This window comes from Marinobacter subterrani, assembly GCF_001045555.1.
GTDB lineage: Bacteria > Pseudomonadota > Gammaproteobacteria > Pseudomonadales > Oleiphilaceae > Marinobacter > Marinobacter subterrani.
The window spans coordinates 2,002,289-2,232,974 of sequence record NZ_LFBU01000001.1; the positions used below are offsets into that span (position 1 = coordinate 2,002,289).

At 59.5% G+C, this 230,686-nt stretch carries 216 protein-coding genes and 1 pseudogene (2 of these 217 cut by a window edge); 107 read left to right on the forward strand and 110 right to left on the reverse strand.

The features are described 5' to 3' along the window. The 11 genes from msub_RS09440 to msub_RS09490 all read right to left on the reverse strand — a co-directional run. On the reverse strand, positions 1-872 hold the 5' portion of the coding sequence (locus tag msub_RS09440; RefSeq protein WP_048495777.1) for an adenylosuccinate synthase. Its footprint begins 424 nt before the window's first position; only the first 872 of its 1,296 coding nucleotides appear in the window; it begins with the start codon at positions 870-872; its stop codon lies off the left edge, out of view. Positions 873-953: 81 nt separating this feature from the next. After that, a complete protein-coding gene (locus msub_RS09445; protein ID WP_048495778.1) occupies positions 954-2,135 on the reverse strand; it encodes an ATP phosphoribosyltransferase regulatory subunit in 1,182 nt (393 codons plus the stop codon). Positions 2,136-2,314: 179 nt separating this feature from the next. Next, the gene (gene hflC / locus msub_RS09450; protein ID WP_048495779.1) at positions 2,315-3,190 is read right to left on the reverse strand and encodes a protease modulator HflC; all 876 of its coding nucleotides are present in this window, start codon (positions 3,188-3,190) and stop codon (positions 2,315-2,317) included. Positions 3,191-3,192: 2 nt separating this feature from the next. After that, a complete protein-coding gene (gene hflK / locus msub_RS09455; RefSeq protein ID WP_048495780.1) occupies positions 3,193-4,398 on the reverse strand; it encodes an FtsH protease activity modulator HflK in 1,206 nt (401 codons plus the stop codon). Between the two features lie 83 nt (positions 4,399-4,481). After that, positions 4,482-5,780, reverse strand: a complete 1,299-nt coding sequence (gene hflX / locus msub_RS09460) for a ribosome rescue GTPase HflX (RefSeq protein ID WP_048495781.1) — start codon at positions 5,778-5,780, stop codon at positions 4,482-4,484. Between the two features lie 119 nt (positions 5,781-5,899). Continuing rightward, the gene (gene hfq / locus msub_RS09465) at positions 5,900-6,151 is read right to left on the reverse strand and encodes an RNA chaperone Hfq (protein WP_008170056.1); all 252 of its coding nucleotides are present in this window, start codon (positions 6,149-6,151) and stop codon (positions 5,900-5,902) included. Positions 6,152-6,184: 33 nt separating this feature from the next. After that, positions 6,185-7,192, reverse strand: coding sequence for a tRNA (adenosine(37)-N6)-dimethylallyltransferase MiaA (miaA, locus tag msub_RS09470; RefSeq protein ID WP_227506792.1), 1,008 nt, complete (start codon positions 7,190-7,192; stop codon positions 6,185-6,187). Positions 7,193-7,220: 28 nt separating this feature from the next. Next, complete coding sequence (gene mutL / locus msub_RS09475; protein WP_048495783.1) at positions 7,221-9,125, reverse strand: DNA mismatch repair endonuclease MutL; 1,905 nt, start codon at positions 9,123-9,125, stop codon at positions 7,221-7,223. A 20-nt stretch (positions 9,126-9,145) separates the two neighbouring features. Next, entirely contained in the window at positions 9,146-10,504 is a 1,359-nt protein-coding gene (locus msub_RS09480; RefSeq protein ID WP_048495784.1) for an N-acetylmuramoyl-L-alanine amidase, read from the reverse strand. A gap of 22 nt (positions 10,505-10,526) precedes the next feature. Further along, positions 10,527-11,039: a tRNA (adenosine(37)-N6)-threonylcarbamoyltransferase complex ATPase subunit type 1 TsaE gene (gene tsaE, locus msub_RS09485; protein ID WP_048495785.1), complete on the reverse strand. Its 513-nt coding sequence runs from the start codon at positions 11,037-11,039 to the stop codon at positions 10,527-10,529. Then, positions 11,036-12,589: an NAD(P)H-hydrate dehydratase gene (locus msub_RS09490; protein ID WP_048495786.1), complete on the reverse strand. Its 1,554-nt coding sequence runs from the start codon at positions 12,587-12,589 to the stop codon at positions 11,036-11,038. The genes tsaE and msub_RS09490 overlap by 4 nt, the downstream gene beginning before the upstream one ends. Before the next feature lie 147 nt (positions 12,590-12,736). Here msub_RS09490 and queG point away from each other — a divergent pair, with 147 nt between their 5' ends. Further along, the gene (gene queG, locus msub_RS09495; protein WP_048495787.1) at positions 12,737-13,816 is read left to right on the forward strand and encodes a tRNA epoxyqueuosine(34) reductase QueG; all 1,080 of its coding nucleotides are present in this window, start codon (positions 12,737-12,739) and stop codon (positions 13,814-13,816) included. On the opposite strand, the gene orn is transcribed toward queG, so the two are convergent. Next, on the reverse strand, positions 13,811-14,353 hold the full coding sequence (gene orn / locus msub_RS09500; protein ID WP_048495788.1) for an oligoribonuclease: 543 nt from the start codon (positions 14,351-14,353) through the stop codon (positions 13,811-13,813). The two genes, queG and orn, sit on opposite strands and share 6 nt — an antisense overlap. Positions 14,354-14,631: 278 nt before the next feature. On the opposite strand from orn, the gene rsgA reads away from it, so the two are divergent. Next, positions 14,632-15,687, forward strand: a complete 1,056-nt coding sequence (gene rsgA / locus msub_RS09505; RefSeq protein ID WP_048495789.1) for a small ribosomal subunit biogenesis GTPase RsgA — start codon at positions 14,632-14,634, stop codon at positions 15,685-15,687. Positions 15,688-15,705: 18 nt separating this feature from the next. Here rsgA and motB read toward each other — a convergent pair whose 3' ends face one another. After that, the gene (gene motB / locus msub_RS09510; RefSeq protein ID WP_048495790.1) at positions 15,706-16,665 is read right to left on the reverse strand and encodes a flagellar motor protein MotB; all 960 of its coding nucleotides are present in this window, start codon (positions 16,663-16,665) and stop codon (positions 15,706-15,708) included. Positions 16,666-16,696: 31 nt separating this feature from the next. Next, positions 16,697-17,548, reverse strand: a complete 852-nt coding sequence (gene motA, locus msub_RS09515) for a flagellar motor stator protein MotA (protein WP_048495791.1) — start codon at positions 17,546-17,548, stop codon at positions 16,697-16,699. Between the two features lie 174 nt (positions 17,549-17,722). Here motA and asd point away from each other — a divergent pair, with 174 nt between their 5' ends. Further along, positions 17,723-18,577 carry an archaetidylserine decarboxylase gene (gene asd / locus msub_RS09520; protein WP_048495792.1) on the forward strand — a complete coding sequence of 285 codons (855 nt, stop codon included), beginning with the start codon at positions 17,723-17,725 and terminating at the stop codon, positions 18,575-18,577. A gap of 33 nt (positions 18,578-18,610) precedes the next feature. Here asd and epmA read toward each other — a convergent pair whose 3' ends face one another. After that, positions 18,611-19,579 (reverse strand): EF-P lysine aminoacylase EpmA, encoded by a 969-nt coding sequence (epmA, locus tag msub_RS09525; RefSeq protein ID WP_048495793.1) that lies wholly within the window; start codon positions 19,577-19,579, stop codon positions 18,611-18,613. Positions 19,580-19,585: 6 nt separating this feature from the next. Next, positions 19,586-20,161, reverse strand: coding sequence for an elongation factor P (efp, locus tag msub_RS09530; protein WP_048495794.1), 576 nt, complete (start codon positions 20,159-20,161; stop codon positions 19,586-19,588). 45 nt (positions 20,162-20,206) lie between these two features. Between efp and epmB the strand changes: the two genes are divergently transcribed. From epmB to msub_RS09545, 3 genes are all read left to right on the forward strand, one after another. Continuing rightward, positions 20,207-21,247 carry an EF-P beta-lysylation protein EpmB gene (gene epmB / locus msub_RS09535; RefSeq protein ID WP_048495795.1) on the forward strand — a complete coding sequence of 347 codons (1,041 nt, stop codon included), beginning with the start codon at positions 20,207-20,209 and terminating at the stop codon, positions 21,245-21,247. Positions 21,248-21,466: 219 nt separating this feature from the next. Continuing rightward, entirely contained in the window at positions 21,467-23,272 is a 1,806-nt protein-coding gene (locus tag msub_RS09540; RefSeq protein ID WP_048495796.1) for a hypothetical protein, read from the forward strand. Positions 23,273-23,381: 109 nt separating this feature from the next. Then, positions 23,382-25,466: an EAL domain-containing response regulator gene (locus tag msub_RS09545; RefSeq protein ID WP_048495797.1), complete on the forward strand. Its 2,085-nt coding sequence runs from the start codon at positions 23,382-23,384 to the stop codon at positions 25,464-25,466. Positions 25,467-25,476: 10 nt separating this feature from the next. Here msub_RS09545 and serB read toward each other — a convergent pair whose 3' ends face one another. Both serB and parC read right to left on the reverse strand, forming a co-directional pair. Next, positions 25,477-26,709: a phosphoserine phosphatase SerB gene (gene serB, locus msub_RS09550; protein WP_048495798.1), complete on the reverse strand. Its 1,233-nt coding sequence runs from the start codon at positions 26,707-26,709 to the stop codon at positions 25,477-25,479. Next, positions 26,702-29,011, reverse strand: coding sequence for a DNA topoisomerase IV subunit A (gene parC, locus msub_RS09555; protein ID WP_048495799.1), 2,310 nt, complete (start codon positions 29,009-29,011; stop codon positions 26,702-26,704). The genes serB and parC overlap by 8 nt, the downstream gene beginning before the upstream one ends. A gap of 275 nt (positions 29,012-29,286) precedes the next feature. Between parC and msub_RS09560 the strand changes: the two genes are divergently transcribed. Both msub_RS09560 and msub_RS09565 read left to right on the forward strand, forming a co-directional pair. Next, entirely contained in the window at positions 29,287-29,529 is a 243-nt protein-coding gene (locus tag msub_RS09560; protein ID WP_048495800.1) for a hypothetical protein, read from the forward strand. A gap of 126 nt (positions 29,530-29,655) precedes the next feature. Beyond that, positions 29,656-31,293 (forward strand): methyl-accepting chemotaxis protein, encoded by a 1,638-nt coding sequence (locus msub_RS09565; RefSeq protein ID WP_048495801.1) that lies wholly within the window; start codon positions 29,656-29,658, stop codon positions 31,291-31,293. Between the two features lie 33 nt (positions 31,294-31,326). Here msub_RS09565 and msub_RS09570 read toward each other — a convergent pair whose 3' ends face one another. Then, entirely contained in the window at positions 31,327-31,908 is a 582-nt protein-coding gene (locus msub_RS09570; protein ID WP_048495802.1) for a YceI family protein, read from the reverse strand. A 72-nt stretch (positions 31,909-31,980) separates the two neighbouring features. Continuing rightward, entirely contained in the window at positions 31,981-32,526 is a 546-nt protein-coding gene (locus tag msub_RS09575; protein WP_048497049.1) for a cytochrome b, read from the reverse strand. Between the two features lie 513 nt (positions 32,527-33,039). Here msub_RS09575 and msub_RS09580 point away from each other — a divergent pair. Then, positions 33,040-34,326 carry an EAL domain-containing protein gene (locus msub_RS09580; RefSeq protein ID WP_048495803.1) on the forward strand — a complete coding sequence of 429 codons (1,287 nt, stop codon included), beginning with the start codon at positions 33,040-33,042 and terminating at the stop codon, positions 34,324-34,326. Here msub_RS09580 and msub_RS09585 read toward each other — a convergent pair. The 8 genes from msub_RS09585 to msub_RS09620 form a co-directional block, all read right to left on the reverse strand. Beyond that, on the reverse strand, positions 34,321-36,099 hold the full coding sequence (locus msub_RS09585; RefSeq protein WP_048495804.1) for an SLC13 family permease: 1,779 nt from the start codon (positions 36,097-36,099) through the stop codon (positions 34,321-34,323). The genes msub_RS09580 and msub_RS09585 overlap by 6 nt on opposite strands. Before the next feature lie 95 nt (positions 36,100-36,194). After that, positions 36,195-38,090, reverse strand: a complete 1,896-nt coding sequence (gene parE, locus msub_RS09590) for a DNA topoisomerase IV subunit B (protein ID WP_048495805.1) — start codon at positions 38,088-38,090, stop codon at positions 36,195-36,197. A 67-nt stretch (positions 38,091-38,157) separates the two neighbouring features. Then, entirely contained in the window at positions 38,158-38,634 is a 477-nt protein-coding gene (locus msub_RS09595; RefSeq protein WP_048495806.1) for a protease complex subunit PrcB family protein, read from the reverse strand. Next, positions 38,631-41,402 carry a S8 family serine peptidase gene (locus msub_RS09600; RefSeq protein ID WP_227506687.1) on the reverse strand — a complete coding sequence of 924 codons (2,772 nt, stop codon included), beginning with the start codon at positions 41,400-41,402 and terminating at the stop codon, positions 38,631-38,633. The genes msub_RS09595 and msub_RS09600 overlap by 4 nt, the downstream gene beginning before the upstream one ends. Before the next feature lie 106 nt (positions 41,403-41,508). Further along, positions 41,509-43,560, reverse strand: coding sequence for a TRAP transporter large permease subunit (locus tag msub_RS09605; protein ID WP_048495808.1), 2,052 nt, complete (start codon positions 43,558-43,560; stop codon positions 41,509-41,511). 15 nt (positions 43,561-43,575) lie between these two features. Then, positions 43,576-44,586, reverse strand: coding sequence for a putative solute-binding protein (locus msub_RS09610; protein ID WP_048495809.1), 1,011 nt, complete (start codon positions 44,584-44,586; stop codon positions 43,576-43,578). Positions 44,587-44,645: 59 nt separating this feature from the next. Beyond that, positions 44,646-45,710, reverse strand: a complete 1,065-nt coding sequence (locus msub_RS09615) for a hypothetical protein (RefSeq protein ID WP_048495810.1) — start codon at positions 45,708-45,710, stop codon at positions 44,646-44,648. A gap of 199 nt (positions 45,711-45,909) precedes the next feature. After that, entirely contained in the window at positions 45,910-46,539 is a 630-nt protein-coding gene (locus tag msub_RS09620) for a TetR/AcrR family transcriptional regulator (protein ID WP_048495811.1), read from the reverse strand. 149 nt (positions 46,540-46,688) lie between these two features. Between msub_RS09620 and msub_RS09625 the strand changes: the two genes are divergently transcribed. The 7 genes from msub_RS09625 (at position 46,689) to msub_RS09655 (ending at position 57,866) form a co-directional block, all read left to right on the forward strand. Continuing rightward, on the forward strand, positions 46,689-48,485 hold the full coding sequence (locus msub_RS09625) for an acyclic terpene utilization AtuA family protein (protein WP_048495812.1): 1,797 nt from the start codon (positions 46,689-46,691) through the stop codon (positions 48,483-48,485). A gap of 149 nt (positions 48,486-48,634) precedes the next feature. Continuing rightward, positions 48,635-49,501 (forward strand): SDR family oxidoreductase, encoded by an 867-nt coding sequence (locus msub_RS09630; RefSeq protein ID WP_048495813.1) that lies wholly within the window; start codon positions 48,635-48,637, stop codon positions 49,499-49,501. 10 nt (positions 49,502-49,511) lie between these two features. Further along, complete coding sequence (locus msub_RS09635) at positions 49,512-51,128, forward strand: acyl-CoA carboxylase subunit beta (RefSeq protein ID WP_048495814.1); 1,617 nt, start codon at positions 49,512-49,514, stop codon at positions 51,126-51,128. 540 nt (positions 51,129-51,668) lie between these two features. Then, positions 51,669-52,829, forward strand: coding sequence for a citronellyl-CoA dehydrogenase (gene atuD / locus msub_RS09640; protein ID WP_048495815.1), 1,161 nt, complete (start codon positions 51,669-51,671; stop codon positions 52,827-52,829). Between the two features lie 235 nt (positions 52,830-53,064). After that, a complete protein-coding gene (locus tag msub_RS09645) occupies positions 53,065-53,886 on the forward strand; it encodes an enoyl-CoA hydratase/isomerase family protein (RefSeq protein ID WP_048495816.1) in 822 nt (273 codons plus the stop codon). A 155-nt stretch (positions 53,887-54,041) separates the two neighbouring features. Next, the gene (locus msub_RS09650; protein WP_048495817.1) at positions 54,042-56,018 is read left to right on the forward strand and encodes an acetyl/propionyl/methylcrotonyl-CoA carboxylase subunit alpha; all 1,977 of its coding nucleotides are present in this window, start codon (positions 54,042-54,044) and stop codon (positions 56,016-56,018) included. A gap of 18 nt (positions 56,019-56,036) precedes the next feature. Beyond that, complete coding sequence (locus msub_RS09655) at positions 56,037-57,866, forward strand: long-chain-acyl-CoA synthetase (RefSeq protein ID WP_048495818.1); 1,830 nt, start codon at positions 56,037-56,039, stop codon at positions 57,864-57,866. A 363-nt stretch (positions 57,867-58,229) separates the two neighbouring features. On the opposite strand, the gene msub_RS09660 is transcribed toward msub_RS09655, so the two are convergent. Together msub_RS09660 and msub_RS09665 are read right to left on the reverse strand one after the other, a co-directional pair. Further along, positions 58,230-59,210, reverse strand: a complete 981-nt coding sequence (locus msub_RS09660) for an NADPH:quinone oxidoreductase family protein (RefSeq protein WP_048495819.1) — start codon at positions 59,208-59,210, stop codon at positions 58,230-58,232. A gap of 146 nt (positions 59,211-59,356) precedes the next feature. Next, on the reverse strand, positions 59,357-59,923 hold the full coding sequence (locus msub_RS09665; protein ID WP_048495820.1) for a BLUF domain-containing protein: 567 nt from the start codon (positions 59,921-59,923) through the stop codon (positions 59,357-59,359). A 194-nt stretch (positions 59,924-60,117) separates the two neighbouring features. Between msub_RS09665 and msub_RS09670 the strand changes: the two genes are divergently transcribed. From msub_RS09670 to msub_RS09690, 5 genes are all read left to right on the forward strand, one after another. Next, on the forward strand, positions 60,118-60,735 hold the full coding sequence (locus tag msub_RS09670) for a trimeric intracellular cation channel family protein (protein WP_048495821.1): 618 nt from the start codon (positions 60,118-60,120) through the stop codon (positions 60,733-60,735). 153 nt (positions 60,736-60,888) lie between these two features. Further along, entirely contained in the window at positions 60,889-62,187 is a 1,299-nt protein-coding gene (locus msub_RS09675) for an NCS2 family permease (protein WP_048495822.1), read from the forward strand. A gap of 30 nt (positions 62,188-62,217) precedes the next feature. Then, entirely contained in the window at positions 62,218-62,760 is a 543-nt protein-coding gene (locus msub_RS09680; RefSeq protein ID WP_048495823.1) for an adenine phosphoribosyltransferase, read from the forward strand. Positions 62,761-62,784: 24 nt separating this feature from the next. Further along, positions 62,785-63,447, forward strand: coding sequence for a fumarylacetoacetate hydrolase family protein (locus tag msub_RS09685; protein ID WP_048495824.1), 663 nt, complete (start codon positions 62,785-62,787; stop codon positions 63,445-63,447). Between the two features lie 48 nt (positions 63,448-63,495). Next, positions 63,496-64,809 (forward strand): ABC1 kinase family protein, encoded by a 1,314-nt coding sequence (locus msub_RS09690; protein WP_048495825.1) that lies wholly within the window; start codon positions 63,496-63,498, stop codon positions 64,807-64,809. Between the two features lie 48 nt (positions 64,810-64,857). Here the strand turns inward: msub_RS09690 and mscL are convergent, their stop codons facing one another. From mscL to msub_RS09705, 3 genes are all read right to left on the reverse strand, one after another. Next, positions 64,858-65,262, reverse strand: coding sequence for a large-conductance mechanosensitive channel protein MscL (gene mscL / locus msub_RS09695; protein WP_048495826.1), 405 nt, complete (start codon positions 65,260-65,262; stop codon positions 64,858-64,860). Between the two features lie 126 nt (positions 65,263-65,388). Continuing rightward, complete coding sequence (locus tag msub_RS09700; protein ID WP_048495827.1) at positions 65,389-66,066, reverse strand: SIR2 family NAD-dependent protein deacylase; 678 nt, start codon at positions 66,064-66,066, stop codon at positions 65,389-65,391. Further along, positions 66,066-67,469 (reverse strand): FAD-binding oxidoreductase, encoded by a 1,404-nt coding sequence (locus msub_RS09705; protein WP_048495828.1) that lies wholly within the window; start codon positions 67,467-67,469, stop codon positions 66,066-66,068. The genes msub_RS09700 and msub_RS09705 overlap by 1 nt, the downstream gene beginning before the upstream one ends. 189 nt (positions 67,470-67,658) lie before the next feature. Here msub_RS09705 and serA point away from each other — a divergent pair, with 189 nt between their 5' ends. Then, the gene (gene serA, locus msub_RS09710; protein ID WP_048495829.1) at positions 67,659-68,888 is read left to right on the forward strand and encodes a phosphoglycerate dehydrogenase; all 1,230 of its coding nucleotides are present in this window, start codon (positions 67,659-67,661) and stop codon (positions 68,886-68,888) included. A gap of 57 nt (positions 68,889-68,945) precedes the next feature. Here the strand turns inward: serA and msub_RS09715 are convergent, their stop codons facing one another. After that, the gene (locus tag msub_RS09715) at positions 68,946-69,602 is read right to left on the reverse strand and encodes an OmpA family protein (RefSeq protein ID WP_048495830.1); all 657 of its coding nucleotides are present in this window, start codon (positions 69,600-69,602) and stop codon (positions 68,946-68,948) included. 22 nt (positions 69,603-69,624) lie between these two features. After that, positions 69,625-70,644: an alpha/beta hydrolase gene (locus msub_RS09720; protein WP_048495831.1), complete on the reverse strand. Its 1,020-nt coding sequence runs from the start codon at positions 70,642-70,644 to the stop codon at positions 69,625-69,627. Between the two features lie 94 nt (positions 70,645-70,738). On the opposite strand from msub_RS09720, the gene msub_RS09725 reads away from it, so the two are divergent. Next, positions 70,739-71,632, forward strand: a complete 894-nt coding sequence (locus tag msub_RS09725) for an alpha/beta hydrolase (RefSeq protein ID WP_048495832.1) — start codon at positions 70,739-70,741, stop codon at positions 71,630-71,632. Here msub_RS09725 and msub_RS09730 read toward each other — a convergent pair. Together msub_RS09730 and msub_RS09735 are read right to left on the reverse strand one after the other, a co-directional pair. Beyond that, entirely contained in the window at positions 71,610-71,888 is a 279-nt protein-coding gene (locus msub_RS09730; protein ID WP_048495833.1) for a GIY-YIG nuclease family protein, read from the reverse strand. The two genes, msub_RS09725 and msub_RS09730, sit on opposite strands and share 23 nt — an antisense overlap. Then, the gene (locus msub_RS09735; RefSeq protein WP_048495834.1) at positions 71,878-72,786 is read right to left on the reverse strand and encodes a DMT family transporter; all 909 of its coding nucleotides are present in this window, start codon (positions 72,784-72,786) and stop codon (positions 71,878-71,880) included. Before msub_RS09735 ends, msub_RS09730 begins: the two co-directional genes overlap by 11 nt. Positions 72,787-72,950: 164 nt before the next feature. On the opposite strand from msub_RS09735, the gene dctP reads away from it, so the two are divergent. Further along, positions 72,951-73,310, forward strand: coding sequence for a TRAP transporter substrate-binding protein DctP (gene dctP, locus msub_RS09740; RefSeq protein ID WP_227506691.1), 360 nt, complete (start codon positions 72,951-72,953; stop codon positions 73,308-73,310). A 133-nt stretch (positions 73,311-73,443) separates the two neighbouring features. Here the strand turns inward: dctP and msub_RS09745 are convergent, their stop codons facing one another. Next, a complete protein-coding gene (locus tag msub_RS09745) occupies positions 73,444-74,280 on the reverse strand; it encodes a 23S rRNA (adenine(2030)-N(6))-methyltransferase RlmJ (RefSeq protein WP_048495835.1) in 837 nt (278 codons plus the stop codon). A 221-nt stretch (positions 74,281-74,501) separates the two neighbouring features. Here msub_RS09745 and msub_RS09750 point away from each other — a divergent pair, with 221 nt between their 5' ends. Beyond that, complete coding sequence (locus msub_RS09750; protein ID WP_048495836.1) at positions 74,502-75,815, forward strand: MFS transporter; 1,314 nt, start codon at positions 74,502-74,504, stop codon at positions 75,813-75,815. A 10-nt stretch (positions 75,816-75,825) separates the two neighbouring features. Here the strand turns inward: msub_RS09750 and msub_RS09755 are convergent, their stop codons facing one another. The 5 genes from msub_RS09755 to msub_RS09775 all read right to left on the reverse strand — a co-directional run bounded on the left by msub_RS09755 (position 75,826) and on the right by msub_RS09775 (position 80,969). Beyond that, positions 75,826-76,191: a DUF4870 family protein gene (locus msub_RS09755; RefSeq protein WP_048495837.1), complete on the reverse strand. Its 366-nt coding sequence runs from the start codon at positions 76,189-76,191 to the stop codon at positions 75,826-75,828. Between the two features lie 68 nt (positions 76,192-76,259). Further along, entirely contained in the window at positions 76,260-77,900 is a 1,641-nt protein-coding gene (locus msub_RS09760) for a methyl-accepting chemotaxis protein (protein WP_048495838.1), read from the reverse strand. Positions 77,901-78,118: 218 nt separating this feature from the next. Next, entirely contained in the window at positions 78,119-80,146 is a 2,028-nt protein-coding gene (locus tag msub_RS09765) for a PhoX family protein (protein WP_048495839.1), read from the reverse strand. Between the two features lie 183 nt (positions 80,147-80,329). After that, on the reverse strand, positions 80,330-80,626 hold the full coding sequence (locus msub_RS09770; protein ID WP_048495840.1) for a hypothetical protein: 297 nt from the start codon (positions 80,624-80,626) through the stop codon (positions 80,330-80,332). Between the two features lie 91 nt (positions 80,627-80,717). After that, positions 80,718-80,969 carry a hypothetical protein gene (locus msub_RS09775; protein WP_053077946.1) on the reverse strand — a complete coding sequence of 84 codons (252 nt, stop codon included), beginning with the start codon at positions 80,967-80,969 and terminating at the stop codon, positions 80,718-80,720. A 182-nt stretch (positions 80,970-81,151) separates the two neighbouring features. Here msub_RS09775 and msub_RS09780 point away from each other — a divergent pair, with 182 nt between their 5' ends. Then, positions 81,152-82,420 carry an alkane 1-monooxygenase gene (locus msub_RS09780; protein WP_048495841.1) on the forward strand — a complete coding sequence of 423 codons (1,269 nt, stop codon included), beginning with the start codon at positions 81,152-81,154 and terminating at the stop codon, positions 82,418-82,420. 230 nt (positions 82,421-82,650) lie between these two features. Here the strand turns inward: msub_RS09780 and msub_RS09785 are convergent, their stop codons facing one another. Then, entirely contained in the window at positions 82,651-83,430 is a 780-nt protein-coding gene (locus tag msub_RS09785) for a crotonase/enoyl-CoA hydratase family protein (RefSeq protein ID WP_048495842.1), read from the reverse strand. A 401-nt stretch (positions 83,431-83,831) separates the two neighbouring features. Next, positions 83,832-85,634 (reverse strand): acyl-CoA dehydrogenase, encoded by a 1,803-nt coding sequence (locus msub_RS09790; RefSeq protein ID WP_048495843.1) that lies wholly within the window; start codon positions 85,632-85,634, stop codon positions 83,832-83,834. Positions 85,635-85,893: 259 nt separating this feature from the next. Here msub_RS09790 and msub_RS09795 point away from each other — a divergent pair, with 259 nt between their 5' ends. The 10 genes from msub_RS09795 to msub_RS09840 all read left to right on the forward strand — a co-directional run bounded on the left by msub_RS09795 (position 85,894) and on the right by msub_RS09840 (position 95,559). Beyond that, a complete protein-coding gene (locus tag msub_RS09795; protein WP_048495844.1) occupies positions 85,894-86,889 on the forward strand; it encodes a GlxA family transcriptional regulator in 996 nt (331 codons plus the stop codon). A 109-nt stretch (positions 86,890-86,998) separates the two neighbouring features. Beyond that, the gene (locus msub_RS21795) at positions 86,999-87,163 is read left to right on the forward strand and encodes a hypothetical protein (protein ID WP_197083811.1); all 165 of its coding nucleotides are present in this window, start codon (positions 86,999-87,001) and stop codon (positions 87,161-87,163) included. Between the two features lie 386 nt (positions 87,164-87,549). Beyond that, positions 87,550-90,351, forward strand: a complete 2,802-nt coding sequence (locus tag msub_RS09805) for a monovalent cation/H+ antiporter subunit A (RefSeq protein WP_048495846.1) — start codon at positions 87,550-87,552, stop codon at positions 90,349-90,351. Next, complete coding sequence (locus msub_RS09810) at positions 90,351-90,719, forward strand: Na+/H+ antiporter subunit C (RefSeq protein WP_048495847.1); 369 nt, start codon at positions 90,351-90,353, stop codon at positions 90,717-90,719. The genes msub_RS09805 and msub_RS09810 overlap by 1 nt, the downstream gene beginning before the upstream one ends. After that, positions 90,716-92,233 carry a monovalent cation/H+ antiporter subunit D gene (locus tag msub_RS09815; protein ID WP_048495848.1) on the forward strand — a complete coding sequence of 506 codons (1,518 nt, stop codon included), beginning with the start codon at positions 90,716-90,718 and terminating at the stop codon, positions 92,231-92,233. Before msub_RS09810 ends, msub_RS09815 begins: the two co-directional genes overlap by 4 nt. Then, positions 92,233-92,721: a Na+/H+ antiporter subunit E gene (locus msub_RS09820; RefSeq protein ID WP_048495849.1), complete on the forward strand. Its 489-nt coding sequence runs from the start codon at positions 92,233-92,235 to the stop codon at positions 92,719-92,721. Before msub_RS09815 ends, msub_RS09820 begins: the two co-directional genes overlap by 1 nt. Beyond that, positions 92,718-92,987, forward strand: a complete 270-nt coding sequence (locus tag msub_RS09825; RefSeq protein ID WP_048495850.1) for a K+/H+ antiporter subunit F — start codon at positions 92,718-92,720, stop codon at positions 92,985-92,987. The genes msub_RS09820 and msub_RS09825 overlap by 4 nt, the downstream gene beginning before the upstream one ends. 39 nt (positions 92,988-93,026) lie before the next feature. Next, complete coding sequence (locus tag msub_RS09830; protein ID WP_048495851.1) at positions 93,027-93,359, forward strand: Na+/H+ antiporter subunit G; 333 nt, start codon at positions 93,027-93,029, stop codon at positions 93,357-93,359. A gap of 107 nt (positions 93,360-93,466) precedes the next feature. Further along, positions 93,467-93,748, forward strand: coding sequence for a pyrimidine/purine nucleoside phosphorylase (gene ppnP / locus msub_RS09835; protein ID WP_048495852.1), 282 nt, complete (start codon positions 93,467-93,469; stop codon positions 93,746-93,748). 167 nt (positions 93,749-93,915) lie between these two features. Then, complete coding sequence (locus tag msub_RS09840; protein ID WP_048495853.1) at positions 93,916-95,559, forward strand: fatty acid--CoA ligase; 1,644 nt, start codon at positions 93,916-93,918, stop codon at positions 95,557-95,559. An 84-nt stretch (positions 95,560-95,643) separates the two neighbouring features. Here msub_RS09840 and msub_RS09845 read toward each other — a convergent pair whose 3' ends face one another. The 4 genes from msub_RS09845 to msub_RS09860 form a co-directional block, all read right to left on the reverse strand. Next, a complete protein-coding gene (locus msub_RS09845; RefSeq protein WP_048495854.1) occupies positions 95,644-96,897 on the reverse strand; it encodes a D-amino acid dehydrogenase in 1,254 nt (417 codons plus the stop codon). An 86-nt stretch (positions 96,898-96,983) separates the two neighbouring features. Continuing rightward, on the reverse strand, positions 96,984-97,340 hold the full coding sequence (locus msub_RS09850) for a translation initiation factor Sui1 (protein WP_048495855.1): 357 nt from the start codon (positions 97,338-97,340) through the stop codon (positions 96,984-96,986). A 36-nt stretch (positions 97,341-97,376) separates the two neighbouring features. Continuing rightward, positions 97,377-97,910: a DUF4136 domain-containing protein gene (locus msub_RS09855; RefSeq protein ID WP_048495856.1), complete on the reverse strand. Its 534-nt coding sequence runs from the start codon at positions 97,908-97,910 to the stop codon at positions 97,377-97,379. 78 nt (positions 97,911-97,988) lie between these two features. Continuing rightward, complete coding sequence (locus msub_RS09860; protein WP_048495857.1) at positions 97,989-98,594, reverse strand: IMPACT family protein; 606 nt, start codon at positions 98,592-98,594, stop codon at positions 97,989-97,991. 12 nt (positions 98,595-98,606) lie between these two features. On the opposite strand from msub_RS09860, the gene msub_RS09865 reads away from it, so the two are divergent. Next, positions 98,607-98,825, forward strand: a complete 219-nt coding sequence (locus msub_RS09865) for a hypothetical protein (RefSeq protein WP_048495858.1) — start codon at positions 98,607-98,609, stop codon at positions 98,823-98,825. On the opposite strand, the gene msub_RS09870 is transcribed toward msub_RS09865, so the two are convergent. Continuing rightward, positions 98,784-100,103 carry a sensor histidine kinase gene (locus tag msub_RS09870; protein ID WP_048495859.1) on the reverse strand — a complete coding sequence of 440 codons (1,320 nt, stop codon included), beginning with the start codon at positions 100,101-100,103 and terminating at the stop codon, positions 98,784-98,786. The two genes, msub_RS09865 and msub_RS09870, sit on opposite strands and share 42 nt — an antisense overlap. Further along, positions 100,100-100,786: a response regulator transcription factor gene (locus tag msub_RS09875; RefSeq protein WP_048495860.1), complete on the reverse strand. Its 687-nt coding sequence runs from the start codon at positions 100,784-100,786 to the stop codon at positions 100,100-100,102. Before msub_RS09875 ends, msub_RS09870 begins: the two co-directional genes overlap by 4 nt. Before the next feature lie 173 nt (positions 100,787-100,959). Between msub_RS09875 and msub_RS09880 the strand changes: the two genes are divergently transcribed. Together msub_RS09880 and msub_RS09885 are read left to right on the forward strand one after the other, a co-directional pair. Continuing rightward, positions 100,960-102,126, forward strand: coding sequence for a GNAT family N-acetyltransferase (locus tag msub_RS09880; RefSeq protein WP_048495861.1), 1,167 nt, complete (start codon positions 100,960-100,962; stop codon positions 102,124-102,126). Between the two features lie 47 nt (positions 102,127-102,173). Next, positions 102,174-102,839 (forward strand): hypothetical protein, encoded by a 666-nt coding sequence (locus msub_RS09885; protein ID WP_048495862.1) that lies wholly within the window; start codon positions 102,174-102,176, stop codon positions 102,837-102,839. Between the two features lie 11 nt (positions 102,840-102,850). Here the strand turns inward: msub_RS09885 and msub_RS09890 are convergent, their stop codons facing one another. Next, a complete protein-coding gene (locus msub_RS09890) occupies positions 102,851-103,066 on the reverse strand; it encodes a dodecin (RefSeq protein ID WP_048495863.1) in 216 nt (71 codons plus the stop codon). A 194-nt stretch (positions 103,067-103,260) separates the two neighbouring features. Between msub_RS09890 and msub_RS09895 the strand changes: the two genes are divergently transcribed. Further along, positions 103,261-104,058: a DUF3750 domain-containing protein gene (locus msub_RS09895; RefSeq protein WP_048495864.1), complete on the forward strand. Its 798-nt coding sequence runs from the start codon at positions 103,261-103,263 to the stop codon at positions 104,056-104,058. An 18-nt stretch (positions 104,059-104,076) separates the two neighbouring features. Here the strand turns inward: msub_RS09895 and msub_RS09900 are convergent, their stop codons facing one another. Both msub_RS09900 and msub_RS09905 read right to left on the reverse strand, forming a co-directional pair. Beyond that, positions 104,077-104,388: an AzlD family protein gene (locus tag msub_RS09900; RefSeq protein WP_048495865.1), complete on the reverse strand. Its 312-nt coding sequence runs from the start codon at positions 104,386-104,388 to the stop codon at positions 104,077-104,079. Further along, on the reverse strand, positions 104,378-105,118 hold the full coding sequence (locus tag msub_RS09905) for an AzlC family ABC transporter permease (RefSeq protein ID WP_048495866.1): 741 nt from the start codon (positions 105,116-105,118) through the stop codon (positions 104,378-104,380). The genes msub_RS09900 and msub_RS09905 overlap by 11 nt, the downstream gene beginning before the upstream one ends. Positions 105,119-105,430: 312 nt before the next feature. On the opposite strand from msub_RS09905, the gene msub_RS09910 reads away from it, so the two are divergent. After that, complete coding sequence (locus msub_RS09910; protein WP_048497051.1) at positions 105,431-106,552, forward strand: Glu/Leu/Phe/Val family dehydrogenase; 1,122 nt, start codon at positions 105,431-105,433, stop codon at positions 106,550-106,552. 91 nt (positions 106,553-106,643) lie between these two features. Beyond that, the gene (locus msub_RS09915; protein ID WP_048495867.1) at positions 106,644-108,077 is read left to right on the forward strand and encodes a sodium-dependent transporter; all 1,434 of its coding nucleotides are present in this window, start codon (positions 106,644-106,646) and stop codon (positions 108,075-108,077) included. A gap of 103 nt (positions 108,078-108,180) precedes the next feature. Here msub_RS09915 and msub_RS09920 read toward each other — a convergent pair whose 3' ends face one another. The 4 genes from msub_RS09920 to msub_RS09935 form a co-directional block, all read right to left on the reverse strand. Further along, positions 108,181-109,083 carry an NAD-dependent protein deacetylase gene (locus tag msub_RS09920; RefSeq protein ID WP_048495868.1) on the reverse strand — a complete coding sequence of 301 codons (903 nt, stop codon included), beginning with the start codon at positions 109,081-109,083 and terminating at the stop codon, positions 108,181-108,183. 15 nt (positions 109,084-109,098) lie between these two features. After that, positions 109,099-109,830 (reverse strand): polyamine aminopropyltransferase, encoded by a 732-nt coding sequence (locus tag msub_RS09925; protein WP_048495869.1) that lies wholly within the window; start codon positions 109,828-109,830, stop codon positions 109,099-109,101. Between the two features lie 215 nt (positions 109,831-110,045). Then, a complete protein-coding gene (locus msub_RS09930; RefSeq protein ID WP_048495870.1) occupies positions 110,046-110,603 on the reverse strand; it encodes a DUF1415 domain-containing protein in 558 nt (185 codons plus the stop codon). Positions 110,604-110,782: 179 nt separating this feature from the next. Continuing rightward, positions 110,783-112,369, reverse strand: coding sequence for an ABC-F family ATPase (locus tag msub_RS09935; RefSeq protein ID WP_048495871.1), 1,587 nt, complete (start codon positions 112,367-112,369; stop codon positions 110,783-110,785). Positions 112,370-112,552: 183 nt separating this feature from the next. Here msub_RS09935 and msub_RS09940 point away from each other — a divergent pair, with 183 nt between their 5' ends. Then, positions 112,553-112,831 (forward strand): peptidylprolyl isomerase, encoded by a 279-nt coding sequence (locus tag msub_RS09940; protein ID WP_048495872.1) that lies wholly within the window; start codon positions 112,553-112,555, stop codon positions 112,829-112,831. Then, on the forward strand, positions 112,831-113,781 hold the full coding sequence (locus msub_RS09945; RefSeq protein WP_048495873.1) for a hypothetical protein: 951 nt from the start codon (positions 112,831-112,833) through the stop codon (positions 113,779-113,781). Before msub_RS09940 ends, msub_RS09945 begins: the two co-directional genes overlap by 1 nt. On the opposite strand, the gene msub_RS09950 is transcribed toward msub_RS09945, so the two are convergent. Together msub_RS09950 and msub_RS09955 are read right to left on the reverse strand one after the other, a co-directional pair. Further along, the gene (locus tag msub_RS09950; protein WP_048495874.1) at positions 113,754-114,956 is read right to left on the reverse strand and encodes a M24 family metallopeptidase; all 1,203 of its coding nucleotides are present in this window, start codon (positions 114,954-114,956) and stop codon (positions 113,754-113,756) included. The two genes, msub_RS09945 and msub_RS09950, sit on opposite strands and share 28 nt — an antisense overlap. Positions 114,957-115,040: 84 nt before the next feature. After that, entirely contained in the window at positions 115,041-115,874 is an 834-nt protein-coding gene (locus msub_RS09955) for a DUF2059 domain-containing protein (RefSeq protein WP_048495875.1), read from the reverse strand. Between the two features lie 99 nt (positions 115,875-115,973). Here msub_RS09955 and msub_RS09960 point away from each other — a divergent pair, with 99 nt between their 5' ends. Further along, positions 115,974-116,681, forward strand: coding sequence for a transglycosylase SLT domain-containing protein (locus tag msub_RS09960; RefSeq protein WP_048495876.1), 708 nt, complete (start codon positions 115,974-115,976; stop codon positions 116,679-116,681). A gap of 6 nt (positions 116,682-116,687) precedes the next feature. Here the strand turns inward: msub_RS09960 and msub_RS09965 are convergent, their stop codons facing one another. Next, positions 116,688-117,587 carry a LysR family transcriptional regulator gene (locus msub_RS09965; protein WP_048495877.1) on the reverse strand — a complete coding sequence of 300 codons (900 nt, stop codon included), beginning with the start codon at positions 117,585-117,587 and terminating at the stop codon, positions 116,688-116,690. A gap of 135 nt (positions 117,588-117,722) precedes the next feature. Between msub_RS09965 and msub_RS09970 the strand changes: the two genes are divergently transcribed. Next, positions 117,723-117,917 carry a hypothetical protein gene (locus msub_RS09970; RefSeq protein ID WP_048495878.1) on the forward strand — a complete coding sequence of 65 codons (195 nt, stop codon included), beginning with the start codon at positions 117,723-117,725 and terminating at the stop codon, positions 117,915-117,917. 127 nt (positions 117,918-118,044) lie between these two features. Here the strand turns inward: msub_RS09970 and msub_RS09975 are convergent, their stop codons facing one another. Both msub_RS09975 and msub_RS09980 read right to left on the reverse strand, forming a co-directional pair. Then, the gene (locus msub_RS09975) at positions 118,045-119,727 is read right to left on the reverse strand and encodes an AMP-binding protein (protein ID WP_048495879.1); all 1,683 of its coding nucleotides are present in this window, start codon (positions 119,725-119,727) and stop codon (positions 118,045-118,047) included. A 340-nt stretch (positions 119,728-120,067) separates the two neighbouring features. After that, a complete protein-coding gene (locus tag msub_RS09980; protein ID WP_048497052.1) occupies positions 120,068-120,496 on the reverse strand; it encodes an Lrp/AsnC family transcriptional regulator in 429 nt (142 codons plus the stop codon). A gap of 117 nt (positions 120,497-120,613) precedes the next feature. Between msub_RS09980 and msub_RS09985 the strand changes: the two genes are divergently transcribed. The 3 genes from msub_RS09985 (at position 120,614) to msub_RS09995 (ending at position 123,416) form a co-directional block, all read left to right on the forward strand. Further along, positions 120,614-121,732, forward strand: coding sequence for an arginine N-succinyltransferase (locus tag msub_RS09985; RefSeq protein ID WP_048495880.1), 1,119 nt, complete (start codon positions 120,614-120,616; stop codon positions 121,730-121,732). Then, entirely contained in the window at positions 121,722-122,528 is an 807-nt protein-coding gene (locus msub_RS09990; RefSeq protein ID WP_048495881.1) for a DUF1338 domain-containing protein, read from the forward strand. Before msub_RS09985 ends, msub_RS09990 begins: the two co-directional genes overlap by 11 nt. A 222-nt stretch (positions 122,529-122,750) precedes the next feature. Next, positions 122,751-123,416, forward strand: coding sequence for an AbiTii domain-containing protein (locus tag msub_RS09995; RefSeq protein ID WP_048495882.1), 666 nt, complete (start codon positions 122,751-122,753; stop codon positions 123,414-123,416). Between the two features lie 17 nt (positions 123,417-123,433). Here the strand turns inward: msub_RS09995 and msub_RS10000 are convergent, their stop codons facing one another. Further along, positions 123,434-124,201, reverse strand: coding sequence for a TSUP family transporter (locus tag msub_RS10000; protein ID WP_048495883.1), 768 nt, complete (start codon positions 124,199-124,201; stop codon positions 123,434-123,436). A gap of 86 nt (positions 124,202-124,287) precedes the next feature. On the opposite strand from msub_RS10000, the gene msub_RS10005 reads away from it, so the two are divergent. The 8 genes from msub_RS10005 to msub_RS10040 all read left to right on the forward strand — a co-directional run bounded on the left by msub_RS10005 (position 124,288) and on the right by msub_RS10040 (position 132,889). Continuing rightward, positions 124,288-126,165, forward strand: a complete 1,878-nt coding sequence (locus tag msub_RS10005) for a methyl-accepting chemotaxis protein (protein WP_048495884.1) — start codon at positions 124,288-124,290, stop codon at positions 126,163-126,165. A 325-nt stretch (positions 126,166-126,490) separates the two neighbouring features. Next, positions 126,491-128,218 carry a L,D-transpeptidase family protein gene (locus msub_RS10010; protein WP_048495885.1) on the forward strand — a complete coding sequence of 576 codons (1,728 nt, stop codon included), beginning with the start codon at positions 126,491-126,493 and terminating at the stop codon, positions 128,216-128,218. Positions 128,219-128,273: 55 nt separating this feature from the next. After that, a complete protein-coding gene (locus msub_RS10015; protein ID WP_048495886.1) occupies positions 128,274-128,930 on the forward strand; it encodes a c-type cytochrome in 657 nt (218 codons plus the stop codon). Between the two features lie 14 nt (positions 128,931-128,944). Next, positions 128,945-129,925: a c-type cytochrome gene (locus tag msub_RS10020; protein ID WP_048495887.1), complete on the forward strand. Its 981-nt coding sequence runs from the start codon at positions 128,945-128,947 to the stop codon at positions 129,923-129,925. 45 nt (positions 129,926-129,970) lie between these two features. Next, positions 129,971-130,426 carry a hypothetical protein gene (locus msub_RS10025; protein ID WP_048495888.1) on the forward strand — a complete coding sequence of 152 codons (456 nt, stop codon included), beginning with the start codon at positions 129,971-129,973 and terminating at the stop codon, positions 130,424-130,426. Between the two features lie 4 nt (positions 130,427-130,430). Further along, entirely contained in the window at positions 130,431-130,709 is a 279-nt protein-coding gene (locus msub_RS21800) for an alpha/beta fold hydrolase (protein WP_048495889.1), read from the forward strand. A 238-nt stretch (positions 130,710-130,947) separates the two neighbouring features. After that, a complete protein-coding gene (locus msub_RS10035) occupies positions 130,948-132,036 on the forward strand; it encodes an oxidoreductase (protein ID WP_227506694.1) in 1,089 nt (362 codons plus the stop codon). A 67-nt stretch (positions 132,037-132,103) separates the two neighbouring features. Further along, a complete protein-coding gene (locus msub_RS10040) occupies positions 132,104-132,889 on the forward strand; it encodes a ZIP family metal transporter (protein WP_048495891.1) in 786 nt (261 codons plus the stop codon). On the opposite strand, the gene msub_RS10045 is transcribed toward msub_RS10040, so the two are convergent. Then, positions 132,886-133,797 (reverse strand): LysR family transcriptional regulator, encoded by a 912-nt coding sequence (locus msub_RS10045; RefSeq protein ID WP_048495892.1) that lies wholly within the window; start codon positions 133,795-133,797, stop codon positions 132,886-132,888. The genes msub_RS10040 and msub_RS10045 overlap by 4 nt on opposite strands. Positions 133,798-133,985: 188 nt before the next feature. Between msub_RS10045 and msub_RS10050 the strand changes: the two genes are divergently transcribed. The 3 genes from msub_RS10050 (at position 133,986) to msub_RS10060 (ending at position 137,907) form a co-directional block, all read left to right on the forward strand. Next, a complete protein-coding gene (locus msub_RS10050) occupies positions 133,986-135,497 on the forward strand; it encodes a CoA-acylating methylmalonate-semialdehyde dehydrogenase (protein WP_048495893.1) in 1,512 nt (503 codons plus the stop codon). 28 nt (positions 135,498-135,525) lie between these two features. Beyond that, positions 135,526-137,196 carry a GMC family oxidoreductase gene (locus msub_RS10055; RefSeq protein WP_048495894.1) on the forward strand — a complete coding sequence of 557 codons (1,671 nt, stop codon included), beginning with the start codon at positions 135,526-135,528 and terminating at the stop codon, positions 137,194-137,196. A gap of 90 nt (positions 137,197-137,286) precedes the next feature. Then, positions 137,287-137,907 (forward strand): LysE family translocator, encoded by a 621-nt coding sequence (locus msub_RS10060; RefSeq protein ID WP_048495895.1) that lies wholly within the window; start codon positions 137,287-137,289, stop codon positions 137,905-137,907. Positions 137,908-137,920: 13 nt separating this feature from the next. Here the strand turns inward: msub_RS10060 and msub_RS10065 are convergent, their stop codons facing one another. The 4 genes from msub_RS10065 to msub_RS10080 all read right to left on the reverse strand — a co-directional run bounded on the left by msub_RS10065 (position 137,921) and on the right by msub_RS10080 (position 141,725). Next, on the reverse strand, positions 137,921-138,592 hold the full coding sequence (locus tag msub_RS10065) for an NAD(P)H-binding protein (protein ID WP_048495896.1): 672 nt from the start codon (positions 138,590-138,592) through the stop codon (positions 137,921-137,923). Positions 138,593-138,778: 186 nt separating this feature from the next. Then, a complete protein-coding gene (locus msub_RS10070; RefSeq protein WP_048495897.1) occupies positions 138,779-140,305 on the reverse strand; it encodes a tripartite tricarboxylate transporter permease in 1,527 nt (508 codons plus the stop codon). Continuing rightward, entirely contained in the window at positions 140,305-140,751 is a 447-nt protein-coding gene (locus tag msub_RS10075; protein ID WP_048495898.1) for a tripartite tricarboxylate transporter TctB family protein, read from the reverse strand. The genes msub_RS10070 and msub_RS10075 overlap by 1 nt, the downstream gene beginning before the upstream one ends. Further along, positions 140,748-141,725: a Bug family tripartite tricarboxylate transporter substrate binding protein gene (locus tag msub_RS10080; protein ID WP_048495899.1), complete on the reverse strand. Its 978-nt coding sequence runs from the start codon at positions 141,723-141,725 to the stop codon at positions 140,748-140,750. The genes msub_RS10075 and msub_RS10080 overlap by 4 nt, the downstream gene beginning before the upstream one ends. Positions 141,726-141,954: 229 nt before the next feature. Here msub_RS10080 and msub_RS10085 point away from each other — a divergent pair, with 229 nt between their 5' ends. From msub_RS10085 to msub_RS10100, 4 genes are all read left to right on the forward strand, one after another. Next, positions 141,955-143,574 carry an ATP-binding protein gene (locus msub_RS10085; protein ID WP_227506695.1) on the forward strand — a complete coding sequence of 540 codons (1,620 nt, stop codon included), beginning with the start codon at positions 141,955-141,957 and terminating at the stop codon, positions 143,572-143,574. Next, positions 143,571-144,260 (forward strand): response regulator, encoded by a 690-nt coding sequence (locus msub_RS10090; RefSeq protein WP_048495901.1) that lies wholly within the window; start codon positions 143,571-143,573, stop codon positions 144,258-144,260. Before msub_RS10085 ends, msub_RS10090 begins: the two co-directional genes overlap by 4 nt. 23 nt (positions 144,261-144,283) lie before the next feature. Then, the gene (locus msub_RS10095) at positions 144,284-145,075 is read left to right on the forward strand and encodes a M48 family metallopeptidase (RefSeq protein ID WP_048495902.1); all 792 of its coding nucleotides are present in this window, start codon (positions 144,284-144,286) and stop codon (positions 145,073-145,075) included. A gap of 70 nt (positions 145,076-145,145) precedes the next feature. Continuing rightward, positions 145,146-145,658: a DUF2244 domain-containing protein gene (locus tag msub_RS10100; protein WP_048495903.1), complete on the forward strand. Its 513-nt coding sequence runs from the start codon at positions 145,146-145,148 to the stop codon at positions 145,656-145,658. Positions 145,659-145,672: 14 nt separating this feature from the next. Here msub_RS10100 and msub_RS10105 read toward each other — a convergent pair whose 3' ends face one another. The 3 genes from msub_RS10105 to msub_RS10115 form a co-directional block, all read right to left on the reverse strand. Next, positions 145,673-145,897 (reverse strand): hypothetical protein, encoded by a 225-nt coding sequence (locus msub_RS10105; protein WP_048495904.1) that lies wholly within the window; start codon positions 145,895-145,897, stop codon positions 145,673-145,675. A 151-nt stretch (positions 145,898-146,048) separates the two neighbouring features. Further along, the gene (locus tag msub_RS10110; protein WP_048495905.1) at positions 146,049-146,831 is read right to left on the reverse strand and encodes a substrate-binding periplasmic protein; all 783 of its coding nucleotides are present in this window, start codon (positions 146,829-146,831) and stop codon (positions 146,049-146,051) included. Positions 146,832-147,001: 170 nt separating this feature from the next. Then, positions 147,002-147,919, reverse strand: coding sequence for a diacylglycerol/lipid kinase family protein (locus msub_RS10115; RefSeq protein WP_048495906.1), 918 nt, complete (start codon positions 147,917-147,919; stop codon positions 147,002-147,004). An 84-nt stretch (positions 147,920-148,003) separates the two neighbouring features. On the opposite strand from msub_RS10115, the gene msub_RS10120 reads away from it, so the two are divergent. Next, a complete protein-coding gene (locus msub_RS10120) occupies positions 148,004-148,894 on the forward strand; it encodes a haloalkane dehalogenase (protein ID WP_048495907.1) in 891 nt (296 codons plus the stop codon). A 9-nt stretch (positions 148,895-148,903) separates the two neighbouring features. On the opposite strand, the gene rarD is transcribed toward msub_RS10120, so the two are convergent. From rarD to msub_RS10145, 5 genes are all read right to left on the reverse strand, one after another. Further along, positions 148,904-149,794: an EamA family transporter RarD gene (gene rarD / locus msub_RS10125; RefSeq protein ID WP_048495908.1), complete on the reverse strand. Its 891-nt coding sequence runs from the start codon at positions 149,792-149,794 to the stop codon at positions 148,904-148,906. A gap of 26 nt (positions 149,795-149,820) precedes the next feature. Next, positions 149,821-150,708 (reverse strand): DMT family transporter, encoded by an 888-nt coding sequence (locus tag msub_RS10130; RefSeq protein WP_048495909.1) that lies wholly within the window; start codon positions 150,706-150,708, stop codon positions 149,821-149,823. Between the two features lie 103 nt (positions 150,709-150,811). Continuing rightward, on the reverse strand, positions 150,812-153,007 hold the full coding sequence (locus msub_RS10135; RefSeq protein WP_048495910.1) for a hypothetical protein: 2,196 nt from the start codon (positions 153,005-153,007) through the stop codon (positions 150,812-150,814). Continuing rightward, positions 153,004-153,738: a TVP38/TMEM64 family protein gene (locus msub_RS10140; protein WP_048495911.1), complete on the reverse strand. Its 735-nt coding sequence runs from the start codon at positions 153,736-153,738 to the stop codon at positions 153,004-153,006. The genes msub_RS10135 and msub_RS10140 overlap by 4 nt, the downstream gene beginning before the upstream one ends. Before the next feature lie 61 nt (positions 153,739-153,799). Further along, the gene (locus msub_RS10145; protein WP_048495912.1) at positions 153,800-154,039 is read right to left on the reverse strand and encodes a TIGR02647 family protein; all 240 of its coding nucleotides are present in this window, start codon (positions 154,037-154,039) and stop codon (positions 153,800-153,802) included. A 54-nt stretch (positions 154,040-154,093) separates the two neighbouring features. On the opposite strand from msub_RS10145, the gene msub_RS10150 reads away from it, so the two are divergent. Together msub_RS10150 and msub_RS10155 are read left to right on the forward strand one after the other, a co-directional pair. Beyond that, complete coding sequence (locus msub_RS10150) at positions 154,094-154,789, forward strand: pseudouridine synthase (RefSeq protein ID WP_048495913.1); 696 nt, start codon at positions 154,094-154,096, stop codon at positions 154,787-154,789. A gap of 83 nt (positions 154,790-154,872) precedes the next feature. After that, positions 154,873-155,064, forward strand: a complete 192-nt coding sequence (locus msub_RS10155; RefSeq protein ID WP_048495914.1) for a DsbA family protein — start codon at positions 154,873-154,875, stop codon at positions 155,062-155,064. A 56-nt stretch (positions 155,065-155,120) separates the two neighbouring features. On the opposite strand, the gene msub_RS10160 is transcribed toward msub_RS10155, so the two are convergent. Together msub_RS10160 and msub_RS10165 are read right to left on the reverse strand one after the other, a co-directional pair. After that, a complete protein-coding gene (locus msub_RS10160; protein WP_048495915.1) occupies positions 155,121-156,833 on the reverse strand; it encodes a bifunctional diguanylate cyclase/phosphodiesterase in 1,713 nt (570 codons plus the stop codon). A 335-nt stretch (positions 156,834-157,168) separates the two neighbouring features. Then, positions 157,169-157,651, reverse strand: coding sequence for a shikimate kinase (locus msub_RS10165; RefSeq protein WP_048497053.1), 483 nt, complete (start codon positions 157,649-157,651; stop codon positions 157,169-157,171). A gap of 206 nt (positions 157,652-157,857) precedes the next feature. On the opposite strand from msub_RS10165, the gene msub_RS10170 reads away from it, so the two are divergent. Continuing rightward, positions 157,858-158,559: a lytic transglycosylase domain-containing protein gene (locus msub_RS10170; RefSeq protein WP_048495916.1), complete on the forward strand. Its 702-nt coding sequence runs from the start codon at positions 157,858-157,860 to the stop codon at positions 158,557-158,559. Between the two features lie 62 nt (positions 158,560-158,621). Here msub_RS10170 and putA read toward each other — a convergent pair whose 3' ends face one another. Then, positions 158,622-162,251 carry a bifunctional proline dehydrogenase/L-glutamate gamma-semialdehyde dehydrogenase PutA gene (gene putA, locus msub_RS10175; RefSeq protein WP_048495917.1) on the reverse strand — a complete coding sequence of 1,210 codons (3,630 nt, stop codon included), beginning with the start codon at positions 162,249-162,251 and terminating at the stop codon, positions 158,622-158,624. A gap of 169 nt (positions 162,252-162,420) precedes the next feature. Then, positions 162,421-165,924 (reverse strand): NAD-glutamate dehydrogenase, encoded by a 3,504-nt coding sequence (locus tag msub_RS10180; RefSeq protein ID WP_053077948.1) that lies wholly within the window; start codon positions 165,922-165,924, stop codon positions 162,421-162,423. A 159-nt stretch (positions 165,925-166,083) separates the two neighbouring features. On the opposite strand from msub_RS10180, the gene msub_RS10185 reads away from it, so the two are divergent. Beyond that, positions 166,084-166,536, forward strand: a complete 453-nt coding sequence (locus msub_RS10185; RefSeq protein ID WP_048495918.1) for an Lrp/AsnC ligand binding domain-containing protein — start codon at positions 166,084-166,086, stop codon at positions 166,534-166,536. 24 nt (positions 166,537-166,560) lie between these two features. On the opposite strand, the gene msub_RS21805 is transcribed toward msub_RS10185, so the two are convergent. After that, positions 166,561-166,896: a helix-turn-helix domain-containing protein gene (locus tag msub_RS21805; protein WP_454786186.1), complete on the reverse strand. Its 336-nt coding sequence runs from the start codon at positions 166,894-166,896 to the stop codon at positions 166,561-166,563. Further along, positions 166,826-168,532, reverse strand: a complete 1,707-nt coding sequence (locus msub_RS22470) for a sigma-54-dependent Fis family transcriptional regulator (RefSeq protein ID WP_197083813.1) — start codon at positions 168,530-168,532, stop codon at positions 166,826-166,828. Before msub_RS22470 ends, msub_RS21805 begins: the two co-directional genes overlap by 71 nt. A gap of 339 nt (positions 168,533-168,871) precedes the next feature. Here msub_RS22470 and msub_RS10195 point away from each other — a divergent pair, with 339 nt between their 5' ends. After that, on the forward strand, positions 168,872-170,674 hold the full coding sequence (locus msub_RS10195; RefSeq protein ID WP_082146452.1) for a flavin-containing monooxygenase: 1,803 nt from the start codon (positions 168,872-168,874) through the stop codon (positions 170,672-170,674). Positions 170,675-170,719: 45 nt separating this feature from the next. On the opposite strand, the gene msub_RS10200 is transcribed toward msub_RS10195, so the two are convergent. Then, positions 170,720-171,316 (reverse strand): phenylacetic acid degradation protein PaaY, encoded by a 597-nt coding sequence (locus msub_RS10200; RefSeq protein ID WP_048495920.1) that lies wholly within the window; start codon positions 171,314-171,316, stop codon positions 170,720-170,722. Positions 171,317-171,703: 387 nt separating this feature from the next. Here msub_RS10200 and paaG point away from each other — a divergent pair, with 387 nt between their 5' ends. From paaG to paaZ, 11 genes are all read left to right on the forward strand, one after another. Continuing rightward, positions 171,704-172,495, forward strand: coding sequence for a 2-(1,2-epoxy-1,2-dihydrophenyl)acetyl-CoA isomerase PaaG (gene paaG, locus msub_RS10205; RefSeq protein ID WP_048495921.1), 792 nt, complete (start codon positions 171,704-171,706; stop codon positions 172,493-172,495). 3 nt (positions 172,496-172,498) lie between these two features. After that, positions 172,499-174,019, forward strand: a complete 1,521-nt coding sequence (gene paaH, locus msub_RS10210) for a 3-hydroxyacyl-CoA dehydrogenase PaaH (RefSeq protein WP_048495922.1) — start codon at positions 172,499-172,501, stop codon at positions 174,017-174,019. Then, on the forward strand, positions 174,016-174,462 hold the full coding sequence (paaI, locus tag msub_RS10215) for a hydroxyphenylacetyl-CoA thioesterase PaaI (RefSeq protein WP_048495923.1): 447 nt from the start codon (positions 174,016-174,018) through the stop codon (positions 174,460-174,462). Before paaH ends, paaI begins: the two co-directional genes overlap by 4 nt. Beyond that, complete coding sequence (pcaF, locus tag msub_RS10220; protein ID WP_048495924.1) at positions 174,459-175,706, forward strand: 3-oxoadipyl-CoA thiolase; 1,248 nt, start codon at positions 174,459-174,461, stop codon at positions 175,704-175,706. Before paaI ends, pcaF begins: the two co-directional genes overlap by 4 nt. 60 nt (positions 175,707-175,766) lie before the next feature. Beyond that, a complete protein-coding gene (paaK, locus tag msub_RS10225) occupies positions 175,767-177,077 on the forward strand; it encodes a phenylacetate--CoA ligase PaaK (protein WP_048495925.1) in 1,311 nt (436 codons plus the stop codon). Between the two features lie 315 nt (positions 177,078-177,392). Further along, positions 177,393-178,385 (forward strand): 1,2-phenylacetyl-CoA epoxidase subunit PaaA, encoded by a 993-nt coding sequence (gene paaA, locus msub_RS10230; protein WP_048495926.1) that lies wholly within the window; start codon positions 177,393-177,395, stop codon positions 178,383-178,385. Positions 178,386-178,402: 17 nt separating this feature from the next. Continuing rightward, the gene (paaB, locus tag msub_RS10235) at positions 178,403-178,684 is read left to right on the forward strand and encodes a 1,2-phenylacetyl-CoA epoxidase subunit PaaB (RefSeq protein WP_048495927.1); all 282 of its coding nucleotides are present in this window, start codon (positions 178,403-178,405) and stop codon (positions 178,682-178,684) included. Positions 178,685-178,696: 12 nt separating this feature from the next. Further along, positions 178,697-179,461, forward strand: a complete 765-nt coding sequence (gene paaC, locus msub_RS10240; protein ID WP_048495928.1) for a 1,2-phenylacetyl-CoA epoxidase subunit PaaC — start codon at positions 178,697-178,699, stop codon at positions 179,459-179,461. Further along, positions 179,445-180,014, forward strand: a complete 570-nt coding sequence (paaD, locus tag msub_RS10245; protein WP_048495929.1) for a 1,2-phenylacetyl-CoA epoxidase subunit PaaD — start codon at positions 179,445-179,447, stop codon at positions 180,012-180,014. The genes paaC and paaD overlap by 17 nt, the downstream gene beginning before the upstream one ends. A gap of 13 nt (positions 180,015-180,027) precedes the next feature. Then, positions 180,028-181,107, forward strand: coding sequence for a 1,2-phenylacetyl-CoA epoxidase subunit PaaE (paaE, locus tag msub_RS10250; protein WP_048495930.1), 1,080 nt, complete (start codon positions 180,028-180,030; stop codon positions 181,105-181,107). Positions 181,108-181,198: 91 nt separating this feature from the next. Next, positions 181,199-183,244: a phenylacetic acid degradation bifunctional protein PaaZ gene (paaZ, locus tag msub_RS10255; RefSeq protein WP_048495931.1), complete on the forward strand. Its 2,046-nt coding sequence runs from the start codon at positions 181,199-181,201 to the stop codon at positions 183,242-183,244. A 124-nt stretch (positions 183,245-183,368) separates the two neighbouring features. Here the strand turns inward: paaZ and msub_RS10260 are convergent, their stop codons facing one another. The 7 genes and pseudogenes from msub_RS10260 to msub_RS10285 form a co-directional block, all read right to left on the reverse strand. After that, positions 183,369-184,634 carry an MFS transporter gene (locus tag msub_RS10260; protein WP_048497055.1) on the reverse strand — a complete coding sequence of 422 codons (1,266 nt, stop codon included), beginning with the start codon at positions 184,632-184,634 and terminating at the stop codon, positions 183,369-183,371. Positions 184,635-184,700: 66 nt separating this feature from the next. Next, entirely contained in the window at positions 184,701-185,405 is a 705-nt protein-coding gene (locus msub_RS22110; RefSeq protein WP_048497056.1) for an ABC transporter ATP-binding protein, read from the reverse strand. Between the two features lie 210 nt (positions 185,406-185,615). Next, positions 185,616-186,065 (reverse strand): annotated as a pseudogene (locus msub_RS22115) (hemerythrin domain-containing protein); the annotation flags it as partial. A 17-nt stretch (positions 186,066-186,082) separates the two neighbouring features. Further along, positions 186,083-186,841, reverse strand: coding sequence for an ABC transporter ATP-binding protein (locus msub_RS10270; protein ID WP_048495932.1), 759 nt, complete (start codon positions 186,839-186,841; stop codon positions 186,083-186,085). Further along, positions 186,838-187,845, reverse strand: coding sequence for a branched-chain amino acid ABC transporter permease (locus tag msub_RS10275; protein ID WP_048495933.1), 1,008 nt, complete (start codon positions 187,843-187,845; stop codon positions 186,838-186,840). The genes msub_RS10270 and msub_RS10275 overlap by 4 nt, the downstream gene beginning before the upstream one ends. After that, positions 187,845-188,720, reverse strand: coding sequence for a branched-chain amino acid ABC transporter permease (locus msub_RS10280; protein WP_048495934.1), 876 nt, complete (start codon positions 188,718-188,720; stop codon positions 187,845-187,847). The genes msub_RS10275 and msub_RS10280 overlap by 1 nt, the downstream gene beginning before the upstream one ends. A 79-nt stretch (positions 188,721-188,799) precedes the next feature. Continuing rightward, complete coding sequence (locus tag msub_RS10285) at positions 188,800-189,957, reverse strand: ABC transporter substrate-binding protein (RefSeq protein ID WP_048495935.1); 1,158 nt, start codon at positions 189,955-189,957, stop codon at positions 188,800-188,802. Between the two features lie 274 nt (positions 189,958-190,231). Here msub_RS10285 and paaX point away from each other — a divergent pair, with 274 nt between their 5' ends. After that, positions 190,232-191,203, forward strand: coding sequence for a phenylacetic acid degradation operon negative regulatory protein PaaX (gene paaX, locus msub_RS10290; protein WP_048495936.1), 972 nt, complete (start codon positions 190,232-190,234; stop codon positions 191,201-191,203). A 14-nt stretch (positions 191,204-191,217) separates the two neighbouring features. On the opposite strand, the gene msub_RS10295 is transcribed toward paaX, so the two are convergent. The 4 genes from msub_RS10295 to msub_RS10310 all read right to left on the reverse strand — a co-directional run bounded on the left by msub_RS10295 (position 191,218) and on the right by msub_RS10310 (position 194,524). Continuing rightward, positions 191,218-192,402 carry a YbfB/YjiJ family MFS transporter gene (locus msub_RS10295; protein WP_048495937.1) on the reverse strand — a complete coding sequence of 395 codons (1,185 nt, stop codon included), beginning with the start codon at positions 192,400-192,402 and terminating at the stop codon, positions 191,218-191,220. A gap of 41 nt (positions 192,403-192,443) precedes the next feature. Then, entirely contained in the window at positions 192,444-193,010 is a 567-nt protein-coding gene (efpL, locus tag msub_RS10300; RefSeq protein WP_048495938.1) for an elongation factor P-like protein EfpL, read from the reverse strand. Between the two features lie 93 nt (positions 193,011-193,103). Continuing rightward, a complete protein-coding gene (locus msub_RS10305) occupies positions 193,104-193,853 on the reverse strand; it encodes a DUF2182 domain-containing protein (protein WP_048495939.1) in 750 nt (249 codons plus the stop codon). A gap of 32 nt (positions 193,854-193,885) precedes the next feature. Continuing rightward, positions 193,886-194,524, reverse strand: coding sequence for a DUF1326 domain-containing protein (locus msub_RS10310; RefSeq protein ID WP_048495940.1), 639 nt, complete (start codon positions 194,522-194,524; stop codon positions 193,886-193,888). A 158-nt stretch (positions 194,525-194,682) separates the two neighbouring features. Between msub_RS10310 and msub_RS10315 the strand changes: the two genes are divergently transcribed. The 11 genes from msub_RS10315 (at position 194,683) to msub_RS10365 (ending at position 205,248) form a co-directional block, all read left to right on the forward strand. Next, entirely contained in the window at positions 194,683-195,606 is a 924-nt protein-coding gene (locus msub_RS10315) for a LysR family transcriptional regulator (protein ID WP_048495941.1), read from the forward strand. A 96-nt stretch (positions 195,607-195,702) separates the two neighbouring features. Continuing rightward, on the forward strand, positions 195,703-196,506 hold the full coding sequence (locus tag msub_RS10320) for a putative hydro-lyase (protein ID WP_048495942.1): 804 nt from the start codon (positions 195,703-195,705) through the stop codon (positions 196,504-196,506). Between the two features lie 38 nt (positions 196,507-196,544). Further along, positions 196,545-197,615, forward strand: a complete 1,071-nt coding sequence (locus msub_RS10325; RefSeq protein WP_048495943.1) for a TRAP transporter substrate-binding protein — start codon at positions 196,545-196,547, stop codon at positions 197,613-197,615. A 60-nt stretch (positions 197,616-197,675) separates the two neighbouring features. Further along, positions 197,676-198,272, forward strand: coding sequence for a TRAP transporter small permease subunit (locus msub_RS10330; protein ID WP_048495944.1), 597 nt, complete (start codon positions 197,676-197,678; stop codon positions 198,270-198,272). Beyond that, positions 198,269-199,552 (forward strand): TRAP transporter large permease, encoded by a 1,284-nt coding sequence (locus msub_RS10335; RefSeq protein WP_048495945.1) that lies wholly within the window; start codon positions 198,269-198,271, stop codon positions 199,550-199,552. The genes msub_RS10330 and msub_RS10335 overlap by 4 nt, the downstream gene beginning before the upstream one ends. Positions 199,553-199,585: 33 nt before the next feature. Then, positions 199,586-200,263: a DUF2848 domain-containing protein gene (locus msub_RS10340; protein WP_048495946.1), complete on the forward strand. Its 678-nt coding sequence runs from the start codon at positions 199,586-199,588 to the stop codon at positions 200,261-200,263. After that, complete coding sequence (locus msub_RS10345; protein WP_048495947.1) at positions 200,260-201,618, forward strand: amidase; 1,359 nt, start codon at positions 200,260-200,262, stop codon at positions 201,616-201,618. Before msub_RS10340 ends, msub_RS10345 begins: the two co-directional genes overlap by 4 nt. Further along, complete coding sequence (locus msub_RS10350; RefSeq protein ID WP_082146454.1) at positions 201,615-202,781, forward strand: NADH:flavin oxidoreductase/NADH oxidase; 1,167 nt, start codon at positions 201,615-201,617, stop codon at positions 202,779-202,781. Before msub_RS10345 ends, msub_RS10350 begins: the two co-directional genes overlap by 4 nt. A 39-nt stretch (positions 202,782-202,820) precedes the next feature. After that, positions 202,821-203,576, forward strand: a complete 756-nt coding sequence (locus tag msub_RS10355) for a 5-oxoprolinase subunit PxpA (RefSeq protein WP_048495948.1) — start codon at positions 202,821-202,823, stop codon at positions 203,574-203,576. After that, complete coding sequence (gene pxpB / locus msub_RS10360; protein ID WP_048495949.1) at positions 203,573-204,307, forward strand: 5-oxoprolinase subunit PxpB; 735 nt, start codon at positions 203,573-203,575, stop codon at positions 204,305-204,307. The genes msub_RS10355 and pxpB overlap by 4 nt, the downstream gene beginning before the upstream one ends. After that, positions 204,304-205,248: a 5-oxoprolinase subunit C family protein gene (locus msub_RS10365; protein WP_048495950.1), complete on the forward strand. Its 945-nt coding sequence runs from the start codon at positions 204,304-204,306 to the stop codon at positions 205,246-205,248. Before pxpB ends, msub_RS10365 begins: the two co-directional genes overlap by 4 nt. Here the strand turns inward: msub_RS10365 and msub_RS10370 are convergent. Then, positions 205,233-206,276 (reverse strand): threonine aldolase family protein, encoded by a 1,044-nt coding sequence (locus tag msub_RS10370; RefSeq protein ID WP_048495951.1) that lies wholly within the window; start codon positions 206,274-206,276, stop codon positions 205,233-205,235. The genes msub_RS10365 and msub_RS10370 overlap by 16 nt on opposite strands. 120 nt (positions 206,277-206,396) lie before the next feature. Further along, positions 206,397-207,308 (reverse strand): transcriptional regulator FeaR, encoded by a 912-nt coding sequence (gene feaR / locus msub_RS10375; protein WP_048495952.1) that lies wholly within the window; start codon positions 207,306-207,308, stop codon positions 206,397-206,399. A gap of 243 nt (positions 207,309-207,551) precedes the next feature. On the opposite strand from feaR, the gene msub_RS10380 reads away from it, so the two are divergent. Genes msub_RS10380 through msub_RS10410 form a run of 7 tightly spaced genes read left to right on the forward strand, consistent with a single transcriptional unit; the run spans position 207,552 to position 213,736 of the window. Then, complete coding sequence (locus tag msub_RS10380) at positions 207,552-208,892, forward strand: alginate export family protein (protein ID WP_156182744.1); 1,341 nt, start codon at positions 207,552-207,554, stop codon at positions 208,890-208,892. A 15-nt stretch (positions 208,893-208,907) separates the two neighbouring features. Next, positions 208,908-210,317 (forward strand): aldehyde dehydrogenase family protein, encoded by a 1,410-nt coding sequence (locus tag msub_RS10385; RefSeq protein ID WP_048495953.1) that lies wholly within the window; start codon positions 208,908-208,910, stop codon positions 210,315-210,317. A 34-nt stretch (positions 210,318-210,351) separates the two neighbouring features. After that, complete coding sequence (locus msub_RS10390) at positions 210,352-211,491, forward strand: amine dehydrogenase large subunit (protein ID WP_048495954.1); 1,140 nt, start codon at positions 210,352-210,354, stop codon at positions 211,489-211,491. An 11-nt stretch (positions 211,492-211,502) separates the two neighbouring features. Further along, a complete protein-coding gene (locus msub_RS10395; RefSeq protein ID WP_048495955.1) occupies positions 211,503-212,042 on the forward strand; it encodes a MauE/DoxX family redox-associated membrane protein in 540 nt (179 codons plus the stop codon). A gap of 1 nt (position 212,043) precedes the next feature. Beyond that, positions 212,044-212,655, forward strand: a complete 612-nt coding sequence (gene mauD, locus msub_RS10400; RefSeq protein WP_048495956.1) for a methylamine dehydrogenase accessory protein MauD — start codon at positions 212,044-212,046, stop codon at positions 212,653-212,655. 17 nt (positions 212,656-212,672) lie between these two features. Beyond that, entirely contained in the window at positions 212,673-213,194 is a 522-nt protein-coding gene (locus msub_RS10405; protein ID WP_048495957.1) for a methylamine dehydrogenase light chain, read from the forward strand. Positions 213,195-213,205: 11 nt separating this feature from the next. Continuing rightward, complete coding sequence (locus msub_RS10410) at positions 213,206-213,736, forward strand: hypothetical protein (RefSeq protein WP_048495958.1); 531 nt, start codon at positions 213,206-213,208, stop codon at positions 213,734-213,736. Positions 213,737-213,809: 73 nt separating this feature from the next. Here msub_RS10410 and msub_RS10415 read toward each other — a convergent pair whose 3' ends face one another. Further along, a complete protein-coding gene (locus msub_RS10415) occupies positions 213,810-214,508 on the reverse strand; it encodes a crotonase/enoyl-CoA hydratase family protein (protein WP_048495959.1) in 699 nt (232 codons plus the stop codon). Positions 214,509-214,893: 385 nt separating this feature from the next. Then, the gene (locus msub_RS10420; protein ID WP_053077949.1) at positions 214,894-215,967 is read right to left on the reverse strand and encodes a histone deacetylase family protein; all 1,074 of its coding nucleotides are present in this window, start codon (positions 215,965-215,967) and stop codon (positions 214,894-214,896) included. A gap of 146 nt (positions 215,968-216,113) precedes the next feature. Here msub_RS10420 and tnpA point away from each other — a divergent pair, with 146 nt between their 5' ends. From tnpA to tnpC, 3 genes are all read left to right on the forward strand, one after another. Further along, positions 216,114-216,479 carry an IS66-like element accessory protein TnpA gene (gene tnpA, locus msub_RS10425; protein WP_048494324.1) on the forward strand — a complete coding sequence of 122 codons (366 nt, stop codon included), beginning with the start codon at positions 216,114-216,116 and terminating at the stop codon, positions 216,477-216,479. Continuing rightward, the gene (tnpB, locus tag msub_RS10430; protein ID WP_048494323.1) at positions 216,476-216,811 is read left to right on the forward strand and encodes an IS66 family insertion sequence element accessory protein TnpB; all 336 of its coding nucleotides are present in this window, start codon (positions 216,476-216,478) and stop codon (positions 216,809-216,811) included. Before tnpA ends, tnpB begins: the two co-directional genes overlap by 4 nt. Before the next feature lie 75 nt (positions 216,812-216,886). Continuing rightward, positions 216,887-218,452, forward strand: coding sequence for an IS66 family transposase (tnpC, locus tag msub_RS10435; protein ID WP_048494322.1), 1,566 nt, complete (start codon positions 216,887-216,889; stop codon positions 218,450-218,452). Positions 218,453-218,664: 212 nt separating this feature from the next. Here the strand turns inward: tnpC and msub_RS10440 are convergent, their stop codons facing one another. The 6 genes from msub_RS10440 to msub_RS10465 form a co-directional block, all read right to left on the reverse strand. Beyond that, entirely contained in the window at positions 218,665-219,132 is a 468-nt protein-coding gene (locus tag msub_RS10440) for a hypothetical protein (RefSeq protein ID WP_048495960.1), read from the reverse strand. A gap of 59 nt (positions 219,133-219,191) precedes the next feature. Next, positions 219,192-220,349: a Shedu immune nuclease family protein gene (locus tag msub_RS10445; protein ID WP_048495961.1), complete on the reverse strand. Its 1,158-nt coding sequence runs from the start codon at positions 220,347-220,349 to the stop codon at positions 219,192-219,194. 542 nt (positions 220,350-220,891) lie between these two features. Beyond that, entirely contained in the window at positions 220,892-221,335 is a 444-nt protein-coding gene (trxC, locus tag msub_RS10450; RefSeq protein ID WP_048495962.1) for a thioredoxin TrxC, read from the reverse strand. Between the two features lie 62 nt (positions 221,336-221,397). Beyond that, positions 221,398-221,781, reverse strand: a complete 384-nt coding sequence (locus msub_RS10455) for a DUF2750 domain-containing protein (RefSeq protein ID WP_048495963.1) — start codon at positions 221,779-221,781, stop codon at positions 221,398-221,400. An 82-nt stretch (positions 221,782-221,863) separates the two neighbouring features. Continuing rightward, positions 221,864-222,430: an SDR family NAD(P)-dependent oxidoreductase gene (locus msub_RS10460; protein WP_048495964.1), complete on the reverse strand. Its 567-nt coding sequence runs from the start codon at positions 222,428-222,430 to the stop codon at positions 221,864-221,866. Between the two features lie 19 nt (positions 222,431-222,449). Then, a complete protein-coding gene (locus tag msub_RS10465; protein ID WP_048495965.1) occupies positions 222,450-223,499 on the reverse strand; it encodes a mechanosensitive ion channel family protein in 1,050 nt (349 codons plus the stop codon). 195 nt (positions 223,500-223,694) lie between these two features. Here msub_RS10465 and msub_RS10470 point away from each other — a divergent pair, with 195 nt between their 5' ends. Continuing rightward, positions 223,695-224,888, forward strand: a complete 1,194-nt coding sequence (locus tag msub_RS10470) for a multidrug effflux MFS transporter (protein WP_048495966.1) — start codon at positions 223,695-223,697, stop codon at positions 224,886-224,888. Between the two features lie 24 nt (positions 224,889-224,912). On the opposite strand, the gene msub_RS10475 is transcribed toward msub_RS10470, so the two are convergent. Together msub_RS10475 and msub_RS10480 are read right to left on the reverse strand one after the other, a co-directional pair. Then, the gene (locus tag msub_RS10475; protein ID WP_082146456.1) at positions 224,913-225,683 is read right to left on the reverse strand and encodes a substrate-binding periplasmic protein; all 771 of its coding nucleotides are present in this window, start codon (positions 225,681-225,683) and stop codon (positions 224,913-224,915) included. 208 nt (positions 225,684-225,891) lie between these two features. Next, on the reverse strand, positions 225,892-226,758 hold the full coding sequence (locus msub_RS10480; RefSeq protein ID WP_048495968.1) for a DMT family transporter: 867 nt from the start codon (positions 226,756-226,758) through the stop codon (positions 225,892-225,894). 224 nt (positions 226,759-226,982) lie between these two features. Here msub_RS10480 and msub_RS10485 point away from each other — a divergent pair, with 224 nt between their 5' ends. Beyond that, complete coding sequence (locus tag msub_RS10485; protein WP_227506697.1) at positions 226,983-227,804, forward strand: helix-turn-helix domain-containing protein; 822 nt, start codon at positions 226,983-226,985, stop codon at positions 227,802-227,804. 72 nt (positions 227,805-227,876) lie between these two features. Then, entirely contained in the window at positions 227,877-228,407 is a 531-nt protein-coding gene (locus msub_RS22350) for a pilus assembly FimT family protein (protein WP_048495970.1), read from the forward strand. 34 nt (positions 228,408-228,441) lie between these two features. Here the strand turns inward: msub_RS22350 and msub_RS10495 are convergent, their stop codons facing one another. Beyond that, a complete protein-coding gene (locus msub_RS10495; RefSeq protein ID WP_048495971.1) occupies positions 228,442-228,855 on the reverse strand; it encodes a hypothetical protein in 414 nt (137 codons plus the stop codon). 125 nt (positions 228,856-228,980) lie between these two features. Here msub_RS10495 and msub_RS10500 point away from each other — a divergent pair, with 125 nt between their 5' ends. After that, a complete protein-coding gene (locus msub_RS10500) occupies positions 228,981-229,550 on the forward strand; it encodes an NnrU family protein (RefSeq protein WP_048495972.1) in 570 nt (189 codons plus the stop codon). A 20-nt stretch (positions 229,551-229,570) separates the two neighbouring features. Here the strand turns inward: msub_RS10500 and msub_RS10505 are convergent, their stop codons facing one another. Further along, positions 229,571-230,536: a zinc-binding metallopeptidase family protein gene (locus tag msub_RS10505; RefSeq protein ID WP_048495973.1), complete on the reverse strand. Its 966-nt coding sequence runs from the start codon at positions 230,534-230,536 to the stop codon at positions 229,571-229,573. Positions 230,537-230,651: 115 nt separating this feature from the next. Further along, positions 230,652-230,686: the 3' end of a monovalent cation:proton antiporter-2 (CPA2) family protein gene (locus msub_RS10510; protein ID WP_048495974.1), read on the reverse strand. 1,858 nt of this gene lie beyond the right edge of the window; 35 of the gene's 1,893 nt are visible here — the last part of the coding sequence; its start codon lies beyond the right edge, outside the window; its stop codon occupies positions 230,652-230,654.

A 230,686-nucleotide genomic window follows, 5' to 3' on the forward strand; every position in this document is an offset into this window, starting at 1 on the left:
AGATGCTGGCCCATGTCGTCAAACAGTTCAGTCGGGAACGGGCCCGAACCAACACGGGTGGTGTAGGCCTTGGTGATACCCAGCACGTAATCCAGGAACAGGGGGCCGAAACCAGAACCGGTGGCGGTGCCGCCCGCTGTGGTGTTGGAGGAGGTTACATACGGATAGGTGCCAAGGTCGATATCCAGAAGCGAGCCCTGGGCACCTTCAAACAGAATGTTTTCACCCCGCTTGCGGAAGTCATGGAGCATGTCGGTAACATCGGCGGCCATCGGCAGAATTTCTTCCCCCATCTGCCGGAGCTCGTCCAGGGCGGCATCAATGTCCTCGGCCTCTTCCTTGAAGTACTCGGTCAGGATGAAGTTGTGGTACGACATGATCTCGCGCAGTTTTACTTCGAATCCGGCCAGGTTGCACAGGTCACCCAGGCGCAGACCACGGCGGGAAACCTTGTCCTCATAGGCCGGGCCAATGCCACGGCCGGTGGTACCGATCTTGTCGACACCACGGGCCCTTTCCCGGGCCTGGTCAATGCGAACATGGGTGCGCAGAATCAGGGGGCAGGCAAGGCTGATGCGCAAGCGGTCACGAACCGCAACGCCATTGGCTTCAAGCTCACGCACCTCCTTGAGCAGCGCCTCCGGAGACAGCACGACGCCGTTTCCGATGAGGCAGTAAACATGCTGGCGGAGGATACCGGAAGGGATCAGATGAAGCGCTGTTCGCTTGCCATCAATCACCAGGGTGTGCCCGGCGTTGTGCCCGCCCTGAAAGCGAACCACAGCCGTGACCTTGTCAGTCAGCAGGTCAACAATCTTACCCTTGCCTTCATCACCCCACTGGGTGCCCAGCACAACAACGTTTTTACCCATGATTCTCTCTCAATGCGGCCGCCCCGAGGGACAGGCGTTTCGCAGGTTAACAAAAAATGAATTCACCGAAGCCCGGAGGCATCAGCCCAGCTTCTCCACGACCCACTGGCCGCTCTGCTTTACCAGCTTCCGGTCACAACCTCTGGCGGCAGGATCCACATCACGGTCTTCCGGCAGGGCCCGGATAACGGTTTCTGTCATTCTCAGACCGGAAATCACGCCCTCCAGAGCGGGATCATCGTCCACCGGCGCCCAGACCGCGCCGGCTTTGCGCTGCGGTCGCTGCCCCAGGGACACCAGTGCGCGGATGTCGAGGCTGAACCCGGTGGCGGGCCGCGCGCGGCCAAAATCACGGCCTATGGCATCGTAACGGCCACCCTTGGCGACCGAGTCGCCATGGCCCGGCACATAAGCCGCAAACACCAGCCCGGTGTGGTAGTTGTAACCGCGCAACTCACAGAAATCGAATCCGAAACTGATTTCCGGGTAATCCCGGCCGAGCATCTCTGACACGCGGCTCAACTGATCCAGAGCCGCATCCAGGCTCTCAGAAGCACCCTGCAGGATCCGCCGGGACTCAGTGAGCGCTTCCGGGCCACCGCTGACCCGTGCGAGCTGCCGCAAGCGGGCCCCGGCAGATCCCGCAGGGCAGCCGCCAAGCAGCTCATCGAGCTCGGGCACCGATTTTCGGGCCATGGCATCAAAAATCGCTGCCTGCGTGTCACGGTCGAAACGCGCCTCACCGATCAGGCTCTCGTAAATCGCCACGTGGGCCAGATCCAGGTGAATACGGGGCAGGCCGGCAGCACGAAGGGTTTCCAGCATCAGGCTGATGACTTCCATATCCGCCACCTCGGATGCACTGCCAAAGAGCTCACAGCCGGCCTGGATTGGCGTTCGACCGGTCAGCATATGCCGGGGACGGGTATGCAGGACATGGCCGGCATAACAGAGACGGGTAATGCCCTCCTGGCCAAGCGTATGGGCGTCTATCCGCGCCGCCTGGGGGGTCATGTCCGCTCGAACGCCCATCATGCGACCGGTCAGCTGGTCGGTCAGCTTGAAGGTCTGAAGTTCCAGATCGTGGCCGGTTCCGGTGAACAGGGACTCCAGGTATTCGATAAGCGGCGGGATGACCAGCTGGTAGCCCCAGCGCTGGCAGGTATCCATTACATCCCGGCGCAGGGACTCGATCTGTCCGGCCAGCGGAGGCAGAATATCCTCTACTCCGTCCGGCAGTAACCAGCGATCAGATACTGTCATGAGATTCCGTTGTCCGTTATATCCGCACCGGCGCTGTTGGCTGGGGGGATCACACAGGATTTAAGGCGATAGTCGGGCAGAAAACCCGACACAAAACGGCCAGAATTTTACACGGTTGGCAGGCACAAAAAAACCGGAATACCGATGTATTCCGGTTTATTTCGACGCTCAGGTGCAAATCACTTGGCGCCCTGGGGGTCCATCATATACTTCATGAAATCGCCTTCCGCATCGATAACCATGATGTCGTCCTTATTGGAGAAGGCATTCTGGTAGGCGGAAAGGCTTCGGTAGAAGCTGAAGAATTCACTATCCTGAGTGTAGGCATCGGCATAGATCTGCGCCGCCTCACCATCACCTTCACCACGAAGCTGCTCGGATTTGGAAAACGCTTCCGCCAGAATCACCGTGCGCTGGCGATCGGCATCAGCCCGAATCCCTTCAGCGGCCTCGCGACCACGGGAGCGGTATTCCTGAGCCAGCTTTTCCCGCTCGGTCGACATCCGGCGATACACATTACCGCGGACCTGCTCCGGCAACTCGATGGCCTTGATCCGGATATCCAGCACCCGGATACCGAACTCATTGAGCGCTGTTTCGTTCACCTGGTCCTTGAGTTGTGCCATCAGCTCATCCCGTTGACCAGACACCACCTCGTGCATGGTACGCACACCGAATTCGTTTCGAAGACCGGTGTCCACCCGCGACGCGAGCAGACTCTGGGCCCGAAACTCGTCACCACCGGTAGCCCGGTAGAACGTGTCCACATCGGTGATTTGCCAGGCGATGTAGGAATCCACATCCAGCGGCTTTTTCTCAACGGTCAGGTATTGTCGTGCCGGTACGTCCAGGGTCAGAACCCGCACGTCGAACTCCCGCACCTCGTCAATAACCGGCACCTTGAAATGAAGCCCTGCCCCAATGTTGGTTTCAATCAACTCCCCAAAGCGCAGCAATACGCCCCGGTGGGTTTCGGGAATGATGTAAACGCTGGAGGACACCAACAACAGAATAATGAGGGTACCAGCAAGACCGATAACGCTTTTGGGTCCCATGATTATCTCTCCGTTCTTGTGTTGGTCGACTGGCGATTGCGCAGCTCGCGAAGGACCTCGTCGGTCAGGGACTGGATATCAACCTGGCCGGTCAGGCTGCCAGCGTCTCCGGCAGTTTCATTCCGGCCCGCGGCCGCATTGGCGCTACCCTGGCGGGTCAGGCGGTCCAGTGGCAGATACATCATGTTATCGCCGGACTTGGTGTCAACCAGGACTTTGCTGGAACTTGCCAGCACATTCTCCATGGCCTGCAGATACATCCGCTCGCGAGTCACCTCAGGTGCCTTCTCGTATACCTCCAGCAGGTCCATATACCGGGCAGTCTCACCTTGGGCACGCTCAACCACCTGCGCTTTATAGGCCGCAGCTTCCTCGATCAGGCGCTGAGCCTGGCCGCGGGCTTCCGGCACCACCTTGTTGCGGTAGGTTTCCGCCTCTTCCTTGAGCCGCTGCTCGTCTTCACGGGCACGCTGAACCTCCCGGAAAGCGTCCTGAACCGGCTCCGGCGGCTGGGTACTTTCCACGTTCACCCGAACAACCTCGAGCCCGGTGCCGTATTGCTTCAGGAAGTTCTGGAGCCTCTGCTCGACGTTCACCGCCAGCTCAACCCGACCTTCGGTCAGGACGGCGTCCAGAGTGGCACTGCCAACTTCGTGGCGAAGTGCGCTGTCAGTGGCAAAGGCCAGGGCCTGGTTGGAATCACGGACATTGAGTACGTAGTTGCGGGCGTCACTGACCCGATACTGCACCTGCAGATCCACGGCAACCAGGTTCTCGTCCTGAGTCAGCATCTGACCCGAGGACTCGGCAGTACGGACGTTGGTTACCAGCACCTTGGTGACGTCATCAATCAGCGGCACCTTGAAGCGAAGGCCAGGGCCTTCGGTCCGGTCATACTCGCCGAAGCGCAATACAACAGCCCGCTCCTGCTCGTCCACGGTATAGAAGGACTGGAAAACCACATAGCCAACAAAAACGATGGCGACCAGGGCCAGAACGGCCCCAAAGCCACCACTGCTTCCGCCGGTGCTGCCACCATTGCCACCGGACTTGCCGCCTTTGCCGCCCAACATCCTGTTGAGCTTTTCCAGCCCCTTTTTCAATGCCTCATCGAGATCTGGCGGCCCCTGATCATTGCCGCGCCGACCACCACCGGTACCCCAGGGGTCATTGTCGTTACGGTTTCCACCCGGTTCGTTCCAGGCCATAGTACTCTCCGTTACTGACTTATAGATAGAATGGCTGCAAATACTAGGGATTTATCGCTGCCCCGGCAATAGCCGTTCGGGTTTCAGGCATGCCCGACGTCGAGCCTGACCGATTCCTCTTTCACACCAGCCCGGCTCAACAGTTGCAGCCAGTCCCGGTTCTGAAGGCGAATTTCCAGCACAGTATCCCCGGTATCGCGGTGTTCCTCGCTCAACACAGAACCGGCTTCGTGCAGCAGTGCGCGCAGCTTGCCGTCAGCGGGCCCCAGCAAAACAAAGTGGTGCACAACGTCTTCCGCAAGGCGCTCGACAATGGCATCGAAAAGGCCGTCCAGCCCCTCCCCGGTCACCGCGGACACCCAGGCCCGCACCGGAACGCCATCTTCATTGCGCTCTACTCGCGGCGCAAAGTTCTCAAGCAGGTCGATTTTGTTGTACACCTGCAACATCGGAATCTCGTCGGCGCCGATCTCGGCCAGCACATCTTCCACCTGCTCGATATTCTCGTCACGCCGGCTGTCGTGACTGTCAATAATGTGCAGCAGGATCGTCGCCTGCGTGGTTTCTTCCAGGGTCGCCCGGAAGGCTTCCACCAGTTTGTGGGGAAGATGCCGGATGAAGCCCACTGTGTCGGCCATTACGACCGGCCCGATGTCCGGAAGTTCAAGACGCCGCAAGGTCGGGTCCAGCGTCGCAAACAGCTGGTCCGCAGCATATACGGAGGAAGTGGTAATCCGGTTGAACAGGGTTGATTTGCCCGCGTTGGTGTAACCGACCAGCGACACGGTGGGAATATCCGCGCGCTGACGGGCCCGGCGGCCCTGGCTACGCTGCCGGCGCACCTTCTCAAGACGCTTGTGGATGGACTTGATCCGCTCCCGAAGCAGGCGACGGTCCGTTTCGAGCTGGGTTTCGCCCGGGCCCCGGAGGCCGATACCACCCTTCTGCCGCTCCAGGTGGGTCCAGCCCCTGACCAGTCGGGTCGACATATGCTCGAGCTGAGCCAGCTCGACCTGCAACTTACCTTCGTGAGTGCGGGCGCGCTGGGCGAAGATGTCAAGAATCACCCCGGTGCGATCAAGCACCCGGCACTTCAGCTCCTGCTCGACATTCCGCTCCTGGCGCGGGCTCAGGGCGTGATTGAACAACACAACATCAGCTTCGCTGGCAGCCACGGCGTCACGGATTTCTTCCAGTTTGCCCTCACCGACAAAGAATCTCGGGCTGGGTTGCTTACGGGACCCCGTAACAATGCCCACCGGGTCAACGCCGGCGGAAGTAACCAGCTCGCGAAACTCGCCGGGGTCTTCGGTCCCGTCGTGGGCCGTAAAATCGATGTGGACAAGGATCGCTCGCTCACCGACGTCAGGACGTTCAAACAATTGGCATCAACTCCGGAACAGTAAAACTGTTAGTGTCATAAAAACAAACACCCGCGGCCATCAGACCCCTGCACGGGATCCTCTGGAACGCGGGTGGCAATACCGGGAAAGCGAATGACTCAGTCTTCAGACTCGCCCTCTCCTCCCGGAGCCTGCTGTGGAATGCGAACATTGCGGGCAGGAACCACAGTGGAAATAGCGTGCTTGTAAACCATCTGGCTGACAGTGTTTTTCAGCAAAATCACGAACTGGTCAAAAGACTCTATCTGGCCCTGAAGCTTGATACCATTGACCAGAAAGATGGAAACCGGAATGCGTTCCTTGCGCAATGCATTAAGGTAAGGGTCTTGTAACGAATGCCCTTTTGACATGTGTGTTCTCCTGTTTTTAGTAAGTGCAGATCGTCATTTGTCAGAGTTAAATGTGGTGCGAAGTCTGATTATTTTCAAGGCTGCCTCAGCGATAAGTTTGTCATCGCTGTCCAGCCAGTCCACATCGGACCACTTACGCAACCAGGTCAACTGCCGCTTCGCCAACTGGCGAGTGGCCGCAATTCCCTTGCTTACAAATGTGTCGTAGTCATCTTCCCCGGACAAGTAACTCCAGGCCTGACGATAACCGACACACCGCATGGAAGGGAGATCAGGGTGCAAGTCTTCCCTGAGCATCAATGCCCGCACCTCGTCGAGAAAGCCGGACTCCAGCATTTTGAGGAAGCGCAGGCGGATTCTTTGGTGAAGCACTCGCCGCTCCGGCGGCATCATGGCAAGCTGAACAACAGTATACGGAAGCGAAGGTGTTTCGTCTGCCTGCCAGCGGGTGAAATAGGTGTAATCCTCAATATCGCTTCCCTTGGCAGACTCGGGCGCGCCCTCGCGCGCCTCAACAACCTCGGCCTGCCAGAACGCGGAAATCGGTCTGCCTGTCAGCCGGTGGACTTCCAGCGCCCGCAACAGTCGCTGGCGATTGTTCGGATGGATACGCTCGGCAGCGACCGGATCACTGTTCTGCAGCTCAAGGTGCAGTGCGTCCCAGCCCCGCTCCGCGGCTTCCTGTTCCAGCGCCCTGCGCACATCGGGGTTCGCAGCAGGCAAACCCGACATACCGTGCAGAAGCGCCTTGAAGTACATCATGGTGCCACCGACCAGCAAAGGTATCCGGCCCGCCGCCGTAATTTCTGCCATCGCGGCGAGGGCGTCGTGGCGAAAATCCGCTGCCGAGTAGGTTTCCGCCGTATCACAAATATCAATCAGCCGGTGCGGGGCACGGGCCAGCTCTTCAGGGGACGGTTTGGCGGTACCTATATCCATACCCCGGTAGATCATCGCCGAATCGACACTGATGATCTCACAGGGCAGGCGCTCGCACAGGGACACGGCCAGGTCGGTTTTTCCGGAGGCCGTCGGCCCCATCAGAAAAATGGCAGGAGGCAGAGACACTCTAGCGCCCCCGCAGAAACAGCTTGTCCAGCTCGGACAGGGTGACCAGCGTCCAGGTCGGCCGGCCATGGTTGCACTGGCCGCTCCGCTCGGTGGCTTCCATATCTCTGAGCAGCGAATTCATTTCCGGGATGGTGAGCTGACGGTTCGCTCTGACCGAGCCATGGCAGGCCATAGTCCCTAACAGTTCGTGCGTGACTGCCTCCACCCGGTCGCTCTGGCCGTGTTCGATCAGGTCCGCCAGCACATCACGCACCAGCTGTTCGGTATCAGCGCCCCGCAGCAGCGCCGGCACCTGCCGCACGGCGAGGGTTTCAGGGCCAATCCGCTCTATCTGCAAGCCAAGTTTCTGCAATTCCTCGCCATGACTCTCGGTAAGCGCGGCCTCTTTCTGACTGACCGCGAGCGACAGCGGTACCAGCAGGGGCTGGCTTTTCAGGTCCTGCTCCGCAAGTGCCCGTTTCATCCGCTCGTAGGTAATGCGCTCGTGCGCCGCGTGCATGTCCACCACAATCATCCCGGCCCGGCTCTGGGCCAGAATATAGATGCCGTGGAGCTGGGCGATGGCATAGCCCAGCGGTGGCTCTTCATCGCTGTCGGCCGGTGGTGTCGGCATCGCCGTGGCAAACCCGGCCCCGGAGGCCGCCGATTCGGAGGCGCCGGTTCCGCCACCCGAATTGAGGGATTGGTAGAACGCCATCTGGTCACTGGCGCGCCACTCCTGCTGGGGCTGGGACGGGCCACCGAACCCGGACGGTGTGCCGGTGCCTCCGTAGTTCGGCACCGCTGCCTGGCCATTCCACGATGCACCGGAGGGCGCACCTGGTGCCAGGGTGCCTTCCGCCTGAGCCGACGCTTCGCGGCCAAAGGACTGGGCAACCGCGCCCCGGAAATGATCATCCGGCCGCACGTCGGCCAGGGCCTTGTGCAGGGTTCTGAAGATAAAATCATGGACCAGCCGGCCGTCCCGGAACCGGACCTCGTGCTTGGTGGGGTGCACGTTCACGTCCACGGTGGCCGGGTCTACTTCCAGATACAGCACAAACGCCGGATGGCGGTTGTTGTAGAGAACGTCCCGGTAGGCCTGGCGCACGGCGTGCGCCACCAGCCGGTCACGGATGACCCGGCCGTTGACAAAGAAATACTGCAGGTCCGCCTGGCTGCGGGAGAATGTCGGCAATGCCACCCAACCCCAGAGACGAAGCCCGGTTGCCTCGGCATCAATAACCACCGCATTGTCGATGAACTGCTGACCGCACAAGGCGCCGATGCGCCGTTCGCGGTCAAGCACGGAACCCGCGGGCCTCAGGCTCTGAACCACCCGCTGGTTGTGGCGCAGGGTAAAGCCGGCGTCAAACCGGCTCAGGGCCTGCCGGCGCACACACTCTTCAACATGGTTGAATTCGGTTTTCTCGGTACGCAGGAATTTTCGGCGCGCCGGAGTATTGAAGAACAGATCCCGCACTTCCACGGTGGTTCCGACCGGATGAGCGGCGGGAGAAATCCTGGCATCCATCTCCCGGCCCTCAACCTCTACCCGGGAGGCGGCCTCCTGCTCTGCCGTCCTGGACGTCAATGCCAGACGTGAGACAGAACTGATACTGGCCAGTGCCTCGCCACGGAAACCCAGCGAGGCAACCGCTTCCAGGTCATCGAGGCTGGCAATCTTGCTGGTGGCATGCCGGCTAAGGGCCAGGGGCAGGTCACTTTCCTCGATGCCCCCGCCGTCGTCCCGAACCCGGATCAGCTTGACGCCACCCTGCTCCACCTCGACATCAACCCGGGTGGCTCCAGCGTCGAGGGCATTCTCAACCAGTTCCTTGACGACGGATGCGGGTCGCTCCACCACCTCACCCGCGGCAATCTGGTTCGCCAGCCGGGGTGACAGTAATCGAATGGGGGGCATGTTACGGGAAAACCTCTTGATCAGGACGCGGGAATACGAATGGTTTGCCCTACCATAACACGGTCATCCCGCAGGTCGTTAAACTGCATCAGCTCACTGACGGTAGTCTGGTTTTCTCTGGCCAGCCCCGAGAGCGTGTCACCCCGCTGGATGCGGTACTTACTGGCGCTGACTTCTCCCTGGCTGTTTTTCTTCTGCCAGGCCAGGAGTGTGCCCGGCGGCGGCGTTCTCTGAAAGTAGCCGTCGATGCCCTTCATTATTGCGCCGGCCAGCCTCTCACGGTACCAGTGGGTCGACAGGTTTTTCTCTTCCTGAGGATTGGATATGAACCCGGCCTCCACAAGAATGGAGGGAATGTCCGGCGATTTCAGTACCACAAACGCGGCCTGTTCCACGCCCGGTTTATGCAGGTCCGCAACGCGCCCCAGTTTATCAAGAACCGCGCTGCCGACCCCCAGGCTGGCATTGATGCTGGCTGTCATGGAGAGGTCCAGCAACACACCGGCAAGCGTCTCGTCGCGGCCATCCAGGGACAGCCCGCCAGCGCCGCCAATCAGGTCGGAACGGTTCTCGCTGTTGGCCAGCCAGCGGGCGGTTTCACTGGTTGCCCCGCGCTGGGACAAGGCAAACACCGACGCGCCGTTCGGCTCGGGCGTGCGGAAAGCATCTGCGTGTACCGAGACGAACAGGTCAGCATTGTACTCTCGGGCCAGCAGCGTCCGTTTGCGGAGGCCAATATAATAGTCTCCACTTCGGGTCAGTTTGGCGGTGTATCCCGGCTGATCATTGATCAATCCGGCCAGGGTTTTCGCCATTTTCAGCACCACATCCTTCTCTCGCGTTCCTCTGGGCCCGATGGCTCCCGGGTCTTCACCGCCGTGGCCGGCGTCAATGACCACAACGATATCCCGCTTGCCGGCTGAATCCTGGGTAACGGTCGGTTTGGCGGGCCTGGCCTGTTGGCGGCCGGCCTCATCAAACAGGTCAATTACCAGCCGATGACCATACTGCTGATTGGGTGCAAGCTGGAAGCTCCGGGGTTTGATATCGGTTTTCAGATCCAGAACCACTCGCAGGTCGTCCCCGTTGCGAGGCGCGCTGCGGATACGCTTGATCGGACTGCCGGACAGATCCAGCGCTGAGAAATCTGCTTGCAGGCGGGTGTTCTTCAAGTCGATCACCAGACGCGACGGCCCGGACAGGGAGAAGATGTTGTGCTCCACCTCCCCGGCCGTATCGAAGACCAGCCTGGTGTGATCTGGCGCTGGCCATATCCGGGCGCTCTCGACCTGCGTTCCAGCGAAAGCGGGCAATGCCAGAACCGCCAGCAACAGCGCCAGCGGCCGGGCCAGTCTTGTATTGAATTCAGCCATTCTCATACAGCATACCTGCGTGTTTCCATCAGGTTCCCGGGCCGGTGATAGCCCGGCCCAATGTATCCAGCCCGGTGATTACCAGGCCCCCGCGCTCGGAACGGGCTCTGATCACCACGGAGCGCCCCTCACCCTGTCGCTCCAGATGAATTTCCAGATCCGGATCAGGCAGTATCCCCTTACCCCGCTCGGGCCACTCGATCAGGCACAGACTGTCTCCGGCGAAGTAATCCCGGATCCCCATGTATTCCAGCTCTTCTGCATCACCGAGCCGGTAAAGATCAAAATGATAAGCCGGCAACTCCAGATCCTCATAGGGCTCAACCAGCGTGTATGTGGGACTCTTTACCGCACCAATGTGGCCCAGCCCACGCATCACTCCCCGGCTGACGGTGGTTTTGCCCATGCCGAGTTCGCCTTCCAGGTAGATCACCATGCCCTGGGCAATTTCAGCAACACGCCGAGCCAGTGCCCGGCCAAACTGTTCGGTTTCGGCCTCGTTTTCCAGGTACAGGCGGCACTCACTTCCACTTGCGCTCATGGCTTCTCCCGTGCCCCACCGCTTTCGGACTCGCGAAAAACAGCGGGCAGCGCATCAATCACATCGTTCGGTATCAGCCCGATGAACCCCATGGCTTCCGAGGCCCTGTCGGCGGCGGCCAGATGAACCGAAGCACCGAGGACCGCCGCTTTGTCCGGCTCCCCGAGCTGGGCATAAACGGCGCCAATAATACCGGAAAGCACATCTCCCATCCCGCCGGTGGCCATTCCCGGATTGCTGCCGCTGACGATATCGACCACCGGGCCTTCCGAGGCAATCACGGTTCCCGCCCCCTTCAGCAATATGGTGCCACCATAAAGGGCCTGCAATCTGCGGACAGCGGCTACCCGATCCGCCTCCACCTCCGGCACCGGGCAGTTAAGCAGCCGAGCCGCTTCGCCCGGATGAGGCGTCAGGATCTGATTCTCTGCAGGCACCGCAACCCGATGAGACAACAGATTCAGCGCGTCGGCGTCCAGAACCCGGGGTTTGCCAGTGGCGAGGACCTGGTCCAGCATCTGCTGCCCCCAGGCGCTCTGGCCGATCCCCGGGCCACAGACAATGACTGATGCCGCATCCAGCAATGGCGGCAACTCCGAGCCATGAATCAGGCCATGCACCATGACCGAGGGGCATCTCGACAGCGCGGCTGTGACATGTTCGGGGCGGGTTGCCAGCGAAACCAGCCCGGCGCCGGAACGCGCCGCGGCCTCTGCCGCCAGCAAGCCAGCGCCTCCGAAACCCCGGTCTCCTGCCACTACCAGAACATGCCCGAACCGCCCCTTATGGGCGTTGGCCGGCCTTTCCGGCAACCAGGATTTCACCGACGCCCAGTCACGACGCCAGGCAATCGGTTGCTGCCCACTGCCGGCCACGCCGTCTGTCGCATCCAGGGATTCAAAAACCACCTCGCCGGACGCGGCCGCCCCCTGGCCAGTAAACAGCCCCGCCTTGAGGCCAATAAAGGTTACGGTCATTGCCGCCCTGACCACATCGCCCTCGGCGGCGCCCGTGGTCGCGTTCAGCCCGGAGGGCAAGTCTACCGCCAGCACCGGTGCCGAGGACCGGTTGCACCGGCCGATCAGTGCCGCAAAGGGTTCACGGGGCGCGCCCGATACGCCCGTGCCCAGCATGGCATCCACGATCAGGCCGGCATTACCGAAAAGCTCGTCAAGCTCGGGCTCCGGCAGACCCGCCAGCTCAGTCACCTCGACGCCATCTGCAAGCGCGCTCTGCCACGCCTTGCGGGCATCACCGCTGAGTTTTTCCGTGGGTGCAACGGCAAGACACTGGACGACCAGTCCATGCCGGCGGGCATTGGCGGCCACCAGATAGCCGTCGCCCCCGTTATTGCCGGCACCACAGAGAACCAGAACCGGCGCATAATCCCGCCAGTGTCGTACCAGCCTGCGAAATGCCGCCTGGGCCGCAGACTGCATCAGCTCGAAGCCATCAACACCCTGCTGATCAATCACATAGCGATCAATCTGCCTGACCGCATCGGCGGAAAACAGCGGGTCTGGTAAACTGTGCCCAGCGTACGGCGGCATGAACCTTTGCTCCCGTTACAGAAACCGGTTTAAGAAAATTGGCCAGATACCTGTAAAGCATAGCAAAACAGAAGAAAAGGTCATAACTTAATCAAATTAAATATCCGTACCCCTGATGACGGACGACTTTCACCACCGGCAGTGCCTATGAACGCAACATCAACCTGCGACAAAGCAACCACGGAACTGGCTGACCTGCCTGCGCTCATCCGCCAGTGGGCCAGCGACTACGGCTTCGCCGATGTGGGAATTACAATGCCAGACACCGGCGAACACGCCCGGCATTTGCAGGACTGGCTGGCGGCAGGTTACCAGGGCGAGATGGAGTACATGGACCACCATGGCGACAAACGCTACACCCCCGCGTCCCTGGTGCCGGGCACAGCGCGGGTCATTTCCGTGAGAATGGACTACCTGCCCTCACCGGACAGCCCGAAAGAAGCGCTCACTGACCGGGAGGGTGCCTATGTTACCCGGTATGCCCTGGGGCGGGATTACCACAAGCTGATCCGCAAACGTCTCGCCCAACTGGCCGCCAAAATCGATGAAGCAGTCAGTGGCTACAGCCACCGGGCTTTTGTAGACAGCGCACCGGTACTTGAGCGCGCCCTGGCACAGCGGGCCGGCCTTGGCTGGATCGGCAAGAACAATATGCTGATCCACCCGAAAGCAGGCTCTTTCTTTTTTCTCGGGGAAATATTCACCAGCGCCCCCTTGCCGGTTGACGAGCCCTTTGCAACCGACCATTGCGGCAGTTGCTCGGCCTGCCTGGAGATGTGCCCGACCGACGCCTTTGTCGGCCCCCACAAGCTCGACGCCAGGCGCTGCATCAGCTACCTGACCATTGAACTCAAGGGCAGCATCCCGGAAGAATTACGGCCGCTGATGGGCAACCGGGTGTTCGGCTGTGATGACTGCCAACTGGTGTGTCCCTGGCAGAAGTTCAGCAAGCCGGCGGAGGAAAAGGACTTCCAGCCCAGGCACGGGCTGGATAACAGCTCTTTGGCCGAGCTGTTTCTCTGGACCGAGGAGCAATTTCTCAAGCGCACCGAGGGCTCTGCCATTCGCCGGACCGGCTACGAAGGCTGGCTTCGCAACCTGGCTGTTGGCCTCGGGAACGCGCCCTCGACCATTCCGGTGATTGAAGCCCTGAAAAAGCGCACGGACCACCCTTCAGAGATGGTCCGCGAGCATGTTCAGTGGGCCCTGACGCGGCACGGCCTATAGTTTGAAGAACTCTTCCCGGTAGTGGCGCAGCTCGCTGATGGAGTCCCGGATGTCGTCCAGTGCCAGATGACTGCCTTTCTTTTTAACGCCGGCCAGGACATCCGGGCGCCAGCGGCGGGCGAGCTCTTTTACCGTGGATACATCCAGATTACGGTAGTGGAAGAAGGCTTCCAGTTCGGGCATGTACTTGACCAGGAACCGGCGGTCCTGACCGATGCTGTTGCCACATAGCGGCGACTGCCCCTTCTCCACATGCTTTTTCAGGAATTCGATGGTTTGCTGCTCGGCTTCGGACTCGGAGATATTGCTTTCCTGAACGCGCTTGGTGAGGCCACTTTGGCCATGGGTTCTGGTGCACCATTCATCCATGGAATCCAAAAGGGATTGTGGCTGATGGACGGCGATAACCGGTCCCTCGGCAACTATATTGAGCTCAGAATCGGTGATGATCGTTGCCATTTCGATGATCCGTTCTTTTTCCGGATCCAGGCCTGTCATTTCCAGATCGATCCAAACGAGGCGATTGCCTTCTGTCATTTGTTGTCCCAGCCTTCTAGATTTGGGGTGTGCGGGAGCGGGAACGTGGTTCCGGGAAACGCTACGAGCACATCCCTGTGCGCTTGGCTTCGGCCATCCCTGGCCTCAGACATTCCCGGAACCACGTTCCCGCCCCCGCTTGCGAAATCAGAGTTACTTCAAAAACCTTTTCCGGTGAAAACACAAGGGTTTCACCGGCCTGAATTCTCTGTGTATTGTGGACGATTAACGTATGATGTAACACCTCATGCACACCAAATCTGGCATCAGCTATAGTCATGGCAAAACGGCGACTGAACAAACAGCAGCAATTCCGCATCAAGAAAGTCCAGGAAGAGCGGGCGACCCGGGCGGCGCGCAAGGAAAAGAAGGTTCAGGAGCAGGCGGATGCCGGAGAGCTTGGGCCGGAGCAGGAAGGCCTGGTCATTGCGCACTACGGGCAGCAGCTGGATGTGGAGGCGCTGGAAGGTGAACTGGCCGGGCAGGTTGTGCGGTGTTTTGTCCGCGCCAATATCGACAGTCTGGTCACCGGCGACACGGTCGTCTGGCGCCCGGGGAAAAACGAAACCGGTGTGATTGTCGCCCGGAGTGAGCGTCGCAACCTGCTGCAGCGGCCGGATAATTTCGGCGCTCTGAAGCCCGTGGCGGCCAATATCGACCATATTATCCTGGTGATTGCGCCCGAGCCGGAACCCCACGACAACCTGATTGACCGATATCTGGTGGCCTCGGAAATCACCGACATTCCAGCGGTGATCCTGCTGAACAAGACGGATCTGATTACCGACCCGAACCGGGAGAGCATTGATGCGCTTCTTGGACGCTACCAGGCTTTGGGTTACGAGGTGGTGCGAACGTCGGCGGCGGAATCCGGCGACAAGCCCTCGCCGGAGGTTGAGGCACTGGTGAAGGACCAGACCAGTGTGTTCGTGGGGCAATCGGGAGTGGGCAAGTCATCGATTATCCAGACCCTGATGCCCGATGAGGCCATTCGCGTCGGGGCGGTATCAGAAAGCACCGGCAAGGGCATTCACACCACAACCACCGCAAAACTGTTTCACCTGCCCCTGGGCGGCGAGCTGATTGACTCACCGGGCATCCGGGAGTTCGGGCTCTGGCACATGACACCGCAGGAGATTGAATACGGGTTCCGGGAAATCCGGGAGGTGATCGGCACCTGCAAGTTCCGCAACTGCCGCCACATGGGGGATCCGGGCTGCGCGATCGACAAAGCCGCTGACGCGGGAAAGATCAGCCCGCAGCGGTTAAAAAGCTTCCACCGGATACTTCAGGATATGTCCGAGCAGCAGTCACGCGGGCTGAAACTGGACTGACCCAGCACCGGAACAGGCTTACCAGTTCAGCTCACCCGGGGCCGGCTGTGGCTTTTCCTGCCGCCACTCACCGTTTTCCAGACGCTTGCGGGCAGCCTTCTGCTCTTCTTCCGTCGGTTTGGTCAGGTCGATCAGAGGCTCATCGGACCGGCCGGCACTGCTCTGGATGCTGTCTGCCGTTTTCTTGTTCAGGACAATAATCGAGATTCGACGGTTGACCGGCGCTGTCGGGTCTTCCTTGTTGAACAGCACCGAGTCACTCAGGCCCACCACACGGGCGATCTGCCCCGGGCGCACACCGCCGGCCACCAGGGCCCTCCGGGCGGTATTGGCACGGTCGGCGGAAAGCTCCCAGTTGGTATAACCCGGACGACCACTGAACGGCGTTGCGTCGGTATGCCCGGTGATACTGAGCTTGTTATCCACCGAACCCAGCGTTTTGGCCAGTTCGAACAGAATATCCTGAGAGTAGTATTTAAGCTCGGCACGGCCACTATCGAACATGGGCCGGCCTGACCGGTCGACGATCTGGATGCGCAGGCCTTCGTCGGTAATATCAATCAGCAACTGGTCCTTGAACTCCTGCAGGGTTTCGTTCTGCTCGATACGCTCCTTCAGTTCCTGGAACAACTCCTCCATGCGGCGCTTTTCCAGGGTTTCCGAGAGTTCGTCCACGACCTGGTCTTCAATCTGGATCTGGCTGGACTCAATATCGGGGCTCGCCTCCTGGACAACAGACGCGCTGCCCTCAAGATCCACCGGATTCGGTGACCCGCCTTCGGTAAACCCTACCGGATCCCGAAAATAACCTTCCACCGCCCGCTTCTGTTCGGGAGAGGCGGTGGCCGTCAGCCAGAGCACCAGGAAGAAGGCCATCATGGCAGTGGCAAAATCAGCAAACGCAACTTTCCAGGAGCCGCCGTGATGCCCCCCGACAACCTTCTTCTTGCGCTTGATGATAATCGGCTGTTCTTCCAAGACTCGACTCCGGGGTCAGTGACTGGCGGGATTACTTGGAGCGAACGTGATCGTTCAGCTCCTGGAAACCGGGCCGCTTATCAGTCGGCAGCGCCTTGCGCCCGAATTCGATGGCCATCTGCGGCGCCTGGCCGGATACCGTCGCAACAATCGATGACTTGACGCATTCGTAGGCTTTCAGTTCGTACTTCGCGGCATGCTCCATGGCGATAGACGTGGGCCCGACAAAACCATAGCCCATGAAGATACCTAGAAAGGTGCCCACCAGCGCTGCCGCAACGCTCAGGCCAATTTTTTCCGGCCCCTCACTCATGAAATTCATGGTGATGACAATACCCAGTACCGCGGCCACAATCCCCAGGCCGGGCAGCGCATCGGCAATCTTGTTGACCGCGTGCGCAGGCTCTTCGATTTCATGCTGGCGGCTGTCAATCTCGTTTTCCATCATGCCTTCCAGCTCGTGGGTTGCCATGTTACCGGAGCTGATAATCCGCAGATAATCGGTAATGAATGCCAGCAACTCCTTGGATTTCATGATCGCGGGGTAGCGGGTGAAAATCTGGCTGGACTCGGGATTGTCGATGTCTTCCTCGATGGCCATCACCCCCTGTTTACGGGATTTGTCAAAAATCTCGTAAAGCAGGCTGAGAAGGTCCATGTAGTAAGACTTGTTGTAGGGCGAGCCGGTCAGTAGCTGAAGCCCCCGACTGAAGGTTTCCTTCAGGGTGTGCAGGGGGTTGGCAATGATAAATGACCCCAAAGCCGCGCCGAAAATGATCAGCACTTCCGTTGGCTGCCATAGCACCATCAGATTGCCGCCATGGAGAATATAGCCAGTAAAGACACTGGCAATAACTATAATCGCACCGATGATCAGTAACATGGTCGCTGGACACGCCTTATATTCTTGGTTATCGGCCTGAGCCGGAAGCCTTCACGCACAGAAAGATCAGATAATAGCAAGCCCTAACCGGAACCGCGAAGCCATGAAACAATTTCTATACACGAGGCAGTCTTTGGTAAACTTCGCGGCTTTGAGCGCATAGGATCACTTTTAATGTTCGACAAGCTGTTTGTTCTGAGCCAGTACGTCACCCCACAACTGGCCGTTTCCCGCCTTGCCGGCCGCCTGGCCGACAATGACCGCTCCCCTGCGCTCAAGAACCGGGTTATCAAATGGTTTATCGGCCGCTATGGCGTAGACATGAGCGAAGCTGCTGAATCAGACCCAGAGGCCTACCCGAGCTTCAATGCGTTTTTTACCCGGGCCCTGAAACCCGGCCTGCGCCCTCTCGCCGAAGGCGAGAAAACACTGGTAAGCCCGGTCGATGGCGCCATCAGCCAGCTCGGCCAGGTAACAGGCGACCGGGTGTTCCAGGCCAAGGGCCAGTCGTTCAGCCTGAGCGAACTGCTCGGCGGTGACGAACTCACCACTGAATCCTTTTCCGGCGGCAAATTCGCAACCATTTATCTTTCGCCCAAGGATTACCACCGGATCCACATGCCTGTGGCCGGCACCCTGCGGCAGATGATTCACATTCCGGGCAAGCTGTTCTCGGTTAATCCGGTGACGGCCGAAAACGTCCCCAATCTGTTTGCCCGCAATGAGCGTGTTGCCTGCATTTTCGACACCGACGCAGGCCCCATGGCCATGGTACTCGTGGGCGCCATGATTGTCGGCAGCGTGGAAACCCGTTGGGCAGGCGTTGTTGCGCCGGGCAGCAAAGAGGTTACCTCGACCCGCTATCAGGGCGAGCAGGCGCTTGAATTTGCCAAAGGTGAAGAAATGGGGCGGTTCCGGCTCGGTTCCACGGTGGTTCTGGTGATGCCCAAGGGAACCGTAACCTGGAACAGCGACCAGGTGGCCGGCAAGACCGTTCGTCTGGGCGAGGCCTTTGGTACGCTTGGCTGATACCGACCAGGCACCGGGCCCGCCCGGTGACGGTCAGGCCTGCTCAAACGGGAAAGCCAGCACCTCGCGGATATCCTCAAGCCCGAGCTTGATCATCAACAGTCTGTCCAGCCCGAGCGCCACGCCGGAACACTCCGGCAACCCTGCCTCGATCGCAGCAAGAAACGCCTCATCCATCGCCATTTCCGGCTTTCCGGAATGCCGGCGCTGCCGGTTATCCTGCGCAAAACGGCGGCGCTGCTCCTGCGGATCCGTCAGTTCCCAGTAACCGTTGCAGAGCTCAAGACCATCAATATAAAGCTCGAAACGGTGGGCAACCTCGTGGCCTTCCCGGGTAGACACACGGGCCAGCGACGCCTGGGACGCCGGATAGCCGGTAACGAATTCCGGCCGCTGCTTCCCGAGATTCGGTTCAACCGCAAGACTCATCAGCAAATCCAGGCAGCCATCACGCCCCAGACCCGCCAGTTGTTCCGGCTCCAGCCACTGTTCACACCGGCGCTGCAACTCATGATCCGTGGCCTCCAGCGGATCAATGCCCGCCCAACGCTTCACAGCGTCGCGATACTGCACAACCCCGGGCTGCTCGCAACCAAGCCAGTCACACACCAGGTCTGAAACCTCGGCCATCAGGGCCACGTCATCAAATCCGGTCCGATACCACTCCAGCATGGAGAATTCGGGATTGTGCCGACGCCCGAGCTCCCCATTGCGGAAAACTCTGGACACCTGATAAACCGACCCGAAGCCCGCCGCCAGCAGACGCTTCATGTGGTACTCGGGAGAGGTCTGCAGCCAGCCACCGGTGCGGGAGCCGGCAGCCACGAGCGCCTGAATGCCATCAAGATTGGGGTCGGTGACGCCATACCGGCCAAGAGTTGGCGTTTCGACTTCCAGCACTCCCCTCTGCGCAAAAAAGCCGCGCACAAACGCCAGTTGTTGTGCACGGCTTTTCAGGACAGCCTGCGAGGCAGAGGGCTGCCAGACAGGTGGCGTGGTCATACCGGCTTAGCTGCTCTTGACCCGGCTGACATACTCTCCGGAGCGGGTATCCACCTTGAGCACTTCTCCGATGGTGATAAACAGCGGTACGTTGACCACGGCACCGGTTGACAGCGTTGCCGGCTTGGAGCCGCCCTGCGCGGTGTCGCCTTTCATGCCCGGGTCGGTGTCCACCACTTCGAGCTCGACAAAGTTGGGGGGTGTAACAGACAGGGGGGCGCCGTTGTACAGGGTAACCGTATAGATATCCTGCTCCTTCAGCCACTTCAGGGCATCACCCACGGCCTTGGCATCGGCCGGATACTGCTCGAAGGAGCCATCGGTCAGCATGAAGTGCCAGAATTCACCGTCGGTGTAGAGGTATTCCATGTCCTGGTCGATAACATCCGCAGCCTCCAGGCTCTCGCCGGACTTGAAGGTACGCTCCCAGACCCGGTTGGTCATGAGGTTGCGCAGCTTTACCCGGTTGAAGGCCTGCCCTTTTCCGGGTTTTACAAACTCGTTATCAAGAATGATGCAGGGGTCGCCATCCAGCAAAACCTTAAGACCGCCGCGAAATTCGTTGGTAGAATATGAAGCCATGAAATGTCCACCTGACAAAATGCTGTTTAAAATTCGAAGGGCGCTATGATACAGCGAACCCCTGCCCGTATAGAAGCCCACGTTTCCGACCACGAGCATCGTAGCTGGCAACAACTGTTGTCAGACTCGGTGACCTCGCCGGAAGAACTGCTGCGCCGGCTCGACCTGCCCGAAGACCCCTGGCTTTCAGGCGCAAGGCAGGGCCACCGGCTGTTCCCCATCCGGGTGCCGGAGCCTTTCCTGGCCAGGATGGCACTGGGCAATCCCGCCGACCCCCTGCTAAGGCAGGTATTGCCGCTGGCGGACGAAGCCGTCCAGGCACCGGGTTATGTCAGCGACCCGCTGCAGGAGGCGGGCGCCATACCCACCACCGGACTGATCCGCAAGTACCGGAGCCGGGCCCTGCTCATGGTGACCGGCCAGTGTGCCATAAACTGCCGCTACTGCTTCCGAAGGCACTTCCCGTATGAGGAGCAGCGCCTGAGCCCCGCAGACCGCAAAGCCGTTATCGACACCCTGGCCGCCAGCCCGGAGGTCAACGAGGTGATTTTCAGCGGTGGCGATCCGCTGGCTGTGAACGACCGATTGCTGTCACAGTGGGCCTCCGCGATCAGCGGCATACCCCACATCCGCCGGCTGCGCCTGCATACCCGCCTGCCCGTTGTAATTCCCCAGAGGGTCTGCGATGAGCTGCTGAAGTGGCTGTCCACGACACCCCTGCAGGTGGTGATTGTTCTGCACATTAATCATCCGGCGGAAATCGACACTCCGACCCGCCGGGCACTGGGTTATCTCCGGGCAGCAGGCGCAACCCTGCTGAACCAGAGCGTTATCCTGCGCGGCGTGAATGATGACGCATCAGTACTCGAAAGCCTGAGCGAGGCCCTGTTTGATGTCGGCGTACTGCCCTATTACCTGCATGCCTTCGATCCCGTGGCCGGCGCACACCATTACGATGTACCCGATCAGGAGGCGAGAGGCCTGGTGCGGGAACTGCTGGCAAGGCTGCCCGGGTTTCTGGTTCCGAAGCTGGTAAGGGAGGAGCCGGGAAAGGATGGCAAGACCCCGATCAACCTGTTTCCGTGAAGCAGATCACGGAAATGGCCTTAAAATCACTTGTCAAAGATTGTCAACTCGTGATCTTCTCGCTTTTTGGAACTGGCTTGCTACTTTAAAGTCCAGTAACGTCTAACGATAAAAAACTGTATTTACGGCGTTTTCCTGACCGACCAGCGGCAAAAGCACTGCCACCGGGCAGGGCCAGACCCGGAATACCCACTGTGATCCCGATATTGGCATGAATTCATGGAAGGTATGACCCTGAAACCAGAGCTCCGCGTTCCCGAACAGAAAACGGCCAGCCTGTCGTTCTGTGACACAACGCCCAAAGCCCTCCGGGCCTGGATTGACCAGTTACCGATGGCCAATATCGGCGAAGTTTCCCGCCAGCTCTACCATGCCGTTATTGAACTGAACCACCTGTTCGTCGCACCCCAGCAGCGCATGCAGTTTCTGGAGCTGATCCGGGAAAAGATCCACTTTGTCTGCAATGAGCTTGCCCGACATTACCTGGGCCGAGCCGTGGCGCTTCCGGAAAAACAGCGCAAGATCGCCAACCTGTCCCAGGCATTGCAACTGCATCTGGCAGGCGGATACAAACTGTGCGTTCTCGAGTTTATCGACAATGGTGGCCCGGACAAGAACCAGCGGCAGATCGCCAATGCAATCCACCGAGCCATCTCCGAGCTGGCAGCAACCATTCTCAGATCACACCAGCTGTATTGCCCCAGCCCAGCCCAGAGCTGGCTGGAATGCCATCGCCTGTTCCGTTTCGCCTACCGCAACAAGCTGTCGACGGTGCAGGTAGAGGACGACAGCCTGCAACATCGCCGTACCAGCTCCGTGGCCGACAGCTACAAGCGCATTCTTCTGCTTGGTTGTGCACGGCCCAACCAGTTGCGCCAGTCCGAGCTCTTGCAGGTCTACGAGCTGCTGGAATCCTGGACCGATCACACCGTATGTGGCCCGGATATCGGGGACGACAGCCTGTTCGTGGTCAATATGGAGCGCGACAACCCGCCATGCTACCGCAGCCTGCTTGATCAAAAGCCCGGCGACGAGAGCTTTGGCTTTGATACCCGCGACCTGGCCGCCAGGCTGTCAGAGGCTCTCCACGCCCGCCGTGAAAACGCTGAAAGCAACCACCACCTGTCGGTCCCTGCGAAGGTCAGCGATACGCTGCTGACCCATCTCAACCAGGCCCTGGGCATACTCGCGAAGCGGAACTTCAATCGCATTGCCAGCCAGGGCTCGCTGGAAGTCTGCGTTGGCCTGACCGCCGCACACTACTTCATTGCCGGCGAGAAAACCTTCACCGAATTCGTCAATGGCAACGACAACGGTCATCAGGACGAAGAAAACCTGTTCGTTCGTGCCGCGCGCCAGAAACAGGATGCCTGGTCAGGCGCACACGATGCCGGCCCCAGCGATGACCGACTGCACGCAGCCGATGCACCGATCAATTTCCGGGGCAGCTATGGCAACTCACAAGCGCCTTCGGCCGACAACAACCGCCCCCAAGCCCATCAGTCCTTGCTGATCAATACCAGCCCTGGCGGCTACTGCGTGGCCTGGGAGAGCAACGTCCCTACCTCCCTTCAGGCCGGCGAGGTGCTGGGCGTGCGGGAACAACGCACCCACCCCTGGAGCGTTGCGGTGGTGCGCTGGATCCGCCAGATCAAGCACCAGGGTACCCAGGTGGGCATCGAGTTGCTGGCCCCCAGTGCCGCGCCCTGTGGCGTCCGCCTGATCCAGAAAATAGGCAATAGCAGTGAATATCTCCGCGGTTTGCTGCTACCGGAAATCAGCGTGGTGAACCAGTCGGCCACGCTGATCACCCCCAGGCTGCCGTTCCAGTCGGGCAGCCGGATTTCGCTGCTGCATGACGGCCGGGAAGATCAGGGACAACTGTCTCGCAAGGTTTCATCCACTGGCAGCGTCAGCCAGTTCGAACTGAAACTCCAGAACACCGCGGCACTGAACACCGCAACACCGGCACCCTCTTCCGGCGCCAGCGAGGACGAATTCGACTCCCTTTGGCCGTCGCTGTAAATGTTGTCAGGCTGAGACACCTGCCCCTTCGGGAGGGTTGTTATTGGGTCGCAACCCCTGCATCATTCAGCGTTAGTGAATGAACCGTGTATCACGAGACGCCTTACGAATGCAGAAAAAGAACGCCACTGTACACCTGCTGATTCTTGACCCATCCCAAAACGATGCCGAATCGCTGGTCAGCCTGCTGCGGAACTCAGGCAAGGCTACCCGGGCCCACCGCATTACCTCCGAGGAAGATCTGGAAGAGACCCTGAAATCCGGCAACTGGGATCTGCTGCTGGCCCGAGATCTGGAGGAGGAATTCGCCGCCGACGATGCGCTCGCCATGATCCGCCGGCTGGACAAGGACATCCCCTTCATCCTGCTGACCGGGCAGGAAAGTCGCGAACGCAGGGTCGCCATGATGAAGGCGGGCGCACAGGACACCGTGCCGTTTGAGTACACCGACCTTCTGGTGCTGGTGGTCAACCGGGAACTGGCCGCCCTTGATGAGCGCCGGCGCCGCCGGGTGCTGGAATCCCACCTGCGGGAGGCCGAACAGCGCTGCCAGTTGCTGCTTGAGAGCTCCAAGGATGCCATCGCCTACATCAATGATGGCATGCACATTTACGCCAACCAGTCGTACATGGAGTTCCTTGGCTACGAGGACATTGATGATCTCATCTGCATCCCGGTGCTGGACACGCTGACCCCAGAGAGCCAGGACAAGTACAAGGAGTTCATGAAGTCCTTCGCTGAAAAGGGTGAGGACGGCATGACCATGAACTGCACCGCGCGGCGCAGTGATGATCTCGAACTGAATGTCACCATGTCGGTATCGGCTGCCACCTACGATGGCGAGGCCTGCACCCAGATCGTGCTGCAGCCCGAGCACAGCGATGCCGAGCTTGAAGAAAAGCTGCGCCAGATCAGCAGCCAGGATCTTCTGACCGGTCTTTATAATCGCCAGTACCTGATGGATTCGCTGGCTGAAGCCATCTCCCATGCCGGCAAGAACAACGAAAGCGGCGCGCTTGCCTACATCGCCCTGGATAACTTCATGAGCATGAAGAGCCAGGTTGGCATATCCGGTGCCGATCTGCTGCTCGGTGATCTCGCCAATCTGCTCAAGGAGCAGGCGGGCGACGACCTGGCGCTTGCCCGGCTGAGTGACGATGCCTTCAGCCTGCTGTGCCAGCCCTGCGACGAAAAGGTCATGGCGGATCACGCCGAGCGCATTCGCAAAGCGGTTGAGGACCATCTGTTTGATATCAATGGCCGCACTCTACAGCTCACCGTGAGCATCGGCGTCGCCGCCATAACCGAGAATTCACCCAAGGCCGAAGAGCTGATGGCACGGGCCCACATGGCGTCCTCGGAAGTCCGCAAACTCGAGGGCCATGCCCAGGGCAACGGTGTCGTCGTCTATAATCCGGCGGACTTTGAAACACTGGATGAGAGCAATTCGGTGGAGGCTATTCAGAAAGCCCTGGAAGACAACCGCTTCCGGCTTCTGTTCCAGCCCATCATCAACCTGCGCGGAGAGGGCGAGGAACACTACGAAGCGTTCGTGCGGATGCTCGACAAGGACGAAAAGGAAGTCTCGCCCTATGATTTCCTGCCGCCCATGGGCCCGAGTGACACCGCCATAAAGATTGACCGCTGGGTGATTCTCCAGACCATCAAACAGCTGTCCAGCCATCGTTCACGGGGCCATGATACTCGGCTGTTCCTGAACATTACCGCCGAAACCCTGCAGGACAAGACCTTTACCCCCTGGCTCAGTGTCGCCCTGAAGGCCGCACGGCTGCCCGGAGACTCTCTCGTCTTCCAGGTTCGTGAAGGTGATGCCAACAACTACATGAAGCAGGCAAGAGACTTCTCCAAGGCCGTTCATGAACTGCACTGCAAGGTATCCATAGCCCAGTTTGGCTGCGCGCTCAATCCGTTCAACACCCTCAAGCATATCGATACCGACTATGTGAAGATTGACGGCTCCTTTACCGAGGAAATCCAGAAGAACAACGAGGCCAAGGAGCAGGTGAAGGCAATGGTCAAGAGCCTGCAGTCAAACGGCAAACTGACTATCATACCGCTGGTTGAGAACGCCGGCGTTCTGGCCACACTCTGGCAGGCCGGCGTTAACTACATCCAGGGCTATTACCTGCAGGCTCCGGTTCCTGAAATGAACTACGACTTCGGCGACAACTGAGCCGGCCGGCTCAGTTGTCCGCCTGTTCCAGGCTCAGGTTGGCCTCGCTCTCCCGGAAGCCGATCAGGTAGAGGATGGCATCCAGGCCCAGTGTCGAGATCGAATGGCGGGCCGATTCCTTGACCAGTGGCTTGGCCCGGAAGGCAACCCCCAGCCCGGCCTGGCTCAGCATTGGCAGGTCGTTGGCACCATCGCCCACCGCAATCACCTGCTCGCGGGAAATGTGCTCTTTTTCCGCAATTTCCAGCAACAGCTCGGCCTTGCGCTTGCCGTCAACAATCTGGCCGGCGACCCGGCCGGTCACCTTGCCCTGCTCGACTTCCAGCTCGTTGGCATAGATATAATCGATACCCAGCTTGCGCTGCAGATGTCGGGCAAAGTAGGTGAACCCGCCCGACAGAATCGCGGTGCGGTAACCCAGCGCCTTGAGGCTCAGAATCAGGTGTTCCGCCCCTTCGGTCATGCGCAGACGGCTGGCAATGCCTTCCAGCACAGACTCATCAAGCCCCTTGAGCAGCGCCAGCCGCTCGGCAAAGCTCTGGCTGAAATCCAGCTCGCCCTGCATGGCTCTTTCGGTGATTTCCGCCACCTGTTCTCCGACTCCGGCTTCCATGGCCAGCTCATCGATCACCTCGGCCTCGATCAGCGTGGAGTCCATGTCGAAGACGACCAGACGCCGGTTGCGCCGGAAAATGGAATCCTCCTGGAAGGCGATATCCACATTCATTTCGCCGGCAATATGCAGGAAGTCTGCGCGCAGTTGTTCCAGGTCTGACGGTGTGCCCCGAACCGAGAACTCGACACAGGCAATCCGGTTTTCCGAGGCGTTCAGCGATGGCCTCGCAGAAAGCCGGGAGATGTTGTCGATGTTCAGACCATGGCGGGCGGTAATGGCGGATACCCGGGCGATCTGTTCCGCCTTGATGTCCCGGGAAAGCAGCGTCACGATGTAGCAGGCGCGATTGCGCGCCGCTGCCCAGGACTGGTATTCCTCAACCGTGATCGGCGCGAACCGCACCTGAAGATCCAGGGCATGGAGCCGGAACAGCAGGTCCCGGATGACCGGGGAGGATTTTGATTCATCGGGAATCTCGACCAGGATGCCCCAGGTGAGATGATCGTGAATCACCGCCTGGCCGATATCGAGAATACGCACATCATAGCGGCCCATGATGCCGGTGATTTCCGACGTGAGCCCGGGTTTGTCACGCCCGGAGACATTAATCAGTACCAGCTCACTCACTGTCAGACCCCTCACTTTCCGAGCCCTGCTCTTCCCGGGCCCGGGCGGCCGAAGGAATCACCTCAATGGCATCAACCCGCTGCAACCCCCGGGGCAGTTTGTGCCCACGCCTCCCGCGCTCACCGAGGTAATGCTCCAGATCACTGAACTGCAACCCCATCTTGCGCTTGCCGGCACGTATTTCCAACTGGTCATCTTCCGCGAAGACCGCCACGGAAACCACATACTCTTCCCGGTTTTGCACTCTTGCAGAGGGTATGCTGATGATCTTGTTGCCCTTGCCCTTGGCCAGCTCCGGCAACTCACTCAGGGGGAACACCAGCATACGGCCTTCGTTGGAAACAGCCCCCAGATACAGTGTCTTTTCGGTGGTTGGAATGCTCACCGGCGGCATGATCTTCGCTCCCCTGGGCACACTCACCACCGCTTTACCGTTGCGATTCTTGCTGATCATGTCATTCAGTGAGGTCACGAAGCCGTAACCACCATCGGTAACCAGCAGGGCCTTGCGGGAGGGCTCGCCCATCAACAGCCCGGAAAACGTCGCGCCGGAAGGCGGGTTGATCCGCCCCGTCAGGGGCTCTCCCTGGCCCCGGGCAGAGGGCAGACTGTGAGCCATCAACGAATAGGCGCGCCCTGTGGAATCCAGGAAGATTGCCTGCTGGTTGGTTCGCCCCCTGGCCGCCAGCGCAAACCGGTCCCCGGCCTTGTAACTCAGGCCTTCGGGCTCGATATCATGGCCCTTGGCTGCGCGAACCCAGCCTTTATCCGACAGTACGACCGTAACCGGGTCATTGGAGATCAGGTCCACTTCGCTGAAGGCCCGGGCCTCTTCCCGCTCGACAATCGGCGAGCGGCGATCATCACCAAAGGTCTCGGCGTCCGCCTTCAGTTCATTCTTGATCAGTTCCCGCAGACGGTCTTCAGAGCCGAGGATCGACTGAAGCTCATCCCGCTCCGCGGACAGTTCATCCTGCTCACCACGGATCTTCATCTCTTCCAGCTTCGCCAGGTGGCGCAGCTTCAGCTCGAGGATCGCTTCGGCCTGGTCGGCCGAAAGCCCGAAACGGGACATCAACTCGGCCTTGGGCTTGTCCTCGTTGCGGATTATCTCGATGACCTCGTCAATATTGAGGTAGGCAATCAGCAAGCCCTCGAGAAGGTGCAGGCGCGCCAGAACCTTGTCGAGGCGGTGCTGGAGACGCCGGATCACGGTGTTCCGGCGGAAGGTCAGCCACTCGGTGAGAATCTGGTGCAGGCCCTTGACTCCGGGCCGGCCGTCATTGCCGATCACATTGATATTGACCCGGTAGGTCTTCTCAAGATCGGTGCTGGCGAACAGGTGCGCCATCAGGCCATCAAGATCGACCCGGTTGGAGCGCGGAACAACCACCAGACGGGTCGGGTTCTCATGATCCGATTCATCGCGCAGGTCGGCCACCATAGGCAGCTTCTTGGCCTGCATCTGATGGGCAATCTGCTCGAGGACCCTGGCCCCCGAGACCTGATGCGGAAGGTCGGTTACCACAATCTCACCGCTTTCCCGAATCCAGCGGGCACGCATACGCAGTGAGCCACGACCGGTTTCATACATCTGCCGGATATCCTTGCGCGGAGTAATAATTTCCGCACGGGTGGGGAAATCCGGCCCCTTGATGTGTTCGCAGAGTTCGTCGACGGTTGCCTCCGGCTGGTCCAGCAAGCGGATACAGGCGGCGGTGACTTCCCGGACATTATGAGGCGGAATATCGGTGGCCATGCCCACGGCAATACCGGTGGTGCCATTCAGCAGTACGTGGGGAAGCCTTGCCGGCAGAACCGAGGGCTCATCCATGGTGCCGTCAAAATTCGGCACCCAGTCCGCGGTGCCCTGCCCCAGTTCACCCAGCAGCACTTCAGCAAATGGCGCCAGGCGGGACTCGGTGTAACGCATTGCTGCAAAGGATTTGGGGTCATCCGGCGACCCCCAGTTGCCCTGCCCGTCCACCAGCGGATACCTGTAGGAAAAGGGCTGGGCCATCAGCACCATGGCTTCGTAACAGGCACTGTCACCGTGGGGGTGGAACTTACCCAGCACATCGCCCACCGTACGGGCGGATTTCTTGTACTTCGAGGTGGATTTCAGCCCCAGCTCGGACATCGCATAGACAATCCGGCGCTGAACCGGTTTCAAGCCGTCACCAACATTGGGAAGCGCCCGGTCTAGAATGACGTACATGGAATAGTCGAGGTAGGCCTTTTCCGTGTAATCCCGGAGCGCTACCCGTTCAAAGCCCTCATCCGTTGTCTGAAACTCTGGCATGGATGCCTCTTTTGCCTGTATTTCCTGATTTTAATAACGCCTGTGATGCGATCCCCTGCCCCGGACATGATCATCGGGCAGAGTGAGGCCACATTATATGGAGCAGAGCGCCGTTGCACCAACAACCTGCGGATTTAATAGCCAAAACCGGCGATTTATCGTACAGGCAGCTGATTCCAATAGCGGAATTCCCGCATGGAGAGTCTGTAAGGTGCGCCGTATGCTCGCCAACAGTGAATAGAAGACCGTTTTACTCATCTGACAAGCGGAACACTATGAAGCCCAATCTCAAAGCCTGCGGGCAAGCCATGGCAACGGCCCTGGTCAATGCGGTTCTGGCCGTAGCACTGATGCTCCTTGTTGAGTTTGCAATCAGTGGCAGCTTCCAGGTTCCCGAGCCCTATCTCTGGGCCGGATTGTTGATCTGGCTGGTTATTTTTGCGGGTCAGTTCTGGCGCCAGCGTCACCTCTGCAAATCCTGTGAATCGCCACGGGAAACACCCGACCCCTCCCGTTGATCTGCCAAACTCCCGGCACACCCCCCTTTGTTTGACCGGGAGCAACTCCTGCGCTGTTAATCACCACAAGCTGTCTTCCGCTGCTATGCTTGGCGATAGGCCAGCACGGCCAATCTGGGGGACTGTATGGATTTTGGCAAGCGTCTGGGACTTCGTGTAAAGATCGCCTTACCCTTTGCTATCACCGCCACCGCCCTGATCATCATAGGGCTGTTCGCTGTCAGCACGGTGCGGAACCTGGTTTCCGACACCGATAACATTGCCGACGTCTACCTGCCGTCGGTCAGCGAAATTCTCAACGGTGACAGGGATCTGTACCAGGCACTGGTTGCCCAGATGGCGTATGTGGATGCCAGCTTCAACAATCAGGACGGCGCAGACTACATCAAGAGTTTCGAGGAAAACTCGACGCAGGCCCGGGAGCGTTTCAAGAAGGCCGTTGAGCGACTGGAGGGCACAGGTGTATCCGATGTTGCCAACGGGTTTGACGCCGCCTTTGACCGCTGGCTGGCTTCCGCCAGGCGCACCCTTGAGCTGGCAGGGAGTGGCACCCCGGCTGAGGCCCGACAACTAGCCACCAGCGAAACCAGCCAGCTGTTCGACAACCTGCGGAACTTCTATGACGAAGTCGGGGCCCATGCCGACCGGCAGGCCCAGATGCGGGCTTCCGGCTCATCCGCTGAAGGCCAGGCCAGCTCACTGACCATCCTGCTGATTACCGTAGTCGCGATTATCGTCAGCATTCTGCTGTTTGCCGTGTTCCTGAAACTGATCATTTCCTCGGTTACAGCCCTGAGAACCCAGCTCGACAATATCGCCCAGGGTGAAGGTGACCTGACCCAACGGGTGCCGGTCGAAACCGATGACGACCTCGGCAAACTCGCCCGGAGCTTCAACCTGGTTCTGGAGAACCTGCAGTCGATGATCCGCTCCATTCAGCAGTTGACCCGGGAGCTGGGCGCCGGGGCCACTGATCTGGCGAGGGCCGCGAAGGACAATAACGATGGAGTTAGCCGGCAGACAGATTCCATCGCCATGGTGGCGACCGCCATCAATGAAATGCAGAGCGCGATCGAGGAAGTGGCAGGCAATGCCTCAAGGGCCGCGGAAATCACGCGGGATGCGGAAGAAAAAGGCAAGAACGGCGCACGCATCATTCGCAACTCTTCCGAGCAGGTGCACCGGTTGGCGGCCCAGATCTCCCGGGCGGTCGACGTAATCCGCAAGCTGTCAGACGACTCCAACAACATCACCTCGGTTCTGGATGTGATCAGGGGCATCGCTGAACAGACCAACCTGCTCGCGCTCAATGCTGCGATCGAAGCGGCCCGGGCCGGTGAACAGGGGCGCGGATTTGCCGTGGTTGCCGACGAAGTCAGAACCCTGGCCCAGAGAACGCAGCAGTCCACTCAAGATATCCAGACCATGATCACCACCTTGCAGTCTGGCGTTGCCGATATCGTGTCGGTCATGGAGACGGGCAGCCGGGAGGCCGCCGAAACCGAGAACCTGGCCACTGAGGCCGAACAGGAGCTGAACGCCATCCTCCAGGCCATGACCAACATCGCCGATGTGAATACCAGCGTGGCGTCTGCCACCGAGGAGCAGACCCAAGTGGTGGATGAAATCAACCGGAGCATTACCGAGATCAACGATCTCGCCGCAGAGGGGGCCGGTCGATCACGGGACATTGACGGGATCAGCGATTCCCTTGAAGGCTATGCCCGGGAACTCGAGAATCAGACGGGCAGGTTCCGGGTCTGAGCCCGGAACCTGTAATGGCAGGGTCAGCCAGGGTTACTGCCGGATACCTTCGACAGAAATGATGATCTCAACCGTCTCGGAGGCCTTTCCAAGATCCATCGGGATACCGAAGTCCTTCAGGCGAAGCTCGGTTTCCGCTTCGAAGCCCATGCGGTAACCGCCCCAGGGGTCTTCACCGTAGCCAATCATTTCCGCATCCAGGGTCACTTCCCTGGTCACACCGCGCAAGGTCAGATCGCCGATGATGTCGGCTTCACCTTCACCTTGTGGGACCACGCGCTTGCTCTTGAAGGTCGCCTTGGGAAACTCGTCAACGTAGAGAAAATCCTCGCTGCGCAAGTGTTTGTCACGCTCGGCGTGGTTGGAATCAACGCTGCTGGTGTCGATTGTGACGGTCACGGAGCTGTTTTCAGGATTCTTGGCGTCGTAGACAAACTGGCCGTCAAATTCATTGAACCGACCATAGAGCCAGCTGTACCCAAGGTGGGAAATCTTGAAATGAATGAACTGGTGATCGCCCTCGTTATCGAAGTCATAAGTACCGCTATGCTCATCAGCGTGGACCGCCGTTGTCAGCGCCATGGATACAGCAGAGGCAAGCAGGATCTTCTTCATGGATATCTCCCTTGTTGCATTAATGCCCGACTCCCGGGCTTTACACGGATTCGCGTCCAGATGATGCGCTGGTTACTTACCCAGCATACGACGCAGTGTGTCGTCGCGATCAATAAAGTGGTGCTTGAGTGCACCGGCGGTATGGATCACAGACAGGACAATAATCGCCCAGGTCGCCCAGTAGTGGACGGTTCCGGCAGGCTCTTCCATTTTTTTGGTCTGGCCGGTCAACGACGGCACCTCAAACCACCCGAAGACACTGATGGAAGAGCCGTCAGCCGTTGAGATCAGATAGCCACTGGCCATGGCCACAAAGAGGAGTATATATAGCAGCGTGTGGGCCGCCTGGGCGCTCCGAACTTCCCAGCGCTTATGGCCTGACGGCGCCGATGGCGATGCATTCAACCACTTCCATACGACCCGAAAAACCATTACCGCCAGAAGCAACATGCCGATACTTCGGTGAATGTCCGGGGCTTTGTTGTACCAGTCATGGTAATAGGTCAGATCGACCATCCAGTACCCGAGTCCGAACAGGCCAAATACCGCCAGGGCGACAAGCCAGTGAATGGCAATTGCCATCGAGCCGTAGCTGTTTGAGGTGTTCCGGATTTGCATGATCAGCAACCTTGATCCCTGGTCCAGATATTTCCCGAAAGTTTAGAAACACAGCCGAGCGAAAAAAATCAAAATCTTTTGCTGCCTTGCATCAGATTTTCTGATCAAACCTTCGGGCGCTTTGCCTTTGGTCTCATACGGGTTTTACGGATTGTTCAAAATTATAGCAACGATAAAATTTACTCATATTTCAACGCCCCGTCGGGGCCTCATTGACCGAGAGGACATGACATGGAATTTGAATTCGACGAAAGCGTCGTTGTTCCCAGCAACAACTGATTCTCTGGCGGTCCGCCCCAGGATCGCCGGGCCTTCTCCCCTGGCAGGCCACAAAAGATACAAACTGTTTCCAGTTTCTACATGAAACAGTGGTAATAAACCCGTTTTTTTGGCAATCTTCCTTCCTACTATCAGTAACTTCCGGATTTTTCAGATTTATCTGTACTGATAGATGACAGTTCAGTCGTCTTTCCAAACCGGCTGATGCCTTCGTTCAATCAACCAGAACTGCCTATGTCGAAGCGCCTCCCTGACAAGCTGACGGCTCCGGAAGTGGAACTGTTATCCCCCATGCTGAACAGGGACGGTGATACATGGACTGCAGATTTCAGGGGCCTGACGCTCAGAACCGCGCTGCAACCCATCTACAGCATTTCCCACAAGCGGATTGTCGGTTACGAAGCGCTCATCCGTGCCTTTGACACCGACAACTCGGCGGTGCTTCCACTGCATCTATTCCAACTTCCCGATTCCGCGGCAGAAAACCTGCTGCTGGATCGCCTCTGCCGATACCTGCATATCCGCAACTACAGCGGCATCAGCGATCAGTTGAACTGGCTGTTTCTGAACGTATCGCCGCAGGTGGTCACCAGTGGCAGCCAGGCGGATTCTTTTTTTGGCCAGATTCTTGCCAAAACCGGCCTTCCGCCCCACCGGATCGTGATGGAAATTGTAGAGCAGCCAACCGACGACGCGGAGAGGCTTCGGGAAACGGTTGCCTACTACAAAAAGCTGGGATGCCTCACAGCCATTGACGACTTTGGCGCCGGCCATTCCAACTTCGAACGCATCTGGAATCTGTCACCGGATATCGTAAAGCTTGACCGGACACTGCTGACCCGGGCGACCGAGGATCACAAGGCGCGCCAGATCCTGAACGGCATCGTGTCACTGTTGCACCAGTCGGGCTGCCTGGTATTGCTGGAAGGCGTCGAGACCCGGGATCAGGCGATGATTGCCATCGATGCCGGTGTCGATTTTGTTCAGGGGTTCTATTTCCGCAAACCAAGCACCGATCTGAACCAGCTTTCCCACGCACCCGCGGATCTGGACCAACTGCTGCAGGAATACAAGACCCGCAACCAGGTCACTCTGGACCCGACGCGTCAACTGGTGGAGTTTTTCAGGGGCTTTTTCGACCATGCCATCACCAAACTGAAAAACGGCTTGAGCATGGCGGACTCCTGCCTGGAATTGCTGAACCACCCGGCCGTCTCGAGATGCTACCTGGTGGATGACAAGGGCATACAGATTGACGACACGCTAATCTCCGACACCGGCACCCGCAGTCTGGACCCGCGTTTCCGGCCGCTGGAAAGAACCAGCAGTGCCGACTGGTTCCGTCAGCAGTACCTGCGCCAGGCCCTGGCCCAGCCCGAAAGCCTGCACGTAACCGCACCTTACCTCTGTGTTACCGGGGCGTACATGTGCGTCACCCTGTCGCTGGGCTATTACCGGGAAGGCAGTTTGCAGGTGCTGTGCTGCGACATTCTTGCCAATCCTTCAGCGCCAGCCCTATAGCCCCGGCTTTATGCCATAAACCACGGCAATAACGGCAACCGTTACCAGGCCAATGAACACATTCATGGGCACGCCGACCCGGACAAAGTCACTGAACCGGTAACCGCCAGGCCCGAAGACCATCATATTGGTCTGGTACCCCAGTGGGGTGGCAAAACTTGCCGACGCAGCCATCATCACCGCTATCACAAAGGGTTCTGCCGCCACACCCATGCTGGTGGTCATCGACAGCACAACGGGGATGATAAGCACCGCCGCCGCGTTGTTGGTAATCACCTCGGTCAGCAGAGACACCGAAAAATAAACCAGGAAGATGGCGAGCAAGACATGGCCCTGGCTGAGCTTCAGGATGCCCTGGGCAACAAAACCTGCCGCCCCGGTCTGCTCCAGCGCCGCCCCCATCGCAAACGACGCCGCGATAGTCAGGATGACCGGAACATCCACCGATTTCTGGGCCTGGCCTACGGAACAGCAGCCAGACAGGATCATCAGCGCCGCACCCAGCAAGGCCGCATTCAACATGCTGAGCAGGCCGCAGGCTGCCAGCCCGACCAGAACCACCAGAATGCCCCAGGACAGCCAGGCGCGGTCGTGCCGGGGCGTCTCGGTTTCCAGATCGTTGATCAGCAGAAAATCCTTGTTGTACCGCTGGCGACTGACAAACGCGGGCCGGGCTTCCAGCAACAGTACATCACCCGGCTTGAGGCGAATGTTACCCAGGTTGCCGGACACCCGCTCACCACCCCGGGCCACCGCCAGAACCACCGCACCATAGCGGTCCCGGAAACGGGCATCGCGGATGGTCAGCCCGAGCACATCAGACTGGGGCGACAGGGCCGCCTCCACCAGCCGCCGCTCCGCCCTGTCCTTGCTCAGGCTGGGTTCGTCTTCATGCACCGAGGGTACGATGCCGTTAATCCTCAGCAGATCCGAAATGGCCTGGGTATCTCCGGCGAACACCAGCCGGTCTCCGCCCCGCAGGCGCTCTTCCGAAGGCACGGCCGTTACTACGCTGCCATCACGCTCGATCTCGACCAGATACAACCGTTCCAGCTCCCGCAGCCCCGCTTCACCAACCGTCTTGCCCACCAGCGGACCATCGAACGACACGGCCACTTCCAGGGTGAATTCCCGCATGGCACCAAACTTCTGCTGATCCTTGCGATCCGGAAGCGCCCTGGGCATGAACAGCAGCAGCGCAGCCACACCGATAATCGCAACCGGCAGGCCCACGGCGGTAATGGAGAAAATGGAAAAGCCCTGCTCGCCAGTCAATTGCTGGTATTGGCCGTTGACCACAAGGTTGGTGCTGGTGCCTATGAGTGTGATCGTACCCCCGAGAATCGCGGAGTAGCTCAGGGGGATCATCAGCTTGGAAGGTGATATGCCAATTTTCCGGGACCAGGCATGCACCGCCGGAATCATGGTGGCCACCACAGGCGTGTTGTTCAGGAAGCCGCTCAGCAGGGAGACCGGGATGGCAATGCGGGCCTGGGCAGACCGAACGGTTTTGGGGTTGCGAAGCACATGGTGGACCAGCAGATCCACCCCGCCGGAGTGATGAATGCCCGCCGCCACCACAAACATGGCAACAACGGTAATAAGGCCACTGTTGCTGAAACCGGCCAGGGCCTGATCGGCAGAAACAATACCGCTGGCACTGAGCACCACAAGCACACTCATCATCACCAGATGGGGCGCAAATCGACCTGTGCTCATCAGTACCAGCGCCGTACCTGCCAGGCCCAGCGCAAACCAGCCTTGCCAGTCCATCAACAGTTCTTCCCGATCAGAAAACTGGCAGGATAACGAGTTTGCAGAATACTTAGAAAGAATAAAGGATGCTTTTTATAGCACCCCAGGGAATATCAGACCGCAATATCGGCCATGTTGCCGTAGGCTTCCAGCCAGGCCCGGCGATCGGATGCCCGCTTCTTGCCGAGCAACATATCCATGCGGCTGTCGGTATCGTCGCCCTCTTCGATAGTCAGCATCACCAGCCGACGGGTATCCGGTGCCATGGTGGTTTCCCGAAGCTGCAGCGGGTTCATTTCACCCAGACCCTTGAAGCGGGTAACGGAAATCTTGCCCTTGCGTTTCTCTGCGGCAATGCGGTCAATGATGCCCTGCTTTTCATGCTCGTCGAGGGCGTAGAAGGTTTCCTTGCCCAGGTCCACCCGGTACAGCGGCGGCATGGCAACGAACACATGGCCGGCGGCAACCACCGGGCGGAAGTGTTTGACAAAAAGCGCGCAAAGCAAGGTGGCGATGTGCAGGCCATCCGAGTCGGCATCGGCAAGGATGCAGATCTTGTTATAACGCAGGCCATCCAGCTGGTCGGAACCCGGGTCCACGCCAATGGCCACGGCAATATCGTGCACCTCCTGGGACGCCAGGATCTCGCCCGAGTCCACTTCCCAGGTGTTCAGGATCTTGCCCCGCAGTGGCATCACCGCCTGGAACTCGCGGTCCCGGGCCTGTTTGGCCGAGCCACCGGCGGAGTCACCTTCCACCAGAAACAGTTCCGAGCGGGCGGTATCGCTGCCGGAACAGTCCGCCAGCTTGCCGGGCAGGGCCGGGCCGGAGGTCACTCTTTTGCGCGCAACCTTCTTGCTGGCACGCAGGCGACGCTGGGCATTGCTGATAAACAGCTCGGCCAGGGCTTCAGCCACATCGGTATGCTGGTTCAGCCAGAGGCTGAAGGCATCCTTGACCACGCCGGATATAAACGCAGCCGCTTCCCGTGAGGACAGCCGCTCCTTGGTCTGCCCGGAAAACTGCGGCTCCTGCATCTTGAACGAGAGCACATAGGCCGCCCGCTCCCAGATGTCCTCCGGCGAAAGTTTCACCCCCCGGGGTAACAGGTTCCGGAACTCACAGAACTCGCGCATGGCCTCCAGCAAACCCGTGCGCAGGCCATTCACATGGGTGCCGCCCTGAGCGGTCGGAATCAGGTTCACGTAGCTTTCCATGACCGTCTCACCGCCCTCCGGCAGCCACTGGATTGCCCAGTCCACGGCTTCCTTGTTGCCGGAAAAGCTGCCGGTAAACGGATCCAGGGGCACGGCTTCAATATCCGCCAGCGCCGTCCTCAGGTAATCCCGCAGCCCGCCCTCGTAGCACCACTCGTCTTTTTCGCCGGTCTTCTCCTGCAGGAAGGTGACGGTCAGGCCGGGGCACAAAACGGCCTTGGCCCGCAGGTTATGGCGAAGCCGGCTGACAGAGAAGTTGGGGCTGTCAAAGTATTTCACGTCCGGGGTGAACTTGAGCCGGGTACCGGTGTTGCGTTTACCGACCGTGTCGATCACTTCCAGCTCTGAGGCCTTGTCGCCGTTGGCAAAGGTCATCCGGTGCAGCTCGCCATCCCGCTTGATGGTGACTTCCAGATGGGTAGACAGCGCGTTGACCACAGAAACGCCGACACCGTGCAGGCCGCCGGAAAAGTTGTAGTTGCCCTGGGAGAACTTGCCACCGGCGTGCAGGCGGGTGAGGATCAGCTCGACGCCCGGCAGGCCTTCTTCTTTATGAAGATCCACCGGCATCCCGCGGCCATCGTCCTCGACACTCAACGAGCCATCACTGTACAACACCACGTCGATGCGCTTGGCATGGCCGGCCAGTGCTTCATCCACACTGTTATCGATCACTTCCTGAGCCAGGTGATTGGGCCGGCTGGTGTCTGTGTACATTCCCGGGCGCTTGCGCACCGGGTCCAGGCCACTCAGTACTTCAATAGCATCGGCGTTATATTGTTGCTGGCTCATGGGCAGGAACGGACTCCGGGATTGAAAGAAAAAGCTGAGCCCTAGCTTAGGGATTCGTGAGCAAAGATCAACGGTTGTTTTCGGCGCGGGTGATGCGGATATCACTCCAGCCTTCGGCGGCGACTGCGATCACCGCACAGGGCGTGGTCAGAACCTGGGTCACCATGGCGCCGGGGCCCGGCTCCATCACCCGTACCGTGAGATTCAGCGTATCGTCGACAATTTCAGAACTCTGCAGAGTCACTCCGAAGCCGCCGGTCGGCTTTTGCCCGATGGCCGCCAGGACAACTTTCTCACGCTGGAAATCAATGTCCCGGAGCGGCTGAAGCGACAGCGTACGTTCCGGCAAAGACTCCAGCTGCACCAGTTGCGCGACGCTACCGATCAACAGGTGGCCCGGTGCGGTCAGACCGCAATGGGCCGACTGGGCAATCTGCCTCGCCAGTGGCGCGCCGGTGGCGGTTTCGGTCTGGCTGACCGCGCAGCCGGCACCGAGAGCGCCGATTGCCATCAGACTGCTACCAATCAGGTATTTCATGTTCATGGGGTTTTGACTGCCTTGATGCTGGTGGACTGACTGCCGGCCTGCTCTGGCAGCAACCGGTAACCCTTGAAGTCCGGCCTGGGCAGCAGGTCCGGCGAAGTCGCCGACAGGGTCGGCCGGGAATAGCTGGTGGTCATGCGCAGGCCAGTGACGGGCTGGTTTTCCCTGACTTCGATGACCTGCCGCAAACCGGCAACCGGGTACTCGGCACAGGCCTCGCCGGCATGGCAGATCAGGCCGTCGTTATCGAGATCCGTTCCCGCTACCAGGAAATACTTGCCTGGCGGCACTTCGTTAAGGCGGTTCGGCGCCTGGCCGTCGTCGGGCAGGAATTCGAACTGATACTGGCCATTTTCAGCACGAACAGCCGTTTGGGCAACGGTATTGAAAACGGCACCCTCGGGTTGAGGATCCACCAGAAGGACGAAATGCCGGCCGGCGTCCCGGGCCTGTTGATCGGTGATTCGCTGGCCCACTACCGGAATGTCCAAGGTTTTTTCTGGCCCCGACTGCGGTGAGTACTTCACCACCAAGCTTCCGCGGGAAGACGCGCCAGGCTCAAGATTCTGAGGGTTCAGGGTCAGGTCTAGCCGCAAGGGAGCCGTCTGCGTTGCATCCGGAAAGGGGCCTGCAGCTGGCGATACAGTAAACCAGGGGGCTGAGGCCGCAACACTATTGATAGAAATCGTGTAATCTCCCAACGAAGCTAGTTCCAGCGTCTGGCTGACAGCTTGATTAGACTCCGTCGCAAGGTTGACCACCGCCGGCGACGCGGTGAGCAATTCCGGCGCGGCTTCGGAAAGCACGGCCTCGACGGCCTTACCCGCATCCAGAATGCCATAACCCAGTTGATCCGTCGGGCTGCAATCCGCTTCACAGGAAGTCTGCGTCAGATTGCCACTCCTCAGATAACCTTCGATGCCGGCATACGTCAGCTCAGGACCGCCATCTTTCAATCTGACACCTTTCATCAACGCCACGACCCCGTACACATGAGGCGCCGCCATGGACGTACCCTGTAACCCGCGATAAGCCGCCTGGAGCTGCCCATCCACCACGGCCGCACTGGTGCTGCTGACCAGATCGCCCTGGCCATCGCCATTGCCGTCCCGGCTGGCATCGCCCCCGGGGGCGGCGAGATCAATCGAGCTGCCAAAATTGGAGTAGGAAGAAAGCCGGCCTCCGCCATCCACGGCACTGACCGAGAACACCTTATCCAGGGCGGCCGGGCAGGAAGGCTCGTTGGTGGCGGAATTCCCGGCGGCAGCAACGTAGACAATGCCTTTTTCCACGCCATCATTGATGAGCTGTTGCAGGGTATCCGCAACACCCGAGGCACCACAGGGCAGACCGCCGAGGCTCAGGTTAACAACCTTGGCCCTGGGCCCGCTGGCGTCCCCCAGCACCCACTGCATTGCCTGCAGAAGATCGGCAAGCGTGCCGGAGCCGCCCTCACCCAGCACCCGAACCGGAACCAGACTGGCACCAAAGGCTACACCGGCACCACCTTTATTATTGACTGCAGCCGCTACAGTGCCCGCCACGTGGGTGCCGTGGTAGACACTGCCACCTACCGCATTGCCCGGATCGGCGGGAACACCGCCGTCAACGGCATCGAAGCCGTCAACAATGTTATACACTCCATTGACCTGAAAATCTGGGTGCCATTGGCCAGCATTGTTGCGGAACAACCCGGTATCGAACACCGCCACGTTCACGCCGGCACCGCCAGTGGCGTCCAGTTGCCAGGCAATTGGCCCGTTGATCAGGCTGTAATGCCACTGCTGCCCCAGCACCCGGCTGGGGTATAAAGGTTCATTCACGGGGGTGGCCAGCGCCTGTGTCTTGTAGTTCGGTGAGGCATGCAAAACCGAGGGGTCGTCTTTCAGTTGGCGGATCCAGTCGAGTGTCTGCTGCGCGGGATTGCCCTGCTCCATGGCGGCGACCGGCGCCGGACGATGGACTGTCCAGAGCCCTGGCGCAATCTGCCGCCCGGGGGCCATCAAGGCGCTGGCTGGCAGGCCACTGGCCCGGGCCCCGGCGTTACCCGGATCCCGCAGAGACACAACAGCCTCATCCTCAACGAACTCGTAGTCTGGCCAGTCGTAAGCCGTGGTGTTGGCGGTTACCGCCCTGGATGAGGACAGAATATAAAGCATGGGCGCCGCACCCAGGGACGTGACGGATATCCGATACTCACCTGCCGGCTCAGTACCAGTGGCCAGCTTTACCGGACTGCCGTTGCTGGGTGCGATGATGGGGCCAAGCTCGGTGCCATCACTGGAGGTGATGGTTAGCCGCAACTCTGATGCTGTCGCAGAATCAGTACCTGATTCAGCAAGCCGCGTTGCAAAGCTTTGCAACGTAATTTCAAAGCCTGGCTGCAAACGGGCGACAAAGTTATCTTCAGTATCCGGAAAGTAGTAGAAGTCGTCCGAGAGGCCGGGGGTCGGGGGATACAAGGTTGGCTGGCTTACCCCACTCACGTAGCCAGAAAGAATAAATTCAGGCGGCAGTTCCTGGTCCGAAATCAAGGGAGCACGCCCAAGCAAGGCGTCCGCGTTGTCGGCATCGACCCGGGTGCCGGCTTCTATATCAATCACCCCGGAAACAGCAACGTCCGCCGGCAAAAGGCCTCCACCATCACCGGAGCCGCCGCCACACCCGGCCACGGCGAGACCAAGTGCCATGGAAAAACCCAATTTCGCGACCTTGCCGGGAACCGACACCAGCACCATAAATAACTCCCCCATCGTTACCGCCAGCATAACCCATCCCGATCGATGTGTTATTTACTGTGTGTTAACCGACCGCCGGATGCAAAAAAGCCGCCGGAGGTTACCCTCAGGCGGCTTTCAGGCTAGCACTGCCAGATTACAACGCGTAGAACAGCATGGGTATAAAAGCCGCCGCCAGCAACGTTGGCCCCATCACCGCCAGCGGCAGCAACAGGCGCTGATAACGATGCCAGAAGGAGCCGGTGCGCTCGGCGGCCAGCACTTCCGTCTCACCCACCACCTGGCGAGTCAGCAGATGGTTGAGCGCCACCGGCGGGCTCAGGTAGCCCAGCTCAAACGCCACCAGGCAGACTATCCAGAAATGCAGCGGATCAATACCCAACTGGATCGCCGGCTGGGCAATGGTGGCTGAAACCAGAATGACGGCTCCGAACGGATCCATCACCATGCCGATCACCGTGAGCATCACCACGATCACCAGCATGGCAATCCACGGGCTGGCCAGGTTTTCCGGAAACAGGGCATGCACGATGTCCGATCGCTCCAGAATGCCGCCAAGGCAAATGGAAAACCCGATCAGGGCGAGCAGTGCGCCTATATGAACGGCAGAATCGCTGGCCGCCGCCGCACTCCGGTTCCAGAACGCGGCTCTGCGGCTTTCTTCCGGCTCCCGATTGGCCGGGCTGGCATCCAGGTACACCAGGGCCAGCATCACCAACGGCAGAATAAGGGGTGCGCTATATTCATTGAACTGCAGGCCCAGAACGAACCAGATCGCCAGGATTACCAGGGCCGCCACCCCCACGTAGGGTAATAACGGTTGGAGCTGCGCCAGGGATGCCCGGAAAGCGCCCGGCGCCGGACGGGGCCGCCAGTTGCCTTCGGTTTTGCAGACCACCAGCGTGAACAGCAGTGCCGACAGGATAAAGACCCAGAAGCCCCAATCGTACATTTCAGTGGTGGTCACTTCCTTGTTCAGCGCCGCGACAACGACAATCAGCAGGCAGGGGTTAAGCACAACCCCGAGGCTGCCCGACATGGCAGTGGTCGCCAGCGCAAGCTGGCGACCTGCTCCGGCCCGGCGCAGCTCGTCGTACACCACACCGCCAACGGCCAGGATAAAAATGCCGGACGCCCCGGTAAACGCCGTCGGGAAGGCAGTGGCAAAGATAATCACCGAGGCCAGCATCGGCGCCGGCAGATGGTAAGGCTTGATCACGTTCAGCAGCAGTTCCGGCAGCCGGGTCTGCTTGAGCATCATGCCCACCAGCACGTAGAGGCCGATATTGATGAACATGGAAGACAGGTTCGACATCATGCCGAAATAGATCGCCAGTCCTGATGAGTAGCCGTCAACAAAGAAGAAGTAACTCATGGCGATCAGGCCCATGACGCAATATAGCGGCACCACCAGCCCGGACGACGCCGACAGACTGCCGGCACGCACCCGCCCGGGAACGTACAGGAAGCGCACCGCATTGATCACCATGAACAGGCCAAACACCCCCGCCCAGGCCACCTGCAGGCTGGCGGTGTCCGCTCCACCCGGCGTCGTGGCCAACCGGCCAAGGTAACTGTTCAGCGACCAGACCATCAGGCCATTGACCAGAAACTGGGCACCCTGGCTCAGGCGCCATTCGGAGCGGTTTCTTGCCAGCCTCAAGGCTATATGGTCGGCATCCAGCGCGGCTATGGCTGCCGCCATGGCAAACATCGCGATGAACAGATATTTGGTCAGCTCGATGTTGTCCAGCAGGAAGCTGGCCAGGCCCTGTTCCACAGTCTTGAAAAGGCCCAGGGCCGGCGTGGCGTGCTTCCGGTTCTGCTGGTAGATCGCGTATTCCTGCTCGCACAGTTCCAGGTTCTTCAGCAGGGACCTGCGCAGGGCCCCAGGGTCCGGAGGCGAACTGAACAGGGCATCGGGGTCCGGCTTATAGGCCTCCATACGCCTGCGCACCTCGGCGTCCACGTTGATATCCCGCTGACAGGATGGTTCGGTGGCGTTCGGGTTCAGCAGGTAATAGTTCGGCCAGGTTTGCTCGCCCACCCACAACAGGCGTGAGTGCAGCGAATTCCCCATACCCAGCAGAAGGGTAAAAAGCAGAAGCAGCAACAGTACCGCCCCGTGCAACCGGTGCACGGGGTAGAGTGTGCGGGCCGCCGGGGCCGTCAATGCTCGCCAGTTCATCAAGCGTCCGCCCTGTTATTCGCGATTTTCAGCGGTACATTCAGACGCTGAGGGGTTGCTGGCGCAGCGAATCTTGCTCAGCAGGCCCAGCATCTTGGGGTCGTAGACATCCGGTGCACCGTTCAGGCCATCGCGCATTTCCAGCCGGTTCTGGCGGAACATTTCCTGGTAGCCCTGGATATCCTTCTTGGGAATCCGGATCCACTTCGCTTCGGGAATGGCATTCTCCTGCCCCCGGATCAGGTCCATTGCCTGGGGAAACATATTCCAGGCGACTTCCCGGGCTTCCTGGGCAGTGGCGTCGTCCAGCACCTCATCTTTCGCAATAATCTGCAGCGTCAACTGGGCCAGCGGGTAATCAACAATACCGCCCTTGTCACCAATCCCCTTGTACAGCTCCAGCGCCTGGTAGGCGAAGGCCGGCGCGTAGGCGGTGTCTACCGAGCCGTTGTTGAACTTGCCGGCAAAGTTGGTGATATCGGAGGGCACCACCGTCGCCTTCACATAGTTCACCATGTGAATGGCATCCTTCTGGTAGTCCAGGGTCGCCATCCGCTTGCCCGCCAGTTCACCGGCGGTATCAATGCTGCGATCATTCACGAACAGGTAACCGGCACCCACCGGCACAATACCCAGCACCTCGTAGCCGTTCTCTTTCATCAGGGGGGCGGCCTTGGGCTGGACCAGGGTGGCCAGCAGGGTCTTGAGGTTATCGTAACTGGGAATGGCCCCGACGGCGCTGATGGTGCCGGTAAACCGGTTATAGGGCCGAGTACGGAGATCGGTCGCGGCGACGGCATCACACTGGCCGGCATTGAAGTCACCAATCGCCACGCCTTCGTCGGTGTAGGGCCTGAGCTGGAAATCCACGCCATGGGCTTTCATCTCCAGGGCGTAGTCCTCCATGAAATTGTAAAAGTCACCATTGGCGCCAATCACATCGAACACGCACATCTCGATGGCCTGCGCCGAGGCCAGGGGCGCAACAGCAGCCAGGGTCACGGCGGAAAGGGTCTTGCGGATCATAACGACCTCCGGGTCATTGTTGTCTTTGTATCAACGGGGAAGTGTTTGCACGGCCTGCCTTAGAGCAGGCCGTCGAGGCTCATGGTTTCTACGTTTTCGGTGTTGCGCTCCGGGGTCATCCTGCCGAAAAAGCTCTGGGGTGTCCGGTAGCCGTAATGGCGGGTCCAGTACTTGTCGGAGGAGAACCGGATAACACCGGCGGCCACCTCATCCACCAGGCGGTACTCGTCCCAGACCTCGATCCGGCCTTCGGCCTCGGCAAACCGGGCAATAACGTCGGCGAGCACCTCCGGCCGGCCAAAGGTTTCAGCCGCCACGGCCTCGACCGCCATGGAGGCCCGGATGCCGGCCTGCACGCCGAGCTCGGAACTGTTTTCGAGCACAGCCCACGGATCCGGCGAGAGTGCCGGGCGGGTGTCTGGCAGCAGCAGCCACACCAGTGCGCGGATGGCATTGGGCAGGCCACCCCATTTTTCGTTGTCTACACAGCGGGCCGCGCGTTCGGCCTGGGGGGCGATGTTTTTGGGAATGTCTGCCCGGGCGCCGGAGTTGGCGTCGTTGACAATGGCCTGCATACCGGTGAGCAGGCCCAGCAGAAAGGTCAGCTCGTCCTGCTCATTGAACAGGAAGGGGCATGCCAACGGTTCCGCCGCCGGGTCGAACTCGTAGGCTGCCATTGCCCGCTGAAACGCCAGGTAGCGGCGCTCGGCAACCCTTGCGTTGAGTCTTTTGGCTTCTTCCCGGGCGTCCTTGGCGGCCGGCACCCGGCCTGCAAAATCTGCCCGGAGGTAGGCCAGCTCGGCTTCCCAGGCCCGGTATTCCATGCAGTTGGCCGCCAGCAGCATCAGCAGCGATCCGGTGCTGTAGGGCGCATCGGTAACGCGGGAAAAGGAATAGAGCAACGGGTCGACGCCCTCACCCAGGGAGCAGGCCATTTGCGGGTCTGACATCTGCATGACATAAGGCGTGGCTTCGGTCTTCGAATAACCGGAGAGGACAACCCCGGTGGTGGTGTAAATGGGGTTTGCCGAACAGCCCGCAAGGGCAGCAACGGCCCCCAGTGAGAGAGCCTTGAGGCGTACCGCCGACATGAGCGGTGCGAGCCTTCGCAGTAAGGAAATCATAATTCACCCTGCACTTCGTTGTTTTTGTAGGTCCGATCCAACGAACGATTTTTGTCAACGGGTGCAAGAATGCGGCGAAAGCTGTCCTACAAAAATGGCTCGAATGCCGATCCGGTTATGCCGATCAGGCCAATGGCCCATAGAGGAAAGCGGTAAGAGGGGATTTATTTGATTTAAAACAGGGACTTTTCCAAAACGTTCATCCGGACTTCAAAGCCATCATCGCCATCACCTGGTCGGTCAGGCCGTCCAGTGTGAGGCCGCCCCGCCCGGGGTTGTACCAGGTAACGGTCCAGCTCAGGGCACCGGTCAACATCCGGCGCACCACGAACGGATCGGCTTCCAGCGCACCCTCACTTTTCAGGGCTTCCAGCACCTCCAGCCAGAGCGCTTCGTAAATATCACGCAGCTCCAGCACCTCAGCCTGCGAGGCCGCCGAGAGGCTTCGCCATTCGAACACCAGCACCGCCATGGCCTCGCCCGTCTGGCCGTTGATCGACTCCAGCTCGGCACGAACCAACCCACGCAGTTTGTCCCGGATTGAATCGGCAGCTTCCAGGGCTGCCTGCATCAGCGCAGTATTCAGTCGGATGGTTTCCACCATCACCGCCTTGAGGATTTCCTCCTTGGTCCGGAAGTGGTGAAACAGGCTGCCAGACTGGATGCCGACGGCCGCCGCCAGATCGCGCACCGTTGTGCGTTCATAGCCTTTCTCACGGAACAGCCGGGCCGCCTCGGTAAGCAGGCGACCACGGGCGCCATTGGGGTCGGACACGAGATTTTCGGCAATCAGGGACTGGAGGATCTGGTTCTGGCTCACTAACGCTATCCGGTTGGCATTTGAGGCCCTTGATTCTACCTCAAACTTGCCTGTTTACAAACCAAGCGCTTGCTTGGTATTGTCAGTTTCATCATCAGGCAATTCCGCCAGACTCCGACATCGATCCGGGTTGGCGACCGCAGATAAGGCAGAACACCATGGCTGATTCCCCGAAAACGGTTCGCATCGGATGCTCCGCGGCATTCTGGGGCGATACGGAAACCGCCGCCGCGCAACTGGTACGCCAGGGCACGATTGATTATCTAGTGGCGGATTATCTGGCCGAAATCACCATGTCCATCATGGCCGGCCAGAAAATGAAGGACCCGACCCAGGGTTACGCCCGTGATTTCGTGCAGACGGTCATGGGGCCCCTGCTGGGCGACCTCAAGGAAAAAGGCATCCGGGTGCTCGCCAACGCGGGCGGCGTGAATCCGGTCGCCTGCCGCGATGCCCTCCAGGCCCTCTGTGAAAAGGCAGGCGTAGAGATGAACATTGCCCTGGTGCTGGGCGACGATCTGCTGATGAAGAAGAAAAAGCTCGCCGATATGGGCATCACGGAGATGAGTTCCGGCCAGGCGATGCCACCCATGATGGTCAGCCTCAACGCTTACCTGGGTGCGCCGGGCCTGGTTGCGGCGCTGGAACAGGGCGCCGATATTGTGATTACCGGCCGGGTTGCCGACAGCGCGCTGGTGCTGGCGCCTTTGGTGCACGAATTCGGATGGAGCTGGCAAGACTACGACAAGCTGGCCCAGGGTAGCCTGGCCGGGCATCTGCTTGAGTGCGGTGCCCAGGCCACCGGTGGCAACTTCACAGACTGGGAAGCCGTGGCCGGCGGCTACGCCGATATGGGCTTCCCCATCGCGGAAGTCAGCGCCGACGGCGGGTTTTTCATCACCAAACCCGACGATACCGGCGGCCTGGTCAGCCGCGGCACCGTGGCAGAGCAATTGGTCTATGAGATTGGCGACCCCCGGGCTTACCTTCTCCCGGATGTGACCTGCGATTTCACGGGCGTTGAGCTGGAAGAAGCCGGTACCAATCGGGTTAAGGTTCGGGGCGCCCGAGGGCTTCCACCCACGGACCGCTACAAGGTATCGGGCACCTGGCCAGATGGGTTCAAGTGCACGGTCACCTTCCTTCTGGCTGGCATGAACGCAAGGGCCAAGGCACAGACAGTCGCCCAGGCCATTCTGACCAAGACCTCACGCATCTTCAGCGAGCGTGGCCTGCCCGATTACAGTGAGACCAGCATTGAGCTTCTGGGCACTGAAACCACCTATGGCGCCCACGGCCGTGGCGAGGACTGCCGGGAAGTGGTAGTGAAGATCAGCACGGCCCATCCCAAGAAAGAGGCCCTGGTGCTGTTTTCCCGGGAAATTGCCCAGGCGGCCACGGGTATGGCGCCGGGAATTACCGGAATTGTCGGGGGGCGGCCGACGGTGTGGCCGAAGATCCGGTTGTATTCGTGCCTGGTGCCGAAAACGGAAGTCGAGGTATCCGTGGACCTGGGTGGCAAGCGGCAAACCGTTGAGGTTGAGACCGGCGGCGGTTTCGATAGTAGCGACCTCCGGCCCCAATTGTTCACTCACGCGACAGGCGCTACGGATACCACTGTGCCGCTGGTGGAACTGGCCTGGGCCCGGAGTGGCGACAAGGGCGACCACAGCAACATTGGCGTGATTGCCCGAAAACCGGAGTATCTGCCGTTTATCGAGGCAGCCCTGACCGAGGCGGCGGTTGCGGACTGGATGGCCCATACCCTGAATCCGGAAACCGGCCGGGTCACTCGCTGGGCCTTGCCGGGATTGCAGGCGATCAATTTTCTGCTGGAGCACAGCCTTGGCGGCGGCGGTGTGGCCAGCCTGCGGATTGATCCCCAGGGGAAGGCGTTTGCCCAGCAACTATTGGAGTTTCCGGTCCCGGTTTCTGCAAAGGTCATCAACAAGTAAACAATGGAGCATGCACTGAGGCAGGTAAGGCTTTCCGAAACACGCTGTCAATACGTCCCTGTACGCTTGAGCGCAGCATCCCTGCTGCGCACAGTTCCGGAAAGCCTTACCTGCCTCAGCGCCCGAACTTCGATAAGGGTCATCCAGAAATGAGCTATCAATCTGTTTTTCGTCCGGACTTGTTTAAAGGCCATGTATTTATTGTCACCGGCGGTGGTTCCGGCATCGGCCGGTGTACGGCCCATGAACTTGCGGCCCTGGGTGCGCGGGTTGCCCTGGTGGGCCGTAAGGCCGAGAAAGTGGAGTCTGTAAAAGCAGAGATCACCGAAGACGGAGGCGTTGCCTCGGCTCATGTCTGCGATATCCGGGAAGAGGAATCTGTGAAAGCCACCGTCAAGGCGATTATTGCCGAACATGGCGGCCTGAATGGTTTGGTGAACAACGCCGGTGGCCAGTTTCAGGCACCACTGACCGGGATTAATCAGAAGGGCTGGGAGACCGTCGTCCGCACCAATCTGACCGGCGGCTTTCTGATGGCTCGGGAAGCCTACACGCAGGCACTGTCGAAAACCGGGGGTGCCATCGTCAATATCGTGGCCGATATGTGGGGCGGCATGCCGGGCATGGGGCACTCGGGCGCCGCCCGGGCGGGAATGGTGAACTTTACCCAGACAGCCGCCGTTGAATGGGGCGCTTCCGGCGTTCGGGTGAACGCAGTTGCTCCGGGCTGGATTGCCTCCAGTGGCATGGATAACTACCCGGAACACATGAAGCAGTGGATCCGCAGCCTTGGCGATAACGTGCCCATCAAGCGGATGGGTACCGAATCCGAAGTCAGCTCGGCCATCTGCTTTCTGCTCAGTCCGGGGGCGGCGTTTATCAGCGGCGACTGCCTGCGAATCGACGGCGGCGCCTCCCAGGGTGGTCGGGTCTGGCCGTTGCCGAAGGCCAGGAACAACGAGCCCTACAACGGCTTTCACCGGGCCATAACCCCGAAAGTTCTGAGCGACGACTGAGGAGCCGCACATGCAGGTACTTGAATCCACCGTCAGCTCCCAGTCCGCAGACTTTGGCAACAACGCTGAAGCCATGGAAGCCCACATCACGACGTTCCGGGACGTTGAACAGAAGGTGCTGGATCTGGCAGAGGCCGCCCGGGAGAAATTCACCAAGCGGGGCAAGCTGTTGCCCCGGGATCGGATCAACCGGTTGCTGGATCGCGGCATGCCCTTCCTGGAGCTCTGCTCCCTGGCCGGCTACAAGATGCACGACGACAAGGACGGCAGCCAGGCCGGCGGCGGGATTATCGCCGGCATTGGTTATGTCAGTGGCATCCGTTGCCTGATCGTTGCCAGCAACAGCGCCATCAAGGGCGGCACCATTACCCCAGCCGGTCTGGACAAGACCCTGCGGCTGCAGCAGATCGCCATGGAAAACAAGCTGCCGGTTGTATCCCTCTCCGAGAGCGGCGGCGCCAACCTGAATTATGCAACCGACATTTTTGTGCTGGGCGCCCGGGGCTTTGCCAACCAGGCCAGGATGTCCGCTGCCGGCATTCCCCAGGTCACGGTGGTCCACGGCAACGCCACGGCAGGCGGTGCCTACCAGCCAGGCCTGTCCGATTATGTAATCGTGGTGCGCGAGCAAGCCAAGATGTTCCTCGCCGGCCCGCCATTGCTGAAGGCTGCCACCGGCGAAATTGCCACCGACGAAGAACTCGGCGGCGCGGAGATGCATGCCACGGTGGCAGGGACAGCGGAGTATCTGGCCGAAGACGACTCCGACGGCATCCGCCAGGCAAGAAACATCCTCGAGGCCCTGCCCTGGAACGAGCAACTGCCGCCCCGGCGCGAGCTTCAATGGGAGGAGCCGCTCTACCCGGCTGACGAACTGCTGGGCGTGATCCCGGCAGATGCCAGGAAACCCTACGACGTTCGGGAAATTCTGGCCCGTATCGCCGACAGCTCAAAGTTCATGGACTTCAAGAACGAGTTTGACGACCAGACGGTGTGCGGCACCATCCGGATCGAAGGCCACTCGGTTGGCATCATCGGCAACAACGGCCCGATCACACCGGCAGGCTCCGCCAAGGCCGCCCAGTTTATCCAGCTCTGTGACCAGGCGGGCACGCCCCTGCTGTTCCTGCACAACACCACCGGTTTCATGGTGGGCACCCACTCAGAGCAGAACGGCATCATCAAACACGGCTCGAAGATGATCCAGGCCGTGGCCAATTGTCGGGTGCCAAAGGTCGCAATTGTGATCGGCGGTTCCTATGGTGCAGGTAACTACGCCATGTGCGGGCGGGGGCTGGACCCAAGGTTCATCTTCGCCTGGCCCAACAGCCGAACGGCGGTCATGGGCCCGGCACAGGCGGGCAAGGTGATGCGCATTGTGGCGGAGGACAAGCAACGCCGCGGCGGCGTGGAGCCGGATCCGAAGACACTGGACTTTCTGGAACAGGCGACGGCCAAGAAACTGGAGGAAGGCTCTACGGCGCTGTTTGGAACAGCCCGGTTGTGGGATGACGGGCTGATTGATCCGCGGGATACCCGGCGGGTTCTGGCTCTGGTTCTCGACGTTTGCCGCGAGGCCGAGGCTCGGCAGTTGCGGCCTAATACGTTTGGGGTGGCCCGCTTGTAGGCCTTTTCGGCTTGGGTGGGGCCCGCCTCTTGGCCTTCGAGCTTTGGGGCTGGAACCGGGGCGGAGGGCTTCCCAAAAAACGCCCGTAAATACGTCCCTGTAGGGCTCGGTCGCGCCATCCCTGGCGCTCCACGTTTTTGGGAAGCCCTCCGCCCCGGTTCTGGTCGACCACGAGTTATCGTTTTAAGAGAGAAAGCTTTTCCACTAATCAAGAGAACAAACACGTAGGTCGGATTTGCCAAAGGCGTAATCCGACAAAAATGCCAGGGCACTCCGCCAATCTGTCGGATTACGCCTTCGGCTAATCCGACCTACAGAGACAACAAAACTGTCAGCAGGTAGCAACAAACTTGCAGACAGCAGCGAGAGCGGGGGCAGGCTTTCAGAAAATGTAGAGGGCCAAGGATGGCCCGAAACAAGCGCACATGGATGTGCTCGTAGCGGTTTTCTGAAAGCCTGCCCCCGCTCTCGCTGACCAGATTAGCGAACGTGCTCTAACAGCACGTAGGCACGAACTTTCTTAACAAGGAGAACAAGAACGTGAAATTCACACCCGAACACGAAGCCCTTCGAAAAACCGTCCGCGATTTCGTGGAGAAGGAAATCAACCCGCACTGCGACGAATGGGAAGCCGCCGGGGAGTTCCCCATTCATGAGCTGTTCAAGAAGCTCGGCAACCTGGGAATCCTGGGCATCCAGAAACCGGAAGAATACGGCGGTATGGGGCTGGATTACAGCTACAACCTGGTGGCGGCGGAAGAACTGGGCATGGCTCATTGTGGCGGTGTTCCGCTGGCCATCGGGGTGCAGACCGATATGTGTACCCCGGCCATTTCCCGGTTTGGTTCCGATGAACTCAAACGCAGCTTCCTGGCCCCGGCCATTGCCGGCGACATGGTGGGATGCATTGGCGTCAGCGAGGTTGGCGCGGGTTCCGATGTGGCGGGGATGAAAACGACCGCCAGGAAAGACGGTGACGACTACATCATCAACGGCTCCAAGATGTGGATCACCAACAGCCCCAAATCCGACTTCATCTGCCTGCTGGCCAACACCTCGGACGACAAGCCCCACAAGAACAAATCCCTGATCGTGGTTCCCACCAAAACACCGGGCATTTCCTTCAGCCCGCATTTGAACAAACTGGGTATGCGTTCCTCGGAAACCGCGCAGATTTTCTTTGACGACGTGCGCGTGCCGCAGCGTTATCGCATCGGCGCCGAAGGCACCGGTTTCATGATGCAGATGCTGCAGTTCCAGGAGGAGCGCCTCTGGGGTGCCGCCAACGTAATCAAGGCACTGGAAAACTGCATTACCAAAACCATCGAATACTGCCGCGAGCGCAAGACCTTCGGTCAGCCGCTGATCGACAACCAGGTCATTCACTTCCGCCTGGCAGAACTGCAAACCGAGGTCGAGGCCCTCCGAGCCCTCACCTACCAGGCCTGTGAGCTGCACGTTGAGGGTAAGGATGTGACCCGTCTGGCGTCCATGGCCAAGCTCAAGGCCGGGCGCCTGGGGCGCGAGGTTACGGACAGCTGCCTGCAGTACTGGGGCGGCAACGGTTACATGTGGGATAACCCGATTTCCCGGGCACACCGGGATGTGCGGCTGGTGTCCATCGGCGGTGGTGCCGATGAAATCATGCTCGGGATTATCTGCAAGATGATGGGGATCTTGCCGGGCAAGAAGCGCGACTGAGGGGTCAGGCTTTGGTGCATGGCCGGTGGCCCGGTAGTTCTGTCCAGGACACGCCCGCAAGTACATCCGTGCAGGGCTCGATCGGGCCATCCCTGGCCCTCAACGGTCCTGGACAGAACTACCGGGCCACCGACCCCGAACTTGGTTTGTCGGATTACGCCTTTGGCTAATCCGACCTACGGACCGACAGGCTCTGAAAGCCTGATGGCTCCATACCTGAAGACTGGAGTTATGTATGGACCAGCTACCACATTGCGAAACACTGCTTCTGGAAAAACAGGGCCCTACCCTGTTTATCACCATCAACCGTCCGGACGTTCGAAACGCCATGAGCCTGCAGATGGTGGCGGAACTTTCCACGGTCTTCTCCCAGATCCAAGAAGATCTTCACATCCGCACCGTCGTGATCCGTGGCGCCGGTGGTCACTTCTGCGCCGGCGGTGATATCAAAGACATGGCCGGTGCCCGGGGACAGAAAGCGGCCGAAGGCGAGGCCGATCCGTTCTACCGCCTGAACCGGGCCTTCGGCCAGATGATCCAACAGGTCAACGAATCCTCGAAAGTGGTCATCGCGGTTACAGAAGGCGCGGTCATGGGCGGTGGCTTCGGCCTGGCCTGCGTCTCCGACATCGCCATCGCCGGACCATCAGCAAAATTCGGCATGCCGGAAACCTCCCTCGGCGTCATTCCCGCCCAGATTGCGCCGTTTGTGGTTGAACGGATCGGCCTCACACAGGCCCGGCGGCTGGCTTTGCTCGGTTTGAGAATCGATGCGAACGAGGCTTGCAGTCTTGGAATCGTCCACCAGACGGCAACTTCGAATGCTGAACTGGAAGAGATGCTGGCTGGCGCTCTGGATCGAGTTCGCCAGTGCGCACCGATTGCCACCGCTGAAACCAAGGCGTTGCTGCATCGGGTTGGCCATGAGCCGATGAGCGGTCTGCTTGACAGCGCGGCTGAGAAATTTGCGGAAGCTATTCGGGGCAGCGAAGGAACCGAGGGCACCATGGCCTTCATGCAGAAACGCCCACCAGCCTGGGCAGAATCCAACGACTGAATTACGGGGGAGCGAGTGGGTGTGGGGTGGCTTTCAGGAAATGTCGGCGGCCATGGATGGCCGACGCCAAGCGCACATGGATGTGCTCGTAGCGGTTTCCTGAAAGCCACCCCACAGCCGCTCGCGGACTGGCACCAATAGATGAGACCAGCACCATGTTAAGAAAACTGTTAATAGCCAACCGAGGCGAAATCGCCGTCCGGGTCATCCGCACCGCGAAAGCCCTGGGTTACCGCACCGTGGCTGTCTACTCCGAGGCTGACGCCAAAGCCGTGCATGTGGAAATGGCCGACGAAGCCGTCTGCATCGGCCCGGCACAAGTATCCGCCTCCTACCTGAACAGCGACGCCATCCTCGACGCCGCCCGCAGAACCGGCGCCGACTGCATCCACCCGGGTTACGGCTTCCTCTCCGAGAATGCTGCCTTCGCCACTGCCTGCAAAGAAGCCGGCCTGGTCTTCGTTGGCCCGCCAGCAGCTGCCATCGAACTGATGGGCAGCAAGCGGCGATCCAAAATCGCCATGCAGGAAGCCGGTGTGCCCGTGGTGCCCGGCTACGAAGGCAACAACGCCAGTGACGATGAACTCATCATCGCAGCCAAAGACATCGGCTACCCCCTGATGATCAAAGCCTCCGCCGGCGGCGGTGGCCGCGGCATGCGACTGGTTGAGAGTGAATCCGAACTGGCCGAAAACATCAAACGGGCCCGCTCCGAGTCGAAACAGGCCTTCGGCGACGACGAACTGATCCTCGAGAAGGCCGTGATCGAGCCCCGCCACGTGGAAATCCAGGTGTTCGCCGACAGCCAAGGTAACGCCGTGTACCTGGGCGAGCGGGACTGCTCCGTGCAGCGCCGGCACCAGAAAGTAGTCGAGGAAGCGCCCTCCCCCTTTGTAACACCGGAACTGCGCCAGGCCATGGGCGAGGCCGCGGTCAAAGCGGCGCTGGCCTGCAATTACGAGGGTGCCGGCACCGTCGAGTTTCTGGTCGACAAACACCGGAATTTCTATTTCCTGGAAATGAACACCCGCCTGCAGGTGGAACATCCGGTCACCGAGCTGATTACCGGCCAGGATCTGGTCGCCTGGCAGCTCAGGGTCGCCGAAGGACTCCCTTTGCCCCTGGCCCAGGACGATATCCACCTGAACGGCCATGCCATCGAGGTACGGCTGTATGCCGAAGACCCTGCCCACGGCTTCACGCCCCAGACGGGCCCATTGCTCGAATTCAAGCCGGCCGCGGGCGAAGGCCTGCGATTTGATACCGGGGTACGTTCCGGAGACGCCATCACACCCCACTACGACCCCATGCTGGCAAAAGTCATTGCCTGGGGCCGGAACCGCGATGAAGCCCGGCGCCGGCTGATCCGGGCCCTGGAGGACACCACCATATTCGGCGTCACCACCAACCGCCATTTCCTGAGCCGGATCATCGCCAATGAGACCTTCGGTGCCGGCGAGGCCACCACCGCCTTCCTGCAGCAGGCGTTCAGCGATGATCCCTCCCTGCAGCCCCAGACTCTGGACATTCGCCAGCTGGCCCTGGCCGCCTGCGTGCTCGACCATGGCATGTCAGGCCAGAGCGCCTGGAGCAATGCCCCGGCTACCATGACGCCAATCAAGCTGGCAACCGGCGACAGCACCGTTGAGTTACTGGTCACCCGCAGCGGCAACCGGCTGTCGGTCAGCATGGGCGAAGTCCGGCACACCCTGGAGCTGGTAAGCCAGCGCGATGGTCTTTTGTGCATTATCGACAACGGGGTTCGTCAGACTTGCCAATACCATCGCCAGGGCAATTCCCTATATTTGCAGGCGTTCGGGCAGTCCTGGTCGGTGCGGGACATTACCCACCAGCCGGCAACCGGCCCCAAAGGCGTTGGCAGCGGTCGCATCCAGGCAACCATGGATGGCGCCATTATTGATGTACTGGTCGAGGCCGGCCACAGTGTTCGCCAGGGCGATACGCTGGTGATTCTGGAAGCCATGAAAATGGAGCATCCGGTGAAGGCAGACCGCGACGGCATCGTCGGCGAGGTCCATGCCCGCAAGGGTGACCAGGTAAAACGCAGCCAGTTGCTGGTGGAAATCACTGCGGACCAGAATGCCGAACGGGAGAGCACCGCGAAACCCTGAGCCGGGCAAGGAACCCTCATGAACCAAGACAACGTATCCGTACTGGACATAGCCCGCAGCCTGCCCCGTGTCATCCGGCGCCTGCCGGCCATTACCCGGGGCCTGTACTACTATTCGCTGAAAAACGAGAACCTGGAACTGACCCTCGGAACGCTCATTGAGAACAACGCCCGGAATGTTGGCAGCCGGCCCGCCGTTCTTTTTGAGGACCGTTCTGTCACCTGGCAGGAATTCAACGGCTGGGCCAACCGCATCGCTTACTATCTGCAGGCCCAGGGGCTCACCAAAGGCGACGCCATTGCCGTGTTTCTGGAGAACCGCCCGGAGCTTCTCGCCGTCGTAGCGGGCGCCGCCAAACTGGGCGTGGCCTGCGCCATGCTCAACACCTCCCAGAAAGGCAAGGTACTCGAACACAGCATTCACCTGATTGAACCGAAAATGGTGGTTGTCGGCGAGGAACTGGTCGAGGCCTTCGACGGCATCAAGGCAGGGCTCAGGACCGAGCATCCGCACCCCTTCCAGTTCCTGGCGGACACCAACACCCTGAACGCCTTCGGCGATGCACCGGATGGCTACACCAACATGGCGGAGCGGGTGAGCACCTTCAACAGTGGCAACCCGGCGCTGAGTGACCCACCCAGAATGGGCGACACCGCCGTCTACCTGTTCACCTCCGGCACCACCGGCCTGCCCAAGGCGGCCCCGGGCTCCCACCGCAAGTTCATCAAGGCCTACGGCGGGTTCGGCCTGATGTCGCTGGCGATGGAGCCGAAGGATGTCCTCTACTGCACCCTGCCCCTGTACCATGGCACCGCGCTGCTGGTGTGCTGGGGCTCCGTGCTGGCCGGCGGCTCTGCCATTGCCCTGCGCCGAAAATTCTCCGCCAGCGCCTTCTGGGACGACATCCGCTACTACCACGCCACCGCCTTCGGTTATGTCGGCGAACTCTGCCGCTACCTGCTCAACCAGCCGCCGGGCGCCCAGGACCGGAACCACAGCCTGACCAAAATGATCGGCAACGGACTGCGCTCCTCCATCTGGCGAGAATTCAAGGATCGCTTTGGCATTGAAACCGTGGCGGAACTCTATGCCTCCAGCGAGGGCAACATCGGCTTCAGCAACTTCTTCAACATGGACAACACCGTCGGTTTCTCCACCGCCCCTTACAAACTGGTGAAATTCCATGACGGCACGAGGGACCCGGTAAGGAACGAAAAGGGTTTCATGAAGGAAGTTGCCAGGGGCGAACCTGGCCTGCTGATCGGCGAGATCACCAAGAAGTGGTCCTTCGAGGGCTACACCCAGAAAGAAGCCACGGAAAAATCCATCCTCCGCAATGCCTTCAAGAAAGGCGATGCCTGGTTCAACACCGGCGATGTACTGAAGGAAATCGGCTGCGGTCACCTGCAGTTCATGGATCGCATGGGGGATACCTTCCGCTGGAAGGGCGAGAACGTCTCGACGACGGAAGTGGAGAACATCCTCGACGGCTCCGGGTTGGTCGAGGAAGCCATCGTCTACGGCGTCGAAATCCCCGGCACCAACGGCAAGGCCGGGATGGTGACCCTGGTGCCCCACAGCAATGGCCGTGAGTTCGACGTTAACAGACTGTTCGCCTACCTCCAGGACAACCTGCCGGCCTATGCTATTCCGGTGTTCGTCCGGGTAACCCACGCCATCGAGAAAACGGGGACGTTCAAGTACCGGAAGGTGGATATTCAGAAAGCGGGCTATTCACTCGGTCATTCCAGCGAAAAAGTTTATGCCTGGCTGCCTCGTACTGATGGCTATACCCTGCTGACACCGGGGCTGGTTGCGGAGATTGATAGTGGGAAGGTCAGCTTTTGATATTGGCCGGTTTGTTTGGCCCTAGCCTGACAAATACGGGGGACTGCATTGGTGGTAACCCCCTCCCAAAAAACGCTACAAGCACATCCATGTGCGCTTGGCTCCGCCATCCATGGCTCCGCACATTTTTGGGAGGGGGTTACAACCAATGCGTTCAGAAAACTCAGATATATCGAGGTGAAATCAGGCCCACAACTCTTCGTATACCCGGAGCTCCGGTACGCCGTGTCGGGCAGGCCTTCCCAAAAATGTTGGAGGCCATGGATGGCCGGAAACAAGCGCACATGGACGTGCTCGTAGCGGTTTTTGGGAAGGCCTGCCCGACATGGCGTTGCCACCAGGCCTTGCAGGCTGGGTTAAAGCTCAGGAGCCGACTTTAAGAACTACCTTTCCGGTAGCCCGCCGCTCAGTCAGCGCCCCCAGGGCCTTGGCGTAGTCTTCAAACTCGAAGACCGCGCTGATTTGCGGGTCAATCTTGCCTTCGGCGTAGAGCTTCATCAGCTCCATCATGTTCTGGGCACTGGCCTCCGGTTCGCGCTGGGTGAAGCTGCCCCAGAATACGCCAACCACCGAACAGCCTTTAAGTAACGTCAGGTTTGCGGGAATTTTCGGAATCTCGCCAGCGGCAAAGCCCACGATAAGGTGCCGGCCGTTCCACGCCATGGCGCGCAGGGCCTGTTCGGTGAAATCACCGCCCACGGGATCGTAGATCACATCCACGCCCTTACTGTGGGTGAGCTTTTTGACGGCGTCTTTCAGAGGTTCTTCGGAGTAGTTAATCAGCTCATCGGCGCCCGCCGCCCTGGCGACAGCGAGTTTTTCAGCGGAACTGGCGGCGGCAATGACGGTCGCGCCCATGGCCTTGCCCAGTTCAACCGTGGCCAGGCCGACGCCGCCACTGGCACCAAGCACCAGCAATGTCTCGCCGGGCTGAAGCTTTGCGCGCTGCTTGAGCGCGTAATAAGAGGTGGCGTAAACCATGGTAAAGGCCGCAGCCTTTTCATCGGACATTCCTTCGGGGACGGGCAGCAGGTTCTGCTCGGGAACAACCACCTCTTCGGCAAAAGCTCCGTATCCGGTCAGGCCGGCCACACGGTCGCCCACTTTGAAGCGGGTCACTTTCTCACCCACACCGATCACTTCACCGGACATCTCGCCGCCCGGGGAAAACGGCATGTTGGGTTTGAGCTGGTACTTGCCTTCGATGATCAGGGTATCCGGAAAGTTCAGGCCGGCGGCCCTGACACGAACCTTTACGCCGCGTCCTTTAACGTCCGGGCTGGGGACTTCCTCAATCACCAGCTTTTCGGCCGGGCCGTATTCCTTGCAGAGTATGGCTTTCATGCTCGCTCCATTTATGTCTGATCGGGTTCCAGGCGTTGATTACCTGCTTTTTGATACCCGTCAAGCTAAACAGAGTCCCGGCATGAAGCAAATAAAGTTCTCTTATCGAGCCCCATCAGCCCTGCTTATTTTCGCTGGCAACGCGATCAGAGCATGGAACCGGCGAAAAAAAGCGCGCCCAGAAGACACAGGCCGGCGACAATCAGCCCCGCCTTCAAACCCGGGGAGAAGGCCTGAGGCGTCTCGCGCACGGTTCTGGCCTCGTCATGATTGACCAGTTTCTGGTCATGGCTGGAGTTGCGGATAAGCTCGATCATCTGCTCGCATTGGGCCGACGTGAAGGACGCCGGTTCGAATCTCTGCAGCCCCTGCGACTCCAGAAACCGCTGCACGTCCCTGGAGAGCGGCACGTACTTCATTGACCAGTTGCTGAAGGTACGGTCAGCAACGGGCTCCTCAATCAGGGTCACAACATTGCGGTGCCGGTCATCCTGCAGTATCCGGTCGTAGGTCTTCCTTACCTCGTCTTCGTCCCCCTCCAGATACTGGAAGAACCGGTTGTTGCCGTAATACAGCCCGCCCACCAGTTTTCCTCTGGCATTATTCTTTCGGGAGGTCATCAGGATCCGGGCAACGTGGGGCTCAACACCTTTTTCCACCGGTTTGGCTTCGAATGTGGCTTCACTGGCATAGGCCAGACGCATCAGGGACATAACAACTCCGTACAACAGGATAAAGGTAAGCGGAATGCAAGATACGTCCAGATGTGTCGTTGTGGATCACAGTTGCACCGATTACAGGCTCCACATGCCGCGCCATGGAGATGAACTCACGCGCATTTTCCGCTATTCTGCGCGCGCGGAAATCCGCCGCCAGCCTTTTTTCTGCTCATCGTTCAGGGCCTGACATGCTCGACATCATTTACATTCTTGAAATGATTGGAATCGTTGCCTTTGCCATTTCCGGCATGATTGTCGCGCGCTCCAAGAATATGGATCCGGTCGGCGTGTTTACCATCGGGTTCATTACCGCCCTGGGCGGCGGCACCCTCCGGGACATGATCCTGGACAATCACCCGGTTTACTGGATCAAACATCAGGAGCAGCCCATCCTGATTCTGGCCATGGCCATTGTGTTCAGTTACTGGCGCCGGGCGGAGCGGATTCGCGAATCCGGCATCGTCTTCCCGGACGCCATCGGGCTCGGGGTCTTTTCCATACTGGGCGCCCAGCTTGCGCTGGACCTGGGGCATTCTTGGTTTATCGCCTCACTGCTCGGGGTGATGACCGGCACTTTCGGGGGCGCGCTTCGGGATACACTGTGCAATGAAGTACCCTACATTTTCCGCAAGGATCAGATCTACGCATCCATCTCTTTCGCGGGATGCTGGCTGTACTTCGTGTGCCAGTGGCTGCTGGACAACGAAACCCTGCCCCTGACCATCGGCCTGCTGTTTATTACGATTGTGCGGGTACTTGCGGTGCGGTTCGACATCCGGCTGCAGCGGGACCCTCACGGCCACTGAGCGCACTTCGGGCACGTGACAAATTGTCAATCATCCCTTGGCCTTGGACCTCTCAGCCGGTAAGATTGCCGTTTTTTCACGCAATTCTCGAATTCCGTTCAGACCAGACTTCCAAACACCAACTTTCAGCATCCTGTGAGGCAGACACCCGTCATGCTTGAACGACTGTTCCAACTCCAGGCCCACGGCACCACCGTTCGTAAAGAAGTGGTTGCGGGCATTACCACCTTCCTGACCATGGCCTACATCATCGTGGTCAACCCCAGCATCCTGTCGTCCACCGGCATGGATTTCGGAGCTATCTTCGTGGCCACCTGTCTGGCTGCGGCTATCGGTACGCTGATCATGGGCCTGTGGGCAAACTACCCGATCGCCCTGGCACCCGGCATGGGCCTGAACGCCTTTTTCTCGTTTACCGTGGTTGGCAGCATGGGCTACAGCTGGCAGGTGGCGCTGGGTGCGGTCTTCCTGTCCGGCTTCCTTTTCTTCATGCTCAGCATTTTCAGGATCCGGGAATGGATCATTAACAGTATCCCCATGTCTCTGCGCTTCGGCATTTCCGCGGGCATCGGTTTCTTCCTGGCCCTGATCGCCCTGAAAAACGCCGGCATTGTGGTGGATCATCCGGCGACGCTGGTCGGCCTGGGCGAAGTCAAGACTGCGGAGAGCCTGCTGTTCTTCGGCGGCTTCATACTGATCTGCGCGCTGTCGTTCAGGCAGGTGACCGGCGCCGTGATGATCGGCATCCTTGCGGTGACCGGCATTGCCATGACCTTGGGCATGGTGGAATACAAGGGCCTTGCGTCCATGCCGCCCAGCATCGCGCCAACCTTTTTGCAGCTCGACCTGGCCGGCGCCCTGAACGTGGGCATGATCAGCATCGTCTTTGCCTTTCTGTTCGTCGATCTGTTCGACACGTCAGGAACGCTTATCGGCGCCGCCCAGCGCGGCGGGCTGCTCGACAAGGAGGGCAAGCTCCCTCGTCTGGGCCGGGCCCTGATGTCGGATTCCATCGCCACCATGTCCGGCGCGGCTCTGGGCACCTCCACCACCACCAGTTACATCGAATCGACCGCCGGTATCTCCGCCGGGGGCCGGACCGGGCTGACGGCCGTGGTGGTAGCCGCCCTGTTTCTGGCCAGCCTTCTGCTGTCGCCGATCGCCAGCATTATCCCCGCCTACGCCACGGCGCCGGCTCTGTTGTACGTGGCGGTTCTGATGACCAGCGGGCTCAAATTGATAGACTGGGACGACGTAACCGACGCTGCCCCGGCAGTCGTCACGGCGCTGATGATGCCGCTGACCTTCTCCATCGCCAATGGTATCGCGCTGGGCTTCATTACCTACGCGCTCATGAAGGCAGCCAGTGGCCGCTGGTCGGATCTGAACGCCAGTGTTGTGATCATTGCTGCCATCTTCATTCTCAAATTCATGTTCCTGGACGTGGCATAACCCGCGTCCGGAACCATTACCGGATCTGTTATGGATTATTTCTCGGAGAGCATCAAGAAAGCCATTCGTACCGTGCCGGACTGGCCGAAGCCCGGCGTCGCCTTCCGCGACATTACCACCGTGCTCCAGGACAAGACCGCGTTCCGGAAGCTTATTGATGCCTTTGTGCACCGCTATCATGGCGAGGAGATTGATGCCGTGGCCGCGGTTGATGCCCGCGGGTTCATCATCGGTTCGGCCCTGGCCTATGAACTCAATGCGTCGCTGGTGCTGGTCCGCAAGAAAGGCAAACTGCCGTTCGATACCCTGGTCGAAGATTATGAGCTGGAGTACGGCACAGCTTCCGTCGAACTGCACAAGGATGCCTTCAAGCCAGGCGACAAGGTGGTGCTGGTGGACGACCTGATCGCCACAGGCGGCACCATGCTGGCGGCAAGCCGGCTGATCCGGCGCATCGGTGCGGAGATAGTGGAAGTGGCCGCCATGATTGATCTGCCCGACCTGGGAGGTTCCCGGAAGCTGCAGGAGGAGGGGCTTCAGGTTTATACTGTGTGCTCGTTTGAAGGGGATTAACCAACCGTACACAGGGAGCGACCCATGCCGGATTACCAACACCACTGGAAGGACGGGACACCTGTTCATCTGCCCCTGGGCAAAATCGTCTGTATTGGTCGCAACTACGCGGAGCATGCGAAGGAACTGAACAACCCGGTACCGGATGAGCCGCTGCTGTTTATCAAGCCAGCCACCTCTGCCGTTCACCTCACCCGCCCTGTGGACTTCCCCAGAGACCGGGGCGAGGTTCACTTCGAAACCGAGCTGGCCGTGCTCATCGGCCGCCCCCTGACCAACGCTTCCGCCAGCGAGGCCGAGGCCGCCATTCTCGGTTACGGCCTGGCGCTGGACCTGACCCTGCGGGATCTGCAAAGCAGGCTGAAGGAAAAGGGCCAGCCCTGGGAAAGGGCCAAAGCCTTCGACGGTGCCTGCCCGCTCTCGCCCTTCGTGGCGGCCGAGAAGTTTACCGGTGGCAATATCCACTTCACGCTGGATATTGATGGCAGTCGCCAGCAGACCGGCGACACCCACGACATGCTCAACCCGGTAATCCCACTGATTGCCCACATCAGCAGCCAGTTCACACTGCTGCCCGGCGATGTGGTGCTGACCGGCACACCCAAAGGGGTCGGCCCGCTGAAGTCTGGCCAGACACTCTCGCTTGAACTGGAAGACCTGCTGTTCGTGGAGACCAAAGTGGTTTAACGTGCAGGGCCGGCTAAACCCAACTCCGGTCAAGGGCGTACATCTGTTATGGCAAAGAAACCGGTAACCTCCCGAAGTGGTCGCTTTTTCAAACTCGCAGGCATGACTGCGTCTGTCGCAGGGCAGTACGCAGGCCAGCGCGCGCGCCGGCTATTCCGAACCGAAAATGACGAAGGCGCCCAGAGCGAGAGCTACACCCGCATGGCCGACCAGATTGCCGACACCCTGGGCGAGCTCAAGGGCGCGGTCATGAAAGTCGGACAGATTGCCTCGCAGACCCAGGATTTTCTGCCCAGGGAGTTTTCCGACGCGCTGGAGAAACTGCAGAAAGAAGCCCCTCCGATGCCGTTTGAGGTGATCGTTGAGCAGATTGAGTCCGAGCTGGGCAAACCGGTTTCCGAACTGTTCGAATACCTGCAGGAAACGCCCTACGCCGCCGCGTCCATCGGCCAAGTGCATCGGGCGCGGCTGCAGGACGGTACCGATGTCATTGTGAAAGTCCAGTACCCGGGCGTTGACGAATCCTGCGATTCCGACCTGAAGCAACTGCGCATGGCCCTGAAACTGGGCGGCCTGTTGAAGATGCCCAAGGAGTCGGTTGACCGCCTGTTCGCGGAAATCCGGGAGCGTCTCAAAGAGGAACTGGACTACGAAAACGAAGCCAACAACATCGACCTGTTCCGGAAATTCCACGAGGATCAGCCCTGGATACTGATTCCTTCGGTTGCCCGGAGCCACTCAACCCGGCGGGTGCTCACCCTTGAGCTGGTGGAGGGCGACCATGTCAGCAAGGTCAGCCGTGACCGCTATGACCAGGACACCATTAATCTGATTGGCCACCGGATTTTTACCCTCATGGCGGACCAGCTGTTCCGCTTCCGGTGCATTCATGGCGACCCCCACGCCGGCAACTTTGCCTACAGGCCCGACGGCACCATCATCATGTACGACTTCGGCTGTGTTAAGAAGCTCAAGCCGGAGATTGTCGAGGCTTATCGCAACGCGTTGGTTGCCGCCCTCAACGAGGATTATGAAGCACTCGACCGCTATCTAATCGACCTTGGCGCCCGGGTCGGCAGCCAGCCAGCGGTCGATGAAGCCTACTATGCCATGTGGCGGGACATCCTCGTTGTGCCCTTCGAGCACGACGAGCCCTACGATTTCGGGGAGTCGGAAATCCACAAACGGGTAGCGGCCAAGACCAGCACCGTGTTCAAGTACCTCGACTACTTCAAACCGCCGGTGGAGAGCATTTTTATTGACCGGATGATCGCCGGCCACTACTGGATGCTGAAGCGGCTGGGGGTTCAGGCCGCGTTCCGGACCGAACTACAAAAGTACCTGCAAAAAGCGCCGGGATAAGGCCCATTCCCGACGCTTTTGCCTGTATCTCTGCGACCCGTATTCCAGCTAGGGTTTGTTCTTCAGAAGGTCCCGGATCTCCATCAGCAACTGCTCCTGGGCCGAGGGCGCGGGTGGTGCCGCCGGGGTTTCAGCCTCTTTCTTGCGCAGACTGTTCAGCGCCTTCACCGCCATGAATACCGCGAAGGCGACAATCACGAAATCAAACACCGCCTGCAGGAACACACCATAACGTATCGCGACAGCCTCAACGCCCTCACTTGCCGCCTTGAGAGTAATCACCAGATTCGAGAAATCCACACCGCCGATCAGCATTCCAATCGGTGGCATCAGCACATCGGCCACAAACGACGTCACAATCTTGCCAAACGCCACGCCTATGATAATACCCACCGCCATATCCACGACATTGCCCTTGACGGCAAACTCCTTGAACTCTTTCATAATGCTCATCGCACTCTACTCCTTGAATGTCAGACCCGGTTGGCCCACAGACGTCGGGGGCACGCCATCTAAGACGTAACTTGAGTGTAGTGTATGGAGAAAAAAAGAATAAGAAACGGTAGTGGGTATACTGAGTTAGCGCAGGCAGGCAACCCACTCAGCAGTGCCCTCGCAGGCGCCCTTGCGAATTACCCGGGCCCGGGACACCCTCGGCGGCTCGCCGGGATCGATGAGGGTGATGGGCACGTCCCGGTCCACTTCATAGACCAGTCCGGCGGCTGGGTAGACCTGCAGAGAGGTGCCCACGATCAGCAAGTGATCCGCCGTGCGAACAATCTCGGCGGCTTTGTCCAGCATGGGCACTTCCTCGCCGAACCAGACAATATGCGGGCGCAACTGGGCGCCCCGTTCGCAGGTGTCACCGGGGTTTATGTCCCGGTAACCGATGTCATACACCAGATCGGGATACCGTGAGCTGCGGGCCTTGGTGAGCTCACCATGCAGGTGAATCACGGTACTGGCACCGCCGCGTTCGTGCAGGTCGTCGACATTCTGGGTAATCACCGTTACCCGGTAGCGCTTTTCCAGTTCCGCCAGCAGCCGGTGGGCCTGGTTGGGCTGTGCAGATTCCAGCTGGCGCCGACGGTCGTTGTAGAAGCGCAGCACCAGTTCCTGATTCCGGGCAAACGCCTCGGGCGTGGCCACATCGTAGACACTGTGCTGCTCCCACAGGCCGCCGTTGTCCCGGAAGGTGGAGAGGCCGCTTTCGGCGCTGATTCCGGCGCCTGTCAGTATTACGATATGATCCTGCATCAGTCGAATATCTTGCCCGGGTTCATGATGCCGTTGGGGTCGAAAACCCGCTTGATCCCCTTCAGATAGGCAATCTCCGCCTCACTGCGGGTGTACTTCAGGTAGGGTTTCTTGGTCATGCCCACGCCATGCTCGGCGGAGACACTGCCCTGGTAGCGCTCGACAATCTCGAATACCCACTTGTTGACCTGCTGGCATTTCCCGAAAAAGTCTTCCTTGGCCATGTCTTCCGGTTTGAGGATGTTCAGGTGCAGGTTGCCATCGCCGATGTGGCCAAACCAGATGATCTCGAAATCCGGGTAGTGCTCGGTGACCACCTCGTCGATTTCCTGAAGAAACCCGGGAACCTTGGACACCACCACGGAAATGTCGTTCTTGTAGGGAGTGCGCGGGGCAATGGATTCGGAAATCCGCTCCCGCAGCTGCCACAGGTTCCGGGCCTGGGTTTCACTCTGGCTGATCACGCCATCGAGCACCCAGCCGTTCTCGACGCACTGCTCGAACAGGCCCATGGCGTCATCCATAACCTGATCGGAGACTGCCTCGAACTCCAGCAGCGCGTAATAAGGCGCCTCGGTTTCGAACGGTGCCTGCACCTGGCCATGAGCCAGAACGTGGCCCATGGCCTGATGGGAGAAGAACTCATAGGCAGTAAGGTCAATCTTTTTCTGGAAGGTCTGCAACACATCCATGGTGTTGGTCAGGTCATTCAGGCCCAGGACCAGTACCGTCAGGTTCTCCGGCTTCCGGGAAAGCTTCATGGTGGCTTCGGTGATAAACCCCAGGGTGCCTTCGGCACCGATAAACAGATGGCGAAGATCGTAGCCGGTGTTGTTCTTTTCCAGATCCTTGTTCAGGTCCAGGATGTCGCCCTTACCGGTTACCACCTTTAAACCGGCCACCCAGTCGCGGCTCATGCCATAACGGATCACCTTGATACCGCCGGCGTTGGTGGAGAGATTACCGCCGAGCTGGCTGGAGCCGGCGGAAGCGAAATCCACCGGGTAATAAAGGCCGTTTTCCGCGGCGGCATTCTGCAACTGCTCCGTCACGACACCGGCCTGGCAGCGCACCGTCCGGTCACTGGCATTGAAATCCAGAATCCGGTTCATGTTGTCAAACGCCACAACCACCTCGCCGTTGGCCGCCACTGCACCAGCGCTCAGGCCGGTCCTGCCGCCGGAAGGCACCAGCGCCACCTGACTGTCGTTGGCAAACCGTACCAGCGCCTGCACCTGCTCCGTGGTCTTGGGCAACACAATCGCCAGCGGCTTGGGCGGGTAGATCCGGGTCCAGTCCTTGCCGTAGGTGTCGAGGTCTGCCGGATCGGTCAGTACCTTGCCGGGGGCATCGCCGGCGGCCATCAGGTCTTTCAGGGAAGCAATGATCTGTTCGGAATTCATGGAATCGTCGTTCTCGTAAGGTTCTGGCCGGGGATCTTGCAACAGGAATCACAGACAGTTGATTCAGGCAAACCGGCGCGCTGTGAAAGTCTGCGTTTATGGTATCATACTGCCCCTGTTCTGTGAGCCAGCCCTGACGATCACTGGCCACGGGTCATTTCACGTGACGAAAGGTTCGGAAGCAAGCCCATGTCAAATACGTCTCTTGAGAAGAGCAAAATCCGGATTCTGCTGCTGGAAGGCGTGCATCAATCTGCCATTGATACCCTGAACGCTGCGGGCTACACCAACATCGAGTATCTGACTCACTCACTGGCTGAGGACGACCTGATCGAGAAGATTGCCGATGCGCACTTCGTCGGGATCCGCTCTCGCACCCAGTTGACCGGGAAAGTATTTGAAGCCGCCAAGAAGCTGGTGGCCGTGGGCTGCTTCTGTATCGGCACCAACCAGGTTGATCTGCAGGCGGCCACCCGCAAGGGTGTTGCGGTCTTCAACGCGCCCTTCTCCAACACCCGGAGTGTGGCGGAACTGGTTCTGGCCCAGGCTATCCTGCTGCTGCGGGGCGTGCCTGAGAAGAACGCCAAGGCCCATCGCGGTGAATGGCAGAAGTCCGCCAAGGACAGCTATGAGATCCGGGGCAAGAAGCTTGGCATTATTGGCTATGGCAACATTGGCACCCAGTTCAGCGTCCTGGCCGAAGGCCTGGGCATGGACGTGTACTTCTACGATGTGGTCTCCAAACTGTCCATCGGCAACGCCACCCAGGTGGGCACCATGCAGGAGCTGCTCAACATCGCCGACGTGGTCAGCCTGCATGTGCCAGAAACACCGGCCACCAGGTACATGTTCAAGGCTGAGCAGTTCGCCCAGATGAAGCCGGGCAGCATCCTGATGAACGCGTCCCGCGGCACGGTCGTCGAGATCGATGCCCTGGCGGATGCCCTGAGCAGCGGCAAGCTGCTAGGCGCGGCCATTGATGTATTCCCGGTTGAGCCGAAGTCCAACGACGAGGAATTTGTATCTCCCCTGCGGGAATTCGATAACGTGATCCTGACCCCGCACGTGGGCGGATCGACGATTGAAGCCCAGGAAAACATTGGCCGTGAAGTGGCCGAGAAGCTGGCCATGTACAGCGACAACGGCACCTCTGTCTCTTCCGTGAACTTCCCGGAAGTGGCGCTGCCCTCGCACCCCAACCAGCACCGTCTGCTGCACATCCACGAGAACGTGCCGGGCGTGATGTCCGAGATCAACCAGGTATTCTCGGAAAACGGCATCAACGTGTGTGGCCAGTATCTGCAGACCAAGGAAGACATCGGTTACGTGGTGGTGGATGTCGACAAGGCCTACGGCGAGCTGGCACTGGAGAAGCTGTTGCAGGTCAAGGGCACGATCCGCTGTCGAGTGCTGTTCTGATCAGAACCGGCAGGTCAAAAAAACCGGAGCAGATGCTCCGGTTTTTTTATGGTCTGCTTACTGCATGGGAACCAGCGTCAGCTCAACCCGGCGGTTCTGTTCACGACCAGCGGGGGTCTCGTTTGTGGCAACGGGGTAACGTTCACCATAGCCCACTGCCCGAGTGCGCTTCGGCTCGATACCCTGGTTGAGCAGGAAGTCCCGCACTGACGCCGCACGCTGCTCGCTCAGCAACTGGTTATAGCTGTCTGAACCCAGGCTGTCGGTGTGCCCTTCAATCTGGATCATGGTCTGGTCAAATTCCTTGAGTACCAGCGCGACCGACTCCAGGGTGTCTCTGAAAGCGGGCTGGATGGAGGACTCGTTCAGATCAAAGGTGATATTGCCCGGCATGATCAGTTCGATCTGATCACCGTTACGCACCACCTGCACACCGGAGCCCTGAAGCTTCTGACGCAGCTGGGCCTCCTGGCGATCCATGTAATACCCGATACCCCCACCAACGGCAGCACCGCCAGCGGCACCGATCAGTGCGCCCTTGCCCCGGTCACTGTCGCTGGATGTCGCGGCACCGATAGCGGCACCACCAATGGCCCCGATAATGCTGCCAGTGGTCGCCTTGGAGACTTCTTTCTCACCAGTGTACGGATCGTATGTCATACAGCCGCTCAAACCGGCAGTAGCAACGGCAAATGCGATAATTGTTTTCTTCACAAACTTCTCCTGTAACTTGTGATTAACACAGCCCCCTGGGGGCTTCTGACGCTTCAATTGTGAATGTATCTATGATGGTATTGAATACCGTTGCCTGCAAATCCTGCGCTTCGTTCACAAGATGATGACGACCGTCAGGGATTTTCAGTTCCTCCACAAAGGAAAATTTATTCCTGATAATCCGCAAATTATGCTGCCAGTCGACGGTAAGATCCTTTTCACCCTGCACAACCGTAACCGGAAAGTCGACCGGCCGGGCGGCTTCAATGTGCGGAACCCACTTCCGCAGGGCTGCGACCCAGTCGGCGTGAACCGCGCGCGCCTGAAGCGGATCGTGTTCACGCAGAAACCGCAGGAACCGGGTGTTAGCACTGTTCGCCGCGAACACACGGCGCCAGCGCGAGATAAACGGCCGCGCCAGGCTGTGAAGCACTTTGGCGCCAAGCCAGCCCGCAGGCCGTATTAGCGGTGCCAACAAAACCACTTTCCGGAACTCGGAGGTGCTCTGGCTGTGATGATTGGATAACAGGTAGTCGATCAGAATCGCCCCACCGGTGCTCTGCCCGACCGCAAACCACGGCCCACGGACGTTGCCCCGGACCTGCGCCAAAACATCTGCCAGGACACTCTGGTACTCCAGAAAACTGCCAATGGCGGCCGGCGTGCCACTTGACAGGCCATGGCCCGGCTGATCGTAGGCCAATACGTCGAAGCCCTCTGCAATACAGCGTTCAATCAACTGGCTGTAGAGCCCGACGTGGTCAAAATAACCGTGCAGGATAAATACGGTGCCCCGCTGGCCCCGGGATTCCGGCAGGCGGAAATAGTGCGCCATGACCTCGTGGCCGCCGGCTTTAAGGTAGCCCTGATGGTAGGCGACCTCGGGGTGTTCAACCCAGAGGTCAAGGCCGTAAAAACGGCAGTAGGCCACCATCTCATTGCTGAGCTTACGGTGAGTGGCGGGATCAAACGGTTCAAGCCTGTCCAGGAGCGAGTGCCTGTCCCAATCCGGTATTTCTATGGTATCTGTTTTCCAGTACACGTAGAGTTAAACGCCTGTCATGGATGAGTTACTGATTTTCGGCTCTCAATCCTAACCCATAGCGGGCCTAACCCATAGCGAGGGTATACCAAAGATGTTGCAACAGCTTCTCGAGACCGGGTTGCGCCAGACCATGATGCGTCTGGTTCGGCCGGTTCTCCACCCGGCCATTCCGGTGTCACTCCAGAGAAGAATTGTCAGCCAGGCGTATCGCAGTTCGACACCGCCGCGGGGGGCCCGGTTCCGGAAAACCACCGTTGGCGCAGTACCGGCAACCCGGGCAACTTACGGGAGCAACCTGGACGGAGCAGTGCTCTACCTGCACGGCGGCGGCTATATCATTGGCTCCTCAACCACACATCGCGGAATCACCGGGCATCTTGCGAAAACCAGCGGTTGTTCCGTTGTGACCCCGGATTACCGGCTGGCGCCGGAGCACCCCTTTCCGGCCGCGCTGGATGACGCCGAGGCCTGCTGGACCGGCCTGCTTGAAGAAGGCTACAAGCCTGAGCAGATTGCCGTCGCCGGCGATTCAGCGGGTGGCGGGCTCTCCATCGCCCTGGCCATGCGGCTGCGGGACAAGGGGCTGCCCGTGCCGTCCTCGCTGACGGTGCTATCACCCTGGGTTGACCTGACCCAGGCACATCTCTACTCGCCGGAGTGTGAGCCGGTAATACAGGCCGCCTGGACCAGCAAGGCCGCCCGACTCTATGCCGGCCGGGAATCCTTGACCAACCCGCTGATATCGCCCGTTTTTGGCGACCTGAGCGGCCTCCCGCCATTACTGATCCAGGTAGGCAGCCAGGAAATCCTGCTGAACGACGCGGAGCGCCTGGCCGAGGCGGCAAACCGGGATGACGTTGAAACCAGGCTCGAGGTATTCAACAGTCTCTGGCACGTATTCCAGGTGCACAGCGGCCAACTGGATCGCGCAACCGCTGCCATGGAAACCGCCGGGGACCACATCAGACGTCATCTGGCAGGCTGAGTTCGCCCTGGGCGAGCGCCTCTTTCCGGGGCCGTGGCCACTGTTTGATATGCCATTCCAGTTTCGATGCCCGGCTCCGGTCGCCGGCGACGGCACTGAACACCAGCTCAAGGGGTCCTTTGCCGCGCAGGCTCCGGGCGCCTTTCGGGGTACCCGCCTGGTGCTCCTGAAAACGCCTGTTCACGTCCGTGGTGATGCCGGTGTACAGCGCCCCCCGGGCCGTCCGCACCATATAGACAAACCAGTTATCCGCCATGAATGACGGCCTCCTCCCGGGCCTTGACCTTTTTCTGCTGGAGCCAGAGGCCGGCCATAATCAGCACCAGGCCGATGTAGGTCGAGGACAGAATCTGCTCACCCAGTATGAAATGGATGAACACCAGGGACAGGAACGGGGAAATGAAGATCAGGTTGCTGACCTTCGAGGTGTTTTCGGCCTTTTTCATCGCGTACGACCACAGGACAAAGGCAATGCCCATCTCGAAAACGCCGACATACACTGCCGCCGCAAGCGATGTACCCGGGGTAAAGGACAGGCCCTCGGTCCACCAGCAGATCAGGAAAATAACCGGCAGCCCGAACAGAAAGTTCAGAAACAGGCCAACCACCGGGTCCCGGGCATCCCGGGTCGCAATGATCCAGTAGGACGCCCACACAAGGGTACTGGCGATGGCCAGTGACACCCCGAGCGGATCGGAAAAGCTGAGGGAGGTGACCGCGCCCCGGGTAGCGATCACCACTACGCCGGCATAGCAGACCAGGCCGGCCAGGATATCCAGCGTGCGCAGACGCTGGCCAAGAAACGGTACCGACAGATAGGCCAGCACCAGCGCCCAGGTGTAGTTGAGGGGCTGAGCTTCCTGGGCCGGCAACCGGTCAAAGGCGCCGAACAGCACGAAATAATACAGGCACGGATTGATCAGCCCCATGCCAAAGGACTGCACATACTGTTTCCTGCTCAGGGAAAATACCAGGTGCCACCGGCCCTGGAGCATCAGAATGACAGCCATGACCACCACTGACGCGGTGCAGGCTATCAACAGCATCTGGACCGGCGCCAGCTCCCGCAGGGAAAGCTTGAACGCGGTGGCCACCGTCGACCACAACAGCACGGTGCCAAGACCGTACAGCATGGCCTGTTTCTGGTTAGTCATTCCCGGACTCCTGAATGCAGCAGGTCCTTCATGGTGTTACTCCCCCTTACCCCTGGTCTGGCCCTTGATCAGTTTCGGCGACAGTGTAATTCAATTGCGTCCTGTTACCCACGGCTGCGTGTATTCTTGTGGTGCCTTGTATAGCACTAACAAACAAGGATTAAGTGAACTGGACGGCGGACAAGGCACTGCGCAGACCGGAAGATTTCCAGGGGTTCCGGATCCGGACCATGACCTCAGATATCGCCGAAGAAGCCTATCGTGCCTACCGCGCCACAACCAGGCAGATTCCCTATTCACAGGTGTACAGCGATCTTCAGTTGCAGAAGATTGACGGCCAGAGCAATCCCGTTTTCGCCATTGAGGAAATGGGTTTCTACGAGGTCCAGAGCACCCTGACCATGGCCCGGCCCGCCCAGTTTGTCTCATCGGTGGTATCCAACCTGGAGTGGTACAACAGTTTGCCGGACAACCAGCAGCATTGGCTGGATAACGCGCTCAGGGATGTCGCGGAGATTGCCTAGGAAACCCAGGAAGAGCTCAACCAGAGGCGGCTGCAAAGCATGCGGGAAGACGCCCGGATGTCTGTCGTTCGCCTGACCGATGCCGGAGACTGAAGCCACTTTGTCCGCGTCATAGGGGCATCAACGGCCTGGCCTATTCAGGCACCAGCCACTCCATAGCATGGGACAGGTTCAGGATATCCGGCCCGGCAACCTCATTCATCAAGTCCGAGAACCGGCTGTCGAATCCCCAGGGCGGATTGATCACCAGCATTCCCGAGCCGGTCATGCCCCTTTCCGGTGGCTCGCGCAGGTGTACCTCACTGCACAGCACCTTGCGGATCGCGCTGACGCGGACCGCCTCTTTCAGTTGCGCCTGCAGGCCACTGGTCAGCACCGGATACCAGACAAGATAGACCCCATGCCGGCATTTCTGCCACGCTTTTTCGAGAGTTTCGGCGACTGCCCGGTACTCCGACTTGATTTCGTAGGACGGATCAATCAACGCCATCAGTCGCGGCTGCTTCGGGGGCAACTGCCGAAGCAGGCCCGCGAGGCCATCCTGCCGCAGCACACGAACCGGTCCGGCTGACGCCCAGTCTGCCAGTTGCTCGCCCTCGGAGGGGTGGAGCTCAAACAGGGCCAGGCTATCCTCCGCCCGGAGAAAGTGCCGAAACCAGGCAGGCGACCCCGGATAAACCGTCAACGGCCCGTTGCCGGCATTGAACTGTGCCAATAGATCCAGCACCGGCAGCCAGTCCGGCCCCAGCTGATGGCGGGCCGTCCAGAGTTTCTGGATGCCGCTGTCCGCCTCGCCGGTTTTCCGGGCTCTTTCGCTGCGCAAATCGTAGAAGGCGCTGCCGGCATGGGTATCAAAACAGGCGATGGCGGATGCTTTCGCGTTCATCATGGCGCGAACCAGTGCCAGCGCCCCATGCTTCTGGACATCGGCGAAGTTCCCGGCGTGAAAGGCGTGCAGATAGCTCAGCATAAAATAACGGCTCCATGGTTACCGAACCATTAAGCCCGATCACCGCGGCGCAGTGCAATAGGGCGCAAGATCCTGACAGACCAGCATTTCCGATGTGCTGATTGCAATTCAGCCATTAACGACCACTCTCTGGTCTGATCACAGGTTTGTGCCGTACTCCAGATTCAGGAATAGCCGGGCCAACTGGTATCCTTGCCTGACATTTTCCGGAGGACAGCCGCTTGCCAGACCGCAAAAAGGACACCCTTGATCAGCTCTACAGCCTTATTGCCAATGAAGAGGACGCACGGGTCTGTAAGGATATTCCGGAGGAGGCCTGTCGCGAGGTTCCCCGCAATTTCTTCCTGATTCTCGCCAGCAATGTGCTCACCAAACTGGGCGACCTGTTGACCAGCCCGAAGACGGTACTGGCCTGGTTGATGAGCACCATCGGTGCACCCGCGCTGGTGGCCTGGCTGGTACCCATCCGGGAATCGGGTTCACTGGTCCCGCAAATGGTGATCGCGGCCTGGGTGCGTCGCAAAGCCGTTCGCAAATGGTTCTGGATCCTGGGCAGCTTCGGCCAGGCGGCCAGTGTTGTCGCCATGGCGGCCAGCGTCTGGTTTCTTGAGGGCTATACCGCCGGCTACGGCATTATCGCTGCTCTCATTGTGTTTTCTCTGGCCCGGGGATTCTGCTCCGTGTCCATGAAGGACGTTCAGGGCAAGTGCATCCCGAAAACACGGCGGGGCAGGCTGGGAGGACTGGCATCGACCATTGGCGGTACCGCCACCGTGATTCTGACCGTCCTGCTATTCTGGGAGCGGGGTGACCCGACGATTGGGTTTTACGCCGTGCTCTTGTTGCTGGCCGCCTCGCTCTGGGTAATTGCCGGCTTTCTGTTTGCCGGGGTGGAAGAGTTCGGGGGAGAGACGGGCGGCGGAGGCAATGCCATCAATGAGGCTTTCCGGAGTCTGTCCCTGCTACGGGATGATGTTCCCTTCCGGAACTTCGTGATCACCCGGGCGCTTCTGCTGTGCTCGGCTCTGGCGTCGCCGTATTTCGTGGTCCTGGCGCAGAAAGAGTCCGATATTGGCTGGATGCTGGGCATCTTCCTGCTGGCCAGCAGCCTGGCCAGTTCCCTGAGTGCCAGTTTCTGGGGCTGGGCTGCGGATACCTCAAGCCGGAAGGTCATGATCCGGGGTGCCGCGATGGCCAGCGGCGTTTGCCTGATCGTTGGATTCACCGCCCTGTGGCTCGGTACCGATATCGGCAGTGTCTGGTTTTACCCGATCGCTTTCTTCGTGCTCAGCATCGCCCACGCTGGTGTGAGGCTCGGGCGGAAGACCTATCTGGTGGACATGGCAGGGGGCAACAAGCGCACTGACTACACGGCGGTCAGCAATACCGTGATCGGTTTCCTGCTGCTGGCCACCGGCGGCCTGACTGCCCTGGTTTCAATGATTTCCGAGGTGGCCGTGATCATTGTGCTCGGCCTGATGGGCCTGGCCGGCATGTTCAGTGCCATTCGCCTGGAGGAGGTGACGGAGGATTGAGGAGCGCCCCTCAGGACGGCGCCTTGCCGTCATTCAGGGCCAGGGCGCCTTTGACGATCCGGTAGATGATCCAGATGGAAATGCCGAGGAGAATGAACCAGCCGATGATCAGCGGCGTGGTCACAATTCCGATCACCGTCCAAAGCACCCCGATCCAGAAGGTGCGAATCTGCCAGCGGAAATGGCGCTCCACCCAGGTGTTACGCACGTCTTCCAGTTTGACGTAATTGATGATCACGCCCACCAGGCCGGTGATGCCGCCGACAAAAAATGACAACGCCTGAAGGATATAGACCACGACCGCCAGGTTACGGGTCTTATCCGGTTGGCGGGACGCGGGATCAGAATCCGCTGGAATAAACTCCGGTTCGGTCAAGGCAGGTCTCCTGTTGGGCCGTTAGCCGAAGTCTACCACAGCCTCTCGGGCCGGAAATCCCGGAGCGGTCAGTGATTGTCCGGACGGTAGCCGAGACGGAACCCGCCCCAGTGCTTGCCATTGACATACACCGGCACCGACAGATCATGCATGATTTCGCCGGTATCCCGCCGGTAGGTTTGCAACAGCATATTCTCGGTATGCGTGCCACAGCGAATGCCGGTGCGGTCGTTAAACAGCCGCTTGCTCCGGCTCTTGACCAGGTCCACTTTCGGATCACCGGTGGGCGCATGGGCAAAATCCCGGTTATGCGTGGGCACATAGCCATCCGGCGCGGCGGCAATGGCAAAGACAATGGCCTCATGGGCGTTCTTCACCTGTTCCTGGACGGTCGGCAGGAACTGGTCGGTAAACTTGTCAAAACTGCTGGAATACTTCGGCGGATGGGTATTCGGGATTGGCGTCCGGGTCTTGTCGAACAGCGCGCTTTCGGAAAGTTTGCCATCACGGATCGCCTGCTCGAACAACTGGCCAATCTGGTCAGCACCGGCCCGGGCCTGTTGATAGAACGGGCGGTGATAACTCGCCTCGCTGTTCAGCGCGAAGGAGGCATTGGCTTTTTCCGCCAGCTCCATCAGGGTGGCCGCCTGCTCTGCCAGGGAGGCGACGCTGGAGTCGCTCTCGGAGATCTGGTCCCGAACCGTTTCGATGGCCGAGAACACCTGTGCCAGGCTCTGCTCGTTGTTCTGGTCGATTTCGGCAATCCGGGCAACCTGCTGCTGAACGCGATCCGACTGGTCGCGGATCTGCTCAAGCCGCTCGCCGACACTCTCCACAGAGGTCAGCCCTTCCTCCACGCTTCGCGCCAGATCTTCAATTCGCGACACGATCAGGGCCGTATCCGACCGGATTTCCTCAAGGGTTTCCGCCACTTCACCGGTTGCCTGGGCCGTGCGGCCCGCCAACTGGCGTACCTCATCGGCTACCACGGCAAAGCCGCGACCCTGATCACCCGCCCGCGCCGCCTCAATGGCCGCATTCAGTGCCAGCAGATTGGTCTGCTCGGCTATGCCCTGAATGGTCGAGGTCACGCCCTGGATCTTGTGGGACTTCTCGTTCAGTTCCTGGATCAGCCGCAGGTTCTCACCGGATTGCTGGTGTACCGCCCGCACGCTGTCGATGGCCGAGGTCAGCGCCTCACGCCCCTCGATACTGACCTGCTTGTTCTGCAACGCCATGGTGGCGGCATCCGTGGCCTGCTCAGAGGACTCCCGCACGGTCTCGGTAATCTGGCCGGCGTAATCGGCCATCTGGGCGGTTTCCTGCACCTGGCGATCCAGCCGGAGCTTGAGCTGGTCGGCAGCAAACGACACCTGGGCGGCAGAAATGGCGTTCCTGTCGGCACTGCCCGAGAGGGTTTCAACCAGGGCGCGGCCGGCGTTGGCATCGGAAAGCAGTTGCCGGCACTGGGCCTGAAGCGGGTTGTCTTCGGCCAGGGTGCCATCATTCAGGGCCTTGAGCCCCCGTTCCGTCGGCTCCAGTACCCGGATAATCAGAAAACCAGCGGCGGCCACAAGGCCCACGACCAACCCAATCAGCATTGATGCGCTATCCAGACCTAACAACGGCGCCACCCCCGCGCAACCAACTCCGAGAACAGCCGCAATCGCAATCCCCCACAAAACTGAAGCCCGATCCAGTAACCCCATAGCAACCTCGTAGTTATTATCTCTTTTGCATACATTTTTATTGAAGGCCATTGCGGAGACTAAAGAATTGACCTGAGTTAATAACTCATACTTTAGTGGATTTATACCGGTTATCGGCAGGTAAAAAAGTATCTGAAACAAAAAACCGCAAACCCTACCCACTCTGTTACCGAGTGAGCCGGGTTTGCGGTGTTCAGGTGCTTGGTGTGGCGGCGGAATCAGGCGCCCACAACACCACCGTCGTCGCGGGTGACGATCACGGTTGCATCACGGGGACGCGGATCGCTGGCATCAGGCCAGTTTCCGTCCGGGTGCTGAATGTTCACAAACATGGTTTTCACATCCGGCGTTGAGACGACACCCGTCACTTCACAGCCTAACGGGCCAACAAAGAACCGTTTTATTTCGCGGGTCTCCGGGTTGGCGGCCAGCATCATGTTGTTCTGGTACGGCGCGGCGTCCGAGCCATCGGTCTGGATCCAGAGGCGACCGTTGTAATCGAACCAGAGGCCATCGGGGCTGTTGAAAATGTTGTCGTCGGTCAGGGATACGATGACCTCGCCATCAACCACGGTTTCGGTGCCCTGCTCTCCAGCGAACACGAAGATGTCCCAGTCGAAGCTCGTGGCTGCATGGTCGTTGCCTTGCTCGCTCCAGCGAATGATGTGGCCGGTATTGTTGAGCTCATTCGGGTTCGCTGCATTGACGCCTTCGAAGCCAGGCTTACCGCGATTGGAGTTATTGGTAAGCGTGAAGTACACCTGCCCGGTGTTCGGGTCGACCGCACCCCACTCGGGGCGATCCATCGTCGTGGCGCCGGCAATGTCTGCTGCCAGCCGGGTGTTCAGCAGTACATCCGCCTGATTCTCGAAGCCGCTGAAGGCCACCACGTCACCAACGGTTGTTCCCACTGCGGCATCAACCTTTGCTTTAAAATCTGCATTTTCCAGATCCAGAGGCAGCCAGTCTCCGGAGCCATCGTCGTTGAAACGGGCCACGTAGAGGCTACCCTCGTCCAACAGGTAGCCACCGGCCGTCGCCGCATAGTAGGGCTTTGCAGAAACGAACTTGTAGATATACTCGAAGCGCGAGTCATCACCAGAGTAGCAAACCACCGGCTGGCCTTCCTTGACCGGCGCGAAGATCACACCTTCATGGCCAAAGCGGCCAAGAGCGGTGCGCTTTTGCGGCTTGCTTTCCGGGGTGAACGGATCAATCTCGACCATGTAGCCGTAGGTATTGGCTTCGTTGCGGTAATCGTCTGCAGCCGTGGCGCCAACCGTGCTTATGTTGAACCGAACATACTGATCCTCAGCGCTGTCCGCCAGTTCCCAGTCATAGCGACTGGCACTTCCCACGCCAAGACGTGTCTGTTCCCGCGGCTGGGTGGCGTCGCCGTTGGCGAAATAGCCTGCCCAGTTCTCTTCTGCAGCGAGATAGGTTCCCCAGGGTGTCGGGCCCATGGAGCAGTTGTTCAGGGTGCCACGGGTCTCGGTGGCATTCGGGCTGTATTTGGTGATCAGTTTGTTGTAACCGCGAACCGGGCCACGGATATCCATCTCGGTGTTGCCAGTGATGCGACGATTGAAGGGGCTGCCGAAAACGATGTCCCAGGTACCTTCGCTATCCTGTTTGATATGTACAACTGACACGCCGTGCGCGGCGATTTCCTTTCGAACCTCGTCTGCCGGGCGAACGCCTGCGTTGTCAGCAGCAGCGGTCGGTCCACTGGCGTGCAAGGCGTCCTGGTTGATGTATTCATGGTTCATCACCAACAGGCCTTCGGCGGAACTGTTTCCGCCAGCCTTCTGATCGATCGGGAAGAAATGCATGCCGTCGTGGTGCATGCCAACCTGCTGCTCCTGTTCGGCACCGGTATTGGTTCCGTCGGCGCGATACGCGGGATAGGAGCCGGTAATCGGGGTGCCCCACGGCAGGAAGGCTTTGGCCGTGTATCCCTCAGGAACAACAACCTGATTGGCATTGGAGGTTGCAACAGCCTTGAATCCGAGATCGGTTTTCGCAACATTGCCGCTGGTTGCAGGGCTGGAACTGTTATCGCTGCCACAAGCCACCAGACCCAGGCCCATGACGCTGGCAAGCGCGGCGCCCACGCTGCCTTTCATCACGGTACGGCGCTGCATGCGCGCGGCCAGAACCTGATGGAAAGGGGTATTTCCGGAATGGTTAACTACCGGTTCGTAGTTGGGATCCAGGTAATTGGGATCAAGGTCGTGCTTTGCCATGGTAATGCCTCTCTCAAAGAACTGCAGGTCGGTGTTGTCGAGAGGCCAGTTTCGGCAGGAAATATGACAGTAAGCGTACGTTTGAAAGACAAACTTGTTAACATTATTTTACAGAGCCAAGGGCCGGCTCGGTATAAGGATCGCCCCGCGCAACATGCTGCAACGGAGCGATCAGCCAGTCATTTACTGTTTTGTGGCGTCTTCGTAGCCCTCTTCAATGGCATCACCCGCCTCTTCGGCGGCATCCCCCATCTCATCGGCCGCATTTTCCGCGCCCTGTTTCATTTCGCCCATGGCGCCGTCGGCCTGGCCTGTGGCTTCCTCGTAGGTCTGTTCGACGGACTCACCGGCTTCCTCCATCATATCGCCGGCGTTATCTGCAGCCTTTTCGACATCCACACCTTCGTTGTCTTCAGAACTGCAGGCAGCAAGGCCGAGTGTCAGTACCATCAAAAGCGCACTCATTGTGAGCTTGTTCATACCATATCCCTCTGTTGGTAAGTATCTACAACGGGGAACAGAGTACGGCGAGGCCCGGGACAAAGGCAATTACCGGCCGATTACCCTTTGGTTAGCCGGCGCTGTCGGTCAGCAACCGGCCATTGATGGTAATGACATGATCGAACGGAAGCAGAGTGCCCCGGCCCAGCAGCAAAAAGTCCTGCCCGGCCCGGCTGCACAGGTCGCGGATAACATCGTGCACCTGGCACACCTGACCCGCGCTGTCCCGGTAGATCACCTCGGTCAGTTGTCCTGACCCCAGATACTCCCGAAGCATGCCCTGAACGGAGTACGAGGCCGTAGCGGGGGATACATTTGGCATGGCTGATTCTTCCCTGTTGTCGAGCTCTTGTTTTCCCCAAAGTCTGGCTCAGAAACCGGGATTTCGCCAAAACAATGACATTTGTCATTTTGCGCCAAGCTGCCTCTCCTGAGTGCGCACTCATTGCATTGTCTGATTGTCCGACATAAATTTCAGTGACGTGCATCGAACGGGAGAGAACAATGAACGCCAACAGTCCTGATAATCTGCAATCCCATAAAGTGGCCTCGCCTGCCGAAGAAGAGGCGACCGGCAAATGGAAGGACCCGAAACGCTATCTGTGGCTGCTTGGCCCTGCCCTGCCAGGCATCGGCCTGGCGGCCCTGACCGGTTACGCCCTGGCGCCGAAAAAACTGAAAGCTCTGGCCTGGACAGGCCCAGCTTTGGTGCACGGCATTATCCCGGCCCTGGACCGGGCCATTGGCGAGGATCAGAGCAACCCGCCGGAATCGGCTGTGAACCCCCTGGAGCAGGACAAGTATTACGACCGGATCGTGAAGGCTTTTATCCCGACCCAGTACGCCATGACCTTTCTCGGCGCCTGGCTGGCCAGCCGTAAAAGCACGCCGCTGGATGACAGGATCGGGCTGATGCTGACGGTTGGCGGGATCAATGGAGTGGGCATCAACACAGCCCATGAGCTTGGCCACAAATCCAACAGACTGAACAAACTGCTGGCAATGGCAGCCCTGGCCCCCACCGGCTATACCCACTTTGTGGTGGAGCACAACTTCGGCCACCACAAGCGGGTGGCAACGCCGGAGGATCCGGCCAGCAGCCGTATGGGTGAGAGCTTCTGGAAGTTCCTGCCACGCACGGTCATCGGCGGTATCAAGTCATCCATCCGGATTGAAAAGGCGCGGCTGGAGCGCAAAGGGAAAGGCTTCTGGAGTCTGGACAACGAGTTGCTGCAGGGCTGGGCCATGAGCGCCGGGTTCTTTGGGGCAACCACACTGGTTTGCGGGCGACGGGCGGTGCCGTTCCTGGCGGCCCAGGCGGTGTATGGCGCCAGCCTGCTGGAGAGCGTGAATTACATCGAGCACTACGGCTTGCTGCGCCAGAAGGACAAGAATGGCAAGTACGAGCGCACCCAACCGGAACACAGCTGGAACAGCAACCATGTTGTGACCAACCTGTTCCTGTACCAGTTGCAGCGGCACTCGGACCACCATGCGCACCCGCAACGCAGCTACCAGGCACTCAGACACTTCGAGAAAGCGCCGCAGTTACCGGGTGGCTATGCCTCGATGCTATTGCCCGCATACCTGCCCCAGTGGTGGTATGAAACCATGGATAAGCGCGTGATTGATCACTACGAAGGGGATCTGAGCAAGATCAACTGGGATCCGGACCGGAAAGAGGAACTGATGGCCAGGTATGCGGACTACGCAGCTGAGGTCGCCGCCGAGGCTGAGGCCAGGCGTAATTCTGAAAACTCCGAAGCGGCCTGATTCTCGCCGCCTGCTTCAACTCTGGCCCCAGCCTTCCCGGTACTGTGCAGGCGGCCAACCGATGACGCCTTCCGGGAGCCGCCGTAAACCCATCCATGGGGGCTTGAGCGCAGCATCCATGCTGCGCACACTCCCGGAAGACGTCATAGGCCGGCCGCTTCTCACTTTGGAGAAATAGTCAGGTTAGCTTGAACGCTTCAACCAAAACTCACCTGATGCACCAAAAGTAGCTATTTCCCTTTGAATACGGCTTCCCGCCTTTCCAGGAAGGACTGAATTCCTTCCTTTACATCGTCACTGGCCATGACCGGCTGCAAATCCGGAAACAACCGCTGCTTCGCGACTTCCTGCCCTTCACTGACCGCGATCTTCGAGGATTTCAGGCTGCCCTGGACACCCAACGGGGCGGCTTTCGCAATCTTCTCGGCGATTTCCAGCGCAACCGCGAACTGCTCACCCGGCTCCACCAGTTCCTGAATCAAGCCCCACTGGTATGCCTGCTCGGCATTCCACTCATCACCCGTCAGCAGGTACCGCTGGGCATTGCCCCAGCCGATTTCCCGTTGCAGGCGGATTGTTGCTCCACCGCAAGCGAAGATGCCGCGTTTCACTTCCAGCTGGGCGAAGCGCGTGCCTTTGGCCGCGACGCGAACGTCGGAGTTCAGCATCATTTCAACGCCGCAGGTGAAACAGATACCCTGGGCGGCGAAGACCACCGGTTTGCTCAGCCCCTGTCCGGTAATGTGGAACGGGTCCAGCTCGCCCTCGCCCGGCTCTATGCCTTTGCCGTTGGCAAAGACACCCGCCCAGTCGTCGAGTTGCAGGCCGCTGGTGAAGTGGTCGCCTTCGGCATGCATCAGCCCGACCCGCAGCTCCGGGTCGTTTTCCAGCTGGTAATAGGCCGCCGCGATCTGGTGATACATCTCGCGGTTCATGGCGTTCATTTTTTCCGGGCGGTTCAGCCCGATCAGCAAGATGTGATTTTTCTTTTCAACGGTTACCAGTGACATCGGATTTGTCCTCATCTTTGGGCCCCCAGCCTGCCCGTTATGGTGTCAGCACGATCAACGGGGAACGCCTTCCGGGACACGCTACGAGCACGTCCCTGTGCGCTCGGCTGTGGCCATCCTTGGCCACAGACGGTCCCGGAAGGCGTTCCCCGTCGCTCGCGCTCTGAATCTGGCAGTTATACGGGAAAGTTTCTTTTTACCTATGAGTAGCCTCTGCGCGGAGTCCCGCCTCCTTGGAGAATTTCACCGAAATCTGGACACGGTCGGCCGGCAGGCCTTTCCGGGACCGTTGAGGGCCAGGGATGGCCCGATCGAGCCTACAGGGACGTACTTGCGGCGTGTCCCGGAAAGGCCTGCCGGCCGAGCGTGCAACCACCCGAAACATCAGGCTACAAACAGAATCAGAACCAATCGGCTTTCATGTTCAGGCAGGTATCGTCCTGATTGCGCAGCAGCACCAGATCCTGGGCCACGGCTGGCAATTCCCAGTGGAAAAAATACTGGGCCGCCTGCAGCTTGCCCTGGTAGAAATTGCGCTCATCATCGGTGTTGGCAGAACCCAGGGCGTGGGCCGCAGCGTTGGCCTGGCGCAGCCACATCCAGGCAACAATGATGTGCCCGAAGAGGTGCAGGTAGCAGGAGGCATTCGCCAGGGTTTTGTCGGGGTCGCCTTCCATCAGGGATTTACCCAGGCTCTGGGTGACTTTCACCGCCTGTTGCAGGGTTTCACTCAGGGACAGGGCCCATTGCTGGCAGCGATCGGTGGTGGCTGCCTGCAGGTCTACCTGCATGGCCTGCATCAACAGTTGCAGGCCGTGGCTCTGATCCTGCCAGATCTTCCGGCCCAGCAGGTCGAGGGCCTGGATACCGTTGGTGCCCTCGTGAATCGGGTTCAGGCGATTGTCGCGCCAGCATTGTTCTACCGGATACTCCCGGGTGTATCCCGCGCCACCGTATACCTGGATGGCCAGGTCGTTGGCCTTGGGACCGTATTCGGAAGGCCAGGCCTTGATCACCGGTGTGAGCAGGTCCAGCAGCTTGCCGGCTTCCAGGCGTTTCTGTTGGTCCGGATGGGTGTGCTGGTCATCCATCAGTCGGGCGCCATAGAGACACAGGGCCAGGCCACCTTCGCTGTAGGCTTTCTGGGCCAATAGCATACGCCGGACATCGGCATGATCAATGATGGGTACCTGTGGTGACTCAGGGTCTTTCTCGCTGACCTTGCGGCCTTGCAGCCGGTCCTTGGCGTATTCCAGGCTGTGCATGTAACCGCGATAGCCAATCACGGCAGCACCAAAACCCACACCAACCCGCGCTTCATTCATCATCTGGAACATGTACTTCAGGCCCTGGTGGGGCTCGCCAACCAGGTAGCCATGGCAGGGGGCATCGTCGCCGAAACTCAGGGCGGTGGAGGTGGTACCCCGGTAACCGAGCTTATGGATCAGGCCGGCAAGACTTACGCCGTTGCGTTCGGTGGGGTTGCCTTCGTCGTCCACCAGGAATTTCGGCACGATGAACAGGGAGATGCCCTTCACGCCTGCCGGCGCACCTTTGATCTTGGCCAGCACCATGTGGACGATGTTATCGGTGATGGACTGCTCGCCACCGGAGATATAGATCTTGGCGCCCTTGATCAGGTAATGGCCTTCTTCGGTGGGCGATGCGGACGTACGGATATCCGCCAGGGAGGAGCCTGCATGGGGCTCGGTCAGAGCCATGGTGCCGCTGAAGCGGCCGCTGAGCATGTTCGGCAAAAACGTGGCCTGCTGCTGCTCGTTACCGAAGACGCGAATAAGATTGGCCGCGGCGGTGGTCAGGAACGGGTAGCCGGCGGTGCCGGGGTTGGCGGCGGTAAAGAAACCGTTACAGGCGGCCATGACCGATTCGGGCAGTTGCATGCCGCCCAGCTCGTAATCATAACGTCCGGCGATGAAGCCAGCCTGGGCATAGGCATCGAAGGCTTCTTTGACCTGGGGCAGCATCTCGACCTGGCCGTTGACGAATTTCGGCTCGTCTTTGTCGGCGGCGCTGTTGTGGGTGGCGAACTTTTCCCGGGCCATTTTGTCGGCGGTTTCGATGACGGCATCGAAGGTGTCGCGGTTGTGTTCGCTGAAGCGCTCGCGGGTGGTGAGGTTTTCGGTATCGAGGACTTCGTAGAGTTGGAACGCCAGGTCGCGGCGGTCGATCAGGGTATCGGTCATTCTTGGTCTCCTGTTTGTTGCCGACAGCCTCTCACAACTGGTTTTTTCTGGGAACCGGCGTTTATGACATAATCATGGTGGTTCTCGCCATTGCCCGCTGGACACTGGGTTCGGCTGGTGTTCGCCGGCCGGGCACGAGCGCGGGGGCAACGTCCCGAGACACGCCGTGAATACATCCATGTAGGCTTGAGTGCAGCATCCATGCTGCACACAGTCCCGGGACGTTGCCCCCGCGCTCGCGCCCTCCTCTGGAGAATGTATGCAAACGGTTTCAGTTATCGGCTTCGATGGCGCTTTGGCCAGCGCTATTACCGGCATCATTGATCTTTTCCGGCTGGCGGGGGTTACCTGGGCGCGGATTAACAATGAAACGCCGGCACCTCAGTTCGAAACACGTCTTCTGACGAAGGACGGAGCGCCCTGCCGCTGTATCAACGGGCTGACCCTTCAACCGGACGGAGCCTGGAACACGCTGCTCCCGGGTGGCAACAGCAGTGACCTGGTGGTTATTCCCACCATTGGCGGGCCCATCAATCGGGTGCTGGCTGAAAATCCGGAGCTGATTGCATGGCTCCGCGATTTTCAGTCGGCCGACGCTGGCCAGGTTCGCTTGGCCAGCAATTGCACAGGGGCTTTCATGCTTGCCGAGGCCGGTTTGCTTGACGGTCGCCAGGCGACAACGCACTGGGGTTTCAGCCACCAGTTCCGGCATCGTTATCCGGCCGTAAATCTGCAGCCTGACAGACTGGTGACCGTAGATGGCCACATCGCCTGTGCCGGGGGTGGCATGGCCTGGTGGGATCTGGGTATCTATCTGGTGGAACGTCATGCCGGGGCACAGGTTGCCCGGGAATTGGCGAAGGCGTTTGTGATTGATGCCGGCCGGACCAGCCAGGCACCATATAGCGCGTTGCAGGCTCGGCGGTATCATTCCGATGCGGCCATTCTGAGGCTCCAGAACTGGCTGGATGACCATTACCGGCAGCCGATCACACTGCAGGCTCTCTCGTCGTTATGTGGACTGACCGAGCGTTCGCTGATTCGCCGGTTCAAGGCGGCAACCGGCGATACACCTACCGGTTATTTGCAGGTTCTGCGCATTGAGGCGGCAAGGCAGCACCTGGAGAACTCCAGGGTGGCAGTGGAGGAGATTACCCGGTTAGTGGGTTATGAGGATGTCAGCTCATTCAGCCGCCTGTTCCGAAAACACACCGGTCTGGCGCCTGGGGTATACCGCTCGAGGTTCGGGCGCTGATGCCGTCAACCGCCTTCTGGCGCGGGTTATGCATTTAAATTTTCAGAAGGCCAACTTTCGGCCGGTAATGTAAAGAATACCGACAGGTGTCACTATGGGGAGATCCACCATGAACGCGCCGATGCGACAAAGCCAGGCAGACATTCTCAGCCGGCTCTATGACATGAAACGCAAGCAGATCGAACACGCTCTTCAGCAGGGCAACAGCTTTCGTTGCCAGGTACTTGAGGCGGAGGCTGAGGCTATTTCCAACGCCCTGAGGTCGGTGCGCTAGCCACATGACCCAAACCGCCACCGATTGCCAATCTTTGTCAATCCCTGGCAGTTTTAAACAGCCAGCGAACTTGATAAATAACAAGTTGACTTGACCTTCCGGGCGGGCCACGTATCATCGGGTATCAAGTTTTACTGACGGAGCAACCATGACCGCAAGGTCCTTCGGCTGCAACAGCATTATTCGCCCACCCATTACCGCTGACATCGCGCGGCACAGGGGAAGTCTCCCTTATTTCCCGGACCCTCCAGTTTCCTGCTGATCCACTCTGCCCCGCCGGTCGTATCGGCTCCCTTGCGCGTTATGCAGGCTCGCCGGCCGGCGACTAGACTCAGGCGTACATGCCTTCGATACTCACGTAAAAGAAAACCAATAATGAGGTTGCGATGTCGCTACCGCTGGTTGTTTTCCTGCCCTTTTTGGGCGCTCTCGCTGCTCCCCTGTTCGCCCTGGGCGGACGAACAGCAATAGCCATAGCCTCGTCGGTTCCTGCCCTGATTGCCCTGGCAGTCCTTTTCCCCTTCTGGGAGACCCTCGCCAATGGCGATGTGGTAGTGCAGAGCTACGAGTGGCTGCCGACTCTGGGCCTGTCTTTCAGCTTCAGGCTGGACGGGCTGTCCCTGCTGTTTGCCCTGCTGATCCTGCTCATCGGGCTGCTGGTCATCCTGTACTCCCGCTACTATCTCAAATCACACGAGAATGTCGGCAAGTTCTATGCCCTGCTACTCTGTTTCATGGGGTCGATGCTTGGCATTGTCATGGCCAGCAATCTGCTGCTGATGATGATTTTCTGGGAATTGACCAGCCTTACCTCCTTCCTTCTGATCAGTTTCTGGACCCATAAACAGGGGGCCCGCCGCGGTGCACGCATGGCACTGGCGGTTACCGGTGGGGGCGGACTGGCCCTGCTGGCCGGGATTCTCATCATTGGCAATATCGTCGGCAGCTTTGAGCTGGACGCCGTGTTGGCCGCTGGCGATCAGATAAAAGCCCACGCCATGTACCCGGTAGCGCTGACCCTGGTTCTGCTCGGAGCCTTTACCAAGTCTGCCCAGTTCCCCTTTCACTTCTGGCTGCCACACGCCATGGAAGCGCCCACACCTATATCGGCCTATCTGCATTCAGCCACCATGGTCAAGGCCGGCGTGTTTCTGCTGGCGCGCCTGTACCCAGCGCTGGCGGGCACCGAGATGTGGTTCTACATGGTGAGCTTTACCGGCATGGCCACCTTGCTTCTGGGCGCTTATGTGGCCATGTTAAAGCATGATCTGAAGGGGCTTCTGGCATATTCCACGGTCAGCAATCTGGGCCTCATTACCCTGCTGTTCGGCATGGGCACCAAGCTGGCAGCGATCGCAGCCCTGTTCCATGTGATCAACCACGCGACCTTCAAGGCCTCGCTGTTCATGGCTGCGGGCATCGTCGACCACGAAACCGGCACCCGCGACATGCGCAGAATCAATGGCCTTTGGCGTTATATGCCCCACACCGCAACTCTGGCCATGGTCGCGGCCTCCTCCATGGCGGGTGTCCCTCTGCTCAACGGCTTCCTCAGCAAGGAAATGTTCTTCGCCGAGTCCCTGGCGCTGAATCTTCCTGGGTTGTGGGGATGGCTGCCGCCAATTGTGGCCATACTGGCCGGTATTTTTGCCGTGGCCTACTCAGCCCGCTTTGTTCACGACGTTTTCTTTAACGGCAAGCCCGTGGACCTGCCAATCTATCCACCCCACGAGCCCCCCAGATACATGAAGATCCCGGTCGAGATACTGGTGTTTGCCTGCATCATGGTGGGCGTCTTCCCGACGATCTCTGTTGGCCCGCTGATCTACGCCGCCGCGTCTGCAACCCTGGGCGAGGCCGTGCCCGACTATGAGCTTGCCGTCTTCCATGGCTTCAACCTGCCGCTGATGATGAGCCTTATTGCGTTCTTTGGCGGTTTGCTGATGTACAGCCAGCGCCAGCGCTTCTTCGATTTCCATGCCCGTTTCCGGGAGATTGACGAGAAAGCCGTGTTCGAGGCGGTTGTCGCCCGGTGTGTGAACCTGGCCAACCGGTTCACCGGCAAGATTGAAAGCGGCTCCCTGCAGCGTTATGCCATGTTGCTGGTAGTTGCCGTAATTGCCATGGCCTTCCTGCCTCTCACCAATCTGGGCCTGTATATCGGGGCATCCGGTCTGACCCCGGTGGACTGGCCCACAGCCATTGCCGCCGGCACACTGATCGTGTCTGCCATCATCACGGCGGTGATGCACCGGGAACGGTTCTTTGCCCTGGTCATGCTGAGTGTGGTGGGTCTCGTGGTATCGCTGGGCTTTGCCCGGTTTTCCGCTCCTGACCTGGCCATGACCCAACTGTCGGTGGAAGTCGTCACCATTGTGTTACTGATGCTGGCACTCTATTACATGCCGTCCTGGACCCCTCTGGAAACCACAACGCCCAGGCGTATTCGTGACATCGCCATTGCCCTCACGGCAGGCATCGGCATGACACTGGTGACGCTGGCCATGCTGACCCGGCCCTTCAGTTCAATCTCCTCGTTTTTCCTGGAGCACAGCAAACCGCACGGTGGCGGAACCAATGTGGTAAACGTCATTCTGGTGGACTTCCGGGGCTTCGATACCCTCGGCGAGATTAGCGTTCTGGCCATTGCTGCCCTCGGGATCTACGCCATGCTCAAGAACACCGCACTTACGCCACCCTCCGGAGACGGCCAGGGCCATCCATGGACCCGGGACGCCCACCCGATGATGCTGGCGCAGATCGCACGGCCCATGTTGCCTCTGGCCTTGATGGTGTCTGTGTACATATTCCTGCGGGGACACAACATGCCCGGCGGCGGTTTTATTGCCGGCCTGATCACCTCGGTGGCACTGATTCTCCAGTATATCGCCAGTGGCATGGTCTGGACCGAAGAGCGGATCTCCTTCCGCTACCATAACGTGATAGGTCTGGGCCTGCTGTTTGCCACCGTGTGTGGGGCGGGCAGTCTGGTCTTCGGGTATCCGTTTCTCACGTCCACGTTCGGCCATATAACCTGGCCCGTGGTGGGCGAGTTCGAGGTTGCCTCCGCCATGGTGTTTGATCTGGGCGTTTATCTGACGGTGATTGGCGCCACCCTGCTCGCACTGGTCAGTATCGGCCGGCTGTCGCCCCACTCCGCCATCAAGAGCAAAAAGGAGCCCGTGTAATGGAGCTGATGTTTGCACTGGTAATCGGCACCCTGACCGCAACGGGTGTGTATCTGCTGCTGCGCGCCAGAACCTTCCCGGTGGTAGTCGGCCTGACCCTGCTCTCCTATGGCGTCAACCTGTTCCTGTTTTCAACCGGCCGCCTGGTCACCGGCCAGCAGCCTATCATTGGCAGCGCTGAACACTATACCGACCCGCTGCCCCAGGCCCTCGTGCTGACCGCCATAGTGATCGGTTTCGCCATGACGGCTTTTGTTGTCGTGCTGTCTTTGCGCAGCCTGGCCGACCACGACGACGATCACGTTGACGGCCGCCGTGACGAGCCTCCGCTCCGAGAGATAGACGAGACGGAGGCGAACGGCCAATGAACGACTGGCTTCTTGCACCAATCCTGATCCCCCTGCTGGGTGCCATTGTTCAGGCCTTTATGGGCTATGCGCCGATCAGCCTGCGCCGAACGCTGGCCCTGGCGACCACGGTCCTGATCCTGGTTTCCGCGATTGTGCTGCTGATACTGGCAAATGACGGCAGCTACCGGATTTACGCGTTCGGGAACTGGCAACCGCCGTTCGGCATCGTTCTGGTACTGGACCGGCTTGCGGCCCTGATGCTGGTGGTTACTGCGGTTCTCGGCCTGCTCAGCCATATCTACGCGGTCGGCGGAGCCGATGAGGGCAACCGGCAGTTTCACGGGCTGTTCCTGTTCCAGTTGATGGGCCTGAACATTGCCTTTCTTACCGGCGACCTGTTCAACCTGTTCGTCGCGTTTGAAGTGCTTCTGATCGCGTCCTACGGTCTGCTGATGCATGGCGGTGGCACCGCCAGAACCGTCCCGGGCCTACATTATGTTGTGCTGAACCTGGTCGGTTCGGCCATCTTCCTGATCAGCGTGGGCATGATCTACAGCGTCACGGGCACGCTCAACATGGCGGATCTCGCGCTGGCGGTGCGGGGGCTGTCTGGGGCCGATCTGGAGATTGTGCGGGCCGGCGGCCTGATGCTGTTGGTGGTGTTCGGGCTGAAAGCCGCCATCCTGCCATTGTGTTTCTGGTTGCCAAAAGCCTACGCCAAGGCAACGGCGCCGGTTGCCGCACTGTTTGCCGTTATGACCAAGGTTGGCACCTACGCCATCCTCAGGGTGTACCTGCTGGTTTTCGGCGATAATGCTGGCCCCCTCGCCAACCTGGGCATGGACTGGCTGTTCCCGCTGGCCCTGATCACTCTGGCCATGGGCGTGATTGGCGCCCTCGGCGCCGGCAGCCTGAAAAACCTGGTGGCGTGGCAGGTCATCATTTCCGTAGGCACCCTGCTGGCACCGGTCGCTCTCGGGTCTGAAGCCGGGCTCTCGGCAGCCCTGTTCTACCTGTTGAGCACAACCTTTACCGTGGGTGGCCTGTTTCTGGTCTCAGATCTGGTGTCCAGCCAGCGCGGGAGCGCCGCTGACCGGATTATCACGGCCCCGAAAATGCGCAACCGCACCTTCCTGAGCGTACTGTTTCTGGTTGGCGCAGTGGCCGCCGCAGGGATTCCACCGCTGAGCGGCTTCTTCGGCAAGATTCTGATCCTGCAATCAGTACAGTCCGGCGCCGAAATGGGGTGGCTCTGGTCCGTCCTGCTGATTGGCAGTTTCCTGACCGTCATCGCGTACAGCCGGGCGGGCAGCATCGTGTTCTGGCGCACGGTGGATGGTCACCTCGAACGTCCTGCGCGGCTGAACGGGCGCGTGTCGGCGTCGGCTGGGGCCCTGATTGCACTGACCGTGACCCTTGTGGTGCTGGCCGGACCGATCACCCGCTACACTGATGCCACGGCGGCGCAGCTTCACAACACGGCGGCGTATACCGCCATACTGCAGATTCCCATGGTCGCGGAGGGTAACTGATGCTTGATCGACTGACTTTTCCGCAACCCTGGCTCAGCGTGCTCCTGTTCACTACCTGGCAGTTCCTGAGCAACGGGGTGTCCGGTGCCAGTGTTGTCATGGGCCTGGTTCTGGCGTGGCTGATTCCCCAGATCACCTCGGGGTTCTGGCCCGAGCGGCCGGTGTTCGTCAAAGCCTGGCGGGTGCCGGCTTATCTGCTCCGGCTGGTCCAGGATATTATCGTGGCAAGCTTCTCTGTCGCCCGGCTGATTCTCAGCCCACGACCGCCACGGCCAGTGTTCGTCGCCTACCCCCTGAGCCTGGAGCACCCGCTGGCAATCACCATTCTGGCCAGCACAATTTCGTTAACACCCGGAACGGTCAGTGCCGATGTCAGTGATGACCAGAAGACCCTGCTGGTCCATACGTTGGATGCCGACAGTGCCCAGGAGGTTATCGATGCCATCCACAACCGTTACGAGAAACCACTGATGGAGATGTTCCAATGATGACCGCCGCGCTCTACATCACCATAGGCATGGTAACGCTGGCTGCCGTATTGAACGTCTGTCGTCTGATCAAGGGGCCAGACGCACCGGACCGGGTCCTGGCACTGGACACGCTTTACGTCAATGCCATCGCGCTGATCATCCTGCTCGGGCTCGTTCTGGGCACCCGGTTATACCTCGAAGCGGCGCTGTTGATCGCTGTAATGGGCTTTGTGGGAACAGTTGCCATGGGCAAGTACCTGAAGCGGGGAAGTGTCATTGAATAGCCTGGCCACGGCAACAAGATTCCTGGGAGGACACGACAAATGAGCCTAATCTCTGAATACCTGGTTTCCGCCCTGCTCCTGCTGGGTGGGGCCTTCACCCTCATTGGCGCGCTGGGGCTGCTCCGCCTGCCAGACTTTTACACCCGCCTGCATGCCCCCACCAAAGCCACGACGCTGGGCGTAGGGGCCATCATGCTGAGCTCGGTGATCTATTTCTCCAATCATGACCAGCAACTGGGTTTTTCGGAAACACTGATTACGGTATTTCTGTTCCTGACAGCCCCCGTCAGCGCCAATATTCTTGCCAAGGCCGCCATGCATATCGGCGTAAAGCCAGTTCGCGGAACCCGGGGCAGGCCCTGGGAACAATGACTGAGCCGGTCGGCGCGGCCGGTTCCCTGGCGCGCCGAAATTTGTCATTGGACTTACGTAATTTTGCCGTATAGTAGGCCGCCAAACCCCCTTTCAGGAGACAGCATATGCTGCATGTGAACGAATATTTTGATGGCAAGGCCAAGTCCATTGCCTTCCAGACCTCGACCCTGCCGGCCACCGTCGGCGTGATCAGCCCGGGCGAATACGAGTTTGGCACCAGCAAGAAGGAGACCATGACTGTCATCAGCGGCGCCCTCTCCGTGCTGCTGCCCGGCATGGAAGAATGGATGACCTATGGTGCCGGTGAGAGCTTTGATGTTGCCGGACAGGCCAGCTTCAAGGCAAAAACTGATATCGATACTGCCTACCTCTGCACCTACGAGTAACACTCATTCGAACAGCAGGCGTGTCCACAGAGCGAAACCGGCCTTTCCTAAGCCTCGGTTCGCTCTGCATTTTTTTCAATTTCCCGGTTCCTGTTTCCCACAATCTGTGTCAGATTTAGTGCTGTTTCTCACGATAAGACCAACAACCGGGAAAGAGGACACACGTCATGGCACAGCCCCGCATTCTGGCTCCGGCTGACAACGCTCATCAGTACCCCCTGCTGATCAAACAACTCCTGCTCTCCGGGCCGCGATACAATCCGGACCAGGAGATCGTCTACGCCAATCGCAGCAAGTACACCTACACCGACCTGGTAGAGCGTATCCACCGCCTGGCCAATGCCCTGACCGACGCCGGCGTGAAACCCGGCGACACGGTGGCAGTCATGGACTGGGATACACCCCGCTACCTGGAGTGCTTCTTCGCCATACCCATGATTGGCGCTGTACTGCACACCATCAACGTGCGCCTGTCGCCGGATCAGGTGGTGTACACCATGAACCATGCGGAAGACGACGTGGTGCTGGTGCATGACGACTTCCTGCCGATCCTCGAATCCGTCAAGGACGAGATCAAAACCGTTAAAACCTACATTCAGTTGACCGATGAGAAAGCCGCAAAATCCACAACCCTGAAGGTAGCCGGCGATTACGAAGCACTGCTTGCGAAGGCCGGCACCGAGTTTGATTTCCCGGATTTTGATGAGAACAGCGTTGCCACCACCTTCTACACCACCGGCACCACTGGCAACCCGAAGGGCGTGTTCTTCAGCCACCGGCAACTGGTGCTGCACACCCTGGCCATGACCGGCTCGCTCTCGGCGTACGACGAGATGCCCCTGCTGCGTTCCACGTCGGTTTATATGCCGGTAACCCCCATGTTCCACGTACACGCCTGGGGCGTGCCCTACGCCGCGACCATGCTGGGCATCAAACAGATCTATCCCGGCCGCTACGAGCCGGAACTGCTGGTTGATCTGCTCAAGGAGCACAAGGTCACCTTCTCCCACTGCGTACCCACCATCATGCAGATGATGATGGGCACCGAATCCATCAAGACGGCCGATCTGAGCAACTGGCACGTGCTGATCGGCGGCAGCGCCTTGACCAAAGGCCTGTGCGACGCCGGCGCCAGACTCGGCATCCGCATGTACACCGGCTACGGAATGTCAGAGACCTGCCCACTGCTGAGTGTTACCCACCTCAAGCCCGAGGATCTGGAGCTGCCGCTGGAGCAGCAGACCAACAAACGGGTCAAAACCGGCATTGCCGTGCCCATGGTGGAGCTTGAAATTGTCGCCCCGGATGGCCAGCCGGTGCCACATGACGGCGAGGCCAAGGGGGAAGTCGTGGCAAGGGCGCCCTGGCTCACCCAGAGCTATTTCAAGCAGCCGGACAAGGGGGAGGAACTCTGGCAAGGTGGCTGGCTGCACACCGGCGATGTCGCCTCCATGGAGCCGGATAACACCCTAACCATCAAGGACCGCATCAAGGATGTGATCAAGACCGGCGGTGAATGGTTGTCTTCCCTCGACCTGGAAAACCTGATCAGCCAGCACCCGGCCGTCGCCGGTGCAGCCGTCGTCGGCGTGCCCGATGAGAAATGGGGTGAACGCCCCCACGCGCTGGTCACCCTCAAGCCCGGTGAGCAGGCCGATGTAGAGGATATTCAGCGCCATCTGGAGCAGTTCGTGGCCAGCGGCGAGATCAACAAGTGGGCGATCCCCGAACATATTGATTTCGTGGAGGATATTCCGAAGACCAGCGTTGGCAAGATCAACAAGAAGCTGATTCGGGATCAATTGAAGTAGAACCCGGGGTCAGATGGACGCCTCTGAGGCCGAGGGCCAAACCCGGGGTCAGATGAACGCTTTCATCTGACCCCTTTTTCAGTCTTACAGGCCAGAAAAGGCAAAATCCACCTCCGGCCTTCGCCCCCCGATGATATCCGCCAGTGCCGCCGCCGAGCCGCAGGAATGCGTCCAGCCCAGCGTACCGTGCCCGGTATTCAGGTACAGGTTGGCAAAGTGGCTTTTGCCGATGTACGGCACGTTGGAGGGTGTCGTCGGGCGCAGGCCGGTCCAGAACTCGGCCTGGTCCCAGTGGCCCGCGTCCGGCATCACTTCGGCAGTGCGCCGGACTATGCTGCGACAGCGGGTGTAATTCAGGTTCCGGCTGTAGCCGCTCAGCTCGGCCGTGCCGGCCACCCGGATCCGGTCACCCAGGCGTGAATACACCAGTTTGTATTCGTCGTCGGTGAGGCTGACGTTGAACGCCGCTTCCTCATTTTTCACCGGCACGGTTATGGAATACCCCTTGGCCGGATAGATGTTCAGGAAGATGCCAAGCTGCCGGGCCAGCGCAGCGCTGTAACTGCCAAGGCTCAGAACATAGGCGTCTGCCCGCAGTGTCTCATGGCGGCCATCAGTCAGGGTCTGGATTCCCAGAACCCGCTCACCGGCCCGCTCAAAATTCAGAATCTGGCTGCCATAGCGGAAGGCAACACCGGCCTCAACACAGCGCTGAGCCAGATTCTGGGTAAACATCCGGGCATCGCCGGATTCGTCTTCCGAGGTGTAGGTGGCGCCCGCGATCCGGTTCCGGATGGGCTTCAGGGCCGGCTCCAGCTCGATGGCCCGGTCGGCATCGATAATTTGCCGATCGCAGCCCAGGCTCTGCATAATCCGGGTCGGTTCCCGCGCGGCATCAAATTCTGCAGGATTGGTGTAGAAGTGCAGGATGCCCTTCTCGAGGTGATCGTATTCAATACCGGCGTCCTTGCGAAGCGCCTGTAACTGGCCACGACTGTAAGTGCCCAGATTCACCATCTGGCGAATATTATGCGCCGCTTTGGCGGAGGTGCACTCGCCCAGGAAAGACAGCGCCCAGCGCCACTGGGCAGGATCCAGTGTTGGCCGGAACAGCAGCGGGGCATCGGCCCGGGTCAGCCACTTCAGCACCTTCAGTGGTGCCGACGGATTGGCCCAGGGCTCGGCATGGGACACGGAAATCTGGCCACCGTTGGCGTAGCTGGTTTCGAGACCGGCCTGATTCTGTCGGTCAACCACCGTCACCTGGTGCCCCTGCTTCTGCAGAAACCAGGCCGTTGTTGTGCCAACAACACCCGCACCCAAAACCAGTATGTGCATTCTTGCCTCCGGTCAGTATCAACTGTGAGATTCGCTACTCGAAGGCTCTATTGTAGCGGGCTGGCAGGGCAATTGCGCCCCGACCATCAGCCACCGGCGCGTTTGACTTTCCAGCCTTTCTGTTCAAGCAGGGGCACCAGAAGATCGCGCTGGTCGCCCTGGATTTCCACCACGCCGTCCTTTACCGTGCCGCCGGTACCGCATTTGGCTTTCAGGGTCTTGGCGTAGGCCTTGAGGGCCTTTTCATCCAGCGGAATGCCGGTAACCAGGGTGACACCCTTACCCTTTCGCCCCTTGGTTTCCCGGCTGACCCGCACAATACCGTCGCCCGCAGGCCCCGGGGAATCACCGCAGGTGCACTCCGCCACCGGATTGCGGCAGCCGGGGCACATCCGCCCCGTCTCGGTGGAGAACACCAGTCCTCCCTCGGATCGCTTTTTCATTCTGTTTCTGTGCCTTTACCTGTGTTTCACAATGGATCAGTCAAGTCCCGGCGGATACTTGCTGAACATCTCCGAGACAACTTCATCGATCAGCTCCCGTCGGGTTTCCGGCGACTGGTCCTCATTCAGATAACGACGGCTGGCAGCTCGCCAGACGACCTGTTTGGTCTCGGCATCCGCCAACTCAACCACCAGCTTGCCTTCTTCAACTTCACGCACGGGTGGCGGTGCGGAAAGTGCCCAACCGAAATTCCCGCTGCCAAAGCCAAACCCAAGGCCTACCCCGGTCTGCTCAAGCCGGTCCTCCTCGACAATCTGCCAGCTCACCAGCAAATCGGCTTCGGCCAGAGGAACCTCCCGCAGCGCCTCCTGGCTCAGTTCTCTGGCAATCGCATCCTTGATCCGGCTGCCATCCAGCGACACGAAGGGCGAGGAATCCGCACCGGCCGATGGCGCAAACGCCCAGGATGAATAGTTTCCAAAAACCACAGACGAGTTGTAATCCGTCACCACATTGCTGGCGCAACCGGCCATGGCCAGCGCGACGATCGACAACATTACGAAACGCATCATGTTTTCCTTCCTCCACAGAGGGTGAATATCAACAATCCATGCACTGCTAACGGGTGGCCGCGCGGTTTGGATCCATCATGTTGCAAAACGGTAATCCAGCTTCTGGGCGTCACAGAAGGCACCAAACTCCCCGGCCAGGCTTTCAGGCACCGAGAGCCTGGCCTGGACCACACTGCCATAATCAATCGAGTCCAACACCGCGCCATGGACGTCACACCAGTGTCTCAGAGGTTGCTCGTCGGCGAAAGACAGGGTAACCCTTGCGTCTACCATCGGCTGTTGGACAACCCGGCCCACTGCCGAGAGCACACTCTCCGCTGCACCGGCATAGGCCCGTACCAGACCGCCGGCACCCAGTTTGATGCCCCCGAAATAGCGGATCACCATAACGAGGACGTCGCCCATATCCTTGTGCTGGATGACATTGAGGATTGGCTTGCCCGCCGTTCCGGACGGTTCACCATCATCGTTCATCGCCGCCTCGGCCGCCGAACCCGGTCGGCCGATCTGGTAGGCCCAGCAGATATGCCGGGCGTCCGGATGGTCCCTGTGAGCCTGCTCCAGCCACTCTTTCACTTCATCCCTGGAGCCTACCGGCGCCACTCTGGCGATGAACCGGCTTTTCTTCACTTCCGTTTCCCGCTCGAGGTATCCTGCCGGTACGGGGTAATCTTTTTTCATGGACAACGACCTATGGCCTCTGAAGACGAAAACACCAGCCCGGGCACCGCGAAACCGGCCAGAATCCGGAAAGCAGCCTGCGGTATCCGGTTTGACGAGGATGAGCTGCAGGAAGGCATCGACTTCTCCAATGCGGCCAAACTGAAGCCGGCGAGCGACGACACCGAAAACGCCGAAAAGCCGATGCCGTCAGCCCGCGATAAACACCGGAAGGCGCACCGTAACGCCTAGACCGCCGGACTCACCAATGGCTGCCGTGATCTCGCCATCGTGAGCGGAAACGATGTCTCTGGCAATAGCCAGCCCAAGCCCCCAGCCCGCTCCTCCCCGGGATTTGTCGGCGCGGAAGAACGGCTCGAACAGATGGGGCAGAAGCTCTTCAGGAACGCCGGGGCCCTGGTCCTCAACAACAAGGCTGAGCCACCCCTCCGAGACCGACACCGCAAGCTTGATGGCCCGGCCCGGGGGCGTATGGTCCAACGCATTCTGCAGAACATTGTCAATCGCCCGCTGTAACAGCCCCTCATCGCCCAGCACCGAGGTACCGGTACTGTCCGGCGAGGCAACAAGCCGGCAATCGACCCCCTGATGTTCCGCGTAATCCGCCGCTCCCTGAAGCACCCGGTTGATCACCCTGACTGGCTTGAGGGGCTCGCGCGCAATGTCACCACCGGCCTCGGTCACCCGATACAGAGTCAGAATCTGACCGGTCATGGCTTCAATCCGCTCATTCTGGCGCAGAATGCTGGCCATCAGGTCCTCATCCGCGCCGGCCTCGCTTGCCAGCTCAATGGCTACTCGCTGGCGCGCCAGGGGCGTGCGCAGATCATGGGAGATATCCCGGAGTAGATGCTTCTGGCGCTCCAGCAGGTTGCACAGTCTTTCGGTCATGGCATTGAAAGCCGTTGCCAGTTGGCCTACTTCATCGCGCCGTTTGGCAATCCTTCCGCTGACCCTCAAGGTGTTCTCGCCCCCCGCAATCGCCCGGGCGGTTGTTTCCATATGTCGAAGTGGCCGCGAGACCAGCCGGGCAATCCACCAGCAGGCAAGGGAAATCATGATCAAGGCCAGCCCGAGCTCTATGGCGCGGAAGAACTTCGGATCCAGCCAGCCAGAACCATGAATCCGGGGCCAGGCTACCAGACGGTACCCGTCACCAACGTCGAGGATCGCAGGCTTTTGCGGATACCAGCCGGAATTCATCCGATCCCGGATAAACGAAGGCAGCTTGCCGTCCTTCTCATCCTGCTCGATGAGAACCAGGTACAGCTCTAGGCGTTCACCCTCATCGCGCAGAAAGCGCCAGGCGCCGCTCCGGTCGCCGGCTTCACGGATGTCTATCGCCTCTTCGGCCAGTTCCCTGAGACCCACCTGTCGCTCTATGGCCTCACGCTCCCGATCCAGCAACATTCGGGTAGCCAGGTTGCTGACCACGACGGTCACAGCCATGGCGAGCCAGATTGAGAGGAATATCCGCCAGAACAAGGGGAACATGGTACGTTGCTTCATCCGGGTACCCGATAGCTGTAGCCAAGCCCGCGAACCGTCTCGATCCGGGGCGGATTGTCATTGCCCAGTTTTTTGCGAAGGTTGCTGATGTGCATATCAAGAGTGCGGTCGTACGCCTCGAGCCTGCGCCCCAGGGCCCATTGCATGAGGTCGGTTTTTCGCACCACACTGCCGGCGTGAGCGAGCAGAACCTGCAGAACCTCATACTCGGTGGCGGTCAGATCCAGCGCCTCATCGTTCTGGTAAATACGGCGGTGGCCGGGTTCCACCCGCAGGTCTCCGTGGGTGCGACTGGCATTGGCCTCGGTTTTCTGATCCCAGGCAACCCGCCGTAACAGAGCCTGCAAACGAGCCACCAGCTCCCGGGGGTTACAGGGCTTGGGAATATAGTCGTCGGCACCGACTTCAAAGCCTACGATGCGATCGGTCTCATCCCCCCTGGCCGTGAGCAGTGCCACGGGCAGGTGAGTCTCGGCCCGAAGCTGCCGCAATACCTCGAGGCCATTGATATCCGGCAACATGATATCCAGCACCACGATATCGCAGTGCTGGCCCAACGCCAGGGCCAGGCCGTCTCGGCCAGTGGCCGCCTCGCGGACGGTAAAGCCCTGATTGGAGAGGTATCGGGCCAGCAGCTCCCGCAACTCAACATCATCTTCAACCAGTAACACCCTGTTCTGCATGTCTGCTCTCCAACCGTTGCTGGGTGAAGTCTAACACGCCTCTGGGAACTGGCTGATTCGACGGGAATTCGTTTGCAGAACCTTTACAAACGCGGGGTTCTGATGAATCAGGGGTGATCAGAAGCCGACTTCTGACGTATGGTATCGGGTAGATCAAGGAGCCTTACCTGACCATGTCACCACCCGGATTGTCTGCACTTACCCTGGAAACCTGCACCAGTATCACCGCTATTCCTCCACAGGACTGGCAACGACTGGCTGGCGAGACCAACCCGTTTCTTCGTTACGAGTTTTTCCGGGCTCTGGAAGAGTCCGGCTGCACCTCGGCGGATACCGGCTGGACTCCGTGCCACCTGGTGTTCCGGACGGGCGGCAGAATCGCTGGCCTCGCGCCGGGTTTCCTGAAAAGCCATTCCATGGGCGAATATGTGTTTGACTGGGCCTGGGCCGATGCCTACCAGCGCCATGGCCTGGACTACTACCCGAAATTGCTGATCGCCATCCCCTTTACCCCCTCCACGGGGCCAAGATTGTTGCTGGAGCCGGCCCTGCGCGAACAACTGACACCAGCGCTGCTCCATGACCTGCTGGACACCCTGACCGAGCGGCTTGGCGCCCACTCCTGGCACCTGTTGTTCCCGGACGCGCAAGACCAGATGCTGCTACGTCATGACCAGGAACTGCACCGCCTGGGCTGCCAGTTCCACTGGCACAACCACGGCTACCGGAGTTTTGAGGATTTTCTGGCCGAGCTCAATTCACGCAAGCGCAAGTCGATCCGGAAGGAACGCCGCCAGGTGGCTGAACAGGGCATTGCGTTTGCCCGATACCACGGCCGGGATATTCCGGACGAGGTGCTCACCGCGTTCCATGTGTTTTACCAGGCCACCTATCTTAAACGGGGGCAGCGCCCGTACCTGACCAAACGTTTTTTCGAATTGCTGCGGCAACATCTTCCCGAGCACCTTCACCTCGTTATGGCGGTCCGCGAAGGCGAGCTGATTGCCGGCGCCCTGTTCCTGGCCGGCCAGGACACCCTGTACGGGCGCTACTGGGGTTGCCTCGATGAATACAACCACCTGCACTTCGAGACCTGCTATTACCAGGGCATCGAGCTGGCCATGGACCTTGGCCTTCAGCACTTTGACGCCGGCGCCCAGGGCGAGCACAAGCTGGTGCGGGGCTTTGAGCCGATCATTACGCATTCCTGGCATGGTATCCTGCACCCCGGGTTCCGCGATGCCATCGACAACTTTACCCGGGAAGAGGCCGACCACGTGCTCGGTTATTTCGAAGACGCCAAATCAGTTTTGCCCTTCCGGCAGCAGCCGCCGGATTAGCTTCTATACTGAAAGACCCAGACAGGAACTCGACGGGATCAAACACCATGGATACGGATGCGCTCTGGCACTTGTTCTCATCAGTGAATTTGCCGCTGCTTTTGGCCGCGGGGGCCCTGCTGCTGTCGCTGATTTGCCTCGGGCTTATTTCCGGCGCACGAAACCGCAGTCAGGACCAGTCGGCGAGCCTGCGCGAGAAGTGCGACACCCTCTGGCGAGAGCTGGATGACATACGGGTAGCTCAGTTCAACCGCCCGGGCGATGCCGGAAATGCCGGCGCCGCTTCGCCCTGCGAGGAAGGCCGGTACCGCACCGAGATGGAGGCGTACAGTCAGATCTGGCCCCAGGTGTGGCAGCTTTACGAGCGCCTGGGCCTGTTCCTGCGGGCCGTAGAGGCCGGGGAGGCCGCCGGTGAGTTGAGGTTGGAATCCCGGAACGCCGCGCTCGAAGCCCGGGGGTTGCTGAACAGAAACCGCCCGTTCTGCAGTGAATCCGTGGATGAGCTGGTAACCCGGTTGATCGACGCCGAAATCAAGGCCCACCTGGCCGCCTGCCAGTACCTGGACCTTCTCAAGGACGCCAGCAGTGCCTCTTCCAGCCACGACCGACGGGTTCTGCAGGATAAATGCCACAGCCTGCATGAGGGCGAAGCCCGGGAGCTGATGAATCAACTGGCGTCATCCATCCGACAACGGGCTATCCGGGGCAACTGACCCTGCGACGCTCAGCTTTCGGCAATACGGAAGCCGACCTTCATCGCGACCTGATAATGGCCCACCTTGCCGTTCACGATATGGCCACGGGTTTCCGTAACCTCAAACCATTCCATGTTACGAACGCTTTTCCCGCACTCCTGCAGTGCGTTTTCGATAGCATCTTCAATGCTTTTGTCGGACGAGCCGACGATCTCAACTTTTTTGTACACGTGATGGTCAGACATAAAAGCCTCCTGAAAATGGGGAGTGGTACCCCCTGAGCCTAGAAGACAAGCGGCACTCCGGCAAACCACAGCGCCGCTCCGTGCTCATCCGACAGATGCCGGAGATCGTACTCCTTCAGTACAATTCTTCTGCACCCCCGGAACTTACAGGCGATGGCTAAGTCTCGGTGGTCTGGCCACACTGGACAGGGTTCATGAAACGATTCTTCAGATACACCGGCTGGGTTCTTGGCGGCCTGCTGTTCCTGCTCTCGGGGCCAATACTGCTGGCCACCAGCGGCAGCCTGCAAGGCGCTGAAAGCTGGCAAACCGCCACCCGTGAGAGTGCGGGGATTGCCCCGCCACCGGAGACAGCTCAGGAAGCCATCGTGCAGGTCTATGGCGCCCGGGCCTGGAGCTGGCGCGGCTACTTCGCGGTACACACCTGGATTGCCACCAAGGAGAAAGGCGCCGACCACTACCAGGTTCACCAGGTTATCGGCTGGCGCAATCATGTCGTCAATTCCGGCCCGGGCGAACCGGACCGGCACTGGTACGGCGCCAGGCCGGAGCTCTACGCGGACATCCGTGGAGCCCTGGCAGAGAAACTGATTCCGCGTATCTACGAAGCCGTGGACTCCTACCCCTTCCCCACTGAATACCAGGCCTGGCCGGGCCCCAACAGCAACACCTTCGTGGCATGGGTAATCCGGCAAGTGCCGGGCCTTGATGTCGCGTTGCCGAATCACGCCATCGGCAAGGATTACCTGGTTGACCAGATCGTAGCGGAAGTTCCGGGTGGGGCCGGTTACCAGGTTTCATTCGGTGGCTATTTCGGCTTGCTGGCAGGTGTCAGGGAGGGGGTCGAGCTGAATGTTCTGGGGCTTTCGTTCGGTATTAACCCTCTGGCGCTGGGTATCAAACTTCCCGGCATTGGCGAACTCGCGTTGCGCAACACCAATCCAATGCCCTCCGATTCGGACCAGACGGCCGGAGCGGGGTGGGAACTTTAATCCACTGGAACCGGCAACTTACGCCAGAAAACGCACGATGGCTGCCGCCGCAATGCCGGCAGCGATGGCTGGCAGCGGCTTGCGCAGAGCCAGCATGGTTATTGCGGTTACCGCCAGAGCCGCAAGCGCCCCGGCGTCACCACCGACCGCCATCGGAACGATGATGGCAATCAACACCGAGCTGGCCATGGTGTTGATGAAGCTTTCTATCCGTGGATTGATTTTTACAAACGACATGATGAACACCCCGCCGAAACGGGTCACCAGGGTTACAGCCGTCATCACCAGAATCAGAAACAGGATGCCAGCGGTGGTGGTTTCAACGGTCATGGGCGCCCTCCTCACTATCGGCGGTCGGTTTGCGATCAAGCCAGAAGAAACCGATCGCGCCTCCGGCCAGGGCACCGACGACCACGTGGGTATTCGGCGGCAGCCATTTCCATGCCGCCAGCGAACCCAGCCCTGCGACAGTCCAGGCCACCAGCACCCTCGGGGATTTCTTACCGCCCAACGCCATGGCCAGCAGGAAACAGCCGAGGACCATATCCAGTCCGAGCGCTTTGGGATTCTGCAACAAGCCGCCGAAATAGACCCCCAGGCAGGTGCCTGCAATCCACGCCAGCCACAGGGCCAGACCACCGCCCAGGATGACTTCAAGATTGCGGCGACCATTCTGGTAGTCCTGGGCTGAGACGGCCCAGTTGGCATCCGTCAGCAACAGCAGAAGGCCATAACGCCTGCCGGGAGACATATCCTTCAGCATGGGATGGAGCGAGGCGCCCATCAGCAGGTGCCGGGAATTGATGGCGAACACCACGGCCATCAGGGGCAAAACCGACACCTCTCTGCCCCACATGTCGATGGCGGCAAACTGGGCGGCACCTGCGAACACGGTGGTACTCATGAGGATGGCTTCCAGCGGCAGGAGGCCTTTCTGGATAGCCGCCAGGCCAAAGGCAGCACCAAACGCCGCCACAAACAACGAGATGGGCAGAAGACGAAAGAATTCAGCACGCACTCTTTGCGGCTGAATCTGATAGGGATAGGCGCTGGCTGGCATGTCAGGAAGCTAAGCGGTAACCACCACAAAACGAATAGGTAAAAACCACCATACCCCAGTAAAGTTTTTCCCGAAACTCAAACCGTTAGAAGATTAACCCATCAAGGCCAGGAGAAATCGGCCGCCTCGCAGTTGACGTTAACGTAAAACGCCGCTAGTTTTATTTTCGTCCAGCCCCAAAAGGGCGCCTTCCGGCGGGAAACCCCCGATGGAAAAACGGACACCGAAATCGGAACGCCGGCCACAAGCCGGACGACAAGAACAAGATACCCGCTCATGCCGAGATCCGGCCCGGTGGGGGAGGATTTCACCATGCCCAGCAGCAACGCTTCCGCGAACGTATTCTGTCATCCCGAGTTCGACAACCACGAACATCTGTCTTTTTTCTGTGATCCTGAAACCGGCCTGAAAGCCATTGTTGCCATTCATAACACCTCCCGCGGCCCTGCCCTGGGCGGCTGCCGGATGTTTCCCTATGCCACGGACGAAGAAGCCCTGCGCGATGTGCTGCGGCTTTCCCGCGGCATGACCTACAAATCCGCCCTGGCCAACCTGGACCTGGGCGGTGGCAAATCGGTGATCATTGGCGACCCGCGCAAACAGAAAACCGAAGCCCTGATGGAAGCCATGGGGCGGCACCTGGAAAGTCTCGGTGGGCAGTACATTGCAGCGGAAGACTCGGGCACCAGCGTGCCCGACCTCAAGGTGATGGGCCGGCACACCCGCCACGTGGCCGGCATCGCCTCGCGCACCGGATTCGACGGCAACCCCAGCAACGGCGACCCATCACCGGCAACCGCCTACGGCAGCTTTATCGGCCTGAAGGCAGCAGTAAAACACAAACTGGGCCAGGATAACCTGAGCGGGCTGAAGGTGGCCATCCAGGGCATTGGCAATGTCGGTTTCCGGCTGGCCAAACACCTGAAGGAGGCAGGTGCCGAGCTTTGGGTGTACGACATTCACGAAGACAACATGCGGCGCGCGGTGAACCAACTGGGAGCCAGGCCAGCCACCGCTGAGAACATCCTGTTCCTGCCAGTAGACGTGGTCGCCCCCTGTGCCATGGGCGCAGTACTGAACTCCGCCAGCATTCCGCAACTGCAGGCCCGCATTGTGGCCGGCGCGGCCAATAACCTGCTGGAACACCCGGAGCATGACGCTATGCTGCGGAACCGGGGCATTCTCTATGCGCCCGATTTCGCCATCAACGCCGGTGGCATCATCGATGTGTTTTACGAACGTACCGGCGCCACGCCGGAAACAGTTCGCGCCCACGTCGATACCATCGGCGACACCCTGACCGAAATCTTCAACCGGTCCGACCGCTCGGGTCGCCCGACCGGGGAGATCGCCAACGAACTGGCGGAAGAACGGTTCAAAAAGCACACCGCCGGAGCCGGTCTGGCACCCGGTCGGTTGGCTCGCACCGGATAACCCAACACCGGCGCCCCCCTCCGGAAGCTGCAGATGACTGCAGCTTTCCGTTTAAACCCTGATACAAAAACAAATACTCCGGGAGATAGTTATGTCTGTTACTTCATCAGATTCCGCCAGCCATTCAGGAGCGCTCGAAGGCTCATCGGGCGCGCTTGAAGGTTCAAACGCGAAGCGCGGGCTCTGGTCATCACGTCTTGCCTTTATTCTTGCGGCCACCGGTTCCGCGGTTGGTCTCGGCAATATCTGGAAGTTCCCCTACATCACGGGAGAAAACGGCGGTGGCGCCTTTGTCCTGATGTACCTGATCTGTATTGCCGTGGTCGGCATTCCGATCATGATGGCGGAAGTCATGATCGGCCGGCGGGGCGGCCGTAGCCCGGTCAGCAGCCTGCGCCTGATCACCGAACGGGACGGCCTCCGTCCGGTCTGGAAAATGATGGGCGCCGTGGGCATCCTCGCCGGCTTCCTGATTCTCTCGTTCTATTCGGTTATCGGTGGCTGGGCAGTGTCCTACGTGGGCACCGCGGCCAGTGGCCAGCTTACCGGCCAGTCCGCCGACGCCATTGGTGCAATCTTCTCGGGGCTGCTCAGTGATCCGATGACCCTGCTGCTGTGGCACAGCGTATTCATGGCCCTGGTGATGGTGGTGGTCGCCCGTGGTGTCAGCTCAGGCCTTGAACGGGCAGTGACCATCCTGATGCCGGCACTCTTCGTGTTGCTCCTGATCGTGGTCGGTTACGCCATGACCAGCGGCGGCTTTAGCCGAGCGGCGGCTTTCCTGTTCCAGCCAGACTTCTCGAAGCTCACCACCTCCGGCGTTCTGGTCGCCCTCGGCCACGCCTTCTTTACCCTGAGCCTGGGTATGGCGGTGATGATGGCATACGGCTCTTACCTGCCCAAGAACATCTCCATTGCCAAAACTTCCATTACCGTGTCCATCATCGACACCGGCGTTGCACTGCTCGCGGGCATGGCCATTTTCCCGATCGTGTTCGCCAATGGCCTGGAACCCGGCGCCGGCCCGGGCCTGATTTTCCAGACGCTGCCCCTGGCCTTTGGCCAGATGCCCATGGGATCGCTGTTTGGCACGCTATTCTTCGTGTTGCTGATTTTTGCCGCCTGGACCTCCGGGATTTCGCTGCTGGAACCCATCGTCGAATGGCTGGAGGAGCAGAAGGGCATGAACCGCACCGTCAGTACTATCGGCGCAGGCCTTGTCTGCTGGGCGTTGGGTATCGCCTCTATTCTGTCTCTGAATCTGTGGGCTGATTTCGCGCCCCTGGGCTTCGTACCGATGCTGGAAGGCAAGACCATCTTCGATCTGCTGGATTTCTTCACCGCCAACATCCTGCTGCCGCTGGGCGGTCTGCTGGTGGCCATCTTCGCTGGTTGGGTAATGTCCCGCCAGGCCGTGGAGAAGGAACTGGCGCTGTCTCCGGGGGCGTTCCGCCTGTGGCATGGCACCCTGCGTTTTGTCACGCCGGTGGCGGTGGCGGCGGTGTTTGTCTATAACCTGATGTGAACCGCGTGAACATGGGGTCAGATGAAAGCGTTCATCTGACCCCGACTTGGCGGGTTGAGTGAATGTGGGGTCAGATGAACGCTTTCATCTGACCCCGGCTTCGTCAAAGTTGCTTGAGCGCCGCGGCCAGGGTTTCCCCGATACGGGCATTCAGCTTCAGGTCGACCAATGCCTCGGCCCGGGTACGGCCCAGGTTGAGCGTCGCCATGGGCTTGCCCCACTCGTTGGCATACCGGCAGAAACGGAACCCGGAATACACCATCAGTGACGAACCAATTACCAGCAGGCCATCACTGGCCTTGAGCACATCCAGTGCCCCATACACCCGGTCTTTGGGCACATAATCGCCGAAAAACACCACATCCGGCTTCAGGATACCCTGGCACTTCGGGCAGTCCGCCGGGCGGAAATCCGAGAAATCCACCTCCAGATCAGCATCGCCATCCGGTGCTGTATCCGCCGTATACTTCCGGAACCCGGGATTCAGATCGGCGCACCGGTCGTGCACCTCGTCCCGCGGACAACGGTAACCGCACGTCATACACACCACCTCATCCGCCCGGCCATGCAGATCCGTCACCGCGCGGGTTCCGGCTCTCTGATGCAGCCGGTCCACGTTCTGGGTGACCACCAGACTGCTGTGGTTGAGCAGTTCCAGGTCCGAGATGTAATGATGCGAAAGGTTTGGCGTGGCATTGCGCATCACCGGCCAGCCAATGAGGCTGCGACCCCAGTAACGTTGGCGGGTGTGGAAGTCTTCCATGAAGGCCTTGTGCTGAACCGGCTGCTTGCGCTTCCAGGCGCCGTCGCCGTCCCGGTAATCCGGAATCCCGGAATCGGTACTGACCCCCGCGCCGGTCAGAATCAGCAGCCTGGGATAGCGCTGGATAAACGCCGCCAGCATCTGCCCCGCCTCATCCGGCTCATGCAACACCGGCGGCTGCTCAGGATCGGGCAGGCGCTGACTGGAGCTGAACGGGCGGCTTCGATGGGTCGTCACAGGCATACAAACTCCGGTTTTTCAACCCGGCTTGCGGGCCACATACACGGTGTTGAACGATTCCCTGTTCTGGAACGGATTGAAGAAGGATACGACATGGCAGGCAACATCGATGAAGACGTCGTTCAACACGGCCATGAACTCGTCATCCTCGCCCTCGTTGGACCACATGGCAAACACGCCCCGGGGCTTGAGTTGCCGGGCCATGAGGCGGAGGTTATTGACGGTGTAGAAACTGGCGCTGGAGTCGTGCAGCAGGGCCCGGGGTGAGTGGTCGATATCCAGGAGAATGGCATCGAATTGTTTACCGGGGTTCTCCGGATCGAAACCACCGTTCTCGGGATCGGCAATCGCAAGGTCGAAGAAGCTGCCATGGACGTAGCGGTTCCGTGGATCGGCGTTCAGGTCTTTGCCCAGGGGCACGAGTTCCTGCTGGTGCCAGCCGATGACGGGCTCCAGGTATTCAACCACCAGCAGCTCGGCAACCCGCTCATGCCTGAGCGCCGCCACGGCGGTGTAACCCAGGCCCAGGCCGCCGACAACCACACTGAGGTCGTCACCCTCGGTTTCCCTCAGCCCGATATCAGAGAGGGCCACTTCGGCATCCACAAACATGCTGGACATCAGGAATTCCTCGCCCAGCTTCACTTCATAGATATCCCGGTCACCAATCGCCGGTATCCGCCGCCGGCGAAGAGTGATCTCACCAATCACCGAAGGCTGGCTGTCGATTTGCTCGAAAAGCAGTCCCATGTTGCGTGGCTCTTCTGTTCTATTCGAGTTCTCGGGAATCCCAAACTTGGGAGCTTCCCTCTTTTAGCCCGACACTCCGTGCAGGCACGGTTGGGAGGCTGTTTTCAAAACACGCTCCTTGCGGCACATCCCTGTGACGCTTGGGCTCCGCCATCCATGGCTCCGCACAGTTTTGAAAACAGCCTCCCAACCGTGCTCTCCCCTTACTCCCCTACCTACTCTGAACTTCGCTTGCCAAAACAGGACAGCAGAGTGTTTCGCATCTTTTCCGGACCCAGGTCGTTCATAAGCGCAATGTTCCGCTCGGGGATCCCGTCCACATCCGGATAGCTGTCAATCGCCGCTTCCAGGCTAGCTTCCCTTAGCAGATGCAACATCGGGAACGGTGAACGATTGGTGTAATTCTCCGCCGCATCCGGCTCGGTGCCCGCAAACTGGTAATCTGGATGGAAACTGGCAATCTGGTACACGCCTTCCATATCCAGGTACGACAACAAACCATCGGCGGCATCGAGAAATTCATTGTAGGGACCAAACTCCCGCAATACACCCGGATGGATCAACAGTGTGGTTTCAATCTCCGGCTCGTCTTCCAGCCGCTGAAGCTCCGAGTGCAGAGCCTGCAGCAGCTCGTCCTCTGATTCAGCTTCCGACACCACAAACCGCACCCGGTTCCGGACCAACTCCCGCTTGGCAAACGGGCACAAATTGTACCCGACAACCACGTCCTCGACCCATTTGCGGGTTGCGCTGATAATCTCTTTCTCACCCATGCTCTTGAGGTTTCCTTTATTCATTTGAAGGCCACTCAGAAGTACGAGCGGCCGGGCGGGGCTGGCTTCCCAAAACTGTGCGGAGCCATGGATGGCGGAGCTCAAGCGTCACATGGACGTGCCGAAGGAGCGGGTTTTGGGAAGCCAGCCCCGCCCGGCCGCCACCCCGAGGTCAAAACTCAAAGGTACCCCTGACTCCGAAGATAGTCATCATAGCTGCCACTGAAATCAGTAATGCCATCAGACTTCAGCTCAATAATCCGGGTCGCAAGCGAAGAAACAAACTCCCGATCATGACTGACAAAAATCAGGGTCCCCGGATAGTTCTCCAGCGCCAGGTTCAGCGCCTCGATGGACTCCATATCCAGGTGGTTCGTCGGCTCATCCATCAGCATCACATTCGGCTTCTGCAGAATCAGCTTGCCGAACAGCATACGCCCTTGCTCGCCGCCCGAGATCACCCGCACAGATTTGCCGATATCGTCCCCGGAGAACAGCATCCGCCCGAGGGTGCCACGCACCAGCTGCTCACCACCCTTGGTCCACTGGGCCATCCAGTCGCTCAGGGTGTCGTCGGAGTCGAAGTCGGCAGTATGGTCCTGGGCAAAATAGCCTACTTCAGCGCTGTCGGTCCATTTTACCTCTCCGGAATCCGGCTCATATTTGCCGGCCAGACATTGCAGCAGGGTGGTCTTGCCGATGCCGTTGGGGCCGATGATGGCGACCCGTTCACCCGCTTCGATCTGCAGGTTCAGTTTCGACAAGACACATTCTTCACCAAAGCCCTTGTAGAGATCTCTCAGGGTGACCGCCTGGCGGTGCAGTTTCTTGCCCTGCTCGAAACGGATAAACGGGCTCACCCGGCTCGAGGGCTTGACCTCTTCCAGCTGAATCTTGTCGATCTGGCGGGCACGGGAGGTGGCCTGCTTGGCTTTCGAGGCGTTGGCGGAGAAACGGCTGACGAACTGCTGCAGCTCGGCAATCTGGGCCTTTTTCTTGGCGTTGTCCGACAGCATGCGCTCGCGGGCCTGGGTGGCGGCGGTCATGTATTCGTCGTAGTTGCCTGGGAACAGGCGCAGCTCGCCATAGTCCAGATCCGCCATGTGGGTGCACACGCTGTTCAGGAAGTGGCGGTCGTGGGAGATGATGATCATGGTGCTGTTGCGGGCCACCAGGATATTTTCCAGCCAGCGGATGGTGTTGATGTCCAGGTGGTTGGTGGGCTCGTCCAGCAGCAACACATCAGGATCGGAGAACAGGGCCTGGGCCAGGAGTACCCGCAATTTCCAGCCCGGCGCCAGGGCACTCATGGGGCCGTTGTGCTGCTCCAGCGGGATGTCGAGGCCCAGCAGGAGTTCGCCGGCGCGGGCTTCGGCCGTGTAGCCGTCCATCTCGGCAAACTGCACTTCCAGGTCTGCCACGGCCATGCCGTCTTCCTCGCTCATTTCGGCCAGCGAGTAGATGCGGTCGCGCTCTTTCTTGACGTTCCACAGCTCCTCATGGCCCATGATCACGGTGTCGATGACCGAGCTGCTCTCATAGGCGAACTGATCCTGGCGCAATTTACCCAGCCGGACGTTAGGCTCCAGCATGACCTGGCCTGCGGACGGCTCCAGGTCGCCACCCAGGATTTTCATCAGGGTGGATTTGCCGCAGCCGTTGGCCCCGATCAGGCCGTAGCGATTGCCGTTGCCGAATTTGGCGGACACGTTTTCAAACAGGGGCTTGGCCCCGAATTGCATGGTGATATTGGCGGTGGAGATCAAGAAACAAACCTGTCGATGTGAGGCCGGCCGGGCGCCGGCGAAAAGAAAGCCGGCATTGTACAGGTTTGCAGGCGCAATCGTGAGACCGCAGAAACACGGATAAAAAGCGCTTGCCTCCGACGGGCTGTGCGGGCAGCATTCCGGTTCTGGTATACCCATTCATCCAACCACAGGACATTGATCATGGCACAGGCAACCGCACGCCACATTCTGGTAGACAGCGAAGCAAAATGTGAAGAACTGAAGAAAGCCATCGAAGGTGGCCAGGATTTCGCAGAAGTAGCCAAACAGCACTCCTCCTGCCCTTCCGGCCGCAATGGCGGCGACCTGGGCTCCTTTGGCCCCGGCCAGATGGTCCCCGAGTTCGACAAGGCGGTATTTAACAGCGAACTGAACACCGTGATCGGCCCGGTCAAGACCCAGTTCGGCTACCACCTGCTGGAAGTGACCAGCCGCAGCTGATGATTCCGGGCACCACACCGGGAATGCCCTGCACCGGTCGGCAGCTTCAGTTGCTGGCCGGTGTAACCTCACTCCTGATTGCTCCATTTCTGTTTGTTGGTGGCCCGGACTGGTCCTCAGGCCCGGTTTACAAATCGGCCTGGAATCTTGGCCACATCCTGCTCTTTGCCCTTCTGACCCTCACCGTAAAGCCCTGGCAATGGCTGTACGGCTGGCGTCTCTGGCTGGTGGTGACCGGTGTCCTGCTGGCCATGGGAATCGCCATCGAACTCCTGCAGTACGGACAGCACCTCGATATGGAGTGGCGGGATCTGCTCCGAAACCTGATCGGCAGCTGGCTGATTATAGCCTGGCGCCCTCTGCTCGTTTCGGAAAACCGGAAAGCCGCCGGCAAACAATTGATGGCCGCCATCACCGCGCTTTTGCTGCTGTTTGAACTTGCCTCTGTTGCGCAGGTGGTCGCCCGGCAATTCCAGATGACCCGCCAGCTACCCGCCCTCTACGATTTCCGGCTGGACAAGCCCTCAGCCTTCTGGAGCGGGCCACTCACCGCCTCGGAAGCCCACGCACTGGAAGGCTCCAAAAGCCTGAGAATCGATCTGGGCACGGAAGCCTACTCGGGCGTTTCGCTGGACAACTTTCCGTCCGACTGGCGCGGATTCGCCACCTTGTCCCTGACTCTGTTCAATCCCGGCACCCGCCCCCTTTCGATGACCCTTCGGATCAACGATGTGGAACATGACCGGAGCGCCAATGCCTACAATGACCGCTTCAACTCCCGGCTGGATCTGCAGCCCGGCGTCAACACCGTCACAATACCGCTGGCAGCCATAGAGCAGGCGCCGGAGCAGCGCTCCATGGATATGAGTGAGGTGCGCAGGCTCGGGCTGTTTGCCACGCGCCTGCCCGAGCCCAGGTCGGTTTACCTGCTGGCATTGACGCTTGACTGATCCAGCGTCCAGGGATTGGCGGTGATCGGCTCAGCCCCGCTCCCGGTCACCAGGATGGTTTCACTGCAGCCGATGCCCCATTGCCCCGGCACCCGCAGGCAAATCGGGAGATGGAACACCATGCCGGAGCTGAACTCCGTGTTGCCGCCCCGGGCGATGAACCCCGAACCCTCCACCCAGGACGGCGGGAACTGGGCGCCAACGGTGTAACCGAAAACGCCGGAAAAGAACACTGTGTCGGCCAGGGATGCCAGGGCTTTCTCTGCAGCCTGGGCGGCGGAGTCAAAGGCCACGCCCGGTTTTACTGCCGCCAGCAGGGCATCGACAATGCGCCGGCAGCCGTCGAATACCCTGCGCATTTCCCGGGTCGGCGTGCCGGCCACCACGGTCTGCATCATGGGCGCTGTGTAGCGCTGCCAGGCCGACCCGAACTCCAGAAACACCGGTTCGCCCTGCTCTATCCGGTAGCGTTTGTGGTTGGTGTGAATGATGCTGCTGCGCCGGCCGGTGGTAACAATGGGTTGCATGCTCATGAACTCACTACCAGCCTCAAGGAGCGCCCGGGCACCAACAGCCGCGATGTCATTATCCGTTAACCCCGGCCGAACCGCCGCAGCCGCCGCTTTCAAACCTTCTCCGGTGATACGCGCACTCTCCCGCAGGAACTCGATCTCACCGGCCGATTTGACAATGCGCAGCTTCTTGACCAGCCCCCCGCTATCAATAAACCGGACGCTGGAAAGCCGCGCCTTCAGGCCTTCCAGCACACCCTGGCGGAGCGATCCGTGCCAGGCATCAATGCCTACAATATCCGCCGACCCGTTCAGGACATCTATCAGCGGCGACAGCACCTCACCAATGCCTTCCCACCGGTAGCCGTGCACGCTGGTAACCCGGGTTGTCACCATAGCCGGCCCCATTTCGATGGAGGGCACCTGCAACAGCATCGTTGAGCCGGTGATCAGCAGGGCGACATGAACAGACACCTCAAAGGTGCTATAGCCGGTCAGGTAAAAAATATCGGAAGGGTCGGTGAGCAGCAACGCGTCCATGTCTTCAACGGCCATCCGGTCCCGCACACGGGCCAGCCGATGATCAAATTCTTCCGCACCGAAGGGGCATTCAGAGCCCCGCAGTTGTGCCGGAAGCGCTTTCTGATACGCGTTAAAATCCATGGTCGCACCTCCTCGGTTACTCTTACCAAGGAGCGTGGACCCTAATGTGCACTTTCACAACTTCTGGAAGACGTTCAGCCGTATTTACTGGCTTTTGGCGGCAGGCGCCGGTGAAAGAAACTGCGTCAACTGGCGCCCCACGGATTCAATCGGGTCGGTAATCGCCTGCTGGATGCTGTTGGTCACAACCCTCGAGAACGCCGCTCCGGCGGGGCTTTCCAGAAATTCCAGATACAGATTCATCTCCTGGTCACCGATCTTCTCGTAGGTGTAGAGATAACTGTCATACACCTGCTGGCCAATGACACCGGTCAGCATGCTGCGCTGGCTTTCGATGCGCTGGCGGAGCTGCTCGTAATTGGCCGAATCACTGCTGAATGCGGCCATCGCGGTTGCCAGCCCGAGCTGCACGGCGATGGACGTATCCACTGCGCTTTCAGTAGCCCGGGAGGCGCGGTCAAAGCGATCAAACATCTCCGCCTTGGCGGTGCCTTTGTACTTGCTGTTCAGCTCCGGAGCTCGGGCCTGGATCTCGGGCCAGACCGAAGGCGCCGAGGCGGCAATCTCGGCGGCCGAGATCTTCCTGGCAACCGGCGTTTCATACCAGTTCTGCACGGCTTCAAGCTGTGCGTCCGTCAGCTCTTTTTGCAAATCCGTAACAATCTGCTGCTCGATATCCGCGGCATTGAAGCTGTTGCTCACCACATTCCCGATGGTATCGGCCACCATTGGCGGCAACTGGCCACTGCGTTTCAGGCCATCCCGAATGCCCTGGCTCATCATGGCGGGGTATCGGGCAACAATGTCGTCCACCGGCGAGGCCTCAAGCGCCTGGCGGGCCTCGGTAGTGGCCTGGGCCGTACCGGCAAAAAGCATGGCGGTGACTAAAAGAGGTTTAATTAGGGGAAAGTGCTTCATTTACCTATCATCCCGAGTATGGCGTTGATTCCCTTATGCCATGGGTGTGATGCATGCAGCAAGCGATCCCGCGATCCCGGAGATGACGGTTTGGTAGGAATGCGGAAAAGACGGGGCCGAAAAGCCAAACGCAGCCGGACAGGCATCGAGAAATGGAAAAGCCGCGCCAGGTGGTACGGGCTTCCGGTACTGGGCTTGCTGATGGGGACCTGGGCCACCCTGCGTTTCAGCCTGCTGGCACCGGATCCACCCGCCAATCCGGAAAACCTGTGTGAAATCTTTCGCGAGCATACGGTCTGGTATGACTACGCCAGCGAATCCGAGCAGCGCTGGGGAACCCCCATCGCGACACAGATGGCGTTTGTCTATTACGAATCGTCTTTCCGCAGCCACGCCCGCCCGCCGCGCACGCTGCTATGGGGCTTTATCCCCTGGACCCGGCCGACAACCGCCTATGGCTACGCCCAGGCGCTCGACCCGGCCTGGCAGGAATACCTGCAGGCCAACGGTGAGGACTGGTTTACCGTTCGCACCGATATGGAATACGCACTGGATTTTGTCGGTTGGTACAACTACCTGAGCCACCAGCAGCTCGGCATCGCCTTCACCGCACCACGAAACCTGTACCTCGCCTATCACGAGGGCCGGGGCGGATATGTCCGTGGGAGCTACCAGCAAAAGCCCGACGTGACAGATCTGGCATCCCGGGTTCAAACCCGCGCTTTCCGCTACGACAATCAACTGAAAACCTGCGAACAGGAATTCCAGTGCTGGCGCTGGTACCAGTTCTGGCCGTTCTGTGGATGACGCCGGTTAAACCGCTGCCTTGATTTCCAGTTGAGGTTCGAGGGCCTGCAGCCGCTCCACCAGATATTCCATCACAATCCGGACACGGGCCATCTGCTGGGTGTCCTGGTTGACATGCAACCACAAATCCACACTTTCGCCATCCAGCGGATCGGAGAGGCGGCGAAGCTCGCGGGTGCCCTCACCCAGGTAGCAGGGCAACACCGCCAGTCCGGCGCCGGCCCTGGCCAGTGCGTGCATGGATTGCAGGCTGTTGCAGCGAATAACCGAGGTCACGCTCTTCAGGTGCTTCCGATACCACCGGCCCGTCGCCAGATGACTGAAGGTTTCGTCGGGAATAATCCAGAGACAACTCTCCGGATGGTTTTCGAGATCCATGTTGCGATTGCGCCGGCAATATTTCGCGGCGCCATATACCGCTGATTCGATGGCGGCAATCCGCTCCCCTTCCAGGGTCGCCTGGGGCTTGTTTTCCGGCCGAAGCGTGAGGTCCGCTTCCCGGTGGCTGAGGTTGGCCACGTCGTTGTCGGTGAGGATTTCCAGTTCAATGTCCGGAAATTCCCGCACCAGCTCCGCCAGGATCGGGCTGAGCAATTCGTTCATCATGGCGTCTTCGGCGGCCAGGCGCACCTTACCAACTGGCGCGGAGTCCTGACCGACCAGTTTGCGCTCAAGATTTTCCATCTCGACCGCCAGTCGCTCGGCCTCCCGAAACGCCGTTTCGCCCGCGGGTGTAAGCTGCAAGCCATCCCGGCTTCGTTCAAAAAACTGCACACCCAGCGACTCCTCCATCTGGTCAAGCCGCCGCAAAACTGTGGTTTGGTGCACACCCAGTAATTCTCCAGCCTTGGCGAGCGTGCCACCTATTGCCAGAGCTCTTATGTATCGAAGATAATCCCAGTCCATAGTTACTGCATATTTGCAACGCGAGTACGGATTTTAACGTATTCAAGCTGCAAATAAGAACCCTTAGAATAGTTTGTAAATTAAAGGTAGATCCCTAACTAACCCACCCAATGAATTGAAAAGGAGGAAGGCGCTATGACTCAGAACCATATCGCAACCGTAAACCCGCTGCCGTCCAGTATCCTCCACAACAGTGCTGAGGTCAGGCGCCAGTATACCCGTGCTGCGGCAAAGCAGGCGGTTCAGTTTTTCAGCCGCAAGATGCGGAGCTTCAACCGGAAAGCAGCAACCGTTGCGCCGGACATGACACAGATGCAGGGCGGCCACTGAGCCAACCTGTAAGCCTGACATGAGAGCGAGGAACGCGCAGGCCGGAAACACAGGCTGGGCGCGAGCCACAGGGATTTGAAAACGCCGGTGAGACCCGAGGGAGTCACCGGCGTTTTACGTTGGACCATCAGAATTCCCAGACCACTTTTTTCTTCTGGCTGAACCAGCCGTCCATTTGCTGGTTGTAGAAGTCTTCAATCACATTCCGTTTGATCTTCATGGTTGGCGTTAGCATGCCGTTCTCCATGGTCCAGGGTTCCATAACCACCACCACGAATGCCACTTTTTCGTGGGCTTCACACCCGGCGTTGACCGCATCCAGTTGCGCAGCCAGTTCCTGCTCCAGCACTCCCCGGTCCGCCCCGGCCAAAAGTTCCGCCCGCGCCTCATCAGACAACAGAATCATCATGCAGGGCTGCGGCTGGTTGGCACCGGCAACACAGACCACTTCAGCCCAGGGGTGGCTAAACCGGCTCTCAATGGGAACCGGCACAACGTACTTGCCTTTCGAGGTCTTGAACAGGTCTTTTACCCGCCCGGTAATCCGGAGCGTGCCGTCCCGGTCAATCTCGCCCATGTCTCCGGTTTTCAGGAAGCCGTCCTCTGTGACGTCCTCCCGGGTCTTTTCCTCATTCTTGTAGTACCCCAGCATCTGCCCGGGGCTCTTCACCTGGATCTCGCCAGCCTCGCCAATGCGATGTTCGACACCGGGATTGGCCATACCGACCGAGCCGGCCCTGGCCTGTCCCGGGCGATTGGCGTGGGAATAGCCGAAGTTCTCGGACATCCCGTAGACCTCCAGCAATTCCAACCCGAGGTTGCGGTACCAGTTGACGATCTCCGCTGACAGTGGCGCGGCTCCCGTCAGGGCGGCCCGGCAGTGGTCCAGCCCCAACTGTCTGAGAACCTTCTTCTTAACGGCGCCACCAATAATAGGTAGATTGAACAGCAGCTTCTGCTTTTTCGGCGGCAGCTTTGCGTTAATGCCAAGGTAGAACTTCATCCATAAGCGCGGTACCGAGAAAAACAGCGTCGGCCGTGCCCGCTGCAGGTCCGCCTGAAAGGTTTCCAGGGAATTGGCGAAGTACAGGTGAAAGCCGTAACACAGGGACTGGGTTTCCACCGCAGCCCGCTCGGCCACGTGGGCCAGCGGCAGATAAGAGAGCATGCGTTCATCGGAGGAGACCGGAAACAGTTGCTGCAGCCCGTCGGCCACCGAAATCATGGTGCGGAAACTGTGCATCACCCCTTTGGGCCGGCCAGTACTGCCGGAAGTGTAAACAATGGTCGCGAGCTTGTCCGAGGCTGGCAGCCTGGGCTCGGCAGGTGTCTGGCCAGCAATGATTTCGAGCCATCCGGGCGTGTCGTCCCGTGGCGACATGGGCAGGGAAATGATCGGCAGGTCTTCAGGAATGTGGTTCCTGATGTCGTTCCAGCCATCAGCGGTGCCATCGAGCTTGCCCAGGAACAGCAGCTTCGCCTCGGAGTGCTCAAGCACGTAGGCCGCCGTTTCTCCGTTAAGAGTAGGGTACAGCGGCACCGACACGTGCCCGGCGGCCCAGATAGCCAGATCCGCCAGAACCCAGTGCGCGCTGTTCTTGCCCAAAATGCCGATGTTGCTCGGCTCAGGCAGGTTCAGGCTGTTCAGGTGGGCCGCCATGCAGGACACCTGGTCAGCAGCCTGTTTCCAGCTGATATCCTCAACACGGCCATCGGGGTATGGCTGAGTCAGGTATACGCTATCGGGCGTTTCATCAGCCCAGTAGTAAAGACAGTGCAATGACGTCTGCTTGCAGGGATCTACCGCCATGAATGGCTCCTTTTTTGTTATTGTCCTTCAGAATCCGGGTCTGCCTCATACTAGCCGCATTCCCCGCCCGCTCAATAGCATTAAATGCCCGTGCGATTGGCCAATTCATCCTCCGGTGAGATCTGTCTCTCAGAACCTTGCGTGACTTCCGTCAAGTTTGATCTACAGTCAGGGGTGGGGCGTAAGAGAATTCATCACTGCAGGAGATGACTATGAGAACATCAGCCCGCTCTTCCCTGATCTTTCCGGCCTGGGGCGTCATCCTGGTAGGTTCCGGCGCATTTCTGTACTGCGCCTATGCAGGCCTGCTGGGAGCCTGAACACCGGTAACCAGCTACCGCTAACGGCGGAATTTCGTTTCCAGCACCACGGCCGAGTTGGTTCGCTCCACACCTTCAAGGTTACCGATATTGTCCAGAACGGCGCTCAGTTCCTCCAGGGACTGGGCCTGAACGATGGCGATCAGATCGTACTCGCCACTCACGGAAAACAGCTGCGCTACCTGGCTGATCTGCTCCAGGGCCATGTTGGTTCGGGCTGTCAGTTTCTGAACAACCTTGATGGACACATGGGCCTCAACCTGGCTGGCCGAGAACGCCCCACCCAACTGAATCGAATAGCCCCGAATGACACCACTGGCCTCCAGGCGGGCGATCCGGTTCTGCACCGTTGAACGGGACACATGCATCGCCCGGGCCAGCTCGGTGATGCTGGCCCGGGCATTACGGCGGAGCAGCATCAGCAGTTTCTGATCCTGTGAATTTATCATTTTGTTGTTTCCGCTTTTTATTTTGACTTGATTGTAGATCATATCACTCATTTTGAAGCTGCACTTTGTCGTTCTCTGAACTCATACTGGGCCCAAACAATGCTCAGGATGCCGGCCATGATTATCCGACCCATCACCTCCCGTGATCTCGACCCCCTGTACGCCATCGCCGTTGAATCCGGCCCCGGGTTTACCTCCCTGCTGCCAGACCGGGATGCCCTTGCCCGGAAAATTGACCATTCGGTATCGAGCTTTGGCAGAACCGTCACAACACCCGGCGACGAGCACTACCTTTTTGTGCTGGAAGACAGCATGACCGGTGAGATCCTCGGCACCACCGGGATTGACGCTGCCGCCGGCCTGAAGCGACCGCTCATTCATTTTCGCCGCAACACGATCATTCCTCACGCCCGTGGCCCCCGGATGAAGCACGCAGACGAGAGCCTGACCCGGTGCCAGCACTACACCGGCTGCACTGAAATCTGTTCCCTTTACCTGCGGCCCGGGTTTCGTCGGGCCAATGCCGGCAAGCTTCTTTCCCGGGTGCGTTTCCTGTTCATGGCCCTGCACCCTGGGCGGTTCTCCGACACCGTGATTGCCGAAATGCGGGGCGTCTCGGACCAGGCCGGCCATTCGCCGTTCTGGAACTGGCTGAAGCACCACGTTGCCGACCTGGACTTTGCCTCGGCCACGCAACTTGCCTGCTCTGCACACGCCGGCTTTGTTGAGGAATTCATTCCCGCCACGCCGTTCTATACTCAACACATGAACCCTGAAGCCCGGGCGGTTATCGGCCAGGTTCATGAAGACACCCGCCCGGCCCGGCACATGCTGGAACGCGAAGGCTTCCGGCATCGTGGCTTTGTCGATCTGCTGGATGGTGGGCCGACCCTGGAATGCCCGAAGGCGGAGATCGCCAGCGTGCGCAATACTCACATGGGCAAAATTGAGCTCCAGGCGGGAGGGGAGAAACTCCGGGAAAACATTGAAGGCCCTGATGCCATGCCGGCCATTCTTGCCAACGCCGGCTGCTCCGGCTTCCGGGCAACGGTAACCGACCAGGTTCACCGGTCCGGCGACTGCCTGATGGTGCCCGCCCGGTTAGCGGAAAATCTGGGCCTGGACGCCGGCAGCCTGGCCAGCTACCTTCCCCTGGCCGGAAGCCGCCAGCAGGCAGACATCGGACAACAGGCCAGCCAACCGCTGGCCCACGAGGAGATTCGCTATGCATTCTGACCCGGACACCCTTTTTGCCCGGCTCTGGGATTCCTACCGGCAGGTGACGCCCTCTGCCGAACGCATCCACAAAATCCTGGGGGCCGAGGAAGGCCAGGCCATCATCAACGACCACATAGCACTTCGCACCTTCAATCTGGACCCGGTGCGGCTGGAGGCCCTGGCTGAGCACTTTTTGAGCCTGGGTTACCAGCAAGGTGGCGAGTACCATTTCGAGGCGAAGAAACTCTATGCCCGGCATTATGAGCACCCTTCGGGAAACCTCCCCAAAGTATTTATTTCAGAGCTGCTTGTTGAGCAGTGCTCGCCTTCGTTGCAGGCAACGGTGTCGAAGCTGATTGCCCAGGTCAGTCCCGACGCGGTGACAGCCGATGATTTCCTGTACTCCGGCAGCCACTGGGCCATTGATTACGCTACCTACCGGGAACTCCTCGAAGAGAGTGAGTACGCTGCCTGGATGGCCGCCTGGGGCTACCGGGCCAACCACTTCACGGTCAGCATCAACCATCTGGAACATTTCCGCACGGTACCGGACATCAACCAGTTGCTGAAAGACCATGGCTACACCGTGAATGCATCAGGCGGGGAAGTGAAGGGCTCTCCGGAAGAGCTGCTGGAGCAGTCGTCAACCATGGCAGACCGGGTACCGGTCGTCTTTACCGACAAGACCGTGACGATCCCGAGCTGCTTTTACGAGTTCGCGCTGCGCTATGCCAAACCCGACGGTGTGCTATACACAGGATTTGTAGCGGCCTCGGCAGACAAGATTTTTGAGAGCACCAACGCCGGATCCTGACCCTGCCAGAACCCGGCTGGGAGCCATTGACACTGCCGGTTCCCCGACGGTCTGAGCTCTGCTTACCAGCCGTTACAAGCCGGTAACTTTTTTACAACGGTGACCACCGCATTATCTGACTACTTTTTAGTCACGGGCGGTGACTGACACAGCCCTCGAACGCCAAAACAATAAAACGGACAACGGGCGGAGGATCAGGGACCCCGTTGTTGAGGAGGAAAAATGTCCACATCCGTTAACCACCTCGACGAGCGGACGCGGGATTCCGCCGAGCTGCTTGAAGAGATCATGCCGACGGCCATTACCCTCGCCATGATGCTGCGCCACCGGAAGATGGCGGCCTGGCTGCGAACCGAATTTGATGGCTATCAGGATCTGGAGGCCGCCCCGCCCTATCGCCGCCAGTTGCACGGACATATCGTTGCCAAGTCACCCCAGTATGGCTGGATCCCTGCGCCAATGGACGATCAGCAGAAGGAGGAGTTTGGCTATATGGACCTTCCCGAAGGCGTAAAAAGCCTCGAAAAGATCTGCCTGAACTGCAAGAAGGGCAGCGGCAATCGGGTTCTGCTGGCCAAGGAAGACATGGCTGTTTTGCAGAAGCAGATCAACCTGACGGCCGAACTGGCGATCAATCTCAGCCGGGACGTCTACTGCCGCCTGCTGCGAATTGTCCGGGCCTCCATCTATCTCTGGACCCAGGAGCTCATAGCCGCAGGCCTGGCCGGCGAACACAACCACTACAGCCCGGAGGAGCGGGCGAAAGTGGCGCAACTGGATGACCCCGAGACGTTCTGGCGCCGGGCCATGGAAGAGGTGGGCGCATTGCCGATTCCGGACGTTCGCGAGGTTGGATTCTTCGAACGGGTGTTCGGGCGCGCAGGCTAAGGCCTGCCCCCGGCACCTTACAGCACGCTGACAATACCAACGCCGCTCACCACCAGCAGCACCGTCCCCAGCACACGGAAAAAGACCGGTGTCTCGGCCCGGAGAATGCGGTCGTGGGCATAGAGCCCGATAACATGACCCACGGCCGCACACGGCAGCAGCCAGAGATGGTGAATGAGCTGGAGATCCACGCCCGCCCAGATAAAGGCGCCCATCTTGATCAGCACCAGAATAAACCAGAGCGCGAACAGCGTATCCCGAAGTTTCTCCTTGGGCAGGTGCTGCGCGGCGACCGCGATGATCAACGGCGCGCCGATCAGGGAGGTACCACTGATATAGCCCCCTGCCATCAGGAATATCGTATCAACGGTTTTGCTGCCGCTACGGAACGGCCGGTTAATGATGTAGGACACCGAGTAAAGCGCGACAATCACGAAAATAATGGCACTGAGGACGTCGGACGGCAGGGTGATCAGGCCGAATACGCCAATCAGCTTGGGTACGATCATGATCCCGAGGATCCGCGAGAGGTACTTCCAGTCAACGGTGCTGACGCCGGGGGATTCTCCAGACCGGGTCCGGTTGTTCATCCAGATTGTCAGAGAAGAAAACACCAGCAGGTGAACCGCAATAATCGGAAGAAACACCAGAGGCTTATCGAGAACCAGCAGAAGAAACGGCAGCGACAGGACCGCACCGCCAAACCCGAGGCCTGACCGGACAAAACCGCTCCAGACAAAAATCAGGGCAATCAGCAGGTATTGATAGTTTGCGAGGTCTGACATGGAAATCCTGTAAAAAAATGGACCGGTTCTTTACGAAATTGTTCTAATCTCTGGTCTTTGCAAAGAAAAATAAACGGAGAATGTTAATGGCCCTGTCCTGGAAACAGAAGTTCATGCTGTTGATTGTTGCCACGCTGATCGGGTTGGCGATTGCCACCATGGCGTCCCTGAGCGGACTCGGCAAAGTGTCGGAGGCCTATGAGGCCCGGGGAAAGGCCCGGGCCTATGAATCCGCGTCTCTTTCGCTGCTGAACGACTGGCTCGCCCTTGAGCGATTGAGCGAGAGCCTGACGCCCGATCAGGTGGCAAGCTATCAGGCCCAGCTCGAGTCTCTGGGTGCCCAGTCTCTGGCGCTGAGTGAGTCGGCCACCGCCCTGCCTGATGAGGCCATCGCCGGTATCGCCAAGCAGGTGCGCGATCAGGTCGCCGAGTATACCCGACTTCGTTCCGAATGGCTGGCCCTCAACCGGCAACTGGGGCTGACCCCGGACGACGGTTTACGGGCAACAATGTCCACGGCCATCGATGAAGGCCTGCGGAAGATCAGCATCTCGATCTTCAACGACGACATCAATATTATCGCGTCAAATTACCGGGATTACCTTGCTACGTTTGGCGCCTCCTACGCCCAGGCCACCCGCGAAGCCATAGAGCGCATGCAGGCCACGGTTCGGGATATGGAATGGCAGGAAATCGACATTGGCAAATCCGTGCAGGCCTTCTCCGATGCCTTTGGCCGGGCGGAAAAGCTGATTGCCTCGCTGTCTGCCCTCGAAAGCCAACTGGCCGACACCGGCGCCAGCATTCGCAGCCTGATCAGCGAGCAGAACAACCTGCTTCGAACCGAGCTTATCGTCACCACCAGCCAGCGTGCCGAGGAAGCGCGAGCATCCTCCACCTGGCTGATCATCGCAACTTCGGCCGTGGTTCTGATCATCCTGATCATCACACTGACGGCGGCCTCCAGAACCCTGGTAAAGCGACTCAATGATGCGGTTAATCTGCTCACCAGGGTCGCGGGTGGCGATCTGAGCCAACGGCTCGAACCCGGCAAAAATCCCAACGATGAGTTCAACCGGCTGGGACAGGCGGCCAACACGATGCTGGACGATGTGTCCCGCGTGATTGGCCAGGTGGTTGAAGGCAACCGGACACTCTCCAGCCTGCAGGTTGAACTGGACACCCTGGTGGATCAGATGGGGCGCAACGGTGAGCAGGTGGAAGATGAGACCGAACAAACCGCCACCGCCGTTCAGGAAATTTCCCACACCGCCGTGGACATTGCCAGGTATACCCAGTCGGTTAACGACGCCGTACAAAACGCCAACGACGCGGCCCATTCCGGCGCCGACATCGTCCGGCGCAGCGCCACAACCATGAGCGAGCTGGCCGAGCGGATCCAGAGAACCCACGACCAGGTTGGCCAGTTGAGCAAAACCGGTGAAAAGGTCAACTCCATCGTCGGTGTCATCAACGGCCTCGCCGAACAGACCAATCTGCTTGCCCTGAATGCCGCCATTGAGGCGGCCCGTGCCGGTGAGGCCGGGCGCGGCTTTTCCGTGGTCGCGGACGAAGTCCGGTCCCTGGCGGAAAAAACAGTCTCCGCCACCAATGGCATTGCCGAAATCGTGGAGTCTCTCAATCGTGAAACTTCCGCCATTACCAGACTGATGAAGGAAGGCCTGGAGTCCGCCGGTGAGGGAGAGGGCAGCTCGAAGGAGGCGGCGAACTCCATCGAGCAGATTACCGGCTCGATCCGGCAACTGGCCGGCGACATGAACCAGGTGGTTTCGTCCGTCGAGGGCATATCGACCACCACCGAGGAAATTGCCCAGAAAGTCGAGCAGATCCATGGCCACACCCGGGAAACCTCGGATATTCGCCAGAAGCTCAACGCTCACATTGACCGGCTATCTTCCCAGGTGGCGGCCCTGACCCAGGCCTCCCAGGGCTTCCGGCTGTAACCGGCCAGAAGGCGAAACCTCTGGCTGTACCGCACTGGCTGCGGCGTTAGGGTACCCGGTACAGTACATTTAATCTGGGGTGGGAACATGCTGCATCTGTTGTTTCGCCCGTCCCACCCACGCCTACCAGCCCCTCGAGCGGGACCAGAAAATTACCCGCCAGCCTCGCCAACTGGTTTATGCTACGTTTACCCCATGAGGAGGAGCCCCTGCTCCGCGACCTGTTCCGCAGGCCCGGCGGGGAACAAATGGGACTTTGGTAACGTCAGTTTTCAAATCAATCCTCTTAAACCACCATTGCCCATGGACGAGGCGGAGAAAACACATGCATGGAACCCGCCGGTTTTGCGTTACGGCACCGATCATGGCGGCACTGGTCGCCACCCTCTGGCTGCCGCTCTGCTCGGCAGCGGAAGAAGCCATCGTTGAGCGAATCGAATCCCTTAATGCCGGCTTTCCGGTAAAGACCCTTGGCGACCGGCTCATGGCAGACAAGGCCTTGTCCGCGTTCTACAGCGCCAGGGCCTATGAGCCCGCCTGGCAGTCGCCCGAACTCCGGCGCCAGTTGATCAGCGCGGTAGAGCACGCCAGCGATGACGGGCTGAATCCCGCGGACTATCACGCAGGCATCCTGTCGGAACTAGCATTGCGACCCATGAGCGACTTCACCCCCGAACTCAGGGCTGATCTGGACCTGCTGTTCTCCGATGCCTTCCTGATGCTCAGCTCCCACATGCTCGAGGGCAAGGTCAACCCGCAAACGATTCATGCGGAATGGACAGCGAACCGGCGCCACAAGGCCATGGAATCCGTTCTCGCTGACGCCCTGGCCCGCGAAGACATTACCGGGGCCCTGGATGGCCTGCGGCCGGCCGACCCTGCCTACCGCAGGCTGATGACCGCACGGCGGGGCCTGACTGCCCTGCTGGGACAGTTATGGCTGCCTCTGGATTGGCAGCCGACAATCCGCCCCGGTGCCAGGGATGACAGGTTGCCCGAGGTTCGCAACCGGCTTGAAGCGCTGGGTGACCTGCCCCCTCAACCGGATAGCTCCGGCGATCCCCTGCGGTATGACGCCCCCCTGGAGCAGGCAATTGCGCGGTTCCAGGCGCGTCACGGGCTGGAACCCGACGGCCTGATCGGGCGCGACACCTTCCGGGCCCTGGATCTGATGCCCGTCGAGCGCCTGCGCCAGATTGATGCCACCCTTGAGCGCTGGCGCTGGTTGCCCGAATCCCTGGGCGACACCTATGTCCTGGTCAACATCGCCGGCTACGAACTGAAAATGGTGAAAAACGGCGAGGAGGTGCTGCGCAAGCGGGTGATTGTCGGGCAACCTTTCCGGCAGACCCCGGTGTTCAGCGACCGAATCCGTTACCTGGTATTCAATCCCAGCTGGACGGTTCCGCGCAAGCTGATGATCCAGGACCAGCTACCTCAGATTATCCACGATCCAGAATACCTCTCACGCCTCAATATCAGCGTTTATCGCGGGTGGGGAGCAGACCGGGAAAAAGTCGATCCGGCGACCATCGACTGGCAATCACTGAACCGGAATAACTTCCCTTACCAACTGGTTCAGGAGCCCGGCCCGAAGAATGCGCTGGGGCAAGTGAAGTTCATGTTCCCCAACCAGTACGACGTCTACCTACACGATACGCCGGGGCGCGGCCTCTTTGCCCGGGCCGCGCGTTCCTTCAGTTCCGGCTGTATCCGGGTCGAACAACCGTTCGATCTGGCGGAGCGGCTGCTGGCGAGTGCGCGGGATTGGCCGCGCCAGCGAATCGACAGCCTGGTGGCGACAGCAGAATCGCAAACCGTGGTATTGCCAGCACCCGTGCCGGTGCATATCCAGTACTGGACCTCTTGGATAGACGCCGAAGGCCGCCTGCAGTTCCGGAATGACATCTACAACCGCGATACCCGGCTGATCCAGCAACTCCGACAACCGGCATCCGGTGAAGGCCAACATCTGACGCCGGTTACTGCCTCCGAAAACGCTCCAATACTTCCTTCCACTGCCAAAAGGAGTGATCCACCAAAGCTGGATTGACAATATTGCCAAAAGGAATATCCTAATTTCTTTTGTTTATTATTGGAGGCGAACAATGACAATCCTCTCCCAATGGATTCTTGCTGGCGCCCTTATCGGCCTGGCGACCGGAGTCAACGCTGCCGGCGGCGACCCAGAAAAGGGCGCACAACTGGCAGCCCAGGGTGATGGCACTGGTGCCCCCTGTGCGGCGTGCCACGGCGCCGATGGGTCCGGCAACAACGCCGCCGGCTTCCCTCGCCTGGCGGGCCTTGATTCCGGGTACCTGGCCAAGCAGATGCTGGACTACAACGCCGGAAAGCGGATAAACCCGGTAATGCAGCCCAATATCAACAACTTCGACGCACAGCAGATACGCGATCTGGCGGCGTATTACGCTGCCATGCCCGTTCCACAAACCTCAACGCCTGCAACGGTCAGTGAGGATGTGCTGGCACTGGGCGAAAAGCTTGCCAACCAGGGTGACTGGGGCAACTACATTCCTCCGTGTTCTTCCTGCCATGGCCCCGGCAACCGCGGTGTCGGTGCAACCTTTCCGGCCATTGCCGGGCAACACCCGAATTACATCCGGTCCCAGATCAATGCCTGGAAAAACAACCAGCGGAACAACGATCCGAACAAGCTGATGACGGCAGTCGCAGAGCGGTTGACCGACGAACAGATTGATGCCGTGGCCGCTTATCTGGGCAGCCAGAGTGCAACCGCTGAATAACAGGAGGCAGAGCCATGACACTCAAGCACACGATTTCCCTGCTCGCCGGCCTGCTGGTGGCCATTACGTTGGCACGCGCCGAACCGGAGGTTCCGGTTGATCTGCCGGCTTTCAAGGAAGGCCAGTACGTTCACCAGGCGCCCACGGTGCAGGACCTGATCGCGAATGAGAACATTCACCCGGAACTCAAAAAGGTCATCCTCAAGGGCCGGGACATGTTCATGAACACCCAGCAGCTTCGCGGCAAATACGTGTTCAATGACCTGAACTGCAAATCCTGCCACATGGGTGAGGGGCGCATGAACTGGTCGGGGCCGGTCTGGCCGGCGGCAACGACCCTGCCGGATTTCCGGGGCAAGAACCAGCATGTAAATTCCCTGGAAGAACGCATTGCCGGCTGCTTCGCGTTCTCCATGAACGGGAAGCCGCCACCCTATGGCAGCGACGATATGCTGGCCATGGTGGCGTATCATAAATGGCTTGCCACGGGTGCGCCGGTGTATGAAAAGAATATTGGTGGCCGCGGGTTCAGTCATCTGGGCCGGGAAAAACCTGAGCTGAGCTACCAGCGGGGCAAAGAGGTTTATCTGGAAAACTGCGCGGTATGCCACGGCGAGAACGGCCAGGGACAGAAAAAGGATGGCGCGGTTGTCTTCCCGCCCTTGTGGGGCAACGGCTCCTACAACTGGGGCGCCGGTATGACCCGGATCTTCACGGCGGCCTCGTTCATCAAGAACAACATGCCGCTCGGGAAACCGGGCTCGCTAACCGATGACGAGGCCTGGCAGGTTGCCAACTTCATCAACTCCCAGGAACGACCACAGGACCCGCGCTACACCGGTAATGTGAAGGAGACCCGTGAGAAATATCTGAACTTCCACAAACACACGAACTATGGAACAGTAGTAAACGGTGATTTACTGGGCGATCACGACAATACTGGCGACAAGCCTTTCCTCAAACCGGATGTTTTGCGGCCCCGAACGTTCGAATAAGGTCACAACGGGCAGGTAACAGGAAGGCAAGGTTCAGGAGATTTTATGCCACGGGTACTGCCTTTCCTTTTTGCACTGCTTCTGCTAAACGGCTGCCAGCTATGGCCCTCCGGGACGGAGGGCAATATTCCCGCGGACCGAATCCTGCTCAGCGCACAGCACTGCCTGAGTGAATACCTTGAAGAACAGGACAGGATCCATTTTGGCCCGTGCCTGAAGATTATCTCAGTTAACGGCGAGAAGCCCGTGGTCAGGCAGGGTGGCTTCATCGAGCTGCCGGTGGCCACGGCGCTGCGCCTGCAGACCACCTGTGTCTACCGCCATGCCGATGGCACGCCGATTCCCGCCACGGTGAGCACTGCCCCGTTTGAGATACAGACCAACACCTTCCCTTCCGGCGGACAGCGCTGGTATCTGCACGCGCACAGGCAGGCCCGTGGCGTGACGGGTTGCGAGCCAACCCTGGCCAGGTCCCTCTATCCCACGTACAAAACGGATTAGGCCAGTGCCCCCCGATTCCGCCACCTCCCCCGGCAACCATGACCATCACCTCCGGCTTCACGATGGCCGCCAACTGGCCTATACCGACCTGGGCGACTCTCTCGGGCATCCACTGCAATTCGGACACGGCATGCCCGGATGCCGGCTGGAGGGCCAGTTTCTCCACGCCCAGGCGCAGCGCCACGGGTTCCGCGTCATCACGCCGGATCGCCCGGGATCGGACGGTCGGATTACCGGGAGCGGCAGACCCTGCTGGAATACCCAGACGACATTCGACAGCTGATCGATGCCCTGAACCTGCCGCGCTTTTGCCATCTCGGCTGGTCCAGCGGCGGCTCCCGGGTCGGGCCCGGCCTGAGCGGCCGTCGGGCCATGTCATCGGACAATCCTCCTGACCAGAACAATCGTTCAAAAATCCTGACAGGCTGAGTCGATATTCTTCGCTTTAAGTAAGCGCACCTTGGCCGGATAGTAGATGCCCAACAATTCACTGACACGTGAGGGTATCTATGAGCGACGTGATGCAATCCAACAAATTCAAATCCATCGAGCTACCTAACCGGTTCGCCCTGGCCCCCATGACACGCACCAGCGCAGAACCCGACGGCACACCCAACAGCCTGATGGCCGACCATTACGAAGGCTATGCCAAAGGCGGATTCGGCCTGTTGATCACCGAAGGCACCTACACCGACGACAAGGCCAGCCAGGGTTATGCCAACCAGCCTGGCATCATCAACGAAGCCCAGATAGCCGGCTGGAAAACCATCGTTGACCGTGTGCATGCCGCTGGCAGCAAGTTCATGGTTCAGCTGATGCATGCGGGGGCCCAGTTCCAGGCCAACCATTACACCGATCAGCCAATGGGTCCGAGCGCGGTAATGCCCAAAGGCGCTCCGCTGGGCTTTTACGGCGACCAGACACAATGGCAAACGCCGGAAGCAATGACCGAGGCCGATATTAAAGCGGCGGTTGATGGCTTCGCGCAGTCTGCTGCCAATGCCAGGGCCGCCGGTTTTGACGGTATCGAGATTCACGGTGCCAACGGTTACCTGCTCAACCAGTTCCTGAGCACCCATTTCAACACGCGGGACGACAACTACGGTGGCGCACTGGAGAACCGCCTGCGACTGGTGACAAAGGTGGTCCGTGCGGTACGCAAGGCGGTGGGTGCAGACTACCCGGTCGGCATCCGGCTCTCGCAGGGTACGGTAACCGATCCCGACTACCAGCTCCCCGAAGGCGCAGCCGGATTCCGCCAGATCGTCGAGGCGGTACGCGATGCCGGGGCCGATTTCGTCCATACCACCGATGGCGACGTCAACCGGCACCACTTTACCGACGGCGATCAGAGCCTGGCCAGTGTCGCGGCGGCCGTTGAGGGCATTGAGCTGATCATCAACGGCAACATCGATGAAACCAACTACCAGGATGTCGCCAACCAGTTCCCGGGCGCCCTGCTGGCAGTGGGTAAGAAGGCCCTCGCCAATCCGGACTTTGTCCAGCGACTGAAGGATGGCAAGGAAATAGCGGACATCGACTTCGCCATGCTGCAGCCCAAGGCCACCATCGGTAACGAACTGGCCTGGCGCAGGCAGAACGCCGCCTGATCAGCCCAGTCATAACCGAAGTCAGTGCCCGCTGCTATGCTGAAGCTACAAGCCAACAGGAGCATGAATGACGTCTGACATCGGTATTGTCTGGCTGGGCACCCTGGCCAGCCTGTTCGCCGGCCTGGCCACGGGTGTCGGTGCCCTGGCGATTTTCCTGGTACGTTCCGTCAGTCACCGGCTCCGGGATGGCATGCTGGCCGCGGCCGCCGGCGTAATGCTGGCGGCCTCCTTCTTTTCCCTGCTGTTACCAGGGCTTGAATACGGCGAAAAGATCACCGGGCAGTCGTGGAGCGCGGCGCTCATTGTGATCTTCGGCTTGCTGTCTGGTGCCACGGCCCTGCTCTTCGTGCATCAGAAGCTCCCGCACCAGCATTTCGAGCTGGGCCGGGAGGGAGCAGATGTCTCCTATATCCGCGGAATCTGGCTGTTCATTATCGCCATAACGCTACACAACTTCCCCGAGGGAATGGCGGTTGGCGTCGGTTTTGCGGGCGGCGATATCAACAACGGGTATGTGCTTGCCATGGGCATCGGCCTGCAGAATATCCCCGAGGGCCTGGCCGTGGCCTTTTCCCTGCTGGCCATCGATTACTCCCGGCCCAGGGCCTTTGGCATTGCCCTGCTGACCGGCCTCGCCGAGCCCTTGGGCGGCGCCTTTGGTGCCACCCTGGTCTGGCTGGCCGAACCCCTGATGCCCTGGACGCTCGGCTTCGCGGCCGGCGCCATGCTGTTTATCATCAGCAACGAAATCATTCCGGAAACCCACCACCGGCAGTGGAAGATCATGTCCACCTTCTGCCTGCTGGGCGGGTTTGCAGTCATGATGTTTCTGGATGCCACTCTTGGCTAGGCTGCGGCAGCCAGGCTCCAGACTCCGGCCAGCACCTCCAGGGCCTCCGCAATCAGCGGCTCCTCCTGCCGGTCCCGGTGCCAGATAAAGCTCAGTGCACAGGGCAACTGCACCCCTTCGGCAATCACCAGGCCGCGCTCCTGGCGCTCCGTCATGGCCAGGGCATCCCGGGCGAGGCTCAGGCCAACCCCGGCGCGAACCAGGTCCAGCATGCAGGCTTCCTGATCGACCTGGGCGACCCCGTGTGGTGTCAGCCCCAGCGGTTCCAGGACAACCTTGAGCAACCGGTGGTGCACCGAATCCTCCGGCGTAACAATCCAGGGCATGGCAGCCAGCCCGGGCCAATCCGCCGAAGCAATCCGTGGCCCCCAGCCGGCCGGTGCGACCACGTAATAGTGAAACCGGGTGAGCTCCCGGTGCGCCACCTCAGGTGCCAGGGCCCCGGGGCCCACACCGGGCGGGGCCAGAAAGAATCCGACATCCAGCCGGCCATCGCGGACCTGCTCCAGCACGCTGCCACTCATCCCCTGCCGAAGCTCCGTTTCCAGTTGCGGCGCCCGCTCCACCAGCCGGTGCAAAAAGGCGCCCAGGCGAATGAATTCAGGGTCCACAATGGTGCCAATTCTCAACCGCCCCCGGAGGGTGCTGTGCAGTGCCCGGGCGCTCTGCTCAAAGGCCGCAAGCGTTGCCAGCGCCTTTTCGGCCGAAGGCAACAGGGCCTGACCGTCGGGTGTCAGCACCAGGCCCTGGGGCTTGCGCAGGAACAGTTTCAGATCCAGCTCATCCTGCAGTTGCTTGAGTTTCAGGCTGACGGCCGGCTGGGTCAGGTGGAGACGCTGCGCCGCCCGGGACACACTGCCCTCACGGGCAACCGTAACGAACGCCCGAAGGCTCTGAAGTGGGAACATGAACCGCCTCATCTGCGTCGATATGATATAAGTTAAACTTATATTACGAATTTGGAAATCTCAATTGCTTTGGCCCCTGAATCACCCTAGCCTGTTCAATCCATGATCGATGAAAATCCCAAAGGCGTCTCAAAATACTAATAATCGGCGCATCCCAAAGGGTTCACACGGAAACTATCGAGGCACTTATGACCAACGCAACCATCCTGCATTATATCAATGGCGAAATATCTCAGGGCACCTCCGGCCAGGCTCAGGATGTGTTTAACCCGGCAACCGGCCAGGTAACCGGCCAGGTAGCCCTCGCCAACCGTGCCAATGTCGACGCCGCGGTGGCCGCCGCCGATGCCGCCTTCCCGGCCTGGGCGGACACACCACCGATCCGCCGCGCCCGCGTGATGTTCAAGTTTCTGGAACTACTCAACAAACACAAGGATGATCTGGCCCGGGCGATCACCGCCGAACACGGCAAGGTGTTCACCGATGCCCAGGGCGAAGTAGCCCGGGGCATCGACATTGTCGAGTTTGCCTGCGGCATTCCCCAGTTGCTGAAAGGCGATTACACCGAGCAGGTGAGCACCGGTATTGATAACTGGACCACTCGTCAGCCGTTGGGCGTGGTCGCCGGCGTCACGCCGTTCAACTTTCCGGTCATGGTGCCCATGTGGATGTTCCCGGTGGCCATTGCCGCCGGCAATACCTTTGTCCTGAAGCCCAGTCCGCTGGACCCGAGTGCCTCCCTGATGATCGCCGACCTCCTGAAACAGGCCGGGCTGCCGGATGGCGTGTTCAACGTTGTGCAGGGTGACAAGGAGGCCGTGAACGCCCTGATCGAGCATCCGGATGTCCAGGCCCTGAGTTTTGTCGGCTCTACGCCGATTGCCAACCTGCTGTACGAGAAAGGCGCCAGGCACGGCAAGCGAATCCAGGCTCTGGGCGGCGCCAAGAACCATATGGTCGTGATGCCCGACGCCGATCTGGATAAAGCGGTAGACGCCCTGATCGGCGCCGCCTACGGCAGCGCCGGCGAACGCTGCATGGCTATCAGCGTAGCGGTGCTGGTAGGCGATGTAGCGGACGAAATCATGCCCCGGCTGGCGGAACGGGCCCGGGCCCTGAAAGTGAAAAACGGCGAGCAACTCGACGCCGAGATGGGCCCGATTGTCACGGGCGCCGCACACCAGCGCATTACCGGCTACATTGACAAGGGGGTGGCAGAAGGCGCTGAACTGGTGGTTGATGGTCGGGAGTTCGATGCATCAGGCACCGGCGAAGGCTGCCAGCAGGGCTTCTGGATGGGCGGCTCGCTGTTCGACCACGTAACCCCTGAAATGACCATCTATAGAGAAGAGATCTTCGGCCCGGTGCTGGTCTGCGTACGGGTGCCGGATATCGCCACCGCCATTCGGCTGATCAATGAGCATGAGTTCGGCAATGGCGTCAGCTGCTTCACCGAGAGCGGCAACGTGGCCCGGGAATTCGGCCGCCGCATTCAGGTGGGCATGGTCGGAATTAACGTACCCATTCCGGTACCCATGGCGTGGCACGGTTTTGGCGGCTGGAAGCGCTCGATGTTTGGCGACACCCACGCGTACGGCGAGGAAGGGGTGAAGTTCTACACGCGCCAGAAATCCATCATGCAGCGCTGGTCCGATTCCATCGACGCCGGTGCCGAGTTTGTCATGCCAACTGCCAAGTAACGACGGAACCAGCTGTGGAGAACAGGCCATGTCCGACAACAAAAGCGCACAGGGACACCAGGAATTCGATTACATCGTGATCGGCGCCGGCACCGCGGGCTGCCTGCTTGCCAACCGCCTGAGCGCCGATCCGGCCAACCGGGTACTGCTGATCGAGGCGGGCGGCAGGGACAACTACCACTGGATCCACATCCCCGTCGGCTACCTGTACTGCATTGACAACCCGCGCACCGACTGGCGCTTCCGCACCGAGCCGGCGCCCGGCCTCAACGGCCGTTCGCTGATCTATCCGAGGGGCAAGACCCTGGGCGGCTGCTCCAGCATCAACGGCATGCTCTACATTCGCGGCCAGGCGCGGGACTACAATCAGTGGGCAAGCATCACCGGGGAAGATGCATGGGCCTGGGATAACTGCCTGCCCGACTTCATGCGCCACGAGGACCACTACCGGCTGGATGAGGGCGGCGATGCCGACCCGGATCATCACAACTATCATGGCCATGGCGGCGAATGGCGCGTGGAGCACCAGCGTCTGAAATGGAAAGTACTGGAAGACTTCGCCACCGCCTGCGTTGAAGCCGGCATTCCCCGGACCCGGGATTTCAATCGGGGTGATAACGAGGGTGTCGACTATTTTGAGGTGAATCAGCGCGCCGGCTGGCGCTGGAACACCTCCAAGGCCTTTCTTCGGAGCGCGGAAAAACGCCTCAACCTTACCCTCTGGCACTCCACTCATGTAATGCGCCTGGAAACCGAAACCTCCGGAGCCGTCCCCCGATGCACCGGTGTCCGCGTAGAGCGACCCGGAGAAGGCGAGGTCATCGCCCGCGCGACGCGGGAAGTCATTCTCTCCGCCGGCGCCATTGGCTCGCCGCAGCTGCTGCAGTTGTCGGGTATTGGCCCGGCCGGGCTGCTCAACGAACATGGCATTAAGGTGGTTGCCGATCTGCCCGGCGTCGGTGAGAACCTGCAGGATCACCTGCAGATCCGCTCGGTGTACAAGGTGAAGGGTGTCACCACCCTGAACACCATGGCCAATTCGCTGATTGGCAAGGCCCGCATCGGCCTGGAGTACCTGCTCACCCGTTCCGGGCCCATGAGCATGGCGCCTTCCCAGTTGTGCCTGTTCACTCGCAGCTCCGAGGAGTACAAACACGCCAACATTGAATACCACGTGCAACCCCTGAGTCTCGACGCCTTCGGCCAGCCATTGCACGATTTCCCCGCCATCACGGCCAGCGTCTGCAACCTGAACCCCACCAGCCGGGGCACGGTACGCATTCGCAGCAAGGATCCAAAACAGGCCCCGGCAATTGCCCCGAACTACCTGAGCACCCCCGAAGACCGGAAGGTGGCGGCCGATTCACTGCGAGTCACCCGGCGCATCGCCGGGCAGCCGACGTTCATGCAGTATCAGCCCGAGGAGTTCAAACCGGGCCTGCAGTATCAGACCGACGATGAGCTGGCCAAACTGGCGGGCGATATCGGCACCACCATTTTTCACCCGGTGGGCACCACCCGCATGGGGCGCCCTGAGGATGGCATGGCCGTGGTCGATCCACACCTGCGGGTTCGGGGTATCGCCGGCCTGCGAGTGGTCGATGCCGGCGTAATGCCCACCATCACCAGCGGCAACACCAACTCCCCCACCCTGATGATTGCCGAGAAAGCCGCCCGCTGGATCCTGGCCGGTGATTAGTAACTGAACTGGTTGCAGTTTCCAGGTTTTTGCGTGAGATCAGGCTGCTAGAATTGGCAGCCTGATTCACTGACAAAGGACTGATCCGCCATGACACTCGCCACCTGGCTGACCGTGGTAACCATCTGCATTCTGGGCGCCATGTCACCCGGGCCCTCGCTGGCACTGGTACTGAAACAGACCCTGACGGGCGGGCGTCGCAACGGTGTGGTGACAGCCCTGTGCCACGGAGTCGGGGTCGGTATCTATGCGTTTCTGAGCATACTTGGGCTGGCGGCAATCATCACCGCCTCTCCCACCGCCTTCTCGATCCTGCAGTGGGGTGGTGCACTCTATCTGGCCTGGCTGGGTGTCAGGGGGCTGATGGCAAGGCAGCAGACCAACGACGACCTGCCCGAGCCGCCAACCACCCGAAGCGCCGCCCGGGATGGTTTTCTCATTGCCTTCTTCAACCCGAAAATCGCGGTGTTTTTTCTGGCCCTGTTCAGCCAGGTGGTCGGCACCGACACCAGTTTGCTCGGCAAGTTCGGTTATGCCGCCACGGCACTGGTCATCGACACCAGCTGGTATCTGATCGTCGCCTGGCTGTTCTCCAACCCGAAATGGCTGGCACTGCTCCGGCAGAAAGCGGTCTGGTTCGAACGCATTTTTGGCGCCATTCTGGTGGGGCTGGCCGGGCGCATGGTGTCGGGCATTCTGAACGGTAAATAACGGGGCCGCCCTGTCAGCCGGCCAGTGAGACAATATCGTGGTATTCGCGGGTCTGGTCCACCCGCTCGGCAACCGGCTCCGCGGCCAGGCTGCAGACTTCATTGACCATCGCTCGGGCCACCGTCGCGGCCTCGATGCCCCGGTATTTTTCCAGGGGCCCGATCAGCGCCCGGTTGATCAGCGGCATGGCCTTGATGCCCAGGGCCTCCGCGCGACGCTGCTCCCTGCGATCACCCAGTAGCAGGCTGGGGTGGTAAATGGCGAGGTATGGGTAGCCGAGCTCGCGCACCGCATCCTCAAGCTCCCCTTTCACCCGGTTGTAAAAAATGGTTGAAGACGACGAGGCGCCGATGGCCGACATCAGAATAAACGCCCTCGCCCCCTGCGACCTGCCAAGTTCCGCCGCTTTCAGGGGATAGCCCAGGTCCGCCTCTCGGAATGCGGACTGGGAGCCGGCCTTGTTGATGGTCGTTCCAAGGCAGCAGACAATCACATCCACCTTGAACAGATCCGCATGATCCGCCATCCGGCCAAAGTCGATTTCATGCTGCTCCAGTTTCTCGTGCAGGGTCGGCAATTGATGGCGGACCAGCGCAACCACGCGGGAAACCTCGTCTTTGGCCAGCAAACCTTCCAGCACCTTGCCACCGGTAAGCCCCGTAGCACCCAATAGCATCACGTTCATAGCAACCTCTCCCCTGGCAAACCAGTCCCCATCCTATCAAAGACCCGCGGCAACAGGCGCGTCGTTCCGCGGACGTTCAGGGTCGGACGGTGGGAGCTGAGCTACCGGCCGGGCAAAAAAAACACCGGGCAGGGCCCGGTGCAAAAACTGACAACAGATCGTCAGATGGGAGCAATTCAGGCCGCGTCAGTCGCTGACCGGGCCCTCCTTCATGGCCGCCTGCATGCGCCGGCGCAGAATCGGCCCCACCAGTGCAGGCAGTACCAGGCCAAGGCCGGCTACCAGCCAGAACCCGATCGCCAGCGGGCTGGACCACAGCACCATCCAGTCACCGTCGGAGATAATCAGCGCATGACCGAGGTTTTTCTCCATTTCCGGGCCTAGCAGAAGGCCGAGAATGATCGGCACCAGGGGAATGTCCAGCTTGCGCAGGAAGTAGCCAGCCACACCAAAGGCCACCATGAAGTAAAGATCAAAGGTGCTGTGACTGATCGAGTAAACCCCCACGAACGCCACCATGGTTACGATGGGCAGCAGGTACATGGGCGGTATCGATAGCAGCCTGACGAAAATACCCACCATCGGGATATTCAGCACCAGCAGCAGCACGTTGCCAATCAGCAGCGCGGCGATCACGCCCCAGACTATATCGGCGTTCTGGGTGAACATCAGCGGGCCCGGCGTCACGTTCAGGGAGATCAGCATCGCCAGCAGCACGGCGGTGGTGCCACTGCCCGGCACACCCAGGGTGAGCATGGGCACCAGCGCACCGGATGAAGCGCCATTGTTACCCGCCTCTGGCGCTACCACGCCACGGATATCACCTTTGCCAAAATTGCCTTTCCGGCCTACCACCTGCTTCTCCAGGGTGTAAGCGATAAAACTGCCCAGAGAGGCGCCGGCGCCAGGCAGAACACCGGCAATAAAGCCAAGAACGCCGCCCCGCAATTGAGTCGGAATGGTGCTGACCAGTTCCCGGAAGCTCAAGGTCAGCTTGCCCACGATCATCTTTTTGCGGCCGCCGCCCATGCGGGCCTCAACAAAGAACAGCAGTTCGGAGATGGCGAACAGGCCGACGATGGCCAGGATGAAGTCAATGCCCTCGTACAGCTCCAGAATACCGAAGGTGTAGCGCTGGGTACCGGTTGCGATATCAATACCGACGGTGGAGATCATGATGCCCAGGGTCGCTGCAATCACCGTTTTCATGGGGTTTTTACCGGTGATACCACCAAGGGTCGCAAACGCCAGCATGAACAGCGCAAAGTACTCCGCCGGGCCGAACGTCAGGGCAAATTTCGCCAGTATCGGGGCCAGCATGATCAGGCCGATGGTACCGATCAGGCCACCAGTGAACGACGCCACGGCGGAAATGGCCAGGGCATCCGCCGCCCGGCCTTGCTGCGCCATCGGATAGCCATCCAGGCAGGTCATCATGGCCGGCTCATCACCCGGGATGTTCAACAGGATCGAGGAAATCCGCCCGCCGTACATGGCACCGGCATACACCGAGGTCAGCAGGATCATCGCGGTTTCCGGCGGTAAACCCAGGGTGAATGCCAGCGGAATCATGATGGCAACACCGTTGGCCGGGCCCAGGCCCGGCAAACAGCCAATCAGGGTGCCCACAAAGGCGCCGAACAGCGCGTACATCAGGTTGTAGGGGGTCAGCGCAACGGCAAACCCATCCATCAGAAAGCCAAGGGTTTCCATCAGTTCACCTCCAGCAGGCCGCCGGGCAGACTCAGATCCAGGCCGTAATTAAACAGCAGGAACACCACAACGGCACTGATCAGACCGGTCAGAAAGGCCCGCAGCGGCGAACCACCCATGCGCCAGCTGAGGGTACCCACCGCCAGGGTGGTGGAAATCACGAATCCCAGGGGCTCCAGCAGCAGGGTGTACACCACCAGTACCACCAGCGAAATCATCAGCTCCAGGAGGGATTTGCCCACCGGCCAGTGCGCGTCCGGATCCGGCTTGATCATCAAGTACAGGCTGCCCGCCACCAGCACTACCGAAAGGATGGTCGGGAAGGTTTCCGGGCCAACCCCTTCGGCACCGCCGAACGGCTCGGGCCACTGTTGGGCGGCCCAGCCATAGGCCACGGCGAGGACCAAAAGGCCCAGGCCGAGGATTCGATCACCAGCACCTGTCATTTCAGCAATCCGATATCACGGGACAGTTGCTCAATTTCCTGAACCTGCTTGTGGACAAACTCGCCAAACTTGTCCGCAGGCGGATGGAATGGAATCAGGCCATTGCTTTTCATGACCTTCTTCCACTCTTCGCTGGCGTACAGGGTGTCGATGGCATTGACCCAGTACTCCTTGGCCGCCTCATCAGCGCCCTTGGGCATGTAGAAGCCGCGCCAGTTCGGACCAACGGAATCGATACCCTGCTCCTGGGCTGTCGGAATATCACTGAACTTGCCGGGCAGGCGCTCTTCGGCGAGAACAGCCAGCACTCGCAAGTCGCCGGACTCCATGAAGCCGGTGGCTTCCGAAATATCCCCGGTAAAGGCATCGACCTGGCCGCCGACCACCTGGGTCATGGCCTCGCCACCGTTGTTGTAGGACAGATAGGGAATGCGCGGCAGATCATCTACGCCAGCGGCTTTGGCGGTAATCAGCACCTTCAGGTGATCCCAGCCACCCCGGGCACTGCCACCGGCAAACTTGACCGACCGGGGGTCGGCACTGACGGCCGCCATCAGGTCTTTGAGGTTCTTGTATTCAGAATCCTTGCCTACGGCGATGACGCCATAATCGGCACCCAGCGCGCCCACCCAGGTCACCATATCGGCGTTCATGCCCGGGAACTGTTTCTGGGCCAGGCGGGTGGTGGTGGCGGTGGAGGCCGCAACCAGCAATTCATTCTCTTCGGCCCGTTTGCTCACGGTGTGGGCGTAGGCAACACCGCCGCCGGCGCCGGCCATATTGACGGTTTGCACGCTACCATCAACCAGGCCAAGCTCCTGCATCACATTGCCCGCGCTCCGGCAGGTAAAGTCCCAGCCGCCGCCAGGATCAGACGGTGCGATACATTCAACTTTCCCGGTTGGCTCCCAGGCCAGGGCAGACATACTGACGGCGGCCGCCGCCACAAAAGACAGGGTACGTTTGATCAACATTGTGTTACCTCATGCTTGTTGTTGTGTTCGCTCCCGAGGCAGGCCTGTTGGCAAGGCCGATGGGGCGACTCGCAACCAGATTAAAAGCAGGCGGGCGTAATCTTGAAGTTTGTGGGCGTATCGCCTTTAAAGAACCTAATGACCGTTTTGTGCATAAAGTTCACGGGCAATCATTGCCGGTGTGCTTTACCCTGTGCAGCAAACGACAACAACACCAGCAGTCCGTGCCGTGCTCAGAAAGACCAAGCTTAAAACCCGGATGATTCTCACCCTCGGGCTCGTCGGAACTTTGCAGACGATCCTCATTGGCGTGTTTGCCGGTTACTACCTGAGTGAATCCCTGTACGACGAGATCGGCCAGCGGGCCCTGATGGTGGCCAAGACGGTGGCCGCCACACCGGCTGTCATTTCCGGCATCCAGAGCCGCGATGTGGCCGGCCTGAACAAACTGGCCGCCCGGCTGGCGGAAACCAATGAGGCGCTGTTCATCGTGATCGGTGATCACAATGCCATCCGCCTCGCACACCCCGACCCGGCCCGGCTGGGTCACTCCATGGCCGACGACGACGGCGATTATGGCCGCAAGGCTCTGGTCCACGGCCAGGCGTATGTCGCCAGGGCCCTGGGCAGCCTGGGTGAGTCCATGCGAGGCAAGGCGCCAGTGGTGGTGCCAGCCACCGGCGAGATCATCGGCATCGTGTCGGTGGGCTACAGCCTGGCCCAGGTTGAAGCGACCATCGAACGCTACAATTTTGTACTCTACGGTGTGATCAGCGTAATGCTGATGATCAGCATCGTCGCCGCCATCGTGATTGCCGGCCGGTTCAAGCGCGCCATTTTTGGCCTCGAGCCGGAAGAAATCGCCCGGCTGTTCCAGGAGCGGGACGCTACCTTGCAGTCGGTGCGCGAGGGCATTATTGCCATTAACCGCGAGGGGCTGATCACCACGGTCAACCGGACCGCCCTGGACACCCTGGGGCTGGACCCGGAAACGCCCCTGGCCGGGCAACCCATCCTCTCTGTTCTGCCGGAAAGTGACCTGCTGTCGGTGCTGACATCCGGCACTCCGGATTTCGACCGGGAGGTGTGGCTGCGGGGCCGGCAGATGATCGTGAACCGGCTCCCGGTTCGTGAAGGCAGCGACATCATCGGCGTCGTGGCCAGCTTCCGGCTGCGGGATGAGGTCGACCAGGTCAGCCGCCAGCTCACCCGCATCCAGCAATACGCGGACACCCTGCGCAGCCAGACCCATGAGTACTCCAACAAACTGCACACCATTGCCGGCCTGATCCAGATTGGCGCCACTGATGAAGCACTGGCACTGATTGGCAGCGAAGTAAGCGACCACCAGGCACTGATTCACCTGTTGCTGGACGCCGTGCCAGATCCGGTGGTTGCAGGATGCCTGCTGGGCAAATACAACCGGGCCCGAGAGATGGGCCTGCACCTGGACATCGACCCTGACAGCCAGATGGCCGACATTCCCGAACGGCTGCCCCGGGACCAGCTGGTCAGTGCGCTTGGCAACCTGATTGACAACGCGCTGGAAGCAAGCCGGTCCCACACCGGCGAAGGGGGGCGGGTGCAACTCTCGATGACCGATCTCGGGCAGGAACTGATCTTCGAGGTGGAAGACCAGGGCCCCGGCATTCCCGAGGCAGCCCAGCACAAAATCTTCGAGAAGGGCTTCAGCAGCAAGGAGGGCAATGAACACGGTATCGGGTTATACCTCGTCCGGCTGTTCCTCAATCGCTGGGGGGGCTCGGTCACCGTTGAAAACCTGTCCGCAGGCGGCAGCCGCTTTACTCTATACTTACCCAAAACGCCGGAAGCGAGGACGCCCAGTTGATTCCCATTCGACTCCTGATCATCGAAGATGACCGCAAAATTGCGGAGATTCAGCGGCGATTCGTGGAGCGCCTGGAACAGGTCGAACTCTGCGGCATCGCCCATACCCTGGCCGATGCCAGGGACCAGATTGATGTGCTGGCACCGGACCTGATCCTGCTGGATGTGTACTTTCCGGACGGCAATGGCCTGGAGCTGTTACGGGAACTGCGCGCCACCGACAGCGGCAGTGATGTCATCCTGATCACCGCCGCCAAGGAAGTCGAAACCCTGCGCAGCGCTCTGCGTGGCGGTGTGTTCGACTACATCCTCAAGCCGTTGGTCTTCGAGCGCCTGCAGGAAGCCGTGACCCGCTACCGGGAGCACCTGGAGCGGCTCTCCGGCCTGCAGCAGGTGGCCCAGAAGGAAGTGGATGCCCTGCTCCCCAGAAATACAGGGGACGACAGCCGAAGGTCAGACTCACGCCTGCCCAAGGGCATTGATGGCCTGACCCTGGACAAGATCCGGGAAGTGATGGCCGACGGCAGCCACCGCAGTGCCGAGGAAGTAGGCGGCGCCATCGGAGCCTCGCGCACCACCGCCCGCCGTTACCTGGAATATCTGGTGGGCGCCGGCGAACTGTCGGCGGAAGTCACCTACGGTAGTGTCGGGCGGCCGGAACGACGATACTGTGCCAACACACACTAATCGTGAAGATACCGGAGTCTCGCTTGAAGTCACTGATCCTCGGTCTCCTGGCCCTCACCCTGCTCACCGGCTGCCAGGAGTCACCCACCGGCCGAAACCGGCTGGCCCTGGTGCCTGATGCCGTCATGGCCGATATGGGCCAGGACGGCTTCGTGCAGATGAAGCAACAGAACCCGGTGATTACCCGGCCGGATATCATCCGCAGGGTACAATGCATTACCCGGGAACTGCTGGCTGCCGCCGAAGCGCAGTACCCCAGTGCCCCCATGCCGGAGTCCTGGGAAGTTGCCGTGTTCGACAACGCCACGCCCAATGCCTTCGCCCTGCCGGGGGGTAAAATCGGGGTGCACTCCGGACTGCTTCGGGTGGCTGAAAACGAGGCGCAACTGGCCGCTGTCATCGGCCATGAAATCGCCCACGTACTGGCAAGCCACGGCAACGAGCGGCTGACCCAGCAACTGGGCCTGGAAGCAGGCATGATGCTGGTGGGCCTGTTCACAGAAGGTGAAATCGCGGAAGACCAGATCCAGCAGGCCCTGGGTATTGGCGCTCAGTTGGGCATTACCCTGCCCTTCAGCCGTGCCCACGAGGAAGAAGCGGACCTGATGGGCCTGAAGATCATGGCCCGGGCCGGATTTGCGCCAGAGCAGAGTGTCCGGTTATGGCAGAACATGGCGCAGGCGTCAGGTGCGCAGCCTATGGAGTTTCTCTCCACCCATCCCAACCACGACAGCCGGATTGAGTCACTCAGAAGTCGGATGAGCACCGCCAATGAGCTGTTCAGCCAGGTAAAGCCAGCCAACTGCCAGATCTGATTGCCAGGCAGTCAGCGTAAAATTGACTATCATCAATAACAGCGGCCAAAGAAGAAGTGAGGCACTGCCCATGGTGGAGCACTTACCCTGCCCGGACGGCCTCCGGTTACTGCTTACCCCGAACCATTCCATGAGCTGGCGCGGCAACCTCCGGATCTGGCTTGGCCTGTTTGCCATTTCTGCCGGCATTGCCACGGGTTTCAGTCTCGCCGGGGCCTGGGTGATCATGCCGTTTGCCGGCCTGGAACTGATTGCCCTGGCGTCGGGCATCTACCTGACATCCCGGCAATGCCAGCGTCGGGAAGTGCTTACCATTGACGAGACCGACATTCACATCGAGAAGGGCATGAGACGGAAGCACTCGGAGTGGACCCTGCCGAGACCCTATGCCCGGCTCCGGCTGAATGCGCCACCGCACCCCTTTGCGCCGGCCAAGCTTGCGCTCACCCATCGGGATACCTGCGTACCACTGGGACAATTCCTCAACATTGACGACACTGCGATTCTCGTCGAACTTCTCGAAGCCCGTGGCGTGGCGATAGAACGCAAAGAGCCCGATCCGCAGATCGGGCTCTGGTTCTGAGGCTTGCCCGGAAGCTATTTCAGGGGGCGGGTCTGCTTACGGGCCAGAACGTAGTAGACCAGACTGATAACACCACAGGCTACCAGGATCCAGCCGGCGCCCTCGGCCATGTCGGTATCCCCACTTCCGAGCCCGATCAGCACCACGATACCAATGATGATGCTGTAGATGGCTGCCGCAAACAGAATGATCAGGCTTTTGCGTGGTTCGTGCTTCACTACCGTTTTCGGATCTTCCATAGTCGGTTCTCCAGTTCAGTCGATGCGCGAGCAGGCTGAAAACACCTGCCTTTTTGTGCAACGCTCTACTGGAGAATGTAGGTCATTTCCTGATCATTCAAGGCCTTGTGGCATAGTCGATAACGCTTATGTATTTGTCTCGGCGACCCTTTTACTCGTAGCTGGCCACGATCTTTTCGATGTCGCCGGCCTTTCGGGCCTCATCCAGCGCCTTCTGGAGGTCTGCCACAATAGCGGGGTCCGTGTTGGTGCTGAAGGCGAGGTACATTGGCGTTTCCCGGAATACCAGCACCGGTTTCAGGCCGGTAATGCCATGCTCTTCCTTTGCCACCAGTGGCCCTACCAGGCCGTCAGTCACCCACAGATCTGCCTGCCCCAGCGTCAGGCGACGGGGATTCACATCACCCGATACATCCATAACAACGTTGAAGCCCTGGCTAACCAGGTACTCGGACATGACATCGCCCTTGTAGCCGGCAATTTTCAAACCCTTGGCATCCTCCAGAGAATCCAGTTTGATGTCAGAGTCAGGAGCGGCGAACAGGGTCCATTTGATCGATGCCAGCGGGCCCACCCACTGAAACAGATCTTCCCGTTCCTCGGTGCGGGCCGTGCAGAATAGTCCATGATTCTCTCGACCCTGAACCCAGTTGTAGGCGTAGCTCCAGGCCCGCATCTTCATTACATAGTCATAATCCACCCGCGCCAGCATGGCCTTGACCATATCGGTACAGATGCCGGTGATGTCGTCTTCATTGTGGGCGAAATTCTTTCCGGATTCAGAGGCATTATATGGGGGGTAGTTTTCGGTAAAAATATAAAGGCGTTCTGCGGCAAAGGCCGTCTGGCCAAGCGTTGCCAGGGCCAGAATCAAGGCACCGGACTTAACGGCTTTCATGATCATTGAGGAGAGAGCGGCAGGTTCAGTGGGCATTCTTTTGTCCTTTCGGAGATTCAGGTGAAGTAAAGATCAAGCGCCTGGAATCAGTTAACCGATACCATGGCCAACAACATGGTTGCAAAAGCGACACTCTGGCACAAAATGACAGCCATTGTGGTTGCTTTTGCCAGTAAAGGCCATGATTAACCTTTCGGCAAAAAAAGTCAGTGACAAAACGTATCCGGAATCCCGGCGGCCGCCTCACCCGCATCCCCCGTGCTGACCACGGTAGGCCCGATCACCCTCAGGCTTCCTCTGGAACAGGTCACGTCCAGTGGCGTTTTGGTGACCACATCGCCATCCGCCGTCACGGTTTTCGGCTTTGTCGTCTGCACCGAGCAATGCTGACCTTTCATGTGGATGATGGTGCTGGTGCGGCTGGGCGCCCGCTTACTGAGCCGAACCATCAGGAAGGTAAACAGGAGCTGAAAAACCGGCCGGGGCCGCACTGCGATGACATCCAGTTGGCCGTCGTTGGCGGAGGCCTCCGGAATTTCATTGCCGCCGCCAAAAAAAGCTCCGCTGGCTACGGCAATAGTCAGCCATCGCCCGGAGACCACGCCCTTTTCGCAGCGGATCGTCGCACGGAAGCCGCGTTTGGCATCCAGCCTGCGCAGCAATTCCAGACCGTAAGTGAATCGCCCGAAAAACTTCTTCCCGGCGCCTCCGGACTCCCGGGCAGGCAGGGTGCCAAAACCCACGTGGGCCACGTTGAGGAAGATACCCTCACCATAGTCCGCCACGTCCACCGTTTGCGTGGTGCCGCTGGCGATCAGTTCACACAGGTCCTCCGGCCGGGACGGAAGGTCAAGATTCCGGGCGAAATCGTTGGCGGTGCCGGACGGCAGAATGGCCAGGGTGGCGCCTTTTTCCCGGCACAGGCGGGCGGCCATATTCACCGACCCGTCACCGCCGGCGATGATCACCGTATCCTGCTCCCGAATCTGCGCTTCCCAACCTGTTTCTTCAAAATCACAGCATTCAGGGTTTCGGATGCCAGCGTCGGCCAGATGCGCCAGCCAGAACTCCCGGTCTCGCTCGCCATCACCCGCTTTGGGGTTGCACACCAGCCAGTAGGTCATTGCGCTTGTCTCTCCCTTGACATGAGATTCGGGGTACGTTGCCATAGCCATTCCCTCACAATAGCGAAGAAAAAGGCAAGTACCATGGATTTTGTCAGGACACCGGAAGACCGATTTGAACGCCTGCTGGATTATCCCTTTGAACCGCACTACGTGGAGCTGGGCGGCCTGCGCATGCACTTTGTGGATGAGGGCCCGACGGACGCCAACCCGGTTCTCATGATGCACGGAGAACCGTCCTGGTCCTACCTCTACCGCCATATGATTCCCGTGTGTGCAGCGGCCGGCCATAGGGTTATTGCGCCAGACCTGATCGGTTTCGGCAAATCCGACAAACCAACCACCATGGACGCCTACTCCTACCAACAGCATATGGACTGGATGCAGGCATTCATTGATAAACTGGAGTTGAACAATATCACCCTGGTCTGCCAGGACTGGGGATCGCTTCTCGGCCTGCGGCTCGCGGCGGAAAACCCGGACCGTTTCCGGGCCATCGTGGTCGGCAACGGAATGCTGCCCACCGGAGACCAGAAAGCGCCGCCGGCGTTCAAGGTCTGGAAGAACTTTGCGCTGCACAGTCCCTGGTTCCCGATTGCCCGGATTATCAATACCGGATCCTTCCGCAAACTCGGTCCGGATGAGCTGCGAGCCTATGACGCGCCCTTTCCGGGCAAGAAATACAAGGCCGGCGCCCGCGCCTTCCCACGTTTGGTGCCGATGCATCCCGACGACCCGGCGAGCGAGGCCAACCGGAATGCCTGGAAGGTTTTGGAGCGTTGGGAAAAACCGTTTCTCACAACCTTCAGCAATGGCGACCCGATAACTCGCGGGGGTGATGCCTACATGCAAAAGCGGATTCCGGGCGCCAGAGACCAGCCCCATGTAACCCTGAAAGGCGGGCATTTCCTGCAGGAAGATTCGCCGGTCGCCTTTGCCCGGGCGATCAACAATCTGCTGGCCACGCTGTCCTGAAAGCCAACCTCAGTTCTGGCCGGCCGGTACCCGGAGCCGGTAGTGCCAGGACGACCAGCTATACAGGCCGAGGGCAATCCAGATCACCAGGAAGCTGGCCAACTGGACTTCGCTCAGGGGTTCTCCGAAGACCAGCAGGGCAATCAGGAACTGTAACGTCGGGTTGATATACATCAGGAAGCCGATGGTCGCCAGTCTCAGACGACGGGCCGCGCCGGCAAACAGCAGCAGGGGTATGGCCGTAACCATGCCGCTGGCCATCAGCAGGGCGCCAATATAGGCACTGTCGCCGAAGTGGGAGATGCCCTCACCCACCAGCCAGCCGAAGGTCAGAAGACCCAGCGGCAACAGCAGCATGGTTTCCACGAACAGGCCGGACAGGCCATCCAGAACCACCTGCTTGCGAACCAGCCCGTAGGTGCCGAAGCTGCAGGCCAGCACCAGCGAAATCCAGGGCAGCTCACCCAGGAGGACCAACTGGATCAGGATGCCAATACCGGCAAGAATCACCGCCGCCATCTGCCAGGGTCCCATGCGCTCACGGAGCACCAGCATGCCCAGGGCAACGTTGACCAGCGGGGTCAGGAAATAGCCGAGACTGGCCTGCAGCACATGGCGGGTTTCCACCGCATAAATGTAGACTCCCCAGTTGATGGCAATAAGCACCGCGCAGGCCAGTACCCGCCAGAGCTGGGCTGGATTGCCAAGGGCCGCCCTGACCGCCTGCCAGCGCCGCAAGCCGCTGATGACCAGGGCCAGGAAAACACAGGACCAGATAATCCGGTGAATCAGGACCTCATACGCCGGCACCCCTTCGAACAGGGCAAAGAACAGGGGGAAACAGCCCCAGATGGTGTAGGCGCTCAGGCCATACCAGACGCCTTTGGTCACTTCCGTCATGTGTTCTCGACTCCTGGGGATCCTTGTCAAGCCGGTTTTTTCTGGGTAACCACCAGAGCCACACCGACAATCGCAATCAGCCCGCCGGTCATGGCGAGCCCGCCAAGACGCTCCTCAAACAACAGCCAGGCCTCAAGCGCAGTGACCGGCGGCACCAGGTAAAACAGGCTGGCGACCTGTGATGCCGCACCCCGGCGGATTAACCACATCAACAGCAGGACAGCGCCGATGGATAACCCGATCACCAGCCAGGCCATGGACAGCTTGAGTTGCAGGCTCCACTCCACCTCCCGGGTTTCCAGGGCGAAGGCTCCGAGTGCAAACAGGGCGGCGGCTGCCGCAAATTGAATCAGCGTGCCCGCCACCAGATCCGCGCCGGTGCCATGGCGCTTCTGGTAGACGGTGCCCATGGATATGCCGGCAAGGGCGAACGCTGCCCAGAGCAGGCTCCAGGGCGAGAAGCCCGGGGCCTGGCTGTTGATTCCGAACTTTTCGACAAGCACCAGAGCCACGCCCACCAGGCCCAGGACAAGCCCGAGCCACTGCCGGGCGCTGACCGCCTCCTTGAGGATCACCACAGCCGCCGCTGCCGTCACCAGGGGCTGCAGGCCCACGATCAGGGAAACGATACCGGACGCCATGCCATCCTGGATCGCGTAGTACACGCCGCCGAGGTAACAGCCATGCACCAGCATCCCGGTAACCGCAAGATGGCCGGCAGCCCGCCAGCCCGGCCAGCGGGTTTTCATGATCCAGGCCAGCCCGGCCAGCAATACCAGGGTCAGCAGCATGCGGATCAGCAGCAGCGTAAACGGCTCAGCAAACGGCAGACCGTATTTGGCGCCGATGAAACCGGTACTCCACAGCCAGACGAACAGTGCTGGCACAAAAAACGAGTAGAACAGTGAGGGCATGGAACTCAACCGGGGTCGATGTATCTGTCAGTCAGCTTACTTTATAAGTTAGCAGGCAAACAAAACAGATACAGAAAACCGGTTTCACGACCAGTACAGTTGGTCAGCGGCCGATGCCGGGGAGACGGACTTCGATAGGGGGCTCATCCAGGTGCCAACGCCCGTCCCAGGTGACTTCCGGCACCCCACCGGGCCTGGGCTCGATGGTTATCGATAGGGTTCCGAAACTGGTCGGCGCCGGGCCGAAGCGGATCGGTTTATCCTGCTCCAGCCAGCGCGGGGGAATGCCCGCACAGAGAATCAGGCGGTCGCCCTCCTCCCGCACAAAGCAGTTACGCACCATCAGCACCCACTCGGCCGAGGCCCAGACATGGTGCCCGTCGCCCATGCAGCCGCCCCCGGTACCGGGGTGAATAGCCTCTGGCCACTGCCCGGTGGGCGATGCCAGCCTGGCCACCGCGTCCATAAGGCCAAGGAAGCGGGGGTCACCGGCCCGCAGGAGCACCTGGGCGACATGCAGGGTCAGGTAGGCGTTCAGGCCGGAGTGGATCATGTCCTGGTAAAACGCGCCTTTCACGAAGCACTTTTCCAGCAGGAATTCGGCACAGTCCAGCAGCCGTGGATCGTCCGGTCGGCACAACTGGGTGGGATAGCCCATCGCCAGTGAACCGATGGCACCGGCATCCAGACGCCGATAGGGAGAAGCCGGCATGCCTGGCCGCTTCAGGCGCTGTTCACAGGTTGCCAGGCTGCGGTCAACGGTCTGGGTGAACTCCCGGGCACTGGCACCGAAATGCTCGCTGGCTTCCCGGTCAACCGGCCTGAGCAGCGTCTCGGCGGCTTTCAGGCCGGCGATTCCCCAGAAATCGTCCCAGTAGTAATAGTCGTTAGGCCCGAGGTGTTCGGCACTGAAGCCCGCGGGCAACAGGCCGGCATGAGGCTTGTCGAGGGTATCACTCAGGCGCTTGTGCTCGATCCAGCGCGCGCCCTTGCGCACCGGCTCCCGCCACTCCAGGTGCAGGGGCCGGCCGGTCAGTTCGTGGAAGCGCCGTAGAATCCAGAGCACCTCGCCATTGGCATCCCACTCCCCTTCCTGGGAGCGGAAATAGCCGTTTTGCAGCTGCCGGTCGGGGAACTGGGACAGCGCCCGTTCGGCCCGGTCGGTCAGGCCGGCACAGAGCAGGGCATGAATAATGAACGCGGCGTCGCGGAACCAGAACCGCTTGTAGGTATAGGGCCCCGGGTAGACGTCTTCCGGGGAATGCAGCACCAGGGAGTGCAGGGCCGCATCGTAGAGAAATTGCCAGGACTCATCCGGGCACTCCAGCCGGGCATGGCCCTTCAGGGCGGATGGCCAGCCGTCGGCGCGAACCGCCAGCGCGGTGTCGTCTGCCAGCGGAACGGTCACCGTGAGCTCGGAGGTTTCTCCGGCCCGTAACGGAAACAGCGCCGCCGCTGTTACCATACCCACGTTGCACAGCCCCTGGCTCTGGTCCTCCTTGTCCAGGAGATGAATCCGGACATCGCCCTGCCGGTAGTCCGAAACATGATGCCGGGTGGCGGGGCGGCTGAAGAACACGGTCTGCTTTCCGTCAATGGTCCAGGCATTGCGCTGCTCAGACAGCCTGACCCGATGGATAAAACTGATGCCCTCCGGGTTGGCGGGGCGCAGGGCGAGTACCAGATTGCCGGATATGTCTGAACGGGCCGTCACCGCCAGTTCACACACCGGCCGGCCGTTTTCCACCACCACCCGGGAACGAGTGGTGAGCGTCAGGCCATCGAGTTCGGAATCGGTCACGATGCACGGGCCACCGGCAAGCTCCTGGTGTTGTCGGGCGGTCTTGCTGCGCGAAGGCAGAAGGCAGCGACCGTCGTCAGCCAGCACCCAGGCATCCAGCGACCAGCTGTCAAGGAATGGTGTCAGCAGCCCCCGGGGATCAACAACCGGCAATTCGGCCACGTCCGGCTGCCCGATGGCGGTCCAGTTACGGTTACTCAGGTTGATATGGGTAATGGAAAACGCCCGGGGTATGAACGCTACATCCTCCGGGTCAAACTGCCGCTCAATCCAGTAGGGCCAGACCCAGTCGAGGTTGTGCTGGATTACCCGGCTGTTGATCAGCCCCCGGGCATGGAACACCACCCCGGCCCGGAGCAGTTCAATCGGCTCGCCAACCTCTGATGGCTGGGCAAAGCTGTGCAGTTTCCCCAGCAGCGCAATCGGATCGAGAAAGCCGTGGCGATGGGCCATGCGTTTGACCAGATAGCGCCATGGCAACCACTTCATCCAGCTCATTCACGCGGCTCCTTTTCCGTTGGCTCGGTCTCAACCCTATACCGGGCCAGTGCCCGGCGGGCGAGGCGATTGAGAAACACCACCGCGATGACACTGCCCACGAATCCGGCACCGTAAATCGCCCATTCCAGCGGCGTTCGGCCAGACTCCCGCGCACCCATGGTCGACAGGTCTGCGGCGAGCGAGCCCAGGTAGACGTTGTGAAGCGAGAACGGAATAACGCCGAGGAACGTACCCGCAACAAAACCGCCAAAAGAAAAATTCGTGAGCCCGAACAGAAAGTTGGACAGCTTGCCCGGGAAGAAGGGAATCAGCCGCGTCAGCAGCACAATTTTCCAGCCATGGGGCGCCATCTCGTTGTTCACCACGGCGAGCCGGGCCCGTTTGCGGATATACACGTGGGCGTGTTCACCGAGAAAGTACCGGGCAATCAGGAACGCCAACGCAGCGCCGATGGTGGTTCCGACCACCACATAGGTAGTGCCCTCCAGTACCCCGAACACGAACCCGGCGCCCGTAGTCAGCAGTACGCCCGGGAGCAGAAGCACCACGGCAAGCACCATGATGCCGATGAACAGAACCGCCGCCCAGAGCCCCTGGCTATCGAACCAACGCAACAGATCCAGGACCTGTTGGTGAACCCCAAGCGCATAGAGCAGGCCAACGATCAGCCCGACGCCGGCGATGCTGCCACCCATCCACAGCAGAGGTGATGTTTTCCAGTTACCCATGCTTCCACCCTAACGCGGGAACGCACCGGGGCTCAAAGGATCGGGCAGACACCCGCCTGTTTCAGGGGTTGCTGAGAATCGCCTGGAGCTTCTGGGTCAGCTCCACCGCCTCCGCCCCGAGCGACGTCAGGTAGCCACCGTCCCTCTGGCTGATCAACCCTTTGGCATACAGGTTCTCCGCGGCCGTTACGGTTTCCGGCGCCGCCGAATGGGCGTGCACCTTAAGCCCTTCCTGAGTCGAGGTGGACGGGAACTGGCCCAGGAGATTGAGTTCCGCAAGGTGATCAACAGAGAATGGCATGGCATTTCCTCGTATTATGGTCGGGGTTTACATTCAGCATAGCCGATTCACACCATGAAGCTTTCCCGAATTATCAGCAACCGGAATGATATCAGCCGCAAGCAGGCCAACTGGCTGATTGCCTCTGGCCGGGTGGCGGTGAATGATGTCACCTGCCGGGAACCGGCTGCCGAGGTTAACCGGTTTTCGAGCGTTACCCTTAACGGACAGACCCTGCAGGCTGGCGAACCCTGCCATTACCTCATGCTCCATAAACCGGCGGGCTACCTGAGTGCAACCCTTGATGCGACCCACACAACGGTCATGGAACTGATCGCCCCGGAATTGCATCCGGACCTGCACATCGCCGGCCGGCTCGACCGCGCCAGCACCGGGTTGCTGATTCTCACCAATGACGGCGCCTGGTCGAGGCAACTGACCGAGCCCCGGATAAAAATCCCGAAAGTCTATCGGGTAACCACCGAGCACCCGATCGCACCGGAGACACAGGCGCGCTTTATCGAAGGCATCTGGTTTGCATTCGAGCAACTGACCACCTCACCGGCGCAACTGGACATCCTGGCGCCCCGTGAAGCGCGGGTAACCATCTACGAAGGCCGCTACCATCAGGTGAAGCGCATGTTCCATGCCGTCGGCAACCGTGTTACCTCGCTGCACCGGGAAAGCATGGGCGGCATTGAGCTGGACAGCAACCTGCCTCCGGGCGCCTACCGCGCGCTGACACCGGGTGAGATCCGGTCAATCCACTGAAAACCGGAACGCCTCTCCCGTAACCTGAAATCCGATGAATCAACCGGGAGCTACCATGACAACCGTGAACATCGTCTCCGACATTGCCTGTCCCTGGTGCGATCCAGGACTCAGACCGCTACGCCGATGTGGTGCGCGAAGACGAGGCCAGGTACCAGCAGGCCGGCGTTTCCGCGGTGCCTGCGTATATTGTGAATGAACAGTACCTGATCTCCGGCGCCCAGGAACCGGACGCGCTGGTCAGGGCGTTTCGGGAGATTGCTTCGGAACACTGAGCAGGGCGCGCGCCAGCTCCATGCCGATGCCGATGATTGCAGGGGTTATCCTCCCACTAAAAATGGGAGGATAACCGGTCGTTTGCCCATTGCTGATACTCAGACAAGGCAAGAGGCCTCGAGTAGTGAAAGCCCTGAGCCAGGTCCGCTCCCAGATCGGCGACTATCTTCATTTGCTGCGCTGTCTCAATGCCCTCTACGGTCACCTCGAGCTTTAATGCCTTGGCCATCGATATCATGGATTCCATGATCGTTCGGGCTTCTGCGCTGACTTCCAGGTTGTTGACAAAAGCCCGGTCGATTTTCAATCCGGACAGCGGCAGGTTGGTCAGGTACTGAAATGAAGAATAGCCTGTGCCGAAGTCGTCCAGACTGACCTTAAAGCCTTGATCGCGCAGATTGCCAACGGCCTCTCGTGCTTGCTCCGGGTCCTGAATCAGTGCGCCTTCTGTAATTTCAATTTCTAATGATTCGGGACTTACTCCGTATGAAGAAACCAACCTCCCCAGATCATTAATTAGCGAGGGGTTCATCAAGTTGTTAATCGCGAAGTTAACGCTGACTGGCATAAGATTCTGCGACTTGATGTTTATGCATGCTCTCGCGATCACGAATCGCGTCACAGGGTCTATCAATGTCGTACTTTCCACCTTTGGCATGAACAGCCCGGGCATAACCATTTTATTTTCATGATTGAACCAGCGCAGCAAAGCTTCTGAACCAACGTGTTGGCCGGTCCGCAGACATATTTTGGGCTGGTGGAATAGCTGAAATTCCTGATTGGCCAAGCCATCTCGGACACGCGCTATAAGCTGTACCCGCTCAGCAGTTTTCTGGTCAAACATCGGATCGTAACGTCGGTAGGAAACATTATTCTCCATCGCTACCGACAAGCCGGTTCGCGCGCGGTTGATAACAATCTCGGGATTCTGATCGCTTTCTCGAATAAGGTAGCTTCCGGCAACAATCTGAACACGCAGTGAAATGCCTTTTACAATTGTTTCTTCTTCACCAACTCTCTGAGCCACGTCAAAAATGAAGCCCACTTCTTCTTGAGCGCGGACTTCCTCCTGAGATACAACAGAAAATAGAATTGCCAGCTCCGATTTGCTGAATCGGTAAACCTGGTGGGAAACTCGGATGTTGTAGCTGATGCGTTCGGCCAGGTCTCTCACGACTTGCTCAGCCGTCTCAGCGCCCATCGACTGCAAAATTTCCCACAGATCCTGCATCCGGACCAATAGTATCGCTGATGAGGGAGCCCCATTCTGATTCGCTTTTCGAAGTAACCGTTCGAGATCACGGCTGAGGGCAGCTTGAGTCCAAAGTCCGGTTTTGTGATCGATTTCAAGTGCAAGAAGGCGGCGATGATTGGCCTGTCTCAGGCTTTGGAACAGCCCTGCCGAAAAAACACCGATAAGAAGGAAAAAGGCTATACGAGCCAGCCAGTTGGCCGTTGACTGGTGAGTGCCAGCTGAGACATCCAGAGGCATCCATGGGCCCAGAAGGAGCCCTGCTGTTATCGAGCTCAGGACTGCTCCAGCTAATCCAAACCAGACGGCGGTTAACAATACCGGTAGCAGCATTACATAGGGGTAGGCGTAGCCTGTACCGCCGGTGAAGTGCACAACCCAGGTGCCGAGGGCTAAAAAGCTGACAATAACCAGTAGCCTGCAAACCGTTCTAGCAAATGCTGACAACTGTGGCCATTTCTGCGAGTGCCATATGGTTTCGAAGGTAGGAAGATAACTACTAGTTTCTCTAGTCATTTGACTCCCGTGTGAATAAATCAATCTTACAAATTCCAGATAGTACATTCACTTGCAATCATGGAGTTGTATCAGCGACCTTCTTTGCCAACCGGGACCCACCACTACCAGCGTAGTTTAAAAAAGAACCGTTGCTATGTAAAAAAATGTTACATAACTCGCTGGCAGGACATTTGCCTTTTGCCTTGGATCTAACAGCAATTCAGACCTCTCGCTGCTTCGGCAAACGAAGGCAGGAAGTTAGGCATTGATAATGTCGTAGCGCTCTTATTCATTGGAATTAGACCCGGTACCTGAAGTGTAACTGTGCCCCCCATTTCCACAGCATCATCGTGCTACTGGACAATCGGTGCCAGGCCCGCCATGACCGCATCGCACACCTGCTCCTGGTTACGGCCCGCACCCGGCACCGTCAGGTCGGCCCAGAAGGAGTAGAGCTGAAAGCGTTCCGCGAACAGTTCCGCCAGGGACTGATCCGGCCGGCGGGAAATGCCCCGCATGCTGTGATCACCGATGCGTTCGATCACCAGTTCCAGCGGGATATCCAGAAACACCAGGGTGCCGCTGGACCGAAGGTATTCCATGGCCGGGGCGCTGTAGACCGCACTGCCGCCTGTACTGATCACCTTGTGGCGTACGTCCAGCTTCAGCAGCACCTGCTCTTCGAGATGCCGCAGGGCCCCATAGCCGTCCTGGTCGACAATGTCCTGCAGGGTGCGGCCGGCTTGTTCCTGAATCAGCAGGTCGGTATCAATGAAGCCAAGCCCGAGCCGCTTGGCCAGGAGTACGCCGACGGTACTCTTGCCGCTGCCGGGCATACCGATAAGGACAAGGTTTCCGGAACTGCTCTGGTGATCCACGATTGTTTCCCGGTGAATGAGAACTGGCCGACAATACGCAGAACGTAACATTTTTCCCACAATGCCCGCGCTTTATTCCGGCCCGCAAGGCCGTATAATTCCTCAGGGCCGGCCTGAAAGTACAGGGCGAACCGGCAGATAACCGCATCTTTCACGAGTGAATAATGATAACCGGCAGAACCCTACTGATCCCGTCACTGGCTGCTTTTCTGCTCGGGCTGTCCGCACCGGCCCTGGCAGACAGCATCCAGCGTATTGTGCACCCGGACGGCACTGTCGAATTCACCAATGTGAAGAGCAAGAACCAGCCCAGGGCCTCCACTGGCAACGATACGGTCTATCGCTACCAGGATGAAAACGGTGTTGTCGCCTACAGCAGCGCTCAGCCGGCGGGAGCGGAGTTCGATGTCATCCGCTTCCAGTGCTACGCCTGTGATCCGGATTCCACCGTCGACTGGCGCAAAACGCCGCTGTTCACCAAGCCGTTCCGTTCCGAAATACAGACCGCGGCCCGGGAATTCGGGGTCGATCCGGCGCTGGTGCGCGCGGTCATTCATGCCGAATCCGCGTTCAACGAGAAAGCACTGTCGCCGGTCGGCGCACAGGGGCTGATGCAATTGATGCCGGGCACCGCCGAGGAGCTCGGTGTCCACAACGCCCTGGAAGCGGCGGAGAACATTCGTGGTGGGGTGAATTATCTGGCGAACATGCTGGAGCGGTTCAACGGCGACATCCGGCTGGCCACCGCGGCCTATAACGCCGGGCCCGCAGCCGTCAGCCGGTACCAGGGAGTGCCGCCCTACGCGGAAACCAAAGCCTATGTAGAGCGGGTCGGCATTCTACACGAACGCTACGCCGCCCGGTAACCACCGCGCCTGCCAGGGCTTGCCGGGCAGGAACGAAGGTGACCGGTTAGCGGCCCGGAGGCTTACTCTGAAGCCGCAATCAGGCTGGCGTTACCGCCGGCTGCAGTGGTGTCCACACACAGATGGCGTTCGATCACGAACCGCTGATCCAGGGTATGCTCGGTAATCAGCGGCAGCAATGCGCCGTCACGCTTGGCAAGCGCTTCACGATACTGCTTTAGCAGCGTCTGTCCGGCGCAGCTCACCACCGCCTCAAAGCCATTGACGGTTGCCAGAGCCTCCGGCTCCAGCAGCCCCTCAACACCGGCAATCGGCAGACCCGCCTTGGCAGCTTTGTCGATGGTGTCCTGCACGCCCGGGGCAATCACCACTACCTTGTTACCCTGGGACAACGCGGTTCCGGCCTGTTCCAGGGCGGTTTCCCGATCCGGCCCCAGGCACAGCACCACACCACGGGCGTGATTGGACAGGCGATTGGTCTCGCCCGTTGGCCCCGGCAGGGCTTCCACATGGGCGTCCAGCGGTGCGGCAACGTCCCCGAAGATTGGCTTGAGCGCGTCAAGACGGGCGTCCGGCTTCGGTGCCGTCAGTTTGTCCAACTGGCCGATCAGCTTTTGCAACTGCTTGGCATCCACCTTCTTCGCGCCGGAATCCGCCTCACGCTCAACCGTCTTGCCCTTCAGGAACCGGCGGACGTATTGCGGGCCGCCGGCCTTGGGACCTGTGCCGGACAGACCCTCACCGCCGAACGGCTGGGAGCCGACGATGGCGCCGATCTGGTTCCGGTTCACATAGGTGTTACCGACCTTGATCCGGCTGGTAATCCGCTCGACCCGGCGGTCTACCCGGGTGTGCAGGCCGAAGGTGAGGCCGTAGCCCTTGGCATTGATCGAATCCACCACCTTGTCGATGTTCTTTGCGTCAAAGGTAGCAACGTGCAGCACCGGCCCGAAGATTTCCTCTTCCATCTCCTCGATGCCGCTCACGCTCAGTACCGCCGGAGACACAAACAGCCCCTTATCGGGAATCGGAAGCTTCTTCAGGAGCTTGCCATTGCGCTCGAACTTGTCGCAGTGATCGACAATCTTCTTGCGAGCGTTCTCGTCGATTACCGGGCCCACATCGGTGGACAGCAGCCAGGGATCGCCAATGCCCAGCTCTTCCATGGCGCCATACAGCATCTCCAGAAGGTTGTCGGCAATGTCTTTCTGCACGTACAGCATGCGCAGCGCCGAACAACGCTGACCGGCACTCTGGAAAGAAGAGGCCAGTACGTCACGCACCACCTGCTCCGGCAGCGCCGTGGAATCCACGATCATGGCGTTCAGGCCGCCGGTTTCCGCCACCAGCGGGGCATCGGGCGCCATGTTCTCGGTCATTACCTTGTTGATGCGCTGGGCCGTTGCGGTAGAGCCCGTGAAGCACACACCGGTTACACGGGAATCGGAGGTCAGCGCCGCACCCACGGTTGCGCCGGTGCCTGGCAGTAACTGGATGGCATCTCTGGGAATACCCGCCTGGTACATCAGTTCCACTGCCCGGACGGCCAGCAAGGACGTCTGCTCGGCCGGCTTGGCAACAACGGTGTTGCCCGCCGCCAGGTTCGCCAGAATCTGCCCGGTAAAGATCGCCAGCGGGAAGTTCCAGGGCGAGATGCAGCAGATCACTCCGCGGGGGTCGCCGCTGTTCTTGTAGCGGATCGCCTCATTGGCGTAATACTGGGAGAAGTCCACCGCCTCACGGACCTCGGCGACGGCATCCAGCAGCGACTTGCCCGCCTCGCGGGTGGTCAGGGCGAACAGCTCGTCGACGTTTTCCTCGTAAAGGTCGCCCACCTTGCGAACGCAGGCCGCACGCTCTTCGACGGACTTCTGTGACCAGCTCTTGAAGCCTTCCGCAGCCGCCGCGATGGCGACATCCACATCGGCGTCCGAGGCCTGGGTGACATGCCCCACCAGATCATCCGGGTCGGCCGGGTTGCGCACCACCTGCACCTCGGTGCCGGCAACCTCGCCGGCAATCAGCGGGCCGCCTTTCCAGCGGTAGTCCTTGTAGGCCCCGCGGCCCTTTTCAATCGCCTCTACGGTCACCGGATCAGTGATGTCCCAGCCCTTGGAGTTGCGACGGTTCTCGCCAAAAATATTGAACGGATGCACGATTGCCTTGCTGGAAATGTTTTTGCCCATTTCCTCGACGCTGACAATCGGATCCTTGGCGATCTCTTCCGGCGTAATGCGCTTGTCGACAATCTGGTTCACAAAGGAACTGTTGGCCCCGTTTTCCAGCAGACGGCGCACCAGGTACGCCAGCAGATCCTTGTGCGGCCCCACCGGCGCGTAAATGCGGCACGGCACGCCGCTGACTTTCAGTACCTCGCTGTGCAGGGACTCGCCCATGCCGTGCAAGCGCTGGAATTCGTAGTTATCGACGCCTTTGGTCTTGGCCATTTCCAGAATGGCGGAAACCGAGTGGGCGTTGTGGGTGGCAAACTGCGGGTAGATGCGTTTGGTCATGTTCAGCAGTTTGGTGGCGCAGGACAGGAACGAGACGTCACTGCAGGCCTTGCGGGTAAACACCGGGAAGCCGTTCAGGCCCATCACCTGGGCGCGCTTGATTTCGGCATCCCAGTACGCCCCCTTGACCAGGCGCACCATGAACTTGCGGTCGTACTTCTCGGCCAGGCCATACAGCCAGTCAATCACAAACGACGAGCGCTTGCCGTAGGCCTGAACCACCACGCCGAAGCCATCCCAACGGGCCAGCTCGGGATCGGACACCAGCGACTCAATCACATCCAGGGACAGGTCAAGACGATCCTGCTCCTCGGCGTCGATATTGAACCCCATGTTGGCGGCAGCCGCCTTCTTGACCAGGTCGCGGGCCCGCGGCAGCAACTCGTTCATCACCCGCTCCTTGTTGCCGTATTCGTAACGGGCCAGCAGGGCGGACAGCTTGACGGAAATGCCGGGGTTCTTGCGGACATCGCCCTTGCTCGCCTTGGCGATGCTGTCGATGGCGTTGGAATAGGATTCGTAATAGCGCCGGGCATCGGCGTCTGTGCGAGCGGCCTCGCCCAGCATGTCATAGGAGTAGGTATAGCCCCTGGCCATGTACTCCTTGGCTTCATCCTGGGCTTCGTCGATATCACGGCCCAGCACGAACTGGCGTCCCATTTCTTTCATCGCCTGGCCGGCCACAGTACGGATCACCGGCTCGCCGAAACGCTTGAGCAGTTTGCGCAGGGTATCGCCTACGGTGGTGCGCTCGGAGTCCTTCAGCAGGTTGCTGGTCATCAGCAGGGCAACGGTGGCTGTGTTGATGAGCGAGGACGACGCCTTGCCCACATGGCTGCCCCAGGCGCCGGAGGTAATCTTGTCTTCGATCAGCTCGTGAATGGTGGTGTTGTCCGGCACGCGCAGCAACGCCTCGGCCAGACACATCAGGGCAACGCCTTCCTTGGTGGTCAGGCCGTATTCCGCCAGGAACTTTTCCATGATGGTGGACTTGGCGCTCTTGCGAACATCACGCACCAGGCCCGCCGCGCGGGCTGAAATGGCGTCCCGCTCAGCCTGGGACAGCTGGGCGCCAGCAATCATCTCGTGAATCACCTTGTGCTCATCAGCAAGAATGTAGTCACGGATCGCCTGCCGGCTGTCAACAAGCTCCGGCGTCTCTGATTGCTGCGGTCTCATAGCTGTACCCTCTTAGTTGTTTGTCTCCCCCGCATTCTACCGAGATCAACAAAGACTATTTGTCTATAAAAACCAGGCGAGCACACCATTACGTCTTTTTTAGATGGTTAAATTTTAATATTTCCCTCAGAAAACATTAATTTTCAGGTACTCCGCCTGTCATGTTCGGCTATCCGGTTTTTGCCGCCAGCTCTCTCAGCATGCCGTGAGCCACGGAGAAAACGGCACAATCCACATCGGTCGCGGTCTGCATATCGCTCAGCATGCGCTCCCACCGGCCGAGCAACGCCTGCTTGTCGTTTCGCCATGCCTCCAGCCGTTCCGCCGGGGTTGCACTACCCGCTACCGGCTCGAAAAACACGCTGAGCGTGAGTGTCCTCAACTGGTGATCAAGCTCATCCCGGTAATGGATGGTCGCCAGCACCTGCCAGTGGCCGCTTGCCCGGAAGGTCCGCATTTGCCTGTCGAGCCAGGTCAGCTTGAGGCTTTCACCAAGCCTGAAATACACCCAGGCAACGGCTTCCAGGCTCTGCCCCAGCTGACGGGAAATCTCGATCATATCCATCAGCCAGTAACGGCTCTCTGCGGACGCGCACCAGGCCGACAGGTCCTGCGGAACCTTGCGCTCACAATATTCAGCATAGCTGTCCTGCCAGCGACTTGCAGGAATCACCGAGCCGAGACGCTCCTGCGAAGCCAGTACATCTGCCAGTGGCGCCCGGTAATGCTCAATGCAGGACGTCGGATCCAGCGCCTGCCGCCGGTTCTTCAACAGCCAGCTGGTGCTGCGGGTTACCAGCCGAATGGCATCGGCAAACAGCTCTGCCTGCACATCGGCGCTGATCTTGCCATCCAGCGATTCTATGGCTTCCCAGTGGGCGTCTACGTCATGAATGCGCAGGGAGATCAGGTAGGCGGCGGCAATCCGGCCGGGGTCTGCGCCTGTGGCACTGCGAACCCGGTCAAACCAGGTGATGCCCATGCGGTTTACCAGATCATTGGCGATCTGGGTTGCGGCGATTTCCGCCCGCAGCGGATGCGTGTCCACCGCTTCGGGAAATGCCGCCAACAGGGACACCGGGAAGGCCGAGTGCAGTGCCGAGTTAAACCGGGAGTCCTGCACGATCGGTGAGGCTACCAACGCCTGCTTCAGCTCAATCTTGGCGTAGGACACCAGCACCGCCAATTCCGGCCGGGTCAGGCCCGCACCCCGATCACGGCGGGCCTGCAGCTCTTCCTCGGAAGGAAGAAATTCCAGGCCGCGATCCAGCCTACCCTCGGCCTCCAGCCGTCGCATCAGCCGCTCATACTGGTCGGCGCTGGCAACCGCCCGCTTCCCGGCAAGGCTCAACGCCATGGCCTGCCGGTAATTGTTTCGCAACACCAGCTCGGCGACCTCCGGGGTCATTGCCCGGAGCAGTCCGTTGCGCTCAGGCAGTGTCATGCGCTGCCGGTGCACCAGATCATTGAGCAGGATCTTGATATTGACCTCGTGGTCCGAGCAGTCCACACCGCCGGCATTATCGATGAAATCGGTATTGGCCGAGCCACCAAGACGCGCAAAATCAATCCGCGCCCGCTGGGTCACCCCGAGGTTCCCCCCTTCCCCAAGCACCTTGCAGCGCAACTGGTTGCTGTCGATCCGGAGCGCATCATTGGCCTTGTCACCCACCTCTTCGTGGGTCTCGGAAGGCGCCTTCACATAGGTGCCAATGCCACCGTTCCACAGCATGTCGACCGGGGCCTTCAGCATGGCACTGATCAGCTCCGCAGGCGGCAACGATCGCGCCTTGATGCCCAGCACCCGCCGCATGGCCGCCGACACCGGAATGGATTTCATGGACCGGGAGAAAACACCGCCCCCCTCGCTGATCAGCCCGGTGTCGTAGTCGGCCCAGGTGGAGCCCGGCAGGTTGAACAGGCGTTGACGCTCACGGAATGCGGCTGCGACATCGGGTTTGGGATCGATGAAGATGTGCTGGTGGTTGAAGGCGCCGATCAGGCGGATCCGGTCTGAGAGCAGCATGCCGTTACCGAATACATCCCCGGCCATATCGCCGATACCGACCACGGTGAACTCGTCCGCCTGGGTGTCGGTGCCTCGCTCCAGAAAATGCCGCTTCACCGATTCCCAGGCGCCCCGGGCGGTAATACCCATTTTCTTGTGGTCATAGCCTTCGCTGCCGCCCGAGGCGAAGGCATCGCCCAGCCAGAAGCCGTATTCCGCGGCAAGCATGTTGGCAATGTCGGAAAAGGTGGCGGTCCCCTTGTCGGCCGCAACCACCAGGTAGGTGTCGTCGGCGTCGTAACGAACCACATTTTCCGGGGGTACGACCCTGCCATCGACCAGGTTGTCGGTGATGTCCAGAAGCCCCCGGATAAAGGTCTGGTAGCAGGCCACCCCCTCTTCCCGCAAGGCCTCCCGTGAGGCGTCCTGCGGTGGCTGCTTCACCACGAAGCCGCCCTTGGCACCGGCCGGCACGATGACCGAGTTCTTCACTTGCTGGGCTTTGACAAGCCCGAGAATCTCGGTGCGGTAATCCTCTATCCGGTCAGACCACCGCAGACCGCCCCGGGCGACCGGGCCCGCCCTGAGATGCACCCCTTCTATCCGCGGCGAGTAGACAAAGATCTCGAATTTCGGCCGCGGGCGCGGGATATCCGGTATGGAGGACGGGTCCAGCTTGAGCGAGAGGTAACTCCGGAAGCCACCGCCTTCCTGGCGCTGGAAATAATTGGTCCGGAGCGTGGCCCGGATCAGCACGAAAAAGCGCCGGAGAATCCGGTCATCGTCGAGGCTTGCGACCGCTTCAAGCGCACCAAGTATTTCCGCCCCGATCCTGTCAGCCGTGGCCTGGCCTTTCTTTTTGAGCTGCAGCTCCGGGTCAAACCGTTTCTGGAAGTAACTGACCAGCAGGGAGGTAATGTCCGGGTGGCGCGCCAGGGTCTCGGCGATAAAGGGCTGGCTGAAGCCGAAACGCAGCTGCTTGATATAGCGGGCGTAGGCCCGCAACAGCGCCACCTCACGCCAGCCGAGGCCGCACAGCATGGTCAGCTGGTTGAATTCGTCGTTTTCCGCAAAGCCATTCCAGATCTCCCGGAACGCCCCCTGGATCAGCGGCCTGGCGGTATCCAGATCGGCACCCCGGCAGCTGGCGTGGAGTTCCACGGTAAAGTCACTGACGCCGAAGGCTTCACCATCCCGGCGCCGCACCGGATAGGGGTGCTCCCCGAGCACCCGCATACCCAGGTTCTCCAGGATCGGGATGACATCGGACAGCACAACCGCCTGCCCCTGGCTGTACAGCTTGAAGTGGAACCCGGTTTCGGAGGCATCCCTTGGCTGGTAAAAACGCATGGGCACATCGGTGCTGACGGCGATGGACTGGATCTGTTCGATATCAGCCAGAGCCTCCGCTACCGGGAACCTGGCCCGGTACGTGGAGGGGAATCCGCCGCTGAATACCTGAGCGTAACGCTCGCCGAGGGATTCGCCAAAAACCCGCACCAGCTCGGCGCGCAGATCCTCGTCCCAGGAGCCGGACTCCTGCACCATCCGGGCGACAAGCTCACGCAGCTCAAGGGAGTCATCACTATCGGGAGACTGGCTCTGTAGCACATCCGCAAGCTGTTCCAGCAGGGTTTGTTCTTGTAGGGCGCGGGAATCGGTCATCGAAACTCTCCGGACTGAATCTACGGTCTTTCGGTATTAGCGTAGCTCACAGTATACGCAAGCCCTGAAAGTCACTTTGGCCGTATAGTTTCGGAATTGAGGAGTTTTGATTATATTTACCGGGTATTTTAGCCGTTAATCCAGCCTGGAACCGACTCTATGGCCGATTTGGACAGAATTGACCAATCCATCATTCGCGAATTACAGAAAAATTCCCGGATCACCGTGACCGAACTCGCTTCCCGGGTCGGCCTTTCCAAAACCCCGTGCCAGGTCCGGATGCGCCGCCTGGAGGAACAGGGTTACATCACCGGTTATACCGCGCTGGTCAACCAGACCAAGCTGGGACTGAGCCACATCGCCTTTGCCCAGGTCACCCTGAATGACACCAGCAGTGGCGCACTGACGGCCTTCAACAACGCCGTCAAGCAGTTATCCGCGGTGGAGCAATGCCACATGATTGCCGGCAACTTCGACTATCTTCTGAAAGTCCGCACCCGGAACATGCAGGAATACCGACAGGTCCTTGGAGAGGAAATATCGGCCCTGCCCCATGTGCTCCAGACCAGCACGTTTGTGGTGATGGAAAACGTGAAGGATGCGGGCATCTGAAGTCACCCGGGCAGCGCCGAACCCCTATCTGCCGGAGGCATCTCCCCGACTCAGAAAACGGGGTAAGGTAATTCCCTGCTGCCCCATCCAGCGATAAACCGTTGGCCGGGATACCCCGAACTGTCTGGCCACCTCTGAAATGTTCCAGTGGTTAGCGTGCAGGGCATTCAGCAGAGGCGTTGATTCGCTATCACTGGCAGCCAGGTCATTTTCGAGGGGAGGCATGCGGTCAGGCACGCATTCCTCCGGCAAGTCATTGGCTGTGATCTCGCCGCCGTCACAGGTTGCCTCAGCAAACATCAGTGCATTGACCAGCTGGCGAATGTTCCCTGGCCAGTCGCAGGCCAGAAGTGCGCTCACGGCGTCTGCACGCAATCGAACTGCCGATTGCCCCCCCGCCGGCAATCAGGTTATCCAGTACAGAATGAATAACGTGCAGCCGGTCCGCCCTTTGCCGCAGCGGCGGCAGCTTCAGAGAAGCGCCATTGAGACGATAGTAGAGGTCCGCACGGAAATCACCGCGCTCAATCAACTGCCCCAGATCCTGATGGGTTGCGGCGATGACCCGACAGTTCACACGAACGGGCCTGTCCCCACCAATCGGCAGGATCTCCCCTTCAGCGAGGACCCTCAATAGCCGGGTTTGAAGTTGCAGTGGCATGTCCCCAATCTCGTCAAGGAACAGCGTGCCACCATCCGCTTGCTGGATCAGTCCTCGCATGCCTTTGGTTCGTGCGCCCGTGAAGGCGCCGGCAACGTATCCGAACAGTTCGCTCTCAATCAACGATTCCGGAATTGCGGCGCAATTAACAGCCACAAACGCCCGTTTGCTCCGATTGCCTGAGTCGTGGATAGCCCGGGCAAGAATCTCCTTCCCGGTACCGGTCTCACCAAGTATCAGCAGGCCTACGTCCCGATTTCGAAGCCGCTTGGCCAGGCCAAGCGTACGGCGCATGACAGGGTCGTCGGCAGCCAGCCTATCCAGCCCCGGAACCCGCTCATCCGCTGCGAATGATTCAGGCCCAGCCGACCGGGGGGAGACGATGCGCGGCTGAATCAGCGCAGCAAAGAAGGTGTCGCCGCTGCCCTGACGACGGAAAGCCCGCACCTGGTCCTCCTGATCAAACGGGATGCTCCAGATATCCTCCAGTTGACAATCGAAAAGCTGAGTCAGGCCTGGCTTCTGGTCTATGATTTTCTGCCGAGGCATATCGCCAATCAGCGCACGACCCGCAGTATTGCTGGCTTCTACCCGCCCCGCCTCGTCGATGGCGAAGAGATATTGCCCGTTTACCTGGACGAACTCCCGTGAGGCATCACAGCGGAAAATCACCTGATTACGGTATCTACGGAGGAAGTAGGCGTCTTCAATCATTCGGGCGTAGAGCTGAGTCAGGTTAAGCGCAAACGTCTGACTGTAGCGGGCCTGCGGCGAGTCCAGTGCGGAAATATCCAACACCGCCAGCAGCTTGCCGGAGGAGTCGAGGATCGGTGCCGAAGTGCAGGTCAGGCTGATATGAGTCGCATCAAAATGATCAACCCGATGGCAGGTCAGTGCCTGCTGCTCCGCAATACAGGTTCCAACGGCACAGGTACCAGCATACTGTTCGCTCCAGTCAGCGCCGAGATATAGCCCTGCCTGTCGAAGGCGCCGGTCGGAACGCCTGTCACCCAGGTACTGGACAGTAATCCCGCGATCGTCGGTCAGCAGCAGCACATACCCCAGATGGGAAATCATCCCATACAACTGTTCGACGCCTGCCCTTGCCACATTCAGGAACTCGTCCACCGAGTCCTGGTGCTCCCGCAGGGTCTGCTGAGTGACGATACGGGCGCTACGGGGCTGGCTCGGGTCAAGCCCGTAATCCGTTATGCAGCGCTTCCACGAACGCCCGATCAGCTCCGTCTCGGGGGATGCTGTTGCTGACCGTCTCCCCTCGGCATAGCTGAGAATGGAATCGATGTGGTGACGTTGGGCAAGTTGTTGCGCGGTCATGCAAAGCTCCTGAACCGACGGGCTCTTGTTGGTTGCCATCTGTCGGAGGACTACTGCAATGTCCGCTCAGCTTATACCCTTACCACCTCCCACCGCATCCTTCTTTAGTACCACTAAAGACGTTACACCTGTAACGTCGGAAGGCTCCCGGGCATTACAGCTGTAACGTTCCGCGAACGAGAGTTGCCGTGAAATTTGCGCAGCCACGGCTTGTGCTCTCTAAAGGACATCAATTATTTCAGGAACCTGGACGTCTGCAGCTACTGTTAATCAGGACCTGGCACAGCAGCTGCAGAAGCCACTTTGCAAACAAAAACAATGCAACAGTGGAGAACGCAAATGACACAACACCCTCTTACCCCTACCGAAAAAGTCGAGCAATGGCTCGCCAGTTTCAGTGAAACCCTGCAAACAGACAGCCCCGAACAGGCTGCTGATCACTTTGAGGAAGGCGGGTTCTGGCGGGATCTTGTTTCAATGACCTGGAACATCAAGACCCTTGAAGGCCGAGACGAAATCCGGAGCATGCTCGCTACCATGGCGAAAGCCAGGCAGCCCCACAACTGGCAGGTATCCGAGGAGGCCACCGAACAGAACGGTGTGCTGGAAGCCTGGATCACCTTCGAGACCGATGACGCCTTCGGCAAAGGGCAGTTGCGGCTTCGTGACGGCAAGGCCTGGACCCTGCTCACCACCATGCAGGAGCTGCGGGACTTCCCGGAGAAACGCAAACACCTGCGCCCCAAGGGCGCCCAGCACGGCGCCAGCAAGTCCCGCAAGACCTGGCTCGAGGCCAGACAGGAAGAAGAGCGGGAACTCGGTTACGGCAAACAGCCTTATTGTGTGGTCATCGGTGGTGGCCAGGGTGGCATTGGCCTGGCAGCCCGCTTACGGCAACTGGATGTGCCCACCATCGTCATCGAGCGTAACCCGAGGCCCGGCGATTCCTGGCGCAACCGTTACAAGTCCCTGTGCCTGCACGACCCGGTGTGGTACGACCACATGCCCTACATTCCATTCCCGGAGCACTGGCCAGTCTTCTGCCCCAAGGACAAAGTTGGGGACTGGCTGGAGATGTACACCAAAATCATGGAGCTGAACTACTGGAGCTCGACCGAATGCACCGGCGCCCGCTTTGACGAGGACCGGCAGGAGTGGATCGTTAACGTGGTCCGGGATGGGGAAAAAGTGACCCTCCGCCCCAAACAGCTTGTACTGGCTACCGGCATGTCCGGCATCCCCAATATCCCGAACATTCCGGGCATGGACAGCTTTGAGGGGGAACAGCATCATTCCAGCAAACACCCGGGCGGGGAAGCCTACAAGGGCAAGAAGTGCATCGTGCTGGGCTCCAACAATTCAGCCCATGACATCTGCGCCGCCCTCTGGGAAAACGATGCCGACGTAACCATGATTCAGCGCTCCTCCACCCATATCATCAAGTCCGACACACTCATGGACCTGGCACTGGGTGGCCTCTATTCGGAGCAGGCAGTCGAAAACGGCATCACCACCGAAAAGGCCGATCTGACCTTCGCGTCGCTCCCCTACCGGATCATGCCTGAATTCCACAAGCCGGTTTACGAGCAGGCGCAGGAACAGGATGCGGATTTCTACAACCGCCTGAGGAAGGCAGGCTTCATGCTGGACTTCGGTGATGATGGCTCCGGCCTGTTTATGAAGTACCTCCGCCGTGGCTCCGGTTATTACATCGATGTCGGCGCCTCGGAACTCGTCGCTCAGGGGGAAATCAAGCTGAATAGCGGCGTGACCATTGAGCGCATAAACCCCAGGTCCGTGACCCTGACAGACGGTACCGAGCTGCCCGCAGATCTGATCGTGTATGCCACCGGCTTCGGCTCAATGAATGGCTGGGCCGCCCGTATCATTTCCCAGGAGGTCGCCGATAAGGTGGGCAAATGCTGGGGGATGGGCTCGGATACCACCAAGGATCCCGGCCCCTGGGAGGGCGAACTGCGCAACATGTGGAAACCGACCCAGCAGCAGGCACTCTGGTTCCACGGTGGCAACCTGCACCAGTCCCGACATTACTCGCTTTACCTGGCGTTACAGCTGAAAGCACGGATGGAGGGGCTGGAAACACCAGTTTACGGATTGCAAACGGTCCATCACCTGTCCTGATACAGCCTGGGCCCCACCCGTGGGAGGTCGGGGTCCCAGTTTCTTTTATTCCTGCTCGTACTTCGGCTTGTAGCCGCTGGCATCCAAGCGGGGCCGGTCCTGGTCGTCTTCCGCCAGCGGCTGCACTTCCTCCAGGCTGGCCAGGGAACGGAGGGTCAGCCTCTGGTACTCCTCGGTTCCCTTTTTCTTCCAGGCGATTTCCTTGTCGCTAAGCATCCGCATCACTTTTGCCGGTGACCCGACAATCAGTGAGCCCGGCTCACAGGTGAACTTTGCCTTCACAAAGGCGCAGGCGCCAACGATGGAGCGGGGGGCAATGTGGGCCTCGTCCATTACCACCGCATTCATGCCCACCATGGCGTCCTCGCCAATGATGCAGCCATGCAGAATGGCCCCGTGCCCGACATGGCCATTTTTTTCGACAATGGTGTCCATGCCCGGGAAGGCGTGCATCACGCAGGTGTCCTGCACGTTCGAGCCCTGCTTCAGGACAATCCGGCCAAAATCCGCGCGCAGGGACGCTGCCGGCCCCACGTAGCAGTCCGGCCCTATCCAGACATCGCCGATCAACACGGCTGTCGGGTGAACATAGGCCGACGGGTGAACGACGGGAACAACGCCTTCTATACTGTAACTGGGCATAACGCTCTCCTGGGCAAGTAGATACCGGAACGGGACCAGACCTTTGCAAGGCCGACGAACGTGGGACCCGAAACGTTATTGTGATTCATTTTCTGTATCACATTATCGTTTTTTCGGTGATTTTTCATGCCTAAAATGCCGGAAAGGCCAGCCAAACGCCGTCAAAAACCGTGATAAAACCAGACACCAGTAAATCTTTACCTTCTTTTTCAATAGTATAAATCAAGATCGCTACGACCCAACACCAAAGTGATACAAAACGACCAACTCACAATCCTTGACCAGTATCAATTCTAAGATATACTCATTTTTCTGACTCGATAGCGCCGTACCGGTCCAAGACGCCCTTCAAGCTATCCCCCAAACCAACAACAGGACGAATTCACCATGACTCAGCCGAGCATTCTTCTTGAAATCGATCAGGGCGTGGCTCTGTTAACTCTGAACCGCCCGGACAACCTGAACAGTTTCAATGTCGAAATGCACGAGCGCATGCGCGATGCCATCAGCACCGTCCGCAAGGATGAAGCTGTCCGTGTACTGGTCATTACTGGCTCCGGTCGGGGCTTTTGCGCGGGGCAGGATCTGTCTGACCGCAGCGTCTCCCCGGATCAGGAAATGCCGGATCTGGGCGCCTCCCTGGAGAATTACTACAACCCGCTGATGCGCAGTCTGCGAGACCTGCCGATGCCCGTTCTGTGCGCGGTGAATGGTGTAGCGGCCGGTGCCGGGGCCAACATCGCCCTGTCCTGCGACATCACCCTCGCAGCGCGTTCCGCCAGTTTTGTACAGGCTTTCTGCAAACTGGGCCTGGTGCCCGATTCCGGCGGCACCTGGACCCTGCCCCGCGTGGCCGGTATGGCCCGTGCCAAGGGCATGGCGCTGCTGGGCGACAAGATCGGCGCCGAGCAGGCGGAGAGCTGGGGCATGATCTGGCGCTGCGTGGATAACGAGCAGCTCATGGAAGAAACCATGAAACTGGCCCGTCATTTCGCGACCCAACCCACCAAGGGCCTTGCGCTGATCAAGCGGGCACTGCACGCCAGCGCCAGCAACACCTTTGAAGAGCAGATCAATCTGGAGCGTGATCTTCAGCGCATGGCCGGGCAGACCGAGGACTACCGCGAAGGCGTTGCCGCCTTCATGGAAAAACGCACGCCGAACTTCAAGGGGAAATAAGCCATGCCGGCACTGGATACTCAAACCAAAGTTGCCGTCGTTGGCGCCGGCGCCATGGGCTCGGGCATTGCCCAGGTGGCCGCCCAGGCGGGCCACCAGGTTTACCTGCACGACCAGAGAGAGGGCGCGGCGGAAGCCGGCCGTGATGGTATTGCCAGGCAGCTTCAGCGGCGGGTCGACAAGGGCAAGATGCCGCAGCAGGAGCTGGACGCGGTTATTGGCCGGATTCAGGCTGTCGCAAAGCTGGATGAAGTCGCCGACGCCGGGCTGGTGATCGAGGCCATCATTGAAGACCTCGACATCAAGCGCCAACTGCTGGCCAACCTGGAAGACCTGTGCGCCGGGGACGCAATCCTCGCCACCAATACCTCGTCCATCTCCGTGACCGCCCTCGGCGCCGAAATGACCAGGCCCGAGCGCCTGGTAGGCATGCACTTTTTCAATCCGGCGCCGTTGATGGCGCTGGTCGAAGTGGTGATGGGCCTGGCCACCAGCAAGACCATCGCCGAGACCGTTCACGCCACGGCTGCCGCCTGGGGCAAGAAGCCGGTGTATGCCACCTCGACGCCCGGCTTTATTGTTAACCGCGTGGCCCGCCCATTCTACGCGGAAAGCCTGCGCCTGCTGCAGGAACAGGCCACCGATGCCGCCACGCTGGATGCCATCATCCGCGAAGCCGGCCAGTTCCGCATGGGCGCCTTCGAGCTGACCGACCTGATCGGCCACGACGTGAACTACGCGGTCACCAATTCCGTGTTCAACGCCTACTTCCAGGATCCGCGTTTCCGGCCGTCGCTGACTCAGAAAGAACTGGTGGAAGCCGGTCGCCTCGGACGCAAGAACGGCCAGGGTTTTTATCCCTATGGCGAAGGCGCTGAAAAGCCCGAGCCCCAGACCGAGCCCACTCGCCAGTCCGAGGAAACCGTGCTGATTGTCGAAGGCAATCCCGGCGCGGCCGCCCCGCTGCTCCAGCGTCTGAAAGAAGCCGGCCTTACTCTTGTCGAGCGCGACGGCCCGGGCCAGCTCCGTTTCGGTGACGCCGTGCTGGCTCTGACCGATGGCCGGATGGCGACCGAGAGGGCCGCCACCGACGGCATCGCCAACCTGGTGCTGTTCGACCTGGCCTTTGACTACCGCACGGCATCCCGGCTTGCCCTGGCCGCCGCCGACCAGACCTCGGAAGCAGCCATCTCCAGCGCCTGTGCTTTACTTCAAAAGGCGGGTATTGCCATAAGCCTGATTGCTGACCGCCCCGGCCTGTTGGTGATGCGCACCGTGGCCATGCTGGCCAACGAAGCCGCCGATGCCGCCCTCCATGGCGTTGCCACGATTGCCGACATCGATCTGGCTATGAAAGCGGGCCTGAACTACCCGGAAGGTCCGCTGAGCTGGAGCGACCGCCTCGGGGCAGGCCATGTATTTAACGTTCTCACCAACATCCAGAACAGCTACGCAGAAGACCGCTATCGCCCTGCCCTGCTGCTCCGGAAGAATGCATTTGCACAGAAGGGGTTTTATTCATGAGCGAAATGGACCCGCAAACCCTCGCCGAGGAATGCGCGAAAGCCATGTTCGCGCGCGACCGCGCCAGCCAGAAACTGGGCATGAACATCGAGTCGGTCGCCCCCGGCAAGGCGGTACTCACCATGACCGTCACCGGCGACATGATCCAGGGCCACGGCTCCTGCCATGGCGGCTACCTGTTCACCCTGGCCGACTCCGCGTTCGCCTTTGCCTGCAACAGCTACGACCGGGCCACCGTGGCCTCTGGCTGCAGCATCGATTACATGTACGGCGCCAAAGAGGGCGACCGGCTGACCGCCACCGCCGAAGAGCAGGCCCGTGGCGGCCGCACCGGCGTTTATGACATCACACTAACCAACCAGGATGGCCGCAAGGTCGCACTGTTCCGGGGCCGCTCCTACGAGGTTCGTGGCACCGTACGCAATTCGGAGGAAACTGCATGAGCACCGACAACACCCTTAAAGACGCCTACATCGTCGATGCCATCCGAACCCCCATCGGGCGTTACGGCGGTGCGCTCTCCGCCGTTCGTGCAGACGATCTGGGCGCCGTGCCCATCAAGGCCCTGACCGAACGCCACCCGGATCTGGACTGGTCAAAGATTGACGACGTGCTCTACGGCTGCGCCAATCAGGCCGGCGAGGACAATCGGGATGTTGCCCGCATGTCCCTGCTGCTGGCAGGCCTGCCTGTAGATGTTCCCGGGAGCACCATCAACCGCCTGTGTGGCTCCGGTATGGATGCAATTGGCAGCGCGGCAAGGGCCATACGTACCGGCGAAACCCAGCTGATGATCGCTGGCGGCGTGGAATCCATGTCCCGCGCGCCGTTTGTCATGGGCAAGGCCGACTCGGCCTTCAGCCGCAAGGCAGAGATTTTTGACACCACCATCGGCTGGCGCTTCGTCAATCCGGTGCTGAAGAAGCAGTACGGCATCGATTCCATGCCCGAGACGGCCGAGAACGTCGCGGCCGATTTCGGCATCTCCCGGGAAGACCAGGATGCCTTCGCCCTGCGCAGCCAGCAGCGTACCGCCGCTGCCCAGAAGGAAGGCCGGCTGGCCGCCGAAATCACCCCGGTGACCATTCCCCGCCGCAAGCAGGACCCGCTGGTGGTGGATACCGATGAGCACCCCCGGGAAACCAGCCTTGAAAAGCTCGCCTCGCTGCCGACTCCGTTCCGTGAAAAAGGCACGGTCACGGCCGGCAATGCCTCCGGTGTGAATGACGGCGCCTGCGCTCTGCTCCTGGCCGGCGCCGATGCCCTCAAGCAATACAACCTCAAGCCCCGCGCCCGGATCGTTGCCATGGCCACCGCCGGCGTCGAGCCACGGATCATGGGCTTTGGCCCGGCGCCAGCCACCCGAAAGGTGCTGGCAACCGCCGGCCTGGAGCTGGCCGACATGGACGTGATTGAGCTGAACGAAGCCTTCGCCGCCCAGGCCCTCGCGGTTACCCGCGACCTCGGGCTACCGGATGACGCCGAACATGTGAACCCCAACGGCGGCGCCATTGCCCTGGGCCATCCGCTGGGCATGAGTGGAGCGCGGCTGGTAACCACCGCCCTGAACGAACTGGAGCGCCGCCACGCGGCGGGCCAGAAAGCCCGGTATGCCCTGTGCACCATGTGCATCGGCGTTGGCCAGGGCATCGCCCTGATTATTGAGCGGGTGGATACGGTGGCCTGAGGCCACCGTGCAGAACTGAACAAAGACCATTACTCGACAAGAACAACGCAGGACAGAATCATGACCTTACCACTGCAAAAACTTGGCAAACTTGACCGAATGGAAACCGCCAGCATCGATGAGCTGCGCCATGAACAGCTGCAGCGCCTACGCTGGAGTGTTGTCCATGCCTACACCAACGTGCCCTTCTACCGCAAAGCCTTTGACGACATCGGTCTGAAGCCGATGGACATCAATTCTCTGGATGACCTGGCCAAGGTGCCCTTTACCGCCAAGGCGGACCTGCGCGACAACTACCCCTTCGGCATGTTTGCCACGCCCATGTCCGACGTGGTGCGGGTACACGCTTCCAGCGGAACCACCGGCAAGCCGACCGTGGTCGGCTATACCCAGAGTGACATCAACACCTGGGCCGACATTGTGGCGCGGTCCATCCGGGCCGGCGGCGGCTCCCGGGGCGACAAGGTCCACGTTTCCTACGGCTACGGCCTGTTCACCGGCGGTCTTGGCGCTCACTACGGTGCCGAGCGCCTGGGCTGTACGGTCATCCCCATGTCCGGCGGCCAGACCGAGAAGCAGGTCCAGCTGATCAAGGACTTCGAGCCCGACATCATCATGGTCACGCCGTCCTACATGCTGAACATCGCTGACGAGATGGACCGCCAGGGCATTGATCCCCATAAGCTGCCCCTGCGTCTTGGCATCTTCGGCGCCGAACCCTGGACCAACTCCATGCGCACCGAAATCGAGGAGCGCCTGGGCATCGAGGCCCTGGATATCTACGGTCTGTCGGAAGTCATGGGCCCCGGCGTGGGTATGGAGTGCATTGAGACCAAAGATGGCCCCACTATCTGGGAAGACCACTTCTACCCGGAAATCATCAACCCGGAAACCGGGGAAGTGCTGCCCGATGGTGAATACGGCGAGCTGGTGTTCACGTCCCTGACCAAGGTGGCCCTGCCGATCCTGCGCTACCGCACCCGGGATCTTACCCGCCTGCTACCAGGCACCGCGCGCCCCATGCGCCGGATGGACAAGATCACCGGCCGCAGCGACGACATGCTGATTATTCGCGGCGTGAACGTGTTCCCGAGCCAGATCGAGGAACAGGTCCTGAAGTGCCAAGCGCTGGCGCCGCATTATGAGATTGAGGTGTACAAGGAAGGCAACCTGGACTGCGTGGATATCCGGGCCGAGCTGAAACCGGGGGTCACCGACAGCCCGGAAAGCCGTGCCGCGGCCGCCAAGGAGCTGGCCCACCACATCAAGTCCTACATCGGCATCAGCACCCGGGTCGAGGTGGTGGAAACCAACCGCCTGGCGCGCTCGGAAGGCAAGGCCAAGCGCGTGTTCGACCGTCGCAAGCAGTAAATCTGCGTCATTCGCCGGGGCCAGTCCGCCGCCGTTGCGGCTGCCCCGGCGCATTCCTGCACCCTCTCTGTCGATTTATTTTCACTCTCCTTATGCAGATCTCGATAGCATTTCTGACCGTATCATATTTTTTAGCATTCAAATCAGCAATCTAATACCCATAAAGCAATCTCCAAAATCTAACATGACACACAAAGACTGTTCTTGATATTTATTCAGTATCATATAATATGGAGTTATTCGCCCTCTGGTTGTTAGCCGAGGGTGCCAGTGTTCACGGAGCTACAGAACAATAGGCCCGAACCGGAGGTATTTATGTACGCCCAGCTCGTTGAAACCGGCGCCAAGCGCCTGAAGACCCTGGAAGAGATGTCGCCTGAAGAGCGCGAGTTTCAGGAAAAGGTTGACGCCGAAATCAAGATTGAACCCAAGAACTGGATGCCGGAAGGCTACCGGAAGACGCTGGTTCGTCAGATTTCCCAGCACGCCCACTCCGAAGTGGTCGGCATGCTGCCCGAAGGTAACTGGGTTACCCGGGCCCCCACGCTCAAACGCAAGCTACAGCTGATGGCCAAGATCCAGGACGAAGCCGGCCACGGCCTGTACCTTTACAGCGCCATGGAAACCCTTGGCGCGGATCGCGATGAAGAAATCGAGAAGCTGCACCAGGGCAAGGCCAAGTACTCCAGCATCTTCAACTACCCGACCCTGAACTGGGCGGATATGGGTGCGGTTGGCTGGCTGGTCGATGGCGCCGCCATCGTCAACCAGGTGGTGCTGCAGCGTACCTCTTATGGCCCCTACTCCCGCGCCATGGTTCGTATCTGTAAGGAAGAGAGCTTTCACCAGCGCCAGGGCTACCAGATCCTGCTGGACATGATGCGCGAAGGCACCGAAGAGCAGAAGGCCATGGTGCAGGACGCCATCAACCGCCTGTGGTGGCCGGCCCTGATGATGTTCGGCCCGCACGATGACGAGTCCCCGAACTCCCAGCAGTCCATGGCCTGGAAGATCAAGCGCAAGAGCAACGACGAACTGCGCCAGATGTTCATTGACCAGACCATCCCGCAGCTGGAGTTCCTCGGGTGCACCGTGCCGGATCCGGACCTGAAGTGGAACGAAGAGACCGGACACTACGATTTCGGTGAAATCAACTGGCAGGAATTCTACGACGTTCTCAAGGGCAATGGCCCGTGCAACCGCGAGCGCATCAACACTCGCAAGAAAGCAATTGACGAGGGCGCCTGGGTCCGCGAAGCGGCCGTCGCCTATGCCGAAAAACAAAAACAGCGCGCACAAGCCGCTTGATACCGGAGGATTAGATTATGTCTGAATGGCGCCTTTACGAAGTTTTCGTGCGGTCCAAGCACGGCCTGAACCACAAACACGTGGGCAGCGTGCACGCCGCTGACGCCGAGATGGCCATGGAAAACGCCCGCGACCTGTACACACGCCGCAACGAAGGCGTGAGCATCTGGGTGGTTCCCTCCGACACCATCACGGCCTCCGCGTCCGACGAAAAGGAAATACTTTTCGACCCGTCGGAAGACAAGGTTTACCGGCATGCTTCCTTCTACAAGCTGCCCGATGAAGTCGGACACATGTAAGGAGCGGTACCCATGACACAAGCAGAAGCATTACAGGAATACCTGCTGCGCCTGGCGGATTCCGACATGATCCTGGGCCAGCGCCTGTGCGAGCTGTGCGGCAAAGCCCCGGCAGTTGAGGAAGAGATGGCACTGATGAACGTGGCCCTCGACCTCGTGGGCCAGGCCCGCAACTGGTACGAGTACGCCGCCGAGCTGATCAATGATGGCCGCGATGCCGACAAGCTGGCGTTCCGTCGCGACGCCCACGATTACCGCAACCTGCTGATGACCGAGCAGCCCAACGAGGATTACGCGGTCACCATGGGGCGGCAGTTCTTCTTTGACGTGTGGCACTACTTCACACTCAAGAGCCTGACGGAATCCAGTGACGAGCGCATTGCCGCTATCGCCGCCAAGGCGCTCAAAGAAGCCACCTATCACCTGCGCCGGTCCTCCGAGTGGGTCAAGCGTCTGGGCGATGGCACCGAAGAGAGCCACCGCCGCATGCAGGACGCCGTGGACATTCTCTGGCGCTTTACCGGCGAGCTGATCACCCCGGACGACACCGATCGTGTCATGGCCGATGCGGGCATTGGCCCGGACCCCGACCAGTTGGCCAAAGACTGGCGCGGCATGGTCAACGAAGTGCTGACCCAGGCCACCCTGACACCGGGCGCCGAAGATGCCTGGATGTACATGGGCGGCAAGCACGGCGAGCACACCGAACACCTCGGTTTCATTCTGGCGGAAATGCAGTTTCTGCAGAGGGCCTACCCCGATGCCACAACCTGGTGAATCAGACAGCCGGTCAGCCGTCGATATCCTGATTGCCAGTGATCGGGTGCCGGCCAACGCCCGCCCCGATCTGCTGACAGAGGACGACATCTGGGCGCTTCTGGAAGAGGTCAAAGACCCGGAAGTGCCGGCAGTCAGTGTCGTGGAGCTCGGCATTGTCCGGGCAGTGCGCTGGGACGGCAAAGAACTGTCCATTGACGTGACCCCGACCTACTCCGGCTGCCCGGCCACCGAATTGATTGAGGAGCTGATTGCCGAAGCCCTGCGTGCGGCGGGCTTCCGGGATCCGAAAATCAATCAGGTGCTGACCCCTGCCTGGACCACCGACTGGATCACAGACGAAGGCAAAGAGAAGCTTCGGGCCTTCGGAATAGCGCCACCCGTGGGCAGCTCAAGCAAGATGAGCCTGCTCGGGGAATCGGAAGTCCTTACGTGCCCTCACTGCGGCAGCCAGGAGACCGAGCGGGTGAGCGAGTTCGGGTCCACCGCCTGCAAAGCCCTTTACCGTTGCAAGGAATGCCTCGAGCCCTTCGACTATTTCAAATGCATCTAGAGCCGATACGATCATGAACAAATTCTACTCGCTGACCCTCAAAGAGATCAGACCTGAAACAAGAAACGCCGTATCACTTGCTTTTGACCTGCCGGGCGAGCTGGCAGACAAGTTCAGCTACAAGCAGGGCCAGCACCTGATTGTCAGAACCAGGCTGGATGGCGAGGAAGTGCGCCGCTCCTACTCGATCTGCCGCAGTGTCAACGACCAGGAACTGCGCATCGCAGTCAAGAAAGTGGCCGGAGGCCGTTTTTCCACCTTCGCCAACGAGCAACTGAAACCCGGCCAGACGCTGGAAGTCATGCCACCCCAGGGCCACTTTTCCATTGATCTGGACCCCGAGCGGGAAGGCAATTACCTGGCGATCGCTGCCGGCAGTGGTATCACCCCGATCCTGTCGATCGTCAAAACCACCCTGGAAACCGAGCCCAGAAGCCAGGTAACGCTGTTCTATGGCAACAAGGCCACCAGCAGCACCATGTTCCGGGATGAGCTTCAGGACCTGAAAAACGAATACATGGCCCGGCTGAACCTGGTCTACATCTTCACCCGCGAAGAGCAGGACATTGACCTGTACAACGGGCGGATTGACCACGACAAGTGCGATGCCCTGTTCGACCACTGGATCAACGTCAAGGAACTCACCGCCGCCTTTATCTGCGGCCCCCAGCTGATGACGGAAGACGTTCGGGATTCCCTGCAGCGCCATGGCCTGGACAAAAGCAGAATCCACTATGAACTGTTCACGCCAGCCGGTGGTGCGCCCCAGCCCCGCAAGGACCGGGATCCGTCCCACGTCGATCCGGAGTCGGTCAGCGAAGTAACTGTCATAGCCGACGGTCGCTCCCTGACATTCCCGCTGGTTCGGGACACCAGGAGCATTCTGGATGCCGGCAACGAGGAAGGCGCCGACCTGCCCTACTCCTGCAAGGCCGGTGTCTGCTCTACCTGCCGCGCCAAGGTTGTCGAAGGCGAAGTGGAAATGGACCAGAACTTTGCCCTGGAAGACTACGAGGTCGAGGCCGGCTATGTGCTGTCCTGCCAGTGTTATCCGATCAGCGACAAGGTGGTTCTGAACTACGACGAGATGTAGTTCGCGGCCAGCCAACAAGCCAGACACGACCAAGGCAAGTCCCGTTTCTGCGGGGCTTGCCTTGACGTTTCAGATACCAAGGGAGTCTCCCATGTCAGTCCTGAAAAGTTTGATTGCCGGCCAGTGGGTCGGTGAAAAGCCCGCCAAGGCCCTGCCCAGCGCCGTGAATGGCGACATCGTCGCCCATACCCACGACGATACCCTCGATTTCAAGAACGCTGTTGAGTATGGCCGCAAGGTTGGCGGAAAAACCCTGATGGCCATGGATTTCCAGGAGCGTGCCCTGGCCCTGAAAGCCATGGCCCTCTACCTCCAGGAACACAAGAAAGAACTGTACGCCCTGTCAATGCACACCGGTTCCACCAAGGGCGATAACGGCATCGATATCGATGGTGGCTTCGGCACCCTGTTTTCTTACGCCAGCATGGGCCGGCGCGAACTGCCATCCGGCAACGTGGTGCACGAAGGCCCGGTGACACCGCTGGGCAAGAACAACCACTTTGCCGGCACCCACATCCTGGTGCCCCGTGGCGGCGTGGCCATACACATTGACGCCTACAATTTCCCGGTGTGGGGCATGCTGGAAAAGTTTGCACCCACGTTCCTGGCGGGCATGCCGTCCATCGTGAAGCCAGCCACCTCGACCTGCTACGTGACCGAACTGGCGGTTCGATTGATGCAGGAATCCGGCGCCTTGCCGGAAGGCAGCCTGCAGCTGATCATCGGCAGCACCGGCGACCTGTTTGATCATCTCGAAGAGCAGGACGTGGTGACCTTCACCGGCTCGGCGGCAACCGCCCGTAAGCTCAAGAACCATCCGAACATCATCAACCGTTCGATTCCGTTCAACGCCGAGGCGGATTCACTGAACAGTGCCATTCTGGCGCCAGACGTTACCCCCGAGCACGAAGAGTTCGACATCTTCGTGAAGGAAATACGCCGCGAGATGACCGCCAAGGCCGGTCAGAAATGTACCGCCATCCGTCGTATCCTGGTGCCCAAAGGCCAGGTAGACGCAGTCTGCGACAAGCTGAAAGAGCAGCTCGCCAAGGTCACCGTGGGCGACCCTTCCGTGGAAGGTGTGCGCATGGGTGCCCTGGCCTCCATCGACCAGCTGGAAGACGTCAGGGCCAACATCCAGGAACTGCTGAAGACCAGCGAGCTGGTCGTCGGTGGCGAAGGCAGCTTCAAGCCCACCGGTGACGGCACCGAAAAAGGCGCCTTCATCGAGCCGCACGTACTGCTGTGCCGCAACCCGGAAAACGGCTGTGGCGCCCACGATATTGAAGCGTTCGGCCCGGTAGCCACGGTGATTCCCTACGACACCATTGAGGACGCTGTTGAGCTGTGCTCGAAAGGCCGGGGCTCTCTGGTTACGACCCTGACCACCCGCGATCCGGCCATTGCCGGCACCATCGCTCCCCGGCTTGCCGCCTTCCACGGCCGCCTGCACCTGCTGGACGCCGAGGCCGCCAAGGAATCCACCGGCCACGGCTCGCCCCTACCCATGCTCAAGCATGGCGGCCCGGGCCGGGCCGGTGGCGGTGAGGAGCTGGGCGGCATCCGTGCGGTGCACCACTACCTGCAGCGCACCGCCATCCAGGGCTCCCCGACCATGCTGGCAGCGGTTACCCGCGAGTATGTACGCGGTGCCAACCTGATCGAAACCGCGGTGCACCCGTTCCGTCGCCACTTCGAAGACCTGCAGATCAACGAGTCGCTGCTGACGCATCGCCGCACGGTCACCGAGGCGGACATCGTCAATTTCGGCTGCCTGTCTGGTGATCACTTCTACATGCACTTCGATGAGATTGCCGCGCGGGACTCCCAGTTCGGCAAGCGCATTGCCCACGGCTATTTCGTGCTTTCCGCCGCGGCCGGCCTGTTTGTTGATCCGGGCGAGGGCCCGGTCCTGGCAAACTATGGCCTGGACACCCTGCGCTTTATTGAACCCGTTGCACCGGGTGACACCATCCGGGCACGGTTGACCTGCAAGCGCAAGATTGATCAGGGTCGGACATCCCCCGACGGCCACCCGCAGGGTGTGGTGGTCTGGGATGTTCAGGTTCACAACCAGAACGACGAGCTGGTTGCGAGCTACGACATCCTGACACTGGTTGCCAAGAAGCCCGAGTAACACCGGGCTTCCCTGCTTTCTCCCTGTCCTGGACCCCAGGGAGAAAGCGTCAGGCAAATAAAAGGGGGACAGGTCGCAAGACCTGTCCCCCTTTTATGTCTGCAGATGTCAGTGCGCTGGCAGTTCAGGCCGCGACGGCGGCATTCGGGCGTTGCGACCAGGGATATTCCTTGACCGGCAGATGAAGGACAGCCGACAGCGCGCCCACGCCAACACCCACCCACCAGACCAGTGTGTAGTTGTGGTACACATCGTACAGCGCACCACCGAGCCATACGCCCAGGAAGCCGCCCAACTGATGCGAGAAAAACACCAGCCCATAGAGCGTGCCCATGTATTTCAGGCCGTAGATGTGTGCCACCAGCCCTGAGGTGAGCGGCACGGTGGCCAGCCAGAGCGACCCCATGGCCACGGAAAACAGCACCACCGTCTCGGGGGTGATCGGCGCCATGATAAAGGCCGCGGAAACAACGGTTCTCAACAGGTAGATAGTCGCCAGCAGGTATTTCCGGGAGTACCGGTTACCCAGCCAGCCGGCGAACAGGGTGCCACCGATGTTGAACAACCCGATCAGTGCGATGGAAATTGCGCCAAGCCCTGCCAGTGTCGTGATCCCCAGCCCATAAAGCAGGCTGCCCGGGATGATCGGGCCGGACATTTCCGTGATGAGGGCCGGGAAGTGCGCGGTAATAAAGGCCAACTGGTAGCCACAGGAGAAAAAACCGAAAAAAATGAGCAGGAAAGACGGATCCCGTACTGCGCGGCGGATCACAACGCCCATCGGCTCGTCGCTGCCCGTGGACTGGTGCTGCTTCGGTGCCCGCATAAGTAGCAGCGCCGTCATGGACAGCATGATAAAGCCGGCGAAGACGATAAAAACCGACTGCCAGGGCATCTGGCTCAGCAGCGCATTGGCCACGGGCGGGCCGACGATCTGCCCGGCGGACCCCGCCGCCGTGGCAATGCCGAGCGCCATCGACCTGTGCCGGTCAGACGCCGCCCGCCCGACCACCGCCAGGATCACCCCAAAGCCGGTACCGGCAATGCCGAAACCCACCAGCATTTCCAGCAACTGGTGCTGGCCCGGCGTGATCGCGTAGGCCGACAACACCAGCCCGACCACGTAGAAGGCACCACCGCCCAGAATCGCCTTGCGGTCGCCAAAGCGTTCAGCAAAGGCGCCGAAGATGGGCTGCCCGATGCCCCAGAACAGGTTCTGCACGGCAATCGCCAGGGAAAATGATTCCCGGGGCCAGGCGAACTCTTCAGCAATGGGCAACTGGAACAGGCCGAAGGAGGCCCGCACCGCAAAGCTGACCAGAATGATGATGCAACCGGCGATAAGGACAGGGTTGATCAGGCGGTCGGCGATAGCCGGAGGTGTGTTCAATGTCTTGTTCTCGCTCTGCACACGGAAAACCAGGCGTGGCCGGCATCCGCCGGCCCCCGACGGATTTTACATGCCCAGATACGCTTCGCGCACCTTCTCATTGCTGAGCAGTTCCCGGCCGGTACCTTCGATCACCACTTTTCCGGTTTCCAGCACATAGCCGCGGTCCGCCAGTGCCAGCGCCTGGGAGGCATTCTGCTCCACCAGGAAGATGGTCATGCCCTCTTCCTTCAGTTCCTTGACGATGTTGAAAATCTCTTCGATGATCAGCGGCGCCAGGCCCATGCTGGGCTCATCCAGCAGCAGCAGCCGCGGCTTGGCCATCAGCGCCCGCCCCATGGCCAGCATCTGCTGCTGGCCACCGGACAGCTCGCCGGCCAGGTTGTGGCGCTTCTGGCGCAGAATGGGGAACCTGGTGTACATGCGCTCCAGATCCTCCATCACCTCGGGTGTCTTGCCCCGAGTGTAGGCACCCAGCAGCAGATTGTCGTGTACGCTGAGGTCCTTGAACACCTGTCGGCCCTCGGGCACCTGAACGATGCCATCCGCCACCCGCTTGTCGGCACTCACCTTCGCCAGATCCCGGCCTTCAAACGTTATCGAGCCCCGGTCCGCCGGCTGTAACCCGGAGATGGTCATCAGCAGGGTGGATTTTCCCGCCCCGTTGGCGCCCACCAGGGAAACAATTTCGCCGCTGTTAATCTGGATATCCACATCGTGCAGCACTTCGATCTGGCCATAGGAGGTAACCAGCCCCTTGATGGACAGCATTTCCTGTTTGGCATGAGGTGCGGTAACCCGGTCTGCGTGCTTGAGCCCCAGCCCGCCGAATTTCTCCGGGGTGTAGCTGACAATCTGGTGCCGCAACTCCCGGAATTCCTCCCGCACCCGCTCACCGAACAGGGGGTCGTTTTCGACATCCCTGGCTGCAATGATCTGCTGCCAGTCTTCTTCAGTCAGCAGCTTCCGGGCCCGGGGAATAACCACTCCCTCTTCCTTGCGGATGTGCTTGCGCAAGGCTTCGGTAAAACGCGCCAGGGCGTGGCTGAATTCCTCACGCCCTTCCGGCCAGCCTTGTTCGCACTCCGCCAGCAACCGACGCAATTCCACCAGCTTTTCATGCCCGACCACATAGCCCCTGGCCAGTTTTGCCAGCAGGGGTGCGGTCTCGGGCGATTTCTCGCTGAGCCGCTGGTAGAGCTCAATGTCTGTGGGCGTACTGTGTACCCGCTGCGAAAAGTGCTGAATGTAATCGAAGATCGTGGTCAGCAACCGCTCATCGGGCCGCTGGTCGTTAACATTCATGTCGCTCAGCAATTGGTCCAGCAGATCCAGTATCCGCCAGAGTGCCTGATGCTCCTGGACAATAATCCGGACGGCCTGCTCTCCGCGTGACTGGGCAGGCGCCATTTCAGTGTGTTGCTCGCTCATTTGAAATGTCTCCTTGCTCAGCCACCCAGATAGGCGGCGATAACGTCCGGGTTCTGGCGGATTTCCTCGGGAGTTCCCTCGGCCAGAACGAGACCATAGTTAAGCACCAGCAACCGGTCTGAGATGCCCATCACCAGCTTCATGTCGTGCTCAACCAGCATCACGGTAATGCCCTGCTCCGCGATTTTCCGGATTAACTCTTCCAGCGCCGCGGTTTCCGTGGCATTCAGGCCTGCCGCCGGCTCATCCAGCAGGATAACCTTGGGTTCGGCTGCCAGCGCCCGGGCAATTTCCAGCCGCTTGAGGGCACCGTAGGACATTGCCGAAGCGTCCGTTTCGAGATACTCGCCGCAGCCGACATAATCCATCAACTCGGCGGCACGTTTGCGGGCCTCGACTTCATTGCGGCGCAGGGAGGGCAAGCGGAACAGGGTGGCGAACAGATTGCTCTTGAGCTGCAGATGGCGTCCGAGCATCACGTTCTCGATGGCCGTCATGTTCATGCAGATCTGCATCTGCTGGAAGGTGCGGCACATGCCCCGCTCTGCCAGCTCGTTCGGCTCCAGTTTCGCGGTGCTCTCGCCGTTAAGCCGGACTTCACCCCTGGTCGGGATATAGAGCCCGGTAATCAGATTGAACAGCGTCGTCTTGCCAGCGCCGTTGGGACCAATCACGGAATAGACCTGGCCGGCCTGCACCGAGAAACTGACACCCTCCACCGCATGCACACCACCAAAGGCCTTATCCAGCCCTTTCACTTCAACCAGTGCTGTCATGCCTTACCTCCCGTTTTCTTGCGCACTTTCCCGGCAACCAGAGCCGTCAGGGTGGGAAGCAGGCCCTTGGGCATGAAGATCATGGTCAGCATCAGGATCAGACCGAACATCACCGTCTCCAGCTCCTGGAAATTTGCCAGAAGCTGAGGCAAAAGCTTCAGCACCACAGCACCAAGAATGACGCCGAAGGTGGAACCCATACCGCCCAGCACGACCATGGTGATCAACAGAATGGAGAACTCGAAGCTGGCCACCGCCGGCGTGATAAAACCCTGGAAATGGGCGTAGAGACTGCCCATGACACTGGCGTACACCGCCGAGATTACGAACACCAGGCTCTTGTACCGGGCGGTGTCGACGCCCACCACACTGGCCGCGACTTCCGAGCCTTTCACCGACCGAAGCGCCCGGCCGATGGGCGATTCGATCAGGTTCAGTGCAAACCAGACCGCCAGCAGAAGCACCAAGCTGGCCAGGATATACCAGGCCTGGACGCCGGAAATCTCGACACCGAACAACGAATACTGGCCAAAGGTGCTGAGCTCCCAGCCGAACAGGTTAAGGGCGGGAACCGGCATGCCATCGGGGCCGCCGGTAATGGCGCGCTCGTTATTCAGGATGATGGCAATAATGAAGCCAACCGCAAGGGTTGCCATGGACAGGTAGTGGCCCTTCAATCGCAGGATCGGGCGGCCGACCACCCAGGCAATGATACCCACCGCAATGGCACCGGCCACCAGCGCCGGGATAGAGGACCAGCCGTAGGTGCCGGTTGCGATCCCCGTGAAGTAGGCACCCAGGCCGAAGAACCCGGCATGGCCGAGACTGATCTGGCCGGCAAAGCCCACCAGCAGGTTCAGGCCAACCACGGTGGCGGCGATAATGGCCATCTGGGTGACCAGTTCATAATGGAACGGGTTGCCCAGAAAAGCCGGAAGAATAATCAGGATGAGTGCGAGAATCACCAGACCCCGCAGGCGCGACTGCATAAACCGGTTCAACATCAGACCCGCTCCACGACTTTGGCACCGAATAGCCCGCGGGGCATGAAGAACAGCACCAGCAGGATCATGGAAAAGGCCACCGCATCCTTGTAATCAGACGAGATGTAACCGGCCGCCATGGCCTCGACGATGCCCAGGGCCAGACCACCCACTACTGCGCCGACGCCACTGCCAAGACCACCGATAGCGGCTGCAACAAAGCCCTTGAGCCCGAGAATCACGCCGATATCGTAGGAAGTGAAGGTGATCGGGGCCACCACAATACCGGCCACAGAGCCCAGCAGCGCCGACACCATGAAGGCCAGCATCAACACCATCTGGGTGCGGATACCGACCAGGCGCGCCGCCTCCTTGTTCATGGAGGTTGCCAGAATGGCCTTGCCGATCAACGTCTTGGTGAAGAACAGCACCAGAGCGACCACCAGCACCGCACCAACGCCCAGAACCCAGAGGCTCTGGCTGTTCAGTACCGCACCGAATACCTCAATCGGCTCACTGGTGCTGAAATTTGGCATCACGTGGTATTGCTTGCCCCAGACCAACTGGGCAAGGCCGCGGATGAAGATCGACGCACCGATAGTGATGATAATCAGGGTAACCACATCGGCCTGCCGGGCCGGTGCAATCGCGAGGCGCTGAAGCGCAATCCCCAGAAGGCCGGCCAGGATAACAGCGAGCACAACGGCGAGGATCATGGGCACGCCCATGGCCGTCAGGGATACGGTCGCCATGCCGCCGACCATCAGAAACTCGCCCTGGGCAAAATTGATGACGTGGCTGGCGTTATAGATGAGGGTAAAACCGAGCGCGATCAGTGCGTAGGTGGCACCGATCGTGATCCCGGTAAACAGGTACTGTAAGAATTCTGCGAACATAGCGGTGGTTCCGGCCGTACGCCGGCTGGCGACCTCCCCGGAAGGGCAGCCGCCAGCCGAGAGACAGATGAAGGGAGTCTCAGTTAATCAGTTTCCAGTCGCCGTTCTGGACTTCCAGCATGCGGAAGGAATCTGCATCAAGGCCGTTATGGTCCGTCGGCGACATATTGAACTCGCCGGTTACTCCCACATAGCCCTTGATGTTTTCCAGCGCCTTGCGAACCGCTTCCGGGTCGGTAGAACCGGCCTCTTCAATCGCGCGCACCGCCAGCATCAGGCCGTCGTAGGCGTAGGCACCGAAGGTGGACACCTTGGAGTCGTAGCGCGCCTCGTACTCGGCCTTGTAGTTCTGAACCACGGCTTTCTGGGGGTCGTCTTCCGGCAGGGATTCCGGCACCAGCAAGGGCGACGCAGGCAGACGCAGACCTTCTGCGGCAGAACCGGCCAGCTCCAGGAAGCTGTCAGAGGCCACACCATGGGACTGATAGAACGGAAGCTCCATGCCCAACTGGTCATAGTTGCGGGTTACGATGGCCGGGCCCTGGCCGAAACCGAAGTTGAGCACCGCCTGAACACCTTTTGTGTTACGGATATTGGTCAACTGGGCCGTCATGTCTGTATCAGATCCGCTGTAGGTTTCGTCAGCGACCACTTCCATTCCCATTTCCTTCGCTACTTCCAGGGTCTGGGTGCGGCCGGAGCTGCCGAAACCGCCGGTGCCGGAGATCAGTCCGAACTTGGTGATACCGCGGTCTTTCATGTCTGCCAGGATCCGCTCGGCCGCCATGCGGTCAGACTGGGGAGTCTTGAACACCCATTTCTTGACCGGTGTGGTGATAACCACCGCACCTGCCAGGGAGATGAAGGGAATCTGCGCCTGCTCGATCATCGGCACGGCGGCCATGGTGGCACCGGTGGTGCTGCCACCAACGATGAGATCCACCTGGTCTGACCGGATCAGGCGGCTGGCGAAGTTGCGGGCAGACGAGGCATTACCGGCGTCATCGTAATGCACCAGCTCCAGGGGACGCCCCAGAACACCGCCTTCTTCATTGATTTTTTCGACATACATCTCGAGCGTTTTCAGCTCGGGATCACCCAGGAAGGATGCCGGACCTGTCACAGACAGGAACGACCCGATCTTGATTGGCTCAGCCGCCTGGGCACTCATCATCATGAGACCGGCAGCCGCAACCGCTGCGCATTTTCCTGCGCGACGCATCATTGTAGTAAGCATTGTTCTTATTCTCCCGAATTGTGCAGGGGCATGAGTATTTGTTGTGTCTTCGCTCCGGTAAATTCGATACCGTTGACGAATATCAACCGAAGTTATTGTATCATAACTTCCATGTCAACCGATTTCAGGAGATCAGGCCGGGGCCTCTTAATTAAAGCCGAGCGCCATGCAACGCGCCAGCAGGTTAATCAGAGAGACAAACCTTTACCTGACACGTAAGAACCGCATAATACGTGCAACATGTTTCATTGATTCTTATTTGCGAACCCAGGTTATGACTGCAAAAAACCAGCTCGAAGTGCTCGTCAGCAATTTCCAGAAGAAGCGGCCGCTTCGCGCCGGCTCTCTGATCATTACCATCTATGGCGACGCCATCGTGCCCCGTGGCGGCAATGTCTGGCTTGGCAGCCTGATGAAGCTGGTTGAGCCCATGGGCATCAGCCAGCGGCTGGTGCGCACCTCGGTGTACCGCCTGGTGCAGGAATCCTGGCTGCAGACCGAGAAGGTCGGCCGCTGCAGCTACTACAGCCTTACCGGCCCGGGTCTCCGGCGGTTCGAACAAGCCTTCCAGCACGTCTACAACCTGGATACCGAGGAATGGAATGGGAGTTGGTGCCTGGTGTACCTGAACCAGTTGTCGCCGGAGCTCCGCCAGAAAGTCCGGGAGGAGCTGAAGTGGCTCAGCTTTGGCAGCATGGCCCCTGGCCTGATGGAGCACCCGAGATTTACCCGCAATGAACTGATACCGATGCTGCAGGAATGGGGCGCCCTCGAAGATACGATTGTCATGCAGACCCTGCCCATGGAGCAGAAAAGTCCCAGGGCACTTCGACTGCAGGTTCGCGAGAGCTGGAACCTGGATGAGCTTGGCGGCCGCTACCGGCGTTTCCTGAAGCAGTTTCGCCCGCTGTGGCGGGAACTTCAGTCTGAGGACACTCTCAGCCCGGAGGAGTGCCTGCTTCTGCGGATACTGCTGATCCACGAGTACCGGAAGATTCTGCTTCGCGACCCGCTGCTGCCCGATGAGTTACTGCCGGGCGACTGGGAAGGCCGCAGCGCCAAGCAGCTTTGCCGCAATCTCTACCGGCAGATCTATACCCGCGCGGAGCAGTGGCTCGACCAGACCCTGGAGAACGCCTCCGGCCCTCTGCCAGGGCCAGGCGAAAAATTCTACAAACGGTTCGGCGGCCTGCGTGACTCCGCCTCCCAGAGCCCCCCGGTCGCTGAGCCGGAAGCCCTTGAATAGACCATTGAACCGAATTACCCGGCGGCCACCGACTCGCCCTGGCGTTGCTGCGCCCGTCGGGCCAGGTGCAACACCACAACACCCATGGCCATCACAATCAGGGTCAGCCACAGGCCGTTGGTGTAGCTACCCTCGACATCGGCCAGATACCCCACCACGGCCGGCGCCAACATCTGTGCAATACCATAGCTGAAGGTCAGACGGCTCATGGGCCGGGAGGGATTTTCCGGGAATACGCGCCCAACCATCGCCAGCATCATGCTGACAATGCCGATAAAGCTGGCGCCATAAATCACGGAACTAAGCATCACACTGGCCATGCTGGTGTTTACGATGAGCATCAGAATACTGACGGAGTTCAGCGTGTAGGCCAGATACAGTGCCAACCATTGCCCCCAGCGGCGCGAGAAAAGATCCCAGAGCCAGCAGGCCGGGGCGGCGGCAAGGCCGGCAATCAGCCAGACCAGCCAGCCCTGGCCACTGAGTTTGGGCATGGCTTCGGCGATCGCCACCAGAAAAGTGGCCGTTACCACATAACCGACACCGGCACAGAAATACGCCAACTGTAACAGGCGGATGAAACGGCTCCGCTCCTCCCCAGTGCCGGCGGCACCGGTTTTGGGCAGGGCACAGGTGCGGTAGTCCGGCATCCACCGCCAGGCAGGCACCAGTAGCACCAGCGCGACCAGCCCGTAGACCACCCATTGCTGGTCCCAGGTGAAGTCATCCTTGATCAGTTGCGCCACCACCGCCGTGAGGACAATCCCGAGCCCGATACCGGAAAAGAAAACACCCAGCTCGGATTTGTGATTGTGCTTGATCAGCCAGCTCATCAGCAGCCCGGCACCCAGCAGCATGCCCGCCGAGGTACTCAGCCCGGAGATAAAACGCAGGATAAACCACAACCACACATTGGTGGTGTACCCCATGAGAACCGTTGAAATCACCGCCACCACCAGCCCAAGCTGGTACAGCCTGAACTTGAGCCCAAGGTCGCTGATCCGGGTGATAATCAGCGCGCCGGTGAGGTAGCCGGCGTAATTCACCGTTGCCAGCATACCCACCACGGATTTGCTCAGCCCCAGCGCCGCCACCATCTCGGGAATCATCGGCGTGTAGGAGAAACGGGCAATACCCACCATGACCACCACCGCGATCACGCTGGCCGCCAGCACTTTTATGGTTTCAATCGGTTTCACGGGATTTCCTTGGGCGCTGATCACTCCGGACGCGTTCGAGCTCAGGCACGGCCCAGAAACCGGCGCTCCTCCACATTGATCCGGATGCGGTCACCGGTGCCAATGTGCTCCGGCACCTGTACCACCAGCCCCGTGGTCAGCCTGGCCGGCTTGGTTCTGGCGGTCGCGGAACCACCCTTGACGGATGGATCGGTTTCCTCGATCACAAGCTCAACGGTGGGCGGCAGGTCCAGGGCCACGGGGGCATCCTTCAGTAAAATCACCATCACGCCCTGGGTGTCCTCGCTGATGAGCAGCAGCTCATCGGCGATGGCCTCCCGGTTGAGGCTGTACTGGGTGTAGTCTTCGGTATCCATGAACACGCACTCGTCGCCGTCGGCGTAGGAGAACGTAGACTCACGGCGGGTTAGATCCGCCAGATTGAGCATGTCCGAGTCCTTGAAGGTCTCGTCCAGCTTCTGACCTGTCACCACATCGTACATCCGCATCCGGTACAGACTGCCTCCGGCACGCCCCTGGGGTACGGAACGCTCGATGTCTTTGACAAAATACACACGGCCATCGTACTCAACCGCAGAGTTCTTCTTGATTTCACTGGCTTTTGGCATCGCTCGATATTCCAGATTAATAAAGTAGGGAATCGGATGTGCTGATATACCACGACTGAAGACGACTTTCGATACCGGAGCACGGCAAATGCTTCAAACCACGCGGGAAGCCAGCACCAGGAATCCGAGAGCGACAGCCACCACCCCCAGGGCCCGGGCCAGCCATTCGCCTCCGGGCAACAGTTTTTCCAACAAGACAAACCCCGCAATCACGGCAATGACTGTCAGATCCATGATACCGCCGACGAACAGCAGCGCCATCAGGGCGCCGCAGCACCCGACGCAGAAGGCACCGTGGATCAGTCCCATTTTCAGGGCGCCAACCGGACCGGCTCGCCAGTGCCGGGAAATGAAAAACAGGGGCCCGCGACAATGGCGGAGGCAGACGGTTTTGAGGGGGGACCACTGGTACAGTCCGGCAAGAATCAGAACAAAGCCGTTAAAGCTGGCGCTCTGGCTGCGCATCATAGGACTGAGCAATGCCAGGCGTTCGAGCACCCATTGAAGCGACGTAGCCGCCAGGCTGAAGCACGACCAGATAATGAAGTACCCCAGAGCAAACAGCAGGGTGCCCCACAGCGGGTTCGCCAAGCGGTTCTTGCTGGCAACCTGGCGATATAACAGGATCATCGGTGCGGCGCTGGGCAGCATCATCGCGACCATCATGATGACCCACATCGTCACCATGAGAGCAAAATATTGCAGCGTCCATTCACGCAGAACCGGGGCCGGCGGCATACCACCCGCCATTGCAAACAGATACCACCAGCACAACCCCGCTATGGCCAGGAGTCCAAGCAGAGTCGTCAGTGAATCCCGGGCCAGCAGCCGGAGCACTGGCATGACTTCGACCTTCTACCCGTTGCGCCCCCGGCCTACCGGAAGACGCCGCGCGGGCCGATGTCCAGGTGCGCCAGATGGCTATGGCTGGCATTCAGCTCCAGCGGAATCCCGGCGTGTGCACGGGTACTGCCCTTGGCCACTTCTGCCACGGCATACTCAAACCCGTGCGGCAGCTCGATCCTCGCCGTGTGCTCCTCGCCGGAGACCGGATTGGTAATCGGCTCGCAGGAAGATTCAATGGTATCGGCGACCCGGACTGTTGCACGCCTGCCCTCTACATCAGAGGAAATATCAATCGCGCAGAACACAGGATCGTGCATTTTGGTCAGTGTGCTGGCAAACACATTGAAAAACGTGGCCCCGGGCTCGGATGTTTCGCCCGAGAGGATCGCCAGCAGGGCGTCCCTCTGCTCCGGGCTGGCGCGTTCATCAATAAAGGCCTGGCCCTGCCCGTTGCCTTCGTGAATCGCGCCAGGCCATTGCAACGTCATGGCGAACGACAGACCATCCAGGCGTGTTTCACCGAAAAACCCCTCATCAACCTTCACCGCGGCAAATGCCCGGCAGTCGCCGTGGGTTGGGCGCCCCATAAACTGGCAGGGACAGCCTAATTCACAGTTGCAGTTGACGAACTCACGTCCCTTGATCCGCCAGTCAATGTCAGTAGTCATCTTGGTTCTCCCCCTTCCTGTAACTCCTTAAAAAATTCTAGCGCAGGGGGGCGCTGGCCATTAGACGATTAACGCAGCAGAATTCAGCGGATATACTTGTGCATTCTAGCCAGCGCCTGTCACTGTAACAGGTGGCAGAGCAGACCTTCGGTGGCGCCATGAACATTCGAACCCTGGAAACCTTTATATGGATTGCCCGTCTCGGCAGTTTCCGGGCCGCCGCCAGCCGGGTGTATGCGTCGCAGCCGTCCGTGTCGGCGCGAATTGCCGGCCTGGAAGACCAGCTTGGCGTGGAACTGTTCAATCGCTCGGCCCGGAAGGTCACGCTCACCGCCAAGGGTCGCGAGTTCCTGATTTACGCCGAGAAAATGCTGAGCCTGCACGGCGAGATGATGCAGGCTGTGGCCACGCCTTCCTCACTGCAGGGCACCATCCGTCTGGCGGTGTCTGAGACCATTGCCCATACCTGGTTGCCGCAGCTTATTGAACGGGTGAGTGAAGCCTATCCTGCCATCAATCTGGAGCTGGATGTCGACATCTCCGTCAATCTTGCCGAGAAACTGGTGAATCACGAGATTGATATCGCGTTTCTGATGGGCGGCGTAAACCAGCCCGGCATCCTCAACCAGGATCTGTGCCGGTATTCGCTGATCTGGGTCGCCAGCCCGAAGCTCAATCTTCCCGGCCAACCGATGACCCTGGCAGAATTGTCCACCTGGCCGATTGTCACCTACCCGAGAAAAAGCCAGCCCTACATGGCTATCCGATCCCTGGTGGATCCGATGAATCACTCCACCCGGATCCACTCCAGTTCGTCGCTGTCCACCATCATCCGCATGACCGTCGACGGCCTGGGCGTCAGCGCATTGCCGCGGGAAATCCTGCAGCGCGAACTCAGCGCAGGAACCCTGCGCCGGTTCGAGGTGGCTGCCAAGGTACCGGACCTGGCCTTCAGCGCGGCCTATCGGGCCGGGCCAGGGGGCAATGTCATCCAGGCCATCGTGGAACTGGCGCTGGCGATTGCAGAAACGCGGGCTGGCGAGAGGAAAAACACCCCGGAACGGCCCGACACCACTAACTGATCAGCTTTTTCTATCAGAAGTGATCCTAACTTTCGAATTGTATTAATCGCCCGCTCTGCCTTAAATGTAAAAATCATTCATTTTTGAGGCAGCACCATGGCAGCGTCCCACACCCTTAACCTGCACTCTACGCCGAAAGCAGTGCGTGAGGCGGCGCGGCAAGGCTTGCTTACCGGCCCCACCTCCGGTCTTGCCAGCGGTTATGTGCAGGTCAATCTGGTGATCCTGCCGGAGGCCGAGGCGGCGGGTTTCATGCGCTTCTGCCAGGCAAACCCGAAACCCTGCCCGTTGCTGGCAGTCAGTGAGCCCGGCGCCCGCACCTGCGAGGCCATGGCCAGCGATCTTGATATCGCCCGGGATGTGCCGGCCTACCGTATCTATCGCAATGGCGTTGCCAGCCAAACGGTTGCCGATGTTGCCGATGAATGGCGAGACGATCTGGTGACCTTCGCCCTCGGCTGTTCCTTCACCTTCGAGCACGCGCTGATCCAGGCCGGTCTCAGCATCCGGCATATCGACCAGGGCCGTAACGTTCCCATGTATCAAACCACGGTGCCACTGACGCCTGCGGGCGGATTCCAGGGCAACCTCGTGGTGTCCATGCGGCCGTTCTCGGCGGCAGACGCCATCCGCGCCATCCAGATCACGACTCGTTATCCCCAGGTGCACGGTGCACCCGTGCATCTCGGGCATCCCGGACTCATCGGCATTTCGGAACTGCACTCACCCGACTATGGCGATTCGGTCTCTGTGAAGGACGACGAGATCCCCGTGTTCTGGGCCTGCGGTGTGACGCCCCAGCAGGTCCTGATCGACTCAGGCGTTTCATTTGCAATCACCCACAGCCCGGGCCACATGCTGGTAACGGATATTCCCGACAGCACCCTGGCCCTGTTTTGACCAAACCCAGCACGACCACGAAAACTGAGGAAACAACCATGATGACAAAAAAACCCCTCGCCGTTGCCACTGTCGTTGCCCTGTCCCTGGCAGGCGCCAGCGCCCAGGCCCAGACACCGGACCTCGACAACACCAGCCTTTCCTACGTCGGAAGCTGGAGCAGCCTGTCGCTGTACCAGAATTTTGAGAAGCCGTTCTGGGCCGATCACATCCCCGAAGCTTCCGACGGCCAGATTTCGACCCAGGTCACCACCTTTGACCAGATGGGACTGGGCGGTGGCGAAGTCTATCGGCTGATGGCCCGCGACGTCATTGAAGTGACCTCGACCGTGGCAGATTACGCGGTGGCGGATGCACCGGAACTGGAAGGCCTGGACATGCCGATGATTGCGCCGGATGTGGAAACCGCCCGCAAGGTCGCCGAAGCCTACCGGCCGGTTCTCGCAGACGCCTTTGCCGAGCGTTTTGACGGTGCCCAGCTGCTCGCTGTCGTGCCCTACCCGTCACAGATGGTGTTCTGCAACACCCCCATTGAAGGCCTCTCCGATCTCCAGGGCAAGAAGATCCGCGCCAGTGGCCGGACCACCGCGGAATTCCTTCAGGCCATTGGCGCCGAGGGCATCACCCTGAATTTCAGTGAAGTGCCGGGCGCCCTGCAGCGGGGCGTTATTGACTGTGCAGTCACTGGCTCACTGTCCGGCTACAGTTCCGGCTGGCATGAAGTTTCCACCCACCTCTACCCCCTGCCGGTCGGCGGCTGGGATCACGTGGTCACCGCCATGAATGGCAAGAAGTGGGACTCGCTCTCGGAAACCACCCAGCAATGGTTGATGAAAGAGATTGAGACCAACTACGAAACACCGGTGTGGGAAGCGGCCGTTGCAGAGACCAAGGAAGGCATTGCCTGCCTCACCGGTGAAGGCACCTGCTCCCGTGGCGAGCCCGGCGATATGGTTCTGGTTAAGGCCACAGATGCTGACTTCACCAAAGCCTCCAAGGCCCTCGAAGAGACCGTTCTGCCCAACTGGGCCGGCCGGGTTGACCAGGAATGGGTTGACCGCTGGAACGAGACCGTGGGCGCCGTCACCGGCCTGAAAGCGTCAAAGTAACCGCCGTATCCGTCATTGGCGGCCGGGCAGCACCCGCGCCCGGTCGCCCTGGAGAACACTATGTTGCAACAGGCCAACTCAAGCCTCGACCGGCTGCTGGGGATAGCTCAGACCGGCTCACTCTGGCTGGCCCGGGCCGGCGGCGCGCTGATTCTGCTGACCGTGGCGATCGTCACCATCGAAGTGATCACCCGCCAGCTTATGGGCCGATCCGCCGTGCATGCCACCGAAATCACCGGCTACATCATGGCGGTCAGCACCAGTTGGTGCTTTGCCCATACCCTGCTGTGCAAGGCGCATATCCGGATTGACGCCCTGTATCTCAATTTCCCGACCAAAGTACGTGCGGCTCTCGACCTGCTGGCTCTGCTGGCGATGGCGCTGTTCTGCGTGCTCGTGGTCGGGGCGGTTTTTGATGTTGCCTACGCCTCTTTTGCGGATGGTGCGACCGCCAACACCCCCCTCGGCACTCCTTTGTGGATACCCCAGACACTCTGGCTGGCCGGCCTTACCTGGTTCGGTTTTGTCGTATGCCTGCTCACCCTGCGGGTGATTCTCGCGCTCTGCCAGGGCGATATCGATGGTGTCCAGGCGCTGGCCGGAAGCCCTACGCTGGATGAACAAATCGAGCACGAAAACCGGGAAGCACAGTCATGATTCTGACCGCATTAATCATTCTTCTGGTCCTGCTGGTACTGAGCGTACCCGTAGCCGCCACGCTGGTGGTTCTGGCGCTGATGCTGGACGAATTCTTCTCGCCCTTCCCGCTGTTCCGGGCCATGGGTGATGTGCTCTGGACGGCGTCAGACAGCTTTCTGCTGATTGCCATTCCGCTGTTTATCCTGCTTGGTGAAATCCTGGTCAGAACCGGCATCGCCAAGGGCACTTACCGCTCCCTCGAAAGCTGGCTGTCGTGGCTGCCGGGCGGGCTGCTGCATGCCAACATTGGCACCGCCACCCTGTTCTCCGCCACCTCCGGTTCCAGCGTGGCCACGGCGGCCACCATTGGCACTGTCGCCATTCCCCAGGGCAAGGAGATGAAATACGATCAGCGGCTGTTCACCGGGTCCATTGCCGCCGGTGGCACCCTGGGCATCATGATCCCGCCGTCCATCAACCTGATTGTCTATGGCTTCCTGACGGAAACCTCCATTCCCCAGCTGTTTGCCGCAGGCCTGTTGCCGGGACTGTTACTGGCCCTGCTGTTTATCGTAGGGACTGCGCTCATCTGTATATGGAAGCCTTCACTGGGCGGGCCAAGCACCAGCCACAGCTGGAGTGAACGGATCTCCGGGCTCTGGAACCTGATCCCGGTGCTTGCCCTGTTCGGCATTGTGGTGGGTTCAATCTACACCGGGCTGGCAACCCCCACTGAAGCGGCCTCCCTGGGCGTACTCGGCGCCATGGTCATCGCCCTGTCCATGGGCAAGCTCTCTATGGGGGTGATCATCGAGGCCCTGGACGGCACCATGAAAACCACCGGCATGATCATGCTGATCATCATGGCCTCCTACTTCCTGAACTTTGTACTGGCCTCCTCCGGTGTCACCCGGGAGCTTTCCAGCTTTCTGGAATCCGCCGGCCTGGGCCCCTATTCCACCCTGATGCTCGCCATCCTGCTCTACATCGTGCTCGGGTTCTTTATCGAGACCCTGTCACTGATGGTCATCACCATTCCCATTGTCGCCCCCATTATTATCAGCCTGGGGTTCGATCCGGTCTGGTTTGGCATCCTGCTGATTCTGCTGATCGAGATGGCACTAATTACCCCACCGGTCGGTCTGAACCTCTACGTTGTCCAGGGGGTTCGCAAGGGCGGGCCGTTCAGCGATGTGATGGTCGGCGCCATGCCCTATGTCGGCATGATGCTGCTGATGGCTGTCATTCTTGTATTGTTCCCGTCCGTGGCACTGTTCCTGCCCGGGCTGATGGACTGACCCCGTGCCCACTAACATTAACCGGAGCCAACCATGACTACTTTTCAACTTGCCGACACTGACGACACCCTGGAGATCGACATCCGGGAACTCATCATCGCGGGCTGGGCGGGGCGTGAGCAAGCCGGTATTGATGAGCATATCGAGGAGCTCAAGGCGATTGGCGTGAAGCCACCCTCAAGCACACCGCTGTTCTACCGGGTGGCGGCCAACCAGTTCACCACGGCCCCGGAAATCCAGGTGCTGGGTGAGCAGACCAGCGGCGAAGCCGAAGTGGTGTTGATTGGCACCACGGAGGGCACCCTGGTGGCCATCGGCTCGGATCACACCGACCGTGAAGCCGAAGCCTGGTCTGTTGCCCACTCCAAGCAGGTGTGTGCCAAACCAGTGAGCCGCCAGGTCTGGTGGCTGGAGGATGTGATCGGGCACTGGGACAAGCTCGAAATAACCTCCTACGCCACCATCAGCGGCGACGAAGTGCGCTATCAGGAAGGGCCGGTCACCGGCCTGCTGCACCCGGCAGAACTGCTGAGCCGGTTTGGCCGGGAAAAACCGGAACTGGCCCCCGGCGAGGCCATGCTGTGTGGCACACTGCCGGTGATCGGAGGCGTTCGCCCCGCCCAGGCATTCCGGATGGTACTGACCGACCCGGTCACCCACCGGAGCCTGGAACACCGGTATGACATCCGGACACTGCCGGTGGTCTCATGAAAACCCTGGCAGGCTCCCACGAACCCACTCTGCAGGCGCTGCTCGACGGCATGCGCGACGGGCTCTGGCGGTCCACCGACCTGCTCGATGCCTGTTTCTCCAGCATCGACAGCAAGGACAACCCCGCGGCCCGCGTTTACACCAAACGCTTCGACCGAACCGCCCGGGCCGAGGCGGCGGCCGCCGATCGACTCAAAGCCGGCGGCGTTCCGCCCGGCGAACTGGCCGGCCTGCCCATTGCCCTCAAGGCACTGTTTGACGTGGCCGGTGAAATTACCCATTCGGGCTCCCGGGGCTGGCAGGCGCCGGCCAGCCAGGATGCCCTGATCGTCTCCCGGCTGCGTCGGGCCGGCGCGGTGATCACCGGCCATACCAACATGACCGAGTTCGCCTACTCCGGACTCGGCCTGAACCCCCATTACGGCACCCCGGACAACCCTCTGGCACCCGGGCGAATCCCCGGGGGGTCATCCTCCGGTGCCGCCGTAGCAGTGGCCCAGGGTATGGCAGCCGCCGCCATTGGCAGCGACACCGGCGGATCCGTCCGCATTCCCGCTGCGTTCTGCGGCCTGGTCGGGTTCAAGCCCTCACAACAGCGCATTCCCCGGGACGGCACCTTCCCGCTCTCCGACAGCCTGGACTCGATCGGGCCAATCGCCCGCAGTGTCGACTGTTGCGCGCGGCTGGATGCCGTCCTGTCCGGACGGTCCTACCAACCGCTGGCACCTGCCGGGGTCAGGGGCCTGCGCTTTGTCGTTCCCTCCGACTACATGCTGGACAACATGGATGAAACCGTTGCCCGAGCGTTTTCCCGCAGCCTGAAGAGCCTGCGCGATGCCGGCGCCAGCATCATCGAGGCCCCGGCCCCGGTGCTTTCGGCCATCCCGGAACTGATGGAAGGTGGCGGCTTCACCGCTGCCGAAAGTTACTTTGTTCACCGCCAGTGGCTGGCCGAACACGGAGAGCTCTACGACCCCCGTGTCCGCAGCCGTATGGAACGTGGCGCCGCCATTTCCGCAGCCGACTACCTGGAGCTTTGCCGCCGGCGGCAGCAACGCAAACAACAGGCTGACCGATGGCTGCGGGACTACGATGGCCTGCTTGCCCCAACCGTTCCTGTCGTGCCCCCGCGCTTTGACGAGGTAACGCGGGATGAAGATTACGCCCGACTCAACCTGCTGGTTCTGCGTAACCCGACCGTCGCTAACATGCTGGACCTGTGCGCCCTGTCGCTGCCCAACCACACCCCGGACGAACTGCCGAGCGGGCTGATGCTGGTCGGGCGCAACGGCAGTGACCGGGAACTCCTGCGCCAGGCAGCAGCCCTCGAAGCGCTGATGGAACAAACACCATGACAGAGACAGCAAAATTATCCGGGCAGCCGGCAACGGATTCCCGCTCCGGTGGCGAGAATGCCCGCCGCATTCTGAAGCGGGATCCCAACCCGCATCTGTTCCGGCCGGTAAGCTTTCGCTCGGTCACCGCCCGTAACCGGATCATGCTGTCGCCCATGTGCCAGTATTCCGGCCAGGACGGGCTGTCAAACGACTGGCATTTCGTACACCTGGGCGCCCGGGCGGCCGGTGGAGCAGGCTGGGTGTTTACCGAAGCGGTGCATACCGAGCCCCACGGCCGGATCACACCCTACTGCCTCGGGCTCTGGAACGATGAGCAACGAGACCGGCTGGCCCGCATTGCCAGCTTTGTGGAAGCGCAAGGCGCCGTGCCCGGAATCCAGCTTGGCCACGCCGGCCGAAAAGCCTCCGTCGGCCGGCCCTGGGAAGGGTCCCGCCCCCTGACCGTCGCCGAAGGCGGCTGGGATAACCAGGTCTCTGCCTCAGCCCTGCCCTACGCCGATGGCTGGCACACCCCCATTGCGATGTCGAACGACCAGATTTCCGAGGCTCTCCAGGCCCTCAGGTCCGCGGCACGTCGGGCTCGGGAGGCCGGCTTCAAGGCTCTGGAACTGCACTGTGCCCACGGCTATCTGATTCACCAGTTTCTCTCACCGCTCAGCAATCAGCGCACCGATGCCTATGGCGGCAGCTTCGAAAACCGCATCCGCTTCCTGCAGGAGTCCATCCAGGTGGTGCGGGAAGTCTGGCCGGCAGAGCTGCCCCTGTTTGTCCGGCTTTCCTGCACCGACTGGGTGGAAGGCGGCTGGACCCTGGACGACACGGTGCGGCTGGCCACCCTGTTGCAATTCCAGGGCGAAGTAGACCTGATAGACTGTTCCTCAGGTGGCAATGACCCAAGGCAGCAGATCCCGATTCATCCCGGCTATCAGATCCCCCTGTCTCAGGCGGTTCGCACCAGAGCCCGCATCGCCACCGGGGCGGTTGGTCTGATCCACAGTCCGGATCTGGCGGAATCCGTTGTTGCCAATGGTCAGGCAGATCTGGTGGTTCTCGGCCGAGCCCTGCTGTCTGACCCGGCCTGGCCGCTGCGAGCAGCCGCGACCCTGAAGGCCGAAAACGTCGAGTGGCCAAAACAGTATGAACGCTCGAATATTTTCTGAGTTTTCGCGGATACGTCTCACAGAGACAACGAGGTTACTATGAGATCTTTGAAGCTGAACGCCGATATGGGTGAAAGCTTCGGCCCCTGGGTGATGGGGCTGGATCATGAAGTCATGCCCTACGTAGACATGGCCAATATAGCCTGTGGCTTTCACGCGTCAGACCCCGATGTGATGCGCCGTACCATACGACTGGCAAAAGATCACGGTGTGAGTATTGGCGCCCATCCGGCCTATCCGGATCTGGTTGGCTTTGGCCGACGCTCCATGGCCTGTTCCGCCAGCGAAATCGAGAATCTGGTGCTGTATCAGATTGGCGCCCTTTCCGGGCTGTGCCGGGCCGAAAGTACCGAGGTGCGTTACGTCAAACCCCACGGCGCTCTGTACAACGACATGGCAAAGAAGCCGGAGATATTTGCTGCAGTCGCCCGCGCGGTCCGGGCCTTCGACCCCGACTTGCCACTGATGACGCTGGCAACCCGACAGACCGACACGATGCGGGAACAGGCGGAACAGCATGGCATCAGACTGTGGTTTGAGGCCTTCGCTGACCGGGCGTACGACAGCGAAGGCCGCCTGGTTGCCCGATCCGAACCCGGCGCCGTGCACCACGACCCGGAACTCATCATCAATCAGGCACGGCTCATCGCCACAGGGCAGCCACTGACAGCCAGCGACGGCAGCGATCTGGTCCTGCAGGCCGATACGCTGTGCGTCCATGGCGACAACGAGGAGTCCATCGCGGCTGTCCGCCGCATCCGAGACATGCTCAACACCCTGGAAAGTGCCTCATGAGCCATAACGCCCTGCCGAGACTCGAGCCCGCGGGTATCGATGGCTGGATGGTGCGCCTGTTCGACACCATTGAGGAAAACAACCTGCTGTGGCTGACCGCCCTCACCAACGACTGCGAGGCGACTTTCGGCGAGGCCCTGGTTGACCTGGTGCCCTCCTACACCACCCTGCTGGTTATCTTTGATCCACTGCAGGTCAGCCCCTGGAACGCACGCGCAAAGCTGGTCGAAGTGCTGTCCAGGCTGGTTCCCGACGATGCCGATGGTGAAGGAGAACTGCACGAAATTGCGACCTGGTACGACCCCAGCGTGGGCCCCGATCTGGCGCGCGTGGCCGAACTTTCAGACATGACGGTAGACAGCGTGATCGAGACACACAGTTATCAGGAATACCGGGTCTTTGCTCTCGGGTTTGCCCCTGGTTTTGCATTCATGGGTCTGCTGGACGACAGCCTCACCTGCCCACGCCTGGACACACCACGACAGAAAGTACCCGCCGGCAGTGTGGCAATCGCCGGACAGCAGACAGCGGCCTATCCGGTGGTTACCCCCGGTGGCTGGAACCTGATCGGACGAACCGCCGCCCGACTGTTTGACCGGAACCGGGACGGCTTCAGCCTGCTGAAAGTCGGAGACCGGGTGCGATTTGTCGCTGTTGACCGGCAGACCTTCGAAAGCGAAGGTGGCGATCCGACGCCCGCGGAATCGGCCAGAGAGGAGGCACACTCATGAGCGCCGACGCAATCACCGGTTTTCGGGTAACCCGGGCAGGGCCCCTGGCCCTGTTGCAGGACGCCGGACGCTTCGGGGTTCGACATCTCGGCGTCACCCAGGGCGGCCCGGCAGACCTGCACGCGTGGGCGTGGGCCAACCGACTGGCAGGCAACCGTTGGGGCTCCCCCGCCCTGGAAATCACCTTTGGTGGAATCGAATTACAGGCGGAGTGTGATCTTACCCTTGCCGTCGCCGGTGCCGACCTCGCAGCGCGCCACAACGATCAGCCGTTGGCCCTCTGGCGCAGCCATCGAATTAACAAGGGCGATCGAATCCAGTTCGGTAATCCGGCCACTGGACTGCGTGCCTATCTTGCGGTTTCGGGCGGATTTTCAGCCGAGCCGGTTCTGGGCAGCGTGGCCTGTGTGGTGCGCGAACAGCTGGGCGGGTTTGATGGTCAGGGTCTGCGAGTAAAAGAAGGGGATCGGTTATCCGTCGCAGCCCCATCCGGGCAAACCCCGAAACCGGACCAAGCTCCGGAGCAGGAACAACCGGATTACGCCGCCCCCGTCGTCCTGGACCTGCTGCCCGGCGCACAGATTGCCGATTTCACCGGGCGCAGCCTGTTTGATGCCTTCAACTCGGAATGGCGCGTGGACGACCGGGCTGACCGCATGGGTGTTCGGCTCAGCGGCCCGCCGCTGCAGTGCCGGATCAAGTCGATGATATCGGAAGGCATCTCGCTCGGAGCGGTGCAGGTGCCGCCGGACGGCCAGCCTATCGCCCTGCTGAATGACCGGCAGACCATCGGAGGCTACCCGAGGCTGGGCAATCTTACTCCGCTGGCCGCCTCCAGGCTGGCTCAATGCCAGCCAGGCCAGAGCGTTCGGCTGAGACCGACCGGTGCCGATCGGGCACTCCGGGAACACCGGGCATTCATCACTCAGATGGTGGGGTGACCGACCAGAGACTGAACATCCGCCAGGAACCGGTCGATCTGCTCACGGCTGGTTGCCCATGAGCACATCAGGCGGGCGCTGCCACCAATGAAGTTGTAGAAACGCCAGCCCCTGGCCCGAAGCTCGGCCTGCACCGGTTCGGGCATTTCAACAAAAACACCATTCACCTGCCGCGGGTAGCGCAGCCTGACTCCCGGCAGGCCTTCCAGGCCGCGGGCCAGGCGCTCGGCGCAGGCATTTGCGTGGCGGGCATTCTGCAGCCAGACATCGTCCTCCAGTAGCCCGCACCAGGGGGCGGAGATGTAGCGCATTTTTGAAGCCAGCTGGCCGGCCTGCTTGCAACGCCACTCAAAGTCCTCCGCCAGCGACCGGTTAAAGAACACCACCGCCTCGCCCAGTGCCAGACCGTTCTTGGTGCCGGAAAAGCACAAGACATCAACCCCGGCTTTCCAGGTAATCTCCGAGGGGTGAACATCCAGCGCAGCCACCGCATTGGCGAACCGGGCACCGTCCATATGGATATTGAGCCGGTGTTTGTCCGCCACCGCGCGGATTGCCCGGAGTTCGTCCGGGGTGTAAACCGTACCCACTTCGGTGGCCTGGGTCAGGCTCAGGGCCTTGGGCTTCGGGTAATGAATGTCGGTACGTTTGGTCACCAGGTGCTCGATGCTTTCCGGCGTCAGCTTGCCGTTTTCGCCCTGCCCCAACAACAGCTTGGCGCCATTGGAGGCATACTCCGGCCCGCCGCATTCATCGGTTTCAATGTGCGCCAGCTCATGGCAGATCACGCTGTGAAACGATTGGCCGATCGACGCCAGAGCCAGGGAGTTTGCGGCCGTGCCGTTGAATACGAAGTAGACATCGCAATCGGTATCGAACAGTGACCGCAAACCGTCCGCCGCCCGCTGGGTCCAGCTGTCCTCGCCATAGGCCGGCTCATCAGTGCGATTTGCCGCTTCCATGGCTTTCCAGGCCTGGGGGCAGACACCGCTGTAGTTATCACTGGCAAACTGTTCGGACTGGGACACAACGCGCTCCTGTATTTACGCAAGGGAGCCCTTCACGTTAGACCAAGCGCTTATCAATGCCAAGAGATTGGAGAGCACACTGCCAGACCGCCGCTTTGCCTTTCTTCCTGGTGTGCGCCTTCATGCACAGAGTTTCTTGAACTCAGAAGGCGTATGTCCGAACCGGCGCTTGAACGCCGTCGAAAAGTAACTCGAGCTGCAAAAACCGAATCGGTAAGACGCTTCGGTAAGATTCGTTTTACCTCGGTGGGCCCGGATATACTCCGCGCACATCTCCAGACGCTGGGCTTTCACAAACTCCGACAGGGTTGTTGAACGGGCGGAAAAAACCCGGTACAGGCTGCGCACCGAAACGCCAATCGCATTGGCGACCATGTCGGCGTTCAGTCCCTGATGTCCGATATTGGCTTTCACAAACTCCGAGGCGTCCCTGAACACGCGATCTCGCGGATCTGAACCGCTGACACTCTTGAGTACCGATGGCTTGATCAGGGTAGCGAGGGAATCGAGGATGGCTGCACCTTCATCCAGGTCGAGGTTCTGATGCAGAGACGCCTCCGTAACCAGACTAGATGCAAAACTGGCGATGTGGGAATTGGCGGGGATTTTTACACCCAGCTCAATCCTGCTCAGACTCAGCACCCGCTCAATGATGTCACGGGGAAGAATGAGCGAAATCTGCCGGGCTTCTCGCGGGTAGGAAAAACGGAACGGCAGCGCTGAATCCATAAGTACGATGTCCCCTGTCTCCATCGAAGACCGATTACCCGCCTGCTCTACGAACGACTCCCCTTCCGTCTGAAAGACACAGAAAAAATCAGGAACTCCGCATTTTCGTATCTCTTTAGCTGTACGAAAAAGGTTTGCTCCCTGAATGCTCACTTTGGACATATTCAGGCCGGAGCCACCGACCTTTTCAATGACGCCAGAGAACTCATCGCCCATGGGATCCGCAGCAAAAGGACCGCATATGGCATTGATATTACTGATCCAGCTTTCAAACTGAGCGCCAGAATTGGAACACGGAAGCATGGTTGTGACCTCTTATATTTGTATCACAATGTCGTTCAAAATGAGCAAATACTGAACAAATGTCAAGGAAACTCAAGCCGATCCTGGCGCAATCAGTGAAGGTTCTGGCACGGGAGAGAAAGCACTCAAAGCCGAAGTTGACGACCATAGGCTGTGGCGTTTTCACCGGTACACCGATGCCTTCATATCGAACTGGCAGGACGGTGATACCGGCTTACAGACCAACAAGAACAAGGTGTCAGAATGTTTAAGAACCAGCGACTGAACAGCCCCGTTTTGTGGGTTTTAACTTCCCAACTGATCATCCCGTCCGCATTGGCGGCGCCCCTCTCCAGTGGCCCGAACTACGAGCTGAACGGTGACCTCGAAATAGCGGCAGGCGTCTTCAGCAGCGACAAGAACTATCTGTATGACACAGACCGGGGCGGCGCCTTCTGGCAAGAGGGGTATATCAAGTTCGGCGTGTCAGGCCATTATAACCTGACGCAGGCGGCAACCACCTATGGCGCCGTCAATGTCCTCTCCTCGGGCACCTGGGGCGACGGCGATGCCGGCGGCTTCACCTCCGGTGATGAGGGACGGACCGATCTCGAGGATGCCTACATCGGCTTCCGTTCCGGCAACCTTCTGCCCGCGCTCGGTACTGACGGACTGGACGTATCCGTCGGTCGACAGAATTTCGCGATTGGTGACGGGTTCCTGATCAACGGTGACTCTCTCAATCTCGGCGACAGTCTCAACGGCGGCGGGCTCGACTTTGATCGCGGTGGCGCCTACTGGCTGGCCGCAAGGAAGGCGTTTGACCAGACCGCCATTGCGCGCATTGGTGGCGACTCAGGCCTGCGCTCTGACGTGTTCTGGCTGCAATCAGACAACAATGCCCAGGCCGATACCGAACTGGCGGGGATCAACCTAGAATACGTTGCTCCCTATGGCACCTTCGGATTCATGCATATCAAGGGGCTGGATGTTGCCGACAACTACGCGCAGGCGCTGGGTCTCACCAACCGGGATGGCCAGAAAACCACCAGCCTCCGGTATCAGGGTAACGCCGGCACAGAACAGTTGTTTCTTTCTGGTGAAATCGTCACCCAGGACCAGGGCGATGCCAGCCGGCCGGATGCCGAGGCATGGTACCTGGAAGCCGGGTGGAGTTTTTCAGAAGCGACATGGACTCCTGAGGTCAGCGCCCGATTCTCTCAGTTTGACGAGGGCTTTGATCCACTCTTTTTCGGGTTCAACCGAGGTTACGGCACCTGGTTCCAGGGCGAAGTCGCCGCTAATTATGCCGGCCCCTTCAACACGGACACCGATGTACTTCACTTGGGTGTAAAAGCTTACCCGACATCTAAACTGGCCGTAGGTGCGCTGTTCTTTGACTTCAGTGATACCAATCAGAGCACGGGTAAGCTGGACAGTCAGGAAATCGACCTTTATGCCGAATGGGCAGTTCGCGAAAACCTGTTCGTCAGCCCGGTGATTGGTTTCTACAAACCTGAAAACAGTGCCGCTAATGGCGGAACCCAGTATCAGGATAACGACCTGAACACCTATGCCCAAATTATTGCCGTCATCGGTTTCTGATTGGAGAGCAGAGACATGCAAAAATATCAAAACTTTGTGAATGGTAAGTTCGCTGAACTGGTTGAAAGCTATGAAATTTTCAATCCCGCCAACGGCGACTTGCTGGGGCTGGCGCCGATCAGCACCGAGGACGAGGTGGAGCAGGCAGTCCGCGCAGCCAGAGACGCTCAGCCTGCCTGGGCCCGGCGAAGTGACAAGGAACGCGCGGAGATAACCAGCAGCATCGCAAAAGTCCTGGAAGAGAACTCCGAATACCTTGCGGGGCTGATCACACGGGAACAGGGCAAGCCCTTGTCCGGGCCGGGCTCAAGATTCGAGATGCAGGCCTGCGTCGGATGGACACAAGTACCCGCCAGCCTGGAACTGGCCCCGGAGGTCGTCTACGAAGATGCCGAAAGAAAGGACACGCTGTACCGCGTCCCCCTGGGTGTCGTGGCAGCGATAGCGCCCTGGAACTGGCCGCTGATGATCGCCATCTGGCAAATCATACCGGCAATTCGGATGGGCAATACCGTGGTTCTCAAGCCCTCCGAGTACACACCTATCGCCACACTTGAGATGGTCAGGTTGATCAATCAGGTATTGCCGCCCGGCGTCCTCAACACCGTAACCGGAGACGGACGCATTGGGAGCAAACTGACCAGCCACCCTGACATCGACAAAATCATGTTTACCGGCAGCGAAGCCACGGGCCGTCGGATTATTGAGGCCTCGGCACGCAACCTGGCGCCAATCACGCTGGAACTAGGCGGCAATGATGCAGCAATTATTTTGCCCGGCACCAACGCTGGGGCCATCGCCGAAGGCCTTTTCTGGGGTGCTTTCCTCAACATGGGCCAGACCTGTGCGTGCATCAAGCGACTCTATGTCCACGACGATGACTACGAGGCGGTCATGTCATCACTCGGCGACATCGCCAGCCAGATGACCATCGGCGACGGAACCGATGAAAGTGTTCTTATCGGCCCCCTGCAGAACCAGATGCAGTACGACAAAGTCCGTGAACTGATTGCCGATGCCCGGGCAAACCAGTGCGACGTCAGAGAGTTCGGTCAAACACCGGCCAAAGGATATTTTTTACCCGTGACGCTGGTCGGCAACATCAACGACGGTCAGCGACTCGTTGATGAAGAACAATTCGGACCCGCCTTGCCGATTGTCCGCTATCGTGATGTTGACGAAGCTGTGGTTTCGGCCAACCGGCTCCCGGCAGCGCTCGGGGCTTCAGTCTGGGCCAATGATCCGGCCATTGCAGCGGAAACCGCCGGCCGTCTGGAAGCTGGCACCATCTGGATCAACCAGCACGGAGCCATCCACCCCATGGTGCCTTTCGGAGGCAACAAAGCTTCTGGTTATGGCTGCGAATTCGGGCTCGAAGGGCTCAAAGCCGTTACTCAGGCCCGTGTTATCAGCGTGAAAAAATAGCATCGACACACAACAACAAACGAGGACCCAAACCATGCATTCATACAGGAAACTGGCCATTGGCCTGACGCTGGCCTCCGGCCTGATCAGCGCCTCGGCCTTCGCAGTATTGCCGGAGGAAACGGTCGGCAAAACCGAGCTGTCGCCCCCCGGCGATCATCGAAGCTATATGATCGATTTCGAATTCAACAACATGGTCTCCACCCGAGTGGTCGTGCTTGACCCGGATTCGAAAACCTATCTCGGAATGATACCGACCGGGCACGCAGCACCCGCGGTGTTGTCGAAGGATCGTGACACCGTGTACACGGCGGACATCTTTTTCAGTCGCTATACCCGTGGCGACCGTACTGATGTTCTGACCGCGTGGGACAGCACAACCCTGTCGCCAAAATGGGAAGTAAAGATCCCCACCAAACGAGCCTTTACTCTCACCGAACGCTTTGCGCTCAGCACAAGTGCCGACGACCGGTTCGTCTATATCTACAATTTCACGCCATCCACCTCGGTTACCATCGTCGATACAGTAAAACAGGAAGTTGTAAACGAGCTGGCTATCCCCGGATGCATTCTGAACTACCCCGTGGGAGATCGCCGGTTTGCGTCCCTCTGTGGCGACGGCTCGCTTCAGCTAATTACGCTGAACGATGCCGGGAAGGAGGTTAACCGCACTTCCACGGATTTTTTCGACCCAGAGCTGGAGCGACTGGTTGAGCGGGCAACAAACGTGGGCTCAACCTATTACTTTGTTACAACAGACGGCGAGGTGCTCTCAGCGGACCTTTCCGGGAAGAAACCCGAAATACTGCCTCGCTGGTCCCTGACCACAGAGGAACAGAGAGTCAACGGCTGGGCGCCCGGTGGTTGGCAGCTCACGGCGGCGGCACCGGCGCTGAACCGTCTGTACGTTTTGATGCACCCGGATCACAAGCCCCACCAGTGGGAAGACCCAAGCACCATCATCTGGGAGTTTGATCTCAAAACCGGCAAGAAACTGAGAACCCTGGAATCTCCCAACCTGATCTGGAGCCTCAGCGCGACATCCGATAAGGAGCCACTGCTGCTTGGAACCAACATCGAAGGCGGACTCGAGATTTTTGATCTGGGCTCGGGGCAACACACCGGAACCATGCCAGGGGTAACCAAGACACCGACTCTGGTTCTGAACCACTGAGAGGTAACCCGATGATTGATCCCATTATCAGCACCGCGGCAGCGCTGGCACTGAGTGTCATATTCGCCAGTGCTGCCAGTAACAAGCTCAGGAAGCCAAACTGGTTTCGGCGCCAGGTCGAGGAGTATCAGCTGGCACCGTCCTTCCTGACACCGGTCATTGCCCTGGGGTTACCGGTGGTCGAGCTACTGGCCGCCGTCGGTCTGCTCTGGACCACGAGCAGGTCGTACGCCGCCGCGGCCGCCCTGACTTTGGTTGCCGCATACGCACTGGCCATTGGCATCAACCTGCTTCGGGGCCGCCATGATATGGATTGCGGTTGCTCGGGCCCGGCCATGCACCAGCCGCTGCACCCCATGCTGCTGCTGCGCAACCTCTTTCTCGGCGTTCTTGCACTCGGCGCGCTGCTCCCAGTACTGGAGAGAACCTTATCCCTGCACGACAACTTCGTGATGATTGCCGCCGGCATCGTCGCAGTTCTGCTATACGCAGCTGCGGATCTCTGGCTGGCAAACCGATCCCTTTTGCTCAAATTGTCAGGAGACAAATAAGATGCAAGCACTGATTGTTTCAAACGTACTACTCTGGCTTCTTCTGATCGCCACTGCCGTGGTGATTCTGGGGCTCATCCGTCAGATCGGAGTCTTGCATTCACGCATTGCGCCGGCCGGCGCACTGATGATGGACAAAGGTGTCAAGGTAGGTCAGCCGGCTCCTCAGGTAACAGCCGCCGATCGCCTGGGCAAACCCGTGAACATCGGCTATGCCGGCGAACGCTCCATGCTGCTGTTCTTCCTTTCACCCACCTGCCCTATTTGCAAATCACTGATTCCCGCCGTCAAGGCAATTGACCGTTCAAGCGAGAATCTTGATGTCATTTATGTCAGTGACGGCGACCCGGCCGCCCAGGAGAAGCTGATTGCCGATGCAGGGCTAGAGAACAGCCGCTATGTCGTTAGCCCGGAGATTGGCATGACCTTCCAGATCGGCAAGCTGCCCTACGCAGCGTTGGTCGATGCCAAGGGCGTCCTGAAAGCCAAAGGGCTGGTCAATTCCCGGGAACACCTCGACAGCCTCTTTGAAACCGAAATGATGGGCTCGTCGACACTTCAGGAGTATCTGAAGACGCAATCCGAATCCCCGCGCATCCACACCCCGTCCTGATCAGGGAGAATAACAAGATGAAATTTCTAGATCGCTTCTTTGAACGCTCGTCACGCCATGTGGCCAACACTACCGGCAGACGCCACTTCATCGCGAAATTCGGCTCGCTCCTGGCAATTGGCACCGCCGCCCCGGTGTTACTGCCCATCGACAGAACCAGCAAGGCCCTGGCGGCAGAGCCTGCAAAAGCTGGCGACCCCGGAGACCCGACAAGCTGTGATTACTGGCGCTACTGTTCAGTAGACGGCTTTCTGTGCAGCTGCTGCGGCGGATCAGTAACCAGCTGCCCGCCGGGCGCTGAAGCCTCCCAGGTGACCTGGGTGGGAACCTGTCGCAATCCTGCCGACGGCATCGATTACATTATTTCCTACAATGACTGTTGCGGTAAGCACAGTTGCGGCCAGTGCGCCTGCACGCGAAACGACAGCGAGGAGCCGATGTACCGCCCCTTCAATAACAATGACATCAACTGGTGCCTCGGGGCCGAGAGCAATGTTTACAACTGCACCGTTGCAGTCATTCGGGGTATCGCAACCTGAGAGGCAGAGTGATGAAAGCATCCATCCGAGCCATTTCCCTGATCCTGCTCCTTGTCTCTCCTCTTGGAGAGGCAAGGGTGATCCCGGACACCACCCAGAGCCCGGCGCCGGGGAATGAGGGGGAGCGAGCGCCGTTGAGCCAGGCTGGCTATTCCTCGGCAGTGAACTACCAGCTGCAGTGCCTGGGATGCCACCTGACTAACGGCGAGGGATCGCCCCGCAACGGTATTCCCCAGATGGCCGGTTTTGTCGGCAACTTTCTCAAGGTGGACGGTGGCCGGGCCTTTCTGGTCCGGGTCCCCGGCGCCTCGCAGTCAGCGTTAAACAACCAGCAACTGGCGGATCTGCTGAACTGGATGTTGCGTGATGAGGGCATTGCCGGTGGGAGTGCGCCTGAGCATTTCAGGCCTTACACAGGTGAGGAAGTGGCAACCTACAGGAAAAACAGGATCAAGGATCTTCCAGAGTTCAGACAGGGCCTGATTGATCAAATGAAAGCAATGGGCATCCAGATACCGAAGGGCGCCATGCCACCGCCCTGACAGCGCCAGATCGGGCCTCGCTTCTGCCGGGCCCAATCATCAGGCTGTTGATTCCTGCCGATCAGATCGTTGATCAGCCATTCAGTCCCAGATGTTTCGCATCCTGCTCAATGCACCGATCCAGTAGGGCCAGGTAGTCCGCCTTGGCCTTCACCTTGGTTTCCCGGTGGGCGCGCATGTTCAGGGTCTTGAAGTGGCTTGCCAGCTCGTTAGCCCGCTCGAGCAGTTTGTCCTGGGCAACCACTTCATCCAGGAACCCCGCCTCCACTGCACCTTCCGGGTTGTAGATTTCGGCATTGATCACCGAGCGGTAGAAATGCGGCGGGGCCAGCCGGTGCCTGGCTATTTCTATACCGGCGTGATGCATGGTCATGCCAATGGCCACTTCGTTCAGTCCCAGCTTGAACGGCCCTTCCACGCCAATACGGTGATCGACTGACAGCAGAATAAAAGCGCCCTTGGCAATGGCGTGGCCGCTGCAGGCGCCGATGACCGGCAACGGGAAGGCAGCCAGGCGGCGAGTCAGTCTGGAGCCGGTGGACACCAGCGCGACCGCTTCTTTCGGGCCTTTCTGCATCTCTTTCAGGTCGTAACCGGCTGAGAATATGCCGGGCTGGCCGGTCAGAATCACAACGGCCTTATCCTGCTCCGCGCGGTCCAGCGCCTGGTTCAGGGCCTCAAAAACCTCATGGCTCAGGGCATTCGCCTTGCCATTACTGATGGCGATTGTCGCAATGCCGTCTTTCAACTCATAACCTACCAGTTCAGCCACCTGTACTACCTCTCTGCCGCATATTAAAGTGAGCGTTTGTTTACTTACAAAGACATGATTGTGGGTTAGGCGCGCTAGAGATTCAATATCCATTGGTCATGTCGCCAAAACCTGGCCGAAACTTGAGATAGTCAAGTACCCGGTAAGGTCGCAAAGCAGGCCTTTTCAAATAGGGGCTTAGCCACCGCCTGGGGTGACATCCAGAGATCCGGCAAGGCTATAAAGCTGGAACTGAGGATCAGTCAGTCCCGTGAAAGCCTGATGGCGGCTCCGGAATTTGAAACACAGAAGTAAGCCCGAACAGGTAGAAATTGACGTAACCTGATTGATGTTCAGCCCAATCCGGGATCGTACTTGAGCAAGGTCGAATAAGCCTTGCTCTTTTTTATTTTACCCGGTTACCCGCCAGCACCTTCACGACCGCATGAGCACTATCGGCCAGGGCCTGGGCGTTGTAGCCGCCCTCAAGCAGAAGCACTAAACGGCCGTCACACAGCTCGTCTGCCAGGTCGCTCATACGCTGGGTAAGCATCGCAAAGCCCGTTTCATCCATGGTGCAGGTCATATCGAGGTAATGGCAATCGAAGCCTGAAGACACCAGCAGAATATCAGGCTGAAATGCCCTCGCCGCGGGCTCTACCACCTCGTCGAACACCTTTAGCAGTGCTGCATTGCCGATACCCAGAGGCAGAGGAATGTTGATTTGAGAACCGGCTCCCGCTCCGGTGCCGGTTTCAGTCTGTAAACCGCTGCCCGGATAAAAGGGCGCCGCACAGTGGCTATCAACCACCAGAACAGACGGATCACTGTAGAAAATTTCCTGCGTGCCGTTACCGTGGTGCATATCCCAGTCCCAGATCATCACTCGCTGATAGCCAAGGCTTTCACGCGCATGGGCAGCGGTAACCGCAAGGTTGTTATACAGACAAAAACCCGAGGCGTGGTCGGAGTGGGCATGATGGCCTGGTGGCCGCAGCAAACAAAACGCCCGACGGGCCTCACCCGTCGCGACAGCCTCGACTGCACTGATTCCCGCGCCAGCTGCCAAGCAAGCCGCTTCCACACTACCCGGCGACACCGCCGTGGTGTCTTTGGACAGCCAGCAAGAATCACCCTTCAACGACTCAATGTGAGCGACATAGGCCTTGTTATGAACTCGCTCGAGCTGAGCCGTGGTGGCTGCCATCGGTAGCACCCAGCGCACCCCTTCAATTGGGTCAAGCATCAGCCTATCAACGATCGCTGTCAGTCGTTCCGGGCGCTCCGGGTGACTGTAGGTTTCCAGGTTACTGCCGGGGTATTGCAAGGCAATCATCGCCTTGACCGCATCGGTCCAGGCGGGATGACTGGGGTCCCATCCGTGCGGATTGTGGCCGAGCATCCGCGTGTCGTAGTAGACCAATACTGGTGTTGTCATAGCTTTCATTTCTCTGAAGCCGGCCACATGGGCGTCTTCCATTACCAACCGGAATGTTCGCAAGCACTTTGTCTGATGGAGCTTATTAAACATGAGCCAGATATTCGTAAGCGGCCGGTAATCCCATCTTGAGTCAGGCGCTGCCGCCGTCAGGATAGTGTCCACTTATTTTCTAGTGGACACTTAACATGAACGACTTAAGCGTAACCAAACCCTACCAGCGCCGTCGCCGCTTTTCCCGCGAATTCAAGGCCGAGATTGTCGCCCAATGCCTGGCACCTGGTGCCTCCGTTTCCCGGATCGCCCTGGATAACGGCCTCAACGCCAACATGGTCCGGCGCTGGATGAGTGAAGCGCAGCGAGCGGATAAAACGCCGGAATTTGTACCGGTCAAACTGCCAGCGGCAACCTCAGCACCGAGCAACCCGTCGGTCTCGGACAAGCGTAGCACCATCCGTATCGAGATTCCCCGCGCCGGTGGTGCGGTTGTGGTGGAGTGGCCTGCGGAGCAGGCGCATCAATGTGCTGCTTTGCTCCGGGGCCTGTTGGGATGATCCGTATCGACGAGATCTGGCTGGCCACCGAACCACTGGATATGCGGGCGGGGCCGGACAAGGCGCTGGCGCGAGTCATCCAGGTGTTTGGTTCGGCCAGGCCGCATTGCGCCTATCTGTTCGCCAACAAACGCGGCAACCGGATGAAGGTGCTGATCCACGATGGCCTCGGTATCTGGCTGTGTGCCCGCCGGCTGAACCGGGGCAAGTTCCACTGGGGTGAAACCTGGCGCGGTGACCAACTGCGCCTGACCGAGGAACAGTTGTCCGCTCTGGTTCAGGGCCTGCCCTGGCAGCGCCTTGGCGCGGAAGGCGTCATCTCCATCCTGTAACCACAAGTGCCGTAATGCTGCTATAGCCAGAACCGCGAATCGCTTGCCGCACAGGGACTTGGCATACTAGGCGGCATGACTCAGCGCCCCGATATCAACCAACTCTCTGCCGATCAGCTCCGTGCCCTGGCGACGGAACTGATGGACTCTCTAGACGCCAAGGATCAAGTCTTGGGCCTGAAGGAGCGAGAGTTGGTGCGCAGCAACGCCATCATCGAGAAGCTGACTCACGAAGTAGCCATCCTCAAGCGCCACAAGTACGCCCGGCGCAGCGAGCAACTGGACGCCGTTCAGGGCAAGCTGCTGGATGAATTGATCGACAGCGACCTGGCGGCGATCGAAGCCGAGCTGGACCAGGCGATGACCGAGGAGCAGAAGGCTGCCCGGCCCAAGCAAAAGCCCAAGCGTACACCGCTGCCACCGGAACTGCCCCGTACCCTGATCCACCACGAACCGGACAATACCCAATGCCAGTGTGGCTGCCAGCTCAAGCGCATTGGCGAGGACGTCAGTGAGAAGCTGGATTATGTCCCCGGCGAGTTCACGGTGGAGCGCCACATCCGGGGCAAGTGGGCCTGCGACAAATGCGAGACGCTGATCCAGGCACCGGTACCGGCGCAGGTGATCGATAAGGGAATACCTACCTCCGGTCTGTTGGCTCAGGTCCTGGTGGCCAAGTACGCCGACCACTTGCCGCTGTACCGCCAGGAACGCATCTTCGGCCGTGCCGGCCTGGAAATCCCGCGCTCCACTCTGGCCGAATGGGTCGGTGCCTGCGGTGTGCAGTTGCAGCCCCTGGCGGATGCACTGCGAAACACCTTGCTGGAACACAACGTTCTGCATGCCGATGAAACCCCGGTGAGCATGCTGGCTCCGGGCAAGAAGAAAACCCACAAAGCCTACGTCTGGGCCTACTGCACCACGCCGTTCTCAGATCTGAAAGCCACCGTTTACGACTTCGCGCCCAGCCGCGCGGGCGAACACGCCCGCACCTTCCTGGGCGACTGGCCGGGCAAGCTGGTGTGTGATGATTATGCTGGCTACAAGGCCGGGTTCGGCAACGGCATCATCGAAATCGGCTGCATGGCCCACGCCCGACGCAAGTTCTACGACCTGCACGAAGCCAACAAGAGTGAGTTGGCGGCCAAAGCCCTGGAATACATCGGTACCCTCTACGAGATCGAGCGGGATACCAAAGACCTGCCACCGGACAAACGGCAGGAGATCCGGGAAACAAAAGCCCGACCGATTGCTGACGCCTTGCATCAATGGATGCTGGCCCACCGACAGAAAGTGCCGGATGGCTCCGGCACAGCCAAAGCCCTGGATTACAGCCTCAAACGCTGGGAAGCGCTGACGCGCTACCTGGACGATGGTGCTGTGCCCATCGATAACAACTGGGTGGAAAACCAGATCCGGCCCTGGGCGCTGGGCCGTTCCAACTGGCTGTTCGCGGGATCACTACGCAGTGGCCGGCGTGCTGCGGCGGTCATGACTCTGATCCAGTCAGCCAAGCTGAACGGGCATGATCCCTATGCCTACCTCAAAGATGTGCTGACCCGCCTGCCGACGCAGAAAAACAACGCCATCGACGAGCTATTGCCCCACAACTGGAAGCCGGCTATACCTGACAAGGTGTGATGCCCGGACGCTTACAGATATTCGGTACGTCAACGCACAAAGCTATTGAATCAACCCAACCCTCCGATGCAGGAGTTGTCTAGAGGCTTACCTACCCCAACCGTTCGCCTTGGTCGCAAAGCGGACATTCAGATTTGCGCGTAACGCCTTTGGTAAGCTGCCGGTGCGGAGCGCAGCGTAGTACCGGTTAGCTTCACCCACTGATTAGTGGGTTATTTCTCCAAGCTCGCAATCAACCTGTTGAGATCCGACTCAACTCCAGCGTGTGCCCGCACAAACTCAGAAAATGCCTGTTTTTGAGAGACGGCCTCTAATGTCCCAGAGCTCTTGATGGATTCAACAACAAATGAAACGTTGGGCGTTCCATCCGGCTGAGACATCAGCCTTACTGACTCCAGATGATCTTGATGGGCAAAGGCGTTGCGCCGACTTAGTAAAACATGGAACGCATTTTTATCGACTTTCAGCGAGAGCTCTTTAGCGATCACTAGGATCAGCTTAACTTTTGCGCCGAAAGACATTGTTGAGTTATTCAACAGGTATGAGTTGACGAATCCAAGTCGGTGTTCTGGCGCTTCAATGAATGCCGAAATGACGCGTTTCATCATGGTTTCGACAACATTTGTCGCGCGAATGATAAAGACCAGACGCTCTTCTTCTGAGCTCAACTCTGTATCCATAATTCCACTAACGCCTGAGCGCACCGGCGCACTTTAGTGCGTCCGCGTGGCGCGACTGGTTAGATTTGGTTGTGCTGGACAATGAATTTTGCTCGCTCATAAAGTTCATCAAATGTAATAATCTCAGGATTGGAAGTATTCTTCCGGAGTAGCTCAAAGGACCTCAGCTTATCTTTGTTTACGCCCTGCTCTGACAAAAATTCGCTCAAACTACCTATGACTAAATAGGATTTAGGTTGATAGTTATAGATTTCTTCGCCAGTCGGATTGCCTTCACTATCACTAGGGGTAAGTCTGCTGGATAGATTTTCCACGGCAGAGGCCACTGTGCCCTGGACCTGTGCTATAGCGCCCGCTAATTCCTTAGAAGGTGCCCAGCAGCCGGATCGGTAAGGCTTGCTTTCTAGTAGTGCTGTAGTATGAGTCTTGATCTCGACGAAACACAGATTGGAAATAATACCCTTTGTTTTCATAAGCGCATCAACACGCTTGCCATGTGAGCCTATGCTATGCCCCTGAACTACTTGCTCTAGCTTTTTGTCGTCGAGACTTGACAGGAATATATACCCTAAACCGTAACCAAATACCCAAGGATTCTTTTCAAAGTATTTTTGCCACAGAGCCTCATTGGAGCACTTTTTCCTTGCCCTTAAATCATCGAAGTAGCTCTCGCTATTTAGAAGCTTGTCATAGACACTCAATTGCTTCTTTCGAAATCCAACAGCAACTATATCTTCAGTGGTCACCTCAGACTTGAGAATTTCTGCAAACAGCTCTTGGTTATCGACTAGGAAGGCTCTAGCCTGATGAGTTGTTAAAGCTATTTTTCGAAGCTCTTCGTCGGTGATATTTACTTTCGCTTTGTTTTTGAAATCAACCGAATGAATATTTGCTAGAAATTCACAGAAGCGGCCGATTTCGTCACCTACAAAGGAAAATCCGGACCCATACGGCTGCCCCGTTTCTGATACGAACTTCTGTACAGTTAGGACAAAGATTTGCCTTGAATCTTCGATGAATTTCGCCTTTATATAGGTCTTTGCGTCTGGCTTCTTCCTTAAAACTACTTCGTCGCGTTCCTTTGCATATTCATAGCCGTCTTCAGAGAGAAGTATTTTGGATGCGATACGAACCCTTCGCTCCTTATCTCCAAATGCTTGGAGTGACGGGCTTATATAGGTTTTCCCCGGCAGTGGGTTCTGGTAATCGTCTTCCATAGTTTGGTTCACTCCTGCCAGAAGCTAACAGCTGATTCGGCTTTCACGCCGTTAGCATAATTCCGGAAACGCCTCTTTGAAAAATGGTGTAAGGCGCATTGATTCAATTGGTTAGCCTAGCACCTAAATTGATGGTCTGCGGGGTTATGCGAGTCGATACGCAGAAGTTCGAGTCTCACCGTTCGCATAATTCCAACATCAGTTTCTAAAAGGTCAAGAAAATCAGTTGGCTACGAAACTTAATGAGGAGGTTTGGCGGATTTATGCGAACGCATTCGCTGAACTCCAGCTTTTCGATTCAGGACAGGCATTTTCTTAGTGGAGAGGAGAGCCATTGTTCGCTTTTGTTTAAGAGAGCACACATACAGCCGAAACCCGGCGTCAAAAGCAATTATTGCCACCTGCAAAGTCAGCTTTACCCACAAAAACTGTGGATAACTTTGTGGGAACAGCTCGGATAGGTGCCCTCAGCCCTGCAATGGCAGGGCCTCAGCAATTGTGGCGTTTTAATGACCGGCCAGAGAGCAAACTGCCTGTCAGGGCTAGCGGATACCCTTCGACTGCAGCCATTGGCTGATCTGCGCCTGGTTCATGGCGCCGCTCTGGCGGGCCACCTCCCGGCCATTCTGGAACAGGATCATTGTGGGGATACTGCGGATGCCAAACTGGCTGGCCGGGCCCTGAGCCTGTTCGGTATTCAGCTTGGCAAAGCGTACCTTGCCCCGCCAGTCTTTCGCGGCCTGCTCAAATTGCGGCGCCATCATTTTGCAGGGGCCACACCAGCTCGCCCAGAAGTCCACCAGCACCGGCACATCACTGCGTCCGGTGTGGGCGGGGAAGCTCTGGTCTGTCAGTTCCAGAACCTGATCCGGCCATAACGGCTGCTTGCAGGCACCGCAATTTCCGCCGGAGGAAAGCTTATCGGCGGGTACGCGATTGACTTTGTGGCAATGGGGACACACGAGGTGTCGGATGTCGGTTGTCATTGGTAGGCCTCTGTTAACCAATTGATCAGATCATCGGGGCACCTGAACAGAATTCAACCAAACTAAAAAGCCGACATCACATCCTGAAGATCCCGCTTGAGTTCCTCCGGCTCGGTTATCCACACGGTTTTATCGAGACCGGGGAAAACACCGACATCAAGACCATCTTTGGTCAATCCCGGCACCCATTTCCGGAAAAAGTCGGGCAGTGAAATACTGCGGGGAGTCAGCTCATCGCCGCCGCTGGCGTATTCGGAGGCGAAGGCTGAAGCCGGCCACACAGGCAGGTATTCCACGTCGCCATCATCCGAGGCAATCTTGAGGAATCGGCTCTCGCTGTTAACCAGAATCCAGATTTCCCGCTCCTCCGCCACCTGGCTCAGAAAGTAGTCGTACCGCTCTTCGCCATCCATTTCCATTACTTGATCAAGATCTTCACTACTCATGTTCGGTAGGCCACTCCATTCGCTTGCATTGGGGTAATCGCTGGAGCCTAACACGGAATTCTCTGTGGTAGGTTGAAAAGCTCTAGTGTCTGGCTCTGGCCATCCGAAACAGGGCCTCTGGCGAGATGCGCTTGATCCAGAGGGCGGCCATTTCCTTGCCCTTGCCGACCGGGATCTCGCGTTTCCTGGCCTTGAGGCCTTTGAACACGACTTCCGCACACTCATTGACATCCATACCGCCAGCGATATCCTCGTCTTCCTTGCCGAAGGCAGAGCCATCGCCCGCGAGGGCAATCTGGCCCATGACGTCGACATCCATCAATTTCTGGTAAACGGACATGTCGGTATCCTTGCACAGGGAGCGCTGTGAGACACCGGCGTTGTTCACCAGTAAATCGATGCTGCCAAACCTGTCCAGAACTGCCTGAACCTTGCCAGGCAAGGAATCCCAGTCGGTCACATCCAGCGGCAGGACCAACACCTGATCCGTTGGCAGCCCTGTATCCCGGCAACGCACGGCAACCCGTTCCAACTCACCCTCCCGCCGGGCGGAAAGCACCAGGCGGTCACCATTCTGTGCAAACTGCAGGGCAAGTGCTTCGCCAATGCCAGAGGAAGCACCGGTTATCCAGACGGTTTGGGCAGACATGAAAGGTCCTCGAGAAGCATCAGTTTTCAACCACCCGGGCCCTGAGCCGCGGAAGCTGGGCCGGGTAATATTCCTGGATGAAGGTTACCACGCCCTCCCGGACCGCACATCTCAGGTCCCAGTTTCTGCTGGAATCGGCAGCGCTCATCAAAAAACGCACCTGGATCGCCTGGTCACTGGAATCGGTGACCTGTACCGACGAAAATTCGCCGTCCCAAAGCCCGGACTCATGCAGCAAGCGGGTAAATTCCTGCCTGAGCGGTTCAACCGGCATGGTGTAGTCCACCCAGATAAAGACCGCGCCCAGCAACTCGGAGGTATTTCTGGACCAGTTCTGGAACGGGTTCTCGATAAACCACTGCAGCGGGACAATTAGGCGGCGCAGATCCCAGACGCGCAAGACCACATAGGTGGCGGTCACTTCCTCCACCCAACACCATTCCCCCTGCACGTTCAGCACATCGTCTATACGGAAGGGCTGAGTCAGGGCGATCTGCATGCCCGCCAGCAAATTGCTGAGCACCGGTCGGGCGGCAAAACCCAGAATCAGGCCACCCACGCCCGCCGAGGCAAGCAGGCTGGCGCCCATGTGCTGCACGGATTCAAACGTCATCAGGGCGGCGCCAAGGCCGATAATGACAATCAGGATATTGAGGGCCCTGACCAGGAACCGGGTCTGGGTTTCGACCTTGCGCGCCCGCTTCCACTGCCCTTCCAGCACAGGATTCAGCGCAACAATCACATCGCCGATGGCAGATGTAAGACGAACCGCCGCCCAGGTGATTGCGAGCACCAGCAACAGGGTCGTAAGGTGCTGGACAGCATCGATTAGCGGCAGATCCGCTGGCGCTGACTTGAGCGCCCCGGCCAGGGCGAGCAGACAGAACACAACACCGAGAGCTTTCGCCGCGGCATCGAGAAACAGCCGCAGCACGGTCCTGGACTCGGAGAAATGGCGAAAAACCGCCAAAGCCAACCGGAAGAGGATATAGGTGACAACGACTGTAAGGATTGCCGAAAGCCCGGGCCACATCCATGCCCTGAAACCAGTTTCCAGTGTTTCCAGCATTACACCCCCGCCATCCTGCCATTAATCAAAACAGCAGAGCCGCTAAAATGCCTCAGGCTGCCCTGCTCACTGGAAGACTATACCAGCGCCTGCGCTCTTGCCATGACCAGGCGCGACGGAGATTTTTTGATTGGCCGTGGTCTGGTGAAATTCAGCAACGTATGGTTAGCTATCTACCTTTCAAGGAGTTGAATCTTGCCGCATCTGCAACTGGCTTTATTGTTGGGAATGACCGTAGCCCTGGGCCCTTTGGCACTTGATGCCTATCTGCCGGCGTTTCCGAACATTGCCGACGATCTGAATATTTCCCACAGCCATGTCGGATTAACGCTGAGCGCCTATGTCACAACCCTCGGTCTGGCCCAACTGGCGGGAGGTCCGCTGTCGGATCGTTATGGGCGCAAGCCCGTTCTCTTTGGCGGCCTGCTTGTCTTCGCCTTTGGCGCTGTGATGGTCTCGCTGGCGGACACGCTCTCCGCCATGGTTTTCTGGCGCATCGCCCAGGGCATCGGCGGGGCCTTCTGCGCGGTATCGGTGCCGGCCATCGTGCGGGACCAGGTCAGCGGGCAGGACGCCGCCCGCCTGTTCGGGCTGATTGGCCTGATCATGTTCATTGCGCCGGCGGCCGCCCCGTCTCTGGGCGCACTGATGCTGGCTCTGGGCGAATGGCACTGGATATTCCTGCTACTCGCCGGGTACGCGGTATTTATGCTGCTGGCCCTGAATATGGCGCTGTTCCCCAAGCTCAAGCCACGCCCGCGGAGCAACACGCCTCTCAAAACACTGGTTACCAATTATCTACTGGTACTCCGGCATGCAACCACCATGCGCTTCGTGGGCATCCAGGTGCTGTGCTTCAGTACCATGTTGCTGTTTATCACTCATTCCTCGTTCATTTATCAGGAATGGTACGGCCTCTCCAACGGTACTTTTGCCATTCTGTTCGCCGCCAACATTGCCTTTATGGCCGCACTGAACCTGATCAACCGGCCGCTGCTGCGGCGGTTCTCATCGGCAGTTCTGGTGCGGGCCCAGGTGATCATGCAGTGCCTGGCCCTGGTCGCGCTGGTAATAACGGTTTGGGCCGGGGGGCCGCTCTGGCTGGTGGCGACCTGCATTATCGTCGCGATCGGCTCGCAGGGCGGGATAGTGCCCAATAACATGGCCAACGCCATGGAGTTTTTCCCTCACCTCAGCGGCACGGCCGCGGCTTTACTGGGCGCCTCCCAGTTTACCATTGCCGGGGCCATCAGCACGGCTTCATCGGTCTTTGGCAGCCAGTCTCTGCTGACCATCAGCCTGAGTATGCTGGCCTGCTCAACGGGCGCAGTCATTCTGGCTCTGGGCGCACCCGGGGCAGTTGCCCGGGCGACCACGGCGGTAAGGTGACTGGGCGTAGTCGTTGTTGGTTACTCAGAGGTAGTCGAAAGGCTCGGAGCTCATGATCCGGACAACCGTACCGTCTTGCAGCATGTCCCTGATGGCCTGGTCGAACTGGTCAATCAGCCCGGCACCCCGACCGGTCTTGGCGAGGCCTATCCGGAAACCGACTGCCTCGAAAGGCCCCTGCTGAGCTACCAGCCGGGATTTCAACTGAGGATAATCGTGGAGTGAGTACTCCCCCGCCATTCGGTTAACCAGAAAAACGTCAATCCAACCACGCTCCAATCGCTTGAAATTACTAACGATAGAAGGTGCGTCATCGAGTGTCAGGTTAAACTGCTCCACCGCGCTGTTGAACGATTCACCGTAATTAAACCCTGTCACGACTCCAATTCTTAGCCCCTGCAACTCGGCAAAGCTAAGTCGAGCGCGGGCCTGTGGATTATCCCCCCTGTACCAGAGCAGATTGGCGTCCCAGATCAGGGGCGTACTCATAACGAGAAAATGCTTTCGCTCATCGTTTTCAGTCAGCAGCATAATTCCATCAGCGGTGCCGTCCTCGGCCATTTTCAGGCACCTGAGCCAGGGCAGGATGTGCAGTTGCACCGGCCGTTCTATTCGCCGGGCTATCTCATTGATGAAATCAACGGCATAACCGCCAACCGCCTGACCATCAGCGTCTCCATAGCTGTACGGCGGCCAATGGCTGTTGCAGAAACGCAAAGGCTCACCAGCCGCCTCTTCCGCGTGCAGGACCGGAACAGAAAAGAACAATAAAAACAGGAAACTGAGCCTTATCATGGGGCGTACTCAAAAGAGAGACTCAATTGATGGGGCACTGTCTTCCGGACGGCATCCCACATACAACATGCCCGGGAAGGCACTTTTTCATTATAGTCCTACTCGCCCATTTCAGGCTCGTTTATCGCCTGTGAATCTCAGCGCCAGAGCAAAGCAGAGATCCTATCAGGCCGGCGCTGGTGGATGCACTGAGGAAGCTCCACAAGTACTACGCTTTGGCCGACCGGAACAGAATATAATTCCCCAGCAATGCCAGGATGGCCCCTAGAACCGCCGTTGCTGCCCATTCAAAGCCCTCGAGCCAGGTCGAAACGCTCAGGGCAACCACGGGGAAAAGCACCGTCGCGTAGCCGGCCTTGTCGGCGCCCAGCGTCTGAATCACCGTGATGTAGCAATAAAACGCAATGATGGAGCCGGGCACCGCCAGAAAGACGGTTGCCCCCCAGAATGTCGCTGCAGTGGGGACCACCCATTCCACACCCTGAATCAGGCACCAGATGCCGAGAATCAACGCGCCGTAAACCATGGCCCAGGCATTGGCCAGGAACAGCGGCACCTGGGACATCCGCACCTTGATGCTGACGAGGTTACCCATGGAAAACCAGAAGGTGCCGGCAATCGCGAACAGAATGCTGGTGGCTGTGGCGTTACCCAGTTGCAGATCGTGCCAGAACAGCAGGGCGACGCCAGTGATACCCAGAGAGATCGCCGGATAAAGCCGGGCGGTAGGCCGCAACCGCAACCAGAGCCAGCCATTCAAAGCGTTAAACAGAGCGGCCAGCGAGAACACCACGGCCAGCAGACCGCTTGTCATTGATTCAGCCGCACGATAAATCAAAAGGAAGTTGATGCTATACAAGGTCGCCCCCTGCAGCACCAGCCAACCATGCTGTTTCAGAGTCAGCTTTTCCAGCCTGCGCACCAGAGCTACAACCAGCAATGCGACGACAGAGGCCATGACGAATCGGTAGAAAACGGATATATCGACCGGCGCTGCTTCAACCTGAAGACGAATCGCTGTCCAGGTGAGGCCCCAGATCAGTACCGTCAAACCATAGTGAACAGAGATGGGCATGGCGTTGATTCCTGTTGCTATCGGGAACAATCGTTGATCAGGGATCAGCGTAAGACTCAAACAACACCAAAACTTGTCAGATCCTGCTGAACCATGGATGATTCTTGCGGAGGCTCCCTATGCAGACCGATCCTGAATCCTTACCCAAGCGCCCGAAGCAACCGCGCCCGGCAAATCGCGACATTGTCGATACCCTGAGAACCGCTGGCGTCGCTCCCCAGCGAATGCTTGAACTGGATCAGGGGCGGGCTCTGGCGCAATGGCAGAATCGTCAGGGTGAGGTGCGTTACGAGCGGCCCCGACACCATGCTCTGAGCATTTACATAGACAAGGGCGAGCAAGCCAGAAGGGTATTGAACGGGAAAGTTGTCAGTCAGGGCTTTCCGGGTGCCGTTTGCCTGTTTCCTGCAGGCAGCCGCTCAAGTTGGCAAATCAGCGGACAGTTCGAATTTTTTCATCTCTATTTCAATGATCTGGACGTCGCCCGGTGCGCCGAACAGACATGGGATGCCGACCCGGACAAACGCCAACTTTCCGAGCTATACCATGCAGAAGACCCGGTTCTCGCCCAAGCCGGCAAGCTCCTTGCACTCAGCGACTGGCAGGCCCCAGGCCAAACCATGGCCATGGATCACCTCGCACAATGGCTTCTACTGCAGGTCGTCAGCCGCCACTCTGATATTCGGCAACCCCTTCCGGAAGTCACAGGGCAGCTGTCACTTCGATACCGCCGGCTCTTGCAGGAACGCATCAACGCGGAACTGGGCCAGTCGTTAACGCTCGCCAATATGGCAAGTTGGGTCAGCCTGAGTCCTTTTCATTTTGCCAGGCTTTTCAAGGCCACATTCGGTTGCGCGCCTTATCAATATGTCCAGGAGCAACGATTAATCCTGGCTCGCGACCTGCTTCGCAACAACAGAGACAAAATCACTGCCATTGCACTCATGTGTGGATTCAATGATTCCAGTCAATTCAGCCGGGCGTTCAAGTCCAGATTCGGAATCAGCCCTTCAGGCTATCGATCCCACTGCAGTTCCGGTCAATGAAGCAGCATGGATTCGTTTTAGAATTCATGGAATAATGCCTTGTTTATCAAAGCCTTCAGACGAGCACTATCCATGGCAACTCGCCCCGAAAAACCGCCGAATTCAGACGGGTTTACGCTGATCGAACTGGTTCTCGTCATTGTCATTCTTGGAGTTCTGGCCGCCTTTGCCCTGCCACGTTTTTCGGACCTCTCCACCGATGCCCGCCTGGCAGCATTGGATTCATTGACAGGCACGATGAAAAGCACCATCGGAATTGTAAGAAGCAAGGCCTATGCTCAGGGGCTGTCCCCTGCAGCAACCAATCCTGGCGGAAATCAGCAGACTGGCTACGTAATAGAAACTGAAGCGGGCCGTTCAGAGGTGGACTGGCGCAACCTTTGCCCTGAAAGCCGAGCCGAGGCCGCAGATTCTCTAACAATGCTGGATTACATCTCGGTGGACGCCAACGATTCCTCCCTGGAGACTTTCGTTGACAACCAGTACACCCGTGTAGGGTTTTCTCTACCTGCAGGATCTGGCTCCGGCCCGGGCTGCTATGTCGAATACGATTCCTTCGGCGATCCGGAATGCACGGTGACCCAGATAACCACTGAGTGCTGACACACGTCTTGGCGCAAGGTAGTTGGGGTATCGCCTACTTTACCAAGCCCGACCGGGGCACAAGACACTCCATCGCCGTGAGTGAAACGTCTCGAAATACGCCCTCCGAGGCCACAACACTCGGAAATCGATCGTAAAGCATCCGACGGCATGTAGAGGTTCGTGCCTCGGCTTTTTCGACGCAATCAGCGTGGGCCTTCGCGCCACTGCCCTCGCCAGTAGCATCAGAACAGAATTCCGGAATCTGCCCAAAAATCCAGTCGACAGCGGCGCTCAACTCAACCGGATTGGCCCGCAGATTGGTCAGTCGGCTCGCATCAATTGGCTCCGGCTGTTCACGGGTCTGTTCCCAGAGAACAAACAACAGAGCGGCAGATACCAGTACAACTGTGACCGTGGGAAACTTCATGGGCGCCTTTTCGATCCGGTGAATCAGATCGCCGATCATAAACGCTCAGGCATCCTGTGTCCCGGTTTCCTATACTATCCGGGATTCCATGCATTGGGCCCCGATACGGCCAAAGCCCCTATTTCTGAAGCACCACACTCACAAAGCGACAAGGAGTTCTGCAAATGACCACACTGATTGTTGGTCTCATTCTGTTTCTCGGCGTGCACTCGCTTTCCATAATTAACGAGCCTCTGCGTAACAGGCTGAACGCGTCCATGGGCGAGGGAGCCTTTAAGGCGCTCTATTCCCTGGTATCCCTGGTGGGTCTGGTTCTGATCGTCTGGGGTTACGGCGCCGCCCGGATGGATCCCACCGTGATCTACGTGCCACCCGGCTGGCTCAAACATGTGTCCTTCCTGCTCCTGGTCCCTGTATTCCCGTTACTGTTTGCCACCTACTTCCCGGGGAAAATCAAGGCGAAGCTGGGACACCCCATGCTGGTGGCCGTAAAACTCTGGGCCCTGGCACACCTGCTGGCCAACGGGATGCTCCACGATCTTCTGCTATTCGGCGCCTTCCTGGCCTGGGCCGTGGCCGACCGGATTTCGATGAAACGCAGAACACAACGGGCCATCCCCACGCTGCCCGCCACCAAAGCCAACGACGTGATCGCCGTGCTCGGTGGTCTTGCGGTGTATGTGATCATGGTGGTGTGGGCTCACCAGTGGCTCTTTGGCGTGGCGCCGGCCTGAACGACCGGCGCTCAAACGGCTTAAAGCCCCTGGGCTCCCCGGCGCAACCAGTCGTGCACGAACGCCAGTTTGCGTTGTGCCGTTTGCGAGAGCACGAAGGGGTAAAGATCGGAAAGGCCCATGGCGCGGTTCACATGGTTCACCCGAATAGCCAGCGACGCTGCGACGTTAATCAGCATTGCCGTGTCGGATTCTGAGTAGGGATCCCAGCCGTGTCTCGGCACCTCGGGCGACGTCAGGCCGGATGCCACAAGACTGTCAGTGATGTCCGTCAGGTGCAGCAGATGTGCAGCAGTCTCGGCCCAGTCTTCGTGGGGGTGTGCCGAGGCATAGCTGGTCAGGTAGAACAGCCGCCAGTTGTCCGGCGGGCCCTGATGATAGTGGCGCTCAAGGGCAGCAGGGTAATCGGCGCGCTCATCACCAAACATTTCCCGGAAAGCATCCAGGAAATCCTCGCGCAGACTCAGGCGCCACCAGAGCATATGGGAGATCTCATGGCGCATGTGGCCCATCATGGTTCGGTAAGGCTCATCCAGCGCCTGACGGCGGGTAGCGCGAATCACAGGATCAGCCTCCGCCACACTGATTGTCACCACACCGTTTGCGTGCCCCATCGCAACTGGGGTCAGACCCTCGGCCAGCATGTGGAAAACCGGGCGCGTGCCCGGATCCTCCGGGCGAAACCAGTGCCAGCGGCCGAGGTTGTCCAGCACCCAGCGCTTTGCCGCCTCCGTTGTAGCCCAGTTTGGCATGGCATTTGGAATATTCGGGTCCGGCGCCAGAGCTGTCATGGCGCAGGAACGGCAGAATGCCCCCTGTTCCGGTGCAATCCAGTTACAGCCAATGATCTCCCGGTTCACGCAAAAGGGTGGCATGGGAAGAAATGCCCGGGCCTGTGGATCGTAGGCAACAGGCGTTCCCTGAGCGGTGGTCAGGTTGTCAAACCACAGATTTCCGGAACCAACCGGGTTGGAAAATACCTTCATAGAGCTGGTGCTCCTTTTGTACGGCAGAGTGCTTGAAAATGGAGTACCGCTCTCCTGAACCTATACCCTACAGCACAGGAACACCAGCCATGGCGGCAAATCGATATTGGCTGAATCAGTCTCCAGAAGGTTCGGGCGGTCTCCAGACCG

Excerpts from the sequence above, each read along its gene's own strand:
- msub_RS09445 (WP_048495778.1), bottom strand. The coding sequence starts at position 2,135 with ATGACAGTATCTGATCGCTGGTTACTGCCGGACGGAGTAGAGGATATT.
- hflC (WP_048495779.1), bottom strand. The coding sequence starts at position 3,190 with ATGGGACCCAAAAGCGTTATCGGTCTTGCTGGTACCCTCATTATTCTG.
- hflK (WP_048495780.1), bottom strand. The coding sequence starts at position 4,398 with ATGGCCTGGAACGAACCGGGTGGAAACCGTAACGACAATGACCCCTGG.
- hfq (WP_008170056.1), bottom strand. The coding sequence starts at position 6,151 with ATGTCAAAAGGGCATTCGTTACAAGACCCTTACCTTAATGCATTGCGC.
- miaA (WP_227506792.1), bottom strand. The coding sequence starts at position 7,192 with ATGGGGCCGACGGCCTCCGGAAAAACCGACCTGGCCGTGTCCCTGTGC.
- mutL (WP_048495783.1), bottom strand. The coding sequence starts at position 9,125 with ATGCCCCCCATTCGATTACTGTCACCCCGGCTGGCGAACCAGATTGCC.
- msub_RS09480 (WP_048495784.1), bottom strand. The coding sequence starts at position 10,504 with ATGAGAATGGCTGAATTCAATACAAGACTGGCCCGGCCGCTGGCGCTG.
- tsaE (WP_048495785.1), bottom strand. The coding sequence starts at position 11,039 with ATGAGCGCAAGTGGAAGTGAGTGCCGCCTGTACCTGGAAAACGAGGCC.
- msub_RS09490 (WP_048495786.1), bottom strand. The coding sequence starts at position 12,589 with ATGCCGCCGTACGCTGGGCACAGTTTACCAGACCCGCTGTTTTCCGCC.
- queG (WP_048495787.1), top strand. The coding sequence starts at position 12,737 with ATGAACGCAACATCAACCTGCGACAAAGCAACCACGGAACTGGCTGAC.
- orn (WP_048495788.1), bottom strand. The coding sequence starts at position 14,353 with ATGACAGAAGGCAATCGCCTCGTTTGGATCGATCTGGAAATGACAGGC.
- rsgA (WP_048495789.1), top strand. The coding sequence starts at position 14,632 with ATGGCAAAACGGCGACTGAACAAACAGCAGCAATTCCGCATCAAGAAA.
- motA (WP_048495791.1), bottom strand. The coding sequence starts at position 17,548 with ATGTTACTGATCATCGGTGCGATTATAGTTATTGCCAGTGTCTTTACT.
- asd (WP_048495792.1), top strand. The coding sequence starts at position 17,723 with ATGTTCGACAAGCTGTTTGTTCTGAGCCAGTACGTCACCCCACAACTG.
- epmA (WP_048495793.1), bottom strand. The coding sequence starts at position 19,579 with ATGACCACGCCACCTGTCTGGCAGCCCTCTGCCTCGCAGGCTGTCCTG.
- efp (WP_048495794.1), bottom strand. The coding sequence starts at position 20,161 with ATGGCTTCATATTCTACCAACGAATTTCGCGGCGGTCTTAAGGTTTTG.
- epmB (WP_048495795.1), top strand. The coding sequence starts at position 20,207 with ATGATACAGCGAACCCCTGCCCGTATAGAAGCCCACGTTTCCGACCAC.
- msub_RS09540 (WP_048495796.1), top strand. The coding sequence starts at position 21,467 with ATGGAAGGTATGACCCTGAAACCAGAGCTCCGCGTTCCCGAACAGAAA.
- msub_RS09545 (WP_048495797.1), top strand. The coding sequence starts at position 23,382 with ATGCAGAAAAAGAACGCCACTGTACACCTGCTGATTCTTGACCCATCC.
- parC (WP_048495799.1), bottom strand. The coding sequence starts at position 29,011 with ATGCCAGAGTTTCAGACAACGGATGAGGGCTTTGAACGGGTAGCGCTC.
- msub_RS09560 (WP_048495800.1), top strand. The coding sequence starts at position 29,287 with ATGAAGCCCAATCTCAAAGCCTGCGGGCAAGCCATGGCAACGGCCCTG.
- msub_RS09565 (WP_048495801.1), top strand. The coding sequence starts at position 29,656 with ATGGATTTTGGCAAGCGTCTGGGACTTCGTGTAAAGATCGCCTTACCC.
- msub_RS09570 (WP_048495802.1), bottom strand. The coding sequence starts at position 31,908 with ATGAAGAAGATCCTGCTTGCCTCTGCTGTATCCATGGCGCTGACAACG.
- msub_RS09575 (WP_048497049.1), bottom strand. The coding sequence starts at position 32,526 with ATGCAAATCCGGAACACCTCAAACAGCTACGGCTCGATGGCAATTGCC.
- msub_RS09580 (WP_048495803.1), top strand. The coding sequence starts at position 33,040 with ATGTCGAAGCGCCTCCCTGACAAGCTGACGGCTCCGGAAGTGGAACTG.
- msub_RS09585 (WP_048495804.1), bottom strand. The coding sequence starts at position 36,099 with ATGGACTGGCAAGGCTGGTTTGCGCTGGGCCTGGCAGGTACGGCGCTG.
- parE (WP_048495805.1), bottom strand. The coding sequence starts at position 38,090 with ATGAGCCAGCAACAATATAACGCCGATGCTATTGAAGTACTGAGTGGC.
- msub_RS09595 (WP_048495806.1), bottom strand. The coding sequence starts at position 38,634 with ATGAACATGAAATACCTGATTGGTAGCAGTCTGATGGCAATCGGCGCT.
- msub_RS09600 (WP_227506687.1), bottom strand. The coding sequence starts at position 41,402 with ATGCTGGCGGTAACGATGGGGGAGTTATTTATGGTGCTGGTGTCGGTT.
- msub_RS09605 (WP_048495808.1), bottom strand. The coding sequence starts at position 43,560 with ATGAACTGGCGAGCATTGACGGCCCCGGCGGCCCGCACACTCTACCCC.
- msub_RS09610 (WP_048495809.1), bottom strand. The coding sequence starts at position 44,586 with ATGATCCGCAAGACCCTTTCCGCCGTGACCCTGGCTGCTGTTGCGCCC.
- msub_RS09615 (WP_048495810.1), bottom strand. The coding sequence starts at position 45,710 with ATGATTTCCTTACTGCGAAGGCTCGCACCGCTCATGTCGGCGGTACGC.
- msub_RS09625 (WP_048495812.1), top strand. The coding sequence starts at position 46,689 with ATGGCTGATTCCCCGAAAACGGTTCGCATCGGATGCTCCGCGGCATTC.
- msub_RS09630 (WP_048495813.1), top strand. The coding sequence starts at position 48,635 with ATGAGCTATCAATCTGTTTTTCGTCCGGACTTGTTTAAAGGCCATGTA.
- msub_RS09635 (WP_048495814.1), top strand. The coding sequence starts at position 49,512 with ATGCAGGTACTTGAATCCACCGTCAGCTCCCAGTCCGCAGACTTTGGC.
- msub_RS09645 (WP_048495816.1), top strand. The coding sequence starts at position 53,065 with ATGGACCAGCTACCACATTGCGAAACACTGCTTCTGGAAAAACAGGGC.
- msub_RS09650 (WP_048495817.1), top strand. The coding sequence starts at position 54,042 with ATGTTAAGAAAACTGTTAATAGCCAACCGAGGCGAAATCGCCGTCCGG.
- msub_RS09655 (WP_048495818.1), top strand. The coding sequence starts at position 56,037 with ATGAACCAAGACAACGTATCCGTACTGGACATAGCCCGCAGCCTGCCC.
- msub_RS09660 (WP_048495819.1), bottom strand. The coding sequence starts at position 59,210 with ATGAAAGCCATACTCTGCAAGGAATACGGCCCGGCCGAAAAGCTGGTG.
- msub_RS09665 (WP_048495820.1), bottom strand. The coding sequence starts at position 59,923 with ATGTCCCTGATGCGTCTGGCCTATGCCAGTGAAGCCACATTCGAAGCC.
- msub_RS09670 (WP_048495821.1), top strand. The coding sequence starts at position 60,118 with ATGCTCGACATCATTTACATTCTTGAAATGATTGGAATCGTTGCCTTT.
- msub_RS09675 (WP_048495822.1), top strand. The coding sequence starts at position 60,889 with ATGCTTGAACGACTGTTCCAACTCCAGGCCCACGGCACCACCGTTCGT.
- msub_RS09680 (WP_048495823.1), top strand. The coding sequence starts at position 62,218 with ATGGATTATTTCTCGGAGAGCATCAAGAAAGCCATTCGTACCGTGCCG.
- msub_RS09685 (WP_048495824.1), top strand. The coding sequence starts at position 62,785 with ATGCCGGATTACCAACACCACTGGAAGGACGGGACACCTGTTCATCTG.
- msub_RS09690 (WP_048495825.1), top strand. The coding sequence starts at position 63,496 with ATGGCAAAGAAACCGGTAACCTCCCGAAGTGGTCGCTTTTTCAAACTC.
- mscL (WP_048495826.1), bottom strand. The coding sequence starts at position 65,262 with ATGAGCATTATGAAAGAGTTCAAGGAGTTTGCCGTCAAGGGCAATGTC.
- msub_RS09700 (WP_048495827.1), bottom strand. The coding sequence starts at position 66,066 with ATGCAGGATCATATCGTAATACTGACAGGCGCCGGAATCAGCGCCGAA.
- msub_RS09705 (WP_048495828.1), bottom strand. The coding sequence starts at position 67,469 with ATGAATTCCGAACAGATCATTGCTTCCCTGAAAGACCTGATGGCCGCC.
- serA (WP_048495829.1), top strand. The coding sequence starts at position 67,659 with ATGTCAAATACGTCTCTTGAGAAGAGCAAAATCCGGATTCTGCTGCTG.
- msub_RS09725 (WP_048495832.1), top strand. The coding sequence starts at position 70,739 with ATGTTGCAACAGCTTCTCGAGACCGGGTTGCGCCAGACCATGATGCGT.
- msub_RS09730 (WP_048495833.1), bottom strand. The coding sequence starts at position 71,888 with ATGGCGGATAACTGGTTTGTCTATATGGTGCGGACGGCCCGGGGGGCG.
- msub_RS09735 (WP_048495834.1), bottom strand. The coding sequence starts at position 72,786 with ATGACTAACCAGAAACAGGCCATGCTGTACGGTCTTGGCACCGTGCTG.
- msub_RS09745 (WP_048495835.1), bottom strand. The coding sequence starts at position 74,280 with ATGCTGAGCTATCTGCACGCCTTTCACGCCGGGAACTTCGCCGATGTC.
- msub_RS09760 (WP_048495838.1), bottom strand. The coding sequence starts at position 77,900 with ATGGGGTTACTGGATCGGGCTTCAGTTTTGTGGGGGATTGCGATTGCG.
- msub_RS09765 (WP_048495839.1), bottom strand. The coding sequence starts at position 80,146 with ATGGCAAAGCACGACCTTGATCCCAATTACCTGGATCCCAACTACGAA.
- msub_RS09770 (WP_048495840.1), bottom strand. The coding sequence starts at position 80,626 with ATGAACAAGCTCACAATGAGTGCGCTTTTGATGGTACTGACACTCGGC.
- msub_RS09775 (WP_053077946.1), bottom strand. The coding sequence starts at position 80,969 with ATGCCAAATGTATCCCCCGCTACGGCCTCGTACTCCGTTCAGGGCATG.
- msub_RS09780 (WP_048495841.1), top strand. The coding sequence starts at position 81,152 with ATGAACGCCAACAGTCCTGATAATCTGCAATCCCATAAAGTGGCCTCG.
- msub_RS09785 (WP_048495842.1), bottom strand. The coding sequence starts at position 83,430 with ATGTCACTGGTAACCGTTGAAAAGAAAAATCACATCTTGCTGATCGGG.
- msub_RS09790 (WP_048495843.1), bottom strand. The coding sequence starts at position 85,634 with ATGACCGATACCCTGATCGACCGCCGCGACCTGGCGTTCCAACTCTAC.
- msub_RS09795 (WP_048495844.1), top strand. The coding sequence starts at position 85,894 with ATGCAAACGGTTTCAGTTATCGGCTTCGATGGCGCTTTGGCCAGCGCT.
- msub_RS21795 (WP_197083811.1), top strand. The coding sequence starts at position 86,999 with ATGAACGCGCCGATGCGACAAAGCCAGGCAGACATTCTCAGCCGGCTC.
- msub_RS09805 (WP_048495846.1), top strand. The coding sequence starts at position 87,550 with ATGTCGCTACCGCTGGTTGTTTTCCTGCCCTTTTTGGGCGCTCTCGCT.
- msub_RS09810 (WP_048495847.1), top strand. The coding sequence starts at position 90,351 with ATGGAGCTGATGTTTGCACTGGTAATCGGCACCCTGACCGCAACGGGT.
- msub_RS09815 (WP_048495848.1), top strand. The coding sequence starts at position 90,716 with ATGAACGACTGGCTTCTTGCACCAATCCTGATCCCCCTGCTGGGTGCC.
- msub_RS09820 (WP_048495849.1), top strand. The coding sequence starts at position 92,233 with ATGCTTGATCGACTGACTTTTCCGCAACCCTGGCTCAGCGTGCTCCTG.
- msub_RS09825 (WP_048495850.1), top strand. The coding sequence starts at position 92,718 with ATGATGACCGCCGCGCTCTACATCACCATAGGCATGGTAACGCTGGCT.
- msub_RS09830 (WP_048495851.1), top strand. The coding sequence starts at position 93,027 with ATGAGCCTAATCTCTGAATACCTGGTTTCCGCCCTGCTCCTGCTGGGT.
- ppnP (WP_048495852.1), top strand. The coding sequence starts at position 93,467 with ATGCTGCATGTGAACGAATATTTTGATGGCAAGGCCAAGTCCATTGCC.
- msub_RS09840 (WP_048495853.1), top strand. The coding sequence starts at position 93,916 with ATGGCACAGCCCCGCATTCTGGCTCCGGCTGACAACGCTCATCAGTAC.
- msub_RS09845 (WP_048495854.1), bottom strand. The coding sequence starts at position 96,897 with ATGCACATACTGGTTTTGGGTGCGGGTGTTGTTGGCACAACAACGGCC.
- msub_RS09850 (WP_048495855.1), bottom strand. The coding sequence starts at position 97,340 with ATGAAAAAGCGATCCGAGGGAGGACTGGTGTTCTCCACCGAGACGGGG.
- msub_RS09855 (WP_048495856.1), bottom strand. The coding sequence starts at position 97,910 with ATGCGTTTCGTAATGTTGTCGATCGTCGCGCTGGCCATGGCCGGTTGC.
- msub_RS09860 (WP_048495857.1), bottom strand. The coding sequence starts at position 98,594 with ATGAAAAAAGATTACCCCGTACCGGCAGGATACCTCGAGCGGGAAACG.
- msub_RS09865 (WP_048495858.1), top strand. The coding sequence starts at position 98,607 with ATGGCCTCTGAAGACGAAAACACCAGCCCGGGCACCGCGAAACCGGCC.
- msub_RS09870 (WP_048495859.1), bottom strand. The coding sequence starts at position 100,103 with ATGAAGCAACGTACCATGTTCCCCTTGTTCTGGCGGATATTCCTCTCA.
- msub_RS09875 (WP_048495860.1), bottom strand. The coding sequence starts at position 100,786 with ATGCAGAACAGGGTGTTACTGGTTGAAGATGATGTTGAGTTGCGGGAG.
- msub_RS09880 (WP_048495861.1), top strand. The coding sequence starts at position 100,960 with ATGTCACCACCCGGATTGTCTGCACTTACCCTGGAAACCTGCACCAGT.
- msub_RS09885 (WP_048495862.1), top strand. The coding sequence starts at position 102,174 with ATGGATACGGATGCGCTCTGGCACTTGTTCTCATCAGTGAATTTGCCG.
- msub_RS09890 (WP_048495863.1), bottom strand. The coding sequence starts at position 103,066 with ATGTCTGACCATCACGTGTACAAAAAAGTTGAGATCGTCGGCTCGTCC.
- msub_RS09895 (WP_048495864.1), top strand. The coding sequence starts at position 103,261 with ATGAAACGATTCTTCAGATACACCGGCTGGGTTCTTGGCGGCCTGCTG.
- msub_RS09900 (WP_048495865.1), bottom strand. The coding sequence starts at position 104,388 with ATGACCGTTGAAACCACCACCGCTGGCATCCTGTTTCTGATTCTGGTG.
- msub_RS09905 (WP_048495866.1), bottom strand. The coding sequence starts at position 105,118 with ATGCCAGCCAGCGCCTATCCCTATCAGATTCAGCCGCAAAGAGTGCGT.
- msub_RS09910 (WP_048497051.1), top strand. The coding sequence starts at position 105,431 with ATGCCCAGCAGCAACGCTTCCGCGAACGTATTCTGTCATCCCGAGTTC.
- msub_RS09915 (WP_048495867.1), top strand. The coding sequence starts at position 106,644 with ATGTCTGTTACTTCATCAGATTCCGCCAGCCATTCAGGAGCGCTCGAA.
- msub_RS09920 (WP_048495868.1), bottom strand. The coding sequence starts at position 109,083 with ATGCCTGTGACGACCCATCGAAGCCGCCCGTTCAGCTCCAGTCAGCGC.
- msub_RS09925 (WP_048495869.1), bottom strand. The coding sequence starts at position 109,830 with ATGGGACTGCTTTTCGAGCAAATCGACAGCCAGCCTTCGGTGATTGGT.
- msub_RS09930 (WP_048495870.1), bottom strand. The coding sequence starts at position 110,603 with ATGGGTGAGAAAGAGATTATCAGCGCAACCCGCAAATGGGTCGAGGAC.
- msub_RS09940 (WP_048495872.1), top strand. The coding sequence starts at position 112,553 with ATGGCACAGGCAACCGCACGCCACATTCTGGTAGACAGCGAAGCAAAA.
- msub_RS09945 (WP_048495873.1), top strand. The coding sequence starts at position 112,831 with ATGATTCCGGGCACCACACCGGGAATGCCCTGCACCGGTCGGCAGCTT.
- msub_RS09950 (WP_048495874.1), bottom strand. The coding sequence starts at position 114,956 with ATGGATTTTAACGCGTATCAGAAAGCGCTTCCGGCACAACTGCGGGGC.
- msub_RS09955 (WP_048495875.1), bottom strand. The coding sequence starts at position 115,874 with ATGAAGCACTTTCCCCTAATTAAACCTCTTTTAGTCACCGCCATGCTT.
- msub_RS09960 (WP_048495876.1), top strand. The coding sequence starts at position 115,974 with ATGCGGAAAAGACGGGGCCGAAAAGCCAAACGCAGCCGGACAGGCATC.
- msub_RS09965 (WP_048495877.1), bottom strand. The coding sequence starts at position 117,587 with ATGGACTGGGATTATCTTCGATACATAAGAGCTCTGGCAATAGGTGGC.
- msub_RS09970 (WP_048495878.1), top strand. The coding sequence starts at position 117,723 with ATGACTCAGAACCATATCGCAACCGTAAACCCGCTGCCGTCCAGTATC.
- msub_RS09975 (WP_048495879.1), bottom strand. The coding sequence starts at position 119,727 with ATGGCGGTAGATCCCTGCAAGCAGACGTCATTGCACTGTCTTTACTAC.
- msub_RS09980 (WP_048497052.1), bottom strand. The coding sequence starts at position 120,496 with ATGATAAATTCACAGGATCAGAAACTGCTGATGCTGCTCCGCCGTAAT.
- msub_RS09985 (WP_048495880.1), top strand. The coding sequence starts at position 120,614 with ATGATTATCCGACCCATCACCTCCCGTGATCTCGACCCCCTGTACGCC.
- msub_RS09990 (WP_048495881.1), top strand. The coding sequence starts at position 121,722 with ATGCATTCTGACCCGGACACCCTTTTTGCCCGGCTCTGGGATTCCTAC.
- msub_RS09995 (WP_048495882.1), top strand. The coding sequence starts at position 122,751 with ATGTCCACATCCGTTAACCACCTCGACGAGCGGACGCGGGATTCCGCC.
- msub_RS10000 (WP_048495883.1), bottom strand. The coding sequence starts at position 124,201 with ATGTCAGACCTCGCAAACTATCAATACCTGCTGATTGCCCTGATTTTT.
- msub_RS10005 (WP_048495884.1), top strand. The coding sequence starts at position 124,288 with ATGGCCCTGTCCTGGAAACAGAAGTTCATGCTGTTGATTGTTGCCACG.
- msub_RS10010 (WP_048495885.1), top strand. The coding sequence starts at position 126,491 with ATGCATGGAACCCGCCGGTTTTGCGTTACGGCACCGATCATGGCGGCA.
- msub_RS10015 (WP_048495886.1), top strand. The coding sequence starts at position 128,274 with ATGACAATCCTCTCCCAATGGATTCTTGCTGGCGCCCTTATCGGCCTG.
- msub_RS10020 (WP_048495887.1), top strand. The coding sequence starts at position 128,945 with ATGACACTCAAGCACACGATTTCCCTGCTCGCCGGCCTGCTGGTGGCC.
- msub_RS10025 (WP_048495888.1), top strand. The coding sequence starts at position 129,971 with ATGCCACGGGTACTGCCTTTCCTTTTTGCACTGCTTCTGCTAAACGGC.
- msub_RS10035 (WP_227506694.1), top strand. The coding sequence starts at position 130,948 with ATGCAATCCAACAAATTCAAATCCATCGAGCTACCTAACCGGTTCGCC.
- msub_RS10040 (WP_048495891.1), top strand. The coding sequence starts at position 132,104 with ATGACGTCTGACATCGGTATTGTCTGGCTGGGCACCCTGGCCAGCCTG.
- msub_RS10045 (WP_048495892.1), bottom strand. The coding sequence starts at position 133,797 with ATGTTCCCACTTCAGAGCCTTCGGGCGTTCGTTACGGTTGCCCGTGAG.
- msub_RS10050 (WP_048495893.1), top strand. The coding sequence starts at position 133,986 with ATGACCAACGCAACCATCCTGCATTATATCAATGGCGAAATATCTCAG.
- msub_RS10055 (WP_048495894.1), top strand. The coding sequence starts at position 135,526 with ATGTCCGACAACAAAAGCGCACAGGGACACCAGGAATTCGATTACATC.
- msub_RS10060 (WP_048495895.1), top strand. The coding sequence starts at position 137,287 with ATGACACTCGCCACCTGGCTGACCGTGGTAACCATCTGCATTCTGGGC.
- msub_RS10065 (WP_048495896.1), bottom strand. The coding sequence starts at position 138,592 with ATGAACGTGATGCTATTGGGTGCTACGGGGCTTACCGGTGGCAAGGTG.
- msub_RS10070 (WP_048495897.1), bottom strand. The coding sequence starts at position 140,305 with ATGGAAACCCTTGGCTTTCTGATGGATGGGTTTGCCGTTGCGCTGACC.
- msub_RS10075 (WP_048495898.1), bottom strand. The coding sequence starts at position 140,751 with ATGACAGGTGCTGGTGATCGAATCCTCGGCCTGGGCCTTTTGGTCCTC.
- msub_RS10080 (WP_048495899.1), bottom strand. The coding sequence starts at position 141,725 with ATGTTGATCAAACGTACCCTGTCTTTTGTGGCGGCGGCCGCCGTCAGT.
- msub_RS10100 (WP_048495903.1), top strand. The coding sequence starts at position 145,146 with ATGGTGGAGCACTTACCCTGCCCGGACGGCCTCCGGTTACTGCTTACC.
- msub_RS10105 (WP_048495904.1), bottom strand. The coding sequence starts at position 145,897 with ATGGAAGATCCGAAAACGGTAGTGAAGCACGAACCACGCAAAAGCCTG.
- msub_RS10110 (WP_048495905.1), bottom strand. The coding sequence starts at position 146,831 with ATGCCCACTGAACCTGCCGCTCTCTCCTCAATGATCATGAAAGCCGTT.
- msub_RS10115 (WP_048495906.1), bottom strand. The coding sequence starts at position 147,919 with ATGACCTACTGGCTGGTGTGCAACCCCAAAGCGGGTGATGGCGAGCGA.
- msub_RS10120 (WP_048495907.1), top strand. The coding sequence starts at position 148,004 with ATGGATTTTGTCAGGACACCGGAAGACCGATTTGAACGCCTGCTGGAT.
- rarD (WP_048495908.1), bottom strand. The coding sequence starts at position 149,794 with ATGACGGAAGTGACCAAAGGCGTCTGGTATGGCCTGAGCGCCTACACC.
- msub_RS10130 (WP_048495909.1), bottom strand. The coding sequence starts at position 150,708 with ATGCCCTCACTGTTCTACTCGTTTTTTGTGCCAGCACTGTTCGTCTGG.
- msub_RS10135 (WP_048495910.1), bottom strand. The coding sequence starts at position 153,007 with ATGAGCTGGATGAAGTGGTTGCCATGGCGCTATCTGGTCAAACGCATG.
- msub_RS10140 (WP_048495911.1), bottom strand. The coding sequence starts at position 153,738 with ATGGGTAACTGGAAAACATCACCTCTGCTGTGGATGGGTGGCAGCATC.
- msub_RS10145 (WP_048495912.1), bottom strand. The coding sequence starts at position 154,039 with ATGCCATTCTCTGTTGATCACCTTGCGGAACTCAATCTCCTGGGCCAG.
- msub_RS10150 (WP_048495913.1), top strand. The coding sequence starts at position 154,094 with ATGAAGCTTTCCCGAATTATCAGCAACCGGAATGATATCAGCCGCAAG.
- msub_RS10160 (WP_048495915.1), bottom strand. The coding sequence starts at position 156,833 with ATGACTAGAGAAACTAGTAGTTATCTTCCTACCTTCGAAACCATATGG.
- msub_RS10165 (WP_048497053.1), bottom strand. The coding sequence starts at position 157,651 with ATGCCCGGCAGCGGCAAGAGTACCGTCGGCGTACTCCTGGCCAAGCGG.
- msub_RS10170 (WP_048495916.1), top strand. The coding sequence starts at position 157,858 with ATGATAACCGGCAGAACCCTACTGATCCCGTCACTGGCTGCTTTTCTG.
- putA (WP_048495917.1), bottom strand. The coding sequence starts at position 162,251 with ATGAGACCGCAGCAATCAGAGACGCCGGAGCTTGTTGACAGCCGGCAG.
- msub_RS10180 (WP_053077948.1), bottom strand. The coding sequence starts at position 165,924 with ATGACCGATTCCCGCGCCCTACAAGAACAAACCCTGCTGGAACAGCTT.
- msub_RS10185 (WP_048495918.1), top strand. The coding sequence starts at position 166,084 with ATGGCCGATTTGGACAGAATTGACCAATCCATCATTCGCGAATTACAG.
- msub_RS22470 (WP_197083813.1), bottom strand. The coding sequence starts at position 168,532 with ATGACCGCGCAACAACTTGCCCAACGTCACCACATCGATTCCATTCTC.
- msub_RS10195 (WP_082146452.1), top strand. The coding sequence starts at position 168,872 with ATGACACAACACCCTCTTACCCCTACCGAAAAAGTCGAGCAATGGCTC.
- msub_RS10200 (WP_048495920.1), bottom strand. The coding sequence starts at position 171,316 with ATGCCCAGTTACAGTATAGAAGGCGTTGTTCCCGTCGTTCACCCGTCG.
- paaG (WP_048495921.1), top strand. The coding sequence starts at position 171,704 with ATGACTCAGCCGAGCATTCTTCTTGAAATCGATCAGGGCGTGGCTCTG.
- paaH (WP_048495922.1), top strand. The coding sequence starts at position 172,499 with ATGCCGGCACTGGATACTCAAACCAAAGTTGCCGTCGTTGGCGCCGGC.
- paaI (WP_048495923.1), top strand. The coding sequence starts at position 174,016 with ATGAGCGAAATGGACCCGCAAACCCTCGCCGAGGAATGCGCGAAAGCC.
- pcaF (WP_048495924.1), top strand. The coding sequence starts at position 174,459 with ATGAGCACCGACAACACCCTTAAAGACGCCTACATCGTCGATGCCATC.
- paaK (WP_048495925.1), top strand. The coding sequence starts at position 175,767 with ATGACCTTACCACTGCAAAAACTTGGCAAACTTGACCGAATGGAAACC.
- paaA (WP_048495926.1), top strand. The coding sequence starts at position 177,393 with ATGTACGCCCAGCTCGTTGAAACCGGCGCCAAGCGCCTGAAGACCCTG.
- paaB (WP_048495927.1), top strand. The coding sequence starts at position 178,403 with ATGTCTGAATGGCGCCTTTACGAAGTTTTCGTGCGGTCCAAGCACGGC.
- paaC (WP_048495928.1), top strand. The coding sequence starts at position 178,697 with ATGACACAAGCAGAAGCATTACAGGAATACCTGCTGCGCCTGGCGGAT.
- paaD (WP_048495929.1), top strand. The coding sequence starts at position 179,445 with ATGCCACAACCTGGTGAATCAGACAGCCGGTCAGCCGTCGATATCCTG.
- paaE (WP_048495930.1), top strand. The coding sequence starts at position 180,028 with ATGAACAAATTCTACTCGCTGACCCTCAAAGAGATCAGACCTGAAACA.
- paaZ (WP_048495931.1), top strand. The coding sequence starts at position 181,199 with ATGTCAGTCCTGAAAAGTTTGATTGCCGGCCAGTGGGTCGGTGAAAAG.
- msub_RS22110 (WP_048497056.1), bottom strand. The coding sequence starts at position 185,405 with ATGCTGTCCATCAAGGGGCTGGTTACCTCCTATGGCCAGATCGAAGTG.
- msub_RS10270 (WP_048495932.1), bottom strand. The coding sequence starts at position 186,841 with ATGACAGCACTGGTTGAAGTGAAAGGGCTGGATAAGGCCTTTGGTGGT.
- msub_RS10275 (WP_048495933.1), bottom strand. The coding sequence starts at position 187,845 with ATGTTGAACCGGTTTATGCAGTCGCGCCTGCGGGGTCTGGTGATTCTC.
- msub_RS10280 (WP_048495934.1), bottom strand. The coding sequence starts at position 188,720 with ATGTTCGCAGAATTCTTACAGTACCTGTTTACCGGGATCACGATCGGT.
- msub_RS10285 (WP_048495935.1), bottom strand. The coding sequence starts at position 189,957 with ATGCTTACTACAATGATGCGTCGCGCAGGAAAATGCGCAGCGGTTGCG.
- paaX (WP_048495936.1), top strand. The coding sequence starts at position 190,232 with ATGACTGCAAAAAACCAGCTCGAAGTGCTCGTCAGCAATTTCCAGAAG.
- efpL (WP_048495938.1), bottom strand. The coding sequence starts at position 193,010 with ATGCCAAAAGCCAGTGAAATCAAGAAGAACTCTGCGGTTGAGTACGAT.
- msub_RS10305 (WP_048495939.1), bottom strand. The coding sequence starts at position 193,853 with ATGCCAGTGCTCCGGCTGCTGGCCCGGGATTCACTGACGACTCTGCTT.
- msub_RS10310 (WP_048495940.1), bottom strand. The coding sequence starts at position 194,524 with ATGACTACTGACATTGACTGGCGGATCAAGGGACGTGAGTTCGTCAAC.
- msub_RS10315 (WP_048495941.1), top strand. The coding sequence starts at position 194,683 with ATGAACATTCGAACCCTGGAAACCTTTATATGGATTGCCCGTCTCGGC.
- msub_RS10320 (WP_048495942.1), top strand. The coding sequence starts at position 195,703 with ATGGCAGCGTCCCACACCCTTAACCTGCACTCTACGCCGAAAGCAGTG.
- msub_RS10325 (WP_048495943.1), top strand. The coding sequence starts at position 196,545 with ATGATGACAAAAAAACCCCTCGCCGTTGCCACTGTCGTTGCCCTGTCC.
- msub_RS10330 (WP_048495944.1), top strand. The coding sequence starts at position 197,676 with ATGTTGCAACAGGCCAACTCAAGCCTCGACCGGCTGCTGGGGATAGCT.
- msub_RS10335 (WP_048495945.1), top strand. The coding sequence starts at position 198,269 with ATGATTCTGACCGCATTAATCATTCTTCTGGTCCTGCTGGTACTGAGC.
- msub_RS10340 (WP_048495946.1), top strand. The coding sequence starts at position 199,586 with ATGACTACTTTTCAACTTGCCGACACTGACGACACCCTGGAGATCGAC.
- msub_RS10345 (WP_048495947.1), top strand. The coding sequence starts at position 200,260 with ATGAAAACCCTGGCAGGCTCCCACGAACCCACTCTGCAGGCGCTGCTC.
- msub_RS10350 (WP_082146454.1), top strand. The coding sequence starts at position 201,615 with ATGACAGAGACAGCAAAATTATCCGGGCAGCCGGCAACGGATTCCCGC.
- msub_RS10355 (WP_048495948.1), top strand. The coding sequence starts at position 202,821 with ATGAGATCTTTGAAGCTGAACGCCGATATGGGTGAAAGCTTCGGCCCC.
- pxpB (WP_048495949.1), top strand. The coding sequence starts at position 203,573 with ATGAGCCATAACGCCCTGCCGAGACTCGAGCCCGCGGGTATCGATGGC.
- msub_RS10365 (WP_048495950.1), top strand. The coding sequence starts at position 204,304 with ATGAGCGCCGACGCAATCACCGGTTTTCGGGTAACCCGGGCAGGGCCC.
- feaR (WP_048495952.1), bottom strand. The coding sequence starts at position 207,308 with ATGCTTCCGTGTTCCAATTCTGGCGCTCAGTTTGAAAGCTGGATCAGT.
- msub_RS10380 (WP_156182744.1), top strand. The coding sequence starts at position 207,552 with ATGTTTAAGAACCAGCGACTGAACAGCCCCGTTTTGTGGGTTTTAACT.
- msub_RS10385 (WP_048495953.1), top strand. The coding sequence starts at position 208,908 with ATGCAAAAATATCAAAACTTTGTGAATGGTAAGTTCGCTGAACTGGTT.
- msub_RS10390 (WP_048495954.1), top strand. The coding sequence starts at position 210,352 with ATGCATTCATACAGGAAACTGGCCATTGGCCTGACGCTGGCCTCCGGC.
- msub_RS10395 (WP_048495955.1), top strand. The coding sequence starts at position 211,503 with ATGATTGATCCCATTATCAGCACCGCGGCAGCGCTGGCACTGAGTGTC.
- mauD (WP_048495956.1), top strand. The coding sequence starts at position 212,044 with ATGCAAGCACTGATTGTTTCAAACGTACTACTCTGGCTTCTTCTGATC.
- msub_RS10405 (WP_048495957.1), top strand. The coding sequence starts at position 212,673 with ATGAAATTTCTAGATCGCTTCTTTGAACGCTCGTCACGCCATGTGGCC.
- msub_RS10410 (WP_048495958.1), top strand. The coding sequence starts at position 213,206 with ATGAAAGCATCCATCCGAGCCATTTCCCTGATCCTGCTCCTTGTCTCT.
- msub_RS10420 (WP_053077949.1), bottom strand. The coding sequence starts at position 215,967 with ATGGAAGACGCCCATGTGGCCGGCTTCAGAGAAATGAAAGCTATGACA.
- tnpA (WP_048494324.1), top strand. The coding sequence starts at position 216,114 with ATGAACGACTTAAGCGTAACCAAACCCTACCAGCGCCGTCGCCGCTTT.
- tnpB (WP_048494323.1), top strand. The coding sequence starts at position 216,476 with ATGATCCGTATCGACGAGATCTGGCTGGCCACCGAACCACTGGATATG.
- tnpC (WP_048494322.1), top strand. The coding sequence starts at position 216,887 with ATGACTCAGCGCCCCGATATCAACCAACTCTCTGCCGATCAGCTCCGT.
- msub_RS10440 (WP_048495960.1), bottom strand. The coding sequence starts at position 219,132 with ATGGATACAGAGTTGAGCTCAGAAGAAGAGCGTCTGGTCTTTATCATT.
- msub_RS10445 (WP_048495961.1), bottom strand. The coding sequence starts at position 220,349 with ATGGAAGACGATTACCAGAACCCACTGCCGGGGAAAACCTATATAAGC.
- trxC (WP_048495962.1), bottom strand. The coding sequence starts at position 221,335 with ATGACAACCGACATCCGACACCTCGTGTGTCCCCATTGCCACAAAGTC.
- msub_RS10455 (WP_048495963.1), bottom strand. The coding sequence starts at position 221,781 with ATGAGTAGTGAAGATCTTGATCAAGTAATGGAAATGGATGGCGAAGAG.
- msub_RS10460 (WP_048495964.1), bottom strand. The coding sequence starts at position 222,430 with ATGTCTGCCCAAACCGTCTGGATAACCGGTGCTTCCTCTGGCATTGGC.
- msub_RS10465 (WP_048495965.1), bottom strand. The coding sequence starts at position 223,499 with ATGCTGGAAACACTGGAAACTGGTTTCAGGGCATGGATGTGGCCCGGG.
- msub_RS10475 (WP_082146456.1), bottom strand. The coding sequence starts at position 225,683 with ATGATAAGGCTCAGTTTCCTGTTTTTATTGTTCTTTTCTGTTCCGGTC.
- msub_RS10480 (WP_048495968.1), bottom strand. The coding sequence starts at position 226,758 with ATGCCCATCTCTGTTCACTATGGTTTGACGGTACTGATCTGGGGCCTC.
- msub_RS10485 (WP_227506697.1), top strand. The coding sequence starts at position 226,983 with ATGCTTGAACTGGATCAGGGGCGGGCTCTGGCGCAATGGCAGAATCGT.
- msub_RS22350 (WP_048495970.1), top strand. The coding sequence starts at position 227,877 with ATGGCAACTCGCCCCGAAAAACCGCCGAATTCAGACGGGTTTACGCTG.
- msub_RS10495 (WP_048495971.1), bottom strand. The coding sequence starts at position 228,855 with ATGATCGGCGATCTGATTCACCGGATCGAAAAGGCGCCCATGAAGTTT.
- msub_RS10500 (WP_048495972.1), top strand. The coding sequence starts at position 228,981 with ATGACCACACTGATTGTTGGTCTCATTCTGTTTCTCGGCGTGCACTCG.
- msub_RS10505 (WP_048495973.1), bottom strand. The coding sequence starts at position 230,536 with ATGAAGGTATTTTCCAACCCGGTTGGTTCCGGAAATCTGTGGTTTGAC.